The following is a 228294-nucleotide window of genomic DNA, read 5'->3' as shown; positions in this document are numbered from 1 at the left end:
GCCGTTCACACAGTCCTCCACCACGGCGTCGAGCGAGCGCGACAGCTTCACCTCGGACAGATCGTGCTGGTACTGACCCACGCCGATCGACTTGGGGTCGATCTTGACCAGTTCCGCGAGCGGGTCCTGGAGCCGCCGTGCGATGGAGACGGCGCCGCGCAACGAGACGTCCAGGTCCGGCAGTTCCTGCGACGCGTAGGCCGAGGCGGAGTACACGGAGGCACCCGCCTCCGAGACCGTGACCTTGGTGAGCTTCAACTCCGGCTGCTGGGCGATGAGTTCGGCCGCCAGCTTGTCGGTCTCGCGGGAAGCCGTGCCGTTGCCGATGGCGATCAGCTCCACGGAGTGCTCCCGCGCCAGCACGGCAAGCTTCGCCAGGGACTGGTCCCACTGCTTCTGCGGGGCGTGCGGATAGATGGTGTCCGTGGCCGCCACCTTGCCCGTCGCGTCGACGACGGCGACCTTCACGCCGGTACGCAGACCGGGGTCGAGGCCCAGCGTGGCGCGCGTGCCCGCGGGCGCGGCCAGCAGCAGATCACGCAGGTTCGACGCGAAGACGCCGACCGCCTCGTCCTCCGCGGCGGTACGCAGCCGCAGCCGCAGATCCAGGCCGAGGCGCACCATGATGCGCGTACGCCACGCCCAGCGCACCGTCTCCAGCAGCCAGGCGTCGCCGGGCCGTCCCTCGTCGCGCACCCCGAAATGCTGCGCGACGGTGGTCTCGTACGAGCTGGGCGCGCCCCGCGCCGCCGACTCTCCCGGCTCCTCCGGCTCCAGCGTCAGATCGAGGATCTCCTCCTTCTCGCCGCGGAGCATGGCCAGCACCCGGTGCGAGGGCAGTTCCGTGAAGGCTTCGGTGTAGTCGAAGTAGTCCTTGAACTTGGCGCCCTGCTCCTCCTTGCCCTCGCGCACCTTGGCGGCGAGGTGGCCCTGCAGCCACATGCGCTCGCGCAGTTCGCCGATGAGGTCGGCGTCCTCGCTGAAGCGCTCGGAGAGAATGGCACGGGCACCCTCCAGCGCCGCGGCCGCGTCGGCCACACCCTTCTCGTCGTCGACGAACGCGGCTGCGGCCGCTTCCGGCTGCACGCTCGGATCGCCCAGCAGCCCGTCGGCGAGAGGCTCGAGTCCGGCCTCGCGGGCGATCTGTGCCTTGGTGCGGCGCTTGGGCTTGAAGGGCAGGTAGATGTCCTCCAGGCGGGCCTTCGTCTCGGCCGTGCGGATCTGCTCTTCCAGCTTCGGGTCGAGCTTGCCCTGCGACCGCACGGACTCGAGAACCGCCTCGCGCCGGTCCTCCAGCTCCCGCAGATAGTGCAGCCGCTCCTCGAGGGAGCGCAGCTGCGCGTCGTCGAGGAGCTCCGTCGCCTCCTTGCGGTAGCGCGCGATGAACGGCACGGTCGACCCGCCGTCGAGCAGCTCGACGGCGGCCTTGACCTGGCGCTCCCGTACGCCGAGTTCCTCGGCGATCCTGCCTTCGATGGTCGTCGTCACGATGGTTGGTCCGCCTTCTTGGTGCTGGGTGTCCCCGGTGAGCCTGCATTGTGGCAGGTGGCACCACCAGGCGGGGGTACGGACCGGGCCCGCGTACGGAAAACTCCGCACGCGGGCCCGGTCGTTGTGCCGTCTCCCGTTGTCCTGTCAGGTGATACGGGGGTTCAGACCCTGCGGCCCGCCCTCGATGCGCCGCCGAAGAGGCGGGCCACCAGGCGGAAGGGCAGGGTCACCACGGTCGCGATGGCACCTCCGACCATGCGGAGTGCGTCTGCGATTGCTCGGAACATGCAAGCCGGGTAGCCCCGTGCGCCGGACGCAAACTCAGGTCACCGCAGGGGGCCCGTCGCGGCCAACCGGCCCTTATCCCTTGTCACTTGGCCTGTGTCACTTGCTGAACAGGTCGGCAGGGAACGCGCCCGCGTTCGCGGCCGACGCGGCGAAGCCTCCCGCCAGTTCGGTGAGCCGCGCCACGCCTGCCTCACCAAGGTGTTCGTAGGGAGCCCTGTCCATGCGGTCGGTGCTGTACTCCATCTCCTTGCGGAGGGAGGTGCCCTCCTCGGTGAGTTCGCCCTCGGCGTCCAGCAGGCCCCGCTCCCGCAGCCGCTCCTGGGCCGCCGTCCAGTCCTGCTGGTTGTAACCGCGGGTCCCCAGGACCCACTTGGGCGCCATGCCGCGACCGCTGGCCGTGTGACTGACGAGGGCCTCCAGCGGATCCAGACCCGCCGAGAGCAGCACGGCTATGTGTGCGTCACCGCGGTGTTCGCGCAGCACGGTCGCGGCGTGCCAGTAGGCCAGGTGCGGTGCTTCCGGCACGGGGAGTTCGGCGTTGGCGGCGCAGAGGGGACGGCCCGGGCGCGTGCACGCCTCGGTGGCCTTCAGCGCGAGCTGTGCGGCCTCGCTCATCTCCGGGGAGGAGATGACCTCTTCGCCGAGCAGCTCGCGCAGCATCGCATCGACGGCGCGCAGCCGCGCGGCGAGCACCGTCGCGGGGGAGGCGGACTCCCACACGGCCGGCACGAAGCGCGTGACGAGGGCGTGGCTGAAGTTGTAGAAGGTGGCCGTGACCGTGCCGGCGCTCACCGCACCGAGAGGCGCGGCACGTCCCGCGAGGTAGACGGCGCCGGTGTCCTCGATGCCGTACGGGGCGAGCTCCTTGGCCAGCGTGGGGGAGAAGTAGATGGCCGAGTGGAGTGGGTTGAGCATGTTGTGGCACCGGCGGGCGGCGCGTTCCGGGAGAGACGTCATGACCACACGTTACCGATAGGTAAGTGTCCTGTCCCGGGTCCTCCCCGCGGCAGCCGGGCAGTGCCGACAACCAGGACGGAGAGTCCCGGCCCCGGCACTACGGGTCATCAGGGCCTTCCGGATCCTCCTGGTCTGCCGGACCTGCCGGACCTGCCGGGCCCGGCGTCCAGCGGAAGCGCGGGGAGCGCCGCTCCATGAACGCGGCGGCACCCTCGGCCGCTTCGCCGCTCTCCGCGGCCACCCGCCGCCAGTACTCCGTACGGGACGCGTCCACCGTGTCCCGCGTGAACTCCTTCGCGGCCGCCTGCGTCAGCTGCGAGCGCTCCACGAGCGTGCGCGTGAAGGCGCTGACCCGCTCGTCCAGGCTGTCCTGCGGGTGCACTTCGTCCACGAACCCGCTGCGCAGCGCACGGTCCGCGTCGATCAACTCGCCTGAGAAGAGCAGGTACTTGGCCGTCGCAGGCCCCACGAGCCGGACGAGGCGCTGTGTGGACGACGCCGGATAGACGATGCCGAGCTTCGCCGGGGTGACGCCGAACAGCGAACCCTGCGCCGCGAACCGCAGATCGCACGCCGCAGCGAGCTGGGCGCCGCCTCCCACGCAGTGGCCGCGCACGGCGGCCAGTGTCGGCTTGGGGAAAGCGCTCAGTGCCTCCTCGGCAGCCACGGCGAGTCCCTGCGAGGACTCCACGGAATCACGCAGCGTTGAGATGTCGGCGCCCGCGCAGAAGGTGTTCTCCGCGCCCGTGACGACGAGGACACGCACGGACGCGTCGTCGGCGAGGGCCGAGAGCACCCCTGGCAGCTCGCGCCACATCGCCTCGGTCATCGCGTTGCGTTTGGCGGGGTTGTGGAGGACGAGGGTGGCCACGCCGTCCGCGTACTCGGTGAGCAGCGTGGGCTGTGCCTGCTGCGCCCCCTGCGATTGCTGTGCCTGAGGGGTCGGGGGTGTCTGCGGGGCCGCTTGTCCTTGCTGCGCGGGTCGTGCTCGCTCCATGCACGGATCGTAGCCGGGCGGTGGCCTGCGACTGCCGGAGCATGGATGCAAGCTCTGTCACAGAGCCGTCCCGCACGTAAGTCTTCTGTCAATTGCCATCGATAAGTGCCGACTTGCGGTCAGTGGGCAGGACTTGGCCTCCGGCATACCAACACTCTATGCACGTACGTATGCAAGAACGCTCGCGTGCAAGAACGCTCGGAGAGGATCGGGGGTGCGGGAGATGGAGAACCGCGGGGGCATCGGGCCCGGAGCGGGCGGAGTGTCCCCGGTCGCCCTGCCGGTGCAGGAACGGGCAGAAGCGCCGGTCCGTGAGGGGAACTGGCGGTTCACGGCCCCTGCGCTGGACTCCTCCGTGCCGCAACTGCGGCACGCCGTACGCGATCTCATCCGGCGCCAGGGCGCCGTGCCGGACGAGGTCCTGCAGAACCTGCTGCTGATCCTCTCCGAGCTGGCCTCGAACGCAGTACGGCACGCGGCGCTGCTGTCACCCGAGATCGGAGTGGAGGTGGGCCTGCGGAACGGGTGGCTGCGCATCGCCGTGGAGGACAGCCACCCCTACAGACCCAAGGCCCTGGACGCCGACCCCGATCAGGAACACATCGGAGGCAGGGGCCTGCTCCTGGTGAAGGTGATCACGTCGGAGGCGGGCGGCGTGTGCGACGTCGAACAGACCGGAACCGGAGGAAAGGTGATCTGGGCCGCTCTGCCGATCCCCGTTGTCAGCGGGGCACTGCCGCCCGAGGTCACCAGCCGGCCGCCGCTCCCGTGAGGTCGCCGATCGCGGGACGTGCCGCGTCGAGCACTGTCATGAACCAGGTGGAGAACGCCCCTTCGGCCTGACGCCGGTCCAGCTCGCCCGAGGTGACGAAGGCCGTCTCGGCGATCTCGTCGGCGTCGGGGCGCAGTTCGTCGCGCACAAGACCCGCGAAGAGGTGGTTGTACTCCTGCTCCACCAGACCCGAGTCGGGGTCGGGGTGGTTGTAGCGGACCGTGCCGGCCTCACGCAGCAGGAAGGGTGCCACCCCCAGCTCCTCGCTCACGCGCCGTGCCGCCGCGGCGAACGGTGACTCGCCCGGAAAGGGATGTCCGCAGCAGGTGTTGGACCACACACCGGGGGAGTGGTACTTGCCGAGCGCGCGGCGCTGAAGCAACAGCCGTCCCGCATCGTCGAAGAGGAAGACGGAGAACGCGCGGTGCAGCCGGCCCGGTGCCACATGTGCGGAGAGCTTCTCCGCAGTACCGATCGTGGTCCCGTCCTCGTCGACCAGTTCGAGCATGATCGGTGCCGCTGCGCTGTTCGCCATGTTGATCCTTCTATCGGGGCTGTCCGTCGTCCGCCGGCAGGCAATGTGCCCCAGTCTGCCGTAGATCAGTGGCACAACTTCGCTTCGTGGGCCGCATGTCCGCGTGGCTCCAGCTGGAACGTGCAGTGGGCGACGTCGAAATGGTCACCGAGGCAGAGCTGCAGGTCGTGCAGCACGCGCTCCTGCCCCACGCTGTCCAGCGTCTGCTGAGTGACCACCACGTGGGCCGAGAGCACCGGCATGCCGGAAGTGATCGTCCACACATGCAGATCGTGCAGGCCGACCACGCCGTTCACGGCGAGGATGTGCTCGCGCACCTCGGCCATGTCGACGTCCCGCGGAGCCGACTCCAGCAGCACGTCCAGGGCCTCCCGCGCCAGTTTGAGCGTGCGGGGGACGATCATCGCGCCGATGAGGAGGGAGGCGGCGGGGTCGGCGCCCTGCCATCCCGTGGTCGCGACGATCAAGGCGGAGATCAGCACGGCGAGCGAACCCAGGGCGTCGGCCAGCACCTCCAGGAACGCACCGCGCACGTTGAGGCTCTCGCGCTGGCCGCGCAGCAGCAGTGACAGCGAGACGACGTTCGCCACGAGGCCGATGCCGCCGAAGACAGCGGTGAGGACGCCGTCGGTCCCCGCCGGCTCGATGAAGCGCTCGACCGACTCGAAGAGGATGTATCCGCCGACACCCAGCAGCAGAAGGCAGTTGGCGAGCGCGGCGAGGATCTCGGCGCGCGCGAAGCCGAAGGTGCGCCGCTCGCTCGAAGGCCTGTTGGCGAAGTGGATCGCCAGCAGCGCCATGCCGAGCCCGAGCGCGTCCGTCGCCACGTGCCCGGCGTCCGCGAGCAGGGCGAGCGAATCGGCGAGCAGCCCGCCGACGATCTGTGTGACCAGGACGGTCAGCGTGATGAACAGCGCGACCCGCAGCCGCTTCCGGTACGCGGCGGACGCGGTGCCGCCTGCCGCCGGAACGGGCCCTCCGTGAGCGTGCCCAGCGCCCATCGCTGTGAGCCTCCGCGTCCTCGGTCCTGCGCGTCACGCGCCTGTCGGTGGCAAGTCAACTACGCCGGACGGGTAGGTGCAACGCGACGCTGAACACCGTTGTCATGTGCCGTGACCTGGGATTTCTGTCCGGGGCCGGACGGTGTTGAGGATCAGCGGGCGGGGCCCGGGATCAGCGTGCGCCGGGGTGCCGCAGACACCAGCCCTCCCATGCCGAGGTGATCATGTCGCGCACGCTGTGGCGGGCCGTCCACCCCAGCTCCTTCTCCGCGAGCTCCGCCGAGGCGACCACACGCGCCGGGTCGCCCGGCCGCCGGGGCGCGACCCTCGCGGCGGGCTCGCGCTTCCCCGTGATCTCGGCGACGAGATCCGCCATCTCCCGCACCGAGAGCCCGTTGCCGGTGCCGATGTTCACGGTGAGATCACCGCCGCTGCCGGCCGTCGAGAGCCTGCGCGCCGCCGCGAGGTGCGCCTCGGCCAGATCCTGGACGTGGATGTAGTCGCGCACGCAGGTGCCGTCCGCCGTGGGGTAGTCGTCGCCGAAGATCAGCGGTGCCTCGCCGCGGGTGAGCGCGTCGAAGAACATCGGCACGATGTTGAAGACCCCGGTGTCCGCCAGCCGCGGCTCGGCGGCGCCGGCGACGTTGAAGTAGCGCAGGCACGCCGTGGCGATGCCGGCGGCCCGGCCGGTGGAGCGCACGAGCCATTCGCCGGTGAGCTTCGTCTCACCGTAGGGATTCATCGGCACGCACGGGGTGTCCTCCGTGACGAGCCCGACGTCCGGCGTTCCGTAGACCGCCGCGGAGGAGGAGAAGACGAAGCGGCGTACCCCCGCCGCGACGACCGCCTCCAGCAGAACCGTCAGCCCGTGCACGTTCTCCCGGTAGTAGCGCAGCGGCTGCTCGACGGACTCCCCGACCTGCTTGCGGGCCGCGAGATGCACCACGCCCGTGATGTCGTGCTCGGCGAACGTGCGGTCCAGCAGCTCACGGTCCAGCACCGAACCCCGCGCCAGGACGGGACGCGGCTCGGGCATCGCCTCCAGCCGCTCCGGCACCGCCGCCGTGAGATCGTCCAGGACGACCACCCGCTCCCCGGCCTCCACCATCGTCCGCGCGACGTGCGCCCCGATGTAGCCCGCCCCACCTGTGATCAACCACGTCATGACGGCAGCCTATCCGCCGCCGTGACGGGCCGGTCCGGGCGCGGATCACGCCGGTGCAGGCCGGGACGCCGCTCGGCGCGAGCCCGCCGCAGGACACCACCCGAACGAGTCCGTACGGGCCTCACGCCGGGTACGGAGGCACCGCGGAGCCGGGAGCCGCGTAGGGACAGCGCATTTTGCGCTCCGTCCAAGATCGACCATGCTGTGCTCCGGCAGTGCAACCCCCGCACGGTGAACGCGCGATGAAAGCCCGCCCGTTCGATCCGATAGCCTCTGCCGACGCGCCGCCCGCCACCGTACGGGCCACGGCGCACCCTGCCCGCTGCCCGGCCGTCCCCCGGCCGGAAGACGCGCTGTGCCAGCGTCCAAGGAGTGAGTTCGACTGTCGACCGCCATCCTCACCGGTCCGCCGGTCCCGGGGTCGCCGCTGGAGGGCGACCTGCGGTCGCTGGGGTTCGACGTCCAGGTCGCGGCGGAGGCCGGCCAGGTGCCTGCGGCAGTGTCCGCAGCCCCCGCGGGAGCGAGGGTCGCGCTCGTCGACCCGCACTTCGTCGGCCACCGCCACAGCCTCCGGCTCGCGCTGACCGACCCCCGCTTCGCGGCGGGCGCCGTCACCGGGGCACTGTCCGTACAGGCTCAGGCCCGCGGTGCGCTCACACGTGCCCTGCACGAAGCGGACTCGGCGGCGGCAGGCGCCGCAGCCGACGTGGCGGCCCGCGGGCCCGATGACGAGGGCGCGGTCACCGCACCGCCGCGCACGCTGCCCGACGCCGTGGCCGACGCGCTGGAAGCAGGCGACCTCGACGTGCACCGTCCCGAACTGGGCCCGCTCGTCGCGTCCGTGCCGGTGGGCGAGGAGGCACGCGCGGCCGCACGTGCCTCCGTCGACGGCGTGGACGACGAGGCGGTGCGCCTGCGCAACGCGGTGAAGTCGCGGGACGGCTTCTTCACCACCTTCTGCGTCAGCCCCTACTCCCGTTACATCGCCCGCTGGTGCGCACGCCGCGGCCTCACCCCGAACCAGGTCACCACCGCGTCGCTCGTGACTGCCCTGATCGCGGCCGCCTGCGCCGCGACCGGCACGCGGGGCGGCTTCGTCGCCGCCGGGGTGCTGCTGATCGCCTCCTTCGTGCTGGACGCGACCGACGGGCAGCTCGCACGCTACGACCTGCAGTACTCCACCCTCGGCGCCTGGCTGGACGCCACCTTCGACCGGGCCAAGGAGTACGCCTACTACGCGGGCCTCGCCCTCGGTGCCACGCGCGGCGGCGACGACGTATGGGCGCTGGCCCTCGGCGCGATGGTGCTGCAGACCGCCCGCCACGTCGTGGACTTCTCCTTCAACGAGGCCAACCACGACGCCGCGGCCAACACCAGCCCCACCGCGGCCCTGTCCACGAGACTGGACAGCGTCGGATGGACGGTGTGGCTGCGCCGCATGATCGTGCTCCCGATCGGCGAACGCTGGGCCCTCATCGCGGTGTTGACCGCCTGCACCACTCCCCGCATCACCCTCGTCGTGCTCCTCGTCGGCTGCGCCCTCGCCGCCTGCTACACCACGGCCGGGCGCGTGCTGCGTTCGCTGACCCGGAAGGCGCACCGGACCGACCGCGCCGCCCGTGCGCTGGCCGACCTCGCCGACAGCGGCCCTCTCGCCGCGGGGTTCGCGGCACTGGCCCGCCGCGCACATGTTCAGCTGCCCGGTTACGGGCCCGTCGTCGCGTTCCTCGGCACGGCCGCGCTGCTGGCCACCGCGCTGTGGACACCGCTGGGCAGCGTCTGGCCGTGCGTGGCCGCCCTCGGTTACGCGCTGACCTCGGGTTTCGCCGTCGCCGCCCCGTTGAGGGGCGCGCTGGACTGGCTCGCCCCGCCCTTCTTCCGTACTGCGGAATACGTGCTCGTGCTTGTCCTCGCGGCACGCGCGGAACAATCAGGGGTGAACGGCGCGCTGCCCGCCGCTTTCGGGCTGGTGGCGGCGGTCGCCTACCATCACTACGACACGGTGTACCGCATCCGCGGCGGCACCGGCGCGCCTCCGCACTGGCTTGTCCGTGCGACCGGGGGTCACGAAGGACGAACCCTGGTCGTCGCGCTCGCCGCGGCCCTCTGGGCCTCCGGCGCAGGCCGCGGCCCGGACCAGGGCCAAGGTTTCACCATCGCGCTGACCACGCTCGCCGTGGTCGTCGCGGCAGTGGTGCTCGTCGAGAGCATCCGCTTCTGGGTGTCCTCCAAAGCACCCGCCGTACACGACGAAACAGGAGAACCCGCATGATCGGCCTCGTGCTGGCCGCCGGCGCCGGACGGCGTCTGCGTCCCTACACCGACACCCTCCCCAAGGCCCTCGTGCCGGTGGGCCCCGAAGGCGACGAGGAGTCGCAGACCGTCCTCGACATCGCCCTGGCCAACTTCGCGGCCGTCGGCCTCACCGACGTCGCCGTCGTCGTCGGCTACCGCAAGGAAGCGGTGTACGAGCGCAAGGAAGCCCTGGAGAAGAAGCACGGCGTCAAGCTCACCCTCGTCGACAACGACAAGGCCGAGGAGTGGAACAACGCCTACTCCCTGTGGTGCGCACGCGACGTCATCAAGCAGGGCGCGCTGCTCGCCAACGGCGACACCGTCCACCCCCTCTCCGTCGAGAAGACCCTCCTCGACGCCCGCGGCAACGGCCAGAAGATCATCCTCGCCCTCGACACGGTCAAGCACCTGGACGAGGAGGAGATGAAGGTCGTCACCGACCCGGAGAAGGGCGTCCAGCAGATCACCAAGCTGATGGACCCGTCCACGGCGAGCGGCGAGTACATCGGCCTCACCCTCATCGAGCCCGAGGCCGCCGAGGAGCTGGCCGACGCGCTGAAGACCACGTTCGAGCGCGACCCGCAGCTCTACTACGAGGACGGCTACCAGGAACTGGTCAACCGCGGCTTCAAGATCGACGTCGCGCCGATCGGCGACGTGCAGTGGGTCGAGATCGACAACCACGACGACCTCGCCAAGGGCAGGGAGATCGCATGCCGGTACTGACCCGCCTCATCCCGTCGCCCGTCGTCGTCGACATCAGCCGCGGCGCCCTGGACGACCTGGCGGGCCTGCTGGCCGATCAGCGGATCTCCTCGAACGGCAGGCTCGCCTTCGCCATCAGTGGTGGTTCGGGCGCGGCTCTGCGTGAGCGTTTCGCCCCCGCCCTCCCCAGCGCCGACTGGTACGAGGTGGGCGGCGGCACCATCGACGACGCCATCAAGCTGGCCGACTCCATGAAGTCCGGGCGCTACGACGCCGTCGTCGGCCTGGGCGGTGGCAAGATCATCGACTGTGCCAAGTTCGCGGCGGCGCGCATCGGCCTGCCGCTGGTCGCGGTCGCCACCAACCTCAGCCACGACGGCCTGTGTTCACCGGTCGCCACCCTCGACAATGACGCGGGGCGCGGCTCGTACGGCGTGCCCAACCCGATCGCCGTCGTCATCGATCTCGACGTCATCAGGGAGGCCCCGGCCCGGTTCGTTCGTTCCGGGATCGGTGACGCGATCTCCAACATCTCCGCGGTGCGGGACTGGGAACTCGCCCACACGGTGCGCGGCGAGGACATCGACGGCCTCGCCGCCGCCATGGCCCGCCAGGCGGGGGAGGCCGTGCTGAGGCACCCCGGCGGCGTCGGCGACGACGCGTTCCTCCAAGTCCTCGCCGAGGGGCTGGTGATGACCGGGATCTCGATGTCGGTCGCCGGTGACAGCCGGCCCGCGTCGGGCGCCTGCCACGAGATCAACCACGCCTTCGACCTGCTCTACCCCAAGCGCGCCGCCAGTCACGGCGAACAGTGCGGTCTCGGGGCGGCGTTCGCCACGTTCCTGCGGGGCGACCGGGAGATGTCGATGCTGATGGTCGAGGTGCTCCAGCGCCACGGCCTTCCCGTATTGCCTCACGAAATCGGCTTCGACGAGGACGAGTTCGTGAAAGTAGTGGAGTACGCCCCGGAGACCAGGCCCGGGCGGTACACCATTCTCGAACACCTCGACCTGTCCGCCGACCAGATCAGGGACGCATACCGCGACTATGCACAAGCCATCAGTAGCTGAACTCCGTCCGGTCGTTCATCCCGAGGGCGTGAAGGACAGGCGCAGCGGTGAGCACTGGGCCGGGCGGCTCTACATGCGCGAGGTCTCCCTGCGCGTGGATCAGCACCTGGTGAACACGAAGGTCACGCCGAACCAGCTGACCTACCTGATGACCGTCGCCGGTGTCCTCGCCGCCCCGGCACTGCTGCTGCCGGGGATCGGCGGGGCGGTGCTCGGCGTGGTGATGGTCCAGCTCTACCTGCTGCTCGACTGCGTGGACGGCGAACTCGCGCGCTGGAAGAAGCAGTACTCGCTCGGCGGGGTGTACCTGGACCGGGTCGGCGCCTACCTCTGCGACGCCGCCGTGCTGCTGGGCTTCGGCCTGCGTGCCGCGGACCTGTGGGGCGGGGGCCGTGTGGACTGGCTGTGGGCCTTCCTCGGCACCCTCGCCGCGCTCGGGGCGGTACTGATCAAGGCCGAGACCGACCTGGTCGGTGTGGCCCGGCACCAGACCGGGCTGCCGCCCGTGAAGGAGGCCGCGAGCGAGCCGCGCTCGTCCGGCGTGGCGCTGGCCCGCAAGGCCGCCGCGGCGCTGAAGTTCCACCGCCTGATACTCGGGATCGAGGCGTCGCTGCTCATCCTGGTCCTGGCGGTCGTGGACGAGATCAGAGGCGACCTCTTCTTCACCAGGCTCGGTGTCGCCGTGCTCGCCGGAATCGCCGTTGTCCAGACGCTGCTGCATCTGGTGTCCATCCTGGCCTCCAGCAGGCTCAAGTGACGGAGGGAGCCACCATGCCGCAGCAGAGCCCGGAGCGGTCCGCACCGACCCCGAGGCTCGGCGCCGTCATCCTCACGATGGGCAACCGGCCCGAGGAGCTGCGGGCGCTGCTCGACTCCGTGGCCAAACAGGACGGGGATCCGATCGAGACCGTCGTCGTGGGTAACGGCGCGCCGCTGCCCGCGTTGCCGGAAGGTGTACGGACGGTCGAGCTTCCGGAAAATCTCGGCATCCCCGGAGGCCGGAACGTAGGCATCGAGGCCTTCGGCCCGTCCGGCGCCGAGGTCGATGCCCTGCTCTTCCTCGACGACGACGGGCTGCTGCCGGACACCGGCACCGCCGAGCTCGTGCGTGAGGCCTTCGCCGCCGACGCGTCGCTGGGCATCGTCAGCTTCCGCATCGCCGACCCGGACACCGGTGAGACCCAGCGCCGCCATGTGCCCAGGCTGCGGGCCGCGGACCCGATGCGCTCCTCCCGGGTGACCACGTTCCTGGGCGGCGCCAACGCCGTGCGTACGAGGGTCATCGCCGAGGTCGGGGGACTGCCTGACGAGTTCTTCTACGCACACGAGGAGACGGACCTGGCCTGGCGGGCCCTGGATGCGGGCTGGTCGATCGACTACCGCGCAGACATGGTGCTGCACCACCCCACGACGGCTCCGAGCCGGCACGCGGTCTACCACCGCATGGTCGCCCGCAACCGCGTCTGGCTCGCCCGCCGGAACCTCCCGGCCCTGCTCGTACCCGTCTACCTCGGCGTCTGGCTGGTCCTCACCCTCGCCCGCCGCCCCTCGCGCCCGGCGCTGCGCGCGTGGCTCGGCGGATTCCGGGAGGGGTGGACCAAACCGTGCGGTGCGCGCAGGCCGATGCGCTGGCGTACCGTGTGGCGGCTGACCCGACTAGGTCGCCCGCCCGTGATCTGACAAGCTCGTCTCAAGCACCATCATCACTTCCAGTTCACTTGCGCGTGTGAGGACGAAAGTTTCAAACGTGACCGAGACAACGCACGGCGGTGCGGTGGGCGTGAAGCCCCCGCCCACACCGGACGACCGTCTGTCCCCGGCCGATCTCGCGGCCAAGTACGGCTTGTCGGTGAGCGGGGCGCGTCCCTCGCTGCCGGAGTACGTGAGGCAGCTGTGGGGGAGACGGCATTTCATCCTCGCCTTCTCGCGGGCCAAGCTCACCGCGCAGTACAGCCAGGCGAAGCTCGGACAGCTGTGGCAGGTGGCCACGCCACTGCTGAACGCCACGGTCTACTACTTCATCTTCGGTCTCCTGCTCGGCGGCAGGAACGGAACGCCCGGCGGCCATCAGAACTACATTCCCTTCCTGGTCACCGGCGTTTTCGTCTTCACCTTCACCCAGACCTCGGTGCTCAACGGTGTCCGTGCGATCTCCGGCAACCTCGGTCTCGTGCGCGCCCTGCACTTCCCGCGCGCATCACTGCCGATCTCGATCTCGCTGCAGCAGCTCCAGCAACTTCTGTACTCGATGATCGTGCTGGTCGCCATCCTCGTCGGCTTCGGGCACTTCCCGGCCTGGTCCTGGCTGCTGATCTTCCCGACGCTCGCCTGCCAGTTCCTCTTCAACACCGGCATGGCACTGATCATGGCCCGGCTGGGCAGCAAGACCCCCGACCTGGCCCAGCTCATGCCGTTCATCCTGCGCACATGGATGTACGGGTCCGGCGTGATGTTCCCGCTGCAGCCCATGCTGCGCGACCGCGCGGGGGCGCAGCCGTGGCTGGTTGATCTCATCCAGGCCAACCCCGCTGCCGTCTACATGGACCTCATGCGCTTCTCGTTCATCGACGGCTACACCCCTGCGGACCTTCCGCCGCACGTCTGGGCACTCGCGCTGGGTTGGGGTCTGTTGATCGGTGTCGGCGGATTTGTTTTCTTCTGGAAGTCGGAGGAGCGTTATGGACGTGGCTGAGGACACCCAGGAGAAGGCAGAGATCGTCCCCCAGGTGGAGGGGCCTCCGGCGCAGGAGGCGTGGATTCCCACCGTCATCGCAGAGGACCTGCACATCGTCTACCGCGTCTACGGCGGCGCGAAGGGCAAGGGCAGCGCCACCGCGGCGCTGAACCGCATCATCCGCCGTAAGCCCGGTGGCGGCAGCCTGCGTGAGGTGCATGCGGTCAGGGGCGTGAGTTTCACCGCTTACCGCGGCCAGGCCATCGGCCTGATCGGCTCCAACGGTTCGGGCAAGTCCACGCTGCTGCGCGCCATCGCGGGCCTGTTGCCCCCCGAGAGCGGCCGTGTCTACACCAACGGCCAGCCCTCACTGCTGGGTGTCAACGCCGCGATGATGAACGACCTCACCGGCGAGCGGAACGTCGTGCTCGGCGGGCTCGCCATGGGGATGTCCCGCGACGAGGTCGCCGAGCGCTACCAGGGGATCGTCGACTTCTCCGGCATCAACGAGAAGGGCGACTTCATCACCCTGCCGATGCGCACGTACTCATCGGGCATGTCCGCGCGGCTGCGGTTCTCCATCGCCGCCGCCAAGAACCACGACGTGCTGATGATCGACGAGGCGCTGGCGACGGGCGACAAGAAGTTCCAGCGCCGCTCGGAGCAGCGCGTGCGCCAACTGCGGGAAGAGGCAGGCACCGTCTTCCTCGTGAGCCACAACAACAAGTCGATCCGCGACACATGCGAGCGGACGCTGTGGCTGGAGAAGGGCGAGCTCGTGCACGACGGGCCGACCGAGGAAGTCCTCAAGGAATACGAGAAGTTCACGGGCAAGTAGCCCCGGCGGACACCACACGAGCCGCACACACAACGGTCAGCGGCTGATCCGGACCCCCGTTCCGAATCAGCCGCTGACCGTTGTTCCTGTGGGGGCCGTTCGTGTCAGACCCCCGCGGGAGTTCGCTCCGACGCCTGGGACTCCGGCGCCCCGGGCCCCTCGGAGGGCGTCTCCTCCAGGCCGACCTTGCTGTGCAGCTTCCGCAGCACACGCGGCGCGTACCAGGCACCGCGGCCCAGCAGGCGCATCGCGGCGGGCACCAGCACTCCGCGCACGGCGACGGCGTCGATGAGGATCGCCAGCCCGCTGCCCAGGCCGAACATCTGCAGGAAGCTGATCTCGCTGGTGGCGAAGGCGAAGAAGCTCACGCCCAGCAGTCCCGCCGCCATGGTCACGATGCGCCCGGTGCGGGACAGGCCGCGCGTGACCGCCGTCGCGTTGGGGGCACCGCTGTCGTGCAGCTCCTTGATGCGGCTGGTGACGAAGACCTCGTAGTCCATGGAGAGTCCGAAGACGATGCAGAACATCAGCACCGTCATCGAGGTGTCCATCGGCATGGCCGTGAAGCCCAGCGCCGACGAGAGGTGCCCGTCCTGGAAGATCCACACCATCGCGCCGATCGAGGCCGTCAGGCTCACCGTGTTGAGCAGGAGGGCCCGCAGCGGCTGGACGACGCTGCCGGTGAAGAGGAAGAGCAGCACGAAGGTCGAGCCGACGACCATCCCGATGGCGCCGGGCAGCCGGTCGCCGATCGACGCCTTCGTATCGACGAGCTGGGCGTCGCGTCCGCCGACGAGGGCCTCGCCGCTGCCGGGAGCGGCCACGTCGCGGATGCTGCGAACGGTGTCCTGCCGCTCCTCCGCCGCTGAGCCCCGTTCCGGTGTGACGGTGAGGAGCTGTGCGTCGGGCTTGCCCAGCGCGGCCTGTGCGGGCCCTGCCGGTGCTGCCTTCTTACCGTCGGCGTAGACGCCGCTGCTCGCCTGTACGCGGGCCACGCCGTCCAGGCCCGATATCCGCCCCGCGTACGCGTCGAGCTCGTCCCCGGGAACCCCCGCCGTGGTGACGATCTGGAGGGCCTCCGTCGAGCCTCCGGGGAACTGCGTGTCCAGGACGCTGCTGACCTGCCGGCTCTGCGCGTCCTCGGGCAGTACCCGCTCGTCCGGCATCCCGAAGCGCGCGCCCAGCAGCGGGCTCGCCGCCAGCAGGAGCACCGCCAGCACGGGCAGCGCGGTCAGGGCCGGGCGGCGCATGACCGTACGCGCGAGCCGGCCCCACATGGGTGCGTCGGGACGGCGGACCGCGTCGGCCCATGGCAGCCGGCCCTTGTTCACGCGGTGTCCGAGCACCGCCAGCAGCGCCGGTACGACGATCAGTGCCGCCATGGCGGCGATGGCCACGACTCCGATCCCGGCGTACGCGAAGGAGCGGAGGAAGAACGGCGGGAAGAGCAGCAGCGCCGCCAGCGCCGCGACGACGGTCGCCGCGGAGAAGGCGATCGTGCGTCCCGCCGTCGTCACGGTCGTGCGCAGCGCGTCCCCGACGTCGTCGCCCTCGGAGAGCCGTTCGCGGAAGCGGCTGACGATGAGCAGCCCGTAGTCGATTCCCAGCCCGAGGCCGAGCGCGGTGGTCAGGTTGACGGAGAAGACCGAGACGTCCGTGACGCTGCCCAGTACGAACAGTTCGGCGAAGGTGCCGAGAATCGCGATCAGCCCGATCGCCAGCGGCAGCAGCGCCGCGACGAAACTGCCGAAGGCGATGACGAGCAGCACCAGCGTCAGCGGCACGGCGATGGACTCCGCGACGGCCAGGTCCGCGGAGACCTGCTCGGAGATGTCGTTGTTGAGTGCCGCGCCGCCCCCTGCCCGTACATCCACGGGGCCCTGGTCACCGCTCCACTCGTCGGTGATCTCCTTGGTGTGGTCGGCCACGTCGCTGCTGTCGCCCCGCACATGCGCCAGCACGAGGGCCTGCGAGCCGTCCCGTGAGGTCAGCGCCGAGCCGCCGGCGTCCCAGTACGAGGAGACGTGGGAGAGCTGCGAGTTGGCCTTCAGCTCCTTCGTCAGCTTCTCGCCGGCCTCGCGCACGGCAGCCGAGTCCAGGCTTCCGCTCTCCGCCCGCACCAGCAGAACGAGGTTGTCCTCGCCGCCGAACTTGTCGGCGATGAGGGTCTGTGCGCGGCTCGATGGTGCGTCCGGATCCTCGAAGCCACCGGCCTGCAGCTTCCCGAACGCTCCGAAACCGATGGCGCCCATCGCCACCACCGCGATCAGGCTCGCTATGAGCAGAGCCCGAGGCCGGTGCAGGGCCAGCTCCGCGATTCGTCTCAGCACTGTCCTAATCCCCCCATGAGGCGTTGCGCGCCGATGTTTACGGCGTCAACATGGACTCTGGCAGTGAATGTTAATGGTGTCAACATCGGGGAGGATGAAAGCATGGCGGACATGGAGGCGAAGACCGGCGCGAGCGCGACCGAGGCCGCGAACGGCCCCGCGGGGGAGCGAGCCCAGCGCGGAGGCAGTCGGTCCGGCGCCGGTGGCAAGGGGGCCTACCACCACGGCGACCTGCGCAACGCCCTCATCGAGGCCGCGACCGACCTCGCCCGCGAGGGCGGCCCCGAGTCGGTCGTCCTGCGCGCCGCGGCACGGCGCGTCGGCGTCTCACCGACCGCCGCCTACCGGCACTTCGCCGGCCAGGCCGAACTGCTCCATGCCGTCAAGGAACTGGGCCAGGAGCGCCTGGCCGTGAGCATGGAGGCCGGCGGCCGCTCTGCCTCGCCGCTCGGTAGCGCAGGCGAGGCCGCGGAGGCGCGCATGCGGGCCCTCGGCCACGGATACCTGTCCTTCGCGCTGTCCGAGCCGGGCCTCTTCCGGGCCGCCTTCTGCCACGACACGCTCCATCTCGGCCCCGTGAGCGGCACCTTCGACCACGAGGGCGAGGACGGCTGGGAATTCCGCTCGTTCGAGATCCTCGTCGAGACCCTGGACGCCCTCGTCGAGCACGGCAGGATGCCCCCGGAGCGGCGTCCGGGCGCCGAGCTCACGGCCTGGGCGACCGTCCACGGGCTCGCCATGCTCTTCCTGGACGGTCCGCTCGGGGAGCTGTCCCCCGAAGAGACGCACGCCGTGGCCGAGCGCGCGTTCGACGTCCTCATCGGCGGATTCACCGCCCCGCCCGCGCGCTGACGAGGCGCCAACCCCGTCCCCGGCAGGTCCGTCCGGGCCGGGATCGCGCTCTTCGCCCGCCGTTTCACAGCGTCCGCACGGCCGCCGCGGGCCGCCTCTCGCCGTCGTGCCGGAGCGGCGTGTCCGAAATAGGATGTTTTCGCCCAGCGGTGTAGAAACGGAGATGTGACGGCAATGGCTTCTGGCAGCACGTGGTGAGCGCGGAGGCGGACGCCCATGCGCGTGCCGTCCTCGCCAAGGCCACGCGGGAGAACTTCCCAGTGGCGCCCGGATTCCTGCCGCGCGAATGGCGCTACGACCTGATGGCCGTGTACGGCTACGCCCGGCTCGTCGACGACATCGGCGACGGCGATCTCGCCCCCGGCGGTCTCGACGCGAAGTATCTGGGGCTCGGCCCCGAATGGGGCAGCGAACCCGGCGCCGACCGGCTCGCGATGCTCGACGCGTTCGAGGCCGACCTGTGCCGCCTCTTCGAACCGGGACGTCCCGCACCCGGCCACCCCCTGCTGAGGGCTCTCGCACCGACGGTGCGGCGCCGCAAGCTCACTCCCGAACCGTTCCTCGCGCTCATCGAGGCCAACCGCCAGGATCAGAAGATCCGCCGCTACGCCGACTACGCCGAACTGCTGGGCTACTGCGAGCTGTCGGCCAACCCCGTCGGCCACCTCGTCCTCGCCATTACCGGAACCGTGACCCCCGAGCGGAAACGGTACGCCGACGACGTGTGCACCGGGCTCCAGATCGTCGAGCACCTCCAGGACGTCGCCGAGGACCTGGGGCGCGACCGCATCTACCTGCCCGCCGAGGACATGGCCCGCTTCCACGTCTCCGAGTCCGACCTCGCCGCCCCGAGCGCCAACGCGTCGGTCCGCGCGCTGCTGGCCTTCGAGGCGGACCGTGCCCGCGCGCTGCTGTCGTCGGGCGATCCGCTCGTCGCCAGCGTCCGCGGACGTCTGAAGCTGCTGCTGGCGGGATTCACCGGCGGTGGACGCGCCGTCCTCCGTGCCATCGGCCGTGCCGGATACGACGTACTCCCAGGACCTCCCCGGGCCACCACGCGCGGGCTGCTGCGCGAGGTGGCCGCAACCCTGCGACGAGAGGGGTGAGCGGACCGTGGACAGAGCCCGGCCCGTACCGTACGTGCCACCTTCGGTGGCCGCCGCGTACGACTACTGCGAGTCCGTCACGGGCCAGCAGGCCCGCAACTTCGCCTACGGAATCCGGCTGCTGCCCACGGGCAAGCGCCGGGCGATGTCCGCGCTCTACGCATTCTCCCGGCGGGTCGACGACATCGGCGACGGCCCTCTCGAACAGTCCGTCAAGATCGCCAGGCTGGAGGAGACCCGGGAGCTGCTGGGCCGTATCCGCGAGGGCGGCATCGAACAGGACGACACGGACCCCGTGGCGGTCGCGCTCAGCGACGCGGCGCGCCGCTACCCCGTTCCGATGGGCGGGCTGGACGAACTCATCGACGGAGTCCTGCTGGACGTGCGCGGCACCAGCTACGGCAGCTGGGAGGAGCTGGAGGTCTACTGCCGATGCGTGGCCGGTGCGATCGGCCGGCTCTCCCTCGGTGTGTTCGGAACTCTCCCCGGTGTACGGGACGCGGTCCGCGCCCCCGAGTACGCCAACACCCTCGGCCTCGCGCTCCAACTGACCAATATCCTCCGGGATCTTCGGGAAGACGCTGATCACGGACGTACGTACCTGCCTGCGGAGGATCTTGAAAAATTCGGCTGCTCCGCTGACTTCCACAGTGGCGAGGCGCAACCCGGAAGCGACTTCCGAGGGCTGGTCCACCACGAAGTGCAGCGCGCCCGCGCCCTGTTCGCCCAGGGCTACCGGCTGCTCCCTTTGCTCGACCGCAGATCCGGCGCCTGTGTGGCCGCCATGGCCGGCATCTACCACCGTCTGCTGGAACGTATCGCCGCGGATCCGTACGCGGTGCTGCACGAGCGCGTCTCGCTCCCGAACAGGCAGAAGGCATACGTCGCCGTGCGCGGGCTCACCGGCATCGACGCACGGAACGCCGCGAGGCGGAGCGCACGCGCATGACCGGGATTGACGCCGTCGCGGCGGGCAGCCGCGCCTCCCGCGAGCGCCGCGCCCTCGTCGTCGGCGGAGGAATCGCGGGAACCACGGCCGCACTCCGCCTGGCCGACGCGGGCGTGGCCACCACCCTTCTCGAGTCGCGTCCGCGCCTGGGCGGCCTCGCCTTCTCCTTCCGCCGCGACTCCCCGGCGGGCCCGCTCTCCGTCGACAACGGGCAGCATGTGCACCTGCGTTGCTGCACGGCCTACACGTGGTTCCTGCGGCGGATCGGCGGATCGGGGCTCGCGCCGTTGCAGCGCCGCCTCGATGTACCGGTCCTCGATGTGGCAGGCGTGCGGCCCCGGTTGAGCAGGCTGCGGCGCAACTTCCTGCCAGTACCGATGCACTTGGCCGCCTCTCTGGCCAACTACCGGCACCTGACGCCGGCCGAGAGAGCGCGCGCGGCCGGTGCGGCTCTCGCCCTGAAGGCGCTCGACCCGGCCGATCCCGCCCTGGACGACGTCGACTTCGCGACCTGGCTGCACGGGCAGGGCCAGAGCGACCGTGCGATCAGCGCGCTGTGGGACCTGGTGGGCACCGCCACGCTCAACGCCCGCGCCCCGCACGCCTCCCTGGGCCTCGCCGCGATGGTCTTCAGGACGGGGCTGCTCTCCGCGCCCGGCGCCGCCGACATCGGGGTCTCCCGCGTCCCGCTGGGACACCTGCACGACACCCTCGCCCGCGAAGCCCTGCGCGCGGCGGGCGTGCACGTCCTCACTCAGACCCGGGTCCGTGCCGTCACCGCGGCGTCCGGCGGGGGCTGGACCGTATCGGCCGGCGAAGGGCAGGGGAGCGCGGCGGAACACCACGCCGACGCCGTCGTGCTCGCCGTGCCCCAGCGCGAGGCAAACGGACTGCTGCCGGAGGGGGCGCTGCCGGCGCCCGGCAGGCTTCTGGAGATCGGCACCGCCCCGATCCTCAACCTGCACGTCGTCTACGACCGCCGTGTGCTGCGCCGTCCCTTCTTCGCCGCGCTCGGCTCGCCCGTCCAGTGGGTCTTCGACCGCACCGGCCCCTCGGGCCTCGGCGGCGGCCAGTACCTCGCCGTGTCCCAGTCGGCCGCGCACGGGGAGATCGACGAGTCCGTCGCGGCGCTGCGCGAGCGCTACCTGCCGGAGCTGGCGCGGCTGCTGCCCGCGGCCCGCACCGCCCGCGTCGTCGACTTCTTCGTCACCCGTGAACGCACGGCCACCTTCGATCCCCGCCCAGGCGTGGGCCGGCTGCGCCCCGCCTCCCGCACCGCGGTGCCCGGTGTCTGCCTTGCCGGAGCTTGGACGGATACTGGCTGGCCGGCCACGATGGAGAGCGCCGTACGGAGTGGAATGACCGCCGCCCGGGAAGCCCTCACTGTCATGGGCCGCCCGTACGACAATGATCCGGTGCCCAGCACCACACGAAAGGGCGGTGGCATGAGCAGCGCCGACACAGGCGGCACGTCCGGCCTACGCAGCCGGACGGCACCGCAGAATTCCCCCACTCCACCACCGCGGACAGCGGTAGACGCACGAACGGCACAGAACGCAGAGGAGACCCCGTGACAACGGCGAACCAGCACACCGTCGTCGACAACACGAGCGTCAGCGCTCTGCTGGAGCGAGGCAAGAGGCTCGCCACCCCGCTGCTGCGCGCCGCGGTCGAGCGGCTCGCTCCACCGATGGACACCGTCGCCGCCTACCACTTCGGGTGGATCGACGAGGCCGGCCGCCCGGCGGAGGCCGACGGCGGCAAGGCCGTACGCCCCGCGCTCGCCCTGCTCTCGGCCGAGGTCACCGGGGCCGCACCGGAGACCGGCCTTCCCGGCGCCGTCGCCGTCGAGCTGGTGCACAACTTCTCGCTGCTGCACGACGACCTGATGGACGGCGACGAGCAGCGCCGCCACCGGGACACCGTCTGGAAGGTGCACGGCCCGGCGCAGGCGATCCTCGTCGGCGACGCCCTCTTCGCCCTGGCCAACGAAATACTGCTGGAGCCGGGCACCGCCGAGGCGGGCCGCGCGACGCGGCGGCTGACGCGGGCCACGCGCAAGCTCATCGACGGGCAGGCGCAGGACATCTCCTACGAGCACCGCGAGCAGGTCACGGTCGAGGAGTGCCTGGAGATGGAGGGCAACAAGACCGGCGCGCTGCTGGCCTGCGCCGTCTCCATCGGCGCCGTGCTCGGCGGGGCCGACGACCGCACGGCCGACGCGCTGGAGTCCTACGGCTACCACCTCGGTCTCGCCTTCCAGGCCGTCGACGACCTGCTGGGCATCTGGGGCGACCCGGGCGCCACCGGCAAGCAGGCCTGGAGCGACCTGCGGCAGCGCAAGAAGTCCCTCCCCGTGGTTGCCGCGCTCGCCGCACCGGACCCGGCCGCGACCCGGCTGGCCGAGCTGATGAGGGGCGACGCGAAGAAGAGCCAGGCGGAGATCGAGGCGTTCGACGAGGCCGAGTTCGCCACGCGTGCCGCACTGATCGAGGAGGCGGGCGGCCGCGAGTGGACCTCGGGGGAGGCGCAGCGGCAGCACGCCACCGCCCTCGCGGCTCTCGAACCCCTCGACCTGCCCCCGCACGTGCGGGAGCAGCTGACCGCGCTGGCCGATTTCGTCGTCGTACGCCAGCGATGACCACCCGGCCCCGGCGCTCGGTGCGCCGCCGGAACCTCCGGAAGGTAGTGAGATGACAGCTACGACGGACAGCGGCGCCGGGGCGATGGCCACCGCGGTGTCGGCGGGTCCCGAGAGCCTCCCGGGCCGCGCGCAGCGGGCGGCCGGCCTCGCCGTGGAGAACCTGCTCGCCAGGCAGGACGCGGCCGGCTGGTGGAAGGGCGACCTGGAGACCAACGTCACCATGGATGCCGAGGACCTGCTGCTGCGCGAGTTCCTCGGCATCCGTGACGAGAAGACAACGCGGGAGGCGGCCCGCTTCGTACGGTCCCAGCAGCGCCAGGACGGCACCTGGGCGACCTTCCACGGCGGGCCCGGAGACCTCTCCACGACCATCGAGGCGTACGTCGCGCTCCGGCTCGCCGGCGACCGGCCGGACGCACCGCACATGGAACGCGCCGCGGCCTGGGTGCGCGAGCAGGGCGGTGTCGCCGCGAGCCGGGTCTTCACCCGGATCTGGCTGGCGCTCTTCGGCTGGTGGCGCTGGGCGGACCTGCCCGAGATGCCACCCGAGATGATCTGGTTCCCGAAGTGGTTCCCGCTCAACATCTACGACTTCGGCTGCTGGGCACGGCAGACGATCGTCCCGCTCACCGTCGTGTGTGCGAAGCGCCCCGTACGGGCCGCGCCCTTCTCACTGGACGAGCTGCACCGTGACCCGGCAGATCCGAACCCTTCCCGCGGCATGGCGCCCGCGGCCAGCTGGGAGGGCTTCTTCCAGCGCCTGGACCGGAGCCTGCACGCCTACCGCAAGGTCGCTTCCCGATCGCTGCGCAGGGCCGCGCTGCGAAGCGCCGCCCGGTGGATCATCGAGCGGCAGGAGAACGACGGCTGCTGGGGCGGCATCCAGCCTCCCGCCGTGTACTCGCTGATCGCGCTGCGGCTGCTCGGCTATGACCTGGACCATCCGGTCATGCGGGCGGGCCTGTCGGCCCTCGACAGCTACACGGTCCGCTACGAGGGCGGCCGGGACGGCGACCCCGGTGAGGCGCACGACGGTCCGATGCGGATGGTCGAGGCGTGCCAGTCCCCGGTCTGGGACACCTGCCTGGCGACCATCGCGCTCGCCGACGCCGGCGTGGCCCCCGACCACCCGGCGCTCGTCAAGGCTGCCGACTGGATGCTCGGCGAGCAGGTGCTGCGCCGGGGCGACTGGTCCGTACGCAAGCCTCAACTGCCGCCGGGCGGCTGGGCGTTCGAGTTCCACAACGACAACTACCCCGATACGGACGACACCGCCGAGGTCGTCCTCGCACTGCGCCGCGTACGCCACCACGACCGGACGCGCGTGGACACCGCCGTACGCAGAGCCGTTCGCTGGAGCCTGGGCATGCAATCCAGGAACGGGGCCTGGGGGGCCTTCGACGCCGACAACGACAGCCCTTTCCCCAACCGGCTTCCGTTCTGCGACTTCGGCGAGGTCATCGACCCGCCCTCCGCCGACGTCACCGCGCACATGGTCGAGATGCTCTCGGCCGAGGGCCGCCGCGACGACACCCGGGTGCGACGGGCCGTGTCCTGGCTGCTGTCCGAACAGGAGGTCAGCGGCGCCTGGTTCGGCCGCTGGGGCGTCAATTACATCTACGGCACCGGTTCCGTGGTGCCTGCTCTCGTCGCGGCGGGGCTGCCCGTCTCCCACCCGGCGGTCCGCCGCGCGGTCTACTGGCTGGAGAGCGTCCAGAACGGCGACGGCGGCTGGGGCGAGGACCTGCGCTCCTACCGGCCGGGCCACGAGCGCGAATGGGCCGGACGCGGTACCTCGACGGCCTCGCAGACCGGCTGGGCACTGCTCGCGCTGCTCGCCGCGGGGGAGCGGGACTCGATGGCGGTGGAGCAGGGGATCAACTGGCTCGTGCGGACGCAGCGCGACGACGGCTCCTGGGACGAGCCGCACTTCACCGGCACGGGCTTCCCTTGGGACTTCTCCATCAACTACCACCTCTACCGGCAGGTCTTCCCGCTCACCGCGCTCGGCCGGTATCTGTACGGTCCGGGCACCGGAACCGGGCGGCAGGAAGAGAGATGACGCTCTCCGGTGACCGCGGCCCCCTGCTGATCGCCTGCGCGCTCGGCATCGAGCGGCTCGCGCTACGGCGCTTCGGCGACGCCCCGGCGGGGGCGGCAGGCCCGGTCACCGTACTGCGCACCGGCATGGGCCCCCTGGCCGCCGGACGCGCGGTCGCCAGGGCGCTGCGCGACGAGCCCGAGCCCGGCAGGACAGCCGTCGTCGCGACGGGATTCTGCGCGGGGCTTCTGCCCGGTATGCATCCCGGCGACCTGGTCGTCGCCGACGAGACCCGGGACGCCTCGGGACGCACGGAGTGCGCCGGCACGGAGCTGCTGGCCGACGCGCTGCGCCCCTACGGAACCGTGCACGTCGGACCGCTCGCCGGCTCCGCGCACATCGTGCACGGGCCGTCGCGTGCCGCTCTGCGCACCACGACCGCCGCCGTGGCCGCCGACATGGAGTCGGCCGCCACGCTCCGCACCGCGACGATGCCCGCCGGCCGCCCCGATGCCTCCGGGGGGACGCAGCCCACGGCGCCGGAGCGAAGCCGTCCCGTTGCGGCCGTACGGGTGGTGGTCGACGCGCCCGGACATGAACTGATCCGTCTCGGGACACTGCGAGGTGGAATATCGGCGTTCCGCATGCTCAGCGGAGTTATGCCCGCATTCCTCGAATGGCACCGATCCTTGCTGCTCCCCTGGAGGTGAGCGAGTCATGGCCATGCCTCTGCGTCAGACCGTCCGAATCGGCAGCTATCTCTTCCAGCAGAAGCTGCGAGGCCGCGAGAAGTTCCCGTTGATCGTCGAGCTGGAGCCGCTGTACGCGTGCAACCTGGCGTGTGAGGGCTGCGGGAAGATCCAGCACCCGGCGGGAGTGCTCAAGCAGCGGATGCCGGTCGCGCAGGCGGTGGGTGCGGTGACGGAGTCGGGCGCGCCGATGGTCTCGATCGCCGGCGGCGAGCCGCTGATGCACCCCCAGATCGGCGAGATCGTCCGCCAGCTGGTGGCGAAGAGGAAGTACGTCTTCCTGTGCACCAACGCCATGCTGCTGCGCAAGAAGCTGGACCAGTTCACGCCCTCCCGCTACTTCGCCTTCGCGGTGCACATCGACGGGCTGCGCGAGCGGCACGACGAATCGGTGGCGAAGGAAGGCGTCTTCGACGAGGCGGTCGAGGCGATGAAGGAGGCCAAGCGGCGCGGGTTCCGCGTCACCACCAACTCCACCTTCTTCAACACCGACACGCCTCAGACCGTCATCGAGGTGCTCGACTTCCTCAACGACGACCTGAAGGTGGACGAGATGATGATCTCGCCCGCCTACGCATACGAAAAGGCCCCGGACCAGGAGCACTTCCTGGGCGTCGAGCAGACCCGTGAGCTGTTCCGCAAGGCCTTCGCCGGTGGCAACAGGCGCCGCTGGCGGCTCAATCACAGCCCGCTCTTCCTCGACTTCCTCGAAGGCAAGGCGGACTTCCCCTGCACGGCCTGGGCGATCCCCAACTACTCCCTCTTCGGCTGGCAGCGGCCCTGCTACCTGATGAGCGACGGCTATGTGCCCACGTACAAGGAGCTCGTCGAGGAGACAGACTGGGAGGCCTACGGCCGCGGCCGTGACGCCCGCTGCGCCAACTGCATGGCGCACTGCGGCTACGAGCCCACCGCCGTGCTGGCCACGATGGGCTCCCTCAAGGAGTCGCTCCGAGCGGCCCGTGACACCGCGCGGGCCTGACGCCGTACCTCTGCGGCGCCGCGTTCCGCAGGGCCGCCCACATCACCACGGGGCAACCGACACCGGGAAGGGGGCTGGGGGATGAGCGACTTCGACCTCACCGAGCTGCTGGCGGAGCGCGGTGCCGAGCGGTACGAGCTGCACGCGCGTCACCTCAACCATCAGCAGCCGCGGATGCTGCGGACGATCGGCTTCGACAAGGTCTACGAACGGGCGGAGGGCGCACGGCTCTTCGACGCCGAGGGCAACGACTACCTCGACATGCTCGCCGGGTTCGGCGTGATGGGGATCGGACGCCATCACCCCGTGGTGCGGCAGGCTCTGCACGACGTGCTGGAGGCCCAACTCGCCGACCTCACACGCTTCGACTGCCCCCCGTTGCCGGGGCTGCTCGCCGAGCGGCTGCTCGCCCACGCGCCGGGCATGGACAGGGTCTACTTCGGCAACAGCGGCACGGAGGCAGTCGAGACGGCGCTGAAGTTCGCCCGCTACGCCACCGGCCGCCCGCGCATCCTCTACTGCGACCACGCCTTCCACGGGCTCACCACCGGCTCGCTCTCCGTCAACGGGGAGGCCGCCTTCCGGCGCGGGTTCGACCCGCTCCTGCCGGACACGGCCGTGCCGCTCGGCGATCTGGACGCCCTGGAGCGGGAGTTGAAGAAGGGGGAGGTCGCGGGACTCATCGTCGAGCCGATCCAGGGCAAGGGCGTGCACCCCGCGCCGCCCGGCTATCTGGCCGCCGCCCGTGAACTGCTGCACCGCCACGGCGCGTTGCTGATCGTGGACGAGGTGCAGACGGGTCTGGGGCGCACGGGCGACTTCTTCGCCTACCAGCACGAGGAGGACGTGCGTCCGGACCTCGTGTGTGTCGCCAAGGCCCTCTCCGGCGGCTACGTGCCGATCGGCGCCACGATGGGGAAGGAGTGGATCTTCAAGAAGATCTACTCCTCGATGGACCGGGTGCAGGTCCACTCGGCGAGCTTCGGGGCCAACGCACAGGCGATGGCCGCCGGGCTGGCGACCCTTTCAGTGCTGGAGAACGAGGACCTCACCGCGAAGGCCCGCCGCACAGGCGAGTTGCTGCGCGACCGACTCGGGGCGCTCGTCGGGGACTACGAGATGCTGCACGAGGTGCGCGGGCGCGGGCTGATGATCGGCATCGAGTTCGGCAGGCCCAAGTCCCTGAAGCTGCGAGGGCGTTGGACGATGCTCCAGGCTGCGCGCAGGGGCCTGTTCGCGCAGATGGTGGTCGTGCCGTTGCTCCAGCGGCACCGCATCCTCACCCAGGTATCCGGCGACGAACTCGAAGTGATCAAGCTCACCCCGCCGCTGGTGATCGGCGAGCCCGAGGCGGACAGGTTCGTCCGCGCCTTCAAGGAGATCATGGACGAGGCGCACGACGGCGGCGGCCTGATGTGGGAGTTCGGGCGGAACCTGATCAAGCAGGCGGCGGCGAACCGCTGAGCCCGCCGGCCGCGCCCGGCGTCAGCCGTCCTCGAGCATCCTCTCCTGAAGGCGCTCACGCGTGGCCCGGTCCAGGCCGAGACCCTCGGTGAGGTACCGCTCGACGCCGCCCCACATCTCGTCGATGGTGTTGAGGGCGGCGTGCAGATACGCGACGCGCGCGTCGAAGAGCGGCGAGAGCAGTTCCGCCACCTCGGGGGAGATCTTGCCCTTCGAACCGCGGTGCATCTTGTAGCGGCGGTGCGGGGAGTTGGACTGCAGATAGTCCTCCTCGATGGCCTCCTGCTCCACGCCCAGCGCCATCAGCGTCACGGCGATGGAGAGCCCGGCGCGGTCCTTGCCCGCCGCGCAGTGCATCAGCGCGGGCACGCTGTCCTCCGCGAGGGCGTGCAGGATCCGGCTGTGCTCGGCCGTGCGGTTCTTGATCATGGAACGGTACGAGGCGATCATGCGCGCCGCGCCCTTGCCGTCGGAGAGGACCGACCGCAGCTGCTCCAGCTCGCCGTCGCGAACCATCTTCCAGAACTCCGCGCCGTCGGCCGGGTCGGACAGCGGGATGTTCACGTTGCGCACGCCCGGCAGGTCCACGTCCGGGCCTTCGAGAGCCTGATCGGCGGAGTTGCGGAAGTCGAAGACCGTGTGCAGCCCCAGACCGCCGAGGAAGGTCGCGTCCTCCGGCGTCGCGTGGGCGAGGTGACCGCTGCGGAAGAGCATTCCGTGCCGTAGCCGGCGCCCGTCCGCCGTCGGTACTCCGCCTACGTCGCGGAAATTGCGCACCCCGGTCAACGCGGGTTCGGTGGACTGCTGGCTCACGGATGCTCCTCGTCTGCGCGACAGCCGATGCCCGATCCGACGATACGACATGGGGGAGTGCGGGGACGGAAGAGCGGCGACGTGCTGTCACGCAGAGCACTCTCCTGCACGCGGAGGGTGATTGGGGCTGGCCCCGTGACGGCGCCGCGAGCCGGTCGTTTCGCCGGGGTCGAATTCCGGCCCGATATCCGGAGTTGTGACTCGGGCGCGGCGAGGAAGGGCGCGCGAGGAATATGCCGGTGTCAGCCGTCGAGTACCGGTCCTGCATATGCGCGTATGAGCTCTTCGCCCGAATCGGTTCGGGCGGCCCGGCAGTCGAACCGATTCCGTTTGTGAATCGGTTCATGAGGATGACGGCGGCGCGGTGGCGCACCCCGGACGCGCTGCCCCAACTTGCCGTCCGCTACGGCGTATTCGCAGCTCAGCGCCGGTGTCGGAGTGAACTCGACGTCACGGCCGGTGAGTTGACCGCTCGTGGGCGGACCCGGGGTGGGGCGGCGCCGGGGGTGGCGAAGAGTAACCGCGGTGCTGCGGAAGGGAGTTACGATCACCTCGCGCACCCCGCACCCACGGTTGCGATCTTCACTCGTTAGGAGCTGGCGAAGGGTGGCGAATATGTCATCGGCGTCCGCCATGAGTGGTTGTGAGCACTAGCGTGGCCGTGGCGTTGCAGGAGCCGACGTGCACTGTGCTCGTGCTTCGAAGAAGCCCACCAGCAGACCTCAAGTCAACCGAGGAATCCGATGCCTGAACCCCCGAGCCACGCGGTGCAGACAGGAAGGGGAACGACCGGTCCCGCACACCTCACAGGGCCCCACCCCGGGAACGCTCCGCTCCCGGTCGCCTTCCAGGGGCCCAGTGGTGCAGCACCGCACAGCGCGCCGGCGGCACACACGGTGACCGGCGCCGCCAACGGCTCCCGGCGACGGCACGGCCGCACCCCGGTACGTCAGAGCCAGGGCGACGCCGCGCTCAGACGCAGCATGGTGCGCCTCGCGGTGCTCCCCGCGGGGGTCATCGCCGTGGCCGGCGCCGCGGTCGTCGCATACGTGATGAGCGCGGAGGCGGGCACCGGCGCGTCCGGCGCATCCGCACAGGGCACCGACGACATCGTCCTGTGGAGCATCCTCGGGGCGGCACTCTTACTCGTCTGCGGCGTCATCTTCGGTGCCGCACACTCCGCCACCGCGCAGTCCCGCCGCGCCCTCGAGCGCCAGGCCGCGCTGCGCCGCTCCGTCGCACGGGGGCATTCCCAGATCCGTGCCCTGGTGAGCAGCCTGGAACAGGGCGAACGCCCGCGTCCCCGCCAGCTGCCCGTACCGGCCGAACCGGACCCGCAAGCCGACGCGTTCGAACTGCTCACCCACGAACTCACCCTCGCCCAGCACGCCGCCGAGACCGCCGTGACCGAGGTCGTGGCACTCGTACGCAGCAACTCCAGCGGCAGCGAGGAGAAGGTCGAGGTCTTCGTCAACCTCGCCCGGCGTCTGCAGTCCCTCGTGCACCGGGAGATCGAGCTCCTGGACGAGCTGGAGAACGAGGTCGAGGACCCCGATCTGCTCAAGGGGCTCTTCCACGTCGACCACCTCGCCACCCGCATCCGCCGGCACGCGGAGAACCTGGCCGTCCTCGGCGGCGCCGTCTCGCGCCGCCAGTGGAGCCGCCCGGTCACGATGACGGAGGTGCTGCGCTCCTCCATCGCCGAGGTCGAGCAGTATCCGCGGGTCAAGCTCGTACCGCCCATCGAGGGCACTCTGCGCGGCCACGCCGTCGCCGACGTGATCCACCTGCTCGCCGAACTCGTCGAGAACGCCACGGTGTTCTCCGCGCCGCAGACCCAGGTGCTCCTGCGCGCGCAGCACGTGACCGCGGGCCTGGCCATCGAGGTCGAGGACCGCGGACTCGGCATGCCCGCCGCCGAGCAGAACCGCATGAACGCCGTGCTCTCCGACCCCGAGCGCATCGACGTCGGCGAGCTGCTCCAGGACGGGCGCATCGGGCTGTTCGTGGTCTCGGCGCTCGCGCAGCGGCACGGCATCGTCGTACAGCTGCAGAGCAACATCTACGGCGGGATCCAGGCCGTGCTGGTGCTGCCCCGTGAGGTGCTCGGCGACGATCCGGGCGCCGTCGAGCAGTCCGGCGCCGCGGTCGCCGCCGGTGCGAACGCCGCCGGGGGCGGCGGCCGCGCAGTTGTCGGCGCCCGCATGCCGCGCGCACGCACCGAGAGTTCGGAACATCCGCAGCAGCCTGCCGCCGAGCCGGCGGGCGGCGTCCCCTCCCGGACGCCCTGGCCGGAGGCCGGGTCGCCGGCTGCACAGGCTGCCGTCCCGCAGCCGCACCCGGATGCGCAGTCCCAGCCCCGGCCGCCCTCGCGGCACCAGCCGCAACGACAGCCGCAGCCGGAACCCGCCCCACCCTCGCCCGCCGGGGCCCGGCCCGGTCCGCAGCCCAACTTCCAGGCGTCCCAGCAGCGTTCGGCGCCGGCCACGGGTGCCACGAACGGCGAGCGCCCCGAACTCCCCAGACGCCGGCGCCAGGAGCACCTCGTCCCCGAGCTGCGGGAGACACCCGCCGCCCGGAGCGATGAGGGCGCTGACGGCAGCTGGGACGAGGCCGTTCAGGGCCACGACCCCGGCCTGCTGGCCGCGTTCCGGCGCGGCACCAGCCTCGCCGAGGACTCCGACGGCAACACCGACGGCGCGAGGAACGGTCACGCCGACGGCACAGGCACCGACACCGCCTACCCCGCCAACTAGGGCCCGGCCGGTGCTCCTTCCGCGATCCTCCGGCCTTCGGTATGGGCATCCCCACCTGTCCACCGGCACGGCGGATCACACGTCCCCGAGCCCGCGGCGCTACGTACCGCACGCCGCGGGCCCGATCAAGAGATTCCGAAGGACCGGGCCGGGAGCGGCCCTGGTCCCGCCCGCTCTGCGGTTCCCGCCCTGAAGGAGAAGAACGCGATCATGGTGAGCGAAGCCCCCATCGGCCACACGGCAGACCTCTCCTGGCTGCTGACCGGACTCGTCCAGCGTGTTCCCCACACGCGCAGCGCGCTGCTGCTGTCCTCCGACGGCCTGGTCAAGGCCGCACACGGTCTGGAGACCGACACCGCCGACCACATGGCGGCACTGGCGTCCGGCCTGTACTCCCTGGCGCGCAGCGCCGGCGTGCGGTTCGGCGACGGCGGTGAGGTGCGCCAAGTGGTCGTGGAACTCGACACCTCGCTGCTCTTCGTCTCGACCGCTGGGCAGGGCGCCTGCCTCGCCGTGCTCGCCGGAAGCGACGCGGACGCCGCCGTACTCGGATACGAGATGGCGATGCTGGTGAAGAGCGTCCGTCCGTATCTGGGCACACCGGCGCGACAGCCTGCCGGCCACTGAGGCGGCCGGATGAGACAGGAACCGTTAGAAGGGCCGTGGCTCGACGACGACGCCGGGCGGCTGATCCGCCCGTACACCGTGAGCAACGGCCGCACCAAGCCCACGTCCCAATTCGACCTTCTGACACTGGTGATGGCCACCGGCGACCGCCCGAACAACTACCTGGGCCCGGACCACAGCCATGTGCTGAAGCTGTGCGGCGGGCCCGTCTCCGTCGCCGAGATCGCCGCACAGATAGCCCAGCCCGCAGTGGTCACCAAGGTGCTGCTGTCCGACCTCGTGGACTGCGGAGCCATCACTTCGCGTGCCCCGGGCCGTGCGCCGCTGGGAAACGACCCGACCGATCGAGACCTGCTGGAGGCGGTGCTGGATGGGCTCCGTAGACGACTCTGAGGCGAGCCGTGCCGATCCGTTCCCTACCGCGCTGAAGATCCTCGTGGCCGGCGGCTTCGGCGTCGGCAAGACGACGTTCGTCGGCGCCGTGAGCGAGATCGAGCCGCTCAGTACGGAGGAGCTGCTCACTCAGGTCAGCGCGGCCACCGACAGCCTGGACGGCGTCGAGGACAAGGCGACCACCACCGTGGCCATGGACTTCGGCCGCATCACGCTCAGCGCCTCGCACATGCTCTATCTCTTCGGCACTCCGGGGCAGGAGCGCTTCTGGTTCATGTGGAACGAGCTGTCCGAGGGCGCTCTGGGCGCGGTGGTGCTCGCCGACACCCGGCGTCTCGAACACAGCTTCGCCGCCGTGGACTTCTTCGAGCGGCGGGGGATCACCTTCATCGTCGCGGTCAACGAGTTCGACAACTCCTACCGCTACGAACCCGACGAGGTACGGGCCGCGATCGACCTCAAGCCCGACGTACCGGTGGTGCTGTGCGACGCCCGGCAGGCCTCTTCCGGCACGCAGGTTCTCGTCTCACTTGTCCAGCATCTGCTCAACACGAGGAGTTCCCATGGCACCGATGTCGTTTGACCCGACCAGCCACCTGCTGCTGACCCCCGAGGACGCCGAGGCGCCGAACAGGGTCGTGCGGCTGCGGGAGTTGGGCCTAGGCGAGGCTCCGGTCCCCGAGTTCGACGACTTCGCCCGCCATCTCGCGCGCGTCACCGGCGCCCCCTACGCCATGGTGAACTTCATCGACGAGGAGCAGCAGTACTTCGCCGGTCTGTACGCACCCGGCTCCGACCAGGCCGTGGAGCTGGACCCCTCGTCGAACGCCGGAGGCTCTGTCGGCCGCGTGATGGCCCGCGACCACGGCTACTGCCCGCACGTCATCGTGCGGCGCAAGGCCCTGGTGCTGGAGGACGTGTGCGACTACCCGCGCTTCGCGGGGAATCCGGTCGTCGACGAGATCGGTATCCGCTCCTACCTCGGTGCCCCGCTCATAGACCGGACGGGCATGGCCCTCGGCACGGTGTGCGTGGTCGACCAGGAGCCGCGGCCGTGGGGACGGCAGGGGCTGGAGACCATCAAGTCGATGGCGGCGGACCTCGTGGAGCAGATCCACCGGCGGGAGCACCAGGGGCCCTGACTCCCCGGCGCCGCCCTCCCGGACGTGCCGGGGCGCCGGCCACCGGTGCCGGCCCCGCTCCTGGTCAGCCGTCGGGCTCGGGCCCGCAGCGCACGAGTTCGCTCAGCCGCTCGGACCAGGAGCCCTTGGCGGTTCCGAGGGCGACCTCTCCCAGGCGCAGCCGCTGGACGTCGGAGGTGCCGGCGGGCGCGAAGATGTGGTGGGCGTCGCGCAGGTACCGCTCGACGGGCCGGTCGGTGAAGAGGCCGCACGCCGCGTGGATCTCCATGGCGTCGCGCGCGGAGTCGAGGGCGTACTCCACGTTCACCAGCTTGGCGTTCATCAACTCGGCGTCGCAGGGCAGCCCTTGGTCGAGGAGATGGACGGCGTGGTACGCGGCCAGACGAGCCGTCATCAGCCGTGACTGCATCTGCCCGAGCTTCATCTTGACGGAGCCGAGCTCGCCGAGCGGAGCGTCGTAGCGCTGCCGCTCGGAGCAGAACGCGGAGGTCTCGTCCAGGATCGCCTGGTGGATGCCGAGGGAGACGGCGGTGAGGTTCGCGCGCCCGTACAGAACGCTGGAGGAGTACGCGACGGCGAGACCGTCACCCTCCTCGCCGAGCCGGTTGGCGGCGGGCACCCGGCAGTCGTCGAAGATCAGCTCGCCGAAGCTGAAACCGTGCAGCCCCATCGCGGGCCGCTGGCGGCCCAGCGAGAAGCCCGGGGTGCCGGACTCCACGAGGAAGGCGGTGAGGCCCCCGGAGCCGGGCCCGGTGCGGACCACGACGCCATGGAGGTCGCCGACGTGGGAGTTGCCGACGTAGACCTTGTTGCCGTTGAGGATGTAGTCGTCGCCGTCCCGGACGGCGGAGGAGGTCATTCCGAGTACGTGGCCGCCGGATCCGGGTTCTGTCACCGCTATCGTCGGCAGGCAATCGCCGGAGGCAATTGCAGGCAGCCACATCTTCTTTTGCTCTTCGTTGCCGAAGTGAATGATCTTGGCGGCACCGAGCTGTGATGCCTGCACCATGGCGCCCATCGCGCCGCTCACCCTGGACAGTTCCTCGATCACCACGGTCTTGCCGAGGTGACCCACACCCATGCCTCCGTATCCGGCCGGCACCGTGGCCCCGATCCACCCCTGGCGGGCGATCAGGCGCGACAGCCCGACGGACGCGGTGCGGCTGGCTTCCATCTCGGCTATTCGGGGTGTGACCTCGTTCTTCGCGAACTCCCGGACCGCCGTCCGCAAATGCTCGTGGCGATGGTCCGTGAAGTAGCGTTCCATGACGAGCCCTTCTCCGCGGGTGGCTCCGCTTCTGGTTCGGGCGGAGTCGTGCATCGGTAGCTGACCCGCCCCTGGCATAGGCCGACCGCATTATCCCCCACTCTTTCACGGTCAGTACAAGATCGATCACAGCTTTTGGCCGAAACACTCCCTGGTGCAACTTCAACTGGCCGGTGCAAAGGGGCAGATGACGCCGACGGCGGTCGGTGCATGCGGGGATGCCCCATGAGCATTACCCAATGGCATAGCACCGTTACGGCCTGCGGTCAGCAATTCGCGGCGATTGGCGGCAACTTGACACGGGACGAGACCGGTCGGGATTCGTAAGGATGAGGCAGTGATCGTCAGAGTGTGTAGCGGTTTGTGCTGGTCCGGCGGTGGTGCGGTGCTGATCGGAACTTCCGCACGGCCGGTGATGCACGGGCGTGCGCGGCGCATGCGCCCCCGTGAGCCGGCGGACGCGCGCTGCATCGGTCCGGCGAGTCCCGTCGTCCGGATGCGCGGCGGCCCCGACCGTGCGACGAGTACGGCCGCTACGTCATGGGTGGGACAGCGCGGTCCATGCACGCTGTAGCCGTCCTCATGCCCTGGTGGCGACCTTCACGCCGGAGGAACCTGACAGTACGGTTACCGTCTGCGAGCGAACCAGGCGAGCGAGGAGGCAGGGACCGTGGGCGGCGTACGGCAGGACCACACGACGGCAGCGGACGGCACCACGATCGCCACCTACACCTGGCACCCCGATGACGCCGAAGGCGCGGGCAGGGTCCCACGCGCCCTCGTACAGATCGCCCACGGGGCGGCCGAACACGCCCAGCGCTACGACCGGTTCGCCCGCTTCCTCGGCCGCTTCGGCTACGCCGTCGTCGCCTCCGACCACCGCGGCCACGGCGCCACCGCCGAGCACACCGGCGGATACGGCGTGGTGGGTGAGAGCGGCTGGCGGGCGACCGTCGACGACCTCAAGGCCGTGGGCGACCGGGTGCGGGCCGAACTGCCCGACGGCACGCCGTTCGTCTTCTTCGGGCACAGCATGGGCTCGCAGCTGGCCCGCGACTACGTCCAGGAGTACGGGGAGGGCGTGGCCGGGCTCATCCTCTCCGGTACGTTCCGCTCCCTGCCGGGCTGCGAGGCCGAGATGGCGATCCGGCAGCTCGAGGGCGAGATCGACAAGGGTGGCCGTGACGCCGTCTCGGACTTCGTGCCCGATCTGTTCAGCTCGTTCAACGACCCGTACACGCACCGCACCGGATTCGAATGGCTCTCCCGCGACGAGGAAGAGGTCGACGTCTACGCCGGCGACGAGCGCTGCGGGTTCGCCTTCAGCGCCGGGCTCTCACTGGACTGGGTGCTCGGCAGCCGCAAGATCAACGACCCCGCGCAGCTCGGACGGATCCCGCGCGACCTTCCCGTGCACATCGCCGTCGGCGACCAGGACCCGTGCAACCAGGGCATGACGCTCGTCTACGAACTCCTCGAGGACTTCCGTTACTTGGGGATGCGCGAGGTCGACTGGCGGGCGTACGCGGACGCGCGCCACGAGATCCTCAACGAGACGAACCGCGACGAGGTCCACACCGACCTGCTGCAATGGATCGATGCGCACGTGTGAGGCGCGCGCACGCAGGCCCGGAGGGAGCGGCAGAAGTGAACCGGGAGAGTGAAAGACCAGGCGCGGTCTCTGCCGAGGACGTCCGCGAAGTGGCCCTGTCCATGCCCGAGACGACGGAGAAGCTCGCCTGGGGCCAGCCGACGTTCCGCGTCGCGGGCAAGATGTTCGCCTCGCTCGGCGACGACGACACGACCATCGGCGTGAAGTGCCCCAGGGACGAGCGGGCCGAACTGATCGCCGCCGAACCCGCGAAGTTCTTCATCAAGCCGGGACATGACGACAACTACAGCCTCGTGAGGGTCCGTCTGGAGGCGCTCGAGGACGTGGAGGAGCTCCGCGTCATCCTTCTCGACTCCTGGCGGCAGGCGGCGCCCAAGCGGCTGAACGGCTGAGGGCCACCCGGTCGCCCCGCGGCCGCCGGCCCGCCCCGCGGGTCAGGGAAGGACCGCGAAGCCCTGCTGGAAGCTGGAGGGCGGCCCGGGACGGGCGTAGTACCAGCCCTGAGCGGTGTCGCAGCCCAGGTCCCGCAGCTTCGAGGCCTGGTGCTCCGTCTCCACGCCCTCCACGGTCACGGCAAGGCCCAGCGCGTGCGCCAGCGTCACGATTCCCTCGACGAAGGTGACGTCCGCCGGGTCCGCCGGGTGCTGCTGCAGACCCCGGGTGAAGGACCGGTCCAGCTTCAGCGTAGTGGCGGGCAGACGGCGCAGGTTGGCGAGGTTGGAGTAGCCCGTGCCGAAGTCGTCGAGCGCGATCTCCACACCCAGTTCGGCGAGTTGGCGCAGCGGCTTGAGCTCGTCCTCGTCCGCCCCGATCAGCGCGCTCTCCGTCACCTCCAGGCAGAGCGACGAGGGCGCCATGCCCGCGGCCTCCAGCACCGCCACCGTGTCGGGCACCAGATCGGGGTGGTGCAGCTGCCTGGGGGAGAGGTTCACATTGACCCGCAGCGGCCTGCGGTCGCCCTCGGAAGCGTCCTTGCCCTTGCCCTTGGCCCGGCCCTTCTTCTTGCCCGCGTTGTTGCGCTCCTCGTGCCAGGCGCACGCCTGCCGAACGGCCTGCTCCATCACCCAGCGCCCCAACGGGACGATGAGGCCCGTGTGTTCGGCCAGCGGGATGAAGCGGTCCGGGCCGAGAAGACCGTGCACCGGATGCTTCCAGCGCACCAGTGCCTCGGCGCCGTCCACGTGCCCGTCGCTCATACGGATCAGCGGCTGGTACTCCAGGAAGAACTCGTCACGCTCCAGCGCCGCCGGCAGACGGTTGGTCAGGCTGTGCCGGTCTATGGCACGGGCGTCCGAGTCGGGGTCGGCCAGCTCGTAGCGGTTGCCACCGGCGTCCTTGGCGCGGTACATCGTGATGTCCGCGCTTCGCATCACTTCTTCGGGACGCAGTTCGCCGCTCGGGCCCTCGACGATGCCGATGCTCGCCCGTACGGACAGCTCGCGTCCGTCGACGCCGATCGGGGTCGCCAGGGCCGCCAGCACCTGCCTGGCGAGCTCCGCGACCTCCTCGGAGCCCGAGGGGTCGGTGACGAGCGCGGCGAACTCGTCGCCGCCTATCCGTGCCACGAGATGGCCCGAGCCGGCCGTGCAGGACTGGAGCCGCTCGGCGACGGCGATCAGCAACTGGTCGCCGACCGCGTGCCCCAGGCTGTCGTTGACGGCCTTGAAGCCGTCGATGTCGAGGTAGCACAGCCCGAAGCGCTTCACGTCGCCGCTCGCCGAGAGCAGCCGGTCGAGGCGCTCGGCGAACAGGGTGCGGTTGGGCAGCCCGGTCAGCTCGTCGTGCGTCGCCTCGTAGCGCAGACGCAGGTGCAGCAGGCGGCGCTCGGTGATGTCCTCCAGCAGCGCGAGCTGGTAGCGCGGTTCGCCGTCGGCGTCGCGCAGCAGCGACACGGTGAGGTTGGTCCACAGGACGGTGCCGTCGGGACGGTGGTACGGCTTCTCCACGCGGAAGTGGTCGCGCTCTCCGCGGACCAACTGGCGGTGCATGCGCCACACATGGGGAGCGTCGTCCGGGTGCACCCATTCGTTCACGTTCCGCCGGCGCATCTCCTCCTCGGAGCGGCCGAACATCCGGGCCAGCGCGCCGTTGGCGTCCAGGATGCGGCCGTCCATGTCGGCGATGGAGATGCCGATGGTGGCGTCGTTGAATACGGCGCGGAAGCGGGTCTCACTGGCGTGCAGCGCTTCCTCGACGGCGGTCTGGGCGGCGAGGGCGGCCCGGGAGAGGGACTCCTGCTCGCTGAGGGTGCGATCGCGAAGGGCCTGGGTGAAGCCCGCGGCGATGGAGTGCTGGAGCCGGGAGCACCGGGCGCGCGCCTCGTCGACGTCGAGAGTGGTGCTCTCAGGGTCGCGCCCGTAGAGCACCAGATAGGAGTCGATGACGCCGAGCAGATGCGGCAGCGCGTCCGGGCTGGTGCAGTGACCGTCCACCAGCGCCGCCCCGACGTCACGGCCCACGGCGGGCGTGAAGGGATGGGCGTGGAGCGCTTCGCACAGCTGCACGGCCAACGGGTGGAGGTAGTCCTCCAGTTCGGCACGCGTCATCGAGGTCTGCGTGACCGGGTAGACGGCGCGGCTCCAGATCGTCGCGAAGCGCCGTAGTCCGTCCTTCTCGAGCCCTTCGGACTCGTGCGGCCCGGGATTCACCCGGCGCTTCCCGCCTTGTGGCCCACCCCGGCGTAGCCGCTGAGGAGCAGGGGGTCCTCCGCCTCGGGCATGTCCTCGGGGCGCCAGCGGGGCAGCGGCACCAGCCCCGGTTCGACGAGATCGAAGCCGTCGAAGAACTGCTTGATCTCCGATCGGGTCCGGGTGATCAGCGGTGAGCTCGTCTGTCTGTAGACGTCCCGGACGCCCGTGCCGAGGGTGCGCATCGGGCCCTCGTCCGCCGAACTGTGCGACACCACAAGGAGACTGCCGGGTGCCAGGGAGTCACTGATCTCTCTGACGGTCTTCCAGGGATCGTCCTTGTCCTCGACGAAGTGCAGGACCGCGACGAGCAGCAGCGCGACGGGCTTCCCGAAGTCCAGGAGCCGGTCGGCCTCCGCGCTGTAGAGGATGTCCTGCGGGGAGCGGAAGTCGGCCGAGACCACGTCGGCGAGCTCGTTTCCGTCGAGCACCGCGCGGCTGTGCGCGACGGCCACGGGGTCGTTGTCGACGTACACGACGCGGGCGGAGGAGTCCGCGGACTGCGCGACCTCGTGGACGTTGCCGAAGGTCGGTATGCCCGAGCCGATGTCAAGGAACTGGGTGACGCCCTCGCCGATCGCATAGCGGATGGCGCGGCGCATGAAGGCACGATTCGCCTGGATTATTTTCGGCAGCCCCGGCCAGGCTTCGATGGCGCGTTTCCCCGCTTCCCGGTCCACCTCGAAGTTGTGCGAGCCGCCCAGGTAGTAGTCATACATTCTCGACACGCTCGGCACCGTCAGGTCTATGCCCTGCGGGGCCCAGGCAGGACGCTCCATCTGGGTCTCCAGCTCGTTCAACTCCACGGCCGATTGCCGCTGGGTCATGAGGCTACTGACAGGTGCCGGGCGGTTGGAAGGAATCGGTAACTCTACGGCTTGATCTTGTCCGCTGGTACGGGAGTTTCTGGGGCATAGCACCCCGGCAAGTTACCCCCGGCCGGATGAGGACCCCGAGAACGGGACGAACTGGGCCGCCCTGCCCCTGTGTTGGCTTCCGGATCGTCCGGCGGCGCCGGATGCGACGCGCGGATGCATGGCACCGTAACCCCTTCCTCACGTGGGCGCTGTAGAACGGCAGACCTTCGGTACGAATCCCGTACGAGTCGGCACGTGCCGCATGATCCGCGCGGAGTGCGTGCTCGGGCGGGCGTCAACCCGGCGCGCGGGGCGGGCGGTTGACGATGCATCCGCCCGGGTGGCTCGTCGTGGGTCCCGAATCCGTCGCCGTCGGTGGCCTCGCCTGCCGTTGCCTCCGCCCCCGTTACCCCGGGCCCTTCCGTGCCCTCCCGTGCCCTTCCGTTTCCGTCACGGACCGTAGCGGAGGGTGTGCCGTTTCCGCGCCACCGGCGGTGGCAACCCGGGGCTGGCGGCGGGCCCGCCCGGCCCGCCGCGGGCGGCTGAAGGGAGTCCGGTCATGAACTGCTACGACTGCCTGGCACTGCAGGAGAACACCGTCGCGGTGGCCGTCTGCAGCCGCTGCGGTGCGGGGCTGTGCATGGACCATGCGCATCTGGCGCCGCAGACCGTGCACGAGGCTGCCGGCACGGGCAGGTCCACGCACACGCCGAACGCACGGCGTCTCACCTGCGGTGTGTGCCACGAGGCCGAGGCCTGAGCGGGCGCGGCATTCTGGCCTCCGGCGTCCCTGCCACGGCCCGGTCCGCCACCGGTCCGCCACCGGGCGGCCCGGGCTGGAGGACACTGGAAGTGGAAGCCAGAACGGGAAGAGGCGAGAGAAATGACCCTTCGCCGGCCCGGACAGCGGGCCGGGACGCCACGCCCCGAGCCGCCCCAGCCGTTCGAACGCTACTGGTCACGCACGGGAACCGAACCTGTCACGGCCCGTAGCGCGATGGGCGTCCGGCTGATACTCGCGGCGCTCTTCACACCCGTCTTCCTGGCCGGAACCGCGCTGTTCTGGTTCTGGGCGACGCAGACGGGCCCCGGTGACGTGCCCGGTGCGGACTCCCTGCAGACCCTCACCGCGATCTGCGCCGGCCTGTCGCTGTTCGCCCTCACGGACCTGATCATCGTGCTGCGGCGCAGGCGCAGGCGGCGTCCGCCGCCCTCCCGGTGAGGCCGTCATGGACGTTTTCGACTGGGCCACACGGGTACCGCCGGGTGGCATGACAGAGGACGAGGGCCACGACCCCGGCGCGGAGCCGGAGGACGAGGGCATCCCCGACGTTCAGGACGACGCATCGCCCGAGTCGGCGCTGGCGGAGGACCCCCAGCAGGCGCCTGTTCCGGGGGACGAGCCCGTGGCTGTCGAGAGCTACGGCACGACCTTCAACGAACAGGTCGCGGGCGAGTCCCTGGACGAGCGCCTGGCCGAGGAGGAGCCCGATGTCGGCGACGAGGGCGCCGAGGAACTCCCCGACGAACCGGCCGGTCAGCTCAGCGACGATCCGCTGTCGTGGCGGAGCGCCAACCAGGACTCCTTCTCGACCGCGTCACCGGCGCGGGGACTGTCGGGCGAGGAGACGGCGATGCACGTCGCTGAGGACGACGAGCGTGAACTCGGCCTGGACCTCCAGGACATCGAGGAGGCAGCGGAGGGCATTGACCAGCGGCCGGAGCGCCTCGCCGGACCGGAGCAGGTCGACCTGGACACGGATGAGGACCAGTGACGAGCGGGCAGCTGCGAGAGCCTGGCGTCGTCTGACGAAGGTTTGCGACCGAAGCCGCATACTGCGCCGTCACAGGCGCACGCCGCGCCCTCGCAGATAGCCGAGCGGGTCGATGTCCGTGCCGTAGCCCGGGCCCGTACGGATCTCGAAGTGCAGGTGCGGACCGGTGGCGTTGCCCGTGGAGCCGGAGCGGCCCAGACGCTGTCCGGGGGTGACGGTCTGGCCCGCCCGTACGGAGATCGCCGAGAGGTGCCCGTACTGGCTGTACCTGCCGTCGCGGTGCCGCAGGACCACCTCATAGCCGTATGCGTCCGCCCAGCCCGCCGAGACGACCTTCGCCGCGGAGACCGCCTTCACCGTGGTCCCGGTCGGGACCGGGAAGTCGACGCCCGTGTGGTGGCCGGATGACCAGCTGCTGCCTGCCGCCCGGTACGCCGTGCCCGGGGCGACGCCGCTGACCGGGGCGGACGCGGCGGTGGACGCGGGCTTCCGTGCCGGTGCCGCCGTCTTCTGCTCGGCCCCCACCTTCCCGTCGGCCTTCTTCGTGCCTGCCTTCGCGTCGGCCTTCTGCTTCGTCTCCGCCTTCGCGTCGGCCTTCTGCTCCGTCTCCGCCTTCGCACCGGGCTTGGCGTCGCCATGTGCCTTCTTCGGGGACTGGCCGGAGCGCTGCGAGCCCTTGGCCGCTTCGGATTCCTTCGGTTGTGACGGCTTTGCCTGCGGCTTGCCCGTACGGTGCGTGCCGTCCAGACGCAGCTGCTGACCGGGGAGGATGAGATCCGGATCGCCGCCGACGGTCTTGCGGTTGCGCTCGTACAGGCCCGGCCAGCCGCCCTTCACCTCGTGCTTCTCCGCGATGGCGGAGAGGCTGTCACCGCCCACGACCTCGTACGTCGTCTTCTTCTTCGATCGGTCCGCTCTTGCCCGTTCGGCTCTCTCGGCCCGCTCCGCCTGTTCGGCGCGCTCCGCCTCGTCCGTCTTCGGATTGTGCTTCCCGCTCTCCGCCTGCCGCTCGGCGCCCGTCACCGCCCGTTCCGCGAGAGGCCGTGCGCCTGCATGTGAAAGTCCCGCCCGCGGCCCGCAGTTGGGCCACGCCTTGGGGCCCTGACCCGAGAGCACCTTCTCGGCCACGGCGATCTGCTGGCCCTTCGTCGCAAGGTCCGCGCGTGCCGCGTAGGCGGTGCCGCCGTACGCCTCCCAGGTGCTCTGCGAGAACTGGAGCCCGCCGAAGTAGCCGTTGCCCGTGTTGATTTCCCAGTTCCCGCCGCTCTCGCACGCGGCGACCTTCTGCCAGGTGTCGTCCGGAGCGGCATGCACGAGCTGCGCCCCGATCAGGGGTAACGCGACGCCGGCACCGCCCGCGGTGACCTTGAGCGACGTACGGGAGAGCGTGCCGGTGCGGTTGCGGCGGTGACGTCCGCGAGCGGCCATGGCGGGACCTCCGGGTCAAGTGGGCACCCCGTCATGGGAGTTACGGAGCGTCAGTGGGGTAGCGGAGCGCGCCCACGATACGTTCGGCGCCCGGAAAGTCACAAGGGGTCACGACAAGTCGCACAGAGGCACACAGTTGTGCTGTCGCCGGACAGGCCCGGTGCTCAGATGTTCAGGAACCGAAGCCGCGGTCGCGCACCAGACGGTTCACGGCACGGTCGGCGAAGCCCTCTTCCAGGTAGACCTCGCAGACCAGTGCCCCCGTGCCGGACAGGTCGTGCTCGACCTCGTACAGGCTGATCTCGGAGCCGTTGGCCAGCAGGAACGCGTGCTCGTAGACCGTGCACCACACGTGCCGCTCGTGGGCCAGCACCTGCGGCCTCGGCACGGGCAGGATCTCGTGGCCGCGGGCCGTCTCCAGCAGCCGTACGACCGCCTCACCCGGGCGGTCCGCGTTCTCCGCGCGGCGCAGCAGCCGGCGGGCGTGGTCGGGGGAGTCGGTCTCGCTGTACGTACGCCGGCCGAAGGGATGGTCCGCCGTCAGGAGGAGCTCGACAGGTACCTCGCGGCTGCCCCGCCTGCCGCGCGGACCGTGCGCCGCGGACCGGTGCGCGTCGTGCACGCGGCGCTCCGAGCGGACCAGCGCCTCCTCGCTCTCGTACACCTCGTGCAGAACGCGGTCACCCGCGGCGCTGCCGTCGTCGCTGTCGTAGCTGAGCTCCCACAGCGAGAGAAGGTCGCCGTCGGGCAGCAGGAAGACGTGCCGGTGACTGGTGCACCGCAGACTGGGCGCCGGTGCCTTGCGCTGCCGCCAGCCGTGCAGCTCCACATGGCACAGCAGGGCGTTCTCGACGCGGGCGAGCACGGCGTCGGAGACGTCGAACGGATTCCGGGCCCGCGCCAGCAGTTCACGAACATGTACAGCAGGCGTCGGCACTGCTTGCACGCCCATGGCGGAGCCCCTCCCGGCATATGGCAAATGACGATCCCCGCAGCCACACACCGTAGTCCTGAGGGCACGCTCACGGGAGCGGATTCGATGGAATTCCGGTGCCGGAAGGGGAACTTCCGCGGTGGGGGACTGTGTAGTTCCACCGAAGGCGGGTACCGCGACCAGCACAGCTCCCCGCATGGAGGGAGGAGGCCGTCATGCAGTTCCGTGACCGCCAGGAGGCAGGGAAGGCGCTCGCCGAGAAGCTGACCCGGCAGCAGCAGGAAGGACGGCTGCCGGACCCCGTCGTGCTGGCGCTGCCGCGCGGCGGCCTGCCCGTCGCCGACGAGATCGCCAGAGCGCTGGGTGCCCCGCTGGATGTCGTCGTCGCCCGCAAGATCGGCGCTCCCTTCCAGCCGGAGCTGGGCGTGGGAGCCGTGGCGGGTGACGCTCCTCCCGTCTACGACCACGCTCTGCTGGGGAAGTTGAGGCTGAGCGAGCACGATCTGGCACAGACCGCCGAGCGCGAGCAGGCCGAGCTCAAGCGCCGTGAGAAGGCCTACCGGCGAGGCCGCGGCCCCTTGGAGCTCGAAGGCCGCTCCGCCATCGTCGTCGACGACGGCGTCGCCACGGGCTCGACCGCGCGGGCCGCGCTGCGCGCCGTACGGGAGGCAGGTCCCGTACGGACGGTTCTCGCCGCGCCCGTGTGCTCGCGGGAGGCGACGGAGCAGCTGGCAGGGGACGCCGACGAGATCGTCTGCGCGTACGTGCCGCCGGCCTTCGGCTCGGTCGGCTTCTGGTACGCGAGCTTCCCGCAGCTGACCGACGACGAGGTGCTGGACATCCTGCACGTCACGAGGTGACGCGCGGCGACGAGGACGGCCCCGGCAGCCCTTCCGGGCTGCCGGGGCCGTATGCACGCCGCCGCGAGTTGGTGCTCACGGCCGCATGACGACCTTCACCGCGCCGTCGGCCTTCTTCTGGAACATCTCGTAGGCCTCCGGTGCCTGCGCGAGCGGCAGGTGATGGGTGGCGAAGTCGTCGACCCCGAGGACGTCCTCGTCCGCGAGCAGCGGCAGGATGTCCGGCACCCAGCGCTTGACGTTCGCCTGCCCCATGCGCAGCTGGATCTGCTTGTCGAAGAGCGTGATCATCGGCAGGGGGTCCGCGGCGCCGCCGTACAGGCCGGAGATCGAGATCGTCCCGCCGCGGCGCACGATGTCGATCGCGTCCCGGAAGGCGGAGAGCCGGTCGACCCCGGCCTTCGCGACGGCCTTCTCCGCCAGCTTCCCGGGAAGCATGCCGCCCACGGTCTGTGCCACCTTGCCGGCGACACTGCCGTGCGCCTCCGTGCCGACGGCGTCGATGACGGCGTCCGTGCCGCGGCCATCTGTCATCTCCCGTACGGCGGCGCCGATTTCGTCGTGCTCGCTGACGTCGAGGACCTGCGCCCCGCGGGCACGCGCCCGCGCCAGCCGCTCGGGAACGAGGTCGATGCCGATGACCTGACGGGCCCCGCGGTGCAGCGCGATCCGGCACGCCATGTCGCCGATCGGGCCGAGCCCGATGACGGCAAGGGTGCCGTCCTTGGGCACGTCCGCGTACTCCACTGCCTGCCAGGCCGTCGGCAGAACGTCCGAGAGGAAAAGAAAGCGGTCGTCGTGGGGGCCCTCGGGGACCTTGATGGGCCCGTACTGGGCCTGCGGTACGCGCAGATACTCGGCCTGTGCGCCGGGCGCGGAGCCGTAGAGCTTCGTGTAGCCGTACAGCGGCGCACCCATGCCGTGCTCACGTACCTGCGTGGTCTCGCACTGGGTCTGAAGGCCCTGGTCGCACATGAAGCAGGAGCCGCACGATATCTGGAACGGCACCACCACGCGGTCGCCGGGCTTCAGGTGCGTCACCTCGCTGCCGACCTCCTCGACGACGCCCATCGGTTCGTGCCCGAGGATGTCGCCCGGTGTCATCAGCGGTGTCAGTACCTCGTAGAGATGCAGGTCCGAGCCGCACAGCCCGGTCGACGTGATCTTCACGACCGCGTCGGTCGGCTCCTGCACCGCGGGGTCGGTCACGTCGATGACCTGCACATTCCGTTTTCCCTGCCAGACGACTGCCTTCATTCGCCATCACCTCCGTGGGGAGCGGCCGGGTACCCGCGGTGCCGAGCCCGGACACGTGGCCGCGGTGCGAAACCCGGCTGTCACGCGTGACACGTGCGGTGCCGGGCATCACAGCAGGGTCGAACAGCTCGACAGCGATCACGGGGAACCACGGGGGTTGGCCCGCCTGACGTGCGTGCGGCGGTGAGCACAGTGCGTGTCACGAGCGAGCGAGCAGCACGAACCCGGACGAGCCGGAGGAGCCGGCGAGCCGTGGACGACCATGAGGAGCAGCGGTGACCACACTGCCCGTCGGTTACGAGTCCTACTGGATGCTGTCGGCAGGGGCGTCCGCCCATCCGCCGCTTCCGGCCGGGAGCGTGACGGAAGTGGACGTCGCGGTCGTGGGCGGCGGTGTCGCCGGCCTGTCCGTCGCGTGGGAGCTGGCGCGGGCGGGCAGGAGCGTCGCCGTGCTCGAGGCCGACCGCATCGCCGCCGGTGTCACGGGCCACACGACCGGCAAGGTCTCGGCCCTGCACGGTCTCGTCTACTCGCATCTGCGCGAGAAGCGGGGCGCGGACGGCGCCCGCCTGTACGCCTCCTCCCAGCAACAGGCCATCGACCATCTCGAGGCCGTGGCGGGGGAGTTGGGGATCGGCTGCGACCTTGAGCGTGTTCCGGCCTACACCTTTGTCGAGTCCGAGCACCACGCCGAAGAGATACGGGCCGAGGCAGAGGCGGCCCGCGAGGCCGGGCTGCCCGCCTCCCTCGTCACGGAGACCGGGCTTCCCTTCCCGGTGTGCGCGGCCGTACGGGTCGAGGACCAGGCCCAGTTCCATCCGCGCAAGTACCTTCTCGCGCTCGCCGAGGACCTGCTCAGGCGCGGCGGACGCATCCACGAACGCACCCGCGTCATGGGTCTGGAGCAGGGCGACCCCTGCCGCGTGGTCACCGAGAACGACGCCGAGGTCGTCGCGCGGGACGTCGTCGTGGCCACTCACTATCCCGTCTTCGACCGCGCGTTGATGTTCTCCCGGCTGGAGCCGCGCCGGGAACTCGTCGTCTCCGCGCTGCTGCCCGCAGAGCAGGACCCGCAGGGCGCCTACCTCACGCCGGAGCGCGGCGCGCGCTCGGTGCGCACTGCTCCCTATCCGTTCGGCAGGGGGAAGCGGCTGCTGATCGTCACGGGCGAGAAGTTCACCCCGGGAACCGGCGGGCAGGGCTCGGTGGCGGCGGGCTACGAGCGGCTCGCGGCATGGACGTACGAGCGATTCCCCGACGCACGGCTCGTGCACCGCTGGGCGACCCAGGACAACGACACCACGGACCGGGTCCCCTACATCGGGGCCTTCCACCCGGCTGCGCAGCACACCTGGGTGGCCACCGGCTTCGGTGGCTGGGGCATGACCGGCGGGGTGCTCTCCGGGCAGCTTCTTGCCGCGTACATCACGGGTGAACCGCTGCCGCCCTGGGCGAAGTTGTACGAGCCGCGCCGTCTGAGCCCCCGAGAGGCGCCCGCGATGCTGCGCTTCCAGACGGCGGTCGCGGGCCGCTTCGTCGGTGACCGGCTGCGTTCGTCGTACGTCGACTCCGTGGACGAGATCGCTCCGGGTACGGGCGCGATCGTCCGCGTGCGGGGCCGGCGCTGCGCGGTGCACCGCACGGCCGAGGGTGAGGTGCGCGCCCTCTCGCCGCGGTGCACGCACCTGGGCTGCCTCGTGCGCTTCAACGACGCCGAGGGCGCGTGGGAGTGCCCCTGCCACGGCTCGCGCTTCGACACCGAGGGGCGCGTGATCCAGGGGCCCGCGACCAGACCGCTGGAGCGGCGCGACGACGTGACGTGAGAGGTGGCCGGCCGGGGCCGGGACGGGATACGGGGGCTGGTGACCGGGACGAGCGGACGGGAGGCGCTGGCGTTCATCTGACCGGGTGAGCCGTACGGGTGAGCACGACGTAGCGCCGGAGGTCCGGGCACGGGCCGTGCCAGCATGCGGAATCCCACATTCCGCGGAGGTGCACTGGCTCATGTCCCCTCTCTACCGCCCCGCCCGGTCCCCACGCTCTCGCCGGATGCTCGCTCTGGCCTGCGCCGTCTGCGCCGCGCTCACCTGCGGCGCCGCGCTGGACGCGAGTACGGTCGCGACGAACGCGCCTGCCCCGCCCGGGGGTTCGGAGCGTGTGAGCAACGCCTTCGACAAGCTCCCCGAGTCCGGCCGCCCCGCCAAGGGCCCCGGCACGAACGTCCTTCTCGCCGGTCTCGACAGACGTGAGGGGCTCTCCAAGAAGACCAAGAACCGGCTGCATGTGAACGGCGAGCAGTGCGACTGCACGGACGTGATGATGCTGCTTCACGTCTCCGCCGACCGCGACCGTGTCAGCGTCGTGAGCATTCCCCGCGACTCCTACGTCCGCTTCGCGAAGCACCGCGACCACGGCAAGGGCTTCGGCAAGATCACCGACAGCACCACCCGCCACCTCGGCAAGATCAACAGTGCATACGCCCACGGCGGCCCGGCGCTCACCATCCGCACGGTCGAGCAGAGCACCGGGGTCCGCATCGACCACTACGCCGAGACCGACTTCCCCGGGTTCGAGAAGACCGTGAACCGGCTCAAGGGCGTGAAGGTGTGCTCCGCCAAGCCGATGGAGGACAAGAACAGCGGACTGAAACTTGCGCAGGGCACCCACGTCCTGAACGGCAACAAGGCGGTGAGGTTCGTACGCGCCCGGCACGTCGACCCGCCCGGCGACCTCGGCCGGGCACGGCGTCAGCAGCACGTGGTCGGCGAGCTGCTGCGCACCCTCACCAGCGACGGCACGGCCGCGCAGCCGCTCGAAGTGCTGCGTGCCGCCGCCGCGTTGCGCGGTTCGGTCCGCTGGGACAAGGGCTTCACGACCGCACGGCTGTCACGGCTCGCACGTGATCTGCAGGGATTGACGGCGAAGCGCACGGAGTTCGCGACCGTGCCGATCCTCGACTTCGACCACCGCTCGCCCGTGTGGGGCTCCACCCTCAGATGGGACGGTCCGCGCGCACGCGCCCTCTTCGCCGATCTGCGTGCCGACCGGCCCATCACCGGCAGCACCGTCACCGGCCCGGCGCCCGGAGCCACGCCCGTCCCGTACAGGCCGGAGGAGGTCACAGTCCGGGTGGAAGGGAGCGGGGATACCGCCGCGCACATCGAGCAGGAGCTGCGGGACAACGGCTTCAAGGTCATGAACCCGCGGCGGGCTTCCGCCGCCGGCCCGCGCGGCGGCCGTACGGAGATCACCTATGACGTCCACTGGCAGCGCAAGGCGAGCACGGTCTCGGCGGCGATGCCCGGTGCGGTGATGCGCGCCCAGAAGGTTACGGGCACGAAGCACTCGGACGTCTTCACGGTGCGGCCCGGCACGGAGGGCACCGACGTGGCCGACGTCGTCTACGACCGCAGCAGTGTCGAGGGCGCCCCGGTACGCGGCGACGAACTCGACTGTGACGGGCGGACGCAGCACAACAGGAGCTGAGGCAGAGGCAGTTCCGGCGCGGGTCCGGTCAGCAGGCCGGACCCGCGCCGTGTTTCGGCCTCCGGACTCCCGGGGTTCGCATCGCTCCCGAGCCGGGACGTGACCACCGACCCGGAGGACCTGGCCGTTCTGCCGTACTCCTCGGGCACGACCGAATTGCCGAAGGGCGTGATGCTGAAGGTCCGGCAGGTCGACTCTCTCTCTCCGCGGTGCCGCGTGCGGCCAGCGGCAAGATCCGCCGCCGGGAACTGCGAGGTGCGGTGGCGAACAGAACCGCCCCTGGTATTCCGGCCGTTGATCGTCATGTGCCCCGGTCCCGGGGCTTCCGAGCGCGGCGGAAACTCAGTTGGGCTCGACGCGCCGTCTGCGTAGGGTTGGTCGGTGCCCGAGCTGGAGCGGCTGCATGCCGACCATGGTCCAGCGGTTCTGGCGTTCGAGCTGGAGAACCGCGCCTACTTCGCTGCCTCGGTCTCCGACCGCGGCGATGACTTCTTCGACCGGTTCGCGGACCGGTACGACGCCCGGCTGGCCGAGCAGGAGGCGGGCATCTGCGCCTTCTACGTGCTCGTCGCCGAGGACGGCTCGGTACTCGGCAGGTTCAATCTGGTCGACATCGAGGACGGCGCTGCGCAACTCGGCTACCGGGTCGCGCAACTTGCCACCGGCCGAGGCGTGGCGACGGCGACCGTCCGGGAGCTGTGCCGGCTGGCGGCGGGGCGGCACGGCCTGCACACACTCAGGGCAGCCACCTCTCACGGGAATGCCGCGTCCCGGAAGGTGCTGACCAAGGCCGGGTTCGTCCCGGCCGGCCCGGCGGACCCGGCAGACCTCGGTGGGAAGCCGGGAACCTGGTATCAGCGCGACCTGGCTTCCGGCGGCGGACCGTGATCTCGCGTTTCAGGATCCCGGTCCACCGCCGGGAGTACTAGGCCCTGGCCTAGAACCAGTCCGGCTCGGCGTCCAGCGTCGTGGTGTCGAGCGACTCCAGCAGGTCGAACTGCGGCCCCGTGCGGGGCAGTTCGTGACGGAAGAAGTAGCGCGCCGCCTGCCGCTTGCCCCGGTGGAAGGCGTCGTCGTGTCCGGCCGTCGCCAGGAACTGGCCGAGCCATATCCACGCCACGACGGTGTGGCCCACCGCCTCCAGGTACGCGGAGGCGTTCGCGAGGGCCACGGACGGATCGCCGGTGCCCCACAGCCGAGCGGTGACCTTGGAGACCCGCTCCCACGACTCCCGCAGCGCGGCGCCCAGTTCGGCGGCCTCGCCGTCGGTGGCCAGCGCCCGTTCGACCGTCTTGCCGATGGTCTCGCCGAGCGCGACGAGGCCGGCGCCGCCGTCCATGACGGCCTTGCGGCCGAGCAGGTCGAGGGCCTGGATGCCGTGCGTCCCCTCGTGGATGGGGTTGAGGCGGTTGTCGCGGTAGTGCTGCTCGACGTCGTACTCACGGGTGTAGCCGTAGCCGCCGTGCACCTGGATCGCGAGGTTGTTGGCCTCCAGGCACCACTGCGAGGGCCAGCTCTTGGCGATCGGCGTGAGCACGTCCAGGAGCAGGCGTGCGTGTGAGCGCTCCTCCTCCTGCTCGGCGGTGTGCTGCTCGTCGACGAGCCGTGAGCAGTAGAGCAGAAGGGCCAGCGCGCCCTCGACGTACGACTTCTGCGCGAGCAGCATCCGCCGCACGTCGGCGTGTTCGATGATCGGGACCTGCGGGGCGGAGGGGTCCTTCGCGGCGACGGGCCGGCCTTGCGGGCGTTCCCGCGCGTACTCGAGCGACTTGAGATAGCCGGTGTAGCCCAGGGCCATCGCACCGGCGCCGACGCCGATGCGGGCGCCGTTCATCATGTGGAACATGTACTTGAGCCCGCAGTGCGGCAGGCCCACGAGGTACGCGGCAGCACCCGGAGCCCCGCCCGGAGTGTGGGCGCCCTCACCGAAGTTGAGCAGCGTGTTGGTCGTGCCCCTGTAGCCCATCTTGTGGTTGAGCCCGGCCGTCACGACGTCGTTGCGCTCGCCGAGGGAGCCGTCGTCGCCGACGAGGTACTTCGGCACGATGAACAGCGAGAGTCCCTTGACGCCCGGGGGCGCTCCGGGGATGCGGGCGAGGACCAGGTGGACGATGTTCTCCGACAGCTCGTGGTCGCCCGCCGAGATCCACATCTTGCTGCCGAACAGCCGGTAGGTGCCGTCCGGTTGGGGTTCGGCGCGGGTGGTGACGTCGGCCAGTGAAGAGCCCGCCTGCGGCTCGGAGAGGCACATGGTGCCGAAGAAGCGGCCGGCGAGCATGGGCCGTACATAGGTGTCGATCTGCTCGGGGGAGCCGTGCTCGCACAGGAGCCTGGCGTTGCCGAGGGTGAGGAAGACGTAGGAGGACGTGCCGACGTTCGCCGCCTGGAACCAGCTGAAGCAGGCCGTCGTGATCAGCTGGGGCAGCTGCATGCCGCCCAGTTCCTCGTCCATGGGGGCGGCAAGCAGGTCGGCCTTGGTGAAGGCGTCCAGCGCCTCCTTCGCCTCCGGCAGGGTGTGTACGCGCTCGCCGTCGAAACGGGGCTCCTGCTGATCGTTCTTCTTGTTGTGCGGCGCGAAGTGGCGCGTGGCGATCTGCTCGCTGAGGTCGAGCACCGCGTCGAAGGTCTCGCGGGAGTGCTCGGCGAAGCGCGGGCGCCTGGTCAACTCCTCGGCGTCCAGCCACTGGTGGAGGAGGAAGTCCAGGTCCCGGCGGGAGAGCAGGAGGGACGAAGTGGCCATGAGGCGTGATCCGATCACGGTCGACGGCGTACGGGCGCATACCTAAGCGCTTGCTTATCGTGCGTCCCGGCGGTGTCCCGTGTCAACGGCCCCCTTACCGCGGTACTCGCGGCCAGGGCTGGCGATCAACGCTCACGGTCAGGGCTTGCGGTCAGGGCTCACGGTCACGGCTTGCGGGCGACCCCGGCGTAGCCCGGCACCTCTTCGGCGGGGAGGTGCGCGGGAGTGTCCCGGTCCGGGCGCCAGCGGTGGGGGAGTACGAGCCCGGGGCCGGCCATCTCCAGGCCGTCGAAGAAGCGGGCCACCTCCGTGCGCGTGCGGGGCCGCAGCGGGCAGCCGTCACTCGCGTACGTCTTCAGCACCGTCTCGGCCCGCTGCGCGCCGGCGGCGTCGAGGAAGTCGGCAGTGGTGTGCGTGAGAACGAGATGGCTGCCGGCGGGCAGCGCGCCGAGCAGGGTGCGGACGATGTCGTACGGATGCTGCTCGTCGGCCACGAAGTGGAGGACGGAGTTGAGGGAGAGGCCCACGGGGCGGCCCAGGTCGATGGTGTCGCTCAGGCCCGGGGCGTCGAGGATGCTCTCCGGGTCCGTGACATCCGCGTGCACGTATGCGGTGGTCCCCTCCTCGTCGCCGTGGAGCATCTCCCGGGCGTGCTGGAGGACGAGGGGGTCGTTGTCGCTGTAGACGACCTTCGCCTCGGGCGCGACCCCCTGGGCGACCTGGTGCAGATTGGGTTCGGTGGGGATGCCGGACCCTATGTCCAGGAACTGCCTGACGCCGCGCTCGGCCGCCAGCCAGCGGGTCGCCCGGACCATGAAGGCCCGGTTGGCCTGTGCCGCCGCCTTCACTCCGGGCAGCGCGGTGGCCACGGCCTCCGCCGCCCGCACATCGGCGTCCGAGTGGTCACGGCCGCCCAGGTAGTAGTCGTACATGCGGGCCGGATGCGCTCTGCCGGGTTCCTGCGCGGGCACGGTCCGGCCACTGGTGCTGCCGCCGCGGGAGACTCCCGCGGACCGCACCGCTCCCGTCCCTCCCGGCGTTCTCGTCACTCCAGTCAACGGTGTCTCCGTTTCCGTACTGGGCGGTCGTGGTCATCCGTGGGTGAGCAGGAAGTCGGCCTCACCGCGCTTCGCGCCGCGTATGAAGATGTCGATCTCGGCGGGGTCGTATATCAGCGCCGGACCGTCAGGGTCGTTGGACTGCCGCAGCGCGATGCGGCCGTCCCCGAGCTTCATGGCCTCCAGGCAGTTGCCGCCGTTCGGGCCGCTCCACGGCTTGTGCCAGCCCTCGGAGCCCAGCTCCCGGGAGGGCATGCCGTTGTAGATGTGCTGTGTCGTATCGCGGCCCATGCAGTCAGAACTCCTTGCGGATCTCACCGAGGAGAGCCTCGGTGCGTTGTGCCGGTGCGGCCTGCGCACCCATGCGGTCCAGTGCCTCCAGGTAGACGGCTGTGTCGCGGCGTTCGTCGTAGTAGACGGCGCCGCTGAGATTCTCGGCGTAGACGATGTCGGGCAGTTCGGGGATCTCGAACCGGAAGAGCTGGAAGGGCCCGAACATGGCGGGGTGCGCCCCCGAGGCGAACGGGATGACCTGCACGGTGACGTGGGGCAGGGCGGCGCACTCGATGAGCCGGTCGATCTGGGCGCGCATCACGTGCGGAGCGCCGACGTGCCGACGGACGACCTGTTCCTCCAGGAGCACCCACAGCCGCGGGGCGTCGTCCCGCCGCAGCAGCTCCTGCCGCTCCATGCGCAGGGCGACCCGGCGGTCCAGCTCCTCGTCCGCGGCGTTGGGGAACCCCGTGCGCAGCAGAGCTCGTGCGTAGTCCTCCGTCTGGAGCAGCCCGTGCACGCAGTGCGGCTCGTACGCGCGGATCAGGCTCGCCTCGCCCTCCAGGCTGACGTAGAGGCTGAACCACGACGGCAGTACGTCGCGGAATCCCTGCCACCAGCCCGGCTGGTTGGCTTCGTCCACCAGCTCGAGGAAGGCAGTGATCTCGTTCTCGGGGATGCCGTACGTTTTGAGAAGTTTCTCCACGTATGGCGGCTTGAGGCCGACCTCGGCCTTCTCCATGCGGCGGACCGTCGTGGCGTTCACGCTCAGGGCCGCGGCCGCCTCGGCGAAGGAGCGTCCGGCGGCTTCACGCAGGTCCCGCAGCCGCATTCCGAGGACCATCTGGCCCACGGTCGGTGCGGTACGGCCGTCGGCCAAGACGCCTCCCTTCCACCGGACTTGCTGCGCTAGAAGTGTGCCACGCGATCAGTGCATGGACCACTCTGTTCCCTCCGATTCTGCAATTCGCAGAACGGCTCTTGCCAACTGTGACGGGCACGGCGCATAGTGATGTACGTGATACAGCTCATGCCCCGCATGGTGCTGCCTCCGGGCCCTGTCCCTCCCCCAGCAGGTAGTCGGAAGGCTTAACCAACCGTGGCTCTGTCCCGCCCCGTCATACCGCTCTCCCCGTCCGAACCGGTCGGGGCGCTTGTGCGTCGTGGGGGCTTCGAGCTGCCCGCGCACGCGACGGCCGTCGCGGATGCCCGGGAGATGGTGCGTGGCCAGGTGCTCAGCTGGGGGCTGCCGGAGGAACTGGGCCGGACGGCGCAGCTCGTCGTCTCGGAGTTCTTCACCAACGCCGTGGTGCACACCGACAGCTGCCGCGTCCGCTGCAGACTCCAGGTGCACGAGCAGCGGCTGCGCATAGAGGTGTGCGACGAAGGCGTCGGATGCGATGCGGTGACCCCCCGCCAGGCGGCCGCGGAAGACGTGAACGGTCGCGGGCTGCAGCTCGTGAACGCCGTCGCGGAGACATGGGGAGTGCGCTCGGAGGACTCGGACTCCGGGCGCGTCGTATGGGCGGAGCTGACTCTCCCGGGACTGTGACCGCCGGCCACTCCCGTCACTCCTGCCCCGGCCGCAGCAGCAGTCGCACGCCTTGCGAATTTCCTTTGCCTACTGGGTAGTTGCGGTGCTCTGCGCCACATCGTCGTGCGATGCTTCGCTGTAACGGAACGTGTACGCAACGGGACGCGTGCACGGCGGGACGGTGAGGGACGCATGCGCGAAGACGAAGTCGCGGCAGGTCAGGGAGTGGACGTCACAACTCCCAGTGTGGCGCGTATGTACGACTACTACCTGGGCGGGAAGGACAACTACGAAGTCGACCGTCAGGCCGTCGAGGAACTCGACAAGGTAGTACCGAGTACGCGGCCGCTGGCCGTCAACAATCGCCGCTTCCTCCAGCGTGTAGTACGCGTCCTCGCCGAGGACTACGGCGTACGGCAGTTCCTCGACCACGGGTCAGGCCTGCCCACGCAGGACAACGTGCACCAGGTCGCCCAGCGCATCGATCCGCAGGCGCGGGTCGTCTACGTCGACAACGATCCGATCGTGCTGGCGCACGGACGCGCGCTGCTGGAGGAGAACGCCAACACCGCCGTCATCCAGGCGGATCTGCGGGACACGGAGAAGATCTTCGAGCACCCCGAGGTGGGCCGGCTGATAGACCTCTCGCAGCCCGTGGGCGCCCTCTTCGTCTCCGTCATGCACTGCATCCCCGATTCCTCCGACCCCGCGGCGCTGTTGCGCGGGATCGTCGAACGTCTGCCCTCGGGCAGCTTCCTCGTGATCAACCAGCTGGTGAGCGAGGACAAGGCGACTCGCGACTTCGTCACGGACTTCATGGCGAAGGCGACGGGCGACCGCTGGGGCAGGGTGCGTCAGGCGCACGAGGTCGAGCGCTACTTCGACGGGCTGGAGATCCTGGAGCCGGGCCTGGGGGAGATCAACGACTGGCGGCCCGACTCGGAGCTCGGGCCGAAGCAACTCACGGACGAGTGGTACGAGTTCGGAGGTGTGGCCCGCAAGCGCTGACGGCGGGGCGGGGCCGCCACCGGGCGGGCCCCGCCACACGGAAAGGCCCGTTCGGCGGTGCCCAACGGGCCCTCCGTCAGCTCGACTGGCGCTCGAAGCGGCTCAGCAGCCGCTCCAGGAACTCGACCGTCATCGACGGCGGTTCGGCGGTGGCGCACAGGCGGTCCATCACCACCATGTAGTTCTCCACCTCTTCGCGCTTCTCCAAGTACAGCGAGGAGGTGAGCTGTTCCAGGTAGACGATGTCCGGCAGGTCCGGCTCCTGGAAGCGCAATATCGTCACGGGCCCGCCGGCTGCGGCGAGGCCCCCGATCGCGAACGGCGCGATCTGCACCGTGATGTTGGGCTGTTCCGTCGCCCATAGCAGCCGCTTGATCTGCTCGCGCATCACCGATGCCCCGCCGAGGGGGCGCTGCAGCGCCGCTTCGTCGACCACGGCCCAGAGCTTGGGGCTGTGCGGCCGGGTGAGGATGTCCTGCCGGTCCTGGCGGAGCTCCACGCGGCGGTCGATCTCCTCCGTCGACGCGCGCGGATGCCCCAGTCTCATGACGGCACGGGCATAGTCCTCCGTCTGCAACAGCCCGGGGACGAACTGCACTTCGTACATGCGGATGACCGAGGCCGCTTCCTCCAGGCCGATGAGCCTGTCGAACCACGGCGACATCACGTCGCTGTACTTCTGCCACCAGCCAGGGGTGTTGGCGTGCCGCGCGAGCACCAGGTACTCCTCGCGCTCCTGTGCGTTCGTGATGCCGTAGAGCGAGAGCAGATCGGCCACGTCCCGTTCCTTGCAGCCCACCCTGCCCAGTTCGAGGCGGCTGATCTTGGCGTGGGATCCGCGGATCGCGTCCCCGGCCTGCTCACGGGTGATGCCGCATCCCTCGCGGAGCCTCCGCAGCTGCGTGCCGAGCACGATGCGCAGAATCGTCGGCCCACCGCGGGGATGGTCCAGGATCCGCCTGACCGACGAATCGGTCCCCTGCTCTGCTGACATCAGGTCTTCCCTGCTCCCGTGAGTGACGAGCCGAGCGCCCAGTGTCCCACTCGGTCAACGGCCCGTACAGTCATGCTGCTTGCACATACCCCGGCCATGTGCCACACCGTCAGGTGCCGCATACGGCCGGGGGTCACGCGCCCCCCGCTGTGTGCTCCGGCCGCTGCCGGGTCAGCTGCCCACGGTCAGCAGGTCGTCGAAGTCGCCGTCCTTGGCGCCCTGTACGAACGCCGCCATCTCGGCGGGCGTGTAGATCAGCGCGGGGCCGGAAGGATGGCGCGAGTTGCGCACGGCGACGTGACCGCCCGGCAGGTCCGCGAGCTCGACGCAGTTGCCGTTGGGGTTGCTGCGCCCGCTCTTGCGCCACGTGACGCCCTCGAGACGGGTCGCCTCGATTCCGTTGTCGATCTGCATGAATGGCCTCTCTGTCACTTCCATCTGACAGCCGTACGGGGGGTGTTGGACCGTACTGTCTCACAGCCGGGCGTTCTTGCATCTGTAATTGCAGATGTACTTGCAGCCGTAAGTACGCGCGGGGAGAATGGCTCACGCAGCGGTACTGGAAACGGTGAACGTGCCCCGGCTTCACCGCAGTTCGGCTCATCTGTCCCTCACTCTGGAGTCCTGGTGACCTCATACGGATTCGAACGTCCCGCCTCGGCCGGGCCGCTGGACGCCCAGGCAGCCATCGCGGAGCTCGAACACTGCGACTGGGACGCCCCGTTGACGCGGCTGCTCCTGTTGCTGGAGATCGCCGACCGGCCGGCCTGGCTGCGTGAGGTCGCCCGCGGCGCCCAGCGCGGCGGCTCCGGCGGTTCCTCGGGCAGCTGACCACCCGCGGACCCAGGAACACGGGCGGGACGAGACCTCACGTCCACAGGGCGCCAGTTCACTCCGTGTCAATCTCTCGCCGTCACACTCGGTTCGGACGCGTCCCCTCGTCCCACTGCGTCGCCACGCCTTCTCCCGGCGATCGCGCGAATCCCGCACACTGGGACATACGCACGAGCCGACCCGAGGAGAGCCGCCAGATGAATGACCGCTCCGCAGCCCCAGCCGCCGAAGGCCGCGTGATCGTCGGCGTCGACGGATCTGAACCTTCGCTGCGCGCCCTCGACATGGCCGCGGAGGAGGCGGGCCGGAGAGGCGTCGCGCTCGAGATGGTGATTTCCGCCGGATGGCCGCGCCGCTCCCGGGTCCCGGTTACGGAGGCCGACACCGAACGCATCAGGGCCGCGGCGGCGACCGTCCTCGACGACGCCGGGAAGCGCGCCCATGAGCACGTTCCCGGACTGCGCGTCATGGCGCAGATCCACACCGAGGCACTGGCTGCCGACACCCTCGTGAAGGCCAGCAAGAGCGCCGCGCTGACCGTGGTCGGAACCCGCGGGCACGGCGGATTCGCCGGGCTGCTCATCGGCTCGGTCAGCCTCCGCGTCGCCACGCACTGCGAGGGCCCGCTGCTCGTCGTGGGCGACAGCCGGAAGAGTGACGGTGCCGAGCGCGGCACCGTCATGGTGGGCATGCACTCCGATTCGGACGAGCCCGCGCTGCGCTACGGCTTCGAGGAGGCCGCCCGCCGCGGCTCGTCGCTGCGTGTGCTGCACGCCTGGAACCAGCCCCGCATGCCCGGCAGGCTCCAAGTGCCGCCCAGCGAGGCCCAGCAGGCCCGCTCCGCCGCCTCGGACCTCGTACGCAAGATGGTCGACCCGCTCTCCAAGGACCATCCGGGGGTGAAGGTCAGCGCCGACGAACAGGGCGGCAGCCCGGCGGCGACCCTCATCGAGGCCAGCCGCGCCGCCGACGTCCTCGTGATCGCCGTGCACCGTCATCAGCAGCGCCGCCTCGGACTGCAACTCGGGTCCGTCGCCCACGCGGTGCTGCACCACGCCCACTGCCCGGTCGTAATGGTGCCCACCAAGGCGGGCTGAGCCCACCCGGGCGAGCCGAGCCGCACCTGCCGGCGCTCGAATACTCCACCGGCCTCCAGAACCGTTTACGACCATCGCCTGCGCGCACCCGCACCACTCCAGCACCGAGCACGTGGAGGCCGACATGACACGCTCCGAGGCGACCGCTCCGACCACCGGCGCCCCTGACGGCGACGAGTTCGACGTCATCGTGATCGGAGCGGGCCCGGTGGGAGAGAACGTCGCCGAGCGGGCGCATGCCATGGGGCTCGGTGCGGTCGTCGTCGAGAGCGAACTCGTCGGGGGCGACTGCTCCTACTGGGCGTGCATGCCCAGCAAGGCGCTGCTTCGTCCCGTCGCCGCACTCGCCGACGCCCGGCGCGTGGCCGGTGCCGCGCAGGCCGTGGACGGCGGGCTGGACGCGGACGCGGTCCTGGCCCGGCGTACCTCGTTCACCTCGAACTGGCAGGACGGGAACCAGGTCGCCTGGCTGGACTCCGTCGCGGTCGACCTCGTACGCGGTCACGGCCGCCTCGACGGCCCCCGCCGCGTGATCGTCGAGACCCCGGACGGCTCGGCCCGGACACTCACGGCCCGGCATGCCGTCGCCGTCTGCACGGGCAGCCGCGCCGCCCTGCCGGACCTTCCGGGCATCGCCGATGCGCGGCCGTGGACCAGCCGTGACGCCACGTCCTCCAAGGAGGTGCCGGGGCGCCTGGCGGTCGTCGGCGGGGGAGTGGTCGGGGCGGAGATGGCCACCGCCTGGCAGGCGCTCGGCTCCGACGTGACGGTGCTGGTACGCGGCGACCGGCTGCTGCCCCGCATGGAGCCCTTCGCCGGGGAGCTGGTCGCCGAATCGCTCACCGAGGCCGGGGCGAAGGTGCGTACCGGTGTCTCCGTCGAGAGCCTGGAGCGGCCCTCCCCGGACCGGCCGGTCACGCTCTCACTCAGCGACGGCAGCAGGCTGGAGGTCGACGAGGTGCTCTTCGCCACCGGCCGCAAGCCACGCACCGACGATCTGGGCCTGGAGACGGTGGGCTGCGAGCCGGGCGGCTGGCTGGCGGTGGACGACAGCCTCCGGGTGACGGGCGTGCACGGCGGCTGGCTGTACGCCGTGGGCGACGCCAATGGCCGTGCACTACTCACGCACCAGGGCAAGTACCAGGCCCGCATCGCGGGGAGCGCCATCGGTGCGCGGGCCGCGGGCGTGCCGCTGCTGGAGACCGACCGCTGGGGTGCGCACGCCGCCACCGCCGACCACGACGCCGTCCCGCAGGTCGTCTTCACCGACCCCGAGGCCGCGTCGGTCGGGCTGACCGCCGCGGATGCGGAACAGCGGGGGCTGCGGGTGCGCGTGGCGGACCTGGACATGGGGGAGGTCGCCGGGGCCGCGCTCTACGCGGACGGTTACCGCGGCCGCGCCCGCATGGTCGTCGACATCGACCGCGAGGTGGTCGTGGGCGTCACCTTCGTCGGTCCGGGCGTCAGCGAACTGCTGCACTCCGCGACCGTCGCCGTGGCCGGCGAGGTGCCGCTCGAGCGGCTGTGGCATGCCGTGCCCTCGTACCCGACGGTCAGCGAGGTGTGGCTGCGGCTGCTGGAGGCGTGCCGCGGCTGACGCGGGCGCCTCCGGCCGGCCGGACGCGCGGTCATTCGGGCGTGCGGGCGTCAGATCCTCGCCGACAGGCGCCTGTCCGCCGCCCGCACCGACCGGCCCCGGGTGGCCGTTCCGTCCCACGGGTCGTCCTCGCGCAGCCTGTCGGCGATGTTGCGGACGTTCCACCGGTCGGGGCGCAGCTTCCGGTCGTCCAGCTCCGACCACCCGATCGGCGTGGCGACGGGTGCGCCGGGACGTGCACGCACCGAGTAGGGAGCGACGGCCGTCTGCGCGTAGGCGTTGCGCTGGATGTCCAGGTAGATGCGGTCGCCGCGGTCGGCCTTGCGGGGCTCGTCGGTGAGCCGTCCGGGGTGGCGCGCCACCAGTACACGGGCGACCCTGCGGGCGAATTCCCGCACGGAGTCGAAGTCCGACTTGCGGTCGAGGGCGGCGATGACGTGCAGGCCGCGCGAGCCCGTCGTCATCAGCTGCGTCGGCAACTCGACAACCTCCAGAAGTCCGCCCACGCACGACGCCGCCCACCGCACGTCCTCGAAGTCCGCGTCGCCGCTGGGGTCCAGGTCGAAGACGAGCAGGTCCGGATGGTGAGGCCGGTCCGTCCTCGACATCCAGCGGTGCGTGGTGATGCACGCCTGCCCGGCGAGATACACCAGGGTGTCGGCGTTGTCGCACACCACGTGCCGCACCGTGCCGTTCTCCTTGGGCAGTTCGGCGGTGTGCACCCAGTCAGGGAAGTAGTCGGGGGCGTTCTTCTGCATCAGGGGCTTGCCGCCGATGCCGTCCGGATGGCGCTCCATCATCAGGGCACGGCCGCGCAGCCGTGGTATGGCGCGGGAGGCCACGCGCCGGTAGTGCTCGGCGAGTTCGCTCTTGGTGATGCCGTCGTCCGGGAAGAGCACCTTCTCCGGTCTGCTGATCTCGATGTCTCTCACGCCGCGACGAGTTGACCGCTCCCTGGAGCGCAAACCGCCATTCGGCCCTCGCCATGCGTTTTTTCGTCCGTCACCCGCGGGCCACCCGGGGCGCACCCCGCCGGGTGCTGCCGTCTTGCGCCCAGCCCGTCCCCGAAGCAGTCTCGGACTCCACAGGACCAAACGCACACGCACCGTCCGTATCCACAGGAGGCGCCGGATCCCATGGATGCCGTGCTGAACGAGGACGAAGCAGCCGCGTACGTCGGCGGGATCTGTTTCAAGACCGGGCCGCCGCGCCGCGTCGGAGTGGAGCTGGAATGGCTCATCCGCGACCGGTCAGCGCCCTCCCGCGCCGTCGCTCCCCGCAGGCTGGAGAAGGCGCTGGACCCGCTGTGGACCCGCGGCCTGCCGGGCGGGAGCAGGCTGACACGGGAACCCGGCGGTCAACTCGAAGTCTCCTCCCCGCCGGGCGAGACGCTCTCCGAGTGCATCGCCGTCACCGCCGCCGATCTGACCGTACTGCGTCACCGGGTTCGCAGCTCCGGGGCGCTGCTCTACGGACGGGGCCTCGACCCGTATCTCAGCCCACCACGGGTGCTGGAGGATCCCCGCTACCGCGCCATGGAGGCGCACTTCGACCGTTCCGGCCCCTGGGGCCGGATGATGATGAGGGCCACCGCCGCCGTCCAGGTCAGCCTGGACGCGGGTGACGACTCCGACGGGCCCTCCGGCTACCGCTACCGCTGGCGGCTCGCACACCGGCTCGGTCCGGTACTGGTGGCGGCGTTCGCCAACTCGCCGCTGTGGCGCTCCCGTCCGACCGGGTGGGTCTCCACCCGGCAGAGCGTGTGGGCCCGTGCCGACCCCTCGCGCACCGGCCCGCCGCGCCCGCACAGCGACCCCCGCGAAGGCTGGGCACGGCACGCGCTCGATGCCGAACTTCTCTGCCTGCGGCGGGACCCGCCGGCCGAATGGACCGCGCCGCCCCGGCTCTCCTTCCGCGCCTGGCTGAAGGGCGCCCACGGTGAACGCCGCCCCACGCGCGACGATCTGGACTATCACCTGGGCACGCTCTTCCCGCCGGTGCGCCCTCGCGGCTGGCTGGAGCTGCGGATGATCGACGCTCAGTGCGGCGACGGCTGGATCGCGGCCACCGCCGTCGCGGCGACCCTGCTGGACGACCCCGTCGCCGCGGACTCCGCCTGGGAGGCGACGGAACCTCTCGAGTGCGACCCGGTGGCCTGGCAGCGCGCCGCGCGGGACGGGCCCGCCGACCCGCTGCTGGGACCGGTGGTGCGCCGCTGCGTCGCGGCGGCGGAGTCCGCGCTCTCCCGCAACGACCACGGCAGCGTGGTGCACGACGCGGTCGCCGAATTCGCCGAGCGCTACTCCGAGCGCGGACGCTGCCCCGCCCACGACCAACTGGACGCGATGCGCGGCTGAGACCGGCGGCTGATCGCCGCGCGCCTTCGCGCCCGCCCCCGTCGTGCACACATGAGAGGAGACACCCGAAGATGTCCGAACACTCAGCCGCGCAGGCCACCACGGCCGAGGCGGCGCCCGCGGGCCGTGAGCGTGCGCTCGCGGCCCTGGAACGGGCGCGGCGGCGGACCGAGGCCCTCACGGACTGTCTGGACGAGGCAGAACTGACGGCGCAGCACTCCAAGTTGATGTCACCGCTCGCGTGGGACCTGGCGCACGTGGGCAATCAGGAGGACATCTGGCTGCTGCGCGAGGCGGGCGGCACGAGCGGAGTGCGTCCCGATCTCGACGCGGTCTACGACGCGTTCCGGACGCCGCGCGCCGACCGGCCCACCCTGCCGATGCTCTCGCCCGACGCGGCCCGCGCCTACATCGCCGAAGTGCGCGCCCGCGCGCTGGAGGTGCTCTCCGCGCCGCCGCCCGACGGCGTCGACAGTGCCCTCTTCGAGGGCGACTTCGTCTTCGGCATGGTCGCCCAGCACGAGCAGCAGCACGACGAGACCATGCTCGCCACGCACCAGTTGCGCCGCGGCCGTGCCGTGCTCGACGCCCCCGATCCTCCCGCGCCCACCTCCAGGGCCACGGACGCGAGGCGCGGTGAAGTGCACGTGCCGGCTGGCCCGTTCACCATGGGTACCTCCACCGAGCCGTGGGCGCTGGACAACGAGCGTCCCGCGCACACCGTCGACGTCGCGGCCTTTGACCTCGACGCCGTGCCCGTGACCAACGGCGCCTACCAGCGCTTCATCGAGGACGGCGGATACCAGGACGAGCGCTGGTGGGATCCCGAGGGCTGGGCGTACGTGCAGAAGACGGAGCTGACCGCCCCCCTGTTCTGGCGCAGGGACGGGGAGACGTGGCTGCGGCGCCGCTTCGGCTACACCGAGCGAGTCCCGCCCGGGGAGCCGGTCATGCACGTGTGCTGGTACGAGGCGGACGCGTACGCACGCTGGGCAGGGCGCCGGCTGCCGACGGAGGCCGAGTGGGAGAAGGCCGCCCGCCACGACCCGGAGACCGGTGAATCCCGCCGCTACCCGTGGGGCGACGACGAACCCGACGAAGGACGAGCCAACCTGGGCCAGCGCCATCTGCGTCCCGCACCGGTCGGTGCCTACGCCGCCGGTGCCGCACCGTGCGGTGCCCGGCAGATGATCGGCGACGTGTGGGAGTGGACCGCCTCGGACTTCACCGGCTACCCGGGCTTCAAGGCCTTCCCGTATCGCGAGTACTCCGAGGTCTTCTTCGGAAGCGACCACAAGGTGCTGCGCGGCGGGTCGTTCGGGACCGACGAGGTCGCCTGCCGGGGCACGTTCCGCAACTGGGACCTGCCGGTGCGCCGCCAGATCTTCGCCGGGTTCCGCACGGCGCGCAGCAGCGGGGGAGCGGACTGATGTGCCGCCATCTCGCCTACCTCGGGCCGGCATCGTCCCTGGCCGACCTCGTGATCCGTCCCCCGGGCGGACTGTACGAGCAGTCGTGGGCTCCCCGCATGCAGCGGTACGGGACCGTCAACGCCGATGGCTTCGGGCTGGGTTGGTACCCCGCACCGCGGTCGCGGGACGACCACACGGGAGCGGAGGACGAGCAACTCCCCGCTCGCTACCGCCGAGCCGTTCCCGTCTGGGCCGACGTGAACCTTCCCGACCTCACGCGGGCGGTGCACAGCACAGCAGTGCTCGCCGCAGTGCGCGACGCCACCGAGGGCACCGCTCAGGACGAGACCGCCCCGGCACCGTACGCGGACGGACGGCTGCTCTTCAGCCACAACGGCGCCGTGCGCGACTGGGAGCGCCTCGTTCAGGACCTCGGCCTGACCATGGAGCCCGACGAACTGCTCGGGCTGGAGGCCCGCTGCGACTCCGCGCTGCTGTGGGCGCTGCTGACGAACAGGATCCGCGCGGGTGAGCCGGCCGAGGACGCCCTCGCGTGGCTCGCGGTGCGCATCAGGGGCATACGCACGGGCGCCCGGCTCAACTTCCTTCTCACGGACGGCCGCACCATCTGGGCCACCCGCTGCGGCGACACCCTCTGGTATCGCACGGGGCCCGGAAGCGTGCGCGTCGCCTCCGAACCGGACGACGCCCCCGCCGACGAATCCGAGGCCGGCTGGCAGGAAGTCCCGGAGGACTCGCTGCTCGTGGCCACCGTCTCGTCCGTACGCACCGTCCCCCTGGTCCACACCGCACAGCGGCCCCCGGCACATGTGTCCGGGGGCGTCACCGGCATTCACGCGAGGAGATCCTGATGACGGGCTGCTTCGACCTCACCCGCCGTCTGCCCGACGGATACTTCACCGACGCGCTCCACACCGACGTGCTCAAGGGGCTGACCGGCCGCCCCAAGACGCTGCCGCCGAAGTGGTTCTACGACGGCCGCGGAAGCGAACTCTTCGAAGAGATCACACAGTTGCCCGAGTACTACCCGACGCGGGCCGAGCACGCGATCCTCGCCGAGCGGTGCGACGAGATCGCCGCGGCGACCGGTGCCCGCACCCTTGTCGAGCTGGGTTCCGGCTCGTCGCGCAAGACTCGGCTGCTGCTCGACAGCCTGCTGCGCCGCGGCACCCTGGAGTCCTACGCCGCGCTCGACGTCAGCGCCGACGCGCTGAGCGAGGCCGGCGAGCAGCTGTGCCGCGACTACCCGGACCTGCGGGTCACCGGCTGCGTGACCGACCTGGAGACGGACCTCGGGATGCCGGACCCGGAGGCCGCCCCGGGGCCGCGTCTGGTGGCCTTCCTCGGGGGGACCCTCGGCAATCTCGACGGTGAGGCGCGGCCGGCGTTCTACGCCGCGCTGCGCGCCGAACTCCGGCCGGGGGACGCCCTGTTGCTCGGCGCCGACCTCGTCAAGGACCCGAAGGTGCTCGTCCCGGCGTACGACGACGCCCAGGGCGTGACGGCCGAGTTCAACAAGAACGTCCTGCGGGTACTCAACCGCGAACTCGGCGCCGGCTTCGACCCGGACGCCTTCCAGCACGTCGCGGTGTGGAACGAGCAGGAGGAGCGGATCGAGATGCGGCTGCGCTCGCTCCGCGCGCAGGCCGTGGAGCTGCCCGCCCTGGGCATGACCGCGGAGTTCGAGGAGGGCGAGGAGATCCTCACGGAGATCGCCGTGAAGTTCCGCCGCGCCCCGTTCACGGACGAACTCGCTCGTGGCGGCTTCGCGTTGAGCCACTGGTGGACGGACGAGGAGGGACGCTTCGCGCTCCTGCTGGCCGAGCCGTCGCCGGCCCGGCCCGGAACGCAGCCGCTCAGCCGGTGATGCTCCAGGAGAACGACTGGTCGGCGGCGGCGACCGTCGCGAGCACGGCGAGGTCGGCGACGCCGAGCGTCAGTCCGAGCACCGCCCGGGTGCGGCGCGTCGTGCCGCGCATCAGGGCGAGGCCGGCGAGCACCAGGGCGCACGGGCCGAGGACGAGGTTGAAGACGAGCAGCCCGGCCAGGCCCATGACGAACGAGGCGACGGCCATGCCGTCGGCGTCACGCAGGCGTGCCGCGGCGGCGGCGCGGGGCTGTTCGCCGGCAGTGCCCGAGGCATTCACCTTGTGTGCCTTCGGGTCCGAAGTGCCGGGCCGGACAAGGGTGTTCATGGCGTTCACGGTCAGCTCCCCTGACGGTGGTGCTTGCGCTCACGGACGGCGAAGATCAGCAGCCAGGCGCCGATCGCCGCGGCTGCGGCGAGGGTCGCCGGCAGCGGGATGTGCGCCGCGGTTCCCACCAGGAGTCCCAGCAGGAGGAATGCGGCAACGATGAAGATCATGTCTGCCCTTTCGTCTCGGAGGGACGGTGATCGCGGAATGGACCGTCCGCCTCCCCACTTCTCAGTGAACAGTTGGAGTTACAACTGTTCACTGAGAACAGGTTACCTTGGCAGAGGAGCGAGAACACCTGTTTACTCAATGACATGAGCCACACCTCCACGCCGACCGCCCGGGAGACACAGAAGGCCAGGACCCGCGGCGCCCTTCTCGACGCGGGCCTGGGGCTGCTGGAGCACCAGAGCCTCAGCAGCCTCGGGCTGCGCGAGGTCACGCGCGTCGTGGGAGTGGCTCCGGCCGCCTTCTACCGGCACTTCAGGGACATGAGCGATCTGGGCGTCGCCCTCGTCGAGGAGTCGCTCGGGTCACTGCACGGCGTCGTACGCGAGATCCTCGCCGGCCCCGCCGACGAGGCCGCCCGGATCGAGCGAACCGTCACCGCGATCGCCCGCTACGTACGCGAGCACCCGACGCACATCCGCTTCGTCGTGCGGGAACGCCACGGCGGTGTACCGGCCGTACGGGCCGCCATAGGCGCCGAGTTGGACCGCTTCGCCGAGGAGGTCGCCGACGCGCTGGCCGCCGACGACGTCTCGGCCGGATGGAGCGCTCAGGACATCCGGATGCTCGGCGAACTCTTCGTCGACCACATGGTGATGACGGCGTCGGCGTTCCTGGACGCCACGCTCGGCGAGGGACCGGACGAGGAGAGCGTCGCGCACACGGCACGGCGGCAGCTGCTGCTGATCAGCACCGGAAGGCGGCACTGGCAGGACGGCTGAGCAGTGGCCGGCGGGCCGCCGGCCACGCCGCCCGTCAACTGCCCTTGCTGATACGGAAGGTCTTCACCGCCGTGTCGAAGTGCTTCTTGGCAGCGCCCCATTCGGCGTCCGGCGCCGAGAGGTACAGCGCGTAGTGCTGCTGGCCTTCCTCGCCGAAGCCCAGGTCCACGGCGTGGTAGGTCCGTGCACGCCCCTGCCAGGTGTACTCCCAGATGGCGGCCTTCCGGCCCTGGTAAGTCGTGGCGTTCATACGGAGGTTGCGGTAGCCCGGCGACTTCGCCCGCACCTCGGGCTCCAGCCTGCGCCAGTGCTTGAGCGGACTGTTGCCCGCGAAGTCCAGCACGCTGAACTTCAGGTCCGTACGACCTGACGGGCCGCCCAGGAAGTCGATCTCCTGGCCGCCGGGCCTGTCCTGCCGCGTCCAGCCCTCGGGCACGTCCACGGAGAAGCCGAGGTCCTCCTTGACGCGCTGGTACCCGTCCGCGACCGGCGGACGCGGAGGGGGCTGCGACTGGGACGGACCGGAGTGCGAGGCGGACGGACCCGGCTTGCCGGGGCCGCCCTCCGAGCCTCCGGCCTCCCGCTTCAGCCACCAGCCGCCGCCCGCGACGGCGGCCACGGCCACCACCGCGCACACGGCCCAGGCGGCAGCGCGCGACCGGCGCCGCCGCGGAACGGCGGAGGCCGGGGCGGGAGCCGGAGGAGCGACGGGGGTGGAGGCAGGAGGAGGCGTGGGTTCCTGTGCCCCGTTCTGCCTCGGGCCTGCCGCCGTCTGCTCACGCTCGTTCCACGGTGCGCCCTGCGGCAGCGCCACGGTGCCCGTCGCGCCCGCGAGCCACTCCTCCGCCTGCTGGAGCGTCGGACGGTCCGCGGGCTCCTTCGCGAGCAGCGCTTCGATCAACTCGCCGAGGGCGCCGGCCTGTTCCATGGGGCGCGGCGGTTCGCTCGCCGTGGCGTACGCCGTCTCCACCCAGGTGTTCCTGTGGAACGGCGCGATGCCCTCGACCGCCTCGTACAGCGTCGCGCCGAGCGCCCAGGCGTCGGCGGCCGGGCCCGACTCGCCGCCCTGCATCCGTTCCGGGGCCGCGTAGTTGATGGAGCCGACGAACTCCCCGGTTCGCGTGAGGGTCGTCGTCCCGGAGGCCGCGGCGATGCCGAAGTCGGTGAGGACGATGCGCTCCGCGTCCCGCGACAGCAGGACGTTGGCGGGCTTCACATCGCGGTGCAGCACCCCTGCCGCGTGGGCGGCACGCAGCGCCGAGGCCATCGCCACACCGGTGCGGGCCGCGGCCTCGGGCGCCAACGGCCCGTCCTCGCGCAGGACATCGCTGAGCGAACGGGAGGGCACGTACTCCATGACGATGCACGGCAGCCCGTCCTCCTCCACCACGTCGTGCACGACGATGACCCCGGGATGGCTTATCCGGGCCGCGCTGCGCGCCTCGCGGCGCGTGCGCTCGTAGAGCCTGGTCCGCTCGTCGTCGTCCAGATGTGGCGGTACATGCAGCTTCTTGACGGCCACGTGCCGGTCCAGCAGCGTGTCACCCGCGAGCCACACCGTCCCCATGCCCCCGCGGCCGAGCTGCCGGGAGAGCTGGTACCTCCCCGCCAGCAGCCGGTCCTCGTCGGTCACCTCTTACTCCCCGATCCCCCTTGAACACCCGTTCCAGTGGTGAACCCTAGCTGCCCGCACGGGGGGTGGGGCGGCGGACCGGACAGTCGGTACTTGACCGGCGGCGATCGGAGCTCTGGCGCCGCTTCGCCGACGGCCCGTCAGGGAGCGTCAACTGCCGGAGGACTCCGAGGTGTTGGTGCGCTTCGCCCTGCTCGGCTGTACGCGCTTCGGCTCGCCCTTCACCTTCGGGTGCTCGGGCGGATAGGGGAGGTCGCCGAGCCCGTGCTCGCGCTCGTCCCGGTCGGCCAGCTCCAGGGCGGCGTCCAGGCGGCACCGGTGCGCGTCCATCTGCGCGTGTACGTCGCCGACTTCGGCGTACCGCAGCGGCATGGTCACCACGTCGAAGTCGTCGGGATGCGCGCTGCCCAGCTCGTCCCAGCGCAGCGGCGCGGAGACGGTGGCACGGCGGTTGGGGCGTACGGAGTAGGCGCTGGCGATGGTGCGGTCCCGCGCGGTCTGGTTGTAGTCGACGAAGATGCGGCTGCCTCGCTCCTCCTTCCACCACGCCGTGGTGATGCGGGTCGGGTCGCGGCGCTCCAGTTCTCTGCCGATGGCGATGGCGGAGCGCCGAACCTGCGCGAAGTTCCACTCGGGCTCGATGGGAACGAAGACGTGCAGCCCGCGGCCGCCGGAGGTCTTCGGCCAGCCACGCAGCCCCAACTCCTCCAGCAGCGGCTGGAGTTGCTGCGCCGCGCGTACGGCGTCGTCGAAGTCCGTGCCCGGCTGCGGGTCGAGGTCGATGCGCAGCTCGTCCGGGTGGTCGGTGTCGGCCCTGCGCACCGGCCAGGGGTGGAAGGTGAGACAGCCGAGGTTCGCGGCCCACAGCACGGCCGCGGGACCCGTCGGGCAGATCTCGTCGGCGTGCCGTCCGCTGGGGAAGCTGATCCTGGCCGTGGGGATCCAGTCGGGGAGGTTCTTGGGAGCGCGCTTCTGGAAGAACGACTCGCCGCCGATGCCCTCCGGATAGCGCTCCAGAGTGGTCGGCCGCTCGAAGAGCGCACGTGCGACGCCGTCCGCGACCGTCACGTAGTACCGGGCGACGTCGAGCTTGGTGAGCCCGCGCTCAGGGAAGTAGACCTTGTCCGGGCTGGACAGCCGCACCTTCTGCCCGCCGACCGTCAGCTCCACCGCCTCACCCATGCCGCAACGCTAAGCGGCCCTGTGCCGGATCGCCTCCCGGCGGACGGTAAAGCTTCGAACAGCGGCCGTGCGGCGGGGCAGCGCATGCAGGGGGTGCGGGGCCGGTGCGGGGGCCGGGCCCCCGCACCGGCGGGCCTCAGATGCCGAGAGGCGCGGCGTAGCGCACGGTCCTGCTCGGCAGCGGGTGGCCGGGCCCCGAGCGCGAGCGCCATCACCGCCTCGTGCGGACCTCGATGGGGAGGCCGATGCCGTGGACGGAGGTCCGGGTGAAGCCGAACCTGGGGTAGTAGGCCGGATGGCCCAGGACGACGATGTGGCGCTCACCCGACTCCTCCGCCGCCCGCAGAACGGCGCGGACGGCAGCGGAGCCCGCTCCCGTGCCCTGCCGCTCGGGCCGCACGGCCACGGGCGCCAGGCGCAGCGCCGGTGCGGCACCGGACCTCGGGAAGATCCGCGCCCGCCAAGCGGAGCTCTTCAGAGACGAGGACGCCTTGGTGCCCCGTCCGCCGCGGCGCCCTGCGCGGGGCCGGGCCGCGGCCCTCGAAGGAGACTGACACCGTCGCGCGTTGCCGGCGTTCCTCCCGTTACGCGCAGAGCAGGCGGGCGCGCCCGCGCGGGAATACAGTGCTGGGCATGGATCTGCCGGTGATGCCGCCCGTCAAGCCGATGCTCGCCAAGCTCGCCTCGAAGATTCCTGCGGGCATGCAGTACGAAGCGAAGTGGGACGGCTTCCGCGCCATCGTCTTCCGCGACGGCGAGGAGACCGAGATCGGCAGCCGTACCGGCAAGTCCCTCAAGCGCTACTTCCCCGAACTGGTCACGGCGCTGCTCGAGAACCTTCCCGAGCGCTGCGTCGTGGACGGCGAGATCGTCGTCGCCCGCAACGACAGGCTCGATTTCGATGCCCTGGGGCAGCGCATCCACCCGGCCGACTCACGGGTGCGGATGCTCGCCGAGGAGACCCCGGCGTCCTTCGTCGCCTTCGACATACTCGCGCTCGGCGACGACTCGCTCATGGAGACGCCGCTGGAGGAGCGCCGCACGATCCTCGAGCGCGCACTGCGCCCGGCTCGCGACCCTGTCTTCGTGGCCCCCGCGACCACCGACATCGACCTGGCCCGGCAGTGGTTCGACCAGTTCGAAGGCGCAGGGCTCGACGGACTCGTGGCCAAGGCGCCCAACCTGCCCTACCGGCCGGACGAGCGCCTGATGGTGAAGATCAAACACGAGCGCACGGCGGACTGCGTCCTCGCGGGGCTGCGCCCGCACAAGAGCGGTGAGGGCGTCGGTTCGCTCCTGCTCGGCCTCTACGACGGCTCCGGCACGCTCCAGCACGTCGGGGTGTGCGCCTCCTTCACCATGAAGCGGCGCCGCGAGCTGATGGACGAGCTGGAACCGCTGCGGATGTCCGACCCCGCGGCGCACCCGTGGGCGCGCTGGCAGAGCGAGGAGGCCCACATGCAAAGCCGCATGCCGGGCGCGCCGAGCCGCTGGAGCGGCACGAAGGACCTCTCGTGGGTACCGCTGCGCCCCGAGCGCGTCTGCGAAGTGGCCTACGACCACATGGAAGGGGACCGCTTCCGGCACACCACGCAGTTCCGGCGCTGGCGCACCGACCGCGATCCGCAGGGATGCACCTACTCCCAACTCGAAGAGCCCGTCAGTTACGACCTGTCCCGCATGCTGACCGAATCCCCGGAGACCCCCACCTGAGCACGTGAGAAGGGACGACGCCATGGGCCACCTGATGTGCCACCGCAGACACCACGGGCGCAGTCACCGCATCCACAGCATCCGCCACGACATCGGACTCCTCGCGCTGCGCCTCGGCACCGGAAGCGTGCTCTTCGCACACGGTACGCAGAAGCTCTTCGGCTGGTTCGGCGGTCACGGGCTGGAGGGGACCGGCAAGTTCATGGAGCAGACCGGCTTCCGGCCCGGACGCGCGCACGCCCTCGCCTCCGGCCTCGGTGAGGCCGGAGGCGGAACGCTGCTCGCACTGGGCCTGGGAACTCCCGTGGCCGGCGCCGCCGTTGCGGCCGCCATGGCGGGTGCCGCCTCGATCCATGTGCCGGCGGGGTTCTTCAACGACCAGGGTGGACTGGAGTTTCCGGCGTTCATGGGGCTGGCAGGGTCGGCGCTCGCCCTCTCGGGCCCGGGCAACCTCTCCCTCGACCACCTCCTGGGGCACCGGCTCAACCAGACGTGGATGCCGGCGGTGACGTTCGTCGCCGCGGCGGCCGCCGCGGCCTGCGTCATCTCCCGGCGGGTGCGCGTCCTGCGGGACGCCGAGGAGGAGAGGGGCACTCAGCCGGGCTGATCACGCGCGTCCGTCCGGCCTCACTGGCCGGACGGCTCGTCCTCCGGCGCGGCGGCGGACTGGCGGACCTCTTCCATGTCCAGGTTCCGCGCCTGCCCGATCAGGTCCTCGAGAGCGGACTCGGGCAGCGCTCCCGGCTGCGAGAAGACGACGATGCGGTCCCGCACGATCGTGAGCGTGGGGATCGACTGGACCTCGAAGGCCGCGGCCAGCTCCTGCTCGGTCTCGGTGTCCACCTTGGCGAACGTCAGGTCCGAGTGACGCTCGGCGGCAGCCTCGTAGACAGGCTCGAACTGGCGGCACGGACCGCACCAGCCCGCCCAGAAGTCGATCAGTACGAAGCCGTCGTCCGCGACGACGTCGTCGAAGTTGTCCTTGGTGAGCTCCGTGGTGCTCATGTGCTCTCCTGCTGTTGAAGACGGTGTCGGACCGTGACGGCCCTCGGCCGGGCCGGCGCTTGGTGCCGGGAGTCCCGGACCGCGTTCCCACGGTCGCACGCGGCGTAAACCGCTCGTGCGGCCCCGATGTTCCACAAGCGCTGTCATGAATGGCTCCCGGAACTCTTGACCGAGGGCAGACAATCGCTATGGTCTAGACTAATGGCGAGCGTGAATACCGGGTCCCCCAGCTCGAAGCCGTCAGAACTCCCCACGGCTGCCCTTCGCCGCTGACGGGGCGTGCCTTCACATCGCCTCCGCTTTCAACGAGGCCGTCCGTAAGGGTGTGCGGCACCTGTGTGCCCTCCCCTCCTCGCCGCTTGCCGTCGGCCGGACCGTGAAGGAGTTGCCATGAACTTCAAGAGAAAGCTCGCGGCCGGAATCGGGGCGGGGATCGCGCCTCTGCTCGTCCTCACGCTGCCGGCGTCCCCGGCCAGCGCGCACGGCTATGTCAACTCGCCGCCGAGCCGTCAGGCGCAGTGCGCCGCCGGCACGGTCGAGTGCGGGGACATCAAGTGGGAGCCGCAGAGCGTCGAGGGCCCCAAGGGGCTCACCAGCTGCAGCGGCGGCAATTCCCGCTTCGCCGAGCTGGACGACGACGGGAAGGGCTGGGCGGCCACGAACGTCGGCAGCTCGACGAGCTTCCAGTGGCGCCTGACGGCACGTCATTCGACCAGCACCTGGCAGTACTTCGTCGGCGGCTCGAAGATCGCGGAGTTCGACGACGGCGGTGCCCAGCCCGGGGAGACCGTCACGCACCAGGTCGATTTCGGCGGTCTGAAGGGCAAGCAGAAGGTGCTCGCCGTCTGGAACATCGCCGACACGGCCAATGCCTTCTATGCCTGCGTCGATGTGAACATCGGCTGAAGGGGGCGGGTCGGCTGACCCGCCGCGGTGCCGCCGGAGGACGTCTCTCCGGCGGCACCGCCATGTGTGCGGCCGGACCCTCCGGCGGCGGGTGCCCTGGCGCTTCGCCACCCGTGGCACCTCCGCGCGACCATGGAGGAAGACCGCGTGGGAGACTGGTGGGACTGTGTAGTTCAACAGTGAACTAATGGCTCCGCGGAGCCGGCGAGAGGGTGAGAGTGGTGCAGTTCGGGATCTTCACCGTCGGGGACGTCACGACCGATCCCACCGACGGCAGCACGCCGAGCGAGCACGAGCGGATCAAGTCGATGATCGCGATCGCGCTGAAGGCCGAAGAGGTGGGCCTCGACGTCTTCGCCACCGGCGAGCACCACAATCCGCCCTTCGTGCCCTCGTCGCCGACGACCATGCTCGGCCACATCGCCGCCCGCACCGAACGCCTCGTCCTCTCCACCTCGACGACGCTGATCACCACCAACGACCCGGTGAAGATCGCCGAGGACTACGCGATGCTCCAGCACCTGTCCGACGGACGGGTCGATCTGATGATGGGCCGCGGCAACACCGCGCCCGTCTACCCCTGGTTCGGGCAGGACATCCGGCAGGGCATCCCGCTGGCGATCGAGAACTACGCGCTTCTGCACAAGCTGTGGCGCGAGGACGTGGTCGACTGGGCGGGCCGCTTCCGCACGCCGCTGGAGGGCTTCACCTCCACGCCGCGCCCGCTCGACGGTGTGCCGCCGTTCGTCTGGCACGGCTCCATCCGCAGCCCGGAGATCGCCGAGCAGGCCGCGTACTACGGCGACGGCTTCTTCGCGAACAACATCTTCTGGCCCAAGGAGCACTACATGAAGCTCATCGGGCTCTACCGCGAGCGCTTCGCACACCACGGGCACGGCACTCCGGAGCAGGCCATCGTGGGGCTCGGTGGCCAGGTCTTCATGCGCAGGAACTCCCAGGACGCCGTGCGGGAGTTCCGTCCCTACTTCGACAACGCGCCGGTCTACGGGCACGGGTCGACGCTGGAGGAGTTCACCGATCAGACGCCGCTGACGGTGGGCAGCCCGCAGGAGGTCATCGAGAAGACCTTGACCTTCCGCGAGTCCTTCGGCGACTACCAGCGGCAGCTTTTCCTCATGGACCACGCGGGCCTTCCGCTGAAGACCGTGCTGGAGCAACTGGACATGCTCGGCGAGGAAGTGGTGCCCGAGTTGCGCAAGGAGTTCGCCGCGCGCCGGCCCGCCGGGGTGCCCGACGCCCCCACGCACGCGTCGCTGGTCGCTCAACGCGGCTGAGTCTCGCCGGAATTGGTTCCGACCAATCCCCGCACGCGCATTGTGGCGTGTGTTACACGGTGGGATGCTCAACGGGCAGTTACCGGGAAGTAGCCCTACCGAGGAGCACCCGTTGAGTAGCACCCACCCCCACACCCCCCAGTCCGACGGGCAGCCGGAGCACGACCCCGCCCCGGGCCCCCGCAGCAGCCGCCGCACCGTACTGCGTGCCGGCGCCGCGCTGACCGGACTCGGCCTGGCCGGCATCACGCCGGGCGCCCAGGCCTCGCAGTCGCAGAACACCGTGCAAGCAGCCGCCGGCAGCGGCTATCTCGTGGGACGCGGCGTCGTCGATGCCACCGGCGAGATAGCCGAGGTCGGCATGATGGGCTACGGCCGCGTCGACCAGCAGGCACAAGGCCTCCATACCCGCCTGCGCGCCCGTGCGTTCGTCTTCGCGGACCAGGAGACGCGGCAGCGCGTGCTCCTCGTCGTCGTCGACACGGCCATGATCTTCGAGAGCGTGCACCAGGCCGTGCTCAGCAGACTCGGGGAGAAGTACGGCGACCTCTACACGCACCGCAACGTCATGCTCACCGCCACCCACACCCACTGCGGACCGGGCGGCTCCTCGCACCACCTGCTCTACGACCTCACCACGCTGGGCTTCCACAAGAAGACGTTCGAGGCGATGACCGACGGCATCGTCGAGGCCGCGACCCGCGCCCACGAGGACGCCGCACCTTCCGAACTCACCCTCACGCATGGGGAGTTGACCGGAACCAGCGCCAACAGGTCGCGCGAGGCCTTCGAGCGCAACCCCTCCGACCTGCGCGGCCACTTCCCGGACGGCATCGACCCGCAGAGCACGCTGCTGCGCATCGAGCGGGACGGGCAGGCCGTCGGGGCAGTCAACTGGTTCGCCGTGCACGGCACCAGCATGTCCGGCGACAACAAGCTGATCAGCGCCGACAACAAGGGCTACGCCGCCTACCACTGGGAGCGCGAGGTCGAGGGAGCCGACTATCTCGACGGCACCACGCCGGACTTCGTCTCCGCCTTCGCGCAGACCAACGCCGGCGACATGTCACCGAACCTCGATCTGAAACCGCCCACGACGCCCGCCGACTTCGGGCACACCCGCGAGTGCGGCCTGCGCCAGTACAAGGCCGCCGCGGGCCAACTCGACCAGCGGGGCACGAAGATGAGCGGCGGCGTGGACTCGCGGCTCGTCTACATCGACCTCTCCGACGTGACCGTCGAGCCCGAATTCACCGGGGACGGCAAGCAGCACAAGACCGCAAAGCCTGCGATCGGCGCGTCGATGGCGGCCGGCAGCCTCGAGGACGGCCCGGCCTTCCCCGGCTTCGAAGAGGGCGAGAACCCGCTCTGGGACAAGATCTCGGACTCGATCATCTACGAGGCATCCCCCGAACTGCGCGAAGCGCAGGCGCCGAAGGGGATCGTCGCTCCCGTCGGCGAGATGAACCGCATCTACCCGTGGGTCCAGGAGCAGGTGCCGGTGCAGCTGGTGCGCATCGGGCAGCTGTATCTGATCGGCGTGCCCGGCGAGGTGACCGTGTGTGCCGGGCTGCGGCTGCGCCGCACCGTCGCGGAGGCCGTCGGCGCCGAGGTGAAGGACGTACTCGTCGCGGGCTACGCCAACTCCTACTTCCACTACCTCACCACGCCCGACGAGTACGACTCGCAGCAGTACGAGGGCGGGAGCACGCTGTTCGGGCGCTGGCAACTGCCGGCGATCCAGCAGACGGCCGCGCAGCTCGCCCGTGCCATGCGGGACGGGAAGGACCTGCCGCTCGGGCCGGTCGCTCCGGACATCTCAGGGAAGACGATCTCCCTGCAGCCGCCGATCGTGCTGGACGCGCCGCCCCTGTCGCACGAGTTCGGTGACGTGCTCACGGCCCCGCGCGCCAACTACCGGGCGGGGGAGCGGGTGACGGTCGTGTTCGCGGGTGCCCACCCCGGCAACGTGCTCCACCGGGGCGGGACCTATCTGCGCGTGGAAGCGCGGAAGGACGGCGAATGGCGCACCGTCGCGGACGACGGGGACTGGTCGACGGCCTTCCGCTGGGAGCGCTACGGCGTCGCCGCCTCGAAGGTGACGGTCACCTGGGACATCCCCGAGGGGACGGCCTCCGGCGAGTACCGGATCACCTATGAGGGCGACGCAAAACCGGTCGCGGGCGACCCGAAAGCCATCTCCGGCACCAGTTCAGGTTTCACCGTGAGCGGCTGACGGGACGCCCGTCGGGGCGGCCGGGCAGTGCTTACTGCCCGGCCGGCCGTACTTACTGCAGCTGCTGCTGTTCCTGCTGTCCGGCTTCCCCGCCGCCGTCGCCGATCGTCGCGCCGGTCGCCTCCAGCGCATCGGTGACGGGCTGGAAGAAGGTCTCGCCGCCCTGCGTGCAGTCGCCGCTGCCGCCGGAGGTCAGACCCACGGCCTTGTCCTCGGAGAACATCGCGCCGCCGCTGTCGCCGGGCTCTGCGCAGACGTTCGTCTGGATCATGCCGTTGACGACATCGCCGCCGCCGTAGTCGACGGTGGCGTCCAGGGCCGTGACCTCGCCGTCGGTGACGCCGGTCGTGCTGCCGCTGCGCTGCACCTGCATGCCCACGGCGGCCTCGGCGGCACCGGTGATCTCCTGCGTGCCGCCCTGGCCCTCACCCAGCGGGTCGAGGTTCACGGCGCTGGGCGCCTCGGCCTGCGCGTCGTCCAGCGTGGCGATCGCGAAGTCGGTCTCCGGGAACTTCGAGTCGGTGATGGAGCCGAGTGCCTGCGCCCCTGCCTCGTCGGAGGTCCAGTTCTGCGCGGCGTTGCCGCAGTGGCCCGCGGTCAGGAAGCCCGGCGCGCCGTCCACCTGGACGTTGAAGCCGAGCGAACAGCGGGTGCCCTCCGCGAAGATGGCGTCGCCGCCGAGCACACCTTCGGCAGCGGCGTCGCCGCCTTCGCCGGCGCCCGCGCCGTCGTCGCCCTGGCCCGCGCCCTCTTCGCCCTGGCCCGCACCGTTGCCGGCACCTTCGTCCCCGGCGCCCGCGCCGTTACCCGCGCCCTGGTCGCCGGCGTCGCTCTGGCCGATACCGCCGTTGCCGTGGAACTTCTGGAACTTACCGGCGGTCCGCTTGACCGACATCATGCCGTCCATGCCGGCGGCCGTCTTGTTCAGCGAGGCCCACTCTTCGTCGTCGACCGTGCTGTCGGCGAGCACGTTGACCTTGTTCGTACGGGGGTCGACCGACCAGGCCGAGCCCGCCACCGAAGCGCCGTTCGCGAGGGTGTCGCTGACCTTCTTCAGCTCCGCCTTGGAGTTCTGCACGATTCTGGCCTGGGCGCCGCTCTCCTGGACGCGCTGAGCGGTCTCCTCGTCGAGGACGTTCATGACCAGGCGTTTGGCCTTGCTGTCGATGAACCAGCCGGCTGTCCTGTCCCCGTTCTCGTCCGCCAGTTTCGTGCCCATCGCAGCGGCGGCCTTTGCGCTCATCGTGCGTGGACCCGGCTGTTCCTGCTGCCCTGCGTTCGCGTACGGCAGCATGATCGCGGCCGTCGCCAGTGCCGCGGTGCCTGCGCCGGCTATCACATACGCGCGCTTGTTGTCCTTGCGTCGATGGCTCAACTCACTGACCTCCCTGGGTGTGGACCGGCGCCTCATTGCCGGCTCGGCGCAGTGGCACGCCATGGTTTCTCCACAGGTACTCGCTCGGCCCGTTTCGTAGTTGAGACCACTCAATGTCCGTGAGTTTCCCCCGCCGTTTCCCTTGAGGCGGTAGGGTCAGCGGGTTCCAGCGGGAACGGGCGGGCAGCCACCGGACCGCACGGGGGAGCTCAGCGCATCACACGCCACCACGCCTGAACTGCCCCTTTTTCAGGGCCTCTTGGCCTTTTGAGGGGCGGGCGCGACCAGTGATGTACCGGGGAGTACCGTGCTGTCCTCGCACGACCACCGCTCGCATCACTTCTTCATCCGCAGAGGGAGATCATGACCGCTATACGCCACAGATGGCACCGCACCGCCGCCGTCGCCACGGGTGCTGCCGCTCTCGTCGGTGCCGGGATGTTCGTCGCCACTCCGGCCTCCGCCCACGTTCCGGGCTGGGAGGTGGACTGCTACACGACGAGCATCCACCTGGAGAACTACAGCGAACAGGGCAACACCATCAAGATCACCGCGGGTGACAAGACCCTGGTGAACGAGACTTTCGGCAAGACCTTCGACAAGAAGGTGAACCTGCCCAAGCACACCTCTCCGCTCGAGCTGCGCCTGGCGATCGACGCCGTTGACGACGACAAGTTCGACGTCAACGAGACCAAGATGTCGCCGGTGTGCGAGGAGTCCCCCTCGCCCAGCGAGCCCGCCCCCTCGCCCAGCGAGTCCAGCGAGGCCCCGGCGCCGTCGGAGCCCAGCACCGCTCCCCAGGGCGGAGGCGACGACCTCGCCGAGACCGGTGCCTCCAGCGCCACCCCGATGATCGCCGGTGCCGCCGGTGTCGTCCTGGTCGCGGGTGCCGGCCTGGTCGTGGTCGCGCGCAAGCGCCGCTCCGCGCAGGACTGAGTCCGTCCCGCGAGTTCTTCAGAAAGCCCGACGAGGGCCCGGCAGCCAAGTGGTCGCTGCCGGGCCCTGGTTGTGTGCGCGGTGCCTGTTGTGCCGGGTCAGACCGTGACCTGGCCGGTGACAGCCCTGGAGGGCGGGCCGGCCTCCGTCTCCTGCGTCTCCTGCGAAGGCCGGTCGTGGTCGGGCCGCTTGAGCAGCAACAGCATGCAGCCCAGGGTGAGGAGCACCTGAAGGACCGCGTAGCAGATCACCGCGGTGATCGAGCCCGTACGGTTCAGCAGGAACTGTCCGACGACGGGAGTGGTTCCGCCGAGCAGCGTGCCGCACAGCTGGTAGCACAGAGAGATGCCGGTGTAGCGGACGTTCGCGGGGAAGCGGCTGGCCAGCATGCCGGCCAGCGCCGCGTAGTACAGGCAGTGCGGGACCGTCGCCACGGAGACGCCGAGCATCGCCAGCCAGTAGTTCTCCGTGCCGATCAGGATGAACATCAGCGGCATCAGGACCAGTTCGGGCAGCAGCATGATGCTCACCGCGCGCGACCAGTTGCCCATCCGGGTGGCGAGCACGGCACCGAAGGGCTGCACCACGATCTGCGTGACGTTCGCGACCAGGATGATCGTGAGGAACGAACTGCGGTCGAAATCAAGGCTGGACGTCGCCCACGAGAGCGCGAACGTCGACTTGAAGTAGGTCGCCGACAGCCCGATGGTGCAGGCGCCGATACCGAGCGCGATGAGGCCCGGGCAGGTGCGCAGCACCTCCTTCAGCGGCAGCTTCGCGACGCCCCGGTCCTCGATCAGCTTGGCCATCGCCGGGGATTCTGTGACCTTCATGCGCAGGAAGAGGCCCACGACGACGAGCAGGGCGGAGGCGAGGAACGGTATCCGCCAGCCCCAGCTGAGGAATTCGGGCTCCGGGAGCGCGCTCACGGCGAGAAAGGCAACCGTGCTGAGGGTGTTGCCGACCGGGGAACCCTGCTGCGCGAAGGCACCGTAGAGGACCGACTTGCCCTTGGGCGCGTGCTCGGAGGCGATCAGGACGGAGCCGCCCCATTCACCGCCCAGCCCGATGCCCTGGATCATGCGGATCGTGACCAGCAGGACGGGAGCGGCGACTCCGATGGAGGCGTAGCCGGGCAGCACGCCGATCAGGGTGGTGGAGACACCCATCAGCAGCAGCGTGATGATCAGGGTGTTCTTGCGGCCGACCCGGTCGCCGATGTGCCCGAAGACGATTCCGCCCAGCGGGCGGGCGAGGAAGCCCACCCAGAACGTGGCGAAGGCGACCAGCGTGCCGATGGCGCCCTCGAGTTCGGGGAAGAAGACCTTGTCGAAGACGAGGGCAGAGGCGGTTCCGTAGATGTAGAAGTCGAACCACTCGATGGTGGAGCCGATGAAGGCTCCGAATCCTGCGCGGTTCGCGGTCCTTCTCTGCTCCTGAGCGAGCGAGGCGCTCATGCGGCGGCTCCGGGTGGGGACATGGGTGGGCGGCGGGCGCCGGGGCACGCTCGCCCGCCTTGTGTGCAGGTGGGATGCCGGTCAGCGTGCCAGCCCCGACCTAGACGGGTCCAATACCGAATGACTGCCGCAGTGAGACCGTGCGGGTATCAATAGCGCTCGAAGACCGCGGCGAGACCCTGCCCGCCGCCGATGCACATGGTCTCCAGTCCGTACCGCGCCTGTGTGCGGTGCATGTGGTGCGCCAGCGTCGTGAGGATCCGCGCTCCGGTGGCGCCCACGGGGTGGCCCAGTGAGATGCCGGAGCCGCACACGTTGATCCGCTCCTCGTGGTCCTTCTCCGTCCATCCCAACTCGCGTGTGCAGGCGAGGACTTGAGCGGCGAAGGCCTCGTTGAGCTCGATCAGGTCCAGATCGGTCTCCGAGAGCCCGGCCCGCTCCAGGGCCGCCTTGGTCGCGCCCACCGGCCCGATCCCCATCGTCTTCGCGGGAACTCCCGTACGTGCGAAGGAGATCAGCCGCACCATGGGAGTCAGGCCGAGGCGCTCGGCCGTCGCGGCCGTGGTGACCAGGCACGCGGCGGCGGCGTCGTTCTGCCCGCTGGCGTTGCCGGCGGTGACCGTCGCCTCCGCGTCGGCCTTGCCCATCACCGGGCGCAGCGCGGCCAGTTGCTCCGCCGTCGTGTCCGGCCGCGGGTGTTCGTCGACGGACACGGTGCTCTCGCCCTTACGTCCACGCACCGTGACGGGCACGATCTCCTCGGCGAACCAGCCCTCCTCCATGGCGCGTGCGGCACGCTGCTGCGAGCGCAGCGCCAGGGCGTCCTGGTCCTCACGGGAGACGGCGTACTCACGGCGCAGGTTCTCGGCCGTCTCGATCATGCCGCCGGGCACGGGGTGGTGCTCGCCGCCCGCCGTGACACGTCCGCGGGCGAGGGCGTCGTGCAGCTGGAGCCCGGGGCCCTTGATGCCCCAGCGGCCGTCGTGGGTGTAGTAGGGCGCCGCGCTCATCACGTCGACGCCGCCCGCGATCACGATCTCGCTGAACCCGGCCCGTATCTGCATCGCGGCGTCCAGCACCGCCTGGAGCCCCGAACCGCAGCGCCGGTCGATCTGGATGCCGGTGACCGAGTCCGGCAGCCCGGCGTCCAGGGCGGCGACCCGGCCGATGGCCGGGGCCTCGGCGCTCGGGTAGGCGTGGCCGAGGATCACCTCGTCGACCTGCGAGCCGTCGACGCCGCTGCGCGCGACGACCTCCGAGATGACGTGTGCCGCCAGCGCGGCGGGCCGCTGACCTGCCAGGGCGCCGCCGAAGCGTCCGATCGGCGTGCGAAGGGGGTGGCAGATGACGACATCGGTGCGATCCGGCGCGGGGGCTGACATGGAGGGGCCTTCCTGGCTGGTTGCGGTCGCTGGCGGGGGACGGCGCTTGGCTACGACCCTTCCACCGCACACTTTTCCGGTCCAATATCCGATTCGCCTCGCACTGATACGCGGGCGTACTCAATCACTTCCCGAGCCGCCGCCCTGGCCGGACCTGGAGTCGGACCTGGAACCTGCGGCGGTCGCGGAGCCTGGCGGCGGCAGCGCGTCCGCGGCGACGTCCAGGACGCTGCGCAGCGCCGCCGACGGATTGTCCGTGCGCCATGCCAGCGCCGCCTGGAGCACCACGGGCGGGCCGGCCAGCGGACGGTAGACGAGACCGGTCTGCTGGATGTGCGTGCAGGAGGTGAGCGTGAGCGTGACCCCCACCCCCATCGCCACCAGCGCGAGGATCGTGTACGAGTCCGGGGCCTCCTGCACGATCCGCGGGTGGAAGCCGTTGTGCTCGCACGTCTCCAGCGTGACGTCGCGCAGGCTGGATCCGGTGCGGGCCGGAAAGCTGACGAACGGCTCCTCCGCCAGATCGCCGACGGAGATGCGCTCGTGGCGGGCGAGAGGGTGGTCCGAGGGCAGCGCGCACACCAGCTCCTCCTCGGCGATCACCCGGTGCTCGACTCCCGGCCGGTTCAACGGGAGCCGTACGAAGCCCAGGTCGAGCGTGCCGTCGGCGACCCGTGCCGCAGCCCTGTTCGCATATGTCTGGCCCAGCATGACCAGCTCGATGCCGGGGTGTGCCGCCCGTACCGCCCGGGTGAGGCGGGGCAGTGTCGTGTGGCTGGAGGCTCCTGCGAAACCGACGCGGACGCGCCCGTACTCGCCGCGTCCGGCGGCCTTGGCCACCCGCGTCGCGATGTCGATGTCCTCCAGGACCGTGCGGACGGGCTTGAGGAACGCCTCGCCGGCGCTCGTCAGCCGCACCGAACGCGTGCTGCGTTCGAAGAGCTGCACTCCCAGCTCCTTCTCCAGCTGCCGGATCTGCTGGCTCAGGGGCGGCTGTGCCATCTGGAGCCGCCTGGCGGCACGTCCGAAGTGCAGCTCCTCGGCGACGGCGACGAAGGAGGAGAGGTAGCGCAGTTCCACGTCGGCACGCTCCCGGCGGTCAGTTATCAGTTTCACGTCTCAAACTGACCTTAATTCGGTATTGGACGCCAATCAATGGAGGGTGGGAGCGTAGTGCTGGGCGTGCCGTGACGAGCGGCGCCGAGGCGCATCGAGCCGCACCGAGGAGATCTGGAGATGGCCGTGGAGACCGCCGTGGACAAGACGATGACGATGCGGGAGGCCGTCGCCACCTATGTCAGGGACGGCGACACCGTCGCCCTCGAAGGCTTCACGCACCTCATACCGACCGCGGCAGGCCACGAGATTATCCGCCAGGGCCGCCGCGATCTGACCGTGATCCGCATGACCGCCGACATCGTCGTCGACCAGATGCTCGCGTCGGGCTGCGTGTCGCGGCTGGTCTCCTCCTTCGTCGGCAACTCCTCCGCGGGCTCCCTCGGGGAGCTGCGCCGCCGCGTGGAGAACGACGACCCCGAGCCGCTCGCCTTCGAGGAGTACAGCCACTACGGGATGATCTGCCGCTACATCGCGGGAGCGCAGCGGCTGCCCTTCTACCCGTTGCGCAGCTACGGCGGCAGTGACCTGCCGGGCGTCAACCCGGCGCTGCGCAAGGTCACTTCGCCCTACCCGGGCCCGGACGGCGGGACCGAGCAGATCTACGTCGTGCCGCCCGTCAACCCGGACGTGACGATCGTGCACGCGCAGCGCGCCGACCGCTCCGGGAACACCCAGATCTGGGGCCTGACCGGCGTCCAGGCCGAGGCCGTGTACGCGGCGAGCAAGGCCGTCGTCGTCGTGGAGGAGGTCGTCGAGGACGAGGTCGTACGCTCCGACCCGAACCGCACCGTCATCCCGGCGCACGCCGTGGACGCCGTCGTCGTCTGCCCCCGCGGTGCACACCCTTCGTTCGCCCAGGGCTACTACGACCGCGACAACGCCTTCTACCGCTCCTGGTCGGCGATCAGCAAGGACAAGGAGCGGCTGACCGCCTGGCTGGAGGAGTGGGTCCACGGGACCGCCGACCACGCCGAGTACGTCGCCAAACTCGGCGAGGAGTTCTGGGAAGGGCTCGCCGTCGGAGAGGCGATGAGCCTGCCGGTCAACTACGGCCGCAGGCTCTGACCCGGCCCGGCCACCGCCCCGTCCCGCAACGGGCCGCGGCCTTGAACGTCACGTACCCGATGCCGCCGCACTCCCGAATCCGTATCCCGCACCTCCGCACACGGAAGTTGAGCCGCAGATGACCACCGACACCGTGACCTCCTCCGAGCTGCTGTCCGTCGTCGCCTCCCGTGAACTCGCGGCCAGGCGCACGGTGTTCGCCGGAATCGGGCTGCCCACTCTGGCCGCCTCGCTCGCACACCTCACCGTCGCGCCCAAGCTGGAGATCGTCTACGAGTCCGGGGTGTGCGGCGCGCATCCCTCGCACCTGCCCGAGACCATCGCCGACGCCGTGCTCATCACCGGGGCCGAAGCGGTGATTCCGATGCCCACGCTCTTCGGGTCCGTCCTCCAGGGCGGCCACATCGATGTCGGCTTCCTCGGCGCGGCCCAGATCGACAAGTGGGGCAACCTCAACTCGTCCGTCATCGGCGACTGGCACCACCCCAAGGCCCGGCTGCCCGGATCGGGCGGCGCGAACGAGGTCATGGCCAGCTCCCGTGAGGTGTTCGTCGTCATGCGCCGCCACGACCAGCGCTCCTTCACGGAAGAGCTCGACTTCTGCACCTCGCCGGGCCCGGACCGTGCCCTCGCCGACGGCATCCGCCCGCTGGGAGCCGGAGTCACCCGCGTCATCACGGAGTTGGGCATCCTCGCCCGCGAAGGCGTCGGTGAGGAGCTGAAACTGGCCGCCCTGCACCCCGGCGTGACGGCCGAGGACGTGAAGGCGAACACCGGCTGGGACCTTCAGGTCGCCGGCGACCTCAGCGTCATCGAGCCGCCCTCGGCGGACGAACTGGCCCTGCTGCGCGAGGATGTGGACCCCGAGCGCGTCTATCTGCGCTGACGGGACGACCAGGGACGACAAAGGGACGAGCGGCGTCCGGCCGGGACGGGCCGGTGCGGCGGCGCGTCCGGGGGAGCGGAGACGGAGAAGGCATGCGCATCAGAATCGTCGGTACGGGCGTCATGGGCCGCGGCATCGCACAGTGGGCCGCCACCGCGGGGCACACCGTCGAACTCGCCGACGCGCGCGAGGAGTCGGTCACCGAAGCAGTCCAGTTCGTGGCCGGCATGCTGGAGCGCGCCGTGCAGAAGGGCCGGATGAGCCAGGGCGACGCGGATGCCGCCCGGGAGCGCCTGGTGCCGCTCGCCTCGCCCTTCGCGGCGCCGGAGGGCGAGGACTCCGCGCCCGCTCTCGTCGTCGAGGCCGTACGGGAGGACCTGGAGACGAAGGCCGCCGTCTTCACGGAGCTCGCGAAAGTGCTGCCGGAGACCACCGTCTTCGCGACCAACACCTCCTCGCTGTCCGTCACCGAGATCGGCGCACGGCTCGCCGACCCCGCCCGGCTCGGCGGGCTGCACTTCTTCAACCCCGTACCGCTGATGAAGATCGCGGAGGTCGTGCCGGGCGCCGCCACCCGGGAGGACATCCCCGGGTTCCTGGCCGCGTTCGTGGAGGGCTGCGGACACCGGGCGGTGACCGTGGCGGACACCCCGGGCTTCCTCGTCAACCACGCGGGGCGCGGGCTGGTCACCGAGGCGCTGGCGCTGCTGGAGGAGTCCGTCGCCCCGCCCGCGGACCTCGACGCGATCGCCCGCGACGTCCTGGGCCTGCGCATGGGCCCGTTCGAACTCATGGACCTCACCGGCCTCGACGTCACCGCCTCCGTCATCGACACCATCTGGCGCGGATTCCGCCACTCCGACCGGCTGCGGCCCTCGTACCTCACCGCGAACCGGGTCACCGCCGGGCTGCACGGACGCAAGACCGGGCGCGGCTTCTACCCCTACGGTCCCGACGCCCCCGGCGATGCCGCCGCACCCACCGCGCCCCCCGCGGGCGGTGACGCCTCGCGCGCCGTGGAGGTCGTCGGCGGGGGACCGGACGCCGACGCCGTACGGGGCCTGACCGGCGGCTCCTCCGGACCGGGGGGAGCGGCCGGCTCTTCCGGTGCCGAGCCGCTCCTGCTCGTGCCCACGTGGGGCGGCACGGTCGCCGAGGCGGTGGCCGAACACGGCCTGCCCGCGGCCCGCACCCTCGGCATCGACCCGCTCTCGATGGAGGCCGGACGCCGCGTGCTCGCGGTGACACCGGCCACCGGGCCCGAAGCGGTTCGTGACGCGGTCGCGGTGCTCACCGCCGCCGGGGCGCAGGTCACGGTCGTCCGGGACACGGCGGGCTCCGTGGCGCAGCGCCTGCTGGCTTCAATCGTCTCGGTGGCGGCCTCCATCGCGGAACGTCATATCGCGTCGCCCGCGGACATCGATCTGGCGGTCACCACGGGCCTCGGCTACCCGCACGGGCCGCTGGCGTGGGGCGAACGCGTCGGCGCCGCCCGGATGTTCGCTCTGCAGCGCACACTTCTGGCCACTACGGGCGACCCCCGGTACCGGCCGACGCGCTGGGTCAGGGAACGCGCGCAGCTCGGCCTGCCGCTGACGGCCCCGGACCTCCCGACCGATTGGCATACCCAGGAGAATTCCCCATGACCAGCAGGGACTTCGTGATCAGCAGGGACTTCGGCCTCACCGAAACGCAGCGCGACATCCGCGCGATGGCCGCGGACTTCGTCGACCGGGAGATAGCACCGCACGCCCGCGAATGGGACCGCGCCGAACGCGTCGACCCGGGCATCCCCAAGCGCCTGGGAGAACTGGGCTTCCTCGGCCTGACCGTCCCCGAGCGCTACGGCGGCGTCGAGGCCGACCTGCTCTCCTACGTCCTGGTGACCGAGGAACTGGGGCGCGGCGATTCGTCGGTGCGCGGCATCGTCTCGGTCTCCCTCGGCCTGGTGACGAAGACCATCGCCGCGCACGGAACCGAGGCGCAGCGCGAGGAGTGGATACCGCGGCTGGTCAGCGGCGACGCACTCGGCTGCTTCGCGCTGACCGAGCCGGGCACCGGCTCCGACGCCGGCTCGCTGACCACACGGGCCACGCGGGACGGCGACGACTGGATCATCGACGGCGGCAAGATGTTCATCACCAACGGCACCGTCGCCGACGTCGCGCTGACCTTCGCCCGCACCAGCGAGAACGGCATCACCGCGTTCCTGGTGCCCACCGGCACCCCCGGTCTGACGGCCACGGAGATCCACGGCAAGCTCGGCCTGCGCGGCCAGGCCACGGCCGAACTCGCCTTCGAGGGCGTACGGGTGCCGGACTCCGCCCGTCTCGGCGAGGTGGACCGCGGCCTCGGCATCGCGCTCGGCGCGCTCTCCCGCGGCCGCATCTCCGTGGCGGCCGGCGCCGTCGGCCTGGCCCAGGCCGCGCTCGACGCCGCCGTCGAATACGCAACGCAGCGCGAGCAGTTCGGCAGGCCCGTGGCCTCGTTCCAGCTGGTCCAGGAGCTGCTGGCCGACTCCGAGGTGGACATACGGGCGGCCAGGCTGCTCACGCATCAGGTGGCGAGGATGGCCGACGCGGGCGTCTCGCCGAAGGAGTACGCGACGGACGCGTCCATCGCCAAATACCACGCGAGCGAGGCCGCCGTGCGGGTCAGCAACAATTGCCTGCAGACCTTCGGCGGTTACGGCTTCATTGATGAGTACCCCGTCGGCAAGTACCTGAGGGACGCGCGAGTGCTCACGCTCTACGAAGGCACCAGCCAGGTCCAGAAGCTGATCATCGGCCGGAGCCTGACCGGTGTGAACGCGATGACGTGAGAGCTCGACTTACGGCCGGTTCACTAGCTGTCGGGGAGAGCCATCGGTGAGAGGGTGTGTCGCCGGCGACCGCGCGCGTAGGGGAGAGCAGTGACCGCGAAGGACGAGATCGACACCAGCAGGCCCCACCCGGCCCGTGTCTACGATTACTGGCTGAACGGCAAGACGCACTACGAGGCCGACGTGGCCGCCGGCGACCGGGTCGTGCAGGTGTGGCCCGGCGTGCTGCTCGGCGCCCGGCTCAACCGCGAGTTCATGCACAGGGCAACGCGCTGGCTCGCGCGTGAGGCGGGGATACGTCAGTTCCTGGACATCGGCTCGGGAATACCGACCGAACCCAATCTCCACCAGGTCGCCCAGGCGGTCGCGCCCGAGACCAGGGTCGTCTACGTCGACAACGACCCGATCGTGCTCCGGCACGGACAGAAGCTGCTGCGCGGTACCCCCGAGGGCCGCACGGCCTACGTGCACGCCGACTTCACCGAACCCGAGACCATCCTCGAGGCCCCCGAACTGCGGGAGACGCTCGACCTCGGCCGTCCCGTCGTGCTGTCGCTGATCGCACTGCTGCATTTCATCACCGACGAGCGGGGCGCGTACGACATCGTCCGCAAGCTCATGGACGCGCTTCCGTCCGGCAGCTATCTGGTCGTCTCGCACGCCACCGCCGACTTCGATCCGGATCTGCTCACGCGGGTGGCCGAGGCGTACCAGTCGTCCGTCGCGGAGGGCCAGATCCGCTCCAGCTCGGAGGTGAGCCGGTTCTTCGACGGGCTCGAACTCGTCGACCCGGGCGTCGTGGTGGCCCACCGGTGGCGGCCCGACGACGGCGAGTCCCAGCCGGACATCACCGACGCGGAGTTCCCCGTCTACGGAGGGGTCGCGCGCAAGCCCTGATCGCGTGGGCCGCGCCGGCCCGGACGCGGCCGCGCATGCATCGCCCTGCCGGGGGTAACTGCTGGCCAGACAGTACCTAGGCCCTCCGGGGGTGCAAGCAGATGGCGAACTTTCTGACTGAGATGAGGAGAAAGGCGAAGGCGGCCGCGAACGGGAACAGCGGGCGCGCAGCGGCGAAGAAGACGTCCAAGAAGACGACGACAGGGACGAAGAACGCCGCGAAGAAAACGGCAAAAAGCCCATCGAAACGGTCAACCACCGCGAGGCCGAAGAAGAAGACCTCGAAGAGCACCCCCAAGAAGAAGGCCGCGGCCCGCAAACGGACCGCCCGCGAGGCCGTGCTCACCCAGCAGCAGCTCCCGGCCGTTTGGCGCGTGCTGATCCTGCTGGTGGCGTTCGTGGCGATGGTCGGCTTCGCGGTCGTGCTCTCCAAGCTGACGCTGGGACCCTCCGCCGCCTCCGAGTCACTCACCCACAGCAACCTGCGACCCGGCGACTCGATACGCAACTATCTCCAGCAGCCCGCCCTGCGCGACACGATCAAGCAGCTCGGCGGAAACATCGTGCTGGGCATGCCCTTCGGCGCGCTGCTTCCCGCACTCGTACCCCGCACGCGCGGACTGCTGCGCGTGATGCTGGCGACGGCGGTGGTCATGCTGGCGGTGGAGCTGGTGCAGGGAGCCCTCGTCCAGGGCCGCGCCTTCGACATCGACGACGTCATCCTCAACAGCACCGGTGCCGTGCTCGGTTACCTGATCATCGGGCGCCGCCTCGGACGCGCGGTGCATCCGCGGCGGCCCCACTGGTGGCACCGCTTCTCCCTCAGCGCTTCCCGCGGCCGTCCGTGAACTGGACCGACACCTTCTCGTAGCCCAGCGAGACAAGCAGCTCCCGCAGCATGTTCCGGGTGTTCTTCTCGGCCCGGTCGGTGAGGTCGCTCTCCTTCGCGGCCTCACCGATGTGGTCCTCGGCGAGCTTGTGCACCTCGCGCTCGTCGTTCGGATTGTCGGAGAACACATCGCCGAGCCGGTCGAGCAGACCGCGCTCCTTCGTCACCGCGTACGAGCGATCCGCGTCCAGTGCGGGCTTCTCCAGGCGGGCGTGGGGGAGCTTCACGGTGGCTTCCGTACGGTCGCGGCTGACCTCGACCTGGTCCTCGCCGACGTCGCCCAGGTCCACGAAGGCACCCACATCGCCCTTGCCGACGAAGAGAGTGCGGTTGCCGCGCACCGCGTCCGGCAGGAACTTCGCGTCCTTGTCCAGGTCGACGACGACCTGGAAGCTGCCCGACGCCGCCTCGTAACGGCTCATGTCCTGGATCGACTTGAGCAGCACGGGCCCGGTGCGGTCCTTGGTCTCCGTCCCGAACGGGTTCGTCGCCTTCGGCAGGAGGTTGAGCACCCCTGCGAGCAGAAGGAGCAGGAGGAGAAGGGTCAGGGCCATGAAGAGCATGACCCACCAAGACGGACGCCTGCGGGCATCGGCTGGACGCTGCACGGGTGACATCTGACCGTCCCTTCGGAGCACCGGTGGAACTCACGGACACTGTCCGGTTGCCCCGGGTTCCCTCGGTTCATGGTCGCCACCCGCGCGGTTCCGGCCCGGCGCTCGCCCGCCGACGGCCCCGCCCACCTCAGCCCAGCGCGAAGACCCGGTCGACGAAGTCGTTGGCGAAGACACGTCCGGGGTCGCGCTGAAGCACCAACCGCCGGAAGTCGTCGGCCCGTTCGTACAACCCCGCGATCCGTTCCGGCTCCATGGCGGTCAACTTGCCCCAGTGGGGCCGCGCGCCCAGCGGCAGCAGCTTCTCCTCGATCGCCGCGACCACCGGCAGCACCGCCTGCGAGTCCTTGACCCAGGTGAAGTGGAAGGCGACGCAGTCACGTTCCCAGGCAGGGCTGAGCCACAGGTCGTCCGCGGCCACGGTGCGCATCTCGGAGATCTGAAGCACCGGTGCGATGCGGTCCCCCAGGGCGCGCAGCTCGGCCAGCGCCTCGGCCGCGGCGGCGCGGGGCAACAGCAGCTCGGACTGGAGCTCTTCGCCGTTGCTGGGCGTGAAGTCGGGCCGGAAGTGCGGCAGTCGCTCGTACCAGGGGCCCGGCACGCCGAGCTGCTCCGTGCAGTGCGTCGCGGGGATGCCGGGGATCGGGTGGTGTGCGGCGTCCGCCGGCGTCCGACCCTCCCAGCCCGGGGGCCGTACGCTGCCGTCCCGTTCCGTGACGCGGCGCTTGACCCACACCCGTGCCTCGCCGCTGCGGTAGTCGGTGAACGCGCTGACGCTGTAGGCGCACCCGAAGATCTCGTCGAAGTGCGCGGCCACCTCCGTGAGGGGCACACCGGTGTAGATGTGCTGGGAGACGTCGAAGGCCGGCTCCACACGGAGCGTGAGCCGGGTGACGATACCGAGGGCGCCCAGCGCGACGACCGCTCCGGGGAAGTGCTCCGGTTCGTTCACGCGGCTCAGCAGCGAGAGTTCACCGTCCGCCCCGACGACTTCGACCGAAGTCACCGCCGCCGCCAGGCACTTCTCCGAGTCGCCCGAGCCGTGCGTGGCCGTCGCGCAGCATCCCGCGACCGAAATGTGCGGCAGCGAGGCGAGGTTGGCCAGTGCGTACCCGGCCTCGTGCAGGACGCCGGCGACTTCGCCGTACCGCATTCCGGCACCGACCGTGACGGTGGAGGACTCCTCGTCGACGTCCACGGCGGGCGGCAGCCCGTCGAGCCGGACGAGGTCGCCGGCGGTGTCGGCGACGCGGTTGAAGGAGTGGCCGCTGCCGAGCGCCCGCACGCGGTCCGTGGACGCGACGACCTGCTGCAACTCCTCGACGGATCCGGGACGCAGGACCCGGCGGGCGCCGAAGACGGTGTTGCCCGCCCAGTTGTGTGCGGGGCTGCCGGAGGCGGGAGCGGGAGTGGGCACGCGGGGCTCCTGGTTCGAGTTCTGGTCGTCGGACACCGGCCCGCGGGGCGTCAACGCGCCGTCGCCCGACCGGAATCGGCGGTGTTGCGGGGTGTGCCGCTCATGAGGAAACATTTTCGGCCTCCGGGATTGGCCGATCCACGCCACACAACGTACATTCCTTCCCTTGTGCAACTTGCGCAACAGTCCCGCTCCGGGTGACTTCGTGGCGGGGACTGGACAGGGGCATGTGCGGGAATGAGGACGGACAGTGCCGTGGAAACGTACCCCTCGCGCAGCGCGTCGAGGAGTGGACCGGAGCGGACACATGGTCACCGTGGCGAGACCTATGCGTTCACAGCACGGGGAGCTGAGGCATGCGCATCACTGAGATTTCGGGCGGCCTGCCCGACGGTCGCATCCCGGAACGTCCGCCGGGGCCGGCCGTTCCGCGGCTGGTGCTGGGGGAGCGGTTGCGCAAACTGCGCGAGGCACAGTACATATCCCGCCAGGAGGCCGGCGAGGCCATCAAGACCTCGGACGTGACCATCGCCCAACTGGAGCGCGGCCGCTGCGGTTTCCACGAGCGGGACGTGACCGACCTGCTGACCATCTACGGGATCACCGACCGGACGGAACACGCCACGCTGCAGGCCCTCGCGGCGCAGACGAACGCGCCCGGCTGGTGGCACGCCTACCAGGACATCGTGCCCGACTGGTTCCACACCTTCCTCGGCCTGGAACAGGCGGCCGGCGTCATCCGCACCTACGAGGTCCAGTTCGTCCCCGGGCTGCTGCAGACACCCGGGTACGCACGCGCCGTCATCGAGCTCGGACACCAGGGCGCCCCCGAGACGCAGATCGCGCGCCGCGTCGAACTGCGCATGCTGCGCCAGCGCATCCTCCACTCCATGCGGCCCCCTCATCTGTGGGCCGTCATCGACGAAGCCGCGCTGCGCCGCCGCGTCGGCGGCGCCGAGACGATGCGCGGTCAGCTGGAACACCTCATCGCCGCATGCGAACTCCCGCACGTCACGATCCACGTCATGCCCTTCGCGGCCGGCGGGCACGCCGCCGCGGGCGGGCCCGTGACGCTGCTGCGCCTCCCGGAGCGGGAGCTGCCCGATGTCATATACCTGGAGCAACTGATCGGCGCCAGCTACCCGGCGGAGGCGAACGAGGTCGACCACTACCGCCACGTCATCGACCGCCTGGTCACCGACGCCGCGCCGGCACGGGAGACCCGTGCCTTCCTGCTCCGCATGATCGACGAGCTCTGACGGCGCCCCCGGGTGGCGGGCCGTCTCAGGACTGCCCGAGCTGCGCCCCCATCGGCCCTGAGGCCGCGGCGCGCCGCTCGCCTGCGAGGTCATGCCACCACGGAGTCTGCGGAAGCACGGGCGCGGACGGTTCGAAGCTGCCGCCCGGCACCGGCAGCGCGGCCCGCACACCGGCCCGCTCCGCGGCGGCCAGCAGCCGCTCACCGGGCTCCGCCCACGGATGCGGCGCGAGGTTGAAGGTGCCCCAGTGGATCGGCAGCAACGCCCCGGCACTGCCCGTCAGATCGCGATGGGCGCGAACCCCGTCCTCGGGAATCATGTGGATGTCCGGCCAGAACTCGCTGTACGCGCCCACCTGGATCATCGTCGCGTCGAACGGCCCGTACTCCGCGCCGATCTCGGCGAACCCGGGGAAGTAGCCGGTGTCGCCGCTGTGGAAGATCCGGTGCTCGGGGCCCGTCACGGTCCAGGACGCCCACAGAGTGCGCTGCTGACTGCGCACGCCCCTGCCGCAGAAGTGGCGGGCCGGGGTGGCCGTCAGCCGCAGTCCGGCGATCTCCGTGGACTCGTGCCAGTCCAGCTCGGTGAACCTCTCCGGCGCCATGCCCCACCTCTCCAGGTGCGCTCCGACACCCAGGGGCACGGCGAAGGGCACGCCGCTCGCGGTGAGTTGGCGGATGGTGGGCAGATCCAGATGGTCGTAGTGGTCGTGCGAGATGACGACGGCGTCGAGCCGCCCCAGTGCGGCGAGAGGGACCGGAGCCGCGTGCAGCCGCTTCGGCCCGATGAACGAGAACGGCGAGCAGCGCACGCCCCACACCGGGTCGAACAGGACACGTCTGCCGTCGATCTCCGCGAGGACCGTGGCATGACCCAGCCAGGTCAGACGCAGCCCCGATGCCGGAGGTGAGCTCAGATCCGGGCGGGAGAGAGGAATAGGGCCGGTGGGTCTGCGCCCCTCGCGCCTGAACAGCGCGCGCAGCATCTCCCGCCGGCTCCGCACGGCTCTGGGCGTGCGGCCGGCGGGCAGGGGATTGCGGAAAGCGCCGGCCTCCACGTCGTAGTTCGGAGAGCGCTCGATGCGGGCCAGCCGCGCACCCGAGGGCTCCGCGCCGAAAGAGAGGGGATTGAAGCCGAGCACGCCGCTCATGGGGTCTCCCGTTCTGCCGATGTCACCGCAACAGCCGCCTTGTGGTGCCAGCACAACGCTGCTCGGCGTCCGGTTTGTTCCCCGGCGATGAGTTCCACGGGTTCGCCGGGTCAACACGCGAGACCAGGCGGAAGAGCCGCCCCGGACCCGCTGACACCCGGGCTTCCGGGACCCCGGGTCCGGGCCCGGGGGCACCGGAGGCGCGGAGGAAGAGGTGTGTGCACGTGACGACGATGCTCGATCTGGGACCGCAGACGCGCGAGGTGAAGGCGCTGCTCGACGGGATCGGCGACGACCAGCTCGCGGCGCCGACGCCGTGCGAGGCCTACTCGGTGGGGGATGTGCTCAGCCACCTGCTCGGGCTGAGCCTGGCCTTCACCGACGCGGCGAAGAAGAACCTGGGTGCCTCCACCGACCAGAACCCGGACGGAGGCCTGCCGCCGCTCCCGGAGGACTGGCGCAGAAGGCTGCCCGCCCAGCTCGACGAACTTGCCGCCGCCTGGCGCAGCGAGTCCGCGTGGGAGGGGGAGACCCAGGCGGGCGGCGTCACCCTGCCGGGCGACCTCGCCGGCGTGGTCGCGCTCAACGAAGTGCTCCTGCACGGCTGGGACTTGGCGCGCGCCACCGGCCAGGACTACCGCGGTGACGCCGCCAGTCTGGAGGCGTCGATCGGCATGCTCTCGCAGGCCGACTCCATGGAGATGCGGGGCACGATCTTCGGGCCCGTCGTCGACGTGCCCGGCCACGCACCTCCTCTGGACCGCGCCGTCGCGCTGAGCGGCCGCAGCCCGGACTGGAGCCCGGCGTCTCGTTGACGCTGTGCGGGGTGGATGGCATCGTTCCCACATGGGATCGATGCCATCGTGCACGTTTCCGGAAGGGAACCGCAGTGGGGCTCCGCATCTGTGATGACGTCTTCCTGTACGAGGACACCTGCCACGTATACGTACTGTGCGACCGCAACAGCCGGCAGGCGGTTCTCATCGACTTCGGCAGCGGCGACGTGCTGGACCACCTCGGGGACTTCGGGGCGGACCGCGTCACCGACGTGCTGATCACCCACCACCACCGCGACCAGGTGCAGGGCCTGGAACGCGCCGTCGCCGCCGGTATCCGGATCTGGGTGCCGCCCGTGGAGGCCGGCCTGATCGCAGGCGTCGACGAGCACTGGCGTACGCGCGCCCTCGACAACGACTACGACGTGCGCCAGGACCGCTTCTCGCTGCTGGAACAGGTTCCCGTCGCAGGCACCGTCGCCGAGTACCGCACCGAGCGCTACGGCGCCTTCGACATCTACACCCATCCGCTGCCGGGCCACACCGTCGGCTCGGTCGGCTATTTCGCCGACATCGGCGGGCGGCGCCTGGCCTTCACCGGCGACCTCATCCACGGCGAGGGCCGCGTATGGTCGCTCGCCGCGACGCAGTGGGCGTACACCGGCTTCCACGAGACGGCCGGAATGGAAGGCGTCGCCGCGACCGTGCTCTCCTGCATGCAGGTCCTCGACCGTGAGCCCGAACTGCTTCTGCCCTCGCACGGCGACCCCGTCACCGACCCGCCGGGCGCCGTCGCCCGGGCCCGCGGCGCCCTGCAGGAACTGCTCGACATGCGGCGGCGCACCCCGTGGGACCCGGAGGAGAAGCTCCGCAGCCCCTGGACGCAGGTCACCCCGCATCTGCTGCGCAACACCACCAGCATGGCCAACTCCTACGCCCTGCTCTCCGACCACGGCAGCGCGCTGCTGCTGGACTTCGGGTACGACCTGACCACCGGCCTCGCGGGCGGGAGCGACCGCTCCTCCCGGCGCCCGCTGCTCGCCTGCATCGAGTCGCTGCGCCGCGACCACGGCATCGACCGCGTCGAGGTCGCGCTGCCCACCCACTACCACGACGACCACGTGGCCGGCTTCAACCTGCTGCGTGAAGTGCACGGCACGCAGGTGTACTCGCCGTCTCACATCACCCCCGTTCTCGAATCCCCGGAGCGGTGGGACCTGCCCTGTCTCTGGTACGACCCCATCCCGGTCGACCGCGAACTGACCCCCGACGGCGCGCCGTTGACCTGGCGGGAGTACGAGATCGGCGTGCACGAGCTGCCCGGACACACCCTCTACGCCGCGGCCTACTCCTTCACGGCCGACGGGCGGTCCGTCATCGCCACGGGCGACCAGCAGAGCACCGAATGGGAACCAGGCATCCGCCCCGAGCTGCTCAACTACCAGTACCGCAACCGCTTCCGCATCGACGACTTCGTGCGCAGCGCCGAGCTGTACCGGAAGCTGCGGCCCGAGCTGATGATCAGCGGCCACTGGGCGCCGTTCGAAGTCGGCGACGACTACCTGGACATGCTGCTGTCGGAAGGAGAGCGGCTCGCCCGGCTCCACCGCGAACTGCTGCCCCGCGACGTCGACCTGGGCGCGGAGGGATTCGCGGCGCGCATCGACCCGTACCGCAGCTCCGTGCCGCCCGGCGGTCGGCAGTCCCTCTCGGCAGCCGTCCGCAACCCCTTCCCCGTGCGGGAGACCGCAGAGGTGGTGCTGCATGTGCCGCACGGCTGGGAGGCCGAACCGGCGGTACTGCGCCTGGACATCCCTCCGCACGGCGAGGCCGTCGCGCACTTCCAGGTCCACGTTCCGCCCGGCAGCGCCCGGGCGGAACGGAGGCGGGTCGCCGTCGACGTGACCGTGGGCCGCATACGGCTGGGCCAGCAGGCCGAGGCACTGGTGAGCGTCCGGTGAGCTGGCAGCGGGCCAGGGCCGTGACCTGCGCCGACGGTTCCGTCGAGGTCACCGCTGACGCCTACCGGATGACGGTCGCCGCCGACGGGCTGACGGCCCTGCTGAGCGCGACGCCGAGGGAGGAAGAGCGCCGCGGGCCGAACGGGAACGCCCAGGTGGTTCTCCAACTGCCCGGCGTGGTCGACCGGTCGGGCCGGCCCGACGAGACTCTCTCGGTGTCGGCGCCGCAGGTCGAGGACGACGCGGAACACCCCGGGCCCCGCATCACCGTCGCACGCCGCAGCACGGCGTGGCGCGATGCCGTCACCCGCATCGACTGCACACCGCACGGGCCTGAACTGCGATGGCAGGTGACCGGCGCCGGAGCGGTGACCACCGTGCTGCCGTTCGCCGTGCGTGCCGCCCTGGGCGGACGCGGCGGCGGGCTGCGGCCCAGCGGTCACGACTGGCGGACGCTCTTCACACCCAACCCGGGCCCGCCACGGCGGCTGACGCGCGGCGCCGGCGAGAGCGCCGTGATCGGTGCGTACGGAGACGCCCGTCCCGGGCGCGGCCACTGGTTCTTCACCCCCGCCCCGCTGTGTCTGGCCCTCACCGAGGACGAACTCCCGGACACCGCCGACCCGGCAGCCACCCCTCCTGCGGAACGCGGCTGGTGGACCATCGGCCTCGGAGCCCCCGTCCACCGCCTCAACTTCACCGAACTCGCCTACGTCCCCTCCGATCAGGGCTTCCACCTGCGACTGGACTACGAGGGCCACACGCGCGCCGAGGGCGCACACGTCACGGCCGCAAGCCCCGCGTCCGGCAGCTTCACCACTCCCGCCCTGCTCGTCTCGCCGGGGCACCCGGACCCGTATGCGGGGCTGCGCGCACACCATGCCTGGCTCGCGGAGCACGGCTGGGCCACGTCGGACCACGCCGGTGACGAAGCGGCGCGTCCCCGTTGGTGGCGGGAGCCGATGTTCTGCGGTTGGGGCGCCCAGATGGCCCGGACGCGGCAGACGGGACGTGCCGCCCCCGACCTCAGCACCAGCGAGGAGTACGACGCGCACCTGGACCATCTGGCCGCGCACGGGCTGGTCCCCGGCACCGTCGTCATCGACGACAAGTGGCAGCGTGCGTACGGCTCCTGGGAACCGGACGCGGCCAAGTGGCCCGATCTGCGCGGCTGGATCGACAAGCGGCACGCCGACGGGCAGAAGGTGCTGCTGTGGTGGCGCGCCTGGGCCACCGAAGGGGTGCCGGAAGAGCTGTGCGTGCGCACTCCCGACGGCCGGCCCGTCGCGCTCGACCCCGACCACCCTGGAGCGCGGAAGCTGCTGACGGGCAACATCTCCAGGATGCTCTCGGCGGCGCCTTCCGGCCTCGACGCCGACGGTCTGAAGATCGATTTCACGGCCGACACCCCTTCGGGGACGAGTCTCGTCTCGCAGGGGCCGAACTGGGGCATCGCACTGCTGCACCGCCAACTCGCCGTCATACGCGCAGCGGCGAAGCGCGCCAAGCCCGATGCCCTGGTCGTCACGCACACTCCGCACCCGGCGTTCGCGGACGTCACCGATATGATCCGGCTCAACGACATGCTGCGCCTCGACGACCCGGACCCGTACGCGCCGGTCGTGCCCCAGATGCGTCATCGCGCGGCTGTCGCCCGGGCCGGCTGTCCCGGGCTGCTGATCGACACCGACGACTGGTGCGCCCCGGACCGCCGGCAGTGGCGGGAGTACAACGCCGTGAAGCACGAACTGGGCGTCCCCGCCCTGTATGTGGTCTCCCGTCTGGACCGCACGGGCGAGCCGCTGGAGGAGCGCGACTACGCGGCACTGCGCGAGTCCTGGGCCCGGTGGCGGGCCGCTGCCGACGCCGGTGGACCCGCGCAAGGCCCCGGGGTGCGGGACGCCGGTGGCCCGCAGCGGGACGGTCGCGCACGTCACGGCGGCTGAGGACCGAAGAGCTGAAAGAAGAGCACATGGGCAACGCACGCGCACGGAACGGGGGCAAACGTGCCCGTGTCACGCTGCACGAGGTCGCCGAGGAGGCGGGCACGTCACGCTCGACGGCCTCACGCGCGCTCGGCGGCCACGGATATGTGGCCGAGCACATCAGGCAGCGGGTGCAGGAGGTGGCCGACCGTCTCGGCTATGTGCCGGACGTCTCCGCCCGTACGCTCAAGGGCCGCTCCAGCCGGGTGGTGGGGCTGCTCGTGTCCGATCTTCGCAACCCGTTCTACGCCCAGCTCGCGGCGGGCGTCGAACAGACCCTCTCCGCCGCCGGATACCAGGTCGTTCTCGTCGACGACCACGGCAGCGAGGAGCGGGCTGCCGACGGAGCGCGGGCCTTCCTCGCGATGCGCGCGGACGGCGTGCTCCTCGCGCCGGTGGGCCGGCCGGCGACCGAGGTCCTCGTCGAACACGGCACGCCCGTGGTCGAGGTGGACAGGCGCTCGGGGGTGCGGGGCTGCGACGCGGTCGCCATCGACAGCGAGTCCGGGTCCCGCGAAGCCGTGGAGCACCTGCTGGAGTTGGGCCACCGGGACATCGCCGTCGTCGTCGACGAGACGAAGTGGGCGACCGGCAAGGACAGGCTCAAGGGCTACCGGGCGGCGCTCCGGCACGCGGGGGTGCCTTACTCGCGCCAGCGCGTGCTGGACCTGGACCTGAGCTTGGGCCCGGCCGGCCCAGACGGCGGCGAGCGGGACGCCGCACACGCGGTGGCCGCGCTGCTGGACGCGAATCCCGGTGCGACGGCGCTGTTCGCGGCCAACAACGTGGTGGCCGAACTCGTCTGGCAGGAGCTGAAGCGCAGAGGCTGCTCCGTCCCCGGTGACCGGTCGCTCGTCTCCTTCGACGACCAGACGTGGATGCACATGGTCGAACCGCAGCTGACCGCGGTGCGGCAGCCCGTCTACGACATGGGGCGCAGAGCGGCCGGGATGCTTCTCGAACGCGTCGAGCGGGGGCCCGGACGCACCGAAACCCACATCCTGCAGCCCGAGTTGATGGTGCGCGGCTCGACGGCGGCGCCGCGGCAGGGCTGACCCCGCTCGCCGTTCCGCGAACCCGCCGCCGTGGGCGCAGGGCGACGTTCTCAAGCGTCTCCGTCCGATGCATTGACGGGCACATGCGGTGTGGTTACGTTCTCATGTGGCATCGATGCCACATCCCGCACACCTGCGGACCCCACGCCGCAATCGCCCGGTGACATCTCACGCCCGCACCCGCTTCCCGTACTCGTCGCGCCGTGCCGGCCACACGCCCGAAGGAGAGATCATGGCGGCACCACCAGGGCGCACACGGCGGCGCACACCGCCGGAGCGCACCGACCGCCGGTCCCGTCCGCGCCTGCGATCCGGTCGGCCGACCGGGCCGCGGTCCGGGAGGTTCCGGGCGGCCCGCCCCGCCGTCGCTGCCGCCGCAGCCCTGCTGGGGCTGCTGCCGCTCACCGCGTGCGGAGGTGTGAGCGTCGCGGACAACCGGTCCGGCACGTTCACCACCATGGGGTTCGGCCTGGGCGACGCGATCGCCACCTCCCGCATCGACGACGCGCGCAAGGCGCTGGCGCCGCGCGGCATGGATCTGCAGATCAACGAAGGCGCCTTCGACGAGCAGCAGTTCCTCTCCGCCGTCGCCGCGGGCGATCCGCCCGACGTGGTGAACATGGACCGCTCACTCATCGGCGGATACGCCGCACGCGGAGCGCTGCTGCCGCTGACGGACTGCTTGCGCAAGGAGCACATCGACCTCGGCGACTATCAGCGGTCGGCGATCGCGGAGGCCACGCTCGACGGCGCCGTCTACGGAATGCCGGACAGCTTCGACAGCCGCATCCTCCTCATGGACGCGTCCCTGCTGAAGAAGGCCGGACACGACGCCACCGACTCCGACGTGGACACATCCGACTGGAAGCAACTGCGCAAGCTCAACCTCGAGTTGAAGCAGCAGAAGGGCAACAAGCTGACCCGGCTCGGATTCGACCCCAAGATCCCCGAGTTCTTCCCGATGTGGGCGCGCGCCAACGGCGGTTCCCTCATCAGCGACGACGGCAGGACGGCGAAGCTGAACTCGCCACGCGTGGTGGAGGCGCTCGAAATGACCTCGGGGCTGATCCGCGCGCAGGGCGGCTGGGGGAAGTTCAAGGCACTGCGCGACTCCTTCGACCAGTTCGGCAAGGCCAACCAGTTCACCAAGCACCAGGTGGGCGCCTACCCGATGGAGGACTGGTACGTCGCGGTGCTCGGCGACACCTCTCCGCAGGTCCAGCTCGGCAGCGGCTACATCAAGGACCGCAAGGGCAAGCCGGTCAATTACGTCTCCGGCACCGGCTGGGCCGTCCCCAAGGGCAGCAGGCACCCCGAGGAGGCGTGCACGTTCATCAAGACCATGACGTCCACGCGCGCCTGGGTGAAGGCGGCCGAGGCGAAGGCGAAGGACGTGCGCGGCCGCGACGCCGTCTACACCGGCGACTACACCGGCAACCTCGAAGCAGACAAGATCATCGAGTCGAAGGTGTGGAAGCCCAGCGGTAACAAGGCCTTCGACAAGGCGACCCGTCAGCTCTACGACATCCAGGCCGAGGGGTTCGCCATCCCGGCCAACGCCGCGGGCTCGGAGTTCAAGCAGGCGTGGCAGGACGCCTGCAACCGCGTCCTCTCCGGTGAACAGACACCGCGGCAGGCACTCGACCAGGCCCAGCGGGAGGCGCAGAGCGCCCTCGACATCGCCGATCAGGGGCGGAAGTGATGACCGTACCCAGCCCGACCACCGAACCGGCACCGGCGCCCGCCGGTACCGGCACCGATGCGGACGCGAACGCCGCCGCCCCACTCCGGACCGCCCCCGACCGGCGCGAGCGCGCCCTTCGCTGGCGCGCGTCCTGGCGCCGCCGGGAGACCCTCGCCGCCTACGGCTTCCTCTCCCCGTGGATCTTCGGCTTCGTGGTGCTCACCGCGGGCCCGATGATCGCGACGCTCTGGCTGTCCTTCACGAGCTACGACGGGATCAGCGAGCCGCAGAACGTCGGGTTCGAGAACTACCGGCAGCTCTTCGAGGACCCGTCCGTCGCCAAGTCCCTGATGAACACGCTGGTGTTCACGGCGCTGCGGGTACCGCTGTCGATGGCGGCGGCCCTGGCGATGGCCATGCTGCTGCTGAGGGTGGGCCGTGCCACGGGCTTCTTCCGCACGCTGTTCTATCTGCCGGTGATGACCCCGTCGGTCGCGGTCGGCATCCTCTTCCTGCTCCTGTTCAACGGCAACGTCGGACTGATCAACACCGTTCTCGGCTTCGTCGGCATCGACGGCCCGAGCTGGACGACCGACGGTGACTGGATCAAGCCCGGTCTGGTGCTGACCTCGCTGTGGTCGGTGGGCTCGACGGTCATCATCTACCTCGCGGCGCTGAAGAACGTCCCCCAGGATCTGTACGAGGCGGCCGAGATCGACGGCGTAAGCCGCTGGCAGGCGTTCGTGCACGTGACGCTGCCGCAGATCTCCGGAGCCCTGTTCTTCACGCTCATCGTCAACACCATCGCGTCGCTGCAGACGTTCACCGAGGCGTACACGGCATTCTTCGGATCCGCCAACGCGCAGACGTACAGCAACGACGCCGCCCTCTTCTACGTCGTGCACCTCTTCCAGCAGGCGTTCCAGTACATGCACCTCGGTTACGCCTCCGCACTGGCCTGGGTGCTCTTCCTGGTGATCCTCGTGATCACCCTGATCCAGGCCAGGTTCAGCAAGCGGTTCATCTACTACGAGGGTGACGAGCGATGACACAGCTGACGACGCCGCCCGCCGGCACCCCGTCCGTCCCGAAGACGGCGCCACCGCCGCGCGACCCCCGTCCCCGGCGGGTGCGGCACCCGCGGGAGAAGGCCGGACCCGCCGGAAGGGCCGTGCGGCTGACCGCACTTGCCGCACTCTCGGTGATCTTCATCTATCCGTTCCTGTGGCTGATCAGCGCCTCGCTCAAACCGTCGGAGAGTGTCTTCGACAATGTGCTGATCCCGCATGTCTTCCAGTGGGAGAACTACGCCGGCATCTGGGACGAGGTGCCGCTGCTGACCTGGGTCGGCAACAGCGTGGTGGTCACCCTGGCCGCGGCGGTCACCGTGACGATCAGCAGCGCGGTCGTCGCCTTCGGCTTCGCCTACTTCCGCTTCCCCGGCAGGAACGTACTGTTCGGTCTGGTCATCTCGACGATGATGCTGCCGGCGGTGGCGCTGACGATCCCGCAGTACCTGGTGTGGAACGAACTCCACCTGGCGAGCAGCCAGATCCCCCTGTGGGCTCCGAACCTCTTCGGCAGCGCCTTCTACATCTTCCTGCTGCGGCAGTTCTTCCTCGGCCTGCCCCGCGAGCTGTTCGAGGCGGCGCGCATCGACGGCGCGAGCTACTGGGGGATGTTCTGGAGGATCGCCGTCCCGCTGTGCAAGCCGGCGCTGGTGGTCACCTTCATCTTCGAGGTGCACGCGGCGTGGACGGACCTGGTGCGGCCCCTGGTGTATCTGCGCGACCCGGAGCTGTACACGGTGCCGCGCGGACTCAAGGCGGTGCTCGACCAGTTCGGGGAGGGGGGCGAGATGCGCTGGGAGATCGTTGCCGCCGCGAGCGTCATCGTCACCGTACCCATGATCATTGCGTTCTTCCTGTGTCAGAAGCACTTCGTCGAGGGCATCGCCACACAGGGACGGAAGGGTTGATGGCGCCGGACCACGACGGCGATCAGGGCGCGGGGCGGGAAGCCGTGCTCGCGCTCGACATCGGGGGCACCAAACTCGCGGCAGGAGTCGTGCGTTGCGACGGGACGGTCCTCTCGTACGCGAACTGTCCGACCGGCGTGGCGGACGGCCCGGCCGCGGGGCTGGAGCGGCTCTTCGCTCTCGGCCGCGAGGTGCTGGACGAACTGCCCGGGCCACAGCGGCTGTTGGGCACCGGCATCGGATGCGGCGGGCCGCTCGACTCGGGGCGCGGCCGGCTGGTCGCTCCGCCCCATCTGCCGGGCTGGACGGACATCCCCGTCACCGAACTCGCGGCGGACGCCTACGGCATGCCCGCCGTCCTGGACAACGACGGCACCGCCGGAGCGGCAGGCGAGTGGCGCTTCGGCGCGGGACGCGGCACACGCCACCTGCTCTATCTGACGGTCTCCACCGGCATCGGAGGCGGCATGATCGTCGACGGCCGCACCTACCGGGGTGCGGCCGGCAACGGAGGCGAACCGGGACACGTCACCGTCCGTGCGGGCGGGCGGCGGTGTGCCGGCTGCGGGCGCGCGGGGTGCCTGGAGGCGTACGCGTCGGGCACGTCCATAGCCGAACGGGCCCGGCAGGCCGTCGAGTCGGCGGCCCGCACCGGCGAGCCGACCTTGCTCGCCGGGAGGGAACCGCTGACCGCGGCCGACGTGGCCGCGGCCGTCCGGAAGGAAGACCCGGTGGCCAGCCGGATCTGGGAAGAGACGACCGAGGCGCTCGCGGGCGGGCTCGTCTCCCTCGTCAACCTCTTCGAACCCGCGCTGGTCGTGCTCGGAGGCGGGGTGATGCGGTCGTCCGATCTGCTGCTGCCGCGGTTGCGGGAGAGCGTCGCCCGGCTGGCCATGGGACCGGCCGCCGAGTCCGCCCGCATCGTCGTGGCGGCCGGGGGCGAGCAGGCAGGCGTCCTCGGCGCCGCGGCCATCGCCTTCGAGCGGCTGCCGTGGCACGAGCACCGGACGGCCGAAGCGACCGCGCCCGCACCCCACCCCTGACCTGGAACCGTGAAGTGGAGCGAGACCGACACATGCATCGACCGACGCAGGGGACCCCGCCGGAACCGGTACCCGACCCGCCCCTCGAACCCTCCTCCCGGCAGCTGACGGACCACCTGGAGGCGGCGGAGCGCACCCGCGAACTTCTGCCCCGGCTGGCCGCGGTCGCCGAGCGACTGACCGGGGTCTTCCGGGCGGGCGGCCGGCTCTACACGTTCGGCAACGGCGGCAGCGCGGCCGACGCACAGCACCTGGCCGCCGAGATGATCGGCCGCTATCTGCGCGAACGACGCCCGCTGCCCGCCGTCTCGCTCACCACCGACCCCTCGGTGATCTCCTGCATCGGCAACGACTACTCATACGAGGAGGTCTTCGCCCGGCAGGTCCGGGCCCTGGTGGATGAGAGAGACATGGTCATCGGCTTCACCACGTCCGGCAGATCGCCCAATGTCGTACGGGGCCTGGCAGAGGCCCGCCGGGCCGGGGCGGTGACCGTGCTGTTCTGCGGGGGTGAACAGCATGGCATGCCCGCCGCGGCCCACGCCGAACACAGCCTCGTCGTACCGGCGACGGCCACCGCACGGATCCAGGAGATGCATCTGATGCTGCTGCACCTGCTCAGCGAGCACGTCGACGCATGGGCCGCCGGTTCGGAGGCGCAGGCTTCCGAAGCGACCGGCACCGACCGGCTGGAGACCACCGCATGACCGGCGTCCCGGGGCCCGAGAGGACCCTCCACATGGTGGGCAACGCCCATATCGACCCCGTCTGGCTGTGGCGCTGGCCGGAGGGGCTGCAGGAGATCCGTGCGACGTTCCGCTCCGCCGTGGACCGCATGGAGGAGTACCCGGACTTCGTCTTCACCTGCGACTCGGTGATGTACCTGGAGTGGATCGAGCGCCACGACCCACAGCTGTTCGAGACCATCAAGAAGCGCATGGGGGAGGGCCGTTGGCAGGTCGTCGGCGGCTGGTGGGTCGAGCCGGACTGCAACATCCCCTCCGGGGAGTCCTTCGTGCGGCAGGCGCTGTACGGGCAGCGCTACCTGCTGGAGAAGTTCGGCGCCGCCTCCACCGTCGGCTGCAACGTCGACCCGTTCGGGCACAACGCGATGCTGCCCCAACTGCTGCGCAAATCCGGCATGGACGGCTACATGTTCCTGCGTCCCGGGCCGCACGAGCAGCAACTGCCCGGCCAGTTCTTCGACTGGGAGGCGCCGGACGGTTCACGTGTGCTGGCCTATCGGCTCCCCAACGAGTACTGCAGCCCCGGCAAGGACATCGGCGGCCACCTCGACAAGGCCCTGGCGATGCTGCCGGCGGGCGAACCGGAGCTGATGGTCTTCTACGGAGTCGGGAACCACGGCGGCGGCCCCACCAGGGCCAACATCGACAGCATCCACCGGCTCGACGACATGGACGGGCTGCCGGCCCTCACCCTCAGCCACCCCGAGGCGTTCTTCGCGCGGATCAGGGAGCGGTCGGCGCGAGGGGAGCTGCCCGTGCACCGCGGCGAGCTCCAGCACCACGGGCCGGGGTGCTACTCCGCCCACTCCGGCGTCAAGGCGTGGAACCGCCGCGCCGAGAACGAGCTCCAGCGCGCCGAGAAGTGGGCGAGCGTCGCCGCGGCCGTCGCCGGTGAGGAGTATCCGCACGCCCGGTTCGCCGAGGCGTGGAAGCTGGTCCTCTTCAACCAGTTCCACGACATCCTCGCCGGTACCTCGCTGCGCTCCGCCTACGAGGACGCGCGCGACGACTACGGCCGTGCGCGCTCCCTCGCAGCGGAGATCTTCAACCGCTCCGTGCAGGCGATCTCCCGGCGCATTCACATCCCGCTTCCCGAACAGCCGCACCGCACGCAGCCGTTGGTGGTCTTCAACCCGCATCCCTGGGAGCTGCACGCCGACGTGGAGGCGGAGTATCTGCACGCGGCCGGTGCCGCGCTCACCGACGACGAGGGCACGCCCGTGCCCGTGCAGCACACCCGCTCCGAGGCCACCATGGCCGGCAGCCGGGCCCGGATCGCCTTCCGCGCGGCCGTTCCCGCGCTGGGCCACCGCGTCTACCACCTGCTGCCGGGCGCGCTCGGCGACACGGCCGCGGAACAGGGCGGGCGGGGGCCCGTACGCGCCGACGGCACCGTCCTGGAGAACGAGTACCTGCGCCTGGAGGTCGACCCGGCGACCGGATGGCTCAGTTCGCTCCGGCTCCTCGGCGGCGACAGCGACCGTGACGGGTCGGCGGACGCGGAATCCGGTGTGGAGCTGCTGCCGCCCGGACCGGCGCCGCACGCCGTCGTCATCGACGATCCGTCCGACACCTGGGGTCACCGGGTGCGCTCCTACGACAAGGTCGCAGGCGTCTTCCGCTGCACCCGCGTGCGGCTCGTCGAGTCCGGCCCCGTGCGTGCCGTGCTGCGGGTGGAGAGCGCGTACGGACGCTCCGAGCTGGCCGAGGAGTTCGTGCTCTCGGCAGGCTCCAGGCAGGTCGAGGTGCGCACCGCGGTCAACTGGCAGGAGAAGCTGAAACTGCTCAAGCTCCGCTTCCCCACGGCGCTTTCGGACGTCACCGCGACCCACGAGATCCCCTACGGCCACCTGGAGCGCACACCCGACGGGACGGAGGAGCCGGCGCAGGCGTGGGTGGACGTCACCGGTCGCCTGCCGGACGGCCGCCGGGCCGGGCTGAGCGTGGTCAACGACAGCAAGTACGGGCACGACGTGCGCGGCGGCGAGATCGGCATGACCGCGCTGCGCAGCCCCGCCTACGCGTGGCACGAGCCGCAGCAGCTCGACCCGGACGGCGTCTACGACTACCTGGACCAGGGCCGGCAGGACTTCCGCACGCTGCTGATCCCGCACGGCGGTGACTGGCGTGACGCCGACCCGGTGCGGCGGGCGGCGGAGCTGAACCAGCCACCGTTCGCGCTGCTGGAGACGTTCCACGACGGGACCGTCGCCCAGCGCGTCTCCAACGCTGACGACGGCGGGGGCAGCGTGCTGGTCACCGTCATTAAGGGCGACGAGGACGCGAGCGGCGACGTGGTCGTGCGCGCCTACGAGTCGGCGGGACGTGCAACGACGGCCCGCATCACGCTGCCCATGCTCGGCGGACGCACCGTCGAGGTTGCGTTCGGCCCCTGCGAGATCAAGACGTTCCGCGTGCCGCTGGACGAGCAACTGCCGATCGTGGAGACGGACTTGCTGGAGCGCGGGGCGACCGGGTCGGCCGATGCGGACGAGGGCGCGGCTCCCGCATGACGCCCCTCGTGGAGGACGTCCTCACGGCCGGCTGGCAGCTCCGCGGCTGCCTCGGGGACACCTGGCGCTGGCTGTGCGGGCCGGGGCGGCCAGACGAGGAGCCGGGATGGCACGCCGCACGGGTGCCCGGTTCCGTACTGGACGACCTGTACCGCGCAGGGCAGGTACCCGACCCGTACCACGGAACGCAGAGCCTCGCCGGGGAGTGGGTGCCGCAGCGCACCTGGCTCTACCGCAGGCCGCTGAGGCTGCCGGGCGGTCCGCTGGGCGAGGGGCAGCGGGCGCTGCTGCGTTTCGAGGGCGTCGACCACGAGGCGACGGTGCTTCTCGACGGTCACGAAGTCGCCCGGCACGAAGGGATGTTCACGCCGTTCGAGGTGGACGTGACACGGTACGTCGAGGACGGCGAGCCGCATCTTCTCGCGGTGGCAGTGCATCCGGCACCGCCGAGTGAGCCGCAGGTCGGCCGCACCGACCGTGTCAGGGTGCACAAGGCCCGCATGGGCTACGGCTGGGACTTCTGCCCCCGGATGATCCACCAGGGCATCTGGCGTCCCGTCACCCTGGAGACGTCCGGGCCGCTGCGACTGGTGTGCGCGGCAGTCGGAGCCGACGTCGACGAGGCGGAGGACGAGGGCCGGATAACCGCCGAGGTGACGCTCGATGCGGTGGCGGGAGCGCGGGGCGTGCTGCACGCCGCCGTCCGGGACCCGGACGGCACCCTCGTCGCCGATGCCCGGCAGGACGTGCCGCCCCATGGCCCCGGCAGGACGAGGCTGGAGCTCAGAGTGCCACGGCCCGCCCTGTGGTGGCCGAACGGCCACGGCGAACAGCCCCTGTACGACGTCACGTTGAGCCTCACGGACACCGACGGGAACAGCGCGGGCCGCAGCCTTCACGCGACGACCGGCTTCCGCCGGGTGCGCCTCGTGCACGCCCCCGGCGCTCCGCAGGACGCCCTGCCCTACACCCTCGAGGTGAACGGGCGCCGCATCCACACCAAGGGATGGAACTGGGTGCCTCTCGACGCCCAGTACGGAGTGCCGCGTCCCGGGCGGCTGGAACATCTGCTGCGTCTCGCCGCCGACGCACACGTCACGCTGCTGCGGGTCTGGGGCGGCGGGCTGATCGAGACCGGGTCCTTCTACGAGCTGTGCGACCGGCTCGGGCTGCTCGTGTGGCAGGAGTTCAGCCTCTCCAGTTCCGGTATCGACTCCGTGCCGTGCGACGAGGCGGCATACGTGGAGCTGCTGGCGCGCGAGGCCCGGTCGCTGCTGCCGCGGCTGCGCCACCATCCGTCGCTCGCCGTGTGGGGGCCGGGCAACGAGCTCCACGACACCGCCGCCGCACGGCCGTTGACGCAGGAGGACTCACCGGCCATCGCGGCACTGGCGGCCGCTGTCGCCGACGCGGACCCGTCGCGCGCCTGGCTGCCCGGATCACCGTCCGGCCGTGACTTCCTCTTCCGCGCCGGAACGGGAAGCGGCTACGCCGACGGCACGCAGGCGAAGGGCCAGCACGATGTGCACGGCCCGTGGGAGCACCAGGGCCTCGGCGCGCAGCAGGAGCTGTACGACGCCGGAACATGCCTGCTGCACAGCGAGTTCGGCGTGGAGGGCATGGCGAACCGCCGCACCTGGGACGCCGTCGTGCCGCCCGGAGAGCACTGGCCCACCGGACGCGACAACCCCGTCATGGAGCACCTCGGCGCATGGTGGAACAACACGCCTCTCGTGCGGGCCGCCTTCGGCGAACGGCTCCACGACGTGGCGACGATGCGGCGTGCCAGCCAGCAACTCCAGTACGACGGGCTGAGGTACGCCGTCGAGGCCACGCTGCGCCGGTCACCGCGGTCTTCGGGCTGCATCCCGTGGCAGTTCAACGAACCGTTCCCGAACGCCTGGTGCACTTCGGTGGTCGACCACCGGGGCGACCCGAAACCCGCGTACCACGGCGTGCGGCGCGCCTACCGGCCCGCGCACGTCTGCGCCCGCTTCGCCACCCAGGCCTGGGCCGGTCATGGGACGTTCACCGCCGAACTGTGGTCGTGGCGGCAGCAGCCCGGCCCGTCCGGCTCCGGCGGCCCGGCCGGAGGCACCGTCCGGGCGCGGCTGCTCGATGTCGAGGGCACCGTCCACGCCGAACGCGTGCTGCCCGCGGGGCAGCCGTCCGGCGACCCGGCATGGGCGTCCTCCGTGCCGGCCGCGCGGGCAGGTGTCTTCAGCGCACCGCTCTCGCCGCTGCCCGGGGAACTGTTCCTGCTGGACCTGGAGTTGCGCGACGGCGACGGCGAACCGCTGGCGTCCGGCCGCTGGGTGCACAGCCGTACGAGCGACCTCGCCCCGCTCCTCGACCTTCCGGAGGCGCGCATCGAGACCGTGGCCGAACCGCACCTTCGCGCCGTGCACCTCCGGCACGCGGGCGGCCCGGCGGCGCTGGGCCTGTATCTGACGGACGCCCGCCCGATCGAGGCGGAGGGGTGGGCGGTCTTCGAGGACAACATGCTGGACCTGCTGCCCGGCGAGTCCGTACGCGTGCCGGTCACATGGCGAGCGGCACCCGGGGAGGGCCGCGCCGTAGCGGTAGAAGGGTGGAACACCGGTGTCCGCGAACTGCGATGAGCGATCCGGCGGGCTGGTTCTGCGCCGCGCCGGCGAAGGAGGCGTCGCCGAAGTCCCGTACGTCGTAGCCGTGTTGACGGACGACGGCCGGTGTCTGCCCGTGCCGGTCGACGGGACCGACCGTCACGACGACGGCCGCGTGACCGCGCGCGGCCACGCGCACGGCTTCTCGGCGGAACTGCGGCTGGCGCCCCCGAGCCAAGACGCCTGCGGCGCCGAACTCACCGTCCGCCGCACCGCGGAGACCGCCGCACGTGCCGGGCTGCGGGCCGAACTGCGCCTCGGCCCCCTCGAGTCGGGCGACCCCGGCTGGCTGATCCCCGGCGTCTTCTACGGGCACAACCGGCTGCCAGACTGCACGCGCCCCTACCCGCGCTACGAGGCAGGCGTGTGCGACGTACCGTCCATGACCGCCGACGCCTGGTCCTTCCGCGCGGACCGGTGCGCCACGCCCGCCGTCTTCGCCCGCGACGAGGCGGGCGGCGCCGCGCTCGTACTCGGCGCCGAGTGCGGCAGCCTCGGTGAGAACGGCGTCGGCTTCGCGCTGCTGCCCGGCGGGCGGCCGGCACTGCGCCTGCACGCCCCGTACCGCGAGGAGCCCCTCAGCTACTACGGCTCCTCCGAGCCCCGGCCCGCCGAGACGCCGGTCCACACATGGCAGCCGGGCGAGACCCACACCCTGGACTTCACTGTCCACCTCCTCGACGCCGACCCCCACGCCTACGCGCCGGTGCTGCGCGCCCATCACGAGCGAGGGACGGGACCGGGCCGGGCCGGTCCGGCGTCAGCGCCCGCCGCATGGTCCGGCCTGGCGGAGACCGCCGAGCTCACGGCGCACGGGCTGCACCGCTGGCACTACCGGCCGGATCCGCCCGTGCTGCTGGAGACCGCGGCGTTCGACCGTGAGGCGCTCGGGGAGCGCGGTGACCGCCAGGCCATGCACGTCTCCTGGATCAGCGGCGTCCCGTACGCGCACGCCCTGCTGCTGTACGCACGCCGCACCTCGGACGAGGAGAAGGCGACAGCGGCGATCGGCGTGCTCGACCACATCGCCGGGAACCTCACGCCGGGCGGCACCTTCTGGGGGCAGTGGACCCGTCAGCAGGGCTGGAACGCCGGCTGGACCCCGGACAGGCGGCGGCTGCACTCCCGCACCCTGGGCGACGCCACGCTGTTCCTGCTGCGGGCTCTCGTGGCGGAGCGCGAGCGCGGCACGGACCACCCGGGATGGGAGCACGCGGTGCGCTCCAACCTCGCCGCCGCGGTGGCCGGGCAGGACGCCGTCAGCGGACGGCTGCCCGCCGCCCTCGACAGCCGCACCGGCAGGGCTGTGGACCACGACGGCGGCGCCGGCCTGTCCTGGATCGCCCCGCTCGTCGAAGCCGCCGGCGCGTTCGGCGAGCCCTCCCTGCTGGAGGCGGCGCGCCGGGCGGGGGCGCACCACGCCGAAGACGTACGGGCCGAATTCCTCTGCGGCGCACCGGAAGACGTCTCCCTCGCTCCCACATCGGAGGACGGCTACAACGCGCTGATCGCCTACACGCTGCTGCACGAGGCCGATCCGGGAGACCCGCGGTGGCTGGACCTCGCGCGCCGCGCCGCCGACTGGACGCTGACCTTCCGCTACACCTACGACGTGCACTTCGCGGAGGACACCCTGCTCGGCCGGTACGGCTACCGCACACGCGGCGCCGACCAGGCGTCACCGTCCAACCAGCATCTCCACGCTTTCGGGTTGATCTGCCTGCCGGAGACCGTCCGCCTCGCGCGGCACCTGGACGATCCGTACTACCTGCGCTCCGCACGCGAGAACCTCGACTGCTGCCGGCAGTTCGTCGCCCGCCGTGACGGCGACTTCAATGCCTACCGAGGGATGGTCAGCGAGCGCTTCTACCAGACGGAGTGCTTCCAGGCCAAAGGCATGCTGCTCACGCTCTCCCACGCCTGGTCCGCCGGAGTGCTGCTCTACGCGTGCGAGGCGGCGCGCGGACTGCCCGAATTCCGCGGCGAATTCCCGGACGGGCGTGAGGAGTTCACTCCGGAGGAGACGGCGGACGAGGCGCACGAGCAGGCGCAGCCCGGGCAGCGGGGGGAGACGCCGCGGCAGGAGGAGCACGTGCTCCGCTTTCCCGAGGGCTTCCGGTGGGGGACGGCCACGTCCGCGTACCAGGTCGAGGGAGCCACCGATGCCGACGGGCGGGGCGAGTCGATCTGGGATCGCTTCTGCCGGGTGCCGGGCGCCGTCGAGAACGGCGACACGGGTGAGACCGCCTGCGACATGTACCGCAGGGCCCACGAGGACATCGGTCTCATGACCCGGCTCGGCATCAACGCCTACCGCTTCTCCCTCGCCTGGCCGCGCATCGTTCCCGACGGAACCGGCCGCGTCGAACCCCGCGGCCTCGCCCACTACGACCGCTTCATCGACGCACTCCTGGAGCGCGGCGTCAGCCCGCTCGTCACGCTCTACCACTGGGACCTGCCGCAGCCATTGCAGGAGCGGGGCGGCTGGCGCGTACGCGGGACGGCGGAGGCGTTCGCCGAGTACGCCGGCGTCTGCTTCGAAGCGTTCGGCGACCGGGTACGCGACTGGGTGACCGTCAATGAGCCGTGGATCGCCGGGCTGCTCGGGCACCAACTCGGCATCCACGCACCGGGGGAGAAGGATCTGGCCGGATCGGTGCGGGCGATGCACCATCTGCTGCTGGCACACGGCCTTGCCGCCGCACAGGCGGGCCCCACGCTACGGACCGGCATCGCCCACAGCCTCTTCCCGCACACTCCCGCCGACCCTGCGAGCGAAGCCGACCGCGCGGCGGCTCACGCCTCCGACGGCTACGTCAACCGCTGGTTCCTCGACGCCGTGCACGGCCGCGGCTACCCCGCGGACATGCGCCACCACTGGGAACGGGCCGCCGGGACGCTGGACTTCGTCCGCGACGGTGACATGGAGACCACCGCGGCCCGCAGCGACTTCATCGGCGTCAACTACTACACGCGGCGCCTCGTCAGCGCCCGCAGCGAGCAGGAACCGGATGCGGAGGGAGGGCCGTGGCCGTGGAAGGTCGAGCCCGGGCGGCCGGGAGTGCCGCGTACCGACCTCGGATGGGAGATCGTCCCGGCCGACCTGACCGCGCTGCTGATACGCCTGCACCGGGAATACCCCGGGGTCCCGCTGATGGTCACCGAGAACGGCGGCATCTTCGACGACGGACCGGGCCCGGACGGCGCGGTGCACGACGAGCGGCGCACCGAGTTCATCCGCGCCCATCTCGCCGCCGTGCACCGGGCGTTGGAGGCAGGAGCACCCGTCGAGGGTTACTACCACTGGTCCCTCATCGACAACTTCGAGTGGGCCATGGGCTACCGGCCGCGCTTCGGGCTCGTACATCTCGACCGGGACACGCAGCGCCGCACCGTAAAGGACAGCGGCCACTGGTACGCCCGGGTGGCGCGCAGCGGCAAGCTCTGGCTCTGATCCGTGGAGAGGGGAGCGGCGGCGGGTATGGACGGGGAGGAGGTGACATGACAAGCCAATCGAACCCCCGCATCGGAACCACCCCCCACACCCGCGCGAGCACGCCGCTGCTCGCCGGTATCGACATCGGCAGCACCCACTGCAAGGCCTTGATCTGCACCCCCGACGGCACCGTGCTGGCACGGGCGCACCGCGCCACACCCCGCAATCCCGATCAACACACGCATGACGCCGACGAGTTGACCGGCGCCGCCCTCGACGCACTCACCGATTGCGTACGTGCCGCGGGCCGCGCTCCCCACACCGTCGGACTGACCGGCATGGCCGAGACCGGCGTGCCGCTCGACCGGCACGGGGCACCCCTCGGTCCCGTACTCGCCTGGAACGACCCGGCACCCGCCCCGCATGCCGAAACGTTGCGCCGCAGATGCGGCGCGGCGGAACTGCACGCACGGACCGGCGTCCTGCCCAGCGCCAAGGTTCCCCTGGCCCGCTGGTGCTGGCTGCGCGAACACCACCCCGAGTTGCTCAAGCGCATGCGGCAGTGGGCGGGCGCCGCCGACCTCGTGGCGCGTGCGCTGACCGGGCGGGTCGGCACCGACGCGACGTTCGCCCAGCGCAGCATGGCCTGGGAACCTGGAACCGACGGCGCCGCACTCGGCCGGTGGAGCGCGGAACTCCTCGCCGAGGCCGGCCTGACCCCCGCACAGATGCCGCACGTCCATCAGCCCGGCTGTCCCGTCGGCCCCGTCACCCGGGCGGCGGCCCGGCGCCTCGGACTGCGTGCCGGCACCCACGTCGTCGTCGCGGGGCACGACCACCTCGTGGGCGCCTGGATCGCGGGCGCACGCCGCGCGGGTCTGGCCGCCGACTCCATGGGAACCGCCGAAGCCGTGCTCACCGTCTCGGGCGCTCCGCCGGACCGTGCCGCCGCCGCGGCCGAAGGCATGTCGTGGGGACGGCATGCGGACGGCGAACACTGGATCACCCTTGCGGGAATGGCGAGTTCGGGCGCGCTCGTCGAATGGTTCTGCGACCGCTTCCTCGTCGGGCGGGAACAGGGGCAGGGGGGCGGACCCGAACCGGCAACCCGCTACGCGGAGTTCGCCCGTCTCGTCGAGCGCTGCGGCCGCCGGGTGAACGGGCACGGACCGGCCCTGCCCAGCGGCATCACCGTCGAGCCCTACCTTCAAGGACGCAGCGCCCCGCACCCCGACCCGGCGGCACGCCTCGCCGTGCACGGGATGGCCGCACGCCACGGCCCGGCCGACCTCGCGCTCGCCCTGCTGGAGGGGGCCGCGTACCAGGCTCGCTGGATGGCCGACGTACAGGCCGAGTTGACGGGCACCGAGCCGCGCTCCGTCACGCTGCTCGGCGGCTCCACACGCCAGCGAACCTGGACCGCGCTGAAGGCGGCCGTCACCCCGTGGACCACCGAGATCTGCACCGAACCGGAGGCGCCCGCCCTGGGAGCGGCGGCGTGGGGCGGCGCCGCCATCGGCCTCGACCCGGCCTCGATCCGCCCCGCGACCACCTCGGTTCAGGCCGACCGCCAAGCCGCCGCGGCACACCGCGATGCCTACCGGGACCGGTTCCTGCCCCGTGTCACGCGGCAGTTCGCAGGTCCCGGGCAGCCGGACCCGCCGGACGAACGGCCGGACCGGCTGGAACGGCGCGAGCGCAGAGACATGGCGGGATAACCGTGGCCCGCCGGGCAGGCACGCGACCCGGCGGGCCAGGCACACAGCCAACGATCCCGACCACACCGACGCCCCTGACGACACCGACAACGAGGAAAGGCAACGCCCCGATGAGTGCCGCCACACCCGGCTCACCCGTGCATCCGCCCACGCCCACGCCCGCGGCCCTGGCAGGCGGATCGCCCGCGCCCTCGGCACTCGCCCGGCCCTCCGGCTGCTTCGCGATGGTCGCCATGGACCAGCGCGACTCGCTCCGGACGATGATGGCGCAGCGCCGGCCCGACGGCTCCGGGCCGCCCGTACCCGACAGCGCCCTCACATCCTTCAAGCTCGACGTGGCCCGCAGCCTCGGCCGGGCCGCGTCCGCACTGCTGATCGACGACGACTACGGCTACAGGGCCCTGACGGACTCACGCGTGCTTCCGCCGTCGTGCGCGACGGTACTCGCCCTCGACACCCTCGACCAGCGGCCAGGCGGTCCCGTCGAGGACACCGGCCTCGACGAGCGCATCGACGTCAGCGCGGCGGTCGCCGAGGGCACTCGCGCCTTCAAGCTCCTCATCATCTGGCGCCGCGACGGCGCCCGCGACCGCCGCATATCGCTCGCCGCGCGCTTCACCGAGGTGTGCCGCGCCGCAGGGGTGGCCTCCGTCCTCGAACCCGTCGCACGCCCCACTCCCGAGGAGGAGGCAGCGGGCACGTTCCGCCTCAACGACGCCATCGTCGAGGCCGCTCGCGAGCTGGCGCCGCTGCGTCCCTCCCTCTACAAGTGCCAGGTGCCGGACGGCGGAAAGGGCACGGTCGCCGAGACGGCCGCACAGGCAGAACGGATCGACCGGGTCGTGGACGTGCCGTGGGTCGTGCTCTCCCAGGGCGTCGCACCGCCGGACTTCCCGCGCGCCGTCGAGGGCGCCTGCCGTGCCGGCGCGTCCGGGTTCCTCGCGGGGCGTGCGCTGTGGACGGACGCACTGGACGCCGAGGACCGCGACGCACAGCTGAACGGGCCCTGCACCGAGAGGCTGCGACGGCTCGGTGAGACCGTCGATGCCCACGGCCGCCCCTGGTGGGAGGCGGCCGCCGCGACGGTCACCGCGGGCGGTGCGAAGTGAGTGCGAGAGTGTGCGTGCTGCACACGGTCGCGGCGCTGCCCGGCGTCTTCGCCCCGCTGCTGCGCGAGCTGGCGCCGGGCGTGCGTCCGTACCACGTGGTGGACGAGAGCCTGCTGGCGGACACCGTCGAACACGGCCAACTACCCCGTACCACCGCACGCTTGGCCGCCTACGTGACACACGCCGAAGCGGCGGGTGCCCGCGCTGTGCTCGTCACCTGTTCCTCGATCGGCCCCGCCGCCGAAGCCGCACGCGCGCTCGTGGGGATCCCAGTGCTGCGCGTCGACGACCCGATGGCGGCCGAAGCGGTGCGCGCGGGCCCGCGCATCGCTGTACTCGCCACCCTGGACTCGACCCTCGCCCCGACCGCGGACCTCGTACGCCGCCATGCGGACGCCCAGGGCGTGCGCGCCGTCGTCACCACCACGACGTGCCCGGGAGCCTACGAAGCCCGGCTGGCCGGCGACGCCGGGGAGCACGACCGGCTCATCGCCCAGGAGGCCCGGCGGCTCGCCTCCGGGCACGACGTGCTCGTGCTCGCGCAGGCATCGATGTCGGCGGCCGTCGGCGCGCTCGGTGAGGACGGCACAGGTATCCCCGTGCTCACCTCACCCCGCAGCGGCACCGCCCAACTCGCCGCGATCCGCTGAGGTTTCAGGACGGCGGGTGTCCGGACGCCGTATGATCCCGGACCTCAACCCCCGCAGTTGAGGTCCGTCTGACGCATGTGACCCAGCGGCTTGCCGGTGTCCGCGCGGGAGACACGCCACAGGCGGAACGGACCGGCGGCGGCGACCTTCTCGCCCGCCCGCATGGTGCCGAGAACCTTGCTGTCCGTCCTGTCAGCCGCGTAACGGGGCGCCTTGTCGTGCACCACCTGGCAGATCGCTCCCGCCTGCGCTGCGCCGCCGACCGAGGGGATGGCTATGGCGCCTATGGCGAGCGCGCAGGGTGCGGCGAGACGAACCGCCAGTTTCCGTTTCTTCATCCTTCTCCCCGTATCGGTACCGCACAGCGCACATCTTCACCCCCATCGTGCCAACTACGCACCCCGGTAGGCACGATGGGGGGTGGATTAGGCACTCTGTGCCACCGTTGCGGCCGCTCCGCTGACGGCCAGAGCCGTGGCCATGATCGTCAGCTGAGGATTCACCTCCGGGCAGCTGGGCAGCGCGGAACCGTCGGCGATCAGCACCCCCTGCACGCCACGCAACCGCCCCTCGGTGTCGGCCGGAGCGGTCTGCGGGTCGGCGCCCAGTGCCACCGTCCCGGTGGGGTGGAACGCCGACAGATGCAGCTGCTTGGCGGTCAACCCCCGCAGCATTTTCTCGAGTTGGGCCTGCGAGTGTGCCTTCGGGGCGGCAGGGATGCCGGTGAGGACCTCCTCCGCGCCCGCCGCGAAGAGGACCTTGCCCATCGCCCCGACGGCCCGCATCAGCCGCTCCCCGTCCCGGCGTGCCAGGTCGTAGCGCAGCAGGGTGCGGCGGGCTCCCATGACGCGGCCCGAGGGCAGGTCCGCGATCATCGCGCCCAGCGTGGCGAGGGACTCGGCGCCGTCCAGCTCCCGGCGCAGGGCACGTCCCACTCCGGGAAGCACGAACGAGCCCATGCCGGGCGGCCCGGCGGTCGCCTCGATGAGGATGCCGTCGCTGTGAAGCTCCTCCACACCGACGCTCTGCAGCACGCCCCGCCAGGCGGTGACGGGCTCCGTGAAGCGGCCCGCCACACTCGCGGCCGGATGGATCGCCAGGTTGCGTCCGAGCCGCGGGTGACCGCCCAGACCCGACCGGCGCAGCAGCGGCGGTGAGTGAAGGGCTCCCGCCGCGACCACGACGAGGGGGCTGAGGATCTCCAACTCGCTGCCGTCCGGGCGGCGTACGACGACACCGCACGCCCGAGGACCGCCCGGCCGGTCCTTCTCGACGAGGACGCGCTGCACATACGCACCCGTGACGATCCGCGCGCCGGCGGCACAGGCGTCGGGCAGCACCGACAGCTGCACGCTCTGCTTCGCGCCCGTGGGGCAGCCGACGACGCACTGGCAAGAACCCTTGCAGTTCGTCGCGTTGCGGCGCAGCGGTGCCGCCTGCCAGCCGAGCTTCTCGGCGCCGAGCAGCGCAGTGCGCCCGTTGCGGCCCAGGACGTCGAGGGGCGCGGTGGCGACCTGGAGGGTGCGTTCCACCTCGTCCAGGCATTCGCCGAAGGAGTCCGCGTCGGCCATGCCCAGCCCGTACGAGTCGCGCCAGCGGGTCAGCACATGGTCCGGAGTGCGGTAGCACGTACCGGAGTTGACGACGGTGGTGCCGCCGACGGCCCGCCCGACGGGCAGTACGACCGGCGGGTTGCCCAGCGCGATGGTCCCGCCGCCGTCGCGGTAGAGCTCCCCGAACCGGTCGAGCGGCGCCCGGCGCCCGAACTCTGCCGTGGTGTGCCGCCGGCCCTCCTCCAGTACCAGGACCCGCATGCCCGCGCGGGCGAGCGTGCGGGCCGCGATGGCGCCTCCCGCGCCGGAACCGATGACGACGGCGTCGGCCGTCGATCTGTCGGGCCACTCCACGGACGGCACACAGTCCAGCGGCGGATCCTCCGGCGCGGACACCGGCGGGGGAGCGGGCTCCTCGTGGATCATGCGCTCCGTGCCGGCCGCGAGCATCACCGGCACCTTCACCGCGTCCAGCACGGGCAGCAGCGCCCGGCGTGACGCGAGCGAGGCCAGCACCGTCTCTCGCTCGTCCGGGGTGAGCCCGTGCAGGCGGCGCCCGGTCCGGACCGCGGCGTAGGCGTCGACGGCGGCAGCCGCGGCCCGGACTCCGGTACGTGCGGCTGCGGGCATCGTGCCGAGCACGGAGCCCAGACGGCGGGGTACGGCACCCGGCCACGCCTTGCTGCCGTCGTCCGCGAGAAGCGCGGCAACCAGGCCGCCGAGCCGTTCCTGACCGCTCATCGGTCACCCACCTCCGCGTGCGCCGTGCCGTCCAGGGTCCATTCCGATTCCGTGCGCCACCGTCCCCACCAGCGCTCCAGCACGATCCGGGCGTCCGCCGTCTCGCTGTTGCGGCACACGGCGCCGCTTCCGTCGGGATCGGTGTAGTCGAGGGCGAGGGTGCGCTCGTCGGGCTGCGTGACCTCGACCCTGATGCGGCGCAGGCCCGAGCGGCCCGACACCGTCCAAGTCGGCAGCGACACACGGGCCTTGAAGCGGCCGAGCCCCGCCCAGCCGACCGCGGTGCGCTCCGGCCGGCGCGGCCACGTGCGGCCGTCCTTGCGCAGGCGCAGGAACACCAGAGGTGGCAGCCGCCGCAGCCCGGGACGCATCGAGGTCGCGGCGACGATCTCCAGCACGTCGCCGCCGCCGAGCCCCGCGTGGAGCCACGCCCAGCGGCGTGCGTTGCCGTGCCCGTAGATACGGGCGGTCGCTCCGGGCGCCTCGTCGAGCCTCAACTCGCCGCCGTCGTAGGCGAATGTGCCCGTGTACGAGGCATGCGGTGCCGGCACGATCTGCGCCGCCGGAAGCAGCTGACGGCGCCAGGACCAGCGGGGGAAGGTGAACAGCGGCTCGTCCTGCGGGTGTTCGGCCAGGTCCCAGCTGAACGGGCCCGCCGCGCCGCGGAGCCGTCCCGGGCCGGCCTCGATGCCGTCCGAGGAGAAGCCACGCGCCTCGGCCTGCTGCTTCCAGGGCTCCGGGCCGAACCGTGCGTGCTCGACGGGCCCTTCGCCGTCGGCGGGGAATCGGGCGACCCAGCCGTGCGCGTAGGCGTCCGATCCGTCGGCCGGTGCGACGAGTTCGTGGTGCAGCCACAGCCCGCTGCGAGTGGCGGGGTCGGTGACGGTCGTGTACCAGACCTCCGTCCGGCCCGCCGATCCGTCCCAGCGCGGCGCGAGTTGGGCCGCCTGGTCCTCGGAACGCGGGAAGCGGAAGCTGGCCAGGAAGGGAAGCAGCTGCGTGCTGAGGGGGAAGCGCAGCGTTCCCTTCCCGGCCTCCTCACCGTCCTCGAAGAAGGAGAACGGCAGGACGGTCATCGACTTCACGGGCCGGCCGAGGGATATGGACTTCCAGCCGTCGAGGGAGTGACGGCGGCCCTGCGCCGTGAAATCGATGCGGTAGCGGATGCGGCGACGGGCGAGCGGGGAGATCTCCAGCTCGCCCGTGGCCTGCGCGTCGTCGGCCCAGCCGGCGATGCGCACCCGTCCGGTGACCGCACCGCGGATGGTGCGGTGCGGGAGCAGCACATCGCCCGCCCGCACGGACAGATCCAGGCGCATCGCGCGCGCCTCGCTCTCCCCGGACAGAAGGACGGAACCGGCCATGACCTCCGAGAAGACCGTGCCCCGGGCGCCCATCAGGCGATCCCGAGGCCGTCGAGCATGATGCGCTCGGTGGAAGCCAGATACGCGTCCGCCGCCTCATGCGCCGCCTTTGCGTCGCCCGCGCCGACCGCTGAGACGACGGGCTCCAGCCGGCCGTGCGCCTCGTCCGGATCCAGGAACGGGCCGACGAGGTGCTGGCGCATCGGCAGGTAGGCGTTGAAGAGGGTGTTGGTCAGCAGCGTGTAGACCCTGTTGCCGGTGGCGCGGGCGAGCGCGCGGTGCACCTCGATGTCCGCGAGCTGCACGTCGCCGCCGCTCTCGGCCTCCCTGACGGCGGCCAGCAGCGCCCGCAGTTCCTGGCGCTGCTCGGCGGTCGCCTTCATCGCCGCCCGTTCGGCGATCAACGCGCCGACGCTGCGCCGCACTTCGAAGATCTCGCCCATCCACTCGGGGCTGTGCCGCACCAGCATGGGCAGCAGGTCGGCGCCGCCGAGACGTACGAAGTCCCGTACGCGCGTGCCGACTCCGTGACGGGTCTCCAGCAGACCCGACTGGACGAGCCGGCCGAAGGCGTGCTTGAGCGTGGTCCGCGTGACGCCGTAGCCGTCGGCCAGCTCACGCTCGGGAGGCAGATAACTCCCTGCGGGGTGGGATCCGGTGAGGATCTCCTCGCGGAGTTTGTTCTCCAGTACGTCGACGATCGTCTCGCGGGGCAGAGTCTCCACGGCCCGGCACCTTCCTCAGTGACTCAGTGGATGAGCCACTGAATCACGTACCGTCCGGCGGGACAAGGCTTCGGACGGGGAAGGCGCCGGGCCCACTTGCCGGAGGCCCGGAGATCCATCACGGGGCCGGGCGCCAACTGCCACTCCTGGCCGGGCAGTCACGGTGCGGAGCAGCAGGTGCGGCCCGGTGTCGTCGCGCCCGGTGCCTCAGAGGTTGTAGCCGCCCGAGACCTCGATGTTCTGCGCGGTCACCCAGCCGCTCTCGTCGGAGAGCAGGGTGGCGATCACCTTGCCGACGTCGTCGGGTTCGCCGACGCGGCCGAGCGCGGTCTTCTCCGCGAGGGCCGGGATCACTTCGGGGAACCGCTCGAACGCGTCGTCCGCGATGCGGGTACGGGTCGAGCCGGGAGCGACGCCGTTGACGCGGATGCCCCGCGTGCTGAACTCCTTGGCCATGTAGCGCGTCAGCACGATGAGGCCGCCCTTCATCGTTCCGTAGGCCGAGTATCCGGGCTCCAGACCGGACACGAGCGCGGAATTGCTGGTCGTGTTCACGATCGCTCCGCCGTCGGCCATCAGCGGCAGCAGCTTCTGCGTCAGGAAGTAGGGCCCCTTGAGCAGGACCCGCATGAACTTGTCGAAGAGTTCCTCGGTGGTGTCCTCGAACATGGCCATCTGCCCGAAGCCGGCGTTGTTGACGAGGTATTCGAAGTTCTCGCGCTGCCAGGTGTCGCGCAGCGCGGCGAACACGGCGTCGTGGAAGGCGGGAAAGCTGTTCGTGTCGCCGACGTCGAGCGGCAGTGCCACCGCCGTGCCGCCCTCCTTCTCGATCGCCGCCACCGTGTCCAGGCCCCCTTGCCGGTTGGCGCTGTAGGTGAGGATCACTCCGTTTCCCCGCGCGGCGATCTGCATCGCCGCGCTCCGTCCGATGCCCGAGCTTCCGCCGGTGACGATGGCGACCTTCATGACGTCCTCCTGCACATCAGTGGAGTACTCGATCTCCACACGGGAATCTCTGTTTCCCATCGAAGCACTCTGAAATGCGGAATCAGAAGAATGATCGTCCTTCGTACTTGCACGATCCTGCACCCGCGAACAGCAGGGCGGCCAACGGCGGAAGGCGCGCGGAGCGCTGATCACACCGGGCACGCAAGGGCCCTGGCCGGACGAAATCGGCTGGTTTTCCGGGGCGCGGGCACCGAACGTGCTGTGTCAGGGCAGTCCGGCAGCCGCTGTCCCGGCGGGAAGGTGCAGGCGTTCGGCGTCCTGGCTGGGCGGTGCGCCGAACCGGCGGCGGTACTCCCTGCTGAACTGCGAAGCGCTGTCGTAGCCGACGCGATGGCCGACGCCCGTGACGTCGTGAGGATGAGTGGCCAGCAGCAGCCGGGCTTCCTGCAGGCGGATCTGCTTCTGGAACTGGATGGGGCTCATCGCCGTCACCGCCTGGAAGTTGCGGTAGAAAGCGGAGACGCTCATGCCCGACAGCCGCGCCACGTCCTCGACCCGGAACGCCTCCGCGTAGTGCTCGCGGATCCACTTCACCGCCCGCGCAATGTGGCTGAGACTACTGTCGGCCAGACCGAGCTGGCGCACGATGCCGCCCTGTTCGCCGCTGATCAGCCGCCACAGGATCTCCCGCTTGATGAGGGGAGCGAGCACCGCCCGGTCCCGGCGCGGCTCGTCGAGAAGGCGCAGCATCCGGATCACCGCATCCAGCAAGGGGGCCGGTGCGTCGCTGACGGCGATGCCGGGCAGCGCGCCGCCACCGGCGCGCGGGATGCCCCCGGCCTCGGCCTGCAGCAGCACTTCGGCGACGGCGGAGGGTTCCAGCGTCAGGCCGAAGCCCAGGGCCGGGCGTTCCGGGCTCGCCTCGGTGTAGTGGCCGGTGATGGGCAGGTCGACCGACGCGACGAGGTACTGGCCGGCGCCGTACTCATACACCCTCTCGCCCAGCGCGATGCTCTTGGTGCCCTGGGCGATGACGGCCAGGATCGTGCCGGTCATGGACGGCGACGGCGGGTTCGGCCGTTCGACCTTCGAGACGAAGACGCCGTCGACGTCAGTTGTCCAGTCGGGCCGCGCGTGCCGCTCCAGCAGCGCACGGAACTCGTCGAGGTGCATACCCCGATTGCACCACACCGGCCAGGCGCCCCCTCCCGCATGGGGGAGGATCGTGCAAGGACCTGAGATGATCGCTCTAGTGTTTCCACAGGTCACGGAGGTTTCATGGAGTTGCCGGATTCCTGCAGGACCTCGCAGTGCTCCAGGGTCGGCATCTTCAGTGCAATCCGTCCGACAGGAGATACGCCGTGACCGCCGACTACGGATTCAACGCCACCCTGACTGCCAGGCCCGGCATGGGCGACCAACTGGTCGACGTGCTGCTGTCCGGTCTGGACGAGGGCAGCCCCGCCGCGAGCGAGTACTGCCTCGTCTATCTCGTCTGCCGTTCGGCGTCGAATCCCGACGCCGTACACCTCACGGAGGGGTGGACCAGCGAGGAGGACCATCACCGGATCTTCGCCGGCGAGGCCGCACAGACCCTCGCGTCGCGGATCGACGGGCTGCTGGCCGGGGAAGCCGAGTACACGGACCACGTGCCGGTCGGGGGCAAGGCCACCTTCTGACGCCGCCACCGGACGCCACCGGACGCCACCGTCCCGCCGCCGTTGCTGCCGTCCGGCAACGCCCTTCCCGACCACCCGACGCCCCCCCCGAAAGGACCTGCCGTGACGCAGGCACGCCCCGACATCGATCCCGAACTCAGCGCGCAGCTCGCCGGAATGCCCTTCACCTCCCGGCTCGACCCCCAGATCCTGGAAGAGCTGCGCAGCCAGCCGGCGACACCGGTCGAGGAGCTGCTCCAGGGCCGCGAGGTCGACCGGCGCGAGGTCACCGTTCCCGCGCCGGACGGGGCGCAGATCCCCCTGTCGGTCTTCAGCCCAGCGGGAACCGATCGCTCCTCGATGCTGCCGTGCGTCTACTGGCTGCACGGCGGCGGGATGGTCATGGGCGACCGTTCCTGGCAGATCGACATCCCGCTGGAGTGGCTCGACCTGTTCGGCGCCGTCGTGGTCTCCGCCGACTACCGGCTGGCGCCGGAAGCCACCGGATCGGTGCCCCTCGACGACTGCTACCGCGGTCTGCTCTGGGTCGCCGAGCACGCCGACGAGCTGGGCATCGACCCTGCCCGCCTCGTCGTCGCGGGTGCCAGCGCGGGCGGCGGTCTCGCTGCCGGAGTCGCACTCACCGCACGCGACCGCGGCACCCCCGCCATCGCGGCCCAGGTGCTCATCGGCCCGATGCTCGACCACCGCAACAACACCGTCTCCAGCCGCCAGTACTCGGGCACACCCGCCGTCTGGACCCGGGAGAAGAACGAGTTCGCGTGGCGGTCGCTCCTCGGCGGCGACGTCCGGGACGAGGACGTGCCGCGCTACGTCTCGCCAGCGCTGGCCGACGACCTCTCCGGCCTGCCGACGACCTACATCGACGCCGGTTCGGCCGAGGTCTACCGCGACGAGGACGTCGAGTACGCCACCAGGATCTGGGCCGCCGGGGGACAGGCCGAACTGCACGTGTGGGCCGGAGGGTTCCACGGCTTCGACGCGCTGTTCCCGCAGATGAAGGTCTCCGCCGCGGCCCGCCGCACGCGCAACGACTGGCTCGACCGGGTCCTGAACCCCCCAGCCGACGCATAGGCGCTGCTCATGGTCGGCGGCGCAGAGGGCACTGGACCCCCCAACGGCAGTGCGGTTAACGTGCGTTAGCCGATACCTCGCCACATGTCCCGCACCCGAGGAGCCACCGTGCCCGAACTGTCCGCCAACGAGCTGCTGACCACAACCCGGAGCGTGCGCAAGCGGCTCGACCTGACGAGACCGGTGGACCCGGCCCTGGTGCACGAGTGCATCGAGACGGCCCTGCAGGCGCCCAGCGGCTCCAACGCTCAGCGCTGGCACTGGCTGGTCCTCACCGACCCGGAGGTCCGCAGGGAGATCGGCGCCCTGTACCAGAAGTCCTGCCGTGCCTATCTCGACTCACCGAACGCGGCGGGCCGCCTGTACGCCGACGACCCGGAACGCTCGCGGGTGCAGTCCCGCGTGAACGACAGCGTCGCGTACCTCGCCGACCGCATGGGCGATGTCCCCGTCCTCGTGATCCCCTGCCTCCAACTCCCCTCCGAGGAACTGCCCGAGGGCAACCAGGCGGGCCTCTGGGGGTCGGTCCTCCCGGCGGCCTGGAGCTACATGCTCGCCGCCCGCTCCCGCGGCCTCGGCACGGCGTGGACCACGCTGCACCTTCGCTACGAGGACGAGGTCGCCCGCGTCCTGAACCTCCCCGCGAACGTCCGCCAGGCCGCGCTCATCCCCACCGCCCACTACACCGGTGACACCTTCAAGCCCGCCCCTCGCGCGCCGCTGTCCGAGGTGCTGCACGAGAACGGCTGGTAGGAGTCCGCGCGCGAGAGGGCCCCGCCCGGTCTCCGAGTGTGAGGCGATGACACTCGGCCCGGGCGAGGCCCTCTCGTCGTTACGCCAACGGGTGCGGATGGAAGCGGCAGCACCCGGTCCTCCCGTCGGTCGGAGCGAAGCGTGTCAGGGGTGCAGGCCGGCAGCCCGCTGTGCCCGGCACGGGAAGTCAGCCGGCGGGCTGTTCATGCCCCGTCCTGCGACACACCAGGGCGAGGGCAGATCAGTCGGTCGGCGGGCAGACCTGAACGGCACCCGTGAGGTCGGCGAAGTGGGCGCTGATGTATCCGTAGACGAACGGGGGCTCGGCCCGCACCTGGTACCAGGTCCTGTTGCCGTCGACGGGGTCGCCGTCCGGCACGAAGCAGGCGATCGGGACCTGGGTGCCGCGACTGAGCCTTGCAACCTCCCGTGACGCCGTCGTCGGACGTTCACGCTCCGAGAGGAAGGTGACGACGCGGTTGTTCACCGTGGCGTACGGCTTCCCTGGCGCCTCGGCCTCCTCGCCTTCGCCCGGCCCGGTCTCGGTCTTCTCGATGTCTCCCCGGGCGACGATGTTGTCGTCTCCCAGCACGATCTGGTTGTGGCTCCCCTTCACGATGATGTCGTGGCCCGCCTTGTGATGGCCGGCCTTGCGCCCGTCGCCGCCGCCGAAGCCGTCGTTGGTCTGGGCGACCGACGTGCTCCCACCAGCCAAGGTCAGTGCCGCCAGCACCGCGACGCCGATGCCGATCGTCTTCGTCTTCATATATCGCTTCCCTCCGCTGAGTCGGTTACAGGGAGTGAACGGTATATGCCAATAAGCGAACAATATGCCTATTGGTCCGTCCGTGAGCGCGCCCTGACGGGGTGCGCCGCAGTAGGCGGAGCCTCAGCGCTTGGGCCAGTGCCAGGCGGGCTGGTCCAGGAGCCCTTCGCGTCCGGCCACCTCGGTCTGCCCGTACTCGTCCTTGACCAGCTCTATCGAGTTGAGCTCGAGCCGGTGACGCTCCGAGCCGCGCTCCAGATGCGTGGCCAGCTCCGAGGCGTGGGTGACCACCACGATCTGCGTGTCCTGAGCGGCTGAGACGATCAACTCCGCGAGCGGCTGCAGCAGTTCGGGGTGGAGGCTGGCCTCCGGTTCGTTGAGGACCAGGAGCGCCGGAGGCCGCGGCGTGAGCAGCGCGGCCGTCCACAGCAGGTAGCGCAAGGTGCCGTCCGAGAGTTCGGCGGCGGTGAGGGGGCGCAGCATCCCCGGCTGGTGCAGCTCCAGCTCGAACCGTCCGCCCTGGCTCGCGATGGTCAGCCGGCTGCCCGGGAAGGCCGCGTCCACGGCTTCCTCCAGCCTCTTGCGGTCGCCGGTCTCGTGGATCGTCCGCAGGGCGGCGGGCAGATCCGCGCCGTCGTGACCGAGCACGGGCGTGCGCGTGCCGATCTGCGCGGAACGTGCGGGCGCCCGCGCGTCGGTGCGCACGTGGTCGTAGAAGCGCCAGGACCTGATGTGCTCACGCAGCCGCAGCAGGTCGGGGGCGAGCTGCGGATCGGCGAACTCGCTCAACATGCTGTCGTACGGGCGCAGTTCGCCCGCCGAGCGATGCCAGTCGCCGTCCGCGGTTCGCGTCCGCACGGCGGGGCCCTTGCGCTCCGAGAGCACCGCGGCCGGACGCAACACGGGCCCCGCCCAGGTGCATTCGACCTTGATCTCCGGATCGAGGTCGAAGAGCGAATCGGCGGGAATCGGGTGCCCGAAGTCGACGGCGTAGCCGAACTCGTCGCCGGCGAAGCCGAGTCGCAGTCCCACAGGTCCGCTCCTGCCCGCGCCCTGCGCCGGATTCTCCGAGCCCGCCCACAGCGTGGATCGCAGTCCGCCCTCGCGTGCCAGCGCCGCGACCGCCCCACCCCGTGCGGCGTCGGCAAGCAGCCGCAGGGCCCGGTACAGGCTGGACTTTCCGGTGCCGTTCGCGCCCGTGACCACGTTCAGCCGGTCCAGCGGCACGATCAGGCGGCTCAGCGAGCGGTAGTTCTCGACGGCGAGAGTGGTGATCATGTGGGGGCGCTCTCCGTGCGTTTCGGTTCCTCAGCGCCTTCAGTGTGTCCGGAGGGTCTGACACATCCGCCGCGCGGCAGTCAGCGGGAGGTCGCTGTGATTGGTCGAGGTAGTTGTCACTTTGTCGCCGTAGCTGTCACCGCGCGGCTGGATCACCGGGCAGTCGCCTGTCTTCTGGGGCGCTACGGATCGCCGCTGGTCCTGCGAACAGCGTCGGGCAACGGCCATACCGGGCCCCGAGGTCAGCGGCCCTCTCGCAGAACCGCGAAGGAGGCGACGGGACGCTCGCAGACTGATTGCCGGGGTGCCTCCATCCGACACGCGGACCGCCCTCGCACACTGGCCCCATTTTGTCTGGTTATAAAAACAGTGAATCGAGACTGCTGACAAAGTGGATGGGACCGCGAATGAGACGAGTCAGACGACGCTGGCGGCCGGCGGTACTCGCGGTTACCACGGCGTCCCTGGGGGCCGGGCTGGGCCTGCCCGGGCAGCCGGAGCCCGCGAGGGCGGCGGATGTTCCTCCTGACAGGATCATCACTCCGGGCGGTGATGAGAGCGGATACGCGAGGATGCCCCTGCCCTACAACAGGGATCCCAGATCCAGGGTCACAGGTGCTCTGGTGGAGGACGACGACTTCGCAGACGGAGAAGGCGCGTCCTGTAGCGCCTCGGTGATCCGGTCCCGAACACAGGACCTGCTGGTGACAGCCACCCACTGTGCCGAGGACTTCGGTGACAGCCGTTCCAAGGACCCGCAGAAGAGAGCGATCGCGGAAGCGATCGAGAAAGGAAAGAACTACACGGGCCCGACAGGCTGGAGCTTCATCCCCGCCTACAACAAGTGGGCCGACTCCCCCACCCCGTACGGCCGGTGGAAGGTGACCGGAATCTACGCTCTGGGCCCTTCGGGAGACGCAAATCGCATCAAGGACACCTCAAGGGACATCACCATCCTCAGGGTGGCGCCGTCTCCGACCGGGGAAGCGGGCAAGGGCAAGGACAAGAACATCGAGGCCCGCACCGGATACTTCACCCCATTGCTCAACCGCGCCGGGCGGTACCGGTTCACCAACCTCGGCTACCCGGCCGACGAGCCGTACGGCGGGCACGAGATGTTCCGCTGCGACGGTAGGGCCCGCCCTGCAGAGGACGACGACGGCAAGGACGACGGCGCCCGCGTACTGAAGACGGACAACTGCGCCACCGCCGGCGGGAACAGCGGCGGGCCCTGGGTCGAGCACTACCGGGAGTACAGCCTCATCGGTGTGCTGTCCGCCGGCGACGACGCCTCCGAACCCGATCCCGACAGCGAGGCTCCACCACTGGCGCCCGAGACCTTCGGACGTCTTCTTGCCAGGGCCGACCCGAGGGGAACGTCCACAGGGCAATACGACAACTTGGGCTTCGTACAGAAGAAGCACAACGAGCCAGGCAAGCCGCAGCAGGTGAAGCGCGGCAGGTCCATGACGCAGACGGCCACAGTTCGCATGCGCGGGAAACTGGCCCACGCCGACGTTCCCATCACCTTCAAGCTGTCAAAGGGTCAGACGTTCCTGTCAGCGGAGGGCGCCTCTTGCCGGGCCGGCGGACGTACAGTGCACTGCCTTCTGCGAGACATCCACCCCGGCTCCAGTCAGCACCGGCCGATCAGCATCCGCACCAAGGTCGCGAAGAGGGCCCCCGACCGGCTGACCACCACCGCCAAGCTCACCAGCTCTCAGCTCGACCAGAACAAGAAGGACAACACCATCACCCTCGAAGTTGTCACGAAGAAGCAACCGAAGTAGCCGTGCAGTCAGCCAACCGCGCATCAACTGGCTGACGGCGAGACGGTGCTCGATCACAAGCAAGGTTGATGACAAGTAGCCCGACCAAGCGGTGACAACTATCGCGAACAGATCTCCCGGAACCACCTGCTCGCAGCCGCAACCTGGTGACACCTACCGCGGCCAGTCACAGTCGCTGTGATCGCCGGCCGCGGCGGGTGCGGAGGCTCAGCTGCGACAGGTGTGAGAACGCGGACCGAAACCCGGTGGAGGCGAAAGACAAGAAGTTGGCGGGGCGGCGCTTTGGCTGCAGGAGCGGGGTCCCCTCCTTCGGTCGACTCAGCCCGAGCTGTCCTCCCGACGGATGTCGGCGATGAGTGACTCGATGCGGGTCTTGATCTGGTCCCTGATGGGCCGGACGGCTTCGACGCCCTTGCCGGCCGGGTCGTCGAGTTCCCAGTCCAGGTACTTCTTGCCGGGGAAGACCGGGCAGGCGTCGCCGCAGCCCATGGTGATGACGTAGTCGGAAGCCTGTACCGCGTCAGTGGTGAGGACCTTGGGTGTGCTGTCGGAGATGTCGATGCCCACCTCCTTCATGGCGTCGACGGCGGCGGGGTTGACCTGCTCTGCGGGCAGGGATCCGGCCGACCGGACCTCGACCTGCTCACCTGCGAGGTGGGAGAGGAATCCGGCTGCCATCTGGGAGCGTCCTGCGTTGTGCACGCAGACGAACAGCACGGATGCGATGGGGGTGTTGGACATCGGGCCCTTTCCTCGGTGGTTCAGGCGGTCGGCGGCCGGCGGCAGGGAGCAGGGAGCAGCACCCGAAGGGGCCCGGCTCCCTTCGTGAGAAACCATGAATCAGCGAACGGTGGTGTCAGCGCTGACTGATGTGAGAATATCAGCGCATGCTGACGTCAGTCGACACTGACCTGATCCGGGCTTTCGCAGACCCCCTCAGGCTCCAGATCGTGGCCCTCCTGGCCCACGAGACCCTCTGCACGACCCATCTGGTGGAGGAGACCTGTGCGCGTCAAACGAACCTCTCCAACCATCTGAAGGTACTGAGGGACGCCGGTGTCGTGGACACCGAGCCGTGCGGCCGCTTCACCTACTACAAGCTGCGGCCCGAGGTCATTGAGGCCGTGGCCGGTTCCTTCTCGGGCCTTGCTGCCACAGCCCGTGCCACCGCTGCCGCCGACAAGAAGAGGGCCTGTCCGTGACCCGCACCGAACCGTTCACCTCTACGACCCCGGAGCCCGTGCCCCGGGTCGTGGCCGGCCTGTCCACGCTGGACCGCTTCCTGGCGGTGTGGATCCTGATCGCGATGGCCCTCGGGCTCGGGCTCGGACGCGTCATTCCCGGCCTGAACAGCGTGCTGAGCAAGGTGGAGATCGGCGGTATCTCGCTGCCGATCGCGGTGGGCCTGCTGGTGATGATGTATCCGGTGCTGGCCAAGGTCCGCTACGACAAGCTGGACGCAGTCACCGGTGACCGGAAGCTCATGCTGTCCTCGCTGGTCATCAACTGGGTCCTGGGACCGGCCGTGATGTTCGCGCTGGCCTGGATCTTCCTGCCGGATCTGCCCGAATACCGCACCGGCCTGATCATCGTCGGCCTGGCCCGCTGCATCGCCATGGTCATCATCTGGAACGACCTGGCCTGCGGCGACCGTGAGGCGGCCGCCGTCCTCGTGGCCCTCAACTCCGTCTTCCAGGTCGTCGCGTTCGGCCTGCTCGGCTGGCTCTACCTCGATCTGCTGCCCGGCTGGCTGGGCCTCGCAGGCGCAGAGCAGCTCGACATCTCCATGTGGAAGATCGCCTGGAACGTCGTCATCTTCCTCGGCGTCCCGCTCCTGGCCGGATTCCTCACCCGCCGCATCGGCGAGAAGAAGATGGGCCGCGAGTCCTACGAGAACCGCTTCCTGCCGAAGGCCGGGCCGTTCGCCCTGTACGGCCTGCTGTTCACCATCGTGATCCTCTTCGCCCTGCAGGGGAAGACGATCACCTCCCAGCCCCTGGATGTCGCACGTATCGCCCTGCCGCTGCTCGCGTACTTCGCCCTGATGTGGTTCGGCTCCTTCGTCCTCGGCAAGAGCCTCGGCATCCCCTACGACCGGACGGCCACGCTGGCGTTCACCGCAGCGGGCAACAACTTCGAACTCGCCATCGCCGTAGCCATCGCCACCTTCGGCGTCACGTCGGGCCAGGCTCTGTCCGGCGTCGTCGGACCGCTGATCGAGGTTCCGGTCCTGGTCGCCCTGGTGTACGTATCGCTGGCCTGGCGCAGGCGGTTTCCGGTCCAGGCGCTGATTCCACGGACTCGGACGAACTGAGCTGGGCCCTCCGCACGTTGAGGCCCCGGCCGCGCAGGCCCGTCGTTCACCAATGCAAGGACGGGACCCAGCGAGTGGGTCCCGTCCTTCGGCGGCGTTCGCCGGTGCGCGACGAGCCGTCAGGCTCTCTTCACGCGGGGTCAGGGGTTCGTGGCCGTGTTCCGTTCCGGCGACCTACTTGCGGGACTTGCTGTCCTTGGCGGGCGGGGGCAGTTGCTTGGTCGGCGGGGTGACGGTGCTGGTGGGGTTGGTGCATCCGGGGACGCTGCCCGCGGGGCTGCAGTTGTCCGGCCTGTTGCGGACGACTCGGCTGTCGGTGAGGGTGACGTCACCTGGGCTCGCCTCATTGAGGATGCCGCCGCCGGCGGTGATGGCCGTGTTCCGCGTGACCAGGCTCCGTACCAGCGTGAGGGCACTTCCGAGGCTGCCGACGGAGTCGTTCGAGATTCCCGCGCCCGACACGGCAATGTTGTCCCTGACTGTGGACGACGTCAGGCGCAGGGCGGACGTGTTGTGGAGGCCGCCACCCACAGGGGCGGTGTTGCGTCTGACCGAGACGGATTCCAGAGACGCGTTACCCACGGCGTTGGTGAACCCCCCGCCGTTGCCCGTCGCACGGTTGTTGAGCAGGGACCCGCCTTTCATGATCACCGTGCCGCCTCCGTTGTTGTTGATTCCGCCGCCGAAGGTGGCTGTGTTGCGCTCGACAGTGCTGCGGTCGAGGTTGAGCCGTCCGGAGAGATTGAAGATCCCGCCACCCTGCGACGCCTGATTGCCCTTGATGATCGTGCGGTTGAGGTTCAGCGTGCCGTTGGCATTGAAGATGCCGCCGCCACGGCCGGCGTTGGCGCCGCCGCTGACGGTGAGTGAGTTCAGGTTGAGGGTGCCGCCGGAGACGACGTGGAAGACACGGAAGTCCTGCGTGGCGTTCGGTGCGCGGCGGATGGTGGTGTCGCGGCCGGTGATCGTCACGTTCCCGGTGATCTCCGGGAGCCCGTCGTCCGGGTTGTCGGGTGCGGTGAGGTTGTAGGTGCAGTGGGACGCGAGGACGATGCGCCCGGCGTTGGCGCTGCTGTTCGCGTTGTTGATGGCGGTCTTCAGGGCGGTGATGTCGTTGCACGGCACGCGGATCGCCGCTGCTGCGCCGGCCGGGACGGCCGGCAGGACAGCGAGGGACAGTCCCACACCGATCGCGGCCGCCACGGCACCGGACCGCAAGATGGTCTTCATCGCTACGACTCCCTCGACGCTGGAAGTGAAACGGCACGTCACCGGCAGCCAGCGGCGATGCTGGTGGAGCCGGGGTGCTGAGATGACGTCTCATCCGTAGCCGCAGGTGACGGCAGCCTCACCTGGCCCACCGCCGAACGGCCTCAGTCCCCTCGCAGACCCCCAGCTCGAGGCCGTCGGCGGTCGGTTCCGGGGATCGGCGCGGCTTCCGCGTCAGGGTTCGAGGTCGGCAGCCGGGTCTCACGAACCTGTGGGTCGGGGACCCTCAACAGCCGCGCGGACGGTCTGCCCTGGCCGGTGTCATCCGGAGACGGAGAAGCTGCGGGCAATGGAGGCCATCACGCTGGGGGCGACGCGGTAGTAGACCCACGTGCCGCGCCTCTCGGAGGTCAGGAGTCCGGCCTCGCGCAGCTTCTTCAGGTGGTGGCTGACGGTGGGCTGTGAGACCCCGACGTCGGAGATGTCGCAGACGCACGCCTCGCCGCCGGCGTGCGAGGCGATCTGCGAGAACAGCCGCAGCCGCACCGGGTCGCCGAGCGCCTTGAACATCACGGCGGTCCGCTCCGCCTCCTCTGGCGTCAGCGGCCGCTCGTCCAGGGGCGGGCAGCACGGCGTGACGTCGGTCTCTATGAGCGGCAACGCCTTCGCATTCGACATACGTCTATTTTGACACACATCGAATATGTGGCCCTGGCCTCTGCATTCTGGTCAGGTGGGCGGGCGGGCGTCCGGCCACGCGGTGTGCGTCGCGTCCGACACCGCGCAGGGAGGCCGAGGCGAGGCTGTGCGCCCGGACTCTTCCACCACGAGCGGCCTCAGTCCGCGCTGACGCAGGGCATGAGCCGCGGCCAGACCAACTGCCCGCCACCGGTGATCGCCACGTCGACGAACTCCATGATCACACCTTTGATTAGATGAATGTCTATGTTGACACTCATCGAAACAGGTGTGATGCTGGCAGTGCAAGCCATAGACGGATGTCGAAGCAAGTTGGAGAGTCGCCGTGAACGAGTCAGCCGCCTCGCTGCCCACCGTGGTGATCGGAGCCGGTCCGGTCGGTCTGGCCGCCGCTGCTCATCTCGTCGCACGGGGCCAGGACCCGCTGGTCCTGGAGACCGGCCCCAGCGCCGGTACTGCCGTGCGCGAATGGAGCCACGTGCGTCTGTTCTCTCCATGGGCGGAGGTCGTCGACCCGGCCGCCGAGAAGCTCCTCGCTCCGACCGGATGGGTTCGCCCCGATGGCGCCGCCTACCCGTCCGGTGGCGACTGGGCCGACCTGTACCTCCAGCCGCTGGCGGATGTCCTGGGGGAGCGCGTTCGCTACGGAACCCGCGTCACCGGGGTTTCGCGCAACGGACGGGATCGCGTGGTCGACGCCGACCGTGAGGAACTGCCCTTCACCGTCCATCTCGTCACGCCGGACGGTCGCCAGGAGCGACTGACCGCCCGCGCCGTCATCGACGCCTCCGGTACGTGGTCGACTCCGAGCCCGCTGGGCGCGGACGGCCTGCCCGCTCTCGGTGAGCGAGCCGCGTCAGACCGGATCACCTACCGCGTCCCGGACGTGAAGGACCCCGCCGTGCGGGCCCGCTACGCGGGCAAGCGCACCGCCGTGATCGGCTCCGGTACCTCCGCGTTCACAGCCCTCGCCCAACTCGCCACTCTGGCCAAGGAGCACCCGGGCACACACACCTCCTGGGTCCTGCGGCGCGGCATCGGCGAGAACACCTTCGGCGGCGGCGAGTCGGACCAGTTGCCCGCCCGCGGAGCACTCGGGCTGCGCGCCAAGGCCGCCGTCGACGACGGATGCGCCGAAGCGATCACCGGTTTCCGCACGACCGAAGTGGTCCGGAGCCCGGACGGCCGGCTCGTGCTCACCGGTGAGGACGGCCGCCGCCTCGGCCCCGTCGATGAGGTCATCGTCCTGACCGGCCTCCGCCCCGACCTGCCCTTCCTCGACGAACTCCGTCTCGGCCTGGACGAACGCCTCCAAGCACCCCTGGAGCTGGCCCCGTTGATCGACCCCAACGTCCACTCCTGCGGGACGGTCCATCCGCACGGCGCCAGCGAACTGACCCACCCCGAGAAGGACTTCTACCTCGCCGGGATGAAGAGCTACGGCCGCGCCCCGACCTTCCTGGCGATGACCGGCTACGAACAGGTCCGCTCCATCGCAGCAGCGCTCGCCGGAGACCGAGAGGCAGCCGAGCGCGTCGAGCTGACGCTGCCGGAGACCGGCGTTTGCGGGGGTGCCGGACTCTTCGACGAGCCCGACGCCCAGACGGCACCGGCCGGTGACGGCGGGGGATGCTGCGGAGCACCGACCTCCACGGAGATCCAAGGAACCGATGTCCCAACCCAGTAGCCGGACGAGTCCGACAGCAATTCTCGAAAGAAGGAGGTGCGTCATGTCGCGCCTGCAACTCGCACTCCGAGTCCCTGATCTGGACGCTTCCGTCGCGTTCTACAGCAGGCTGTTCGGGTCCGAACCTGCGAAACTCCGCGACGGATACGCCAACTTCGCTCTGACCGAGCCCCCGCTGAAGTTGGTGCTTATCGAGGGCAACGCGGGAGAGGAGACTCGCATGGACCACCTCGGAGTCGAAGTCGAATCCTCCGAAGCCGTGAACGACGCCACCACCCGCCTGAGCAAGGCAGGGCTGGCGACCTTCGAGGAGAACGACACCGAGTGCTGCTACGCCCTCCAGGACAAGGTCTGGGTCCACGGCCCCGGCAATGAGCCCTGGGAGGTCTACGTCGTGAAGGCCGACGCCGACTCCCTCAGCAAGCAGAAGGGCAGCACATGCTGCGCCGATGCCAGCGATGACGGACAACGCGAAGCCGTCGCCTGCGGCTGCTGCTGAGGTGGCCCGGAGCGACATTCGGGCCGACGGGACCGCGACCGGAACGGGGGACCGGCCGCGGCCCCGCCTCGTCCTGCCTGCCCTGTGCATCACCCAGATCACCAGCTGGGGCGTCCTCTACTACGCCTTCCCCGTACTTCTGCCTCACCTGACAGCCGAGACCGGATGGTCGGGCACGGCGGCCACGGGCGCCTTCTCCGCGGCCCTCCTCGTCTCAGCCCTGGTCGGCATCCCCGTGGGCCGCGTACTGGACCGGCGAGGCCCGCGCGCCGCGATGACTGCCGGTTCGGCCCTGGGCACCGCGTCGGTGCTGGCCATCGCCGCGGCCCCCAACTTCTATGTGTTCGCTGGAGCTTGGCTGTTCGCGGGAGCCGCCATGGCCGGGACGCTCTACCCTCCCGCCTTCGCCGCCGTCACCCGCTGGTGGGGCACCGACCGCGTCCGCGGGCTGACGATCCTGACCCTCGCCGGCGGATTGGCCAGCACCGTCTTCGCCCCGATCACCGCCGCACTCATCGAGCACATGAGCTGGCGAGCCGCCTACGCCACCCTGGCCGTGATCCTCGCCGCGATCACCATCCCCGCCCACGCGCTGGCTCTGCGAGCCCCCTGGCCCCCGGCCCCCGACGTCCCGCACGCGGCGCCCCAGCCCGAGACGGGAGCGAAGCCCACGAGGCCGGTCGCCCGCACTCGGCCCTTCGTGCTGCTGGCCATCGCGCTGACGCTGTCCGCGCTCTCGTCCTTCGCCGTCGTCATCGGCATCGTCCCCCTGCTGCACGAGCGCGGAGCCACCTCCACACAGGCGGCCTGGGCACTCGGGCTCGGCGGCCTCGGCCAGACGCTGGGCCGCATCTTCTACGCACCCTTCGCACGCCGTACCGGTGTCACCACCCGTACCAGCGTTCTCATCGCGGCCGGTGGCATCACCACGGCAGCGCTCGCGGTCGTCCCCGGACCTGTGACCCTCCTGATCGTCCTCGCCATCGGAGTCGGCATGGTTCGCGGCAACCTCACCCTCCTGCAGGCCACCGCCGTCACCGACCGCTGGGGCGCCCGGCACTACGGCAAACTGAGCGGCCTCCTCACCGCCCCCGTCACCATCGCCACCGGCCTCGCCCCCTTCGCCGGAGCCGCCCTCGCCGGGCCCCTCGGCGGATACCCCGGCCTCTTCCTCACCCTGGCAGCGGTCTCTGTCCTCAGTGCCGTACTCGCCGTGGGTGGAACCCCACGAACACCCGCGGCCACATAACCCCTGCGTCCAAGACAGAGCTTGGCGTTCTGGTGGACTGCCGCGGTTCAGGACACCATCGGCGATTGCCGGCAGGCACTGAGGATCTTCAACACCGTTTGCACAACAGGCGCCTTCAGGCCTCTAGGGTGGTCGCAGTTGCAGCACGCGACGTTCCGGCTGTTCGCAGGCAGGTCGCGCCCGGCGGGTGGGCGCCGTCGGGGTCATCCATCTCGGAAGTCGCACAGGTCCAGCTCCGCCCAGACCGACTTCTGCTGCGCGACGGAGAAGTCCACGCCCCAGCGATCGGCCAGCGCCTCCACGATGAGCAGCCCGCGACCGGACTCGGCGGCCGGATCCCGGCTCCCCGACGTACGCGGCTCCCACTCCGGCCGCGGATCGGCCACCGCGATGCGCAGCGTGCCACTGGTGTGCAGCGTCAGCGTGAGCCGGAAGCTCCGGCCCGGCAGTCGCCCGTGCAGCACGGCGTTGGACGCGAGCTCAGCCGTGATCTGCTCGGCCGCCCCGAAGGGCCGCTGCCACTCGGTGAGTTGCTGCACGGTGAGCCTGCGCGCCAGCCGTGCCCCGCGCCGGGTCGCGGACAACAGCACCGACGAGTGACGCATGGTGGCGGACAACTCGGGTTCAGTAGGGGTGATTTCTCGGTTCACGTCACTCAGCGTGTCCGCGTAGCCGTACGCTGACCAGCGAGTCGCCCGGTACGCGGCGTGCGGGTACCGGCACGCGCGGCGACGTGTACGGACCGTCGGCGAGGAGAGCGGGGGAGCGGATGCCGGATGCGGCAACGACGAACGGCGACGGTGCGGGGCGCCGTCCCGCACCCCCGGAGGACGAGGACGCGCCGTCGGACCTCTTCCGTGCCGTGGGCAGGCAGGTGCGGTTGTTGCGGGAGCGAGCCGGTCTCACACAGCGGGAACTCGGCGAACGGCTCGCCTACGGAGAGGACCTGATCTCCTCCCTGGAGCGCGGACGGCGGACCCCGCAGCCGGAATTCCTCGACGCGGCGGACGAACTGCTGGGCGCGAACGGCCTGTTGAGAGCGACGAAGGACGATGTCGAGCGGGCACGCGCCCGCGCCCGCGTCCGCCACCCCGCCTGGTTCCGCGACTACGCCCGGCTGGAACGCGAGGCCGTCGAGATCAGTTTCTTCAGCACGCTGACCATCCCGGGCCTCCTTCAGACGGAGGAGTACGCGCGGGCCACTTTCTTGGTGCGGCAGCCGCTGCTGGATCTGGAGACGATCGAACAGCGGGTTGCCGCGCGTCTGGCCCGGCAGGAGATCCTCACGAAGTGGCCGGCGCCCATGGTGACCGCCGTCCTCGACGAGTCCGTCCTTCGCAGGGCGATCGGAGGCGGGACGGTGCAACGTGGTCAGCTGAAGTCCTTGATTGACTCAACAGGCCTGCGCAGTACGACTTTGCAGGTGCTGCCACTGGATTGTGAGGGATACGCCGGAGTGGACGGCCCGTTCATCCTGCTCACGCCGAAGGGTAAGCAACAGGTCGGATATCTGGAGGTGCAGGGCGAGAACCGGTTGGTCACCGGCCCGGAGCAAGTACGTACCCTGGCTGCGCGCTACGGCAGTATCCGTGGACAGGCGCTCACACCCCGTGAGTCGCTGAGTCTCATCGAGAAGATGCTGGGAGACCGATGAACGGCGTGTTGCTTGCAAGCGACGACCCGAACCTCTCGTGGCTGAAGAGCAGTTACAGCGGAGGCGAAGGCGGGGAGTGCGTAGAAGTCGCGCTCACGCCGACGTCGGTCCACGTCCGCGACTCGAAGGACCACCGCGGAGCCGCGCTCACCGTCGGCACCACCCAGTGGGCCGCTTTCGTACGCTTCGCCACCAGCCGGATCTGAGGCTGTCGCAGGGGAGTTCACGTGGATGGAACACTGGCCGTCTTTCTCCGCAAGCTCTACCAGGAGGGGCGTCAGCACGACGAGCCGCTGGCCGACCGGCTCCAGCGTCTGCGCAACATGACCCCCGCCGCGAGCAGCCTGATCAGCCTGCTGATCCGCGCTCAGGGGAGCAGGGACGTTCTCGAGATCGGTACGTCGAACGGGTACTCCGCCATCTGGTTCGCGGACGCGCTGCGTGACACCGGGGGCAGGCTGGTCAGCGTCGAGACCGAGAAGTCACGCGTGGACGCCGCCCGGGAGAACCTCGAACGGGCGGATGTGAGCGAGTACGCGGAGGTGCTCCACGGCGACGGCGGGCAGGTCCTGGCCGGGGCGGGCGACGCCTCGCTGGACCTCGTGGCGCTCGACGCGGAACGTCCGGCGTACGAGGCGTACTGGCCCGATCTGCGGCGCGTGCTGAGGCCGCACGGGATCATCGCCGTGGACAACGCGGTGAGCCACGGCGAACAGCTCACCGGCTTCCGCGGACTCCTGGAGGACGACCCCTCATTCGCGGTGTCGCTGCAGAAGACCGGCGACGGTGTGCTCACGGCTGTGCGGACCGGGGCCCGCGGCGGATAGCCCTCGCCGACGCCCTGTCGTGCTGCGTCCCAGCCGCTCAGCCGCCTGCCGGACCGCGGTCCTCTCCCGGCAAACGGGGCTTGCCCGGTACGGCGATGTGCCTGTCGGCGGCGCGGCGGTTGGCACCGCCGAAGAAGACGTTGCTGCACGCGATGGACGCCGTGATCACGATCATCATGGGTACGTAGTCGGGGGCCCTGTTCAGGATCGTGTCCCAGAGGGCGTCGCCCTGCGGCGGTCCGAACGAGGCGTTGCGGGCGATCATGAGGAGCGCTCCACTGACGGCGAGACCCCCGAATATCAAGGTCAGGTGGCCCCGGGTCGGTCTCGGCGAGTCTCGTCCGCCGAGCTGCAGGGCGGCGATGAAGGCCACGGCGTAGATGAGGCACGCGGCGACGATCAGGAAGGAGTACATGGGGCTCCAGGAATGAACGTGGTCGGCTGTGACGGCGTTGCGGGCGGCCCCGCCGGCGGGGCGTCGCCGGCCGTCGAAGCGGCGGAGCCAGGCAGCAGGCGGCGTCGTGCCAGGCAGCGTAGTTCGGGCCTCGAACCGCTGCCCACGCATTGATGCAACTCGACAGGACACGCGAAGGAGCCCCGCCGCATCTGGCGGGGCTCCTTCGGCCGAGGGCATCACGCCCACGGCAACCGCGTCAGAGCTCCTTGATCCGCACGTCCCGGTAGGAGATCACGTCCGTGACACCGTGGACCTGGAGGCCGATGTAGCCCGAGGCGTACCGGCGCCCGTCGGTGCCGGGGTCGTCGCCGCGGGGCGGCTCGAAGACCTGGCCGCCGGTGTTGTCGAACTCGTTGATCAGTGCTCCGTTCCGGTAGATCGAATAGTGCTGGCCGACGACCTTGATCTCGTAGTCGTTCCACGTGCCCTTCGGGGTGACGCCGGCACCGGCCAGTCCCACACGGTCGAAGCCGTAGACCGAACCGGTCTTGTACATGTCGCCCTCGGGCCTGTCCAGGATCTGCAGCTCGTGCCCGAACTTGATGGCGACCCACTCGGGCCGTGACTCCTCCGGGTTGTCGTGGACGTACGGGAAGCGCGCGAAGACACCGGAGTTGGCGTTCCCGTTGCCGGGAGCGTCGTCGCGGAACTGCAACTTCAGCGAGTAGTCGGCGTACTTGCGCTTCGGGTACCAGAGCATGCCCATGCCCTCGACCTCAGTGCTGCTGGTCATGGTGCCGTCGCCGTTGAGGAAGAAGGCTCCGCCGCCGACGTGCTGCCAGCGATCGAATGACTCCTTCGTCCCGTCGAACAGCTTCTTGTATCCGGTCTGCTGTCCGGGCTTGCCGATGCCCGACTTCTTCGCGGCCTGGTAGATCAGCTTGTGCTCACGCGCGTCGAGCACCTTGTCCTTGAGCAGCGCGTCGATGACCTTCGTGACGTGCTTGAGGAACAGGGCGTGCGAGGACCAGTCCTTCTCGTCCTCGATCAGCTCGCCCACGGTGCACCGCTGACGCGTCATACGGTTCGGGACGCCGGTGTCGATGTCGCCGACGAAGACGGTCTCCCGCTCGTCGTACTCGGGGCAGTTCGGCGCGGGCACTCCGCCGCCGGGTACGACGTCGAAGGACTCGGCGATGGCCTGTGAGGTGTTGCCGGCCTTGTCGGTCGCCCGGTGGGCGACGCTGTGATGACCCGCACGGTCCACCACGACCGGGTCGGTGTAGGCGAGGAACGGGCCCCCGTCGAGGGAGTATTCGACCTTCTCCACCCCGGATCCCTCATCCGTGGCGGTGAGAGTCACCGTGGCCTTGCCGAGGTAGTCACCGCCGGAGTTGGTCGTGCCCTCCGTCTTCGCCGTGGTCTCCGGCGGAGTCGTGTCCTCCTGGGGCTGCTCCACGACCGTGAACTCGACGGACTTGGCCGCGGCGGCGTTGCCCGCCTTGTCCGTCGCCTTGTAGCGGACGGTATGGGTGCCCGGCTCGTGCACCATCACCGGAGCCGTGTAGGGCTGGAACTCCCCGTCGCCCAGGGCGTATTCGACCGTGTTGACGCCCGATCCGGCGTCGGAGGCGGTGACGGTGACGGTGGCCATACCGATGTACGCGCCGTCCGCGTCCTGTTCACCGTCGACCGTGGCGGAGGTCTCCGGTGGTGTGGTGTCGTCCGTGGGCGGCGCGACGACGGTGAACTCGACCGATTTCTCCTCCGCCACGTTGCCGTCCTTGTCGGTGGCTCTGTAGCGGAAGGTGTGCGCGCCGGTTTCGTGCACCATCACGGGTGCGGTGTAGGCCTGGTAACCACCGTCGCCCAGGGCGTACTCGACCGTGCTGACGCCGCTTCCGCTGTCGGAGGCGGTCACGGTGACGGTGGCCATGCCCACGTAGGCGCCGTCCGCGTTCTTGTCGCCCTCCACCTTGGCGGACGTCTCCGGGGGAGTCGTGTCATCGCCCCCGCCGCCGTCGGTGACGACGAGGGTGCCCTGCATCTGGCCGTGACCGGGAATGGTGCAGTGGTACTTGTACGTCCCCGGGGTCAGGGTGACCTCGACGGAGTGCTTGCCGCCCTGCGCGTCCGAGGGGTTGGCGAGGATGTTGACGTTCACGTCGTCGTTGTAGTCGGGATCGCTGGTGACGAACGTCAGCGTGTGAGGCATGGACGTGGTGTTGCCCGTCGCCTCGCTGTTCTCGAACTCGATGGTCGCCGGGCCCGCCACCGCCGTCTGCGGTGCCGAGGTGTAGCGGGTGATGTCGTCGCCCGCGGTCCACCTCAGCAGCTGTGCGGCCGCCGTTGCGGAGTCCCCCGGCGCCTCCTGCCCGTACGCCGGTGCCGAGGTCAGGCCCAGCACCATGAGCAGGGACGCGAACAGCGCCGTCACAGCGGTACGGAGGGCACGCCGCCGGCGAGCGGCCGGCGTCGTGCGTGTGCGTGTGCGTGCGTACGGGTTCATCGTGACGCCCCCTTCGCGCTCTTGCCGACGACGTCGCCGGCAGCGGGAGTGGCCTTGCCACCCTGGTAAGTGACATGCCACAGGGCCGACTTGTCGTCGGAGGTGAAGAAGCCACGCCCGTAGTCGAGGACGTAGAGGGAGCCGTCCGGGGCGAACTTCCAGTCCATCAGGTTGCGGATGCCGCCCTCACCCACCGGGATGATCTTGCGCAGGCTCTCGGCGTGCACCGGCAGCGCCCCGGGCTCGTCGCCGTCGGGCATCACCACTGCGTGCCTGGGCTGTTCGGCGTCGTAGAAGTCGCCCACGAACCACTTGCCGTCCCAGTAGGCGGGCCACTTGGCCTTCGACGCCACGGACTTGTCGAAGCGGTAGACAGGGCCGTCCATGGTGGCCTGGCCGCCGCCCTTCAGCCACGGCAGCAGCAGCTTCTGCTCGTCCGTCTTGTAGCTGGGCACGCCGTTCTCGTCACGCGGATAGTCCGGGGCGCCGCCCTGCGGGGAGTACCAGATGTTGTTCGGCTGTGCGGGCGGGATGTTCACCAGCCCGTCGTTGTTGGGGGATTCGTTCTTCAGGTGGTCGCAGTCGTACCAGCCCAGCGGCGTTTCCGGGTCGGGCAGATTGCGGTCCCGGTAGGGCTGCTTGTTGCCCATGCAGTACGGCCAGCCCTGGTTGCCTGCGTGCGTGATGCGGGCGAAGGTGTCGTACTTGGCGGGGCCCCACGTCGTGCTGGGTGCGCCGGCGTCGGGTCCGACCCAACCGGCGTACAGGACATCGGTCTTGGTGTCGATGGAGATGCGGGCGGGGTTGCGCACGCCCATCACATAGATCTCGCCCCGGGTCTTGCCGCCGCCCTCGTCGGTCTCCTTGCCGGTGAAGAGGTTCCCCTCGGGGAGGGTGTAGGTGCCGTCGTCCTCGGGGTGGATGCGCAGAATCTTGCCGTTGAGGTTGTTGGTGTTACCCGCGGTGCGGCGGGCGTCGGCGAAGGAGACCCCCTTGAAGGAGGGTTCGGGGTTGTTGCCCGAGTAACCGTCGCTGAACCGCGAGGAGTTGTTGTCGCCGGTGGCGATGTAGAGGTTGCGCCTGGAGTCGAAGGCCATCCCCCCACCGGCGTGGCAGCAACTGTGGACCTGCACAGGCCACTTGAGCAGTACCTTCTCCGAGGACTCGTCCAGCTTGCCGGTCTCCGCGTCCACGGTGAAGCGGGAGACGCGGCGCTCGGCCATGTGCTTGTCCCGGTCGAGCTGCGAGTGCGGCGTGTAATGCAGATACATCCAGCCGTTGTCGGCGAAGTCCGGGTCGAGGGCGATGCCCAGCAGGCCCTCCTCGACCTTGACGAGTTCGTCGCCGCCGCCCTTGTTGCCGAACACGGTGAGCGAGCCGACGAGGGAGACCTTCTTGGTCTCCGGGTCGTAGACGTGCACCGTGCCCTGGCCCTTGCCGATCTGCGGATCCGCCCAGTCCGTCACCACGGGAGCGTCTCCGTCGCCGCCGCCGCGTCCGATGTAGAAGATGCGTCCGTCGTCGGCGGTCGCCAGGCCGTGCGGCTCGCCGATCTGGTCGGACTCGCCCGGCTTGTTCGGCGAAGTGACCCGCTCCGCCTTGTAGTTGGAGGTGATGGTCGCCTGGCAGTCCGCCCGTGCCAGCCGCGTCGTCCACAGCAGGGCACCGCGCAGATGGGTGCGGAAGTCGGCTTCCTGGAAGCTGTCGGCGGTGCCGCCCATGCCGGTGTAGAACGAACGCCCGCCGTCGTAGTCGCGGCACCAGGAGATGGGGTGGTCCCAGCCCATTGCGCCCTGGCCGGGGTCGTAGCTCCGCTCGCGTACGCGGGTGACTGTGTGCACCGAACCGCTCGGGTTCTTCTCCCAGTTGAGCCACCTGTCGGGGCGCTTCCACTCCGCGGGCAGGCCCTTGGCCGCCGGGCTGCGGCGGTCGCCGACCTCCACGGTGGCACGCTGCGCCTTCCCGGGGCCGCCCGCCACGGGACGTGCGCCGACCAGACCGGAGAACCAGTCGGAGTACGGCTCCGCGCCCGCCGCGCCGTGGATGCCCAGGAAGCCGCCACCGGCCTCCATGTAGCTCTCCAGACCGGATTCCTGCGCGGGGTCGAGCACGTCGCCGCCGCCGGTGAGGAAGACGACCGCGTTGAATTTGCCGAGCTTCTCGGAGGTGAACACCGATGGGTCGGCCGTCGCAGTGATCGTGAAGCGCTGTGCGGCCGGGCCGCTCCGGCCGATCTGCTCGATGGCCTCGATCCCGGCGTCGACGGTCGGCGGCTCCTCCCCGGCGGAGCCGTGGAAGACCAGCACGCGGACGTCCTCCCCGCCCGGCGGGGAGGGGAGTTGGAGCTTCGCGGCCGACGGGTCCTGCGGGGTGCCCGCGAGGGCCGGGGATCCGCCGAGCAGGGCGGCCGAGACCGCTCCGGCCAGCAGCGCCGCGAGCCGGCCGCGCCGGGAGATCCGCCGGAACGTAAGCCGTGACCTGCGCAACCCTCTGAGTTGTGAGGGCTTTTGAAGCGGTTCGAGCCGCATGACTGATCCACCCCTCTTAAGTCACAGAAACGACGAAGAAGTTAGACGTCTTTCGGTGGAACGCCAAGGGCTATGACCACGATTCAACGAACTTTGTCCTGGATATGGATAAACGAGGCCGACGGCGCTACGGTCCTTGTCGGCTCACCTCAATGTCCAAGCGCGCAGGGGCAGTTCAGGCACGCAGGCAGGCAGTGGCGGCTCCGTCCGTCGCCGAAGGGAGACCGATGTCCGAGACGTCCGGCAGCAGCCTCGCCCGTCGCAGCTTCAGCAGACGCCTCCTCGCCGGATCGGCGGCGGCCGCGCTCGGACCAGCCGTCCTCGCGTCCCCCGCGTCGGCGGCCGCGCCCACTGCCGCAGCCGCCGCCCCGCAGACCTCCGCGGGCGTCCGCCGGGCCGGACCCGGGGGTGAGGTGCGCCATATGAAGCTCTTCGCACAGAAGTTGGCGGGAGATCAGATCGGCTACGGCCTGGAGAAGGGCAAGGCGACGGTGCCCGGGCCGCTCATCGAGCTCGTCGAAGGGGACACCCTCCACATCGAGTTCGAGAACACGACCGACACCACGGTCAGCCTCCACCCGCACGGCGTCGACTACGACAGGGCCAACGACGGCACGAAGATGAACGACAGCGTCGTCGAGCCCGGCGGGAAGCGCACGTACACCTGGCGCACCCACGCGCCGGGCAAGCGCAAGGACGGCACGTACCGGGCGGGCAGTGCCGGTTACTGGCACTACCACGACCACATCGTGGGCACCGAGCACGGCACCGGCGGCATCCGCGCCGGCCTCTACGGGCCTCTCGTCGTGCGCAGGGAAGGCGACATCCTGCCGGAGAAGCAGATCACCATCGTCTTCAACGACATGACGATCAACAACCAGCCCAAGGGGCCCGACTTCAAGGTGACTGTGGGCGACCGCGTCGAGATCATCATGATCACGCACGGCGAGTACTACCACACCTTCCATGTGCACGGGCATCGCTGGGCCGACAACCGGACGGGCCTGCTGGAGGGCCCCGGCGACCCCAGCCGGATCGTCGACAACAAGATCACCGGCCCGGCCGACTCTTTCGGCTTCCAGGTCATCGCGGGCGAGGAGGCGGGTGCCGGCGCATGGATGTACCACTGCCATGTGCAGAGCCACTCGGACATGGGTATGGCGGGAATGCTGCTGGTCGCCAAGCCGGACGGCACGGTCCCCGGCCATGACCATCACTGATGGGCCGATGTGAACCGAGGCGTCTGAGGTGTGCTAAGTTGCACGAGTTGCAGTTTTGGTACCCATTACTTGTGTGCGCCTGACGGTTGTGACCTCAGGCGCATTTCTGTTTTCCGGTGTTTCTGGATGGGGTCAGGGCGGCGACGGTGCCCCGCGAGGTGCGGAGCACCAGATTTGCCTCAGAAGGAGATCGACATGGCATCCGGCACCGTGAAGTGGTTCAACTCGGAAAAGGGCTTCGGCTTCATCGAGCAGGAGGGCGGCGGCGCCGACGTCTTCGCCCACTACTCGAACATCAACGCCCAGGGCTACCGTGAGCTGCAGGAGGGCCAGAAGGTGACCTTCGACGTCACGCAGGGCCAGAAGGGCCCGCAGGCGGAGAACATCACCCCGGCCTGATCACAAGCTTCGCCCATGGGGCCCGCACCTGACCGCAGGTGCGGGCCCCATGGCATGTGCGAGGCCACCGGCCTTGCCGGGACCTCCGGGGTCGGGGGAGCGGGGCGCCCGTCAACTCCCGTCGGCGCAGCGACTTCGGTTCGGTGCGGGGCGAGTCCGCGTGGTCGATGACGTTCGAGCGCGACGAGTGGAAGGTCCGCACGGAGACCCGCACCGAGTTGCGCTCGACCGAGAGGGAGTTCGTGCTGGACGCCACGCTCGACGGCTACGAGGGCGACCAGCGGGTCTTCTCCCGTACCCGGAACGAGCGCGTGCCCCGCGACCACCTCTAACCGGGAGCGGGCCGACCGCCGTCCGGTGTCACGTACACGCGGTAGCCTGGCAGCTGACGCAGCGGGAGGGAGGGCCAGCCGCGGGCCCAGCTGGGCGGCGGGCGGTGGTTGCGGGTGGTCACCGCCATCGGCTCGTTCCGCAGGGCGAGCCGTCGCAGACCCTCACCGGTGATGTTCACGTCGTGGCCGTTGGACTGGAGCGAAGTGCATCCCGCGTAGTGGGCCATCGGCACGGCGAGGGGTCCCGTGACCGTGCACGGTGCGCGCAGGCCGAGCCGGTGCATCGCGTCCGCTGCCTCCGTCAGCCGGCCGGTCATCGTGTAGTTGCGTTCCAGTACCGAGCCCAGCACCTGGTACTGCACACCGAAGTGGCCGCCCAGCAGCAGCGCCGGCACGAGGATCAGCAGCAGCGGGCGCGGCCCGTTCGGGCCCTGTGCGAACGCCCGCCGCACGCACTCGCCGACGGGGAGCGCGATCAGCGCGTAGGACGGCAGCAGGAAGCGGGGTGCGGCGTAACCCATGAGGAAGAGGTAGGGCAGAGCGAGCACGACGGCCGTCACCGTGGCCAGTACGGCCGTGTCCCGTCTGCCCGCTCGTACGGCCGCCACGAGCCCGGCGACCGCGAGCACCGGAAGCGCGAACCACCACACCGCGGTCTGCGGCTCCTCCCAGGCCATGTCGCAGGGGCGGCACAGCATCCGGCCCTGAAGGGCCCGCACGTGGTCGCCGATCGCGATGTTCCAGCCCATGCCGCCCTGGATCTCGCTGCCCTGGTGCAGCCGCGCGAAGAGGCCGCCGTACGCCGTGTACGCCTCGATGATCCAGGGCGCGGCCCCCAGCAGCGCACCCGAGGCCAGCGCGGCGAAGAGCACCGGGCGGCGCCAGTCGCGTACCACCAGCGCCGCGGCGCCGAGGGCGAGCACCAGCCAGGCGGCGTCGGGCGGGCGCATCAGCGCGACCACGCCGACGGAGGCGCCGAGCCCGAGGAGAATGCGGCGGTTGTCCTCGCCGCGTGCGCAGCGAAGGAAGCACCCCACGGCCGCCAGCGAACCGAAGGCGCACCACAGGTTCGGCATGGCCTGCGGCCCGTAGTAGAGAGTGACCCACAGGCCCGCGAAGAGCGCTCCGCCCCAGGTGAGCACCGGCAGAGGCAGCAGCCGTCGCCACACCCACAGGGCAGCGAGCAGCGTCGCACCGGACAGCACGGCGAGACAGACGCGCAGAACCGTCGTCGACGAGGTGAACGAGACGATCGGCGCCACGAGATAGGAGATGCCGCGGGCGCGGGGGGCGCTGAAGTACGCGACGGGGTCCTGGTCGTCGACCTGGCTGATGTAGACGGACTCGTCCCAGCCGAGGCCGGTGCCTGGCAGCACGAGCAGGATCTGCAACAAGGTGTAGAGCGCCGCGACCGCCCCGAGGTGGAGCAGCGGGCGACCGGAGGGCCCTGACCCGTATTCGGGGAGGCGTCTGAGGCGGTCTGTGACCGGTGCGCTCGGAGCTGCAGGCAGCACGTACATGGCCGAACCTCGTCCCGCTTGTGAACCGGTGGAACCGGCTGAAGATCTGTGGGCGAGATCTATGCGTAGCACCCGCTATGTCGGTTTCGCGGTAATGGTGGCCCCGGCCAGGTCACTCGCGGGTGGGCACATACGATCGCCCGTATGAGCTCTTCAGCACCGTCCGCACGCATAGCGGTGATCGGCGGCGGCGCGGTCGGCGGCCTCACCGCCGCTTTCGCCCAGGAGGCCGGTCACGACGTCACCCTCTGTCTGCGCAGCCCCCTCGACGAGCTCACCCTGAGCACGGAGGGTGAAGTACTCCGCCCCGCCCTGCGGTTCGCCGGCGCGCCGGAGGAAGTGGCGCAGCACGACTGGGTCTTCCTGACGACCAAGGCCCAGGACACCGAGGGCGCCACCGGCTGGCTGAACGCACTGTGCGGGCCGGACACGGTCGTCGCCGTCATCCAGAACGGGATCGACCACACCGAACGCGTCGCACCGCTGCTGCCGGCCGGTGCGGAGGTCATGCCGACGCTGGCCTTCATGGCCGTCGAGCGCGTCGCGCCCGGCCGGATCGTGCACCACTTCAACAGCGAACTGCACGTCCCCGAGGGCCGTTCCGCCGAGCGTTTCGAGGCCCTGCTCGCGAACAGCCGGATCAGGGTCCGCAGCGTCGCGGACTTCCGTACGGCGGCCTGGCGCAAGCTTTTCACCAACGTGGCCGCCAACCCGCTGACCGCGCTCCTCAAGCAGCGCATGCACATCATCGAGGACCCGGAGATGTACGAGCGGGCCGAGGAGATCCTGCTCGAAGCGCTCGCCGTCGCGCAGGCGGAGGGCGCGCTGGTGGACGAGAAGGACGTACGGCGTGCACTGCGGGGGAACCTCGCGGTGGCACCCGACGGGGGGACCTCCACGTTCTACGACCGCCTCGCGGGGCGTCCCCTCGAGCACGAGCACATCACCGGTGCGGTGGTGCGCGGCGCCGACCGCCACGGGATCCCGGTGCCGCTCAACCGCCTGCTGCTGACCATGCTGCGGGCCGCGGACCGCGAGCTGCGCGAGAGCCACCAGGGCTGAAGGCCGCGGGCCGGCGGGCGGAACGCGGGCGGCCGCACAGCTCCGTACGGCCTTGGAGGCCGAAGTCCTTGAGGCGGTTCAACGAGCCGTAGCTCAACGAGCCCGGCAGCTCACGAAGTGCCGGGGCGCGACCCGCCGTCCATGCCGCGCAGCCGCTCCATCTCGCGCCGGTCCCGCTTCGTCGGCCGGCCCGCGCCGCGGTCCCGGCGGCCCGCCGGCGCGACCGCCTCGCGCGGCGGCGGGGGAGGGCTGTGGTCGGTGTAGCACTCCACGGCAACCGGAGCGCCGACCCGCTTGCGGATGATGCGGGAGACCACGACCACCCGTTCACGCCCCGCGTTCCGCACGCGCACCTGGTCGCCCGGGCGCAGCGGATGGGCGGGCTTGACGCGGTCGCCGTTCACCCGCACATGACCCGCGCGGCAGGCGGACGCGGCCGTCGAGCGGGTCTTGGTGAGCCGTACGGACCAGATCCACACGTCGACCCGTACGGTCCCTGCGTCTTCAGCCATGGTCCCGACTCTAGAGGGACCGGCCGCACGGGTCAGCGGCGCGCGAGGCGGCGCTCGCCGCCCGCGCCCGTCTCGTAGTCCAGCTTGTAGTGCTCGAAGACCATGGCCTCGTCCGCCGCCGGCAGCTCGCCGTCCGTCTCGATCCAGGGGGCGGCGCGCACTTCGTTCTTCGCGTAGGCGACCCGTACGTACTCCGGACCCACGGTTGCTCCGGTCAGCGGCACGAACACCAGCTTGCGCCGCGTGGGCATGCCCGTCGTGAGCGTGGCGAAGAAGGGCTGGTCGGTGCGGGTGTCGACATACACGGACTCGAGCTTGCCGATCTTGCTGCCGCCGGGGTCGACCACGTCACGGTCCCGCCACTCGCGGATGTCGCCTGCCTCGAACATCTCCGGCCATCCCTTCGCGCCATCGGTCCGCCGACGGCTGCCGCGTACCGGTACGTGCCCCCAGCGTGCCGCAGATGCCCAGGTTTGGCACTGTGCGGTCGGGTGGTACTGGGGCGGCGTGGATTCTCACCTCACCCTCCGGGTCGACGGCGAAAGACGGTCCCTGACCGTCGACACGCGGACCACGCTCCTCGACGCCCTTCGCGACCGGCTGTCCGTCACCTCGCCCAAGAAGGGCTGCGACCACGGGCAGTGCGGCGCCTGCACGGTGCTGCTCGACGGCCGACGTGTTCTGAGCTGCCTGACCTTCGCCGTCGCACACGACGGAGCCGAGGTGACCACCGCCGGGGGGCTCGCCGACGCGGACGGTGAACTTCACCCGCTGCAGCAGGCGTTCCTCGAGCACGACGGCTTCCAGTGCGGCTACTGCACCCCCGGCCAGATCTGTTCGGCGGCCGGCATGCTCGCCGAAGCGGCCGCCGGGCATCCCAGCGCCGTGACTCCGGTGGCGGACGGCGGCCACGCCGGGCCCACCGCCGGGAGCGCCCCGGCCGTACTCGACGACGACGAGATCCGTGAGCGCATGAGCGGCAACCTGTGCCGCTGCGGTGCCTACGTCAACATCGTCGCGGCGATCCGGGAGGTGGCCGCGAAGTGATCCCCTTCGACTACGCGGCGGCCTCCGACACCGGCCGCGCCGTCGCCACCGTGACGGCGAGGCCCGGCGCCGCGTTCCTCGCCGGCGGTACCAATCTCGTGGACCACATGAAGCTCGGCGTCGCCACTCCCGACATGCTCGTCGACGTGACCCGGCTGCCGCTCGACCGGATCGAGGAGCTGCCGGACGGGGGCCTGCGCATCGGTGCCACGGTCCGCAACAGCGACCTCGCGGCACATCCGCTGGTGCGCGGGAGCTATCCCGTCCTCTCGCAGGCGCTCCTCGCCGGCGCCTCCGGCCAGTTGCGCAACGCGGCCACCACCGCGGGCAACCTGCTGCAGCGCACCCGCTGCGGCTACTTCCAGGACGTGACGACACCGTGCAACAAGCGCGAGCCCGGCACGGGTTGTGCGGCGGTCGGCGGCTGGAACCGCCACCACGCCGTGCTCGGCGCGTCCGAACACTGCCTCGCGGTGCATCCGTCGGACCTGGCCGTCGCCATGAGCGCCCTCGACGCCGTGGTGAGCGTGCTCGGCGAGGACGGTGAACGGCGCATCCCGCTGCGGGAGTTCCACCGGCTGCCCGGCGACAGGCCCGAACGCGACACGGTCCTCGCGCACGGCGAACTCGTCACGTCCGTCGAACTCCCGCCGCTGCCCGCCGGTGCCCGCAGCGGCTACCGGAAGGTGCGCGAGCGGGCGTCGTTCGCCTTCGCGCTGGTCTCCGCCGGCGCCGTTGTCGTCGCCGACGCGGAACGGGTGCATGAGGCGCGCATCGCGTTCGGCGGTCTCGCGCACAAGCCCTGGCGGGCGACGCACGCCGAGGAGGCGCTGCGCGGTGCGGCACCGACGGAAGAGAACTTCATGCGGGCGGCCGACGCCGAACTGCGGCACGCCAGTCCGCTGCGGGGCAACGCGTTCAAGATTCCGATGACGCGCAACGCGCTCGCCGAGCTGCTGCGCGAACTCACCACACAGGAGCGGCGATGAGTGCCCCCGACGCTTCGCAGCCGCTGAAGCCACTCGACGTGCGCAGCGTCGGCACCTCGCCGCAGCGCGTGGACGGCCCCGCCAAGGTCACCGGAAGAGCCCCCTACGCCTGGGAACACACCCTGCCGGGCCCGGTGTTCGTACATCCCCTTCAGGCGGCGGTCGCGCGTGGACGGGTCGTGGTGATGGACACCGGACAGGCGGAGGCGCTCGAAGGAGTCCTCGCCGTGCTCACCCCGGACAACGCGCCCCGCCTCGCCGACACGGGGGACGCCGAGCTGGCGGTGCTCCAGTCACGCGAGGTCGCCTTCCGGGGTCAGTTCATCGGCGCCGTCATCGCGGAGACGCCCGAGGTGGCACGGCAAGCCGCGCAGCTGGTCGGTGTCGAATACGAACAGCAGCCCCACGACACGGAGTTGAGCACGGAGCGGACGGACCTCTACCGGCCGGAGACCGTCACCCCCGGCGATCCGCCCGACTCCGACGACGGTGATGTGGACGCCGCCCTCGCCGCGGCACCCGTGTCCATCGACGTGACCTACCGGACCCCGATGGAGCACAACAACCCCATGGAGCCGCACACTTCGGTGGCGGTGTGGGAGGAAGGCCCTGGCACCGGACCGCAGTTGACGGTCTACGACTCCACACAGGGCGCGCACCTGGTCCGGCAGATGCTCGCGCCGCTGTTCGGGCTTCCCCCGGAGCGCGTCCGTGTCGTCTCACCGCACGTCGGCGGGGGCTTCGGCTCCAAAGGGATGCCGCACGCCCACAACGTGCTCGCCGTGATGGCAGCGATGCTCTGCGGAGGGCGTCCCGCCAAACTGGCTCTCACCCGGCAGCAGATGTTCTCGCTCACCGGTCACCGCACCCCCACCATTCAGCGCGTGCGGCTCGGCGCGGACACCCGGGGACGCCTGACAGCCGTCTGCCACGACGTCGTCGAACAGACCGCCAGGATCAAGGAGTTCGCGGAGCAGACGGGGGTGCATGCGCGGATGATGTACGCGGCGGACAACCGCCGCACCAGTCACCGGCTCGCGGCACTGGACACCCCCGTACCGTCCTGGATGCGCGCCCCCGGCGAGGCACCGGGAATGGCCGTCTCGGAAGCCGCCATGGACGAACTCGCCCTCGCCTGCGGCCTCGACCCCATCGAACTGCGCGTGCGCAACGAGCCGGAGACGGACCCCGAGACCGGCAGGCCATGGTCCGGACGCCATCTCGTGCAGTGCCTGCGTACCGGCGCGGACCGCTTCGGCTGGGACAGGCGTGCCGAGGCCGGCACCCGGCGCGAAGGGGACTGGCTGGTCGGGCTCGGCGTCGCGAGCTCCACCTACCCCGTGTACGTCATGCCGGGGACGGTGGCCGAGATCGAGCGCCGGGCGGACGGCGCGGGTTCACCCGACGGGTACGCGGTGCGGATCGGCGCGGTCGACCTGGGCACCGGCACCTGGACCGCGCTCACGCAGATCGCGGCCGACGCGCTCAACTGCCCTTTCGAAGATGTGCGCTTGGAGATCGGTGACACCGACCTGCCGCCGGCGAGCGTCGCCGGCGCCTCCTCCGGCATCAACACGTGGGGCACCACCGTGGTCGCCGCCGCCCGAGCCTTCAGGGAGGAGCACGGCGAGGCTCCGGCCCCCGGCGCCTCGACCCGTGCCTCCACCCCGTCCGACCCGGACCTGGAGAACTACGCCGCGCACTCCTTCGGCGCCCAGTTCGCCGAGGTCCGTGTGCACTCCGGCACCGGAGAGATCCGCGTGCCGCGCATGCTGGGTGTCTTCGCCGCCGGACGCATCATCAACCCCCGTACGGCGCGCTCACAGTTGATCGGCGGCATGATCATGGGGATGTCGATGGCGCTGTTCGAGGAGAGCGTCTTCGACCACGGCACGGGCCACGTCATCAACCACGACTTCGCGCAGTACCACATCCCCACCTGCGCGGACGTTCAGGACATCGACGCGATCTGGCTCGACGAACCCGACCTGCACGCCAACCCCATGGGCTCCAAGGGCATCGGGGAGATCGGCATCGTCGGCTCGCCGGCGGCCGTCGTCAACGCCGTGCACAACGCCACGGGAATCCGCGTCCGCGACCTGCCGATCACACCGGACAAGCTGCTCCCGTCCTGACGAGGCCCGGCTCCCACGGTGCAACGGGGCGAGAGGCCGTAGCGCCGGGTCGCGAGGCTCAACTGAGGCCGGTGGAACGTGACTTGAGCTCCGCATGACCCTCAACCTCGTCAAACCGGATGACTTGGGGCCGTCGCGGACACGCCCCGCGCGCCCGCGCGCGTCCGCGTCCGCGAACTGCCCATAACTCCGGAGGAATTGCGCCCGTCCCGAAAAGGTGCAGCTCCGTCGGAGACGCACCGGGAGGTCCGACCGGCGCGCGCCGGTCACACACGATTCACCCGTGGCGCCTCTCAGCCGGCGGGCCTGCGGGTATCTTGCGGAACATGCCCCCGGAACAACCCGACCCCCACGAGGCGGACTCCGTACCGCCACCGCCGTCCGGCTACCAGCTCAAGGCGATCGTCTTCGACGTCAACGAGACCCTCAGCGACATGACACCGCTGCGGGACCGCTTCGAGCAGGTCGGCGCGCCCGCGGACCTCATGCCCACGTGGTTCGCGGGAGTGCTGCGTGACGGTTTCGCGCTGGCTGCGGCCGGCGCGTACGCGGACTTCGCGGACATCGCACGGGACGGAATCCGAACGCTCCTCGTCGCCCTGGACGGGCGTGGCCCGGACGAGGCGGACGACGCCGCCCGGCACATTCTGGAGGGCATGGCAGAACTGCCCCCGCACCCCGACGTTCCCGGCGGTGTCCACGCTCTGCGCAGGGCGGGGTTCCGGCTGGTGACCATGACCAACGGCTCGCCCGATCTGACCGACGGGCTGCTCAAACGCGCCGGTGTGCGCGACCAGTTCGACGCCCTGCTGGGCGTGAGCGGCCCGCGCTGCTGGAAGCCTGCGCCCGACGCGTACCGGTACGCGGTGCGCCGGGCGGGCGTACGGCCTGGCGAGGCGCTGCTCATAGCCGTGCATCCGTGGGACGTCGACGGTGCGCAGCGCGCGGGGCTCGCCGGTGCCTGGCTGCGACGCGGCACCGCCCACTACCCGGAGACGATGTCGCGGCCGAAGTGGACGGCGGAGGACCTGGAGGAGCTCGCCGAGGCGCTGGCCGAACGAGCCAACGGCCAGAGCCAGGGCCAGGGCTAGCCGGGCGGTAGCCGCCGAACAGGATCCCCGGGGCCGCACCGCCGGCGTACGGTCGTGCAGGTCCGGCCCTTGACAGTGCGATGCCGTTGCTGGATTACTGGACCGCGCCTCGATGGTGACCGAATGGTCGGTCGGCAGAGCGAGTACGAGAGCGTGGAACGCATGACGCAAGCCATGAGCGACGGTGCGGCGCACACGATGTTCGCCGCGGACGAGGCCTCACAGGCCCTGGGCATCGAGCTGCTCGAGGCCGCGGACGGCGCCGCGAGGCTGCGGATGACGGTGACCGCGTCGATGGTCAACGGCCACGGCATCGCACACGGCGGCTACATCTTCCTCCTCGCCGACACGGCCTTCGCCTGTGCCTGCAACAGCCATGGCCCGGTCACCGTCGCCTCCGGCGCCGACATCTCCTTCGTCAGGCCGGCCAGGGAAGGCGATACGCTCACGGCGCTCGCCGAGGAGCGCACCACTTACGGCCGCAGCGGGATCTACGACGTGAGCGTCCTGCGCGACGGCGAGGTCATAGCCGAATTCCGCGGCCGGAGCCGCACCGTGGGGCGCGTGGAGGACTCCCGATGACGACGAGCGAGATGCCGCCTTCTGCCCGCGTGCCCCGAAGGACGGGGGAGGCACTGCCCGAGCACCTGCTCGACGCCGGCGAGCGGATGGACGCGGACGAGCTGCGCGCGTACCAACTGTCCGCCCTCCAGAGGACACTGCACACCGCGTACAACGAAGTGGAGCTGTACAGAAGGAAGTTCGACGAGGCCGGTGTGCGTCCCGAGGACTGCCGCACCCTGGAGGACCTCGCACGGTTCCCCTTCACCACCAAGGCCGACCTGCGCGAGACCTACCCGTTCGGGATGTTCGCCGTGCCCATGGCGGACGTGCGCCGCATCCACGCCTCCAGCGGCACCACCGGCCGCCCCACCGTGGTGGGTTACACCGAGAACGACATCTCGATGTGGGCGGACATGGTCGCCCGTTCGATCCGGGCAGCGGGCGGCCGCCCCGGGCACAAGGTCCATATCGCCTACGGATACGGCCTGTTCACCGGCGGGCTCGGCGCGCACTACGGAGCGGAGCGCGCCGGCTGCACCGTCATCCCGGTCTCCGGAGGCATGACGGCCCGGCAGGTCCAGCTCATCCAGGACTTCGAACCCGAGATCATCATGGTCACCCCGTCCTACATGCTCACGCTGCTGGACGAGTTCGAACGCCAGGGCGTCGATCCGCGCGGCACCTCGCTGCGGACGGGCATCTTCGGCGCCGAGCCGTGGACGGAGGGGATGCGCGCCGAGATCGAGGAGCGCCTGGGCATCCACGCCGTCGACATCTACGGGCTGTCCGAGGTGATCGGGCCCGGCGTCGCGCAGGAGTGCGTGGAGAGCAAGGACGGCCTGCACATCTGGGAGGACCAGTTCTACCCGGAGGTCGTCGACCCCGTCACCGACGTGCTCCAAGCGGCGGGCGACGAGGGCGAGTTGGTCTTCACCTCGCTCAACAAGGAAGCCATGCCGGTGATCCGCTACCGCACCCGCGATCTGACCCGGCTGCTGCCCGGCACGGCCCGCCCCGCTTTCCGCCGCATGGAGAAGGTCACCCGGCGCTGCGACGACATGATCATTCTTAGGGGCGTCAACATCTTCCCCAGCCAGGTCGAGGAGATCCTGCTGCGCACCGAGGGGCTCGCGCCGCACTTCCAGCTGCGCCTGAGCACCCGCGGCCGTCTCGACCACATGACGGTGCGCGTCGAGTCCCGGCCCGGCACAGCTCCGGCACAGCGCGAGGAGGCCGCACGCTCCGTCGCCCAGGCCGTCAAGGACGGGATCGGGCTGAGCGTCGAGGTCGAGGCCGTCGAGCCGGAGACGCTGGAGCGCTCGGTCGGCAAGATCCGCCGGGTCGTCGACGAGCGCTCACGGAGCTGACGGCGAGGTGACGGCGCTCCCGTCGGCACCGAAGTTGCTGGTCGTGAACTGCGGGTTGGCGATGAGGAATCCGCCGTCGACGGGATACGACTGGCCCGTCGTGTAAGCCGCGGCGTCCGAGGCGAGCCACGCGATGAGGGAGGCGACCTCCCTCGGGTCGCCGGGCCGCGCGACCGGCAGCGCCGGACGGTGCACGGTGCGGACGTCGGCGCCTTCGAGGCCGGACATGCGGGTGGCGATGAGCCCCGGGGCGACGGCGTTCACGGTGATGCCGTGCCCGGCCAGTTCCAGCGCCATCGACTTGGTGAGCCCGCCCAGCCCGTGCTTGGCGGTGTTGTACGCGGTGGCGGACGGCAGAGGCGTGTGCTCGTGCACCGACGTGACGTTGATGATGCGGCCGCCCCCTCCCTGACCGATCATGCGGCGGGCGGCGCGCTGGCTCAGCAGGAACGGCCCCTCCAGGTCCACCTGCATCACATGACGGAAGTCCTCGAACGTCATCTCGGTGAACGGCGCGGACCTGTTGTCCCCGGCCGCGTTGACCAGGACGTCCAACGTGCCGAAGGCGTCGGCGAATTCATCGATCACGGCCTCGGGCCCCGGCAGCCGCGTCAGGTCGAGGTGACGCACCTCCGCGCGCCGTCCGCGACTGCGCACCTCTTCGGCCGTGCGCTGCGCGTCCGCCTCGTCCACGAACCAGGTCACGCCGATGTCGAAGCCGTCCCGGGCCAGCGCGACGGCCGTCGCCCTGCCGATGCCGGACTCCGATCCGGTGACGACGGCGGCCCTGCTTCCGGGGGTCCCGGAGGCGCCGGGCCCGCTCGCGCCGCCGGTGGGGTGGTCGTCCATGGTGATGCTGCTCCTCGTCTGCGGAAACCGGGCACCGGGGTCCGGTGGCGCTGCCGGTGCTGACAGGGTGCCCGGCGTGAGCCCGGCCTGATCAGGGTTGATCAGGCCGCCTCCTCCAGACTCAGCAGCGTCAGCTTGGCCTCGGCCCCTCCGGCGTACCCGCCCGCCGAACCGTCCGAACGGACCACCCGGTGACACGGGACGACGACCGGCAGCGGATTGGTCGCGCATGCGGTGCCGACGGCGCGTACCGCCCTCGGGCTGCCCGCCGCGGCCGCCACCTGCGCATAGCTCTCGGTGCGGCCGTATCCGATGTCGGGCAGATGCGTGATCACCTCGCGTCGGAACCCCTTCGTCAGCCGCAGATCCAGGGCGAGTTCGAAGCGGGTGCGCCGCCCCTCGAAGTACTCCTCGATCTGCCGCACGGCCGGCTCCAGCCGGTCGGGCGCCCGCAGCACGCGCGGACTCACGCGCTCGGCGAGGTCCGCCAGCACGGCGGCGTGGTCCTGGACGTCATAGGCCACCCGGACCAGGCCCTCCTCGGTGGCGGCGAGCAGCAGAGACCCCACCGGTGTCTCCAGCGTGCGGTAGGCGACGTCCAGGAGCCCGTCGCGCTGTGCGCCGTCCACCAAACGGGAGTGGAGTCGCTCCTGCGCCGCCGCGTCAGTGGCGGGCAGCGCCGCGAACAGACCGAGGTCGCCGTCACCTGGTGCTGTGTCCACTGGGCCGGTCGCGCCGGTTGCGGGAACCTTCATCGCTTCTCGCCTCTCTCCTCCGTGCGGCGTGGAAAGCTTCTGCGCAGGGATTTGATGCCGTCCGCCGCGGCCCTGCGTGCCGCGTCGGTGCTGCCGCCGGTGATGCCGGCGATCTCTCGGTAGGGCAGGCCGGCCAGGTAGTGGTACGCGACCGCGGCGCGCTGGCGCTGAGGCAGTGCCTTCAGGGCGTCCCACAACTCCCCGTCGCGCTCCCACTCCTGAGCCCCGCCCCCGGTGACGGAATCCGCGGCGGGCTCGGGGACCTCGGCGACGGCGACGGGACGGCGCGAGCCGGCCCGTGCCACGTCGATGGCCTTGCGGTGAGCGATCGTGACCAGCCAGGCCTCGACGTTGGCGTCCTCCGGGAGCCGCGGATATGCCTTCAGCGCGGCCAGGAACGTCTCCGACCAGGCGTCCTCCGCGTCCACCGGTCCGACGACGGCCCGGCACACCCGGAGCACCATCGGCCCGTGGTCGGTGACGATCTGCTCGAAAGGTCTCAAGGTCACATCCACACCCCGTACGCGGTTCCCTGCCCCGGCTGCTGCCGTGGGCGGACGGACGAGCAGGCCCTCAGAAGAGCCGGGCCGTGCGCGTCACCGACGCCGCCCCCTCCAGCTCCAGCAGGAGCCGTTTGCGTTCCAGCCCGCCCGCGTAACCCGTCAGGGCACCGTCGGCACCCACGACGCGGTGGCAGGGCACGATCACGGAGATCGGGTTGCGGCCGTTGGCGGCGCCGACGGCCTGGGCCAGCGCCCGGTCGCCCAGTTCGCGGGCCAGCACTCCGTACGAGCGTGTCTCGCCGTAGGGGATCTTCTTCAGCAGCTCCCACACCCGCTGCTGGAAGGGCTCTCCACGCGGTGCCAGGGGCAGGTCGAAGCTCTGCCGCTCTCCCGCGAAGTACTCCTCGAGCTGCCGCAGCGCCTCGTCGAAGCCGGCCGCGTCACGCGGCCCGAGCTCGTCGGGGGACGGGCCGCGCCGATGGTTCTCGAAGTAGACACCGGTCAGTGCGTCGCCGTCGGCCACGAGCGTGAGCGCGCCCAGCGGCGAGAGGAAGACCGTGTGCCTGACGCTCCCGGCGCTTCTCGTGCCGCCGGTGCGACCTGCGTGCGTCCCTGCTGTCATCGTCCCGCTCCCTTCCGTGCTGTGGCCGATTCTTCCGGTCCACACCAGGAAGACGTCACGGGAGCCCCGGACGTGAGACCGGGACGGGAGGAATTCCGGCCGATCCCCGGTTCGCGTTCGCTCAGGCCGCTGCTCAGGCCGCCCCTTCCTCCGCGGCCACCTGCTTCAGCGTGCGCCTGGTACGGGCGGAACGCGCCCGCTGCGGATCTGGCGTGCCACCCTCACGTGCCGCCCGTGCGTCGGCCTCTTTCACCAGCAGCCATGCCTCGCGCCCGTCGTCCCCGCCGCCACCTCGGAACCGCGTGAGCGCGTAGCCGCCGCGCAGCTTGCCGCCCTCCAGCCAGAACGTCGCATGGCCGCGCCGCAGGGCCTCCGCGAAGTTCTCGGAGATCGGCCGGTAGGTTCCCTCGTCCCAGATGATGACGGTGCCCGCCCCGTACTCTCCCGCCGCGATCACGCCCTCGAAGTCGCGGTATTCCAGCGGGTGATCCTCCGTCGGCATCGCCAGCCGCTTCTCACGCGGATCGGGAGAGGGGCCCTTCGGGACGGACCAGGACTTCAGCACTCCGTCCACCTCCAGCCGGAAGTCGAAGTGCATGGTGCTCGCGTCGTGGATCTGCACGACGAAGCCGCCGCGGCCCTCGGACGGCGCGGTCTCGGCGCCGCGTGGCTCGGCAGTCCTGCCGAAGTGCCGCTTGCCGCGGTAGTGCCTGAGCGCGTCCGGCTCGGCACCCTTGGTGCCCCTGGTGCTCCCACCGCTCTTCCCGCTCCTTGCGCCCCTCCGGGTCTTCGCGGTCTCCTCGCTGCGGGCGTTCTTCCTGCTCCTGGGCTCCTTCGTGTTCTTCCTGGCTTTCTCGCTCACCGCGGCTCCTTCCGGCGGACGGACACCGCGGACGGGTGCCCACAACGGCGCAACCCGCACCGCCCGCGTCAGCGGGAAGATCACGGCAGCCGAAGCGCTGTAGTGAACGCCGCGATTTCGGGTACATCCGCCGTCCGGGGAGTGACCGGCACGCGCGCACCACGACGCGAACGGAAGGAAGCAACCACCGTGAAATTCGGCGTATCGACCTTCATCACCGATCAGGGAATCGCCCCCGACGCCCTGGGCCGCGCCGTCGAGGAACGCGGGTTCGACTCGCTGCTGATCGCCGAACACACCCACATCCCCGTGGAGCGCCGATCGCCCTACCCGGGAGGCGGCGAACTGCCGGAGATCTACTACCGCACCCTCGACCCCTTCGTCGCGCTGAGCAACGCCGCGGCGGTCACCGACCGGCTGCTGCTCGGAACGGGCATCGCGCTGATCGCGCAGCGGGACCCGATCGTCACCGCGAAGGAGGTGGCGTCCCTGGACCTGGTCTCCGGCGGGCGGGTCATCTTCGGTGTCGGTGTCGGCTGGAACCGTGAGGAGATGGAGAACCACGGGACCGATCCGTCGACCCGCGGCCGTCTCGCCGACGAGCGGCTGCGTGCGATGCGCGAGCTGTGGACGGCTGAAAAGGCCGAATTCCACGGCGAGTTCGTGGACTTCGACCCCGTATGGTCGTGGCCGAAGCCCGTGCAGAGCCCCCATCCGCCCATCTACGTCGGCGGTGGCGAGGGCGCCTTCGACCGGGTGGCCGCTCTGGGGGATGCGTGGCTCGCCAACCGCGTCCCGCCGCAACAGCTCGCACCGCAGATCCAGCGGATGCGCGCGAAGGCCGGACGGGAGGTCCCGGTGACGGTGTACGGGGTCGCGGACGACCCGGCGACGATCGGGGGCTACGCGAACGCGGGCGCCGAGCGCGTGCTGCTGTATCTGCCGACGCGTCCGGAGCGCGAGTCGATCGAGGTGCTCGACCGTCTCGCAGCCGTCGCCGAGCAGTTCGACTGAGGAGGCCGTGCCGCATGCCGAGGATGACGGGTGACGAGGCGCGGGAGCGCTTCGCCCAGGCACGGTCCGCGACGCTGGCCACCGCCGACGCGGAAGGGCGTCCGCACCTGGTCCCCGTCACCTTCGCCATGACCGGCGACGTCGTCGTCTTCGCCGTCGACCACAAGCCGAAGGATTCGCACCGGCTGAAGCGGCTCGCCAACATCCGCTCCAACCCCGCCCTTTCGCTCCTGGTCGACTCCTACGACGAGGACTGGGAGCGGCTGTGGTGGGCGCGCGCCGACGGTTCCGGGCGGGTGCTGCCGCCGGCCGGCGGTTCCCCGGCGTCCTCCGCATACGCTGACCTGCTCACGCAGCGGTACATGCGGCAGTACGGACCCAGACCCCCGGAGGGCCCGGTCGTGGAGATCGCTGTCGAACGGTGGACGGGCTGGCGGGCCGCCTGAGAACCACCCGCGGGCCGTTCCGTTCGTCGGCCCCCCGCCGTTTCCGCAGTTCGGCGAGCGTGCAACGATCCGCCTCATGGCGACAGTGAGTGAACTCCTCCCCAGTGACGCCGTGCGGCTGGATGCCGAGGCCGGGGACTGGCGTGAGGCCGTGCGGCTCGCCGGCGAGCTGATGACACGGACGGGGATCAGCACCGCCGACTACACGGCGGAGATGATCCGGAACGTCGAGGAGAACGGTCCGTACATCGTCATCGCACCCGGCTTCGCGCTTGCGCACGCGCGCCCGTCACCCGCGGTGCTGATAACCGGGATGTCATGGGTGCGCCTCGCCGAACCCGTGGAGTTCGGGCATGAATCGAACGACCCCGTGGACCTGGTCGTCGGACTCGCCGCCGAGGACAGCCGTGCCCACCAGGTGGCACTGGCCGGACTGGCGAAGCTGCTTGCGGACCCCGAGACCGCGCGGGCGCTGAAGGACGCCGCCACACCGGCCGCGCTCCTCGCCGTGCTCGCCGGCCGACACGGGTCCGGCGACGGGGAGGGCGACGGTGAGGCGCCAGCCGCAGCCAGGAGCGCCCGGCGGAGCGGCGGAGCCGCAGTGCACAAGATCCTCACGGTGTGCGGCAACGGGCTCGGCACGAGTCTCTTCCTCAAGAACACCCTGGAGCAGGTGCTTCAGCGCTGGGGGTGGACCTCCCACGTCACCGTCGAGGCGACCGACACCGTCTCGGCGAAGGGCAAGGCGTCCGAGGCCGTCGCCGTCTTCACCTCACGCGAGATCGCCTCGGCCCTGGCCGGCATCAGCGTCCCCGTCCGGATCATCGAGGACTTCACCAGCACCGCCGAGGTCGACGGTGCTCTCCGCGACACCTACGACGTCTGAGGACGGGAAGGGAGCAGGCGGCACCCATGGGCCCGCTCATCTCCACCGCTGAGTTTCTCGTGAACGAGATCCTCAGCCAGCCTCCGTTTCTGATCGGCCTGATCACGGCCACGGGCCTCATCGCGCTGAGGAAGCCCGCCGGTCAGGTCGTCGGAGGCGCCATCAAGGCCACTCTCGGCTTTCTGCTCATCAATGCCGGTGCCGGTCTCGTCGTCGACTCCCTCGCGCCGCTGGGGGAGATGATCCAGGGCTCGACCGGCGCGCACGGCGTGATCCCGACCAACGAGGCGATCGTCGGGATCGCGCAGGAGCAGTTCGGCGCCCGCGTCGCCTGGCTGATGATCACCGGATTCGTGCTGAGCCTGCTGCTGGCCCGCTTCACGCCGCTGCGCTACGTCTTCCTGACCGGTCACCACATCCTGTTCATGGCCACGCTGATCACGATGGTGCTCGCCACGGCCGGACTCACCTCGCTCGTCGTCGTCCTCGTCGGCGGTGTGCTGCTGGCCGTCATGCTCGTCTCCATGCCCGCCTTCGCACATCCGTGGACGAAGCGCATCACGGGCAACAACAGCATCGCGATAGGGCACTTCGGCACGGCCGGCTACGTCACCGCGGGCGCGGCCGGACAGCTCTTCGGCCGGCGCAGCCGCAGCACCGAGGAGATGAATCTGCCCGAGGGGCTGCGTTTCCTCCGCGACTCCATGGTCGCCACCGCCCTGTCCATGCTGCTGATCTACGTGGTGATGGCACTGGTCCACCTGGCGAAGGCGGGCGAGAAGGCCGCGTTCAAGGTGTTCGCCGCCGGCGGGGGAGAGGCGGCGACCGACGTCGGCGACTACGTGATGAGCGCCGTCATGCAGGGTCTGCAGTTCGGCATCTCCGTCGCCGTCATCCTCTTCGGGGTCCGTACGATCCTCGGCGAACTCGTCCCCGCCTTCCAGGGAATCGCCTCCAAGGTCGTTCCGGGCGCGGTGCCCTCGCTGGACGCGCCGATGGTCTTCCCGTACGCGCAGAACGCCGTGCTCATCGGCTTCATCGCCAGCTTCACCGGGGGTCTCGCCTCGCTCGGGCTGCTCACGGCCGTCTTCGGGCCTGCGTTCGGTCTCGCGCTCGTACTGCCGGGCCTGGTGCCGCACTTCTTCACCGGCGGTGCGGCCGGTGTCTACGGCAACGCGACGGGCGGACGGCGCGGGGCGGTGATCGGCGCATTCCTCAACGGAGTGCTGATCACCTTCCTGCCCGCGCTGCTGCTGAAGGTGCTCGGTGCCTTCGGCGAGGAGAACACGACGTTCGGGGACGCGGACTTCGGATGGTTCGGAACCCTCATCGGTAACGCGGCCAAGGCCGGCGAGACCGCCGGCGTCGTGCTCATGCTGCTGATCGGTGCCGTCGTCCTGGGCGGGGCGGTGCTGATGCAGAAGCGCGTCGTCGAACGCGGCTGGGATCCCGGGGCCCGCCGCGACGCCCTGCTGCCGCCGCAGCAGGACGAAGCGGACGAGCCCGCGACGGCCACAGCCGCCGCGAAGCTTCCGGCGCAGTCCACGGGCCCCGGCGCGGGCCACGCGAAGATCGCACCGCCCCGTGGTGCTCCCGTCCCGCCGCCACCGCCCGCGAATCAGGACTGACACGACCCGCCTCCCGCCCGAGCAGGCGGCCACGCAGGGTGGTTCAGACCGCGCGGGCCAGTCCGCCCCGGGCAGTGGCAGCCGCCCCCGGCCCCGCCGTGGACGCCTCCGGAGACGTCGCCGCGAGGCCGTCGACCAGACGGGCCACGGTCTCAGTGACGCCGTCCGCGGCCTCCGCGGCGACGACAGCCGCACCCTCCGCCTCCGCGGAGACGTGCTTGTCGAGGACGAACCAGCCCCGCAGGACGTTGTCCGTGCCCAGCGAGGTCAGTACGGGCCGCAGCGCGTAGTCGATCGCGAGGACGTGCGCCGTGCTGCCGCCCGTCGCCAGCGGCAGCACCGTCTTCCCCGCCAGGGCGAACTGGGGCAGCAGATCGAGCAGCGTCTTGAGCAGCCCGCTGTAGGCGGCCTTGTACACGGGTGTGCCGATCACCAGGGCGTCCGCCCGGTCGATCGCCTCGATGACCTCCCGGATCGCGGGGTGCGCGGCGTTCCCCGCGAGCAGCGCTTCGGGGGGCAGGTCGCGCACGGCGACATGCCGTACGTCGTGGCGTTCCTCGGCGAGCAGTCCGCCGACGTGACGGACGAGCGCCGAGGTGCGTGAACGGGCCGACGGACTGCCGGAGATGGTGAGGATGTCGGGCATCGCGGTTCTCCTATGAGGTCTGGGGGACGGCGGGCGAGCGCGGGGCACTGGGCTCGGGGCGGTCGCCGCGGGGTCCGCCGCCGGTTACCACATAGAGGTCCCGCTCCCGCAGCCGCGACGTGGCCCACATGCTCACCAGCGCGGTCAACGCCAGATATCCGCACGCCGCCCAGGGCGTGCCGTCACCGAGGGCGAGCAGCGCCGTCATGATCAGCGGAGTGATGCCCGAGGCGAAGATGCCGGACATCTGGTAGACGAACGACATGCCCGTGTAGCGCACCTGCGTCGCGAACAGCGCGGCGAACAGGGTGCCTTGGGCGCCGTAGAAGTAGGCGTGCACCAGGCCCAGGGTCACCACGAGCACCGCGGCGAAACCCCAGGGCCCGCCGAAGCCGAAGACCCAGAAGGCGGGGAAGACGGACACGGCGAACAGGCCCATGCCGACGAAGTAGACGCGGCGCGCGCCCTGACGGTCGGTGAGCCTGCCGGAGAGCGGTATCGCGACCGCCATCACCAACGCCGCCGCCGTGACGGACAGCAGCACCGAACTGCGGTCCAGGTGGAGCGTCGTCGTCGCGTACGTGAGGGCGAAGACCGCCCACGTGTTGAACGCCGCGCCCTCGCCCCAGCGGGCCAGCATGCCCAGCAGGACGTGACGACGTGAGGGACGGGCACGCAGCAGCTCCACCAGCGGCGCCGACTGCGGGAGTTCACGCAGATGAGCCACGGCCCGGAAGGCCGGAGTCTCGTCGATCTTCAGCCGTACGGTCAGGCCGACGGCGACGAGCACCAGGGAGACCAGGAACGCCACGCGCCACCCGTATCCGAGGAAGGCCTCGTCGCTGAGCACGTTGTTGAGCAGGGCGAACGCCCCGGTGCCCAGGGCGAGTCCGAGCGCCAGTCCGATCTGCGGATAGCTGCCGAAGCGGCCCTTGCGGCCGTTCGGCCCGAACTCCACCGCCAGCAGCACCGCTCCGGCCCACTCGCCGCCGAGCGCCACGCCCTGGGCGACGCGCAGGACCAGCAGCAGTGCCGGAGCGAGGACGCCGACCTGTTCGTACGTCGGGAGCAGCCCGATGAGCGCCGTCGAGACGCCCATCAGACTCATCGTGAAGGCGAGCGTGCGTTTGCGTCCGATCCGGTCGCCGATGTGACCGAAGAGCAGACCGCCGACCGGGCGGGCGAGGAAGCCCACGGCGAAGGTCGCGAACGACAGCATCGTGCCGAGCGTGCCGTTCGTCGTGGGGAAGAACAGCTCGCCGAAGACCAGCCCCGCGGCGGTGCTGTAGAGGAAGAAGTCGTACCACTCGACGGTCGTGCCCAGGAGGCTGGAGAGCACGACTGTCCTGAGCTTGCGCGGTTCGGTGGGTGCCGGGGCCTCCGGCTGCACCGCGCTCACCGGCCCGCGAACGGGACGATGCCCGCCTCGGTCGTACGGGCACCATCGGGGTGCTGCCACAGCCCGCGCCGCTCCAGCAGGGGCAGCACGCCCTCACCGAACCAGTACGCCTCCTCCAGATGCGGGACGCCGGAGAGCACGAACTCCTCGATGCCCAGCCGGTGGTACTCCTCGATGAGGTCCGCGACCTCCGAGTGGCTGCCCACGAGGGCCGTGCCCGCGCCGCCGCGTACCAGCCCGACACCGGCCCACAGGTTGGGGTAGACCTCCAGCTTGTCGCTGGTGCCGCTGCCGTGCAGCTCGCGCATCCGCCGCTGGCCTTCCGACTCGCTCGCGGAGAGGCCTTCCTGGACGGCCTTGATGCGGTCGGGGTCCATGCCCTTCAGGAGCCGGTCCGCCTCCGTCCATGCCTCGGCGGACGTGTCGCGGCTGATGGTGTGCAGGCGGATGCCGAAGCGCACCTCGCGTCCCTGGGCTTCGGTGAGGGAGCGCACCCAGTCGATCTTCTGCTTGACCTGTTGCGGCGGTTCGCCCCACGTGAGGTACACATCCGTGTGGCGGGCGGCCACTTCGCCCGCCGCGGGCGAGGAGCCACCGAAGTAGACCGTCGGTGCCGGTTCCGGCAGACGGTTCAACTGAGCGCCCTCGACCTGCAGATGCTCGCCGTGATGATCGACCTTCTCACCGGTCCACAGGCGGCGCACGATCTCCAGGAACTCGCCGGTGCGCGCATAGCGTTCGTCCTTGCTCAGGAAGTCGCCGTAGGCGCGCTGTTCCGCCGTCTCGCCTCCGGTGACGACGTTGAGGAGGAGACGGCCGTGCGACTGGCGCTGGTATGTCGCGGCCATCTGCGCGGAGAGCGTCGGGGAGATCTGACCGGGCCGGAAGGCGACGAGGAACTTCAGGCGTTCGGTGACCTGCGTGAGCATCGCGGTGGTGATCCAGGCGTCCTCGCACCAGGCCCCCGTCGGTGTGAGCGCCCCTGAGAAGCCCAACTGCTCGGCGGTGCGGGCGATCTGGCCGAGGTACTCGACGGATGCCGGACGGTCGCCGCCGGCCGCTCCCGGGGTCGAGCCATGGCCGCCGCCGACGATGTGGCGGCTGTCGCCCGTCGTCGGCAGGAACCAGTGGAACGTCAGCGGCGGTGGGGGAGAGGGGGACTGCCCCGAAGAGGCAGACGGGCCGGGGGACTTGGGGGCCTCGGACTGGCCGGAGGACGAGGAGGACGAGGAGGACAAGGAAGACACGGAGACTCCAGAGGGGAAACGGGGTGCACGGCGAGGCCGCTGCCGGGGCACGGCACACCGCGGGAAGGGCACGGCGCGGCCCGGTCCGGTCCGGTCCGGTCCGGCGAGGGTGTTCACCGGTCCGGGCACACGGCCGCACCCCCGTGCGGAGGGCTCGCGGGCACGACGCGAACCCCCGTGCACGGCACGGGTGTTGTGAGGGTGTTCAGCCGCGGAGAATCAGCCGCGAGGCGAACGGAAGGACGGCGGGCCGAGCGGGCCCTGCCGGGGAATCAGCTGTTACAGGTCGCGCTGGACTGGCGACACAGGTCGACGTGGAGGCGCTCCACGAGGAGTCCGGCAGCAGCTGTCATGCTCCGCATTCTGTGCGAGACCTCGGCCGGGTTCAACCCCTACCCCCTCACGTTTCAGCAGGTGAGACGAATGGGGCGGCCCGCTGCGGGTGATGAGGGCCGGCCCATGGGCCCCGGGGCGGCGCCGGTTCAGTACCGCGAAAGAACGTCGGCGGCCGCCTTGAGCCGCAACTGCTCCAGGGTGTCGGCCTGTTCGTGAGCACGGCTGAGGAGCCGTGTCAGCTGCCCGTCGTCGAGGACCGCCGACTGCGGTCCTGTCATCGCGCGCAGCGCGAGCCACATCAGCCGCTTCCCCTCGACACCGAGGCGCAGAGTCTCCAGTTCGAGCACGCTGCTGAGCGGGGCGCGCCGCACGACGAAGCCGTTGGTCTTGGCCCTGCCGGCCTTCTCCAGCAGCCACCCGGCGCCCATCTTGTAGCGGCGCACCGGCACGCCGAGGTCCCGCATGATCCGCAGCAGCGCGGCGCGGTCCTGGGCGATCTCGTCGGCGAGACGGACCAGTGTCGCTCCGGCGGCTGACATCGCGTGCTGCTTCGCCACACGGCGCGCGAGTTCGCTGCCGCTGGTGGCTCCGAGGAGGTGGTCGTTGAGGTAGATGGCCAGCGGAGCCCTCATCGGCCCCGCAGTGGAGGCAGCCGACGTGCGGGCGTCGCCCGTCCCGCGGTGCGTCGTACGGGTCATGGGGTTGCTCCCATCGGGTCCGGGGAACGGGGCTCCTGCTCTGCGGGGGACCGGCACACGCTGCGCACAACGCCGGGCCGCCGTGCCCGGGTCGTCCCGGGGAGCGGCGCACCGGCTCTTCCAGGCTCGCACCGGGGGCAGCGCTGTCAATCCGCGGACCGGCCGCCGCGAGGCCCGAGGGGCGTCCTCGGCACCGTCCCGAGGGCCCCACCCGGAGCGCGGGCCGCGCTGATCCGTACAGGTGCGCCTTCGCCCGACCGGCGGACAGGCCCGTTTGATGATCGCAGTGGGCTCCGGTGAAGTGGTTCCCAGCGGAGGTTCCTGCCGTGCCCCAGGGCATCGGGCCTCCCGTTCCGGACCGCCGCGCGAGACGGGAAGACCATGACCGACACCGCCCCTGTCAGCACTCCCTTCACCGCCGACTCCACCGCCGAAGAGGTCATCGACGGCATCGACCTGACCGGACGCCGGGCCGTCGTCACCGGCGGCGCCTCCGGCATCGGCGCGGAGACGGCCCGCACGCTGGCCGGTGCCGGGGCACAGGTGACCCTCGCCGTCCGCGATGTGGAGGCGGGGCGGCGCACGGCCGCGGAGATCGTCGCCGCGACGGGCAACGAGCAGATCCGCGTCGCACCGCTCGACCTGGCCGACCGCAAGTCCGTCGCGGGGTTCCTGGCGGCGTGGGAGGGCCCGCTGAACATCCTGGTGAACAACGCCGGCGTCATGGCCTCGCCCCTGGTGCGTACGCCGGAGGGCTGGGAGCTGCAGTTCGCCACCAACCATCTGGGTCACTTCGCGCTCGCCGTGGGGCTGCACCGGGCGCTGGCGGCGGCGGGCGGTTCGCGCGTGGTGTCAGTCAGCTCCAGCTCGCACCTGCACTCGGCGGTGTGCTTCGAGGACATCCACTTCCGCACCCGCGAATACGATCCGTGGGCCGCGTACGCGCAGTCCAAGACGGCCAACGCGCTCTTCGCCGTGGGTGCGTGGGAGCGCTGGGAGAGCGACGGTATCGCCGTCAACTCCTCGATGCCGGGCGCCGTTCGCACCCGTCTGCAGCGTCACATCAGTGAGGGGGAGCTCGAACGGCAGCGGGCCGCGGCAGGCAGCAATGTGCCGGCGTGGAAGACGCCCGGACAGGGCGCGGCCACCAATGTGCTCCTCGCGACGTCGTCGCTGCTGGAAGGTGTCGGCGGGCGTTACTTCGAGGACTGCAACCAGGCGCCGCTCAGCGAGCCCGGCTCCTCGCGCGGGGTAGCTCCCTTCGCGGTCGACCCCGAAGCGGCCGCGAGGCTGTGGCAGCTCTCCGTCGAGACCCTGACGGCCTGACGGACGGCCCCGAGGACGCCCGCACTGACGGCCTGACGGACGGCCCCGAGGACGCCCGCACTGACGGTCCGAAGGGCCAGCCGTCTGCATCAACTCCGGTGCGCTGACGGCCCGTCGGCTTCAATGGGCGAACCTGCGAAATCCGCGGTGAATGTGTGTCAGTACAAGACGCACTCCTGTTCCGATGCCCGATTCCGCTTGTGCTCATCGGGTGAACATTCGTACACGAGGGCGGTGTTCTCGAGGAGGGCGGCACCAGGATGTGCCTGCTTCGGGCCGGAAGGCCCGGGCGAGCACATCTCCCCCCACCAAGAGGAGCGCAATGTCTCTGACGTCCATCAGCCGGAGAGCGCGAATATCCCTCGCCGCTGTGGCCGCCGGCAGCGCCGCCGTTCTGGGTTTCGCGGTCCTGCCGTCGTCCGCGACGGCGACCCCCGCAGAGAAGCCCGCCGCGACCGCCGCCAAGAGCGAGAGGGCGGCCAAGGCCGATGCGATCACGCGGGCCCAGATGCTCGAGCGCGCGGCCACCTGGCTGACCGCCAACAACGGTGCCCAGGTTCCCTACAGCCAGACCCAGGTCTGGTCGGACGGTTACCGGCAGGACTGCTCCGGCTACGTCTCGATGACTCTGGGACTGTGGAAGTCCGGTCCCAACACCGTCGAGCTGGCGGGCAACCGGGACCTGACGACCCCGATCAACCTGGGCGACCTCAAGCCCGGTGACCTGCTCATCGACGCCGACGGCTCCAACACCACCCGCCACGTGGTGATCTTCGAGAAGTGGACCGACGACTCGCACACCGCCTACTCGGCGTTCGAGCAGCGAGGCGGCCACGGCACGGACCACCGTGTCCTGGACTACGGTCTGGCCTCCGGCAGCGAGTACAAGCCCTACCGTCCGAACAATCTGACGGACTGAGGCCGCAACACGGGCCGCTCACCGGCCCGTTGACCACAGCACAGCGCTCCCGCCCCCCGGACGGGAGCGCTGTGCGTGGCGGTACATTCACTCCTTCACGGAACCGGCGTTCGCCCCGCGGATGAAGTAGCGCTGGAAGCAGAAGAAGAGCACCGCCACCGGAATCGTCGAGAGCAGGGCCGCACCCAGCTTCAGCGGATACTGCGTCCCCGCACCCAGGCCGCCGGAGACGAACCGCGCCAGACCGGTGGTGAGGGTTTCGTAGTCACTGGACTGCGTCGCCACCAGGAAGTGGGTGAACTCGTTCCACGAGCCCTGGAACGACAGCAGGGTCACGGTGATCAGCGCGGGCTTCGACATCGGCAGCACCACGTACCAGAAGATCCGCCCGACGCCCGCACCGTCGATGCGGGCGGCCTCCTCGACCTCCTTCGGTATGGACTCGAAGAACTGCTTCATGATGAAGATCCCCGCCGCGTCGAACAGCAGCGGCACGATCATCCCGGTGTAAGTGTCGAAGATTCCCAGGGTGTTGAGGACCAGGAACTTCGGGATGAGCAGCACGACGCCCGGCACCGCCATCACGGCGACGACGAACACGACCAGCAGAGCCCGGCCGCGGAAGTGCAGCCGTGCCAGTGCGTAGCCGGCGGCCGAGTCGAAGAGGACGCGGCCGAGCGTCACGACCACGGTGACCAGGGTGCTGTTGCCCAGCCACCGCATGAACGGCACGCCCTCACCGGACTCGCCCGATCCCGTCAGCTGCTCGAAGACGGCGGTCGTCGGCGCCGTCGGAAGCAGCGAGAGGGGATTGGAGGCGGCCTCGGGATCGGTCTTGAAGCTCGTCGAGAGCTGTACCAGGAAGGGCAGGGCGTACAGCAGGGCGAAGGCGAGCAGCAGCGCGTAGCCCGCCAGCCGGGCGGGACGGGGGAAGCGGGCCAGTACCGGCCGCTCATCCGTGGAGAGCGGTTCGTCAGTGGTGCGCACCGGGCGCCTCCTTCCCTTCGCCGGACACGGGCTGCTGCAAGGAACCCGCAGCGATGCGCCGCGCGGTCCGGCTTCCGCCGCGCTCGCGCAGCAGGAAGCGCTGAACTCCCGTCATCAGCAGCACGATTCCCAGCAGGATGAACGAAATGGCCGCTCCCTGCCCGAACTCGGCGTTGTCGAACCCGTAGGAGTACGAGAGGAACGCCGGTGTGAGCGTGGTGTTGGCGGGGTCGCCCTGCCCCAGCACGTACACCTGGTCGAAGACCTGCCAGGTCGCGATCAGGCCCAGTGTCGTCACGAGGAACAGCACCGGGCGCAGCGCGGGCAGCAGCACGTGGCGCAGGATGTGCCGCCGCGCGGCTCCGTCCAGGGCCGCCGCCTCCTCCAGTTCGCGCGGGATGTTCTGCAGCGCCGCGAGGAAGATGAGCATGAACGTGCCCGAAGTCGTCCACACGGCAAGGAGGATGAGGGTGCACATGGCCACCGACGGCCCGGCCAGCCACTCCGAGAAGGGCAGCCCCATCATCCGGTGGTCGGCCGGGAAGCCGTCCGGCTTTCCGTCGATGAGCCCGAGAGCGTCGAGCAGCACCCACAGGACCCCGCGCGAGTCCTGGAACCAGTTCGGCCCCTTGATTCCGATCCAGCTCAGCAACTGGTTCACCGCTCCGCTGCCCTGGAAGAGGAACAGGAAGACGGTGCACACCGCGATCGAGCTGGTGACGGACGGGAAGTAGAACGTGGTCCGCAGCATGCTGCGGCCGCGCAGCATCCGCTGGTTGACGATGATCGCCAGGGTGAGCGAGAGCGCGGTCTCCAGCGGAACGGTCAGCAGCACGTAGTAGGCGTTGTTCCGCAGTGACGTGGCCAGCAGCGTGCGCGCGAGACCGTCCTCGGCCAGCAGGCTGCGGTAGTTGTCCAGACCCACGAAGTCGGCGTCCGGCGTGAACGGGTTGGACTGCCCGTTCCAGTTCAGGAGGCTGACCCATGCGGCCATCAGGATGGGCAGCGCCATGAAGAGGCCGAGACCGAGGACCATGGGGCTGACGAACAGCCAGCCCCACAGCCCTTCACGTCCGCGGGTCGTACGGGATCGGGAGCGCCCGGGCAGTCCCGGGAGGCCGGGCCGCCGCCTTGCGGGCGGCGGCGCCGGGCGCTCGGTGACAGTGGTCGGCATGCGGGGTCAGTCGCCCTTCTTGATCGCCTGTTCGCCGTTGCGCTGCAGCGTGGAGAGGATGTCCGCCGGGGAACCGGTGCGCAGCCCTTGCAGATCGGCGTTGAACTGGTCGAGGACCTTGGTGAAGCCGGGGACCGTCACGGGGCTCTGGGCGTATGAGTTGCCCTCAACCCAGGCCTTGGACTCCGGGTGCTGCTCGGCGAAGGTCTTCATGATGCTGTCGCGGGAAGGCATGACGCCGACCTGGTCGGAGGAGGACAACTGCTCCTTCTTCGAGGTGAGTTGGCGGATCATGTCGATGGCCGCCTCGTGGTGCGTGCTCTCCTTGGCCACGCCCCAGCAGTTGCTGAAGGCGAGCGTCCCCTTGCCCTTGGGACCCGCCGGCAGCGGCACCACCTTGTACTTGACGTCGGGGAAGTCGGCCTTCATCGCGCCGGCCAGCCAGTTGCCCTCGATGATCATGGCTGCCTTGCCCTTGCCGAGCGCCTCACCGGCCCAGCCGGTGTCAACCTGCTTGGCGAACTTCATCGACCCGGAGCGCAGCAGCTTCTTCGCGAAGCCGAGACCCTCCGCGTTCGCCTTGCTGTCGGCGGTCATCTTCGACTCGCCGGAGTCGGTTATCCAGCCGCCGGCCTGCTTCATGAACACCCCGAGCCGCTGGTACTCGTTGGTGGTCACCAGCCCGGTGGTCTTGCCGGAGGTCAGCTTGTCCGCCGTCTTCTCCAGCTCGTCCCAGGTGGTGGGGTAGTCCTTCTCCGTCAGCCCGGCGTCCTTCCACTTCTCGGTGTTGATCACAAGTCCGAGCGTGGAGGAGTCCTTGGGCAGGCAGACGAGCTTGCCGTTGTAGGTGAAGGCCTTGCGCAGCTCGGGGGAGAAGTCCTTCGCGTCGGGGATCTTGTCTCCGTACGCGTACAGCGAGCCGCCCTTCGCGTAGTTCGCGAACTGGTCGGAGTTGACGTAGAAGGCGTCCGGCGGCCGGTTGCCCGCGAAGGCCTGCGCGAGTTGCTGGTCCATGTCCTTCGCGAGCTGCACGGTGACCTTGTGGCCGCTCTTCTTCGCCCAGGCCGCGGTCGCCGACTTCACGGCCTTGGTCTCGGCGTCACCGGAGGTGGCGATCAGAACGCGCAGCGACTGCTTCTTGCCGGTGTCCTGCTCTGGTCCGTTCTTGCTCTTGTCGAACCCGGACGAACAGGCGGTCGCGGTGGTGGCCAGCACCGCACAGGCGGTGACTGCCACGGTTGAGCGACGGAACATGCGGGCCTCCTGGAGGAGTTGATGCGGAGATTCGAGGTGACGGTGTGTGAGGTGACGGTGTGATGGAGCGCCGTGTGCGGCCGTGGATTCAGCCGGAAGCGGCACCGAGGCTGGTTCGTACGACGAGAGCGGGTGGCAGCAGCACCCGTTCGGGAGGTTTCGCGGGGTCGGACATGCGGGCCAGCAGCAGACGCATCGCCTCCCGGCCCACGTCGCCGAGCGGCTGCGCCACGCTGGCGAGAGGCGGGGAGAGAAGAGGGGCGACGGCGGAGTCGTCGAAGCCGACCACCGACACGTCGCGGCCCGGCACACCCCCCGCGTTGGAGACGGCCCGGTAGCAGCCCAGCGCGAGCGTGTCGCTGGCCGCGACCACCGCCGTCACACCCGCGTCGAGCAGTGGCTGGACGGCGCGGGCGGCGGAGCCGACGTCGTCGACGCTGTTCACGCGGTGCCCGGTCTGCAGGCCGTGACGGAGCAGTGTGCGGTGCCAGCCCTCGGCGCGGTCGTCGCCGGAGCCGGAGCCCGGCGGCCAGCCGAGGAAGCCGATGCGCCGGTGGCCCTCGGCGACCAGCCGCTCGACCGCGGCCTCGGTGCCCGCGGCGCCGTCGACGTCGACCCAGTCGCCCACTTCCTGCTCGGACCACATCCGGCCGAACGCGACGAAGGGGATGCCGCGTTCCTCCAGCCAGGCCTGCCGGGGGTCGCCGTGTGCGGTGTTGCTCAGCACGAACGCGTCCACGCCGTGCTCGCCGAGGAGCTCTTCGTAGGCGGCCAGTTCGCGCTGTCCGGATCCCGCAGCGAACAGCAGCAGCCGGTACCCGGCGGCGTCGGCCGTCTCGGAGAGCGCGTGCAGGAACCGGTCCAGCACCATGTTGCCGGGGCCCGCCGGCTCTATCCCGAAGCCGATGAGCCTGCTCGCGCGTGTACGGAGTGAACGGGCGGCGCGGTGTGGGCGGTAGCCCATCTCGTCCACGGCTCGCCGTACGCGCTCAAGGGTCTCGGGCCGCAGCAGGTCCGGGGTGTTGAGCGCGTTGGAGACGGTCTGCGTGGAGACACCCGCACGCCGCGCGACCATCGCCATCGTGACCGAGCCGGACCCCGAGCCGGAACCCGAACTCGAACCCGACGCTTGCCCGCCGCCCGAGTCCGCCCCCGCAGCCGAACCCGAACCGGCACCCGAACCCTGGCCCGGGGCGGGCGGCGTTGGAGCGGAGCGAGACGGCATGAGGTGGGCTCCCGGGGGCGAAGGCTGACAAACATGGACGATCTACCGGGCGAAGAGGGCAATTTGAGCCCTTGACCTCTTTGCTATGGTCGTTTTTATCGATCCAATGGCTGAGAGGTTGCGCCCGCGTGGAGACAACTGTCAAGACTCATGACGGCACAGGTGCGCCGGGCGCAGCCGCCCCGCCGGCGGAACTCCAGCCGTTCCTGCACGATGCCTGCATCACGCTCCGCGCGCCGAGCATGGCGGTCTCCCGCCCGGACGGTCAGATCAGCGAGGGCTCCGACGGCTTCTACCACGGTGACCGCCGGGGCCTGTCCCTGCTGACGGCCCATGCCGAGGACGTGCCGAACGCACCCATCAGCGGCGGCCCCGACAGCGCAGAACACGCCTCGTTCCGTACGGTGCTCCGCGGCCTGGCCGAGCACAGTCCCGACCCCGCTGTCACCCTCGAACGCCGACGCGCGGTGGAACCGGGCGAGTTGAGCGAAACGATCACCCTCCACAACGCCGGCCTGACCGGGGTGCGTGTTCGCCTGACGCTGCGCGCCGCGAGCGACCTCGCCTCGATGGAGACCATCAAGTCCGGCCGCAGCGTTTCCGAAGTCCCCTGGGCCCAGGAGAAGGACGGGCTCAGCTGGAGCGACGGCGAGATGACCGCACGCCTCACATGCACACCCGCCCCCGACGCCGTGGAGCAAGCACCCGCCGAGACCGCCGAGTTGCGCTACAGCATCGAACTCGGCGCGCGTGAGAGCTGGCAGGCCACCGTGCGCTGCACCATCGAGGACGAGAAGGGCGAGGCGTTCCGCCCGGCAACCGCCCGTGCGCGCGCCGAGTTCGCCTCCGGCGCCGCTCTGGCCACCGCAGACCGCGGGCTCGACCACTGGTTCGCCCGGTCCTGCTCGGACCTTCGATCGCTGCTGCTCGCCGACCCGTTGGAGGAGAACGACACCTTCCTCGCGGCGGGCGCCCCGTGGTTCCTCACCCTCTTCGGACGGGACTCGCTCTGGGCCGCGCGCATGCTGCTCCCGCTGGGCACGAAACTCGCCGCGGGGACGCTGCGGACCCTCGCGCGCAGGCAGGGCGCCGTGAGTGACCCGGCCACCGAGGAGCAGCCCGGAAAGATCCTGCACGAGATACGCCGCGACGGACTGCACTTCGGCGACGGCCTGTCCGTACCGCCCTGCTACTACGGGACGGTCGACGCGACCCCGCTGTGGGTGACGCTCCTGCACGACGCATGGCGCTGGGGCATGCCCGCCGAGGAGGTCGAACGCCTTCTGCCGCACGCCGAGTCGGCGCTGGTGTGGATGGACGAGTACGGCGATGCCGACGGGGACGGATTCCTCGAGTACGTCGACAGCACCGGGCGCGGACTGTCCAACCAGGGCTGGAAGGACTCCGGCGACGCCGTGCGCCACCGCGACGGCCGCCTCGCCGAACCTCCCGTCGCCCTCTGCGAGGTGCAGGCATACGCACACGAAGCCGCCCTGTCCGCCGCCGAGTTGATGCGTGCCTTCGGGCGCCCGGGCGCCGAACGCTGGGAGGAGTGGGCGCAGCGGCTGCGGGTGCGCTTCCGCGAGCGGTTCTGGGTCGAGGACGCCGACGGTCCGTACCCGGCCATCGCACTGGGCAGCGACAAGCAGCCGCTGGACGCGCTCACCTCCAACATCGGGCATCTGCTGGGCACCGGGCTGCTGGACGAGGAGGAGGGCCGCCTGGTGGCCGCGCGCCTCGCCGGGCATCACCTCGACTCCGGCTTCGGGCTGCGCACCCTCGCGTCCGACTCCGGCGGATTCAGCCCGCTCGGCTACCACATCGGCACCGTGTGGCCGCACGACACGGCGATCGCCGTACAGGGCCTGGTACGGGACGGTCACCACGCCGCCGCCGAGTCGCTGGCGGCCGGGCTGGTGAAGGCGTCGGTCTCCTTCGACGGGCGCCTGCCGGAGCTCTTCGCCGGTCACGGCACGGGGACCGACACCCGCCCTGCCCCCTATCCGGCGGCCTGCCGTCCGCAGGCGTGGGCGGCGACCTCGGCGGTGACGGTTCTCCAGGCTGTACTGGGACTGGAGGCCGACGCACCCTCCGGCCGGCTCACGGTGCGTCCGCGCATGGCTGCCGGGTACGTGCCGCTGCGGGCACGCGGACTGCGGCTGGGGGAGCGGGAGTTCGAGGTCGCGGTGGACGCGGACGGTACGCCGCGGGTATCCGGGTTCGCGGACGGTTCGGTGTCGGTGGAGGCCTCGGGGCCCGCGCAGTAGAACCGCCTCGCCGGAGGACAGCCGGCCGGTTGTGGAGCGCCCCGGTCCTCTGGCGGATGGATCGCCGCGGGCCGGATACTGGAGGTCCATCCGGACAACGGGGGTCTGATGGCTTTCCTTCTGGCCGTTGACGCGGTGCTGCTGCTGATCATCGGCTCACTGGTGTGGGTTCTGGCCCGCCGGAACCGCCGCCGCCGGGTCACGAGCGCCGATGGTCTGCGAATCGAGGCTGCCGCCGGCGCCGAGGCGCGCGAGGCGCGGCGGAGGGCCCGTGCCGGGCGCGACATGCGCACCGGTTCCACCGCGCCGTACATGCGCGACCGCTGAACCGGCCCGTCCCCATGGGCACTTGAGCACCCGGGACGAGCGGAGTCCGCACCGGGGGCCCGGCCGGGGCCCCGCCTACAGGGCCCGCCGCTCACAGGTGAGCGCCGGGCGCCTCCGCGAGGTCCTCGAAGTCCGCGAGCATGCGCGCGCTGTCGGGCTCCAGCCCGGTGAACAGGCGCAGCGCGTCGGCCGCCTGGAAGACGGCCATGCCGCCGCCGTCGAGGACTCGGCAGCCGCGGGCGCGTGCCGCGCCGAGCAACTCCGTTCGCAGCGGCCGGTAGACGACCTCGGCGACCCACAGTCCCGGGTGCAGCGCCTCGGCCGGTACGGGCAGCCCGGGATGCGCCGCCATTCCGGTCGGAGTGGCGTGCACCAGGCCGTCGGCGCGCGCCAACCGCGCCCGCAGTTCCGGGAGTTCGGCCACGACCGCACGACCGTCGCCGAAGTGCCGGACCAGTGAGCCTGCCAGGGCGGACGCCCGGTCGGGCTCGGCGTCGACGACGGTGAGCCGTCCTGTGCCCAGCCCGAGCATGGCGTGCGCGACGGCGGCTCCGGCGCCGCCCGACCCGAGCAGCACCACGTCGTCGATCGCGGCGTCCGGCAGTCCGCGGGCGAAGGACGAGGCGAAGCCGGTGACGTCGGTGTTGTGCCCCACGGCCCGGTGGCCGTCGAAGACCACCGTGTTGACCGCGCCGAGCGCCTCCGCCTGCGGAGCGAGCACGTCGAGATGCGGGATGACGGCCTGCTTGCAGGGGTGCGTGATGTTCAGCCCGTCGAAGCCGAGTTCGCGGGCAGCGCGTACGAGTTCGCCCGTCCGCTCCGCGGATGCTTCCCCTGGGCCTGGCGGCCCGGGAGATGCCCCTGTGCCGTCGAGGTCGATGAGCCGGTACACGTAGCGCAGGCCCAGCCGCTCCGCCTCCCGCTCGTGCAGCGCGGGGCTGAGGGAAGGGCCGATGCCGGAGCCGACGAGACCGACGAGGTACGTACGCCCGCCGCTCACCGCTTCTCCCGCACCAGCGTGGCCGTGTGGGCCAGCGCCAGGGCGTACCCGTTGGCGCCGGCGCCGCAGATCACGGTGTCGGCGACGGCGGAGACGTAGCTGTGGTGACGGAACGCCTCCCGCTTGTGGATGTTGGAGAGATGCACCTCGACGACGGGCAGCTCGACCGCCGCCAGCGCGTCGCGCAGCGCCACGGAGGTGTGGCTGTACCCCGCCGGGTTGATCACGATCGCGCGGTGCGCGGTACGCGCCTCGTGGATCGCGTCGATGAGCACGCCCTCGTGGTTGCTCTGCCGGCAGTCCGCCCGCAGCCCGTGCGCCGCGGCGGTCTCGCGGCACAGCTCCTCGATGCCGGCCAGCGTGTCCTTGCCGTAGATGTCGGGCTCGCGCAGGCCGAGCAGATTGAGGTTCGGGCCGTTCAGGACGAGCACGGGGATGTCGTCAGGCAGGTCGGCGGAGTGGGGCATCGGTCGCTTCCCATCAATGTACGAACTGGTTCGTTAGTCATATCAAGCCGATGCCCCCACTGTGAAGCCCGGCAGGACGGTCCGCACGCGGCTCGCCCTACAATCGCTGGACTGCAGCGACCCCCGCCGAGGAGCCGGATGACCACCGCGGAAGACCCGGCGCAGTCCGCCGGACGCGTACGTGACGCCGCCCGCACCCGGGCCGAGATCATGGACGCCGCCACCCAGGAATTCGCGCGCGCCGGCTACGGGGGAGCCAGGGTCGACGAGATCGCCGCCCGCACGCGTACCACGAAGCGGATGATCTACTACTACTTCGGCGGCAAGGAGCAGCTGTTCACGGCCGTGCTGGAGCGGGCGTACTCGGTCATCCGCGAGGCCGAACAGCAGCTGGACGTCGAGCACCTGGATCCTGTCGCGGCCATCCGCCGGCTCGCCGCCGTCACCTTCGACCACCACGAGGCGCACCCGGACTTCATCCAGCTCGTCGGCATCGAGAACATCTACGAAGCGGAACACATCGCCGGCTCGGAGGAGCTGCGCCGGCTCAGCTCGCCCGCGATCGACGTCATCCGGCGCATCCTCGACGCCGGGCGGGCACAAGGGGTCTTCACGGCCGACGTGGACGCGGTCGACCTGCACGCGATGATCAGCTCCTTCTGCTTCTTCCGTGTCGCCAACCGCCACACCTTCCGGGCCCTCTTCGAGCGCGACCTGCTGGACGAGGACCGCCGCGAGCACTACCGGACGATGCTCGCGGACATGGTGATCGCCTACCTGACGACGGGCGAGAAGGCCTGATTCGGGCGCCCCGCGCAGAAAGCCCTGCCCTGGCCCCTTGACACAAGCGGAACGCGGGCCCAACATCCGTAGCCACTCGCTATTAACTATCTGGTGGGTTAATTAGAGCCGCCGCCCGGGACGCCCGAAGGAGCACGCCGTGACCGCCGAGAATGAGTCCGGCTCTGCCGCCGCATCGGCACAGCCGCGCAAGGCCGCTGTCGCCGCAGCGGTCGGGAGCGCACTGGAGTACTACGACTTCTTCATCTATGGCAGCGCCGCCGCCCTGATCTTCCCGAAGATCTTCTTCGACGACTCCAACCCCGCGGACGCCACTCTGCTCTCCCTTGCCACCTTCGGCGTCGCCTACGCGGCACGTCCGCTCGGCGCCCTGCTGCTCGGGCACGTCGGCGACCGCTTCGGACGCAAGAAGATCATGCTCTTCACGCTGCTCCTGATGGGAGTGGCGACCTTCCTGATCGGCTGCCTGCCCACGCGCGCCCAGATCGGAGGGGCGGCGCCCGCCCTGCTGGTGCTGCTGCGCATCATGCAGGGGATATCTGCCGCCGGCGAGCAGGCCGGGGCCAACTCGATGACTCTGGAGCACGCGCCACAGCACAAGCGCGGCTGGTTCACCAGCTTCACGCTCAACGGCACCCAGGCCGGACAGCTCCTGGCGACGCTCGTGTTCATTCCCGTCGCGGCCCTCCCGGAGGAGCAGATGCTCACCTGGGGGTGGCGCATACCGTTCCTGCTGAGCGCCGCGGTCGCCTTCGTCGGCTACTTCATCCGGCGGACCCTGCATGAGACGCCCGTGTTCACGAAGCAGGCCGAGGCAGGTCAGGTCGCGAAGCTTCCTCTGGTGACGCTGATCCGCGGGCACTGGAAGGCCGTTCTGCGGGTCGTCTGCGGTGCGCTGATCGCGTCCGTCAGCACGATCTTCACCGTATGGGCGCTGTCGTACGCGACGAGCGATGCCGTCGGCATGGACCAGTCCGGAATGCTGTGGGTCGGCGCGCTCGCCAATCTGGCCGCGCTGGGCGCCATCCCGCTGTGGGCGAGGCTGTCCGACAAGGTCGGCCGCAGGCCCGTCTTCCTCGCCGGGGCGGTGGGCAGCGCCGCCACGATGTTCCTGTACCTGTGGGCGATCTCCACCGGCAGCTACCCGCTGACGCTGCTGAGCGGAATCCTCTGCTTCGGCGTCGTCTACAGCGCCGCGAACGGCATCTGGCCCTCGTTCTACGGCGAGATGTTCCCGACGTCCGTACGGCTGTCCGGCATGGCCGTCGGCACCCAGATCGGCTTCGCCATCTCCGGGTTCGCGGTGACGTTCGCCGCCGGCATCGCCGGGCCGGAGGGAGACGGCTGGGCAAACGTCGGGCTCTTCACGGCAGCGCTCTGCGTGCTGCCCGCACTCGCCGCGCTGACCGCCCGCGAGACCGCCCATGTCCCCACCGAGGAACTCGGGTTGCCCGCCGGCGGGAGCGCCGGGGCGGCCGGCGAGGTTCCGCACCGTACGGCCGAGCGCGCCTGACGGACCTCACGGACCAGAAGCAGGGGAGAACGGGAGCAGCCGCGCGGGGTCGCGCGCTCACCTCACCTGGCGTTCCCGTTCGCCGCCCCCAGCCTGCGCACGATCTGCTCGAGATCCGCGATGCGGTCGGAGAGGTCTGCCGACGCGGCGGTCTCGCCGTCCCTCAGCCTCATCTCGATCTGCACGAGCATCTCCGTGATCTGCGCGAGCTGCTCGGCACCGCCCTTGCCGGCTCCCATGCGCTCCGGCTGGCCGGACGCGGACCAGGTGCCTTCAAGCGGTCCCTCCACCGCACTGCCCTGGCCGCCGGCGCGGGGTGAGTGCTCGGCGACCAGGAGACGTCGGAGCTGCTCGGCCTGGACGGCGAGTTGGCGGTTCTTGCGGTCCAGGTCGAGAAAGACGTTGACCTTCGTGCGCAGCACCCACGGATCGATGGGCTTGGAGAGGAAGTCGGCGGCACCCAGGGCGTATCCGCGGTAGGCGTAGTCCGCGTCCACGTCCGTGCCGGTCAGCAGGATGACCGGCACGTCCTTCGTCTGGTCCAGACGCTTGATGTTGCTCGCGGTCTCGAAGCCGTCCATCCCCGGCATGAGCACGTCGAGCAGCACGACGGCGAAGTCCTGGCGCAGCATCGCCTTCAGCGCTTCCTCGCCGGAACGCGCGGTCACCAACTGCTGGTCCAGGGGCCCGAGTACGGCCTCCAGGGCGATGAGGTTCTCCTCCATGTCGTCCACGATCAGGATGCTGGACCTGTCGGGCACGGCGGCACTCATGTCATCCGTCCCGCGTCTCGTTGCCGGCGTCGTCACCGGGAGGGCCGATGTGGTGCTCCCTGCCCCCGGCGCCGTCCGGCGAGGCCGTGCTGTGCGGTTCCACACCTCCCGGCGCCGGCCCTGAACCGTTCCTTCCTGCCGCCGTCTCCGTCGGCCTCTCCGCCTCCGTCTCGCGTGCCGTCACCGGCGGTTCGGCTGAGTCGTTGCCGTCCGTGCTGCCGCTGCCGCCGGGCGTTCCCACCCCGCGGCCGCCCTTGAGCAGGTTGTAGATGGACTGCAGCAGCTCGTCGAGGTCCACCGGCTTGGCGACGTAGAGGTCGGCGCCCGCGTCGAGCGCCTTCTTGCTGTCGCCGGACATGGCCTTCGCAGTGAGGGCGATGACGGGCAGGCCCGCCAGACGTGGTGTGCGCCGGATGGTCTGGATGGCCTCGTAGCCGTTCATCTCCGGCATCATGATGTCCATCAGGACGACCGACACCTCGGGGGAACGGTCCAGGACGTCCAGCCCCTCGCGGCCGTTCTCGGCGTACTTCACCGAGACGCCCACACGCCCCAGTACATGGGTGAGGGCGAAGACGTTCCGGATGTCGTCGTCGACTATGAGCACGTTCGTCCCCGACAGCACCTGGCCGCGCTCCCCGCCCAGCCAGTGCTTGAGCTGCGTGGTCTCGGGCCAGGTGTCCTCCTTGTCCTTCGCCCGCTGGTCGGTGCTCGCCGGCCGCCCGGTGCCCACGGTCTCCACCTGCGGTGAAGGCGCAGCGGCCGGCTGGGACGGCTCCGGCCATGCCGCGGGAGTGGGTTCTGCCGGGGCTCCGCCCTCCGGTGCCTCTTCGGCTTCCCCGGGCTCAGCCGGTTCCGTGGGTGCGGGGGCGGCCCCTCCCGCCGGGCCGAGCGGTTCCGCCTCGGGCAGAGCGGCCGGCGGCGGAGTCGTCGTGACCGGCTTGCCGCCCGCGGAGTCGCGGCCGCTGACGGTCGCCGGAGTGCCCACGCGCTGCGGCGGGCCGGCGGGGGCGCTGCCCGGGTAGACCGACGGTATGTAGAGGGTGAAGCGCGAGCCCACGCCCACCTCGCTCTCGACGTCGATCCGCCCGCCGAGCAGCCCGGCGATCTCCCGGCTGATCGACAGCCCGAGGCCGGTGCCGCCGTACCGGCGGCTCGTCGTGCCGTCGGACTGCTGGAACGCCTCGAAGATCACCGCGAGCTTCTCCCGCGGGATGCCGCTTCCGGTGTCCTTGACGGAGAAGGCGAGCACGGACTCGGCGTCGCGCAGCGTCGTCTCGTCGAAGTCCTTTTGCGCGACCCGCTCCACGCGCAGCTCGATGCCGCCGGACGAGGTGAACTTCACGGCGTTGGAGATGAGATTGCGCAGCACCTGCTGGATGCGCTGCTCGTCGGAGTACAGATCGCGCGGCACGTTCTCGCCGACCGCGATCTCGAACGCCAGCCCGCGGTCGATCGTCATCGGCCGGAACGTCGCGTGCACGTAGTCCAGCAGCTTCGTCAGCGGCAGCGAACGCGGCCGCACGTCCATCCGCCCGGCCTCGACCTTGGAGAGGTCCAGGATGTCGTTGATGAGCTGGAGCAGGTCCGATCCCGAGCGGTAGATCGTGGTGGCGAAGTCCACCTCCTGCTCGGAGAGCCGCCCGTCGGGGTTGTCGGCGAGCAGCCGCGCCAGGATGAGCAGCGAGTTCAGCGGAGTGCGCAGCTCGTGCGACATGTTCGCCAGGAACTCCGACTTGTACTGGGACGACGTGGCGAGCAGCGCCGCCTTGTCCTCGAGTTCGGCGTTGGTGCGCTGCAACTCGTCCGACCGCTGACGCAGTTCCTTGGTCAGGCGCTGCGACTCGGAGAGCAGGACCTCCGTACGGGCGTTGGCCAGGATGGTGTTGATGGAGACGCCGATGGTGTGCACGAACTGGTCGATGAAGGTCAGGTACACCTCGTTGAACTTGCTGAACGACGCGACCTCGATGACACCGAGCGCCCTGTCCTCGAAGAGGATCGGCAGGATGAGGATGTTCGCCGCGGGCGCGGAGCCCAGACCCGACTCCACTCTCACGTAGTTCGGCGGCGCGTCCTCGATGAGGATGCGCTTCTTCTCGGCGACGGCCTGCGATATCAGCCCGCGCAGCGGGGATTCGGGTCCGCCGGGTTCCTCGCGCCCGCTGGTGCCGTAGCCGGCGATGTACTCCAGCTCCTCGCCCGGCTTCCCTCCGGAGCCGACCAGGAAGAACGCGCCGGCCTGGGCGTTCACCAGCGGAGTCAGCTCCCGCAGGATCAGGTCGGCGACCTCGACCAGGTCGCGCTGGCCCTGCATCAGCCCGGCGATGCGCGTCAGGTTGGACTCCAGCCAGTCCTTGGTGCGGGTGGTCTCGCGCAGGTTGGCCACCATCACGTTGATGTTGTCCTTCAGCTCCGCCACCTCGCCGCGGGCTTCCACCTGGATGGAGGGGGACATGTCGCCCTGGGTGACGGCGCTCGCGACCTCGGCGATGGCACGGACCTGTGTGGTCAGGTTCAGGGCGAGCTCGTTGACGCTCGTCGTCAGTCCCTTCCAGGTGCCGTAGACCCCCTCGACGCGTGCCTGGCCGCCCAGTTGTCCCTCGCTGCCGACCTCGCGTGCGACGCGTGTGACCTCCGCGGAGAAGGAGGAGAGCGTGTCGACCATGGTGTTGAGGGTGGTCTTCAGCTCCAGGAACTCGCCGCGCGCGTCGACGTCGATCTTCTTCGAGAGGTCTCCGTTGGCGACCGCCGTGGCGACCTGGGCGATGTTGCGGACCTGCGAAGTCAGGTTCGTGGTCATGAAGTTGACGTTGTCGGTGAGGTCCTTCCACACGCCGGAGACGCCGTGGACCTGGGCACGGCCGCCGAGGTTTCCTTCGGTGCCGACCTCGCGTGCGACGCGTGTGACCTCGTCGGAGAAGGCCCGCAGCTGGCGGACCATCGTGTTGACGGTGTCCTTCAGCTCCAGGATCTCGCCGCGCGCGTCGACGTCGATGTTCTTCGAGAGGTCTCCGTTGGCGACGGCGGTGGTCACCTGGGCGATGCTGCGGACCTGTGAAGTGAGGTTCAGCGCCATGGAGTTGACGCTGTCGGTCAGATCCTTCCACACCCCGGACACGTCCCTGACCTGGGCCTGTCTGCCCAGGTTTCCTTCGGTGCCGACCTCGCGTGCGACGCGTGTGACCTCGTCGGCGAAGTCCGAGAGCTGGTCGACCATCGTGTTGAGGGTGGTCTTCAGCTGGAGGATCTCGCCCTTGGCGTCGACGGTGATCTTCTGGCTGAGGTCGCCCTCGGCCACCGCGGTGGCGACCTGGGCGATGCTGCGTACCTGCGAGGTCAGGTTCGAGGCCATGAGGTTGACGTTGTCGGTCAGGTCGCGCCAGACACCGGAGACGCCTCGCACCTCGGCCTGCCCGCCGAGGTTTCCTTCGGTGCCGACCTCGCGTGCGACGCGTGTGACCTCGTCGGCGAAGGCGGAGAGCTGGTCGACCGTGGTGTTCACGGTGCCCATGAGCTGGAGGATCTCGCCCTTGGCGTCGACGGTGATCTTCTTGCTGAGGTCGCCCTGGGCGACGGCCGCGGAGACCTGGGCGATGTTGCGGACCTGCGAGGTCAGGTTGGACGCCATGAGGTTGACGTTGTCCGTGAGGTCGCGCCACGCCCCCGACAGACCTCGCACCTCGGCCTGCCCGCCGAGGTTTCCTTCGGTGCCGACCTCGCGTGCGACGCGTGTGACCTCGTCGGCGAAGGCGGAGAGCTGGTCGACCATCGTGTTCACGGTGAGCTTCAGTTCCAGCAGCTCACCGGAGGTCTCGACCATGACCTTCTGCGTCAGATCACCCCGCGCGACCGCCGTCGTCACACCGGCGATGTCACGTACCTGCCCCGTCAGCCGCTCCGCCATGGTGTTGATGGCCTCGGTCACGCGGCGCCAGTCACCCGAAAGGTCCCCGACATCCGCACGGCCGCCGAGGTTGCCCTCGGTACCGACCTCGCGGGCGACCCTGGTGACCTCTGCGGTGAACATGGACAGCTGGTCCACGAGACGGTTCAGGCCGCTGTCCAGGCGCCCGAGGTCGCCGTGCTTGCCGTTGTGCCGGTCCATGTGGTGGGTGAGATCCCCGTCGGCGATCGCCTCCAGCACCCCGGTCGCCTTCGTCACGGGGGTCCCGAGAGCCTCGATGAGCTGATTCGCCTCGTCGACGTTGGTGCTCCACGAGCCCGGACCCGGGCTCGCTGATATCCGCTCGTCGAGTCGGCCCTCCTTGGCCACTTCCCGGCGGACGCGCCTCAGCTCCGTGGTCAGATGGTCGTTGCGCGCGGCTATCTGGTTGAACACCCCCGCCATCTCACCCAGAATCCCCTCGCTCTCGGCTGACGCACGGACCGAGAAGTCGCCATCGCTGAGCGACCTCATGTCTCCCAGCAGTCGACGCAGGTCCGCCTCGCGTATCGACTGGCCCTGGGCCTCGTCCATGGCATCCCATCCCAAGCATCCTGGATGTCTGGCTTTATCCTATTGTAGAGGCTTTATCGCGAGGACATCCGAGTCAGGAGTGGCTTGTGCGACTGCCATCCGCCGGCCTGAGCGATCCCGAGTCGCGCAGGGCCCTGCCCACAAGTCAGCTCGCACCGTCCACCGCACGCGCGATCGTACGCTCGGAGATCGAGAAATGGGGGCGCGCGAGCACGGCGCCGTGGCGGCTGACCGAGCGGCTGGCGGACGACGCGGAGCTCCTCGTCAGCGAACTCGTGAGCAACGCCCTCATGCACGCCGGCACCCAGATCGAGGTGGCCTGCGGCGTCGAGACGGACGTGCCCGGACCGGACGAGCCCGGCGAGGCGCACGGACCGGTCGAGGTCTCGGCAGTGCTGGTCGAGGTGGTCGACAGACAGCCCACCGGCCGTGTCAGCGGCGACACCTCGGCAAGGCGCGGAGGCCGTGGCCTCGGGCTCCAGATCGTCGGGGCCCTCGCGCAGTCCTGGGGTGTGACCTACCGGCGCACCGAGAAGGTCGTGTGGTTCCGTCTCGCCGTCGCCGAGATGGTCGCCAAGCCGTCCGGGTCGCTCAACGAGGCGATGCACCGCGAACTGGAGGCCGCGGAGATCTTCACCTCTTCCGAGCGTTCCGACCGCCGCCGCACCGCGGAGTGGGCCGACCGCGGCGGCGCGTTCCTGGCCGAGGCCAGCGAGCTGCTCTCGGGGCAGCTCGACGAGGACATGGTCGCCGCGCTGGCCGGCCAGCTGCTCGTGCCGAGGCTGGCCGACTGGTGCGCGGTGTGGCTGACCAACGAGGCCGGCGGGATGCGCCTGTCCCGTGTGTGGGACGTCGACGAGCGCAAGGTGGACGCCCTGCGCTTCGCTCTGGAGCCTGATCCGCCGCCGGCCGGCCTGCGGACCGTGGGCATCCCCTGGCCCTGGCCGGAGAGCGCGGACGATTCCGGGACGGGCGGTTCGGCGCTGGCCTTCTCCCTCGTCGCGGGCGGCACCTGCCTGGGCTCGCTGGTGATCGGCAGGGCAGGACCGACCGAGATGACCGACTCCGTGGCGCGGACCGTGGAAGACGTCGCGCGCAGGGTGGCACAGGCCGTGGTCACCGCACGCCAGTACGCGCGCCAGACCAGCATCAGCCGGGCGCTCCAGCGCAGACAGCTGCCGCCCTCGCTGGCCAGCCTGCCGGGTGTGGAGACAGCGATCGTCTACGAGCCCCACGCCATGGGCCAGACCGTCGGCGGCGACTTCTACGACCTCTTCCCCATGGGTGACAACCGGTGGTCGTTCCTGCTCGGCGATGTCCAGGGCAAGGACCCCGAGGCGATGTCCGTGACCGGGCTGACCAGGCATCTCGTCCGGCTGCTCGCCCGTGAGGGCCACGGCGTGGAGTCCGTGCTCGACAGGCTCAACGCCGCCATGGCCGAGGAAGGGGCCGAGGCCGTGGCCGTGGGCGGTGAGAGCGCGCAGCCGCGCTTCCTGAGCCTCGTCTACGGGGAGCTGGAGCCGGACAGGCAGGCGGGCGGCGCGCACTGCTCGATCGCCAGTGCAGGACATCCGGCGCCGCTGAAGCTGTCCGCGGACGGTGTGGTACCCGTGGTCGAGTCGCAGATGCTGCTCGGAATCGACGAAGGCACCGCGTTCGCGGCCTTCGGCTTCGACCTGAGACCGGGGGAGACGCTGCTGTGCGTCACCGACGGCGTCACCGAACGGCGCAGCGGTCAACGGCAGTTGGACGACAACGACGGGCTCGCCGAGATCCTGGCGACCTGTGGCGGCATGGGGGCGATGGCGGTGGCGGAGCGGGTACGCCAGGCCGCGCACGATTTCGGGCCGGAGCCGGTCGAGGACGACCTGGCGATCCTCGTGCTGCACGCCGTGCGCGGCTGAACTGCCCGGCACCGGTCTGGAGGCCGTCGTCGCGGCGCAGGGCCTGAGCAGCGGCCGAACGTCCGACGAACTCGCCCGGCGCGCCGAGGAGTTGAGGCAGCACCGCCGCCCGGGCCCCGTACCGCGCTGCCGGAGGGAGCAGGACCCACGGGCCGGCTGACCAGCAGGGAACGCCAGATCTGCGACTGGCCGCATCCGGCATGAGCAATCCGGCCGTCGCCGGGCATCTGAACATCTCCGTGCGCACCGTCTCGAACCATCTGCAGCGCGTCTACGACAAGCTGGGTGTCACGCGCGCGGAACTCGGGACGGCGCTTGCACTACCGCCCGCTCCAGGGCCGGCGGCTCCGGGGCCCGGCGTCAGGGAATGATGGCCGCGCGGCGCGCGGCCACCACCGTCTCCATCCGCGTGTGGGTGCCCAACTTCCGCATGGCGGACCGCAGATAGGCCTTGACGGTCTCCGGCTTCAGCCCGGTACGGGCGGCCACCGCGGCGTTCGTTCCGCCGCCGGCGACGCACGAGACGACGTCCACCTCGCGCGGGGTGAGGGAGACCGTCTCCGCCGCGTGCTCCGTGGATGCCTGCGGTCCGCAGGCCGTCGCCAGCCGGCCGCAGGCGTCGAGGAGTTCCTGCTTCAGCTCGCCCTCCGGCAACCGCTGGGCGAGGGTGCGCAGTTCGGCGTGCGCCTCGCGCACCTCCTCCCAGGCGCGGGGATCGTCGACGGGGGCCGGCCGCGCCTGCATCAGCCGCTGTGCCTCCTCACGGACGGCGAGGGTCTGCTCCAGCTCCCGTACGGCGTCGGCCGCGGTGTCCAGGGCGCGGTCGCCGAGCGCGAGCGACTCCCGCAGAGCCGCGTACACCACGCCGCGCACGCGGCGGCGGACCACGACGGGCACCGCCAGCACCGAACGCAGACCCTCCGCCGCCACGGCGGCGTCGTACTCATGGCTGATCACACGCGAGGACCGGTAGTCGGTGACGGAGGTGGGCCTGGCCAGCGCGACGGCCTTGCCGCCCAGCCCGTTGCCCGGCGCGATCGCCAGGCCGCGCAGCGCCTGCGTGGTGGTACCCGTCATCTCGGTGATGCGGAACCCGCGTCCCTCTCCGGTCATGCCCGCGAAGGCGACCGGGATCTCGGTGGTGCGCCGCAGCCTGGACAGCGCTGCCCGCACCGCGCCCGATTCGGCCGGATCCGTCATCGCAGTCCCCTCTCGCGTTCCCCGCCCGACCTCACCCCCGTTCGGGGGTGGTGAGGCGCAGATCACTCGCACACGATGCTAAAGCCAAGGCTCAAGGACGAGGAGGTCCCGGTGACCGGAGAATCCACGGCGCTCTCGTATGCGAGCGGGACCGCCACCACGCCGCTGCTGGGTGAGACGATCGGCAGCAACCTCGACCGGAGCGCGGCCGCGTACCCCGACCGTGAGGTCCTCGTCGACGTCCGGGAGGGCAGGCGCTGGACGTACGCGCAGTTCGTCGCCGACGTCGACCAGCTCGCGCGCGGGCTGCTCGCGCGCGGCATCGGCAAGGGAGACCGGGTGGGGATCTGGGCCGTCAACTGCCCGGAGTGGCTGCTCGTCCAGTACGCGACGGCGCGCATCGGTGCCGTGATGGTCAACATCAACCCGGCGTACCGTACACATGAACTGGCCTATGTACTGCGTCAGTCGGGGGTGCGTCTGCTCGTCGCGTCCACCGAGTACAAGACGAGCGACTACCGCGCGATGGCGCGGGCGGTGGCCGGTGAGTGTCCGCAGCTGCTGGAGACCGTCCACATCGGCACGCCCTACTGGGAGGTGCTGGTCAACGCCGGCCACGAGGTCACCGACGAGCAACTCAGGGCCGCGGAAGCCAAGTTGAGCTGCGACGATCCGGTGAACATCCAGTACACCTCGGGGACGACGGGCTTCCCCAAGGGTGCGACTCTCTCGCACCACAACATCCTCAACAACGGATATTTCGTCGGTGAGTTGCTGGGTTACACCGAGCAGGACAGGGTGTGCCTGCCGGTGCCCTTCTACCACTGCTTCGGCATGGTGATGGGCAACCTCGCGGCGACCAGCCACGGCGCCTGCGTCGTCATCCCCGCGCCCACCTTCGAACCGGCGGCGTCGCTCCAGGCGGTGCAGGACGAGCGCTGCACCTCGCTGTACGGGGTGCCCACGATGTTCATCGCCGAGCTCGGGCTGCCCGACTTCCCGGCCTACGACCTCGGTTCGCTCCGTACCGGGATCATGGCCGGCTCGCCGTGCCCGGTCGAGGTCATGAAGCGGGTCGTCGCGGAGATGCACATGGAGGAGGTGGCGATCTGCTACGGCATGACCGAGACGTCGCCGGTCTCCACCCAGACGCGCACCGACGACGACGTGGAGCGCCGCACGGAAACCGTCGGCAAGGTGCTCCCGCACCTCGAGGTGAAGGTCATCGACCCGGGCAGCGGTGTGACCCTGCCGCGCGGAGAGCCGGGGGAGCTGTGCACCCGCGGCTACTCGGTGATGCTCGGGTACTGGGAGGACAAGGAGCAGACCGACGAGGTCATCGACCCGAGCCGCTGGATGCACACCGGGGACCTCGCGGTGATGCGCGACGACGGATACCTGGCCATCACGGGACGCATCAAGGACATGATCATCCGCGGCGGGGAGAACGTGTACCCCCGCGAGATCGAGGAGTTCCTCTACACCCACCCCAAGGTCTCCGACGTGCAGGTGGTGGGCGTGCCCGACGAGCGGTTCGGCGAGGAGATCCTGGCCTGCGTCATCCCCAACGACCAGGACGACCCGCCCTCGCAGGAGGAGGTCGCCGCGTTCTGTCAGGGCCGTCTGGCGCACTACAAGATCCCGCGCTACGTGCGCGTCATGACGGAGTTCCCCATGACGGTCAGCGGGAAGGTGCGCAAGGTCGAGCTGCGCCGCGAGGCCATGGAGGGCGCGGCACCGGTCCCCGGAGCGCCGTAGATCCCGCGCACCGCTGCCGCAGGCGGCCCGGAGGCGTACCCCCGTGCGGGGCCGTGGCGCGGGGGCACGCCCGGAGCCGTCCGCCGTGCCCGGCGGGCCGGACGGGCTCACTGACGGCTCTCGGCGACCGCGAGGTCCAGCAGCGCACGGTCGCTGCCGGGGGCCGCGATCACGCAGATCCCCACGGGCAGACCCCCGGCCGTCATGCGCGGAAGCACCAGGCACGGCAGCCCGGCCCCCGAGGCGAGGCATGTGAGCTGAAGGGCAGCGCTCCTGACCGCGTCCCTCTCCTCGGTGCCCGACTCCCTCGCCGGCGCCGGGCCGGGCGCCGCCGGCAGCAGCAGGGCCGTCCCGGGCGAAAGGGCCGCGCGCAGCGCGCGGGCCGTCGCTCTCACGGACTCGCGTGCCCGTGCCGCGCGCTCCTTGCCGATCCCGGACGCCCAGGAGAAGCGGCGCGCGATCTCCGGTCCGAGCGAACCGGGGTGCGCGGCGACCCACTCCCCGTCGCTCTCCCACACCTGGACGGCCTGGGCGACCGAGAAGGCGGTCGCCCGCTCCTCCGGGTCGCCGCCGAACGCGCACTCCTCCCTGCGCAGCCCGAGCCGGACCGCCAGCCCCGCGGCGGCCGACGCGAACGACTCCCGCACCCGGGGTTCGGCCGGTGCGAGGAGGTCCTGCGAGACGAGCAAGGTGTGGAAGGGCCCCGGGTCCTGGGTCTCGTCGGCCCCGGGCAGCAGCACGTCGCCGATCCGGGCCAGCGTCGGCGCGTCGTGCGCGAGCCAGGCGACGGTGTCGAAGTCCGGCGCCAGCGGCAGCATCCCCGTGACGGGAACGGCTCCGTGGGTGGGGCGCATGCCGTACAGCCCGCAGTAGGAGGACGGTACGCGGATCGAGCCGGCCGTGTCGGTGCCGAGCCCGGCGTCCGCCTCGTGCAGTGCGACGGCGGAGGCCGGGCCGCTGGAGGAGCCGCCCGGAACGCGGTCGGGAGCCTGGGGGTTGGGCGGGGTGCCGTAGTGGGGGTTCGTCCCGTCGAGGCTGTAGGTCAGCTCGTCCGTCTGCGCGATGCCGGTGATCTCGGCGCCCGCGTCGAGCAGCGCGCCGACCGCCCAGGCGTGCGCGGTCTCCGGTTCCGCTTCGGCGAGGAAGTCGGGATTGCCCGCGCCGACGCGCTGCCCCGCGATCGCGTACACGTCCTTCACCGCGAGCCGCAGGCCGCTCAGCGGCCCGCTGCCTGACGGGGCGACGAGCGGGGCGCCGCGCTCCCGCCACACCGCTTTCTCCGCGTTGGTCTCCGACGGGGTCATGGGGCCTCCGCATGCAGCCGGGTGGGTGGTCGTCGCCGCGGCCCGCGGCGAACCGGGACCGGGGTGCGATGTGTACCCGCTCGAAGGCGCCGCCGGACACACCTGGTCCACGGGCGGGTCTCAGCGGCCGAACAGCGGTTCCAGCCTCGCCGCGGTCTGCGCCAGCGCGGAGCGCAGCGCCAGCACCTCGTCCCGCGACACCACGAAGGTGACCGTCGAGATGCTGACGGCTCCGATCACCTGGTGCTCCGAGGCGCGCAGGGGAACGGCGATGCATCTGACGTTGGCCTCGTTCTCCTCCTCGTCCAGCGCGTAGCCCTCCTCCCGCACGTGTGCGAGTTCCTTCTTCAGGGCTGCGCGCGTGGTGATCGTGGCGTCGGTGCGGCGTTCCAGGCCCGCGCGCTCGACCAGTCCGTCCACTGCTTCGTCGTCGAGGGCGGAGAGGATGCACTTCCCGATCGCCGTGGAGTGCAGCGGCTGGTACATGCCCACCCGAGAGGCCATGGCGAACGGCTGGTCCCCTTCGACCTTGTGCGTGTAGATGATGCGGTCGCCGCTGCGCACGCCGACGTGGACGGTCTGGCGCACCTCCTTCTGCAGCTCGACCAGCACGCGCTCGATGCTGTCGCCGCTGCCCGAGCCCGCGATGGCGGCACCCAGGGCGCGCACGGCGGGGCCGATGCTGTAGCTGCCGCCCTCGTGTGCGACGGCCCACCCCTCTTCGGTCAGCACACGCAGCAGCCTGTGCGCCGTCGGCTTCGACAGCGCGGCGGAAGCGGCGAGTCCGGCCAGCGGGACGGGCGCCTGCGACGAGCAGAGCGCGTCGATCAGCCGGAGCAGCCGTCGCGGAGCGGCTCCGTCGCCCGCGGTGGACTCCCCGCCGGCGCCGGTGCCAGGGCTCTTCCCAGCCGAGGAAGGGGACTTCGACGAAGCCGGGTCGGCAGAAGTCATTGACACCACCACGCACTCTCCATAGGTTGCGGCAGGATTCTAGATCACGGAATCCCGTTCCGGGAGCCGGAATTGACTTCGATGCGGCAGACGCAAGGAGGGTGCATGACCGCGCAGGCGGAAGTACGAAACCTCTCGGACGTCGCCGCCAGACACGTCCTGGCGAAACACGGGACCGACACCGGCCGCCGCACGGGCTGGCTGATGATCTCCACGATCCTGATCGAGGCGTGGGACCTGTACTCGATCTCCTTCCTCCTGCTCTTCGTCCAGGCCGAGTTCCACCCCAGCGCGGGCATGCTCGGCCTCGCGTCGGCAGCCGTGCAGCTGGGCGCGCTCATCGGTGCGGTGTGCGGAGGCTGGTTCGCCGACAGGTTCGGGCGGCGGAAGGTCTTCATCACCACGATGGTGCTGTTCGTGGTCCTCGCCCTCGCCCAGTCCTTCGCCACCAGCATGTGGGAGCTCGTGATCATCCGGTTCCTGCTGGGACTCCCGCTGGGCAGCGACATCTCCACCGGCTACGCGTACATCATGGAGACGATGCCCAAGGGCAAGCGGGAGGTGATGGGCAACCGCTGGCAGGGCATGTTCGGCCTCGGCGAGATCGCGGCCATCGCCGTCATTACCGTGATGTACCTCAGCGGCATGGACCACAGCCTGCTGTGGCGCATCGGTCTCGGCATCGGTGCGATCCCCGCGCTCGTCCTGCTCATCGGCCGGCTCGACGTGCCCGACACGGCGCTGTGGCTCATCCAGCGCGGCAAGTTCAAGCAGGCCAAGACCGTCGCGAAGAAGATGTTCGACGACGACCTGCCGATGCTGCCCGACGAGGACCACGTCATCGAGCGCCCCCGCACCCGGGACTTCCTGGCCGGCATCTGGAAGGACCCGGTACGCAAGAAGGCCAGCATCTTCGCCTGGATATCCAACGCGATGCAGGGAGCGGAGTTCGCCGCCTTCGCCTTCTACCTGCCCTTCATCCTCGTACTGACCGGCGTCTCCGGGATAGCCGAGACCAACTTCATCACCGGGGCCATCTACATCCTCGCCACCATCAGCGGTTTCGTCGGCCCCGCGATCACGCCGCGCCTCGGCCATCGCGGCGTCGCCCGCTGGGGGTTCGGCATGGCGTTCGTCTGCCTGCTGCTGGCAGCGCTCTTCCTCCACCTGGACTGGAAGCCGCTGGTGCCGCTTGCCGCCGCCGGCCTGATGTGGGGTCATTACTGGGCGGCGTCCAACGGCATGACCATCGCCTCGATGGTGGCGCCCAGCCGGTACAAGGCGACGGCCTCCGGTTTCGGATACATCTTCGTGAAGCTCGCCGCCTTCCTGACGATCTTCCTCTTCCCGGTCCTCTTCGAGAGCCTGGGCGTTCCGCTGGCGACGGTCATCGTCTCGGTCCTCTCGCTGACCGGCTATCTGGCCGCGACCTATGTGCTGCCCGAGGTGTACGGGTACGTCGAGCAGGAGGAGGAGAGTTCGGACGGTGCGCCGCGGGGCAGCACGGACACCACGGGCGCCCCGTCGAAGTCCGTTGCCGAGGAGCGTTCTTGAACGGAGCCGGCGGTCCGCACCGCATCCTGCACCTGGGCCTGGGCAACTTCCACCGAGCCCACCAGGCCGTGTGCACGCAGGACGCCGGGCGCTCCGGCGACCCCTGGCAGATCACGGGGGTCGCCGGCAGCACCCGCCGCGTCGTCGAAGCGCTGCACCGTCAGCGGATGCGCTACAGCGTCGTCACCCTCGGCCCCGAGGAGACCCGTGTACGCCAAGTGGCAAGCATCACCGACGCGTTCGTCGCGGCGGACGAGCCGGACCGGGTGACGCGGGAGATCGCCGACCCGGGCACCCGTGTGGTCTCGCTGACCGTCACCGAGAAGGGGTACGACATCGACCCCCTCACCCGGCGTCTCGACCTGGACTCGCCGGGGATCCGCGGGGACCTCGAAGCGGGATCGCCGCCCCGCAGCACGATCGGCCGGCTCGCTGCCGGACTGCTGCGCCGCGCCCGCGAGTCGGGCGCTCCGGTGACTCTCCTCAGCTGCGACAACGTCACGGCCAACGGCACCACCCTGGCGGGTCTGCTGCGCGACTTCGCCGCCGCGCTGCCGCTCCACGACGGAGCCGAACTCCTGGGCTATCTCGATGAGTCGGTGACCTGCCCGGACACCATGGTGGACCGCATCGTTCCCGCCACGACCGACGTACACAGACGCCTGGCCGCCGAGGCGGGCCACCAGGACGAGGTACCGGTGCCCGCCGAGCCGTTCTGGATGTGGGTGATGAGCGACCGTTTCGCCGCCGGCCGGCCCGCCTGGGACCAGGCCGGTGCGGTCATGACGGACCGCGTGCACGACTACGAGACCGTCAAGGTGCGCCTGCTGAACGGCAGTCACTCACTCCTGGCCTATCTCGGGCTCCTCACCGGGCGCGCCCTGATCGCCGACGCGGCCGCGGACCCGGCGATCGCGCGGGCGGTGCGTCTGCTCGGTGACGAATACGAGCCGACGCTCACCCTTCCCGACGGCTTCGAAGTGTCCGCCTACCGGCACGAGTTGGGCGAGCGGTTCGCGAACCGCCGGCTGGCCCACCGCACTACGCAGGTCGGCGCCGACGGATCGCTCAAGCTCGCCCAGCGTGTGCCCGACGCGGTCCTGTGGCACCTGGAGCGCGGCCGGGTTCCCTCCGCGCTCGCACTGACCGTCGCCGCCTGGCTGCGCTGCACCGCGTACCCCGAGCAGCTGGACCCGGACCGCGCCGGAGTGCCTGTGGACCCGAACGGCGAGCGGATCCGGGCACTGGCCGGGCGGACAGGAACAGCGGGCGGCAGCGCCCAGCGCGCCCGGAGCCTGGCGCGTGCGTCCCTGCGCGACCAGGCGGTCCTGGGGCAACGGCTCGCGGAACACGGCGAGTTCGTCGACCGGGTCGCCAAACTGCTGGACGTCATGGAGACCGGGGGAGCAGCCGCGGCCCTGAATGCGGTGTGCGGCGAAGGCCCGGCCCCGGGCGCCCCAGCACCACCGGCCCCCGCGACGTCCGCGACGCCCCCCGGCGCGCAGGCCGAGGATCCCGGGGGGCCGCAGCGCCACTAGACAGAAGTGCTCGCGGACGAACGCGAAGCACGCGGAGAGCGGACAGGACGAAGCCCCGCAGGGGCGGAGGGAAGGAGGTGCGCGGTGCGGACCGCAGTCGTGCACGCCGCTGGTGACCTGCGCGTCGAGGAGCGTCCCGCTCCCGTCCCGCAGCCGGGCGACGTGCTCGTGGCGATGACCCACGGCGGCATCTGCGGCTCGGACCTGCACTACTACCGCGAGGGCGCGGTGGGTTCCTTCACGATACGTGAGCCCCTCGCCCTCGGCCACGAAGTCGTGGGAAAGGTCGCCGAGGACCCGGAAGGGCGGCTCCGCCCGGGGACACCCGTGGCCATCCACCCCGGAACCTCCTGCGGCAGTTGCCAGGAGTGCCGCGAGGGTCATCCCCAAGTCTGCCGCCATACGCGCTACTTGGGGTCGGCGGCCACGTTTCCGCACACCCAGGGCGGCTTCACCGGGCAGCTGGCCGTCCCCTCCGGCCGCCTGCACGTGCTGCCGGCCGGACTGCCCCTCTCCAGAGCCGTACTGGCAGAACCACTCGCCGTGGCGCTCCACGCGCTCAACCGGGCCGGCGGCGTCGCCGGGGCGCGCGTCCTCGTCAACGGGGCGGGGCCGATCGGGGCGCTGACCGCGGGAGCCGCCGTGGCCTGGGGCGCCGAGGAGGTGTGGGCGAGCGACGTCCGCGAACCGCAGCTGCGCATCGCCGAGCGCGCCGGAGCCGGCACCACCGTCCTGGTAGGCGAGGACACGCTGCCCGACGAGCACTTCGACGTCGTCGTCGAGGCGTCGGGCGCCCCCTCCGCGCCCGCGGCCGTGATGGGCGCGATCCGCAGACGAGGCGTGATGGTCCAGCTGGGCGCCGCCCCCGCGGAGCCCGTCAGGGTCCCCTTCGGTCCCGTCGTCGCGAAGGAGATCGAACTGCGCGGCACCTTCCGCTTCGAGCACGAGCTCGGCAACGCCCTGGCCATGCTCGCCTCCTCCGACCGCCTCGAGGCCGTCGTCACCCGCAGCTTCCCGCTGCGTGACGCGGTCGAGGCGATGGAGACGGCCGCCGACCCCGCGGTGCCGGGCAAGGTCGTCCTGCTCCTCGACGGTGAGGACACCTCGCACGGGGCAGCATGCGGCACCGTTGAGCACGAAGGACCTGCACAGACCGCCGCGGGCACCGACAGCACGACCCGCACGACACGGAGAGCAGCCCCATGACCCGACTCGAACGGCGACTCCCGCGCCCCAAGGACCTGGCGCCCCTGCTGAAGCTGAAGACCCGGCACAGGGGCGCCGTGGAGCGCAGGCTGGCCGACGCCCACACCATCTGGGACCTGCGGCGGATCGCGAAGCGCCGCACGCCGGCGGGCCCGTTCGACTACACGGACGGCGCCGCCGACGGCGAGGTCGGGGTGCGCCGGGCCCGGGAGGCCTTCGAGGACCTGGAGTTCAGGCCGGGCGTCCTGCGCAACGTCGACAGCGCCGACACCTCCACGACCGTGCTCGGCGGGCGCTCGGAGCAGCCCTTCGGCCTCGCGCCCACGGGCTTCACACGCATGATGCACTCCGCCGGGGAACGTGCCGTCGTCGCGGCGGCCGAGCGGGCGGGGATCCCGTACGCGCTGTCCACCGTGGGTACCACCTCGATCGAGCAGGTCGCCGAGACGGCGCCCTCGGCCCGCAAGTGGTTCCAGCTGTACCTGTGGCGGGACCGCGACCTCTCGCGCGAGCTCGTGGCGAACGCCAAGGCCGCGGGCTACGAGGCGCTCATCGTCACCGTCGACGTGCCCGTGAACGGCAATCGCCTGCGCGACCTTCGCAACGGCATGACGATTCCGCCCCAGCTGACGCTGAAGACGTTCCTCGACGCCTCGTACCGCTGGGAGTGGTGGCTGAACTTCCTCACCACGGAGCCCTACACCTTCGCCTTCGACAAGGACGGCCACGGCGCGCTGACCGAACTGGTCAGCAAGCTCTACGACCCGACCGTCACCTTCGAGGACCTGGAGTGGATACGGGAGGTGTGGGACGGCCCGATCATGGTGAAGGGCATCCAGACCGTGCGCGACGCCGAATCCGTCATGGCGCACGGCGCGGACGGCGTGATCGTCTCCAACCACGGCGGCCGCCAGCTTGATCGGGCACCCGTCCCGCTGCACCTGCTGCCGGGCATCGCGGAGGCGGTGGGGGAGCGGGGCACCGTCATGCTGGACACCGGGATCATGAACGGCGGCGACATCGTGGCGGCGCTCGCCCTGGGAGCCGACTTCGCGCTCGTCGGCCGCGCCTACCTGTACGGACTCATGGCCGGCGGGGAAGCCGGAGTGGCCCACGCCATCGGCATCCTCTCCGCCGAGATCGAACGGACCATGAAACTGCTGGGCGTCACCAGCGTCTCCGAACTCGGCCCGGACCACGTCCGGTTGATGACCAGGCGCGTTCCGGTCGTATCGGACACGAAGAGCTGAGCGCACGGTGCGGCGGCCCGGCGGCCTGACCACCGGGACTGGTGGCTGTGGAGTTTCTGTGGAAGCGTGATCGCGGCGCACGAGCAGCCCGCCGCGCGTGCCGCTTCCGAGCGGTGCCGCGCCGGCGCACCGCACCGGAGGAAACGACCACCCATGGACACCCCTGCCCACGCCGTCCGCGCGCTGCCCACGGAGACGACCGGCGACGCGGCCGAGCGCAAGGCCACGGTGGCTCTTCTGCCCGTCGGGAGCTACGAACAGCACGGGCCGTACCTGCCGCTGTCCACGGACACGCTGATCGCCTGCTCCGTGGCCGAGCGCGTCGCCGCCGCGTACCCCGTGCAGCTGCTGCCGCCGCTGACGGTCTCCTGCTCGCAGGAGCACGCGAGGTGGCCCGGCACGGTGAGCATCACGGCCGCCACGCTCACCGCCGTCGTACGGGACATCGCCGACTCGCTGCGCCGCTCGGGCGTGCCCGGCCTGGTGCTGGTCAACGGCCACGGCGGCAACTACGTACTGCGCAACGTCGTCCAGGAGGCCACCGCCGAGGGGCACCACATGGCGCTCTTCCCCGTCGGCGCGGACTGGGACGAGGCCTCCGCCAAGGCCGGCATCGAGACCCCGGCGCGCAGCGACATGCACGCCGGCGAACTGGAGACGTCGATCCTGCTGCACACCCGCCCCGACTGCGTACGCGAGGGCTACGAGACCTCCGACCTGATCAGCGACGACCGCAGACACCTGCACACTCTCGGGCTCGGCCCCTACACCGAGTCCGGAGTGGTCGGCAGGCCCTCACTCGCCACGGCACGCAAGGGCGACGAGGTGCTCACCGCGCTCACCGGCGCCTTCGCCGATCATCTGCGTGTCCTGGAGTCGTGGTGACGGCGGCGGGGCAGCCCGCAGGGGCACAGCCGGACACGCACACACCCTCCGGCCGCACCGGCAACGGCGCCGCCGTTCTGGAAGCCGAAGCCGCTTGGGAGAAGCTGCTGGGAGTGCGCACGGCCGAAGAGGCCGGACGGGCAGGACTCGTACGCGGCGAGGGCGGCGAGTGGCGCTGGCGCCGGTCCGCGTCGGCCGAGGCGGACACCCTCGCCTCTCTCTACACCCCGCTCTGCCTGGGCGGGTCCGAACTCGCCTTCGCCCAGCTCGGCCAGAGCGTCGACGGCTTCATCGCCACACGCACCGGCCACTCCAACTACGTCACCGGAGAAGAGGACCGCCTCCATCTGCACCGGCTGCGCGCACTGTGCGACGCGGTGCTCGTCGGGGCGGGCACCACGATCGCCGACGATCCGCAGCTGACGGTGCGTGCCTGCACCGGCACCAACCCCGTGCGCGTCGTGCTCGACCCGCGCGGCAGGACGGGTCACGAGACCCCCGGGGCGCGGGTCTTCACGGACGGGCAGGCGCCGACGCTCCGGCTCGTCGGCGCGGGCGGAGACACTGCGGCGTCCGGCAGCGGAGACGAGGAAGTCGTCGAACTCCCGCGCGGCGACGCGGGGTTCGAGCCGCGGCTAGTACTGGAGACCCTCGCCCGCCGCGGCCTTCGCCGGATACTTGTCGAGGGCGGCGGCGCGACGGTGTCCGGGTTCCTCCGCGCGGAAGTGCTGCACCGGCTGTACGTCACGGTCGCGCCGGTTCTCCTCGGAGACGGCGTACCCGGGCTCCGCTTCCCAGGGCCCGTACGGATGGGGGAGGCCCTGCGCCCCCGGACCCGTGCCTTCCCCCTCGGCGCGGACATGCTCTTCGAACTCGACCTCCTGGACCTCCTCGACGGCACGGCCTGAACGCCGCGCGGCGAGGAGGCGGCAGACCAGCACGCCGGCCCCCGGCAGACTGGACAGCAGCGCGAGCGCCCCGTACACCACCGCGGAGGCCAGCCCCTGTGCCGCGCCCAGACCCGCCGCGCCGAAAGCCAGCGCACACATGCCTTCGCGCGGGCCCCAGCCGCCGACGTTCACGGGCAGGGCCATCACCAGCAGTGCCATGAGCAGCGGGGGGACCAGGGCGGTGAGCGGCGCGGTCGAACCGGCCACTCGCGCCGAGGCCAGGAAGAGCCCCAGGTAGCCCGCCAGCGCGAGAGTGGACAGACCGAGAACGGCCGGCCAGCTCTCCCGTGCGAAGAGCGCCGCTTTGGCATCGATGAGGAAGACACCCAGGTCGCGCCGCCACTTCGCGGCGCGCCCGCCCCGTCCCGCGAGGAAGGCCCCGGCGACGGCCGCCACCACGCACAGCGCGAGGGCAGCCGTGGCGAGCGGCACCTCCAGGGCGTCCAGCACGGGCAGGGGAGGGGGCGCGGCCACGAGCACCACGACACCCGCGGCCACGATGACGGCCTGCCCGGCGGTGCGCTCCAATATCACCGCGCGGACACCCCGCGCGACGTCGCCGGCTTCGCGGCCGTTGCGGACGGCGCGGTGCACATCGCCCAGGACGCCCGAGGGCAGCGTCGCGTTGAGGAAGAGCGCCTGGTAGTAGTCGGCCACGGCCGTGCGCAGCGGCAGACTGATTCCGAGCCGCCCCGCCACGAGACGCCAGCGCCACGCGCTGAAGACGGTCGCGGGGACGCTGAGGGCGAAGGTGATCACGACGGCCTGTGCGTCGATGCGGTCAAGGGCCCCCAGCAGCGCCGAGGTTCCCAGCTTGTGGACCACCACGCCGAGGATGATCAGAGCTATGGGTGCGCGCAGCCGGCGCCAGAGAGTGCCCTTCATATGGAAGCAGTCCCGGCAGGCCTCTCGGGAAGGGCCAGCAGATCGCGGTGGTGGACCACGGCACGCAGCTCGCCCGCGTCGCACGCGTCGAGTCTGCGCCGCAAGTACTCCTCGCTGGCCGCTTCCAGCGACGGCTCCTGCGCACACGCCGCGGCGACCCACCCCAGCAGCCACTGCGCGGTGAGCCCCCTGTCGTCCGGGCCGAGCCGCCACGGGCTGGAGTGCGTGAGAACGGTGGCGCCGTTGCGCTCGAAGGCGGCCGTCGCCGCCTCGACGGCGTCCGGCCCGAGCAGCCTGCGTCCGCTGTCGGTGCGGCGCTGGTGGGCGTCGAAGGCCGCGGCGAACTCCTCGTCCAGCGGATCGGACGGCTCGATCTCCACCTGTCCGTCCACCGACAGCGCCAGCAGCACCGCGCAGCCCGCAGCGGCGCAGCTCGCCGCCAGCGACTCCAACTCCTCCGCGGTCAGCAGGTCCAGCAGGGCGGAGGCGGTCACCAGCGTGGTGCCGGCCAGATCGTCACCGGTCAGCCGTGTGATGTCGCGCTGCTGCGGCACCACCTCGAGCGGACTGCCGTCCGCGGCCTCCCGCGGCATCCGGGCGGCGATGTTCTCCAGCAGCGCCGGGTCGCGGTCGTGCATGAACCAGCGCTGCGGACCGTTCAGACGCGCGGAGAGCCACCGCCCCATCGAACCCGTGCCGCACCCCAGATCGTGAACTGTCAGCAGCCCGCCCGACGCGGTGGTGTCCGCGAGGAAGTCGTGCAGAGGACCGAGGAGCTGCTCGGAGCGGGCGCGGGCATCCGCGTCCTCGCGCAGCGCAAGCCACTCGGGGGCGTAGCGGGGCGAGCCGACAGTGTTCAAGCGCCACTCCGTTATTCGAGCCGAATGTGCTCCAGCACTTCGGCAAGCTGACGAGAGCTTTCGGCCCAACCTTGCAGCTTGGCGCGTCGCCCGCGGGCGGATGTTGTCAGATGCGAACGAATTCCTGGATCTTCCAGCCATCCACGCAGCGCAGCGGTTAGAGCTGCGGTATCGCGCGAAGTGACCAGAATGCCGGGAATGCTCCCGTCGGGTGCGGTGCCGACGGTGTGGGGCACGGCGCCGGCCTCGATGGCGATCACGGGGATGCCGCGCGCGAGCGCCTCGGTGAGCACCATGCCGTAGGTCTCCGTGTGGGAGGCGAGCACGAAGAGGTCCGCGGAGTCGTACGCGGCCGCCAATTCACCGCCCTGCAGAGGACCGGTCAGACGCACCCGCTCGTCCAGCCCGTGATCGGCGATGCGGTGGCGCACCTCCGCCACGAACCCGGGAGCGCGGTCCAGCGGGCCGACAAGCTCGCACGTCCACCGCAGATCGCCGAGACCGGCGAGCGCCTCGACGAGCAGGTCCTGACCCTTGCGCGGTGTGAGCGCCGCGACGCACAGCAGTCGCGAGGCGCCGTCCGTTCCGCGCGCGAGCGGCGCCGGATCGGTGCCGGGCAGCACGGAGTGGACGCGGTCCGCCTCCAGTCCGTGCCGTGAGGCGACCTCGTGCGCCGCCCAGTCGCTGGTCACGACGACGGCCGCCGCCGCGTGCAGGGTCTGCCGCTCCAACTGCTCGAGTTCCGCCGCCTCCGCGGCGCCGAGGCCCGTCTCGTCCGCGAGCGGGAGATGCACCAGCACCGCCAGACGCAGCCTGCGGGCGTGCGGCACGACGACGTCAGGCACGCCGCAGGCGACCAGCCCGTCGACGAGCACGACCGCACCGTCGGGCAACTCCTCCAGCAGGGCGGCCAGTTCGGCACGCGTCGCGGGGGCGGGCCGGGGCCACGCCCCCGCGACGACCCTCTCGTCCACGGGCACTCCCGCCGCGCCCAGCTCGCGGCAGATGCGCAGGTCGTAGTTGTTGCCGCCGCTGACGGAGCGGGGATCGCCGACGTCGCCGGGCATCACCACATGGACGGGCCGTGCGGACGGGCCGGCCACGTCGTTCAAAGCGATCGCTCGTAGCTCGCCCATGCGACATGCGACTCGTGCAGCGTGACCGAGATGCCCTCCAGGCCGCGGGCGCCCTCGCCCAGCGCTCCCGCGTGGATCCTCTCGGCGATCCGGTCGGCCACGACCCTGGCCAGCATCTCCGTGGAGGTGTTGATACCGGCGAAGTCCGGTTCCTCGTCGAGGTTCCGGTAGTTGAGGTCCGCGAGGACGGAACCGAGTTCCTGCGTGGCCGCACCGATGTCCACGACGATGCCGTCGGCGTCGAGTTCCGGGCGCCGGAAGGTGGCGTCCACGAGGAACGTCGCACCGTGCAGGCGCTGTGCCGGGCCGAAGACGTCACCACGGAAGCTGTGGGCGATCATCATGTGGTCACGAACGGTGATGCTGTACATCGGCTCACTTTCCTGTATGTGCACGTACGTCCCCGTACGGGCGGTTCCTGGTACTTGGCGGGCCGGCTACGCTCAGCCGGCCCACGTCTCGTCGGCGTCGTCGTAGGTGATGAGGTGGCACAGGGCGGGGAGCCGCCCGTCCGCGATGCGCGGCATCACCTCGGGAAGTTCGGCGAACCGGGACTCGCCGGTCAGCAGCGTCTCCAGCGCGGGATCGGCGAGGAGGTCGAGCGCGAGCGACATGCGGTCGGCGAAGGAGCGGCGGGCCCGGCGCGACGGCGGCAGCGCGCCCACCTGGCTGCTGCGCAGCGTGAGCCGCCGCGAGTGGAAGGACTCTCCCAGCGGGATGCTGATCCGGCGGTCGCCGTACCAGCTGAGCTCGATGATCTCCCCGTCCGCCGCGAGCAGTTCGAGGGATCTGGTGAGCCCCTCCTGGGACGCGCTGGCGTGCACGACGATGTCGCACTCACCGGTGGCTTCATGGGGCAGGGCGAAGGGGACGCCGAGTGCCTCGGCGACTGCTGCCCGTCCGGGATCCGCGTCGATCAACTCCACGCGTGCGGCGGGAAAACGGGAGAGCACGGAGGCCACGCAGGAGCCCACCATCCCCGCACCGACGACCGCGATCCTGTCGCCCAGCGAGGGAGCGGCGTCCCACACGGCGTTCACCGCCGTCTCCACCGTGCCGGCGAGCACCGCACGCCTCGCCGGCACCGGTTCGGGTACGGGCGTCACGGCGTCCGCGGGGACCACGTACCGCGTCTGGTGGGGGTAGAGGCAGAAGACGGTGCGGCCCAGGAGCCCCCGGTCCGAGCCCTCTCCGCACTCCTCGACCACGCCGACATTGAGGTAGCCGTACTTGACCGGCCCGGGGAAATCGCCTTCCTGGAAGGGGGCCCGCATCACCCCGTACTGGTTCTCCGGCACCCGGCCGTCGAAGACGAGGGTCTCCGTTCCGCGGCTGACGCCCGAACAGAGCGTGCGGACAAGGACTTCGCCGGGCCCGGGCGGATCCAGCGACACGGTGCGGATCTCACCTGAACCCGGGGAGCGCAGCCAGTAGGCGTGGGCGGTGCGCTCCATCTATGTGTCCTCCAGGTATGACGACAACTGCTAAGCCTTCACATCTCGGAGGCCACTCGTACCATAATCAGCCCCCTTCGACTCCGCCATATGCACCTGGAGGCGTGATGGGGAACCAGCACAGGCAGGACGACCGGGCCACTGACCAGCTGAAACTGCAGATTTCGATCGGAATGGCCGGGCAGTTGCTGCTGCTGGGGTTGCTGTGGAGCGTGACCGGGCTCGGGCCGGTCGGCTGGGTCGTCGGGACGGTCTGCGGCATAGCTGTCTGCCTCATCCTGCTGCGCTCGGGGAAGGCCGCGCTGGGGCCGGCGGACCTGGTGACGCTCAGCAGAGCGGTCCTCGCCGGGGGCACGGCGGCGCTCGTGGCAGACCAGGGGGCGGACGCCTCCATGGTGGTCGTCGCGATCGTGGCCAGCACGGCGCTCGTACTCGACTTCGTGGACGGGCAGGTGGCGCGGCGCACGGGGACGGCCTCGGCGCTCGGTGCGCGCTTCGACATGGAGGTCGACGCGTTCCTGATACTCGTGCTCAGCGCCTACGTCGGCCTGTTCGTCGGCCTGTGGGTGCTGGCGATAGGTGCCATCCGGTACGCCTTCCTCGGCGCGCAGCGGGTGCTGCCGTGGCTGCGCGGGCCGTTGCCGCCGAGCCGGACCCGCAAGACGGTCGCGGCGCTCCAGGGCATCGCGCTGGTGGTGGCCGGATCCGGACTGGTGCCCGTGACGGTCGCGGTATTCGTGGCCGGCGGCGCGCTGTCGGCTCTCGTGTGGTCCTTCGGGCGTGATATCGCCTGGCTGTGGCATGTGCGCACGCTGCCCGTCATTGCGGAGGGCGCCCTCGAACTCGCCGTGGTCTCTCGCGGCGGCAGCTCACCCGCGACCGGCACGCACAGGGGTTGATCAGCCACCATGCAAGACGAAATGCCCGGTAAGGCACACATTCCCGCCACCTCTCTGCAATCAATTGCGACTACACGCAACCGGGTTGACGATTCTCCCAAAAAAACCGATGCGGAGTTGAACGGCGGGTATGCTCGCCGCATGGCGTACCAGGAACTCTCTGTGAACGGCTCCCCGCGGCAAACCGCCGCTGTCGAGAGGGTGGTGGAGGCCCGGCTGCCCACGGTCCATGGAGAATTCCGAGCCATCGGATACATGGACCGCCGCACCAACCAAGAGCAAGTCGCGCTCGTCCACGGTGACATTACGGCCCACGGCGCACTCACGCGTGTGCATTCGGAGTGCCTGACCGGCGAGGTGTTCGGGTCCAACCACTGCGAGTGCGGAGACCAGCTGGGCACGGCGATGCGGATGATGGTCGCGGACGGTTCCGGCATCCTCGTCTACATACAGGGCCACGAAGGCCGTGGAATCGGTCTTCTGGCGAAGTTGAAGGCGATGCACCTGCAGCAGGCCGAAGGACTCGACACCGTGGAGGCCAATCTCGCACTCGGCCTTCCGGTCGATGACCGTGAGTACACGGTCGCCGTGGAAATCCTCAACGATCTGGGTGTCGAGTCCGTGCGTCTGCTGTCCAACAATCCCCTGAAGCGGGAGGCCCTCGAGGCCAATGGCATAACAATCGCCGAGCGTATTCCGCTGCTGATTCCGCCGAACAAGGAGAACCACCGGTATCTGCTGGCCAAGCGGAAAAGACTCGACCACAGCCTTCCTCATCTCGACGGCCTGCTCGGCTGAATCCCTCACGTACGTCATCAGAACTGCCGGCGCCGCCTCATGACGCAACCGTCATGAGGCGGCGCTTGTATTCCGACGCCATTCCGCACGCCGGGCCCCCGGATCGCTGCGACCTCCCAACCGCGGCCGCGCAACTCGGAGATCCGTGCGGGGCGCGGAACCGCCTGCGTTTCCCCGCCGGGCGGCGCCCGCGCTGCGTCCCAGGTGACGACGGCGAATCCGCCCGCGTCCACGGCCCCGTGTCCCCCCGGCCGGCGGCGGACATCGCCCGGTGCCATACGGGGTGCTCCGGCATCATGGTGATGAGACTGCATCTGCGCTCCGGCATGCGACATCCGGGGCCTGTACCGCACCTGGATTCGTGAACCGCGAACCATCCGCGGGGCTGCGCGAATTGGCGTCGCAGGCCCCGGCATTGACGGCCTGGAACCACCCCGGCTGTATTCCGCGCCCGGATCGGAATCGCGAGGTGAGGCTTCGCGATTTCGGGGGCGCACCGCGACAAGAACCGGTCAGGCGGATCGCGCCCGTGCCGAGGCGGCGTTACCCGTCGGTCACCGGAGCGTATGCGCCATGATCTGCAGGTTCCACTTCTTGCTTCGTTTGCGGGTGCGCCCGCGCGGCGACCTCGGCTCCGCTGTCCGGGAGATGCCCGTCGTGGCTTCCTGAACGGACGGTCAGCTCCGTACGGCTTCGCCCGAAGGGGATTCGAGGAGCCCGGCGACAGCGTCCCTGCTCCAGTGCCCCTCGGCTCCCGGACGCGTGGCCAGATACTCGGCGATGCGCTCGTGCGACCAGCCGTGCGACTCCGCCAGCCCGGAGGCCAGATGCTGGAGATAGGCGGCGGCCGGCGGATTCCCCTCGACGCTCCCGCGCCCCCAGGGAGCGGTGAACGTCAGCACGGGATCGTCGTCGATGACGCCGGCACACACCAGCGTCTCGTAGCGCCCGGGACCCATCTGGTCCCGGCCCGAGGAGAGCACCTCACGCAGATCCAGGTCCGTGCCCGGTTCGCGGCGCATCTCCTGCGCGGCGATGTCGGAGAACTGCCCGGCCGTGACGAGCCAGGCGCGGGCGGCGGTACGTCCCAAACCTGCGGGGTCGTAGAAGGCCGTGCCGCCCGTCCACACCGGTGATTCCAGTGCGAAGTACAGCTCTCCCGGAAGCATGACCGGCAACTCACGCTCCGGCGGCCGCGGATCACGGCAGCCCGGCTGAGACCGGAGGCCGCCCGCGGGACGGCCGCCGCTCAGGTAGCAACTGAGGCGGGAGAGGTGCATGTTGGAGCCGAACGCCGCATACCAGACCTGCCGCGGGGCGGTGAACTCCCGCCGCGGCGGGGGCATCTGGCGAGGGATGATCACTGGATCTCTTTCCGTGCGGGTCTGCCGAAGGGGCCATGGGGCGGCCGCTCGGGCGCCTACCCGGACGGGCGCCGCGGCGAACGTGTGCCTGGTCACGCCGGGCGGAATGCGGCGCCGACGTGGGTCTGACCTGCATGGATGTCCTCGACTCGCGGGGCCGTCGCCACTCGGGCACTCACTCCTGGGCGTCGAGCGCCCACACCGTCACCGGATTGCCGAAGAGCAGATCCTCGCGGCGGGGCGTGAATCCGAGGCGCTCGGCCACACGGATCGAGGCCGCGTTGTCCGCGCGGATCATCGCCGTCACGAAGCCGAGCCCGAGATGCGAGAACCCCCAACTCACGGATGCCGCCGCCGCTTCGGTGGCATATCCCCGTCCCCACACCGCGGGCTTGAAGGTCCATCCGGCCTCGACCTCGTCGAACTGCGGCCAGTAGTTGAGGCCGCACCGTCCGATGAACTCGCCGGTCGCCCTGAGTTCGACGGCGCACAGCCCGTGTCCCCGCTCGGACCACTGTTCCTCGATCTCCGCGAGCCGCGACAGCGCCCGCTCACGGGAGAAGGCAGGGACGAACCGGTTCACGAGCGGGTCGGCGTGCAGGTCGACGAGCGCATCCACGTCATGCCGCGTCAGGGGACGCAGTACGAGCCTGTCAGTCTCCAGCACGCGACCCTCCCGGATCGTCCACGGGCGCCACGGTTTCCGCACCGGCGGCGGCAGCCCCGGCCGCTTCCCGCCGGGCGTGCCCCGGCAGAAGCAGGGCCGCGACCACGCCGACGGCGAGAGCACCGGCGGCGAGCACCTGAACCCGGTAGTCGAGGACGGCCACCATAGCGGTGCCGAGGAGCAGCACGATCCCCGTGGGCGCGAACATCAGCGTGTTCGCGGTGGCGGCGATCCGGCCCATCATCCGGTCCGGGGAGTCCCGTTGCACAGCAGTCAGTGCCGCGACGAGGGGACAGGGCAGCCCGGCGCCGATGAGCACACTCCCGGCGACCACAACCGGCCACCACGGCGCCGCTCTTGCGAGCGAGCCCAGCGCGAAGGCGGCGAACCCGGCTGCCGCGAAGCATCGTTCGGGCATGCGGCGCAGCAGCGCGCCCGCGGCAAGACCGATGACGAGCGAACCCAGCCCTTGCGCCGCGGTGAGCACGCCCGCGTATGCGGGAGGACGGTGCAACCCCGAATCCAGCAGCGCATACGTGGCCGTGCTGCTCAAGGCGGAGACGGCCAGGGCCGCGGCTCCCGCGCACACGAGAGTGCGCAACGCCCGTCGCTGCCACAGGGATCGGATCCCCGCGGCCACCTGAGCCGTCCAACTGCGCAGTGACGGAGGGGCTGTTGACGGCCCGGTGGTGAGGGCGGGTTCGTGCACGCGGATCAGTGTGAAGGCCGCTGCCGCGAGGAGGAACGTCGCGCAGTCCAGCAGCGCCACCGCATGTCCGCCGAACGCCGCGAACAGGCCGGCGCCCGCCAGCGGGGCGCACAGCTTCCCGCTCTCGACAGCGGTGCGCGCCAGACCGTTGAGATCGCCGCGGAGGTCCTCGGGCACGACCTGCGCGCACAGCGCCGTCTCCGCCGCGTCCGAGAGCACGGCTCCCGCGCCGACGAGGAAGAGAACCGCGAACAGCAGCCACACCTGCTCGCGCGAATGCACCGCGAGCGGCACGGTCAGCACTGCGGCCAGAACCAGGTTGGTGACCACCAGCAGAGGTCTGCGCCGGAAACGGTCGGCCGGCACGCCGATGGCGGGACCCGCGAGGGCGGGCAGCCAGAAGCCGAAGGTCACCAGCGCGGCAAGGCTGTCGGAGCCGGTCAGCGTCTTCACCCAGACACCGGCGGCGAGCGACATCGCGGAGTCCCCGAAGGCGGATGTGACCACCCCGCCCAGGTAGAGCCCCGCGTTGCGCACCCGCAGGACCAGAGTCACCGTCCAGTTCACCGTCGCCCCCGTCCCGCGCCCGGCCGACGAACATACCCCCAATCAGTTGCTTGGTGGTAGTGGACGGCGTCGGGCGGTCCCATGCGCTTTACTGGCCTGCGTGACCGCCGTCGACCCCGTGCTGCGCGCTCTCGCCCATCCGGTCCGGCTGCGCATGATGACGCTCATGTGGCCCGGCCCCATGTCCGCCGCCGAACTCGCCCGCGAACTGGGCATCTCGCATGCGTTGTCCAGCCAGCATCTGCGCCGTCTGGACGCCGTCGGCCTCGTCGAGTTGGCGGAGGAGCGGAAGACGCGGGGCGGTCGCGAACGCCGCTACCGCGCGGTGCACGGCTCGCCGCTCTCCGAACAGCGCGAGGGTGCACCGATGTTGGCGGAGACGCTGGCGCACGCACTGCGTGAAAGGGCGGCGCAGCGTGACGCCGAGGGCGAAGGCGTCACCACCGACGCCGAGTTGTGGGTGGATCCCCGGGTGTGGGAAGACGTGCGCAGACGCCTGGCGGACCTGGCCATGGAACTCCACGACGCCGCGCGCCCGCCGCGCACCCCGGACACCACCCGCGTCGGCATCACCTTGATGGCCTTTCCCATGCGAGAGGAGGGGGAGGGCTGAGCTACCCGGGGCCGTCCCGGCACGGCCCCGTCCGGCCTGAACGAGTGCATGTCGGTGAGCCCGACCTGGCTGGTATCACGGGCAGTTGGAAGCCGATGACGGCAGTGGCCGACGGAGGAGGGCGATGGATGAGACGCCCGCGTGGATGCGGACCGAGGGGCAGCCTCCGGTGGACCTGCAGGTGGACCGGCCGCACGGCGCGCGCGTCTACGACTACCTTCTCGGAGGCAAGACCAACTTCGCCGCCGACCGTGAGCAGGCGGAGAAGGTCCTCGAGAGCATCCCGTCAGTCCGGGTCGCGCGCCCTCAGTCCGGGTTGCGCGCCCTCAGTCCGGGTCGCGCGGGTCGAACGACTCCGTGTCGACGATCAGCGATTCCGGGAAGGCGGCCGCGAGGCGGTCCCACCTGACGAACTTGAAGTCCGTGCCCTCACGTTCGCCTTCCGCCGGGGTCGCCTCGCCGTCGTGCGTGACGAGCGCGCCCTTTGGAAACGCCTTACCCAGCGGCACGTTCAGCACCGTCGCGCCGTCCGACTGCTGCACTCCATCGGTGTCCGGGCCGTCCGTCACCCTGAACGAACCGAGGTAGGGGGCGCGTTCGCCTCGCCCGAAGACGGCGAAGGTGTCGTCGCCCTGGCTGGAGGCGAGCACATATCCCTTGCCGTCGGCAGCGTGATACACGGTGAGCCCTTCGGCGTCGGCACTCAGGTTCTGGCCGCCGTAGCCGGGGTCGTTCTCCGTGTCGAGCACGCACTCCTCGTCCGCCTCGTCATACGTCCACGGGACGCCGTACTCCCGCACCCTCTCGAACAGTGACGGGGCCTCGAACTCGCCGTCGTCCAGGGCGATCCGCCACAGACCGACGTCCTCCTGCGCGGCGTAGAGCACCTGCTTCTCCTGGTCGACGGCCATCCCCTCGACCTGTGCGCCCTCTCCCGGGTCCGTGCACGGAGCCCACGGCTTCCCGTCCGGCAGCGTGAACGAGCCGGGAAGGTCGGCCGTGTCCTCGGTCGTGTAACTGACGCTGCCGTTCTCGTCCTTGAGCTTCAGCAGCTTCATCCGGGTCTCGGCGCGCCGTGAGACGACCGCGTACGAGTCGCCGTCCTCGGTGTATGCGGCCAGTCCGTACGAGGTGTGCTGCTCGTCCACCTCTTCCTCGTCCGCGGCGAAGACGGGACCCGCTCCGGCCGCCGTCACGTCGGTCAGCGGCGGCCTTCCCGCGGCGGCGGCCGCCGGGTCGATCGCGTAGGCACGCAGCCGGTCACGGCCGCGGTCGCTGACGAGGGCGAGGTCGGTGGCGCGGCCGTTCAGCTCGAAGCCGTAGACGATGTCGACGTTGTTGAAACGGCCTGCCTCCGAGCCCTCACCCGGGGCGGGCGGTGCCTCGATGTGCTGCAGCCGGCGGCCGTCCAGCCCGTACACGTCGAGACCCGCCTCCTTGAGCGTGCCCACAACCAGGCTGCGCCGTGAGTCCTTCGGGTGGACCCAGACCGCCGGGTCGTCGGCGTCCGCGTTGCCGCCCGCCTCGTCGTCGTGGACTGCCGGAGTCTCGACGGAGGCCGTGGTGGGAACGGGCTCGGGAGCGCCGACGGCCGAGGCGGCCGGCGCCGTCGCGACGAGCAGCGAGGCGGCCAGTGCGGCGGACCGGACGGTGACGGGTCGGACGGTCGAAGGTCTCACGGCTCTCCTCGGGGTCGGCGCACGGGAAGACAAGCCTGCGGTGGAAGGGTGAACTCCCTTCCACCGCAGGGCGGCTGACGCGGGATCAGTCGATGGCCGTCGTCATCCGCCGGTGGGACTGTTGTTGCCTGACGGATCAGAAGTCGAAGACGCTGCCGCCGGCCTTCTGCGTGCACGAGTTGCCGAAGGTGTGCTGCCAGGAGACCCGCTGGCCCTTCCACACGCCGTCCGCGGTGACGACGACCGGGTCCCAGATCCTCGTGCACATCCCGGGCGTCCCGGCCGCCAGGAGCTCCTGGAACCGGCCGCCGACCGCGTTCACGTCCGCGCAGGCCCGGGCGGCGGAGGGGTGGCTGCCGCCCGCCGTCGGAGCGCAGTTCAGCACCACGGCACGCTGGACGACGGAGGTCGCCGCGTCCGAGCCCTTGCCGACGGTCAGGACGAGTGCCGACGGTGCGTAGACGCTGTCCGCGCCGGCGGGAGCCGCGTGCGCGACACCGCCTCCGAGGCCGGCGAGGCAACCTGCCGCGACCGTGGCCGCCGTCCCCAGAACCTTGACGCTGAACCGCATATCGAACACTCCTTGGTTTGAGATCACGTATATCGGACGGGCAGGACTCTGGCGCAAGACGGGCGAGAGCGCACGTCGGTCGATCACTTCCAGTCGCGGATTGCGCGGCCGGACCAGCACCACGGCTTATAGATCCAGGTCGGCATGGATGTCCGGGTATCAGTGGCGTATCCGGCATGTAGGGCAAACCGGTTGTCGTTCAACCGGAAACTTCTTTCTGAGCTGCGCAGATGCGGGTCCGCGCCGTGTCCGGACGTCTCATGTCGGCTGGAAAGCACCCCTGCGGGCCGGGCCTGACGGGCCTGCTGCCGTCCGGCACGGCTCTCCGGGGGTTCAGCGGGGCGGACCTGCGGGGGAACTCCGCGTCAGCGCCGTGGAATCCGGATCGGTCTGCTCGGACATGCTCGGACATTCCGCAAAAGCCCTCCGTGCGGAATGCGGGGTCGACGTCCGGTATTTCGCTGTCTCGTCCCGTCGGATTCCAGCCGGTTCTCCGCGAAGAGCTTTCACGCGTCCAGTGATCACCTGTTGACTGGGATTACGGCGCGTCACCCCGCGCCCCCGCGGCCCCGTACCCGACGGGACGTCACGACCTGAGTCCCGCGACTTCCTGTGAACCTCCCGTGTGTGCCGGCACATCCAGTGCGGCGCGAATGCCGCCCGAGGCACCGGGTAAGCGTGAGGCCCCGTGACGAAATGTGCGGGCTCTCCGGCGGATTGGCCGGTGTGCGGCCACCCATTTCCTTTCAGCACGATTCCCAGCGAGAGGACGCGATGACCGGCTCCCGTGATGAGCATCGGCCCCAGGGGGATTCCGAGTCCCAGGACCCGGCCTTTTCCGCGGATGCCGCGGAGGAGACCTTTGCCTCATCGCGGGATCAGGAAGACCGGCAACGCTCTGACGCACCGGAGAACCCCACCGGGCGCGCGGACGAGGACGAGAACGAAGGCACGGGGAACGCCGGCGGCATCGTCACCGTGGTGAACCCCCGTATCGTGCCCGCGGGTTCACGGAACCCTGCACCCGCGCCGCCACCGCCGGGCCGGACGCGCCTGGCCGTGATCGCCGCGGCCGCCGCGATCGCCCTCACGGGACTGGCGGGCGGCAGCTACCTGCTCGTCGGCGGCGACGCGGGCGAGGGCGACTCCCGTGCGGGAGCCGGCCAGGGCTGGCAGGGCGGCCAGAACGACGACGACTTCGGCCACGATCCGCTGCCCGGCGACTCCTCGTCCGGCAGGGGCGACGGCAAGGACAACGACCCCGGCAAGGACGGCAGTCCTGGAAGCGGTGCGCACGGCGGGCCGCAGGACGACGGCGACAAGGGGAAGGACCGTCCCCCGAAGGAGGACGACGGTGACGGCGCCGACGAGGACCCTCCGCCGGAGGAACCCGGTGGCGGGAACGGCTCCGACGGCACCGTCCGCATCTGGAACCACAACTCGGACCTGTGCATCAACGTCCCCGAAGGTCAGGCTCGCGACGGCATGTACCTGGAGATACGCACCTGTTCGGGCGCCGACTCCATGAGGTGGACGTTCGCCGACGACGGCACGGTACGGGCCCTCGGCCTGTGCATGGACGTCGCCAACGGATCCACCGAGAACGGAGCCGTCATCCAACTCGCCAACTGCAGCGGGAATCCGGCCCAGCAGTTCCGCCTCAACGAACGGAGTGATCTGGTCAACCCGCAGGCGGACAAGTGCGTTGCGGTGCGCGACGGCGACGTCCGCGTCGGCCAGCACCTTCAGCTCTGGGACTGCTCAGGCCAGGACAGTCAGAAGTGGAGCGCGATCTGAGCGCGTGCGGCGCCGAGTTCGGCCGCAGGTGATGCGGAGGGGGCCGGTCGCCCGCGCGAGGCGCCGCCATGCGCGCACCGGAGTTGCGGCTCACGTCTGTCCGTCGCCGCCCCGGCCCGCCTTCTGCAGTTCCCGTGCGGCCGTGCGCTCCGGTGCGCCTCCGCGTCCCCGCGCCGCGAGGGCCGCCGGTGTGATCAGCGCGGCCAGCAGGCCGACGAGCCCCATCGAGACGGTGAGACTGGTCAAGGAGGCGACCCCGCCGACCAGCGGCGGCCCGCCGAGCAGCCCCGCGTAGGCGATCGTCGTGACGAAGCCGAGCTCACGCTCGCCGCCGCTGCCGTCCTCGCGCCGGCCCGCGTCCCCGGCCAGCGCCATCGCCGTGGGGAAGCAGAAGGCCAGGCCCGCACCGGCGAGCGCGAATCCGGCGTAGGCCACCGCGCCGACGGGGACCATGGCGCCGGCCGTCAGCCCCAGGGCCGCCACGAGTCCGCTGCCCGCAAGCACCCGGTGCGGCCCGAACCGCCTCTCCACACGTTCACCGACGAGCCTGGTCGCGGCCATCGTCACCGAGAAGACGGCAAAGGCCGTCGCGGCCACGGACTCCGTGACGGCACGTTCGCGGACGAGGAACAGCGCCGACCACTCGGCGCACACGCCCTCGGCCACCGCGGCACACAGCGCCACCGCGGCCAGCAGCCACAGCCTCCCGCGGGCGACGACGTCCCGGAAGCTGCCCTCGGTGCGCTGATGCGGCTCCGGTCGTTCCCCGGGCAGGGCGCGGGCGATGACCAGCAGCGCCAGCAGACCCACCGCTGACACCGCGCAGAAGTGCCAGGCGGGCACCACCGTCAGAGCGGCGGCCAGGGCGGCGCCCAGCGACCCGAGCAGCCCGCCCGCACTGAACCCGGCGTGGAAGAACGGCATCAGCGGCCGGTCCGTCTCCCGTACGACGGCGACGGCCGCCACGTTCATCGCCACGTCGACGGTGCCCATCAGCCCGCCGAGGCAGGCAAGTGCGAGCCCCAGCATCAGCGGTGACCCCGTCAGTCCCACCAGCGGCAGCACGAGGCAGGAGCACGCCAGCGCCGCCGCGATGACGAACCGCGCTCCTCGCGCGGCGCACGCACGGGCCGCCAGCGGTGCCGTGACGATCATCGCGATGCCGGGTCCCAGCAGTGCGAGGCCGAGCCCTCCCGGCTGCGCGTCCACCTGCGAGGCGAGCGCGGGCACCCGGGCTGCCCAGGCCCCGTAGAGGCCGCCGTTGACGACGAACACGACGGCCACAGCGGCGCGGTGGGAAACCACGCGATTCCTCCTCCGTCGGTGACGGCCTTCAGACGGCGAGCGGTCAGGTTATTGGCATCCGCGTTCCAACGTCTGGAAAATGATCGAATCGCGGTCTTCTCACGCCGCCGCGGGGGGTAGTTGCTCGTCGGGGCGTGCATTCCGCCGGTGGCTCCGCGGGCGGTCCCGACGTACCCAGGCAGAGCGGCACACAACGGCAGGAGTACGCGAGTCCATGACCGTGTTGTGGGGAATATCGTTCGACGCCACTCCGATCTCCGGCGTGGTGGTGGAATTCGTCAAGACCGCGCGGCACTTCCGGGAACAGGGCTACCAGGTGCATCTGGATCTCGGATACGACATCAAAGCGGACAAGAACGCGTTCTTTCGCCCCTACAGAGACGAAGCGGCGCAGCTTCCGCACTGGATACGGCTCGACCGAGTCGAAGGCCTCGGGGAAATTCCCGGCTACGACCAGCAGTTCGTCTCCGACGTTCTGCGTGAGTGCGTTCAGGAGGGCGCGGGCGAACATCTGCTGACGCGCGTGGACGCCGCGGCCCGCGCGATCAGCGAGCGGATCGTGGAGACGTGGGAGCGGCTCGATGTGTCCGCGGTGCTCGTGGAGAACGGGACGCTGCCCGAGAACATCACGTACACCATGGCGCTCCACTCGGCCATCGAGCGCTACGGACGCCGTCACCGGCTGGGCCGCTTCGTCCTGTGGCGGGACCACGACCTGATGTGGCAGAGCGAGCCCGGCATCGGGAAGTACGGCACCTTTCCCTACCCGAGCACCGTGGCACCGGTGAACTCGCCGTACATCCGCTACATTGCACTGCATGAGGAGGCGCGAAGAAGAACCCTCGAATGGGTTCCCGGCCTGGAGAACATCGAGGTACTGCCCAACACCTTCACGCACGCGCCCGCCGTACCCCGGCACGCGGCCGGCAGCGACGGTCAACCCAGCGCCTTCCGCCGGGACTTCGGAATCCCCGCCGGCGCGCCCCTGATCGCACGCTTCACCAGGATCATCCCGCAGAAGCGGATCGACCGGGACATCCACCTGGTGGCGCGGCTCGCGGACCGCGCCGACGTCCATCTCTTCGTCGCGGGCGACACGGGGGAGTCCCCGGAGGAACACGCCGGACTCGTCCGGCTCGCCGACTCGCTCGGCGTGGGCGACCGCGTCGTCTTCGGCGGACCGCTCGCACCGCACGAGGCGGACATCGGTGCGGCACGCGCCGACGGGTACTCGGTGCGCGACCTGCTCGCCCACGCCGACCTGGCCTCGTTCCTGACCTCCTACGACTACGAGAGCTACGGGAACCCGATCGGCGAGGCGATCGCCTCACGCGTCCCGTACCTGACCACCCGCTACCAGCTCTACGACACGGTGTACGGGGACAAGGGATTCCGCGCGCCCGTCATGGAGCTCACCGACGGCGACCTGCCCACACAGAGCTTCGTGGACAGCGTCGCCGAGCTGATCCTGGACGAAAGGAAGCGCGAGGAGATGGCGGACTTCAACCACGGACTCGGCAAGCAGCACTTCGGTGCGGACCGTGCGGGCGAAGTGCTCGGTGAACTTCTACTGCCTCCCATGGGGGAGCGGACCAGGATGAGCGTCGTACTCCCCGTCTACAACGAGGCGGACAACCTGCCCGCGGTCCTCAACTCGCTGTGGCAGCAGCGCGGTCCGGACGGCCCGCTGGACAAGTCCCTGTACGAGGTCGTGCTGGTGGACAACAACTCCACCGACGAGACGGTGAGGATCGCGCGCCGCTTCGCCGCCGACCATCCCGAACTGGCCCTGCACGTCGTCCCCGAGCCCGAACAGGGCGTGGCCTGCGCACGGAAGACCGGCATGGACTTCGCGTCGCGGCGCAGCGCCCGGCGCGAACTGGCCGACGCGGAACAGCGCTTCTACCTCGTCTCCGCCGACGCGGACTGCCGTGTCGACGAGCGGTGGCTGTGGGAGCTGATGACGGCGATGGAGTCGGGCAAGGCCGCCATCGGCGTGTGCGACTACTACTACGAGGCCGAGCACTTCGCCGGGCGGCCCCGGCTGTGGGACGCCATCCAGCGCACGCTGCGCTGCCGTGCCGTGACGTTCGCCCTCTTCGGCGGATTCCCCGACGGCAAGGGCTTCGCGGTCGAGCGGGACGCGTACGAGAAGGTCGGCGGCATCGAGATCTTCTACCAGCTCCAGAACGGACGGTTCGTCAACCACCTTTCCGACGACTGGGACTTCGGGATCCTCGTGCGCGGCTCGGGCGAGGACATCACCTACGTGCCGGCGTCGCGGGTGGAGATCAACCCCCGCCGGGTCAACCACGCCATCGACGAGGTGATCACCGGCCGCGCATACGGGTCGGACGGGATCATCGTGATGCGCGACATCCGGGTCCAGGAGCCCGCGGAGCCGGCGGAAGGTGGACCTTCCGGCGATCTCACGGAGCAACAGGCCCAGCAGGCATGGGAGTTCTCCATCAAGGACTTCACGCCGAAGAACACCATCCTGCCCGTGCTGCTGACTCCTTCGCTGCTGGACGACCGGGCCGTCATCGAGTTCTTCGGCGCCTCGCTCGCCGAACGGCTCCGAAGGCGGATCGCCGAGATCAAGGACGAGATGCGCGTGGTCGACTTCACGCCCATCCACTCGTACAAGACGCCGTCCTACCGGCTGTACTTCGAGTTCGCCGACGAGATATTCGCCAGGCTGCGCGCCACCGTCGGCGAGGACATCGGCCATCCGCCGCCGCTGCCCGAATGTCTGCGCGACGTACCGGAGGAACGGTTCACCGAGTTCGTCAGGTACTTCTGCGAGGACCGTGAATCCGGCGAGGCGCACAACTACTTCGGGAACGGGGGTGTCTTCTGATGGAGATCGGACACAGGCAGACCTACGAGGACTCCGTCGCATCGCTCCGCAAGACCGATCCCGGCCACCCCGTGCCGTCCGTGCTGGAGACCCTTGCCGCCCCCGAGAACAGGCATCTCCTGGAGTACGTGACAGAGGACCCCTTCGGCGCGCACGTCTTCCCCGGCAACATCCCGGGCCACACACCCGCGGACTTCCTCGCCGACCTCGACGAGCAGCTCGCCGGCACGGCACCCATCCACCTGTGGTCCTACATCCCCACCTGCGCCTACCGCTGCCGCTTCTGCCAGTACCCCGTGGTGCTCGTCAAGGGAGCGCCGGAGGTCGCCGACAACAAGGCCCGACAGTGGGTCGACTGGAACATCCGCGAGGCGAAGCTGTGGCTGCGGGAGGTGCCGAATCTGGCGTCGGCTCCGATCGGGGAGTTCAACGTCTTCGGCGGAACCCCCTCGCTGCTGCCGCCGGACGCCATCCGCGCCCTTCTCGACTTCTACAGGGAGAACTTCAACTTCACCCCGGACACGGCGATCCGCTTCGAGGGCGACCCCAGCACCTTCACGCCCGAAAAGCTGGAACTGCTCGCCGAACTCGGCTGCACCAAACTCAGCAGCGGCGTGCAGTCCTTCGACGACCCGGTGCTGGAACAGTGCGGCCGGGAGCACACCGCGCAGATGTGCGTGGACTTCATCCGCAACGCCCAGCGCCTGGGCTTCGAGTGGACCAGCATCGACCTGATGTACGGGCTGCTCGACCAGACCGTCGACAGCGTGCGCAGGGACCTCGACATCGTCGTCGAGAACGAACTGACCGCCGTGGTGTGCACGAAGCTCCATCTGAAGTCCTACAGCGACACCAGGACCGGAGTCGCCGGAGTGCAGCCCGCCGCCTGGCAACTGCCCGAGTACCGGGCCAAGTTGGTCGAGAACGGCCACCGGTGGCCGACTCTCGGCGAGCAGTACCAGATGCGCGAGCTGCTCACCGAGGGCCTCGAGAGCGGCGGATACCGCGAACAGCCCACCATGTACTTCGCGCAGGACGGCAAGGGCCCGGAGACGTGGAAGGCCATCATGGTCGACCAGGACAAGCAGGAGGCCGAAGTCGCCATCGGGCTGGGCGGCAGCTCCAGTTGCCGCACCTCGGAAGCGATCACCGACGTGAACTGGAAGCGGTATTCGGAGGCCGTCGAGGCGGGCCGCGTCCCGCTGGGATCGGTGACCCGCTTCAGCGAGGAGGCCCAGGAGGCCAGGGCGGTCAAGATGGCCCTCTCCACGCTGAGCCCCCTCAGCGACGAGCTGCACCGCCGGCGCTTCCCCGGGTCCTCACTCTTCGAGGAACCCTGGCGCGGCAGGTTCCGCTCCCTGGAGGAGCGCGGCCTCGCGGTCATGGACCGCGACGCCGAGGAGGTCCGCCTGACGACGGAGGGAAAGGTACTGGTCGAGGCGGTCATCAACTCCGAGTTCTGACGGCCGGGGGCGCATCCCCCGGCGGATCCGTGCTCTGCCGGGGGAGAGGCCCGGCGGCGTGGTCGCAGGGGCCCGGCGCCGGGCGGCGCGCCGTCCGTCACCGGGTGGGTGAGGAGTACGGTCAAAGAAGGGGTCCGGCAGGTCCTGCACCGCTGTGGTGGAGGTGATCATGACAGCGGACGCTCAGCAGCCCGCGGTGGAGTGGTTCGACTTCACCACGTCGGACCCGGCCGCCGCGCAGGCGACGACCCGGGAGATGTACGGCGACTGCCGGCAGACGCTGTCTTCCACGGAGGATTTCGCCTTTGGCTTCCACCGTAGGAGCGTGGCCGACATCGGCCTGGATCGCCTCGCGCATTCCGCGACCGCGACGGCGGACTGCGACGTCTTCGAGGACCTGATGCTGTTCGCCTGCCTCACCGGGGGACGTCTCAGCGTCACCTCAAGTGACCAGGAGGCCGCCCTGAACGTGGGAGACACGGCGCTCTACCCGCCCGGGGTCCCCATCCGGATCAGCTGGAGCGACATGCGTGCGGAGGTCCTGTCCATGCCTCTGCGGGTCGCCGAGCGGGCCGCAGCCGAAAGCTGCGGCGAGGACGAGGTGCGCTTCACCGGCACGGCGCCGGTCTCCCCGGCGATGGACAGGTTCTGGCGCTCCACGGTCGGGTTCGTCAGCCATCAGCTGGAGACGCCCGACAGTCCCCTCTCGGCGCCGCTGGTCCGCGCCGAGACGCTGGACATGCTCGGAGCGGCAGTCGTGCAGGTGTTCCCGAACACGACCATGACGTCTCACTACCGGCCCGGTCCCGGCCAGATCTCGCCCGCGGCGGTCCGGCGCGCGGCCGACTTCATCGATGTTCACGCCGGCCGGCCGATCACGCTGGACGAGATCGCCGCCGAGGCATCCGTCTCACCCCAGGAACTGAACGCGGCCTTCGCCTCGCGGTTCGAGACCACTCCGTTCGGCTACCTGCGCCGCGTGCGCCTGGCGCGCGCCCACCGCGAACTCCAGGCCACCGACCCGGCCACCGAGGTGACGGTCTCCTCCATCGCCACACGCTGGGGTTTCCCCAGTCCCGAGATCTTCGCCGTCCACTACCACGACGTGTACGGGCAGCCGCCCGACCACACTCTGCGGAACTGACCCCTCGTTGCGGGAAAGCTCATGAACGCCGCCACCGTCCATTCCGACCTTGAACGCCACGGTTTGAGGCGGACAGTGTTCGAGACCAACGACCTCGACGTGGGCCGCTCCTTCATGAACGCCACCTACGGCACCGAGCTGCGCATGAAGGGAAGCGAGCGGGACCAGTTCATCAGGCACGCCCGCTACGACGTCGGCTGCTTCTGCGTCGACGACGTGACGCTGTCCATGGACATCGGCTACGACGTCGACCCGCTGGGAAATCTCGCGATCGTCCAGCCGAGGTCGGGCTGGGTGGAGCACCGGTGGGAGGGCAACAGCGAACGCGTGGGTCCGGGTGACATCGCCGTCATCTCACCGCCGGACCGGCCCTTCAGCGCCACCGTGCACAACCTCGACTTCGGGTCGGTCGTCCTGAGCCAGCCCCTCCTGATGCGGACCGCCGGCTTTTCCGAGGAAGAGCCGGACAGTTCCCTGCAGTTCTCCGGTACGCAGCCGGCGTCCGCAGATCTCGGGGCTCAGTGGCGCGAGGCGGTCGGATATGTGCGCGACGTGTTCTCCGCCGGCCCCGACGCGATGAGCGAACCGCTCGTGGTGGGCAATCTGGCGCGCAACCTCGCAACGAACGCACTGCGCATGTTCCCCAACACCGGTGGCCCGGAGCCCACTTCGGCGGACGGCGGCGACGCCACCGCCGGTGCCGTGGCGAGGGCTGTCGCGTTCATTGAGGAGAACGCGCACAAGGACATCAGCCTCGCGGACATCGCCGCCGCGGCCCGAGTCACCCCGCACGCCCTGCAGATCGCCTTCGCCCGCCATCGCACCAGCAGCGTCTTCGGTTGCCTGCGCAGCGTCCGGCTGGACCGCGCGCACTTCGAACTTCTCGCTGCCGACGATGCCGCGTCGGCCGACGGCGGTGAGACGGTGGCGTCCGTCGGCGCGCGCTGGGGATTCGCCAAGCCGGCGGATTTCGTGGCCTCCTATCACCATGCGTATGGTGTCAGCCCCGCCGAGACCCTCGCGATCTGAGCCTGCCGCGGCGCCGCGCTTCCGGCTCCGCCGCAGGCCCCTCCTTCTGGTCGCTTCCTTCTGGTCGCTCCGGTCCCCTACTCCCCGGCTGCGTCCCCGCCCAGGGGCGCGTCGGTTGCCGTGCGGTGCGGCACGGGCCGGGGCGCGGTGGTGCCGAGACGGCCGTTCTGGAAGTCCTCGACCGCCTGGATGATCTCCGCCTTGGTGTTCATCACGAACGGGCCGTAGCGGGCGATGGGTTCGCGGATCGGCAGCCCGCCCAGGAGCAGCACCTCCCAGCCGGTGCGGCTGCCGTTGTAGTCCTGACCGTCAGCCGCCTGCAGGGTGAGGGCCTCGCCGGGGCCGAGGACGGCCAACTGCCCTTCCTCCAGCGGCCGCCGATCGGTTCCGACGGTGCCGCGGCCGGCCAGCACGTAGACCAGCGCGTTGAACTCCTGCGGCCAGGGCAGACCGAGTTTCGCTCCGGGGCTCACCGTGGCGTGGACGTAGGTGATGGGCGTCCTGGTCACGCCTGGGCCGCGGTGTCCGGCGAGGTCGCCCGCGATGACGCGCAGCAGGCTCCCGCCGTCATCGCTGGAGAGCAGGACCGTCTGTCCGGCAGTGATGTCCTGGTACTGGGCCGGGGTCCACTTCAGCGATTTGGGCAGATTGACCCACAGCTGGATCCCGTGGAAGAGGCCGCCCTTGGCGACGAAGTCCTGCGGAGGCAGCTCGGAGTGCAGCACGCCCGCGCCTGCCGTCATCCACTGGGTGGCGCCCTCGGTGATCAGGCCGCCGCCACCGGTGGAGTCGTTGTGCTCGAAGGCCCCGTCGAGCATGTAGGTCACGGTCTCGAAGCCGCGGTGCGGGTGCCAGGGGGCGCCCTTGGCCTCACCGGGGCCGTACTCGACCGCCCCGAGGTGGTCCAGCAGCAGGAACGGATCCGCAACGGCGAGGTCCGTCCCGGGGAACGGCCTGCGTACCTCGAAGCCTTCCCCTTCCAGCTGACGGCGGGCGGTCACGGTCTTGGTGACCTCTCGCCAGCGGACGCCCGCACCCGCGGGAGACGGGACGCGCGGCAGGGTGAGGGTGTCCGCGGTGACGGCCGGCATGGTGACCTCCTGGGTGCGGGCGAGCAGTGCACTCCGGTCAATGAAGTTCAGTTTTCAAATATTCCTGACCGGCGGCACCTCCCGGACGTTCTCCGGGCCCGCAGCTCCGTGGGCTCACGCCGCCTGGAGGGCGCGGGGGCCCAAGGATGGGTGCTTCGCACGCCCGCCTCATGAGCTGCGTTCCCCGAAGGGCCTGTTGGCGGTGAACGCAAGGTCGGCGAAGCGTTCTCCGATGCGGCGGTGCGTTGCCGCGTCCGGGTGGAGCCCGTCGGGCAGGGGCAGCTCGGCGAAGTCGGCCTCCCCGTAGAGCTCGAGGCCGTCGAGCAGGTGCAGATTCGCGTCCTCCGCCGCACGCTGCTCCACGATCCGGGCCAGCTCCTCCCGCACGACCTTCAGCGTCAGCTTCCCGCTCGCGACGTCCGCCGGGTCGCCCCCGGCCCGGAAGCGCAACTGCCCGGTGCTGAGCGCCTCGAGGTCCGGGGCGCTGGGGCCGGGCGCGTCCTCGTGGATGGGGCAGTGGATGGGCGAGACGACCAGAAGCGGAGCCTTGGGGTGGCCCTCGCGGATGGTGTCGAGGAACCCGTGGACGGCGGGGGTGAGGGCGCGCAGCCGCATCACATCGGCGTTGACCAGGTTGATGCCGATCTTGACGCTGATCAGGTCGGCGGGGGTGTCGCGCAGCGCGCGGGCGGTGAACGGATCGAGCAGGGCGCTCCCGGCCAGGCCGAGATTGATCAGCTCCACCCCGCCGAGGGCCGCCGCGAGCGCGGGCCAGGTGGTCGTGGGGCTGGCGGCGTCGGAGCCGTGGCTGATCGAACTGCCGTGATGCAGCCACACCTTGCGGCCGCGGTCGGGCGCGGGTTCGACGGGTGCGTCGGTGCGCAGGGCGACGAGTTCGGTGGTCTCGTTGTGCGGCAGCCAGATCTCGACGTCCTTGGGGCTGTCGGGCATGCCGCTGAAGCGGACGGTGCCGCCCGTGCCCGGACGCTTCTCGGCGGTCCCGGTGGCCATGTCGATGGTCAGGGTGTTGCCGCCTGCCACGCCGGCCTGCCCCGCGAGGCGGCCGTCGACGAGCAGGTCGTACACGCCGTCGGGGCGGGGCGGAGCGCCGATGTAGACCCGCTTGGTCGGCAGCGTGTCCAGCTCTACGGTGGTGGCCCGCGTGCGGAAGACCAGCCGCACGCCGGAGGGCTGCGCCTCGGCCATGGCGAGCTGTCCGTCGGTGCACTGGGCGCGGGCGCGTGCGGGCAGCCGGTGCGGCAGTACGCCGTGTGCGGTCCGTTCCAGATCGAGGGCGCCGCGCAGCAGGTCCGCTGTTATCGGCGTCGTGACGGATGTGGTGGTGCGGTGCTCGGAGTTCATCGCCTCTGCCTGTTGATCAAGAGGTATGGATCGGTCTGATGCGTGGCGGCGCTGAGTGCGCGCGGGTTCCTGCGGACGCGGCGACGGCGGGGTTGCAGGTGAGGGGCTCAGGGTGCGGCCCGGCCCCGCAGCAGGGCGTCGAGGCGGTCCAGGACCCATGACCAGGTCTCCTGCGTGTCGACGGGGGTGTGGCTGAAGCCTCCGGCCGCCTCCAGGCTGATGTAGCCGTGGAAGACGCTGCCCAGCATCCG

General features: G+C 70.6%; 207 protein-coding genes and 2 pseudogenes (2 of these 209 only partly in view). 120 read left to right on the top strand and 89 right to left on the bottom strand.

The features are described 5' to 3' along the window. From G4Z16_RS03585 to G4Z16_RS03575, 4 genes are all read right to left on the bottom strand, one after another. A protein-coding gene (locus tag G4Z16_RS03585) for a Tex family protein (protein WP_197349137.1) crosses the window boundary here: on the bottom strand, positions 1–1488 show its 5' portion. It extends 954 nt beyond the left edge of the window; 1488 of the gene's 2442 nt are visible here — the first part of the coding sequence; it begins with the start codon at positions 1486–1488; the stop codon falls past the left edge of the window. A 164-nt stretch (positions 1489–1652) separates the two neighbouring features. Beyond that, positions 1653–1778 (bottom strand): LPFR motif small protein, encoded by a 126-nt coding sequence (locus G4Z16_RS32895; RefSeq protein WP_281393654.1) that lies wholly within the window; start codon positions 1776–1778, stop codon positions 1653–1655. A 97-nt stretch (positions 1779–1875) separates the two neighbouring features. Continuing rightward, positions 1876–2736: an SCO6745 family protein gene (locus G4Z16_RS03580; protein WP_197349136.1), complete on the bottom strand. Its 861-nt coding sequence runs from the start codon at positions 2734–2736 to the stop codon at positions 1876–1878. 97 nt (positions 2737–2833) lie between these two features. Further along, entirely contained in the window at positions 2834–3733 is a 900-nt protein-coding gene (locus G4Z16_RS03575) for an enoyl-CoA hydratase/isomerase family protein (protein ID WP_197349135.1), read from the bottom strand. 223 nt (positions 3734–3956) lie between these two features. On the opposite strand from G4Z16_RS03575, the gene G4Z16_RS03570 reads away from it, so the two are divergent. After that, positions 3957–4505, top strand: coding sequence for an ATP-binding protein (locus G4Z16_RS03570; protein ID WP_197349134.1), 549 nt, complete (start codon positions 3957–3959; stop codon positions 4503–4505). On the opposite strand, the gene idi is transcribed toward G4Z16_RS03570, so the two are convergent. The 3 genes from idi to galE all read right to left on the bottom strand — a co-directional run bounded on the left by idi (position 4480) and on the right by galE (position 7206). Beyond that, entirely contained in the window at positions 4480–5040 is a 561-nt protein-coding gene (gene idi / locus G4Z16_RS03565; protein ID WP_197349133.1) for an isopentenyl-diphosphate Delta-isomerase, read from the bottom strand. The two genes, G4Z16_RS03570 and idi, sit on opposite strands and share 26 nt — an antisense overlap. Before the next feature lie 65 nt (positions 5041–5105). Continuing rightward, positions 5106–6041: a cation diffusion facilitator family transporter gene (locus G4Z16_RS03560; protein WP_197349132.1), complete on the bottom strand. Its 936-nt coding sequence runs from the start codon at positions 6039–6041 to the stop codon at positions 5106–5108. A gap of 172 nt (positions 6042–6213) precedes the next feature. Next, positions 6214–7206 carry a UDP-glucose 4-epimerase GalE gene (gene galE / locus G4Z16_RS03555; protein ID WP_197349131.1) on the bottom strand — a complete coding sequence of 331 codons (993 nt, stop codon included), beginning with the start codon at positions 7204–7206 and terminating at the stop codon, positions 6214–6216. 382 nt (positions 7207–7588) lie between these two features. Here galE and G4Z16_RS03550 point away from each other — a divergent pair, with 382 nt between their 5' ends. The 7 genes from G4Z16_RS03550 to G4Z16_RS03520 all read left to right on the top strand — a co-directional run bounded on the left by G4Z16_RS03550 (position 7589) and on the right by G4Z16_RS03520 (position 14788). Continuing rightward, entirely contained in the window at positions 7589–9478 is a 1890-nt protein-coding gene (locus G4Z16_RS03550; RefSeq protein ID WP_197354137.1) for a DUF5941 domain-containing protein, read from the top strand. Continuing rightward, a complete protein-coding gene (locus tag G4Z16_RS03545) occupies positions 9475–10227 on the top strand; it encodes a phosphocholine cytidylyltransferase family protein (protein ID WP_197349130.1) in 753 nt (250 codons plus the stop codon). The genes G4Z16_RS03550 and G4Z16_RS03545 overlap by 4 nt, the downstream gene beginning before the upstream one ends. Continuing rightward, entirely contained in the window at positions 10215–11276 is a 1062-nt protein-coding gene (locus G4Z16_RS03540) for an iron-containing alcohol dehydrogenase family protein (RefSeq protein WP_197349129.1), read from the top strand. Before G4Z16_RS03545 ends, G4Z16_RS03540 begins: the two co-directional genes overlap by 13 nt. Then, entirely contained in the window at positions 11254–12033 is a 780-nt protein-coding gene (locus G4Z16_RS03535; RefSeq protein ID WP_197349128.1) for a CDP-alcohol phosphatidyltransferase family protein, read from the top strand. Before G4Z16_RS03540 ends, G4Z16_RS03535 begins: the two co-directional genes overlap by 23 nt. Before the next feature lie 14 nt (positions 12034–12047). Beyond that, on the top strand, positions 12048–12956 hold the full coding sequence (locus G4Z16_RS03530; RefSeq protein WP_197349127.1) for a glycosyltransferase family 2 protein: 909 nt from the start codon (positions 12048–12050) through the stop codon (positions 12954–12956). A gap of 67 nt (positions 12957–13023) precedes the next feature. After that, a complete protein-coding gene (locus G4Z16_RS03525; RefSeq protein WP_197349126.1) occupies positions 13024–13968 on the top strand; it encodes an ABC transporter permease in 945 nt (314 codons plus the stop codon). Further along, positions 13955–14788 carry an ABC transporter ATP-binding protein gene (locus tag G4Z16_RS03520; RefSeq protein ID WP_197349125.1) on the top strand — a complete coding sequence of 278 codons (834 nt, stop codon included), beginning with the start codon at positions 13955–13957 and terminating at the stop codon, positions 14786–14788. The genes G4Z16_RS03525 and G4Z16_RS03520 overlap by 14 nt, the downstream gene beginning before the upstream one ends. 104 nt (positions 14789–14892) lie before the next feature. Here G4Z16_RS03520 and G4Z16_RS03515 read toward each other — a convergent pair whose 3' ends face one another. Then, complete coding sequence (locus G4Z16_RS03515; protein ID WP_197349124.1) at positions 14893–17118, bottom strand: MMPL family transporter; 2226 nt, start codon at positions 17116–17118, stop codon at positions 14893–14895. Positions 17119–17220: 102 nt separating this feature from the next. Between G4Z16_RS03515 and G4Z16_RS03510 the strand changes: the two genes are divergently transcribed. The 9 genes from G4Z16_RS03510 (at position 17221) to G4Z16_RS03470 (ending at position 27905) form a co-directional block, all read left to right on the top strand. Beyond that, complete coding sequence (locus G4Z16_RS03510) at positions 17221–17970, top strand: TetR/AcrR family transcriptional regulator (protein WP_246530662.1); 750 nt, start codon at positions 17221–17223, stop codon at positions 17968–17970. 191 nt (positions 17971–18161) lie between these two features. Further along, entirely contained in the window at positions 18162–19076 is a 915-nt protein-coding gene (gene hpnC, locus G4Z16_RS03505; RefSeq protein ID WP_425508043.1) for a squalene synthase HpnC, read from the top strand. A 7-nt stretch (positions 19077–19083) separates the two neighbouring features. Continuing rightward, positions 19084–20025 carry a presqualene diphosphate synthase HpnD gene (gene hpnD, locus G4Z16_RS03500; RefSeq protein ID WP_197349122.1) on the top strand — a complete coding sequence of 314 codons (942 nt, stop codon included), beginning with the start codon at positions 19084–19086 and terminating at the stop codon, positions 20023–20025. Further along, complete coding sequence (hpnE, locus tag G4Z16_RS03495) at positions 20022–21599, top strand: hydroxysqualene dehydroxylase HpnE (RefSeq protein WP_197349121.1); 1578 nt, start codon at positions 20022–20024, stop codon at positions 21597–21599. The genes hpnD and hpnE overlap by 4 nt, the downstream gene beginning before the upstream one ends. Then, the gene (locus G4Z16_RS03490) at positions 21596–22666 is read left to right on the top strand and encodes a polyprenyl synthetase family protein (protein WP_197349120.1); all 1071 of its coding nucleotides are present in this window, start codon (positions 21596–21598) and stop codon (positions 22664–22666) included. The genes hpnE and G4Z16_RS03490 overlap by 4 nt, the downstream gene beginning before the upstream one ends. Positions 22667–22718: 52 nt before the next feature. Further along, entirely contained in the window at positions 22719–24731 is a 2013-nt protein-coding gene (shc, locus tag G4Z16_RS03485; RefSeq protein WP_197349119.1) for a squalene--hopene cyclase, read from the top strand. Continuing rightward, the gene (locus tag G4Z16_RS03480; RefSeq protein ID WP_197349118.1) at positions 24728–25420 is read left to right on the top strand and encodes a phosphorylase family protein; all 693 of its coding nucleotides are present in this window, start codon (positions 24728–24730) and stop codon (positions 25418–25420) included. The genes shc and G4Z16_RS03480 overlap by 4 nt, the downstream gene beginning before the upstream one ends. A 7-nt stretch (positions 25421–25427) precedes the next feature. Beyond that, positions 25428–26441, top strand: a complete 1014-nt coding sequence (gene hpnH, locus G4Z16_RS03475) for an adenosyl-hopene transferase HpnH (protein ID WP_197349117.1) — start codon at positions 25428–25430, stop codon at positions 26439–26441. A gap of 81 nt (positions 26442–26522) precedes the next feature. Next, positions 26523–27905, top strand: a complete 1383-nt coding sequence (locus tag G4Z16_RS03470; protein WP_197349116.1) for an aspartate aminotransferase family protein — start codon at positions 26523–26525, stop codon at positions 27903–27905. A 21-nt stretch (positions 27906–27926) separates the two neighbouring features. On the opposite strand, the gene G4Z16_RS03465 is transcribed toward G4Z16_RS03470, so the two are convergent. Next, positions 27927–28718, bottom strand: a complete 792-nt coding sequence (locus G4Z16_RS03465; RefSeq protein WP_197349115.1) for a tyrosine-protein phosphatase — start codon at positions 28716–28718, stop codon at positions 27927–27929. A 743-nt stretch (positions 28719–29461) separates the two neighbouring features. Here G4Z16_RS03465 and G4Z16_RS03460 point away from each other — a divergent pair. The 5 genes from G4Z16_RS03460 to G4Z16_RS03440 all read left to right on the top strand — a co-directional run bounded on the left by G4Z16_RS03460 (position 29462) and on the right by G4Z16_RS03440 (position 33636). Continuing rightward, the gene (locus G4Z16_RS03460; protein ID WP_246530661.1) at positions 29462–31474 is read left to right on the top strand and encodes a sensor histidine kinase; all 2013 of its coding nucleotides are present in this window, start codon (positions 29462–29464) and stop codon (positions 31472–31474) included. Positions 31475–31684: 210 nt separating this feature from the next. Then, on the top strand, positions 31685–32101 hold the full coding sequence (locus G4Z16_RS03455; protein ID WP_028434707.1) for a roadblock/LC7 domain-containing protein: 417 nt from the start codon (positions 31685–31687) through the stop codon (positions 32099–32101). A gap of 9 nt (positions 32102–32110) precedes the next feature. Further along, the gene (locus G4Z16_RS03450) at positions 32111–32494 is read left to right on the top strand and encodes a DUF742 domain-containing protein (protein ID WP_197349114.1); all 384 of its coding nucleotides are present in this window, start codon (positions 32111–32113) and stop codon (positions 32492–32494) included. Beyond that, a complete protein-coding gene (locus tag G4Z16_RS03445) occupies positions 32472–33077 on the top strand; it encodes a GTP-binding protein (protein ID WP_197349113.1) in 606 nt (201 codons plus the stop codon). Before G4Z16_RS03450 ends, G4Z16_RS03445 begins: the two co-directional genes overlap by 23 nt. Continuing rightward, positions 33067–33636 (top strand): GAF domain-containing protein, encoded by a 570-nt coding sequence (locus G4Z16_RS03440; protein WP_197354134.1) that lies wholly within the window; start codon positions 33067–33069, stop codon positions 33634–33636. Before G4Z16_RS03445 ends, G4Z16_RS03440 begins: the two co-directional genes overlap by 11 nt. Before the next feature lie 64 nt (positions 33637–33700). Here G4Z16_RS03440 and G4Z16_RS03435 read toward each other — a convergent pair whose 3' ends face one another. Next, a complete protein-coding gene (locus tag G4Z16_RS03435) occupies positions 33701–34903 on the bottom strand; it encodes an acyl-CoA dehydrogenase family protein (RefSeq protein ID WP_197349112.1) in 1203 nt (400 codons plus the stop codon). A gap of 670 nt (positions 34904–35573) precedes the next feature. On the opposite strand from G4Z16_RS03435, the gene G4Z16_RS03430 reads away from it, so the two are divergent. Together G4Z16_RS03430 and G4Z16_RS03425 are read left to right on the top strand one after the other, a co-directional pair. Next, positions 35574–36515, top strand: coding sequence for an alpha/beta fold hydrolase (locus tag G4Z16_RS03430; RefSeq protein ID WP_197349111.1), 942 nt, complete (start codon positions 35574–35576; stop codon positions 36513–36515). Positions 36516–36616: 101 nt separating this feature from the next. Next, positions 36617–36907 (top strand): MmcQ/YjbR family DNA-binding protein, encoded by a 291-nt coding sequence (locus G4Z16_RS03425; protein ID WP_051344786.1) that lies wholly within the window; start codon positions 36617–36619, stop codon positions 36905–36907. Positions 36908–36949: 42 nt separating this feature from the next. Here the strand turns inward: G4Z16_RS03425 and G4Z16_RS03420 are convergent, their stop codons facing one another. Continuing rightward, complete coding sequence (locus tag G4Z16_RS03420) at positions 36950–39163, bottom strand: putative bifunctional diguanylate cyclase/phosphodiesterase (protein WP_197349109.1); 2214 nt, start codon at positions 39161–39163, stop codon at positions 36950–36952. Beyond that, positions 39160–39981 (bottom strand): SAM-dependent methyltransferase, encoded by an 822-nt coding sequence (locus G4Z16_RS03415; RefSeq protein ID WP_197354133.1) that lies wholly within the window; start codon positions 39979–39981, stop codon positions 39160–39162. The genes G4Z16_RS03420 and G4Z16_RS03415 overlap by 4 nt, the downstream gene beginning before the upstream one ends. Positions 39982–40618: 637 nt before the next feature. On the opposite strand from G4Z16_RS03415, the gene G4Z16_RS03410 reads away from it, so the two are divergent. The 3 genes from G4Z16_RS03410 to G4Z16_RS03400 all read left to right on the top strand — a co-directional run bounded on the left by G4Z16_RS03410 (position 40619) and on the right by G4Z16_RS03400 (position 41834). Further along, positions 40619–40819, top strand: coding sequence for a DUF2180 family protein (locus G4Z16_RS03410; RefSeq protein ID WP_028434699.1), 201 nt, complete (start codon positions 40619–40621; stop codon positions 40817–40819). 123 nt (positions 40820–40942) lie between these two features. Then, positions 40943–41281, top strand: coding sequence for a DUF6343 family protein (locus G4Z16_RS03405; protein WP_246530660.1), 339 nt, complete (start codon positions 40943–40945; stop codon positions 41279–41281). A gap of 49 nt (positions 41282–41330) precedes the next feature. Next, on the top strand, positions 41331–41834 hold the full coding sequence (locus G4Z16_RS03400) for a hypothetical protein (protein ID WP_197349108.1): 504 nt from the start codon (positions 41331–41333) through the stop codon (positions 41832–41834). Positions 41835–41903: 69 nt separating this feature from the next. On the opposite strand, the gene G4Z16_RS03395 is transcribed toward G4Z16_RS03400, so the two are convergent. Together G4Z16_RS03395 and G4Z16_RS03390 are read right to left on the bottom strand one after the other, a co-directional pair. Beyond that, a complete protein-coding gene (locus tag G4Z16_RS03395; protein ID WP_197349107.1) occupies positions 41904–43262 on the bottom strand; it encodes a transglycosylase family protein in 1359 nt (452 codons plus the stop codon). Between the two features lie 172 nt (positions 43263–43434). After that, on the bottom strand, positions 43435–44214 hold the full coding sequence (locus G4Z16_RS03390; protein WP_197349106.1) for a DUF6227 family protein: 780 nt from the start codon (positions 44212–44214) through the stop codon (positions 43435–43437). Positions 44215–44411: 197 nt separating this feature from the next. Between G4Z16_RS03390 and G4Z16_RS03385 the strand changes: the two genes are divergently transcribed. Next, positions 44412–45056, top strand: a complete 645-nt coding sequence (locus G4Z16_RS03385; RefSeq protein WP_197349105.1) for a phosphoribosyltransferase — start codon at positions 44412–44414, stop codon at positions 45054–45056. A gap of 75 nt (positions 45057–45131) precedes the next feature. On the opposite strand, the gene G4Z16_RS03380 is transcribed toward G4Z16_RS03385, so the two are convergent. Continuing rightward, entirely contained in the window at positions 45132–46313 is a 1182-nt protein-coding gene (locus tag G4Z16_RS03380; protein ID WP_197349104.1) for an alcohol dehydrogenase catalytic domain-containing protein, read from the bottom strand. Positions 46314–46588: 275 nt separating this feature from the next. Here G4Z16_RS03380 and G4Z16_RS03375 point away from each other — a divergent pair, with 275 nt between their 5' ends. From G4Z16_RS03375 to G4Z16_RS03360, 4 genes are all read left to right on the top strand, one after another. Further along, on the top strand, positions 46589–48136 hold the full coding sequence (locus G4Z16_RS03375) for an FAD-dependent oxidoreductase (RefSeq protein WP_197349103.1): 1548 nt from the start codon (positions 46589–46591) through the stop codon (positions 48134–48136). A 226-nt stretch (positions 48137–48362) separates the two neighbouring features. Continuing rightward, complete coding sequence (locus tag G4Z16_RS03370) at positions 48363–49799, top strand: LCP family protein (protein ID WP_197349102.1); 1437 nt, start codon at positions 48363–48365, stop codon at positions 49797–49799. A 99-nt stretch (positions 49800–49898) separates the two neighbouring features. Then, on the top strand, positions 49899–50171 hold the full coding sequence (locus tag G4Z16_RS33200) for an AMP-binding protein (RefSeq protein ID WP_425508042.1): 273 nt from the start codon (positions 49899–49901) through the stop codon (positions 50169–50171). A 9-nt stretch (positions 50172–50180) separates the two neighbouring features. Beyond that, positions 50181–50687: a GNAT family N-acetyltransferase gene (locus G4Z16_RS03360; RefSeq protein WP_197349101.1), complete on the top strand. Its 507-nt coding sequence runs from the start codon at positions 50181–50183 to the stop codon at positions 50685–50687. 49 nt (positions 50688–50736) lie between these two features. On the opposite strand, the gene G4Z16_RS03355 is transcribed toward G4Z16_RS03360, so the two are convergent. The 4 genes from G4Z16_RS03355 to G4Z16_RS03340 form a co-directional block, all read right to left on the bottom strand. Then, positions 50737–52539, bottom strand: a complete 1803-nt coding sequence (locus tag G4Z16_RS03355) for an acyl-CoA dehydrogenase (RefSeq protein ID WP_197354131.1) — start codon at positions 52537–52539, stop codon at positions 50737–50739. 164 nt (positions 52540–52703) lie between these two features. Then, entirely contained in the window at positions 52704–53558 is an 855-nt protein-coding gene (locus G4Z16_RS03350) for an SAM-dependent methyltransferase (RefSeq protein ID WP_246530658.1), read from the bottom strand. Between the two features lie 72 nt (positions 53559–53630). Then, complete coding sequence (locus tag G4Z16_RS03345; RefSeq protein ID WP_197349100.1) at positions 53631–53888, bottom strand: DUF397 domain-containing protein; 258 nt, start codon at positions 53886–53888, stop codon at positions 53631–53633. A gap of 4 nt (positions 53889–53892) precedes the next feature. Beyond that, entirely contained in the window at positions 53893–54750 is an 858-nt protein-coding gene (locus G4Z16_RS03340; RefSeq protein WP_197349099.1) for a helix-turn-helix domain-containing protein, read from the bottom strand. A 219-nt stretch (positions 54751–54969) separates the two neighbouring features. Between G4Z16_RS03340 and G4Z16_RS03335 the strand changes: the two genes are divergently transcribed. Together G4Z16_RS03335 and G4Z16_RS03330 are read left to right on the top strand one after the other, a co-directional pair. Then, on the top strand, positions 54970–55422 hold the full coding sequence (locus tag G4Z16_RS03335) for an ATP-binding protein (protein ID WP_197349098.1): 453 nt from the start codon (positions 54970–54972) through the stop codon (positions 55420–55422). A 174-nt stretch (positions 55423–55596) separates the two neighbouring features. Then, a complete protein-coding gene (locus tag G4Z16_RS03330) occupies positions 55597–56412 on the top strand; it encodes an SAM-dependent methyltransferase (RefSeq protein ID WP_197349097.1) in 816 nt (271 codons plus the stop codon). 76 nt (positions 56413–56488) lie between these two features. Here the strand turns inward: G4Z16_RS03330 and G4Z16_RS03325 are convergent, their stop codons facing one another. Continuing rightward, positions 56489–57406, bottom strand: coding sequence for a helix-turn-helix domain-containing protein (locus tag G4Z16_RS03325; RefSeq protein WP_197349096.1), 918 nt, complete (start codon positions 57404–57406; stop codon positions 56489–56491). Positions 57407–57577: 171 nt separating this feature from the next. Next, positions 57578–57820, bottom strand: a complete 243-nt coding sequence (locus G4Z16_RS03320) for a DUF397 domain-containing protein (RefSeq protein WP_197349095.1) — start codon at positions 57818–57820, stop codon at positions 57578–57580. Positions 57821–58033: 213 nt separating this feature from the next. On the opposite strand from G4Z16_RS03320, the gene G4Z16_RS03315 reads away from it, so the two are divergent. The 3 genes from G4Z16_RS03315 (at position 58034) to G4Z16_RS03305 (ending at position 60934) form a co-directional block, all read left to right on the top strand. Beyond that, positions 58034–58237: a hypothetical protein gene (locus G4Z16_RS03315; RefSeq protein WP_197349094.1), complete on the top strand. Its 204-nt coding sequence runs from the start codon at positions 58034–58036 to the stop codon at positions 58235–58237. 200 nt (positions 58238–58437) lie between these two features. Continuing rightward, on the top strand, positions 58438–59337 hold the full coding sequence (locus G4Z16_RS03310) for a universal stress protein (RefSeq protein WP_197349093.1): 900 nt from the start codon (positions 58438–58440) through the stop codon (positions 59335–59337). 124 nt (positions 59338–59461) lie between these two features. After that, entirely contained in the window at positions 59462–60934 is a 1473-nt protein-coding gene (locus G4Z16_RS03305; protein ID WP_197349092.1) for a dihydrolipoyl dehydrogenase family protein, read from the top strand. A 50-nt stretch (positions 60935–60984) separates the two neighbouring features. Here the strand turns inward: G4Z16_RS03305 and ligD (G4Z16_RS03300) are convergent, their stop codons facing one another. Further along, entirely contained in the window at positions 60985–61866 is an 882-nt protein-coding gene (gene ligD, locus G4Z16_RS03300) for a non-homologous end-joining DNA ligase (protein ID WP_246530657.1), read from the bottom strand. Positions 61867–62070: 204 nt separating this feature from the next. On the opposite strand from ligD (G4Z16_RS03300), the gene egtA reads away from it, so the two are divergent. The 4 genes from egtA to egtD all read left to right on the top strand — a co-directional run bounded on the left by egtA (position 62071) and on the right by egtD (position 66591). Further along, a complete protein-coding gene (egtA, locus tag G4Z16_RS03295; protein ID WP_197349090.1) occupies positions 62071–63291 on the top strand; it encodes an ergothioneine biosynthesis glutamate--cysteine ligase EgtA in 1221 nt (406 codons plus the stop codon). A 71-nt stretch (positions 63292–63362) separates the two neighbouring features. After that, the gene (egtB, locus tag G4Z16_RS03290) at positions 63363–64721 is read left to right on the top strand and encodes an ergothioneine biosynthesis protein EgtB (RefSeq protein WP_197349089.1); all 1359 of its coding nucleotides are present in this window, start codon (positions 63363–63365) and stop codon (positions 64719–64721) included. Beyond that, a complete protein-coding gene (gene egtC / locus G4Z16_RS03285; protein ID WP_197349088.1) occupies positions 64721–65575 on the top strand; it encodes an ergothioneine biosynthesis protein EgtC in 855 nt (284 codons plus the stop codon). Before egtB ends, egtC begins: the two co-directional genes overlap by 1 nt. Next, the gene (egtD, locus tag G4Z16_RS03280) at positions 65575–66591 is read left to right on the top strand and encodes an L-histidine N(alpha)-methyltransferase (RefSeq protein WP_197349087.1); all 1017 of its coding nucleotides are present in this window, start codon (positions 65575–65577) and stop codon (positions 66589–66591) included. Before egtC ends, egtD begins: the two co-directional genes overlap by 1 nt. On the opposite strand, the gene G4Z16_RS32285 is transcribed toward egtD, so the two are convergent. After that, positions 66581–66919 (bottom strand): DUF4190 domain-containing protein, encoded by a 339-nt coding sequence (locus tag G4Z16_RS32285; protein ID WP_246530656.1) that lies wholly within the window; start codon positions 66917–66919, stop codon positions 66581–66583. The genes egtD and G4Z16_RS32285 overlap by 11 nt on opposite strands. 11 nt (positions 66920–66930) lie before the next feature. Further along, the gene (locus G4Z16_RS03270) at positions 66931–67089 is read right to left on the bottom strand and encodes a hypothetical protein (RefSeq protein ID WP_197349086.1); all 159 of its coding nucleotides are present in this window, start codon (positions 67087–67089) and stop codon (positions 66931–66933) included. Positions 67090–67233: 144 nt separating this feature from the next. On the opposite strand from G4Z16_RS03270, the gene G4Z16_RS03265 reads away from it, so the two are divergent. After that, positions 67234–67869, top strand: coding sequence for a TetR family transcriptional regulator (locus G4Z16_RS03265; protein ID WP_197349085.1), 636 nt, complete (start codon positions 67234–67236; stop codon positions 67867–67869). Positions 67870–67903: 34 nt separating this feature from the next. Here the strand turns inward: G4Z16_RS03265 and G4Z16_RS03260 are convergent, their stop codons facing one another. The 3 genes and pseudogenes from G4Z16_RS03260 to G4Z16_RS32280 form a co-directional block, all read right to left on the bottom strand. Beyond that, positions 67904–69502 (bottom strand): serine/threonine-protein kinase, encoded by a 1599-nt coding sequence (locus G4Z16_RS03260; protein ID WP_197349084.1) that lies wholly within the window; start codon positions 69500–69502, stop codon positions 67904–67906. Positions 69503–69652: 150 nt separating this feature from the next. Continuing rightward, positions 69653–70684, bottom strand: coding sequence for a non-homologous end-joining DNA ligase (gene ligD / locus G4Z16_RS03255; RefSeq protein WP_197349083.1), 1032 nt, complete (start codon positions 70682–70684; stop codon positions 69653–69655). A 136-nt stretch (positions 70685–70820) separates the two neighbouring features. Beyond that, positions 70821–71120: pseudogene (locus tag G4Z16_RS32280) on the bottom strand (GNAT family N-acetyltransferase); the annotation flags it as partial. 197 nt (positions 71121–71317) lie between these two features. Here G4Z16_RS32280 and G4Z16_RS03245 point away from each other — a divergent pair. Both G4Z16_RS03245 and G4Z16_RS03240 read left to right on the top strand, forming a co-directional pair. Beyond that, positions 71318–72397, top strand: a complete 1080-nt coding sequence (locus tag G4Z16_RS03245; protein WP_197349082.1) for an ATP-dependent DNA ligase — start codon at positions 71318–71320, stop codon at positions 72395–72397. 22 nt (positions 72398–72419) lie between these two features. Further along, positions 72420–73004: a DoxX family protein gene (locus G4Z16_RS03240; RefSeq protein WP_425508145.1), complete on the top strand. Its 585-nt coding sequence runs from the start codon at positions 72420–72422 to the stop codon at positions 73002–73004. 20 nt (positions 73005–73024) lie between these two features. On the opposite strand, the gene G4Z16_RS03235 is transcribed toward G4Z16_RS03240, so the two are convergent. Next, positions 73025–73402, bottom strand: coding sequence for a thioredoxin family protein (locus G4Z16_RS03235; protein ID WP_197349081.1), 378 nt, complete (start codon positions 73400–73402; stop codon positions 73025–73027). 390 nt (positions 73403–73792) lie between these two features. Here G4Z16_RS03235 and G4Z16_RS03230 point away from each other — a divergent pair, with 390 nt between their 5' ends. The 3 genes from G4Z16_RS03230 (at position 73793) to G4Z16_RS03220 (ending at position 77839) form a co-directional block, all read left to right on the top strand. Further along, complete coding sequence (locus G4Z16_RS03230; RefSeq protein ID WP_197349080.1) at positions 73793–74308, top strand: lytic polysaccharide monooxygenase auxiliary activity family 9 protein; 516 nt, start codon at positions 73793–73795, stop codon at positions 74306–74308. Between the two features lie 221 nt (positions 74309–74529). After that, the gene (locus G4Z16_RS03225; RefSeq protein ID WP_197349079.1) at positions 74530–75603 is read left to right on the top strand and encodes an LLM class flavin-dependent oxidoreductase; all 1074 of its coding nucleotides are present in this window, start codon (positions 74530–74532) and stop codon (positions 75601–75603) included. Positions 75604–75715: 112 nt separating this feature from the next. Further along, on the top strand, positions 75716–77839 hold the full coding sequence (locus G4Z16_RS03220) for a neutral/alkaline ceramidase (RefSeq protein WP_246530655.1): 2124 nt from the start codon (positions 75716–75718) through the stop codon (positions 77837–77839). 52 nt (positions 77840–77891) lie between these two features. Here G4Z16_RS03220 and G4Z16_RS03215 read toward each other — a convergent pair whose 3' ends face one another. After that, positions 77892–79214: a S1 family peptidase gene (locus G4Z16_RS03215; protein WP_246530654.1), complete on the bottom strand. Its 1323-nt coding sequence runs from the start codon at positions 79212–79214 to the stop codon at positions 77892–77894. Positions 79215–79577: 363 nt separating this feature from the next. Between G4Z16_RS03215 and G4Z16_RS03210 the strand changes: the two genes are divergently transcribed. Beyond that, entirely contained in the window at positions 79578–80150 is a 573-nt protein-coding gene (locus G4Z16_RS03210; RefSeq protein WP_197349077.1) for an LAETG motif-containing sortase-dependent surface protein, read from the top strand. Positions 80151–80248: 98 nt separating this feature from the next. Here G4Z16_RS03210 and G4Z16_RS03205 read toward each other — a convergent pair whose 3' ends face one another. The 3 genes from G4Z16_RS03205 to G4Z16_RS03195 form a co-directional block, all read right to left on the bottom strand. Then, on the bottom strand, positions 80249–81607 hold the full coding sequence (locus G4Z16_RS03205; RefSeq protein ID WP_197349076.1) for an MFS transporter: 1359 nt from the start codon (positions 81605–81607) through the stop codon (positions 80249–80251). Positions 81608–81756: 149 nt separating this feature from the next. Then, positions 81757–82989 (bottom strand): acetyl-CoA C-acetyltransferase, encoded by a 1233-nt coding sequence (locus G4Z16_RS03200; protein WP_197349075.1) that lies wholly within the window; start codon positions 82987–82989, stop codon positions 81757–81759. A gap of 120 nt (positions 82990–83109) precedes the next feature. After that, positions 83110–84069 carry a LysR family transcriptional regulator gene (locus tag G4Z16_RS03195; RefSeq protein WP_197354125.1) on the bottom strand — a complete coding sequence of 320 codons (960 nt, stop codon included), beginning with the start codon at positions 84067–84069 and terminating at the stop codon, positions 83110–83112. A gap of 156 nt (positions 84070–84225) precedes the next feature. On the opposite strand from G4Z16_RS03195, the gene G4Z16_RS03190 reads away from it, so the two are divergent. The 6 genes from G4Z16_RS03190 to G4Z16_RS03165 all read left to right on the top strand — a co-directional run bounded on the left by G4Z16_RS03190 (position 84226) and on the right by G4Z16_RS03165 (position 90625). Next, positions 84226–85173 carry a CoA transferase subunit A gene (locus tag G4Z16_RS03190; protein WP_197349074.1) on the top strand — a complete coding sequence of 316 codons (948 nt, stop codon included), beginning with the start codon at positions 84226–84228 and terminating at the stop codon, positions 85171–85173. A 118-nt stretch (positions 85174–85291) separates the two neighbouring features. Further along, on the top strand, positions 85292–86059 hold the full coding sequence (locus G4Z16_RS03185) for a CoA-transferase subunit beta (RefSeq protein WP_197349073.1): 768 nt from the start codon (positions 85292–85294) through the stop codon (positions 86057–86059). A 92-nt stretch (positions 86060–86151) separates the two neighbouring features. Then, a complete protein-coding gene (locus G4Z16_RS03180) occupies positions 86152–87705 on the top strand; it encodes a 3-hydroxyacyl-CoA dehydrogenase (protein WP_197349072.1) in 1554 nt (517 codons plus the stop codon). After that, entirely contained in the window at positions 87702–88880 is a 1179-nt protein-coding gene (locus tag G4Z16_RS03175) for an acyl-CoA dehydrogenase family protein (RefSeq protein ID WP_197349071.1), read from the top strand. Before G4Z16_RS03180 ends, G4Z16_RS03175 begins: the two co-directional genes overlap by 4 nt. A gap of 90 nt (positions 88881–88970) precedes the next feature. Next, complete coding sequence (locus tag G4Z16_RS03170; protein WP_197349070.1) at positions 88971–89777, top strand: SAM-dependent methyltransferase; 807 nt, start codon at positions 88971–88973, stop codon at positions 89775–89777. A 101-nt stretch (positions 89778–89878) separates the two neighbouring features. Beyond that, positions 89879–90625 (top strand): VanZ family protein, encoded by a 747-nt coding sequence (locus tag G4Z16_RS03165; RefSeq protein WP_343070634.1) that lies wholly within the window; start codon positions 89879–89881, stop codon positions 90623–90625. On the opposite strand, the gene G4Z16_RS03160 is transcribed toward G4Z16_RS03165, so the two are convergent. Next, positions 90600–91283, bottom strand: a complete 684-nt coding sequence (locus G4Z16_RS03160) for a DUF4230 domain-containing protein (protein ID WP_197349069.1) — start codon at positions 91281–91283, stop codon at positions 90600–90602. The genes G4Z16_RS03165 and G4Z16_RS03160 overlap by 26 nt on opposite strands. A gap of 127 nt (positions 91284–91410) precedes the next feature. Beyond that, positions 91411–92697, bottom strand: a complete 1287-nt coding sequence (locus G4Z16_RS03155) for an FAD-binding protein (protein ID WP_246530653.1) — start codon at positions 92695–92697, stop codon at positions 91411–91413. A 356-nt stretch (positions 92698–93053) separates the two neighbouring features. On the opposite strand from G4Z16_RS03155, the gene G4Z16_RS03150 reads away from it, so the two are divergent. After that, complete coding sequence (locus G4Z16_RS03150) at positions 93054–93956, top strand: helix-turn-helix domain-containing protein (RefSeq protein ID WP_197349067.1); 903 nt, start codon at positions 93054–93056, stop codon at positions 93954–93956. Between the two features lie 25 nt (positions 93957–93981). On the opposite strand, the gene G4Z16_RS03145 is transcribed toward G4Z16_RS03150, so the two are convergent. Next, positions 93982–95106, bottom strand: coding sequence for an MBL fold metallo-hydrolase (locus tag G4Z16_RS03145; protein WP_197349066.1), 1125 nt, complete (start codon positions 95104–95106; stop codon positions 93982–93984). A gap of 233 nt (positions 95107–95339) precedes the next feature. Between G4Z16_RS03145 and G4Z16_RS03140 the strand changes: the two genes are divergently transcribed. The 15 genes from G4Z16_RS03140 (at position 95340) to G4Z16_RS03070 (ending at position 118405) form a co-directional block, all read left to right on the top strand. Beyond that, a complete protein-coding gene (locus tag G4Z16_RS03140) occupies positions 95340–95921 on the top strand; it encodes a TIGR03086 family metal-binding protein (RefSeq protein WP_197354123.1) in 582 nt (193 codons plus the stop codon). Between the two features lie 74 nt (positions 95922–95995). Next, the gene (locus G4Z16_RS03135) at positions 95996–97843 is read left to right on the top strand and encodes an MBL fold metallo-hydrolase (RefSeq protein ID WP_197349065.1); all 1848 of its coding nucleotides are present in this window, start codon (positions 95996–95998) and stop codon (positions 97841–97843) included. Beyond that, positions 97840–99789, top strand: a complete 1950-nt coding sequence (locus G4Z16_RS03130) for an alpha-amylase family protein (protein WP_197349064.1) — start codon at positions 97840–97842, stop codon at positions 99787–99789. Before G4Z16_RS03135 ends, G4Z16_RS03130 begins: the two co-directional genes overlap by 4 nt. Positions 99790–99815: 26 nt before the next feature. Then, positions 99816–100883, top strand: a complete 1068-nt coding sequence (locus G4Z16_RS03125) for a LacI family DNA-binding transcriptional regulator (RefSeq protein ID WP_197349063.1) — start codon at positions 99816–99818, stop codon at positions 100881–100883. A gap of 232 nt (positions 100884–101115) precedes the next feature. Beyond that, complete coding sequence (locus G4Z16_RS03120; protein WP_197349062.1) at positions 101116–102585, top strand: extracellular solute-binding protein; 1470 nt, start codon at positions 101116–101118, stop codon at positions 102583–102585. After that, positions 102585–103616, top strand: a complete 1032-nt coding sequence (locus tag G4Z16_RS03115; RefSeq protein ID WP_197349061.1) for a carbohydrate ABC transporter permease — start codon at positions 102585–102587, stop codon at positions 103614–103616. The genes G4Z16_RS03120 and G4Z16_RS03115 overlap by 1 nt, the downstream gene beginning before the upstream one ends. Next, on the top strand, positions 103613–104545 hold the full coding sequence (locus G4Z16_RS03110) for a carbohydrate ABC transporter permease (protein ID WP_197349060.1): 933 nt from the start codon (positions 103613–103615) through the stop codon (positions 104543–104545). The genes G4Z16_RS03115 and G4Z16_RS03110 overlap by 4 nt, the downstream gene beginning before the upstream one ends. Next, positions 104545–105588, top strand: coding sequence for an ROK family protein (locus G4Z16_RS03105; protein ID WP_197349059.1), 1044 nt, complete (start codon positions 104545–104547; stop codon positions 105586–105588). The genes G4Z16_RS03110 and G4Z16_RS03105 overlap by 1 nt, the downstream gene beginning before the upstream one ends. Before the next feature lie 32 nt (positions 105589–105620). Continuing rightward, on the top strand, positions 105621–106295 hold the full coding sequence (locus G4Z16_RS03100) for a D-sedoheptulose-7-phosphate isomerase (protein ID WP_197349058.1): 675 nt from the start codon (positions 105621–105623) through the stop codon (positions 106293–106295). Next, entirely contained in the window at positions 106292–108847 is a 2556-nt protein-coding gene (locus G4Z16_RS03095; protein WP_197349057.1) for an alpha-mannosidase, read from the top strand. The genes G4Z16_RS03100 and G4Z16_RS03095 overlap by 4 nt, the downstream gene beginning before the upstream one ends. Further along, positions 108844–111468: a glycoside hydrolase family 2 protein gene (locus G4Z16_RS03090; RefSeq protein ID WP_197349056.1), complete on the top strand. Its 2625-nt coding sequence runs from the start codon at positions 108844–108846 to the stop codon at positions 111466–111468. The genes G4Z16_RS03095 and G4Z16_RS03090 overlap by 4 nt, the downstream gene beginning before the upstream one ends. Then, positions 111449–114946, top strand: a complete 3498-nt coding sequence (locus tag G4Z16_RS33050) for a GH1 family beta-glucosidase (RefSeq protein WP_343070633.1) — start codon at positions 111449–111451, stop codon at positions 114944–114946. Before G4Z16_RS03090 ends, G4Z16_RS33050 begins: the two co-directional genes overlap by 20 nt. A gap of 47 nt (positions 114947–114993) precedes the next feature. Continuing rightward, positions 114994–116646 carry an FGGY-family carbohydrate kinase gene (locus tag G4Z16_RS03080; protein ID WP_197349055.1) on the top strand — a complete coding sequence of 551 codons (1653 nt, stop codon included), beginning with the start codon at positions 114994–114996 and terminating at the stop codon, positions 116644–116646. 110 nt (positions 116647–116756) lie between these two features. Continuing rightward, complete coding sequence (locus G4Z16_RS03075; RefSeq protein ID WP_197349054.1) at positions 116757–117755, top strand: hypothetical protein; 999 nt, start codon at positions 116757–116759, stop codon at positions 117753–117755. Next, the gene (locus G4Z16_RS03070; RefSeq protein WP_197349053.1) at positions 117752–118405 is read left to right on the top strand and encodes an aspartate/glutamate racemase family protein; all 654 of its coding nucleotides are present in this window, start codon (positions 117752–117754) and stop codon (positions 118403–118405) included. Before G4Z16_RS03075 ends, G4Z16_RS03070 begins: the two co-directional genes overlap by 4 nt. A 44-nt stretch (positions 118406–118449) precedes the next feature. Here G4Z16_RS03070 and G4Z16_RS03065 read toward each other — a convergent pair whose 3' ends face one another. The 6 genes from G4Z16_RS03065 to G4Z16_RS03040 all read right to left on the bottom strand — a co-directional run bounded on the left by G4Z16_RS03065 (position 118450) and on the right by G4Z16_RS03040 (position 124909). Beyond that, positions 118450–118743, bottom strand: coding sequence for a hypothetical protein (locus tag G4Z16_RS03065; RefSeq protein WP_197349052.1), 294 nt, complete (start codon positions 118741–118743; stop codon positions 118450–118452). Between the two features lie 87 nt (positions 118744–118830). After that, positions 118831–120699, bottom strand: a complete 1869-nt coding sequence (locus G4Z16_RS03060; RefSeq protein ID WP_197349051.1) for a GMC family oxidoreductase — start codon at positions 120697–120699, stop codon at positions 118831–118833. After that, positions 120696–122096 carry a hypothetical protein gene (locus tag G4Z16_RS03055; RefSeq protein ID WP_197349050.1) on the bottom strand — a complete coding sequence of 467 codons (1401 nt, stop codon included), beginning with the start codon at positions 122094–122096 and terminating at the stop codon, positions 120696–120698. The genes G4Z16_RS03060 and G4Z16_RS03055 overlap by 4 nt, the downstream gene beginning before the upstream one ends. Next, a complete protein-coding gene (locus G4Z16_RS03050) occupies positions 122096–122788 on the bottom strand; it encodes a FadR/GntR family transcriptional regulator (protein ID WP_197349049.1) in 693 nt (230 codons plus the stop codon). The genes G4Z16_RS03055 and G4Z16_RS03050 overlap by 1 nt, the downstream gene beginning before the upstream one ends. A 207-nt stretch (positions 122789–122995) precedes the next feature. Next, positions 122996–123814: an SDR family NAD(P)-dependent oxidoreductase gene (locus G4Z16_RS03045; RefSeq protein ID WP_246530652.1), complete on the bottom strand. Its 819-nt coding sequence runs from the start codon at positions 123812–123814 to the stop codon at positions 122996–122998. Positions 123815–124000: 186 nt separating this feature from the next. Then, positions 124001–124909: an AraC family transcriptional regulator gene (locus G4Z16_RS03040; RefSeq protein ID WP_197349048.1), complete on the bottom strand. Its 909-nt coding sequence runs from the start codon at positions 124907–124909 to the stop codon at positions 124001–124003. Between the two features lie 188 nt (positions 124910–125097). Between G4Z16_RS03040 and G4Z16_RS03035 the strand changes: the two genes are divergently transcribed. The 3 genes from G4Z16_RS03035 to G4Z16_RS03025 all read left to right on the top strand — a co-directional run bounded on the left by G4Z16_RS03035 (position 125098) and on the right by G4Z16_RS03025 (position 127242). Continuing rightward, entirely contained in the window at positions 125098–125415 is a 318-nt protein-coding gene (locus tag G4Z16_RS03035) for a putative quinol monooxygenase (RefSeq protein ID WP_197349047.1), read from the top strand. Between the two features lie 102 nt (positions 125416–125517). After that, positions 125518–126489: an alpha/beta hydrolase gene (locus G4Z16_RS03030; RefSeq protein ID WP_197349046.1), complete on the top strand. Its 972-nt coding sequence runs from the start codon at positions 125518–125520 to the stop codon at positions 126487–126489. A 108-nt stretch (positions 126490–126597) separates the two neighbouring features. Beyond that, positions 126598–127242, top strand: coding sequence for a nitroreductase family protein (locus G4Z16_RS03025; RefSeq protein WP_197349045.1), 645 nt, complete (start codon positions 126598–126600; stop codon positions 127240–127242). Positions 127243–127483: 241 nt separating this feature from the next. Here G4Z16_RS03025 and G4Z16_RS03020 read toward each other — a convergent pair whose 3' ends face one another. After that, positions 127484–128008 carry a hypothetical protein gene (locus G4Z16_RS03020; RefSeq protein ID WP_197349044.1) on the bottom strand — a complete coding sequence of 175 codons (525 nt, stop codon included), beginning with the start codon at positions 128006–128008 and terminating at the stop codon, positions 127484–127486. Positions 128009–128131: 123 nt separating this feature from the next. Continuing rightward, entirely contained in the window at positions 128132–129286 is a 1155-nt protein-coding gene (locus G4Z16_RS03015) for an AAA family ATPase (RefSeq protein WP_197349043.1), read from the bottom strand. Between the two features lie 704 nt (positions 129287–129990). Between G4Z16_RS03015 and G4Z16_RS03010 the strand changes: the two genes are divergently transcribed. Next, a complete protein-coding gene (locus G4Z16_RS03010; RefSeq protein ID WP_197349042.1) occupies positions 129991–131076 on the top strand; it encodes a trypsin-like serine peptidase in 1086 nt (361 codons plus the stop codon). 318 nt (positions 131077–131394) lie between these two features. Here the strand turns inward: G4Z16_RS03010 and G4Z16_RS03005 are convergent, their stop codons facing one another. Further along, positions 131395–131817, bottom strand: a complete 423-nt coding sequence (locus tag G4Z16_RS03005) for an arsenate reductase ArsC (RefSeq protein ID WP_197349041.1) — start codon at positions 131815–131817, stop codon at positions 131395–131397. A gap of 146 nt (positions 131818–131963) precedes the next feature. Here G4Z16_RS03005 and G4Z16_RS03000 point away from each other — a divergent pair, with 146 nt between their 5' ends. After that, complete coding sequence (locus tag G4Z16_RS03000) at positions 131964–132278, top strand: ArsR/SmtB family transcription factor (protein WP_197349040.1); 315 nt, start codon at positions 131964–131966, stop codon at positions 132276–132278. After that, positions 132275–133390, top strand: a complete 1116-nt coding sequence (gene arsB, locus G4Z16_RS02995; RefSeq protein WP_281393653.1) for an ACR3 family arsenite efflux transporter — start codon at positions 132275–132277, stop codon at positions 133388–133390. Before G4Z16_RS03000 ends, arsB begins: the two co-directional genes overlap by 4 nt. 174 nt (positions 133391–133564) lie before the next feature. Here arsB and G4Z16_RS02990 read toward each other — a convergent pair whose 3' ends face one another. The 3 genes from G4Z16_RS02990 to G4Z16_RS32890 all read right to left on the bottom strand — a co-directional run bounded on the left by G4Z16_RS02990 (position 133565) and on the right by G4Z16_RS32890 (position 135558). Continuing rightward, a complete protein-coding gene (locus G4Z16_RS02990; RefSeq protein ID WP_197349039.1) occupies positions 133565–134620 on the bottom strand; it encodes a hypothetical protein in 1056 nt (351 codons plus the stop codon). 300 nt (positions 134621–134920) lie between these two features. Further along, a complete protein-coding gene (locus G4Z16_RS02985; protein WP_197349038.1) occupies positions 134921–135277 on the bottom strand; it encodes an ArsR/SmtB family transcription factor in 357 nt (118 codons plus the stop codon). Between the two features lie 158 nt (positions 135278–135435). Continuing rightward, the gene (locus tag G4Z16_RS32890) at positions 135436–135558 is read right to left on the bottom strand and encodes a hypothetical protein (RefSeq protein WP_281393652.1); all 123 of its coding nucleotides are present in this window, start codon (positions 135556–135558) and stop codon (positions 135436–135438) included. A gap of 65 nt (positions 135559–135623) precedes the next feature. On the opposite strand from G4Z16_RS32890, the gene G4Z16_RS02980 reads away from it, so the two are divergent. From G4Z16_RS02980 to G4Z16_RS02970, 3 genes are read left to right on the top strand one after another with little or no spacing between them, the layout of a single operon-like run. Further along, positions 135624–136985 carry an NAD(P)-binding domain-containing protein gene (locus tag G4Z16_RS02980; protein WP_197349037.1) on the top strand — a complete coding sequence of 454 codons (1362 nt, stop codon included), beginning with the start codon at positions 135624–135626 and terminating at the stop codon, positions 136983–136985. A 43-nt stretch (positions 136986–137028) separates the two neighbouring features. Then, the gene (locus tag G4Z16_RS02975; RefSeq protein WP_197349036.1) at positions 137029–137484 is read left to right on the top strand and encodes an ArsI/CadI family heavy metal resistance metalloenzyme; all 456 of its coding nucleotides are present in this window, start codon (positions 137029–137031) and stop codon (positions 137482–137484) included. After that, positions 137444–138733, top strand: a complete 1290-nt coding sequence (locus tag G4Z16_RS02970; RefSeq protein ID WP_197354119.1) for an MFS transporter — start codon at positions 137444–137446, stop codon at positions 138731–138733. The genes G4Z16_RS02975 and G4Z16_RS02970 overlap by 41 nt, the downstream gene beginning before the upstream one ends. Before the next feature lie 203 nt (positions 138734–138936). Here the strand turns inward: G4Z16_RS02970 and G4Z16_RS02965 are convergent, their stop codons facing one another. After that, entirely contained in the window at positions 138937–139383 is a 447-nt protein-coding gene (locus G4Z16_RS02965; protein ID WP_197349035.1) for an ATP-binding protein, read from the bottom strand. A 119-nt stretch (positions 139384–139502) separates the two neighbouring features. On the opposite strand from G4Z16_RS02965, the gene G4Z16_RS02960 reads away from it, so the two are divergent. The 3 genes from G4Z16_RS02960 to G4Z16_RS02950 are packed head-to-tail and all read left to right on the top strand — an operon-like array spanning position 139503 to position 141214. Next, positions 139503–140387: a helix-turn-helix domain-containing protein gene (locus G4Z16_RS02960; protein WP_197349034.1), complete on the top strand. Its 885-nt coding sequence runs from the start codon at positions 139503–139505 to the stop codon at positions 140385–140387. A 5-nt stretch (positions 140388–140392) separates the two neighbouring features. Then, entirely contained in the window at positions 140393–140593 is a 201-nt protein-coding gene (locus tag G4Z16_RS02955) for a DUF397 domain-containing protein (RefSeq protein ID WP_425508041.1), read from the top strand. A gap of 21 nt (positions 140594–140614) precedes the next feature. Next, entirely contained in the window at positions 140615–141214 is a 600-nt protein-coding gene (locus G4Z16_RS02950; protein ID WP_197349032.1) for an O-methyltransferase, read from the top strand. A 37-nt stretch (positions 141215–141251) separates the two neighbouring features. Here the strand turns inward: G4Z16_RS02950 and G4Z16_RS02945 are convergent, their stop codons facing one another. From G4Z16_RS02945 to G4Z16_RS02935, 3 genes are all read right to left on the bottom strand, one after another. Beyond that, on the bottom strand, positions 141252–141629 hold the full coding sequence (locus G4Z16_RS02945; RefSeq protein WP_197349031.1) for a hypothetical protein: 378 nt from the start codon (positions 141627–141629) through the stop codon (positions 141252–141254). A 238-nt stretch (positions 141630–141867) separates the two neighbouring features. Beyond that, positions 141868–144120: an OmpL47-type beta-barrel domain-containing protein gene (locus G4Z16_RS02940; protein WP_197349030.1), complete on the bottom strand. Its 2253-nt coding sequence runs from the start codon at positions 144118–144120 to the stop codon at positions 141868–141870. After that, on the bottom strand, positions 144117–146549 hold the full coding sequence (locus tag G4Z16_RS02935; protein WP_246531199.1) for a ThuA domain-containing protein: 2433 nt from the start codon (positions 146547–146549) through the stop codon (positions 144117–144119). Before G4Z16_RS02935 ends, G4Z16_RS02940 begins: the two co-directional genes overlap by 4 nt. A gap of 326 nt (positions 146550–146875) precedes the next feature. Here G4Z16_RS02935 and G4Z16_RS02930 point away from each other — a divergent pair, with 326 nt between their 5' ends. From G4Z16_RS02930 to G4Z16_RS02920, 3 genes are all read left to right on the top strand, one after another. Further along, positions 146876–147868, top strand: coding sequence for a multicopper oxidase domain-containing protein (locus tag G4Z16_RS02930; RefSeq protein WP_197349028.1), 993 nt, complete (start codon positions 146876–146878; stop codon positions 147866–147868). 195 nt (positions 147869–148063) lie between these two features. Continuing rightward, entirely contained in the window at positions 148064–148267 is a 204-nt protein-coding gene (locus tag G4Z16_RS02925) for a cold-shock protein (RefSeq protein WP_197349027.1), read from the top strand. Between the two features lie 167 nt (positions 148268–148434). Continuing rightward, positions 148435–148599, top strand: coding sequence for a hypothetical protein (locus G4Z16_RS02920; protein ID WP_197349026.1), 165 nt, complete (start codon positions 148435–148437; stop codon positions 148597–148599). On the opposite strand, the gene G4Z16_RS02915 is transcribed toward G4Z16_RS02920, so the two are convergent. Beyond that, a complete protein-coding gene (locus G4Z16_RS02915; protein WP_246530651.1) occupies positions 148596–150119 on the bottom strand; it encodes a hypothetical protein in 1524 nt (507 codons plus the stop codon). The genes G4Z16_RS02920 and G4Z16_RS02915 overlap by 4 nt on opposite strands. Positions 150120–150263: 144 nt before the next feature. Between G4Z16_RS02915 and G4Z16_RS02910 the strand changes: the two genes are divergently transcribed. Next, positions 150264–151181, top strand: a complete 918-nt coding sequence (locus G4Z16_RS02910; protein WP_197349025.1) for a 2-dehydropantoate 2-reductase — start codon at positions 150264–150266, stop codon at positions 151179–151181. A 110-nt stretch (positions 151182–151291) separates the two neighbouring features. On the opposite strand, the gene G4Z16_RS02905 is transcribed toward G4Z16_RS02910, so the two are convergent. Then, positions 151292–151693, bottom strand: a complete 402-nt coding sequence (locus tag G4Z16_RS02905) for an RNA-binding S4 domain-containing protein (RefSeq protein ID WP_197349024.1) — start codon at positions 151691–151693, stop codon at positions 151292–151294. Between the two features lie 32 nt (positions 151694–151725). Beyond that, positions 151726–152082, bottom strand: coding sequence for a PRC-barrel domain-containing protein (locus tag G4Z16_RS02900; protein ID WP_197349023.1), 357 nt, complete (start codon positions 152080–152082; stop codon positions 151726–151728). Positions 152083–152200: 118 nt separating this feature from the next. On the opposite strand from G4Z16_RS02900, the gene G4Z16_RS02895 reads away from it, so the two are divergent. The 6 genes from G4Z16_RS02895 (at position 152201) to paaK (ending at position 158886) form a co-directional block, all read left to right on the top strand. Further along, complete coding sequence (locus tag G4Z16_RS02895; protein ID WP_197349022.1) at positions 152201–152740, top strand: (2Fe-2S)-binding protein; 540 nt, start codon at positions 152201–152203, stop codon at positions 152738–152740. Further along, a complete protein-coding gene (locus tag G4Z16_RS02890) occupies positions 152737–153729 on the top strand; it encodes an FAD binding domain-containing protein (RefSeq protein ID WP_197349021.1) in 993 nt (330 codons plus the stop codon). Before G4Z16_RS02895 ends, G4Z16_RS02890 begins: the two co-directional genes overlap by 4 nt. After that, positions 153726–155864, top strand: a complete 2139-nt coding sequence (locus G4Z16_RS02885; protein WP_197349020.1) for a xanthine dehydrogenase family protein molybdopterin-binding subunit — start codon at positions 153726–153728, stop codon at positions 155862–155864. Before G4Z16_RS02890 ends, G4Z16_RS02885 begins: the two co-directional genes overlap by 4 nt. Positions 155865–156190: 326 nt before the next feature. Continuing rightward, positions 156191–156955: a haloacid dehalogenase type II gene (locus G4Z16_RS02880; RefSeq protein WP_197349019.1), complete on the top strand. Its 765-nt coding sequence runs from the start codon at positions 156191–156193 to the stop codon at positions 156953–156955. Positions 156956–157117: 162 nt separating this feature from the next. Next, positions 157118–157537 (top strand): hydroxyphenylacetyl-CoA thioesterase PaaI, encoded by a 420-nt coding sequence (paaI, locus tag G4Z16_RS02875; RefSeq protein ID WP_197354117.1) that lies wholly within the window; start codon positions 157118–157120, stop codon positions 157535–157537. Then, positions 157534–158886: a phenylacetate--CoA ligase PaaK gene (gene paaK / locus G4Z16_RS02870; RefSeq protein ID WP_197349018.1), complete on the top strand. Its 1353-nt coding sequence runs from the start codon at positions 157534–157536 to the stop codon at positions 158884–158886. Before paaI ends, paaK begins: the two co-directional genes overlap by 4 nt. Here the strand turns inward: paaK and G4Z16_RS02865 are convergent. The 5 genes from G4Z16_RS02865 to G4Z16_RS02845 form a co-directional block, all read right to left on the bottom strand. Next, complete coding sequence (locus G4Z16_RS02865; protein ID WP_197349017.1) at positions 158875–159735, bottom strand: SDR family oxidoreductase; 861 nt, start codon at positions 159733–159735, stop codon at positions 158875–158877. The genes paaK and G4Z16_RS02865 overlap by 12 nt on opposite strands. 101 nt (positions 159736–159836) lie before the next feature. After that, positions 159837–160490 (bottom strand): methylated-DNA--[protein]-cysteine S-methyltransferase, encoded by a 654-nt coding sequence (locus G4Z16_RS02860; protein ID WP_197349016.1) that lies wholly within the window; start codon positions 160488–160490, stop codon positions 159837–159839. Continuing rightward, positions 160487–160999, bottom strand: a complete 513-nt coding sequence (locus G4Z16_RS02855; RefSeq protein WP_197349015.1) for an RNA polymerase sigma factor — start codon at positions 160997–160999, stop codon at positions 160487–160489. Before G4Z16_RS02855 ends, G4Z16_RS02860 begins: the two co-directional genes overlap by 4 nt. A 64-nt stretch (positions 161000–161063) precedes the next feature. Beyond that, positions 161064–161615 carry a methylated-DNA--[protein]-cysteine S-methyltransferase gene (locus G4Z16_RS02850; protein WP_197349014.1) on the bottom strand — a complete coding sequence of 184 codons (552 nt, stop codon included), beginning with the start codon at positions 161613–161615 and terminating at the stop codon, positions 161064–161066. Between the two features lie 133 nt (positions 161616–161748). Continuing rightward, complete coding sequence (locus tag G4Z16_RS02845) at positions 161749–162477, bottom strand: DNA polymerase ligase N-terminal domain-containing protein (protein WP_197349013.1); 729 nt, start codon at positions 162475–162477, stop codon at positions 161749–161751. A gap of 189 nt (positions 162478–162666) precedes the next feature. Between G4Z16_RS02845 and G4Z16_RS02840 the strand changes: the two genes are divergently transcribed. The 4 genes from G4Z16_RS02840 (at position 162667) to ulaA (ending at position 166451) form a co-directional block, all read left to right on the top strand. Continuing rightward, positions 162667–163491, top strand: coding sequence for an LLM class F420-dependent oxidoreductase (locus G4Z16_RS02840; protein WP_197349012.1), 825 nt, complete (start codon positions 162667–162669; stop codon positions 163489–163491). Between the two features lie 14 nt (positions 163492–163505). Beyond that, positions 163506–163937: a TIGR03668 family PPOX class F420-dependent oxidoreductase gene (locus tag G4Z16_RS02835; RefSeq protein WP_197349011.1), complete on the top strand. Its 432-nt coding sequence runs from the start codon at positions 163506–163508 to the stop codon at positions 163935–163937. A 76-nt stretch (positions 163938–164013) separates the two neighbouring features. Then, complete coding sequence (locus G4Z16_RS02830; protein WP_197349010.1) at positions 164014–164823, top strand: PTS sugar transporter subunit IIA; 810 nt, start codon at positions 164014–164016, stop codon at positions 164821–164823. 26 nt (positions 164824–164849) lie between these two features. Continuing rightward, positions 164850–166451 carry a PTS ascorbate transporter subunit IIC gene (gene ulaA, locus G4Z16_RS02825; protein ID WP_197349009.1) on the top strand — a complete coding sequence of 534 codons (1602 nt, stop codon included), beginning with the start codon at positions 164850–164852 and terminating at the stop codon, positions 166449–166451. Between the two features lie 43 nt (positions 166452–166494). Here ulaA and ssuE read toward each other — a convergent pair whose 3' ends face one another. The 5 genes from ssuE to G4Z16_RS02805 all read right to left on the bottom strand — a co-directional run bounded on the left by ssuE (position 166495) and on the right by G4Z16_RS02805 (position 170777). Further along, the gene (gene ssuE, locus G4Z16_RS02820) at positions 166495–167097 is read right to left on the bottom strand and encodes an NADPH-dependent FMN reductase (protein WP_197349008.1); all 603 of its coding nucleotides are present in this window, start codon (positions 167095–167097) and stop codon (positions 166495–166497) included. Between the two features lie 10 nt (positions 167098–167107). Beyond that, positions 167108–168496 carry an MFS transporter gene (locus tag G4Z16_RS02815; RefSeq protein WP_197349007.1) on the bottom strand — a complete coding sequence of 463 codons (1389 nt, stop codon included), beginning with the start codon at positions 168494–168496 and terminating at the stop codon, positions 167108–167110. Then, positions 168493–169635, bottom strand: coding sequence for an LLM class flavin-dependent oxidoreductase (locus G4Z16_RS02810; RefSeq protein WP_197354116.1), 1143 nt, complete (start codon positions 169633–169635; stop codon positions 168493–168495). The genes G4Z16_RS02815 and G4Z16_RS02810 overlap by 4 nt, the downstream gene beginning before the upstream one ends. Before the next feature lie 380 nt (positions 169636–170015). Beyond that, a complete protein-coding gene (locus tag G4Z16_RS33045) occupies positions 170016–170096 on the bottom strand; it encodes a putative leader peptide (protein WP_343070933.1) in 81 nt (26 codons plus the stop codon). Between the two features lie 129 nt (positions 170097–170225). After that, complete coding sequence (locus tag G4Z16_RS02805) at positions 170226–170777, bottom strand: hypothetical protein (RefSeq protein ID WP_246530650.1); 552 nt, start codon at positions 170775–170777, stop codon at positions 170226–170228. 381 nt (positions 170778–171158) lie between these two features. Here G4Z16_RS02805 and G4Z16_RS02800 point away from each other — a divergent pair, with 381 nt between their 5' ends. Beyond that, a complete protein-coding gene (locus G4Z16_RS02800) occupies positions 171159–172103 on the top strand; it encodes an SDR family NAD(P)-dependent oxidoreductase (RefSeq protein ID WP_197349006.1) in 945 nt (314 codons plus the stop codon). Positions 172104–172425: 322 nt separating this feature from the next. Beyond that, a complete protein-coding gene (locus G4Z16_RS02795) occupies positions 172426–173022 on the top strand; it encodes an NlpC/P60 family protein (RefSeq protein WP_246530649.1) in 597 nt (198 codons plus the stop codon). An 87-nt stretch (positions 173023–173109) separates the two neighbouring features. Here the strand turns inward: G4Z16_RS02795 and G4Z16_RS02790 are convergent, their stop codons facing one another. From G4Z16_RS02790 to G4Z16_RS02775, 4 genes are all read right to left on the bottom strand, one after another. Further along, positions 173110–174009, bottom strand: coding sequence for a carbohydrate ABC transporter permease (locus G4Z16_RS02790; protein ID WP_197349005.1), 900 nt, complete (start codon positions 174007–174009; stop codon positions 173110–173112). Continuing rightward, positions 173996–175183, bottom strand: coding sequence for a carbohydrate ABC transporter permease (locus G4Z16_RS02785; protein ID WP_246530648.1), 1188 nt, complete (start codon positions 175181–175183; stop codon positions 173996–173998). Before G4Z16_RS02785 ends, G4Z16_RS02790 begins: the two co-directional genes overlap by 14 nt. A 6-nt stretch (positions 175184–175189) precedes the next feature. Further along, positions 175190–176437, bottom strand: a complete 1248-nt coding sequence (locus tag G4Z16_RS02780) for a sugar ABC transporter substrate-binding protein (protein ID WP_197349004.1) — start codon at positions 176435–176437, stop codon at positions 175190–175192. 88 nt (positions 176438–176525) lie between these two features. After that, positions 176526–177662, bottom strand: coding sequence for a LacI family DNA-binding transcriptional regulator (locus G4Z16_RS02775; RefSeq protein WP_197349003.1), 1137 nt, complete (start codon positions 177660–177662; stop codon positions 176526–176528). A 128-nt stretch (positions 177663–177790) separates the two neighbouring features. On the opposite strand from G4Z16_RS02775, the gene G4Z16_RS02770 reads away from it, so the two are divergent. Next, entirely contained in the window at positions 177791–179929 is a 2139-nt protein-coding gene (locus tag G4Z16_RS02770; protein ID WP_246530647.1) for an amylo-alpha-1,6-glucosidase, read from the top strand. Positions 179930–180037: 108 nt separating this feature from the next. Then, the gene (locus G4Z16_RS02765) at positions 180038–180256 is read left to right on the top strand and encodes a hypothetical protein (protein ID WP_197349002.1); all 219 of its coding nucleotides are present in this window, start codon (positions 180038–180040) and stop codon (positions 180254–180256) included. A 91-nt stretch (positions 180257–180347) separates the two neighbouring features. Here the strand turns inward: G4Z16_RS02765 and G4Z16_RS02760 are convergent, their stop codons facing one another. Further along, positions 180348–181256 (bottom strand): shikimate dehydrogenase, encoded by a 909-nt coding sequence (locus G4Z16_RS02760; RefSeq protein ID WP_197349001.1) that lies wholly within the window; start codon positions 181254–181256, stop codon positions 180348–180350. After that, positions 181253–181723 (bottom strand): type II 3-dehydroquinate dehydratase, encoded by a 471-nt coding sequence (gene aroQ, locus G4Z16_RS02755; RefSeq protein WP_197349000.1) that lies wholly within the window; start codon positions 181721–181723, stop codon positions 181253–181255. Before aroQ ends, G4Z16_RS02760 begins: the two co-directional genes overlap by 4 nt. 138 nt (positions 181724–181861) lie before the next feature. On the opposite strand from aroQ, the gene G4Z16_RS02750 reads away from it, so the two are divergent. Together G4Z16_RS02750 and G4Z16_RS02745 are read left to right on the top strand one after the other, a co-directional pair. Further along, entirely contained in the window at positions 181862–182524 is a 663-nt protein-coding gene (locus G4Z16_RS02750; RefSeq protein WP_197348999.1) for a TetR/AcrR family transcriptional regulator, read from the top strand. A 139-nt stretch (positions 182525–182663) separates the two neighbouring features. Continuing rightward, positions 182664–184037, top strand: coding sequence for an MFS transporter (locus G4Z16_RS02745; RefSeq protein WP_197348998.1), 1374 nt, complete (start codon positions 182664–182666; stop codon positions 184035–184037). Between the two features lie 62 nt (positions 184038–184099). Here G4Z16_RS02745 and G4Z16_RS02740 read toward each other — a convergent pair whose 3' ends face one another. Both G4Z16_RS02740 and G4Z16_RS02735 read right to left on the bottom strand, forming a co-directional pair. Further along, positions 184100–184810: a response regulator gene (locus G4Z16_RS02740; RefSeq protein ID WP_197348997.1), complete on the bottom strand. Its 711-nt coding sequence runs from the start codon at positions 184808–184810 to the stop codon at positions 184100–184102. 1 nt (position 184811) lies between these two features. Beyond that, entirely contained in the window at positions 184812–189290 is a 4479-nt protein-coding gene (locus G4Z16_RS02735; protein WP_246530646.1) for a HAMP domain-containing protein, read from the bottom strand. Between the two features lie 86 nt (positions 189291–189376). On the opposite strand from G4Z16_RS02735, the gene G4Z16_RS02730 reads away from it, so the two are divergent. After that, positions 189377–191194 (top strand): SpoIIE family protein phosphatase, encoded by a 1818-nt coding sequence (locus G4Z16_RS02730; protein ID WP_197348996.1) that lies wholly within the window; start codon positions 189377–189379, stop codon positions 191192–191194. Between the two features lie 179 nt (positions 191195–191373). Continuing rightward, a complete protein-coding gene (locus tag G4Z16_RS02725) occupies positions 191374–191565 on the top strand; it encodes a response regulator transcription factor (protein ID WP_343070932.1) in 192 nt (63 codons plus the stop codon). On the opposite strand, the gene G4Z16_RS02720 is transcribed toward G4Z16_RS02725, so the two are convergent. Further along, positions 191555–192394 carry a helix-turn-helix transcriptional regulator gene (locus tag G4Z16_RS02720; RefSeq protein ID WP_197348994.1) on the bottom strand — a complete coding sequence of 280 codons (840 nt, stop codon included), beginning with the start codon at positions 192392–192394 and terminating at the stop codon, positions 191555–191557. The two genes, G4Z16_RS02725 and G4Z16_RS02720, sit on opposite strands and share 11 nt — an antisense overlap. Before the next feature lie 111 nt (positions 192395–192505). On the opposite strand from G4Z16_RS02720, the gene G4Z16_RS02715 reads away from it, so the two are divergent. Then, positions 192506–194152 (top strand): AMP-binding protein, encoded by a 1647-nt coding sequence (locus G4Z16_RS02715; RefSeq protein WP_246530645.1) that lies wholly within the window; start codon positions 192506–192508, stop codon positions 194150–194152. 107 nt (positions 194153–194259) lie between these two features. On the opposite strand, the gene G4Z16_RS02710 is transcribed toward G4Z16_RS02715, so the two are convergent. Further along, positions 194260–195456 carry an amidase gene (locus tag G4Z16_RS02710; RefSeq protein ID WP_197348992.1) on the bottom strand — a complete coding sequence of 399 codons (1197 nt, stop codon included), beginning with the start codon at positions 195454–195456 and terminating at the stop codon, positions 194260–194262. 120 nt (positions 195457–195576) lie between these two features. Beyond that, positions 195577–196407 (bottom strand): IclR family transcriptional regulator, encoded by an 831-nt coding sequence (locus tag G4Z16_RS02705; RefSeq protein ID WP_197348991.1) that lies wholly within the window; start codon positions 196405–196407, stop codon positions 195577–195579. A 105-nt stretch (positions 196408–196512) separates the two neighbouring features. Between G4Z16_RS02705 and G4Z16_RS02700 the strand changes: the two genes are divergently transcribed. From G4Z16_RS02700 to G4Z16_RS02675, 6 genes are all read left to right on the top strand, one after another. Beyond that, positions 196513–197961: an MFS transporter gene (locus G4Z16_RS02700; RefSeq protein WP_197348990.1), complete on the top strand. Its 1449-nt coding sequence runs from the start codon at positions 196513–196515 to the stop codon at positions 197959–197961. Further along, the gene (locus G4Z16_RS02695) at positions 197958–199499 is read left to right on the top strand and encodes a mannitol dehydrogenase family protein (RefSeq protein ID WP_197348989.1); all 1542 of its coding nucleotides are present in this window, start codon (positions 197958–197960) and stop codon (positions 199497–199499) included. Before G4Z16_RS02700 ends, G4Z16_RS02695 begins: the two co-directional genes overlap by 4 nt. 84 nt (positions 199500–199583) lie before the next feature. Then, positions 199584–200705, top strand: coding sequence for an L-idonate 5-dehydrogenase (locus tag G4Z16_RS02690; protein ID WP_197348988.1), 1122 nt, complete (start codon positions 199584–199586; stop codon positions 200703–200705). Further along, positions 200702–201955 carry an alpha-hydroxy acid oxidase gene (locus tag G4Z16_RS02685; RefSeq protein WP_197348987.1) on the top strand — a complete coding sequence of 418 codons (1254 nt, stop codon included), beginning with the start codon at positions 200702–200704 and terminating at the stop codon, positions 201953–201955. The genes G4Z16_RS02690 and G4Z16_RS02685 overlap by 4 nt, the downstream gene beginning before the upstream one ends. Before the next feature lie 153 nt (positions 201956–202108). Then, the gene (locus tag G4Z16_RS02680; protein WP_197348986.1) at positions 202109–202840 is read left to right on the top strand and encodes a creatininase family protein; all 732 of its coding nucleotides are present in this window, start codon (positions 202109–202111) and stop codon (positions 202838–202840) included. Continuing rightward, positions 202834–203748 (top strand): RibD family protein, encoded by a 915-nt coding sequence (locus tag G4Z16_RS02675; RefSeq protein ID WP_246530644.1) that lies wholly within the window; start codon positions 202834–202836, stop codon positions 203746–203748. The genes G4Z16_RS02680 and G4Z16_RS02675 overlap by 7 nt, the downstream gene beginning before the upstream one ends. Before the next feature lie 105 nt (positions 203749–203853). On the opposite strand, the pseudogene G4Z16_RS32275 reads toward G4Z16_RS02675, so the two are convergent. The 5 genes and pseudogenes from G4Z16_RS32275 to G4Z16_RS02655 form a co-directional block, all read right to left on the bottom strand. After that, positions 203854–204675 (bottom strand): annotated as a pseudogene (locus G4Z16_RS32275) (lysylphosphatidylglycerol synthase transmembrane domain-containing protein); the annotation flags it as partial. Then, positions 204672–205535: a class I SAM-dependent methyltransferase gene (locus tag G4Z16_RS02670; RefSeq protein WP_197348985.1), complete on the bottom strand. Its 864-nt coding sequence runs from the start codon at positions 205533–205535 to the stop codon at positions 204672–204674. The pseudogene G4Z16_RS32275 and the gene G4Z16_RS02670, both read right to left, overlap by 4 nt. Positions 205536–205546: 11 nt before the next feature. After that, on the bottom strand, positions 205547–206671 hold the full coding sequence (locus G4Z16_RS02665; RefSeq protein WP_197348984.1) for a glycosyltransferase family 4 protein: 1125 nt from the start codon (positions 206669–206671) through the stop codon (positions 205547–205549). Further along, complete coding sequence (locus G4Z16_RS02660) at positions 206644–207042, bottom strand: 6-pyruvoyl trahydropterin synthase family protein (RefSeq protein WP_028434581.1); 399 nt, start codon at positions 207040–207042, stop codon at positions 206644–206646. The genes G4Z16_RS02665 and G4Z16_RS02660 overlap by 28 nt, the downstream gene beginning before the upstream one ends. 72 nt (positions 207043–207114) lie before the next feature. Beyond that, complete coding sequence (locus tag G4Z16_RS02655; RefSeq protein ID WP_197348983.1) at positions 207115–208125, bottom strand: MDR/zinc-dependent alcohol dehydrogenase-like family protein; 1011 nt, start codon at positions 208123–208125, stop codon at positions 207115–207117. A 107-nt stretch (positions 208126–208232) separates the two neighbouring features. Here G4Z16_RS02655 and G4Z16_RS02650 point away from each other — a divergent pair, with 107 nt between their 5' ends. Further along, positions 208233–209024, top strand: coding sequence for a CDP-alcohol phosphatidyltransferase family protein (locus G4Z16_RS02650; RefSeq protein WP_197348982.1), 792 nt, complete (start codon positions 208233–208235; stop codon positions 209022–209024). A 141-nt stretch (positions 209025–209165) separates the two neighbouring features. Beyond that, positions 209166–209822, top strand: a complete 657-nt coding sequence (ribA, locus tag G4Z16_RS02645) for a GTP cyclohydrolase II (protein WP_197354110.1) — start codon at positions 209166–209168, stop codon at positions 209820–209822. A gap of 677 nt (positions 209823–210499) precedes the next feature. Here the strand turns inward: ribA and G4Z16_RS02640 are convergent. The 3 genes from G4Z16_RS02640 to G4Z16_RS02630 form a co-directional block, all read right to left on the bottom strand. Further along, on the bottom strand, positions 210500–211168 hold the full coding sequence (locus tag G4Z16_RS02640) for a histone deacetylase (RefSeq protein WP_197354109.1): 669 nt from the start codon (positions 211166–211168) through the stop codon (positions 210500–210502). A 193-nt stretch (positions 211169–211361) separates the two neighbouring features. After that, positions 211362–211853 carry a GNAT family N-acetyltransferase gene (locus tag G4Z16_RS02635; protein WP_197348981.1) on the bottom strand — a complete coding sequence of 164 codons (492 nt, stop codon included), beginning with the start codon at positions 211851–211853 and terminating at the stop codon, positions 211362–211364. Beyond that, complete coding sequence (locus G4Z16_RS02630) at positions 211840–213129, bottom strand: MFS transporter (protein WP_197348980.1); 1290 nt, start codon at positions 213127–213129, stop codon at positions 211840–211842. Before G4Z16_RS02630 ends, G4Z16_RS02635 begins: the two co-directional genes overlap by 14 nt. A gap of 100 nt (positions 213130–213229) precedes the next feature. Here G4Z16_RS02630 and G4Z16_RS02625 point away from each other — a divergent pair, with 100 nt between their 5' ends. Both G4Z16_RS02625 and G4Z16_RS02620 read left to right on the top strand, forming a co-directional pair. After that, positions 213230–213742, top strand: a complete 513-nt coding sequence (locus G4Z16_RS02625) for a winged helix-turn-helix domain-containing protein (RefSeq protein ID WP_197348979.1) — start codon at positions 213230–213232, stop codon at positions 213740–213742. Between the two features lie 124 nt (positions 213743–213866). Continuing rightward, positions 213867–214151: an SAM-dependent methyltransferase gene (locus G4Z16_RS02620; RefSeq protein ID WP_343070623.1), complete on the top strand. Its 285-nt coding sequence runs from the start codon at positions 213867–213869 to the stop codon at positions 214149–214151. Here G4Z16_RS02620 and G4Z16_RS02615 read toward each other — a convergent pair. Next, complete coding sequence (locus tag G4Z16_RS02615) at positions 214069–215421, bottom strand: phytase (protein ID WP_246530643.1); 1353 nt, start codon at positions 215419–215421, stop codon at positions 214069–214071. The genes G4Z16_RS02620 and G4Z16_RS02615 overlap by 83 nt on opposite strands. 136 nt (positions 215422–215557) lie before the next feature. Further along, entirely contained in the window at positions 215558–215992 is a 435-nt protein-coding gene (locus G4Z16_RS02610) for a subtilase-type protease inhibitor (RefSeq protein ID WP_197348978.1), read from the bottom strand. A gap of 774 nt (positions 215993–216766) precedes the next feature. Between G4Z16_RS02610 and G4Z16_RS02605 the strand changes: the two genes are divergently transcribed. After that, positions 216767–217789, top strand: coding sequence for a ricin-type beta-trefoil lectin domain protein (locus G4Z16_RS02605; RefSeq protein WP_246530642.1), 1023 nt, complete (start codon positions 216767–216769; stop codon positions 217787–217789). Between the two features lie 90 nt (positions 217790–217879). Here G4Z16_RS02605 and G4Z16_RS02600 read toward each other — a convergent pair whose 3' ends face one another. Next, on the bottom strand, positions 217880–219094 hold the full coding sequence (locus tag G4Z16_RS02600; protein WP_197348976.1) for an MFS transporter: 1215 nt from the start codon (positions 219092–219094) through the stop codon (positions 217880–217882). Between the two features lie 214 nt (positions 219095–219308). On the opposite strand from G4Z16_RS02600, the gene G4Z16_RS02595 reads away from it, so the two are divergent. From G4Z16_RS02595 to G4Z16_RS02580, 4 genes are all read left to right on the top strand, one after another. Further along, positions 219309–221954: a glycosyltransferase gene (locus G4Z16_RS02595; RefSeq protein WP_197348975.1), complete on the top strand. Its 2646-nt coding sequence runs from the start codon at positions 219309–219311 to the stop codon at positions 221952–221954. Next, complete coding sequence (locus G4Z16_RS02590; RefSeq protein ID WP_197348974.1) at positions 221954–223417, top strand: radical SAM protein; 1464 nt, start codon at positions 221954–221956, stop codon at positions 223415–223417. Before G4Z16_RS02595 ends, G4Z16_RS02590 begins: the two co-directional genes overlap by 1 nt. A gap of 169 nt (positions 223418–223586) precedes the next feature. Beyond that, entirely contained in the window at positions 223587–224561 is a 975-nt protein-coding gene (locus G4Z16_RS02585) for an AraC family transcriptional regulator (RefSeq protein WP_197348973.1), read from the top strand. 75 nt (positions 224562–224636) lie between these two features. Continuing rightward, complete coding sequence (locus G4Z16_RS02580) at positions 224637–225590, top strand: helix-turn-helix domain-containing protein (RefSeq protein WP_197348972.1); 954 nt, start codon at positions 224637–224639, stop codon at positions 225588–225590. Between the two features lie 77 nt (positions 225591–225667). Here the strand turns inward: G4Z16_RS02580 and G4Z16_RS02575 are convergent, their stop codons facing one another. The 3 genes from G4Z16_RS02575 to G4Z16_RS02565 form a co-directional block, all read right to left on the bottom strand. Next, positions 225668–226681 (bottom strand): pirin family protein, encoded by a 1014-nt coding sequence (locus tag G4Z16_RS02575; RefSeq protein ID WP_197348971.1) that lies wholly within the window; start codon positions 226679–226681, stop codon positions 225668–225670. 168 nt (positions 226682–226849) lie between these two features. After that, entirely contained in the window at positions 226850–228043 is a 1194-nt protein-coding gene (locus G4Z16_RS02570) for a GDSL-type esterase/lipase family protein (RefSeq protein ID WP_197348970.1), read from the bottom strand. A 107-nt stretch (positions 228044–228150) separates the two neighbouring features. Next, on the bottom strand, positions 228151–228294 hold the 3' end of the coding sequence (locus tag G4Z16_RS02565; protein WP_197348969.1) for a TetR/AcrR family transcriptional regulator. 426 nt of this gene lie beyond the right edge of the window; the window shows 144 of its 570 coding nt (coding positions 427–570); the start codon falls outside the window, past its right edge; the stop codon is at positions 228151–228153.

It is taken from the genome of Streptomyces bathyalis, from assembly GCF_015910445.1.
GTDB classification, from domain to species: domain Bacteria; phylum Actinomycetota; class Actinomycetes; order Streptomycetales; family Streptomycetaceae; genus Streptomyces; species Streptomyces bathyalis.
The sequence above is the reverse complement of the archived record's forward strand: the minus strand, read 5'-3'. Positions and strand labels throughout refer to the sequence as shown.

Excerpts from the sequence above, each read along its gene's own strand:
- G4Z16_RS32895 (WP_281393654.1), bottom strand. The coding sequence starts at position 1,778 with ATGTTCCGAGCAATCGCAGACGCACTCCGCATGGTCGGAGGTGCCATC.
- G4Z16_RS03580 (WP_197349136.1), bottom strand. The coding sequence starts at position 2,736 with ATGACGTCTCTCCCGGAACGCGCCGCCCGCCGGTGCCACAACATGCTC.
- G4Z16_RS03575 (WP_197349135.1), bottom strand. The coding sequence starts at position 3,733 with ATGGAGCGAGCACGACCCGCGCAGCAAGGACAAGCGGCCCCGCAGACA.
- G4Z16_RS03570 (WP_197349134.1), top strand. The coding sequence starts at position 3,957 with ATGGAGAACCGCGGGGGCATCGGGCCCGGAGCGGGCGGAGTGTCCCCG.
- idi (WP_197349133.1), bottom strand. The coding sequence starts at position 5,040 with ATGGCGAACAGCGCAGCGGCACCGATCATGCTCGAACTGGTCGACGAG.
- G4Z16_RS03560 (WP_197349132.1), bottom strand. The coding sequence starts at position 6,041 with ATGGGCGCTGGGCACGCTCACGGAGGGCCCGTTCCGGCGGCAGGCGGC.
- galE (WP_197349131.1), bottom strand. The coding sequence starts at position 7,206 with ATGACGTGGTTGATCACAGGTGGGGCGGGCTACATCGGGGCGCACGTC.
- G4Z16_RS03545 (WP_197349130.1), top strand. The coding sequence starts at position 9,475 with ATGATCGGCCTCGTGCTGGCCGCCGGCGCCGGACGGCGTCTGCGTCCC.
- G4Z16_RS03540 (WP_197349129.1), top strand. The coding sequence starts at position 10,215 with ATGCCGGTACTGACCCGCCTCATCCCGTCGCCCGTCGTCGTCGACATC.
- G4Z16_RS03535 (WP_197349128.1), top strand. The coding sequence starts at position 11,254 with ATGCACAAGCCATCAGTAGCTGAACTCCGTCCGGTCGTTCATCCCGAG.
- G4Z16_RS03530 (WP_197349127.1), top strand. The coding sequence starts at position 12,048 with ATGCCGCAGCAGAGCCCGGAGCGGTCCGCACCGACCCCGAGGCTCGGC.
- G4Z16_RS03520 (WP_197349125.1), top strand. The coding sequence starts at position 13,955 with ATGGACGTGGCTGAGGACACCCAGGAGAAGGCAGAGATCGTCCCCCAG.
- G4Z16_RS03510 (WP_246530662.1), top strand. The coding sequence starts at position 17,221 with ATGGCGGACATGGAGGCGAAGACCGGCGCGAGCGCGACCGAGGCCGCG.
- hpnE (WP_197349121.1), top strand. The coding sequence starts at position 20,022 with ATGACCGGGATTGACGCCGTCGCGGCGGGCAGCCGCGCCTCCCGCGAG.
- shc (WP_197349119.1), top strand. The coding sequence starts at position 22,719 with ATGACAGCTACGACGGACAGCGGCGCCGGGGCGATGGCCACCGCGGTG.
- G4Z16_RS03480 (WP_197349118.1), top strand. The coding sequence starts at position 24,728 with ATGACGCTCTCCGGTGACCGCGGCCCCCTGCTGATCGCCTGCGCGCTC.
- hpnH (WP_197349117.1), top strand. The coding sequence starts at position 25,428 with ATGGCCATGCCTCTGCGTCAGACCGTCCGAATCGGCAGCTATCTCTTC.
- G4Z16_RS03470 (WP_197349116.1), top strand. The coding sequence starts at position 26,523 with ATGAGCGACTTCGACCTCACCGAGCTGCTGGCGGAGCGCGGTGCCGAG.
- G4Z16_RS03460 (WP_246530661.1), top strand. The coding sequence starts at position 29,462 with ATGCCTGAACCCCCGAGCCACGCGGTGCAGACAGGAAGGGGAACGACC.
- G4Z16_RS03455 (WP_028434707.1), top strand. The coding sequence starts at position 31,685 with ATGGTGAGCGAAGCCCCCATCGGCCACACGGCAGACCTCTCCTGGCTG.
- G4Z16_RS03450 (WP_197349114.1), top strand. The coding sequence starts at position 32,111 with ATGAGACAGGAACCGTTAGAAGGGCCGTGGCTCGACGACGACGCCGGG.
- G4Z16_RS03445 (WP_197349113.1), top strand. The coding sequence starts at position 32,472 with ATGGGCTCCGTAGACGACTCTGAGGCGAGCCGTGCCGATCCGTTCCCT.
- G4Z16_RS03440 (WP_197354134.1), top strand. The coding sequence starts at position 33,067 with ATGTCGTTTGACCCGACCAGCCACCTGCTGCTGACCCCCGAGGACGCC.
- G4Z16_RS03435 (WP_197349112.1), bottom strand. The coding sequence starts at position 34,903 with ATGGAACGCTACTTCACGGACCATCGCCACGAGCATTTGCGGACGGCG.
- G4Z16_RS03425 (WP_051344786.1), top strand. The coding sequence starts at position 36,617 with ATGCCCGAGACGACGGAGAAGCTCGCCTGGGGCCAGCCGACGTTCCGC.
- G4Z16_RS03415 (WP_197354133.1), bottom strand. The coding sequence starts at position 39,981 with ATGGAGCGTCCTGCCTGGGCCCCGCAGGGCATAGACCTGACGGTGCCG.
- G4Z16_RS03410 (WP_028434699.1), top strand. The coding sequence starts at position 40,619 with ATGAACTGCTACGACTGCCTGGCACTGCAGGAGAACACCGTCGCGGTG.
- G4Z16_RS03405 (WP_246530660.1), top strand. The coding sequence starts at position 40,943 with ATGACCCTTCGCCGGCCCGGACAGCGGGCCGGGACGCCACGCCCCGAG.
- G4Z16_RS03400 (WP_197349108.1), top strand. The coding sequence starts at position 41,331 with ATGACAGAGGACGAGGGCCACGACCCCGGCGCGGAGCCGGAGGACGAG.
- G4Z16_RS03395 (WP_197349107.1), bottom strand. The coding sequence starts at position 43,262 with ATGGCCGCTCGCGGACGTCACCGCCGCAACCGCACCGGCACGCTCTCC.
- G4Z16_RS03390 (WP_197349106.1), bottom strand. The coding sequence starts at position 44,214 with ATGGGCGTGCAAGCAGTGCCGACGCCTGCTGTACATGTTCGTGAACTG.
- G4Z16_RS03385 (WP_197349105.1), top strand. The coding sequence starts at position 44,412 with ATGCAGTTCCGTGACCGCCAGGAGGCAGGGAAGGCGCTCGCCGAGAAG.
- G4Z16_RS03380 (WP_197349104.1), bottom strand. The coding sequence starts at position 46,313 with ATGAAGGCAGTCGTCTGGCAGGGAAAACGGAATGTGCAGGTCATCGAC.
- G4Z16_RS03370 (WP_197349102.1), top strand. The coding sequence starts at position 48,363 with ATGCTCGCTCTGGCCTGCGCCGTCTGCGCCGCGCTCACCTGCGGCGCC.
- G4Z16_RS03355 (WP_197354131.1), bottom strand. The coding sequence starts at position 52,539 with ATGGCCACTTCGTCCCTCCTGCTCTCCCGCCGGGACCTGGACTTCCTC.
- G4Z16_RS03345 (WP_197349100.1), bottom strand. The coding sequence starts at position 53,888 with ATGGGCCGCGATACGACACAGCACATCTACAACGGCATGCCCTCCCGG.
- G4Z16_RS03330 (WP_197349097.1), top strand. The coding sequence starts at position 55,597 with ATGCGCGAAGACGAAGTCGCGGCAGGTCAGGGAGTGGACGTCACAACT.
- G4Z16_RS03325 (WP_197349096.1), bottom strand. The coding sequence starts at position 57,406 with ATGTCAGCAGAGCAGGGGACCGATTCGTCGGTCAGGCGGATCCTGGAC.
- G4Z16_RS03320 (WP_197349095.1), bottom strand. The coding sequence starts at position 57,820 with ATGCAGATCGACAACGGAATCGAGGCGACCCGTCTCGAGGGCGTCACG.
- G4Z16_RS03310 (WP_197349093.1), top strand. The coding sequence starts at position 58,438 with ATGAATGACCGCTCCGCAGCCCCAGCCGCCGAAGGCCGCGTGATCGTC.
- G4Z16_RS03305 (WP_197349092.1), top strand. The coding sequence starts at position 59,462 with ATGACACGCTCCGAGGCGACCGCTCCGACCACCGGCGCCCCTGACGGC.
- egtA (WP_197349090.1), top strand. The coding sequence starts at position 62,071 with ATGGATGCCGTGCTGAACGAGGACGAAGCAGCCGCGTACGTCGGCGGG.
- egtB (WP_197349089.1), top strand. The coding sequence starts at position 63,363 with ATGTCCGAACACTCAGCCGCGCAGGCCACCACGGCCGAGGCGGCGCCC.
- egtC (WP_197349088.1), top strand. The coding sequence starts at position 64,721 with ATGTGCCGCCATCTCGCCTACCTCGGGCCGGCATCGTCCCTGGCCGAC.
- egtD (WP_197349087.1), top strand. The coding sequence starts at position 65,575 with ATGACGGGCTGCTTCGACCTCACCCGCCGTCTGCCCGACGGATACTTC.
- G4Z16_RS32285 (WP_246530656.1), bottom strand. The coding sequence starts at position 66,919 with ATGAACACCCTTGTCCGGCCCGGCACTTCGGACCCGAAGGCACACAAG.
- G4Z16_RS03270 (WP_197349086.1), bottom strand. The coding sequence starts at position 67,089 with ATGATCTTCATCGTTGCCGCATTCCTCCTGCTGGGACTCCTGGTGGGA.
- G4Z16_RS03265 (WP_197349085.1), top strand. The coding sequence starts at position 67,234 with ATGAGCCACACCTCCACGCCGACCGCCCGGGAGACACAGAAGGCCAGG.
- ligD (WP_197349083.1), bottom strand. The coding sequence starts at position 70,684 with ATGGGTGAGGCGGTGGAGCTGACGGTCGGCGGGCAGAAGGTGCGGCTG.
- G4Z16_RS03245 (WP_197349082.1), top strand. The coding sequence starts at position 71,318 with ATGGATCTGCCGGTGATGCCGCCCGTCAAGCCGATGCTCGCCAAGCTC.
- G4Z16_RS03240 (WP_425508145.1), top strand. The coding sequence starts at position 72,420 with ATGGGCCACCTGATGTGCCACCGCAGACACCACGGGCGCAGTCACCGC.
- G4Z16_RS03235 (WP_197349081.1), bottom strand. The coding sequence starts at position 73,402 with ATGAGCACCACGGAGCTCACCAAGGACAACTTCGACGACGTCGTCGCG.
- G4Z16_RS03230 (WP_197349080.1), top strand. The coding sequence starts at position 73,793 with ATGAACTTCAAGAGAAAGCTCGCGGCCGGAATCGGGGCGGGGATCGCG.
- G4Z16_RS03210 (WP_197349077.1), top strand. The coding sequence starts at position 79,578 with ATGACCGCTATACGCCACAGATGGCACCGCACCGCCGCCGTCGCCACG.
- G4Z16_RS03205 (WP_197349076.1), bottom strand. The coding sequence starts at position 81,607 with ATGAGCGCCTCGCTCGCTCAGGAGCAGAGAAGGACCGCGAACCGCGCA.
- G4Z16_RS03200 (WP_197349075.1), bottom strand. The coding sequence starts at position 82,989 with ATGTCAGCCCCCGCGCCGGATCGCACCGATGTCGTCATCTGCCACCCC.
- G4Z16_RS03190 (WP_197349074.1), top strand. The coding sequence starts at position 84,226 with ATGGCCGTGGAGACCGCCGTGGACAAGACGATGACGATGCGGGAGGCC.
- G4Z16_RS03185 (WP_197349073.1), top strand. The coding sequence starts at position 85,292 with ATGACCACCGACACCGTGACCTCCTCCGAGCTGCTGTCCGTCGTCGCC.
- G4Z16_RS03180 (WP_197349072.1), top strand. The coding sequence starts at position 86,152 with ATGCGCATCAGAATCGTCGGTACGGGCGTCATGGGCCGCGGCATCGCA.
- G4Z16_RS03175 (WP_197349071.1), top strand. The coding sequence starts at position 87,702 with ATGACCAGCAGGGACTTCGTGATCAGCAGGGACTTCGGCCTCACCGAA.
- G4Z16_RS03165 (WP_343070634.1), top strand. The coding sequence starts at position 89,879 with ATGGCGAACTTTCTGACTGAGATGAGGAGAAAGGCGAAGGCGGCCGCG.
- G4Z16_RS03160 (WP_197349069.1), bottom strand. The coding sequence starts at position 91,283 with ATGTCACCCGTGCAGCGTCCAGCCGATGCCCGCAGGCGTCCGTCTTGG.
- G4Z16_RS03150 (WP_197349067.1), top strand. The coding sequence starts at position 93,054 with ATGCGCATCACTGAGATTTCGGGCGGCCTGCCCGACGGTCGCATCCCG.
- G4Z16_RS03145 (WP_197349066.1), bottom strand. The coding sequence starts at position 95,106 with ATGAGCGGCGTGCTCGGCTTCAATCCCCTCTCTTTCGGCGCGGAGCCC.
- G4Z16_RS03140 (WP_197354123.1), top strand. The coding sequence starts at position 95,340 with ATGCTCGATCTGGGACCGCAGACGCGCGAGGTGAAGGCGCTGCTCGAC.
- G4Z16_RS03125 (WP_197349063.1), top strand. The coding sequence starts at position 99,816 with ATGGGCAACGCACGCGCACGGAACGGGGGCAAACGTGCCCGTGTCACG.
- G4Z16_RS03120 (WP_197349062.1), top strand. The coding sequence starts at position 101,116 with ATGGCGGCACCACCAGGGCGCACACGGCGGCGCACACCGCCGGAGCGC.
- G4Z16_RS03115 (WP_197349061.1), top strand. The coding sequence starts at position 102,585 with ATGACCGTACCCAGCCCGACCACCGAACCGGCACCGGCGCCCGCCGGT.
- G4Z16_RS03110 (WP_197349060.1), top strand. The coding sequence starts at position 103,613 with ATGACACAGCTGACGACGCCGCCCGCCGGCACCCCGTCCGTCCCGAAG.
- G4Z16_RS03105 (WP_197349059.1), top strand. The coding sequence starts at position 104,545 with ATGGCGCCGGACCACGACGGCGATCAGGGCGCGGGGCGGGAAGCCGTG.
- G4Z16_RS03100 (WP_197349058.1), top strand. The coding sequence starts at position 105,621 with ATGCATCGACCGACGCAGGGGACCCCGCCGGAACCGGTACCCGACCCG.
- G4Z16_RS03095 (WP_197349057.1), top strand. The coding sequence starts at position 106,292 with ATGACCGGCGTCCCGGGGCCCGAGAGGACCCTCCACATGGTGGGCAAC.
- G4Z16_RS03090 (WP_197349056.1), top strand. The coding sequence starts at position 108,844 with ATGACGCCCCTCGTGGAGGACGTCCTCACGGCCGGCTGGCAGCTCCGC.
- G4Z16_RS03080 (WP_197349055.1), top strand. The coding sequence starts at position 114,994 with ATGACAAGCCAATCGAACCCCCGCATCGGAACCACCCCCCACACCCGC.
- G4Z16_RS03075 (WP_197349054.1), top strand. The coding sequence starts at position 116,757 with ATGAGTGCCGCCACACCCGGCTCACCCGTGCATCCGCCCACGCCCACG.
- G4Z16_RS03065 (WP_197349052.1), bottom strand. The coding sequence starts at position 118,743 with ATGAAGAAACGGAAACTGGCGGTTCGTCTCGCCGCACCCTGCGCGCTC.
- G4Z16_RS03060 (WP_197349051.1), bottom strand. The coding sequence starts at position 120,699 with ATGAGCGGTCAGGAACGGCTCGGCGGCCTGGTTGCCGCGCTTCTCGCG.
- G4Z16_RS03055 (WP_197349050.1), bottom strand. The coding sequence starts at position 122,096 with ATGGGCGCCCGGGGCACGGTCTTCTCGGAGGTCATGGCCGGTTCCGTC.
- G4Z16_RS03045 (WP_246530652.1), bottom strand. The coding sequence starts at position 123,814 with ATGGGAAACAGAGATTCCCGTGTGGAGATCGAGTACTCCACTGATGTG.
- G4Z16_RS03040 (WP_197349048.1), bottom strand. The coding sequence starts at position 124,909 with ATGCACCTCGACGAGTTCCGTGCGCTGCTGGAGCGGCACGCGCGGCCC.
- G4Z16_RS03020 (WP_197349044.1), bottom strand. The coding sequence starts at position 128,008 with ATGAAGACGAAGACGATCGGCATCGGCGTCGCGGTGCTGGCGGCACTG.
- G4Z16_RS03015 (WP_197349043.1), bottom strand. The coding sequence starts at position 129,286 with ATGATCACCACTCTCGCCGTCGAGAACTACCGCTCGCTGAGCCGCCTG.
- G4Z16_RS03005 (WP_197349041.1), bottom strand. The coding sequence starts at position 131,817 with ATGTCCAACACCCCCATCGCATCCGTGCTGTTCGTCTGCGTGCACAAC.
- G4Z16_RS03000 (WP_197349040.1), top strand. The coding sequence starts at position 131,964 with ATGCTGACGTCAGTCGACACTGACCTGATCCGGGCTTTCGCAGACCCC.
- G4Z16_RS02990 (WP_197349039.1), bottom strand. The coding sequence starts at position 134,620 with ATGAAGACCATCTTGCGGTCCGGTGCCGTGGCGGCCGCGATCGGTGTG.
- G4Z16_RS02985 (WP_197349038.1), bottom strand. The coding sequence starts at position 135,277 with ATGTCGAATGCGAAGGCGTTGCCGCTCATAGAGACCGACGTCACGCCG.
- G4Z16_RS32890 (WP_281393652.1), bottom strand. The coding sequence starts at position 135,558 with ATGAGTGTCAACATAGACATTCATCTAATCAAAGGTGTGATCATGGAG.
- G4Z16_RS02975 (WP_197349036.1), top strand. The coding sequence starts at position 137,029 with ATGTCGCGCCTGCAACTCGCACTCCGAGTCCCTGATCTGGACGCTTCC.
- G4Z16_RS02970 (WP_197354119.1), top strand. The coding sequence starts at position 137,444 with ATGACGGACAACGCGAAGCCGTCGCCTGCGGCTGCTGCTGAGGTGGCC.
- G4Z16_RS02960 (WP_197349034.1), top strand. The coding sequence starts at position 139,503 with ATGCCGGATGCGGCAACGACGAACGGCGACGGTGCGGGGCGCCGTCCC.
- G4Z16_RS02945 (WP_197349031.1), bottom strand. The coding sequence starts at position 141,629 with ATGTACTCCTTCCTGATCGTCGCCGCGTGCCTCATCTACGCCGTGGCC.
- G4Z16_RS02940 (WP_197349030.1), bottom strand. The coding sequence starts at position 144,120 with ATGAACCCGTACGCACGCACACGCACACGCACGACGCCGGCCGCTCGC.
- G4Z16_RS02930 (WP_197349028.1), top strand. The coding sequence starts at position 146,876 with ATGTCCGAGACGTCCGGCAGCAGCCTCGCCCGTCGCAGCTTCAGCAGA.
- G4Z16_RS02925 (WP_197349027.1), top strand. The coding sequence starts at position 148,064 with ATGGCATCCGGCACCGTGAAGTGGTTCAACTCGGAAAAGGGCTTCGGC.
- G4Z16_RS02920 (WP_197349026.1), top strand. The coding sequence starts at position 148,435 with ATGACGTTCGAGCGCGACGAGTGGAAGGTCCGCACGGAGACCCGCACC.
- G4Z16_RS02915 (WP_246530651.1), bottom strand. The coding sequence starts at position 150,119 with ATGTACGTGCTGCCTGCAGCTCCGAGCGCACCGGTCACAGACCGCCTC.
- G4Z16_RS02910 (WP_197349025.1), top strand. The coding sequence starts at position 150,264 with ATGAGCTCTTCAGCACCGTCCGCACGCATAGCGGTGATCGGCGGCGGC.
- G4Z16_RS02905 (WP_197349024.1), bottom strand. The coding sequence starts at position 151,693 with ATGGCTGAAGACGCAGGGACCGTACGGGTCGACGTGTGGATCTGGTCC.
- G4Z16_RS02900 (WP_197349023.1), bottom strand. The coding sequence starts at position 152,082 with ATGTTCGAGGCAGGCGACATCCGCGAGTGGCGGGACCGTGACGTGGTC.
- G4Z16_RS02885 (WP_197349020.1), top strand. The coding sequence starts at position 153,726 with ATGAGTGCCCCCGACGCTTCGCAGCCGCTGAAGCCACTCGACGTGCGC.
- G4Z16_RS02880 (WP_197349019.1), top strand. The coding sequence starts at position 156,191 with ATGCCCCCGGAACAACCCGACCCCCACGAGGCGGACTCCGTACCGCCA.
- paaI (WP_197354117.1), top strand. The coding sequence starts at position 157,118 with ATGACGCAAGCCATGAGCGACGGTGCGGCGCACACGATGTTCGCCGCG.
- paaK (WP_197349018.1), top strand. The coding sequence starts at position 157,534 with ATGACGACGAGCGAGATGCCGCCTTCTGCCCGCGTGCCCCGAAGGACG.
- G4Z16_RS02865 (WP_197349017.1), bottom strand. The coding sequence starts at position 159,735 with ATGGACGACCACCCCACCGGCGGCGCGAGCGGGCCCGGCGCCTCCGGG.
- G4Z16_RS02860 (WP_197349016.1), bottom strand. The coding sequence starts at position 160,490 with ATGAAGGTTCCCGCAACCGGCGCGACCGGCCCAGTGGACACAGCACCA.
- G4Z16_RS02850 (WP_197349014.1), bottom strand. The coding sequence starts at position 161,615 with ATGACAGCAGGGACGCACGCAGGTCGCACCGGCGGCACGAGAAGCGCC.
- G4Z16_RS02835 (WP_197349011.1), top strand. The coding sequence starts at position 163,506 with ATGCCGAGGATGACGGGTGACGAGGCGCGGGAGCGCTTCGCCCAGGCA.
- G4Z16_RS02830 (WP_197349010.1), top strand. The coding sequence starts at position 164,014 with ATGGCGACAGTGAGTGAACTCCTCCCCAGTGACGCCGTGCGGCTGGAT.
- ulaA (WP_197349009.1), top strand. The coding sequence starts at position 164,850 with ATGGGCCCGCTCATCTCCACCGCTGAGTTTCTCGTGAACGAGATCCTC.
- ssuE (WP_197349008.1), bottom strand. The coding sequence starts at position 167,097 with ATGCCCGACATCCTCACCATCTCCGGCAGTCCGTCGGCCCGTTCACGC.
- G4Z16_RS33045 (WP_343070933.1), bottom strand. The coding sequence starts at position 170,096 with ATGACAGCTGCTGCCGGACTCCTCGTGGAGCGCCTCCACGTCGACCTG.
- G4Z16_RS02805 (WP_246530650.1), bottom strand. The coding sequence starts at position 170,777 with ATGACCCGTACGACGCACCGCGGGACGGGCGACGCCCGCACGTCGGCT.
- G4Z16_RS02800 (WP_197349006.1), top strand. The coding sequence starts at position 171,159 with ATGACCGACACCGCCCCTGTCAGCACTCCCTTCACCGCCGACTCCACC.
- G4Z16_RS02795 (WP_246530649.1), top strand. The coding sequence starts at position 172,426 with ATGTCTCTGACGTCCATCAGCCGGAGAGCGCGAATATCCCTCGCCGCT.
- G4Z16_RS02785 (WP_246530648.1), bottom strand. The coding sequence starts at position 175,183 with ATGCCGACCACTGTCACCGAGCGCCCGGCGCCGCCGCCCGCAAGGCGG.
- G4Z16_RS02780 (WP_197349004.1), bottom strand. The coding sequence starts at position 176,437 with ATGTTCCGTCGCTCAACCGTGGCAGTCACCGCCTGTGCGGTGCTGGCC.
- G4Z16_RS02775 (WP_197349003.1), bottom strand. The coding sequence starts at position 177,662 with ATGCCGTCTCGCTCCGCTCCAACGCCGCCCGCCCCGGGCCAGGGTTCG.
- G4Z16_RS02765 (WP_197349002.1), top strand. The coding sequence starts at position 180,038 with ATGGCTTTCCTTCTGGCCGTTGACGCGGTGCTGCTGCTGATCATCGGC.
- aroQ (WP_197349000.1), bottom strand. The coding sequence starts at position 181,723 with ATGCCCCACTCCGCCGACCTGCCTGACGACATCCCCGTGCTCGTCCTG.
- G4Z16_RS02750 (WP_197348999.1), top strand. The coding sequence starts at position 181,862 with ATGACCACCGCGGAAGACCCGGCGCAGTCCGCCGGACGCGTACGTGAC.
- G4Z16_RS02740 (WP_197348997.1), bottom strand. The coding sequence starts at position 184,810 with ATGAGTGCCGCCGTGCCCGACAGGTCCAGCATCCTGATCGTGGACGAC.
- G4Z16_RS02735 (WP_246530646.1), bottom strand. The coding sequence starts at position 189,290 with ATGGACGAGGCCCAGGGCCAGTCGATACGCGAGGCGGACCTGCGTCGA.
- G4Z16_RS02720 (WP_197348994.1), bottom strand. The coding sequence starts at position 192,394 with ATGACGGATCCGGCCGAATCGGGCGCGGTGCGGGCAGCGCTGTCCAGG.
- G4Z16_RS02710 (WP_197348992.1), bottom strand. The coding sequence starts at position 195,456 with ATGACCCCGTCGGAGACCAACGCGGAGAAAGCGGTGTGGCGGGAGCGC.
- G4Z16_RS02705 (WP_197348991.1), bottom strand. The coding sequence starts at position 196,407 with ATGACTTCTGCCGACCCGGCTTCGTCGAAGTCCCCTTCCTCGGCTGGG.
- G4Z16_RS02700 (WP_197348990.1), top strand. The coding sequence starts at position 196,513 with ATGACCGCGCAGGCGGAAGTACGAAACCTCTCGGACGTCGCCGCCAGA.
- G4Z16_RS02685 (WP_197348987.1), top strand. The coding sequence starts at position 200,702 with ATGACCCGACTCGAACGGCGACTCCCGCGCCCCAAGGACCTGGCGCCC.
- G4Z16_RS02680 (WP_197348986.1), top strand. The coding sequence starts at position 202,109 with ATGGACACCCCTGCCCACGCCGTCCGCGCGCTGCCCACGGAGACGACC.
- G4Z16_RS02665 (WP_197348984.1), bottom strand. The coding sequence starts at position 206,671 with ATGGGCGAGCTACGAGCGATCGCTTTGAACGACGTGGCCGGCCCGTCC.
- G4Z16_RS02660 (WP_028434581.1), bottom strand. The coding sequence starts at position 207,042 with ATGTACAGCATCACCGTTCGTGACCACATGATGATCGCCCACAGCTTC.
- G4Z16_RS02655 (WP_197348983.1), bottom strand. The coding sequence starts at position 208,125 with ATGGAGCGCACCGCCCACGCCTACTGGCTGCGCTCCCCGGGTTCAGGT.
- G4Z16_RS02650 (WP_197348982.1), top strand. The coding sequence starts at position 208,233 with ATGGGGAACCAGCACAGGCAGGACGACCGGGCCACTGACCAGCTGAAA.
- ribA (WP_197354110.1), top strand. The coding sequence starts at position 209,166 with ATGGCGTACCAGGAACTCTCTGTGAACGGCTCCCCGCGGCAAACCGCC.
- G4Z16_RS02640 (WP_197354109.1), bottom strand. The coding sequence starts at position 211,168 with ATGCCCCCGCCGCGGCGGGAGTTCACCGCCCCGCGGCAGGTCTGGTAT.
- G4Z16_RS02620 (WP_343070623.1), top strand. The coding sequence starts at position 213,867 with ATGGATGAGACGCCCGCGTGGATGCGGACCGAGGGGCAGCCTCCGGTG.
- G4Z16_RS02610 (WP_197348978.1), bottom strand. The coding sequence starts at position 215,992 with ATGCGGTTCAGCGTCAAGGTTCTGGGGACGGCGGCCACGGTCGCGGCA.
- G4Z16_RS02605 (WP_246530642.1), top strand. The coding sequence starts at position 216,767 with ATGACCGGCTCCCGTGATGAGCATCGGCCCCAGGGGGATTCCGAGTCC.
- G4Z16_RS02595 (WP_197348975.1), top strand. The coding sequence starts at position 219,309 with ATGACCGTGTTGTGGGGAATATCGTTCGACGCCACTCCGATCTCCGGC.
- G4Z16_RS02590 (WP_197348974.1), top strand. The coding sequence starts at position 221,954 with ATGGAGATCGGACACAGGCAGACCTACGAGGACTCCGTCGCATCGCTC.
- G4Z16_RS02585 (WP_197348973.1), top strand. The coding sequence starts at position 223,587 with ATGACAGCGGACGCTCAGCAGCCCGCGGTGGAGTGGTTCGACTTCACC.
- G4Z16_RS02575 (WP_197348971.1), bottom strand. The coding sequence starts at position 226,681 with ATGCCGGCCGTCACCGCGGACACCCTCACCCTGCCGCGCGTCCCGTCT.
- G4Z16_RS02570 (WP_197348970.1), bottom strand. The coding sequence starts at position 228,043 with ATGAACTCCGAGCACCGCACCACCACATCCGTCACGACGCCGATAACA.